A 194,117-nucleotide genomic window follows, 5' to 3' on the forward strand; every position below is an offset into this window, starting at 1 on the left:
TCCAGGCCGCCTGGGCCGGCCACCAGTCAGACATCAGCGCGTTCGCCGGCCAGCGCATCCATCTGCTCGTCGAAGCCAACGACTCTGCCCCCGGCAGTCTCGTCGAAGCCGCCGTCGATGACGTCAGGATCGTCGCGACCGTGCCCGGCGCCCCGCTTCCCTGAGGCCTGGTCGTAGGCAGTCCGCAGCCATCGCCGAAGAAGCAACCCCGAGGCTTCGCTTCTGAACCTCTGGCAACCGGGGCGACCAATCGACCAAGGCTATCCGGGTTGACCCACGACCGCTGCGGGATAACCTTTGAACCATCGATCCCCGACATAGTCACGATCGGGCGAATACCCCTCGGCAAAAACATCGAGACTCGCGGCCGCGAAGGAATCGTAGTCTTCTCCGAGTTCCTGCCGACTGAAGTGATAACGGTGCCCCCAGCGATTCTGGATGTCGAGCGGCCCCAGCCGCGCCCTCAATGCGCCGTGGCGATCATGGAGACGATCCAGCCCCAGATACTTGTAATGCAGGTTCAGCACCTCATTCCGTTGCGGGATGCAGATGTCCCCCTCGAAACGCGCGCGGTGCCGGCCTGGTCCAAAATTGGTTGCGATCACGGCGTTCGGATTGAAGATCTGCATCTTGCTCATCTGACTCCACGGCGCACCCATCGTCAGTTCACGATAGAGCGGCACATCCGTATCGGGAAAACCGGCGCTGACCATCTGGAAGCCAAGGCTCGGGATCGCGGTTACGCCCGCGGCCCGGCACTCTGAAAGGTAGTCACGCATCCGCGGGTGATACAGATGCTCATCGAGGTTCACGATGAACACCCAGTCCGCAACGCCGCGGCTCTCCATCCAGCACTCGTTGTAGAAGTGCAGCGCCGACTTGACCCATGATTCGGGATACCTGCGCAGTTGCGGCCGCAGTTCAACATCGTCGCGGGCAGCAAACGTGTCCCGCGTGCCGTCGGTCGAACCGTCATCATAGATAAAGAACCGGTCGACGAACGGCTCGTAATGACGCAAAAAGTAGTCGACCATCCTGCCGTCATTCCAGCTCAACGCATACAGATGAACCATCATTGAATCGGTTCCTTCACAGCCTGCAACAGCGCCAGCCTGGCCTGCTCGATCGAGTCCGCATCGGCCGCGGCCCAGTACGCGAGCCTTGCGCGCGTGCTCCCGATCTCTCTGGCCAGATCGTCCGTCTGTAGTTCATCCACGCGGAACGAGCGCGAAACCAGGCTGCCCGTCGCATGCAGCCGCGCGAGACTCGCGTAGATGAGGTCCGACGGCACGGGCAGGCTGTCATCGCCAGCGCGACCGATGCCGGCGACACCAAGGCGCCGCCCGGCGGAACGAATACGGTGGGCCAGCGTCACGATCCACGGTGCGGCCAGCAGGGCGAGACGATTGTCCAGCTTGAGATCGAACGACAGATCGTTCAGCCCAAGATGAAATTCCTCGACTGCTGGAATCGCCAGCAGTTCGTCAATGCATTGCGTGGCCTCGAATCGTTCAATCAACGGTACGAGCTGGGCCTGGCCGTCGACGATGCGCAGGACCTCCAAAACCTCCCGCGCACTGCGGAAGTTCGGCAACATGATGATCTCGACGCCGGCGTCGATGAGTCGCCGAATCTCGTCGGATGATTGCGGCCCGGCAGGGTTGCAACGCACAAACAGGCTGGCTCGCGACAGCACCGCACGAATCGCCGGAAGTTGGTCCTCACGATGAGGACTGATCCAGGTTCCGAGGTTGCGCTGGCGATCGTGTTTGCCGATGGACTCAAGATCCAGCCCGATCCGATCCACCCCCGCCCGGTCCGCGCGCCGTGCGACATCCGGGTCGTTGGTCCAGAGCGTGAGATCGAACCAGAACCGGTCACCACTCATACGGGATATCCGGAGAATCGAACGGCAATCGATCCTCGTCCTTGTGCTGCATGTCGTAGGGTTCGGAATTCATGTGCAGCACGAATGCACTGGTCGGCCCGATGGCCTTGAAGCCGTGCCAGATTCCAGCCGGGAACTGCGCGAGCTTCGGCGCCAGTTCTCCCATGATGATCTCATCGAACTGTCCGAACGTCGGACTGCCACCGCGGCCATCGTAAAGCACCAGCTTGAGCAGGCCCGTGAGGGTGACGATCTGGTCAGTCTGGACATGATGCCGATACCAGGCCTTGACGACTCCACTTCGGGTTTCGGTCAGATAGCACTGACCGAAGCCGATGTACTCGGGATCGTCGCGGCGCTGAATCTCCATCAACCGCCCGCGTTCATTGGGCAGCAGTTTCAGTGGCTTTACGAGGACGCCATCAATCACGTTGTTGCACTCCGTAGTTTTCGGCTGGCCGGTGCGGATCAGCGCGGCCGCATCTGATCGGCGCGGACCACCGAGGTAAAGTTTTCGTCCGCGGAATCCTGGTCGAGACCTGCACCGGCACCATTGACCAGCGGCAGCTCATAGTCGCTCCAGCCGCGCAGCCCGGTCTTCAGCGAAGTGACGCGCTCAAAGCCCAGTTCGCGCAGCACCAGCGCGGCGACTGCACTGCGCTGACCCGACCGGCAGGCGAGCACGACCGGGCGATCACGCGCCTGCACGAGCTCGGGGACCGTGTCTTCGTAGTCCCACTCGCAGGCCGACTCGAGAATCCCGCGCGGCACGTTGAGCGAACCCTCGATGTGTGCACGTGCATACTCGTACGGTTCGCGGATGTCGACGATGAGCATGTCCTCGCCGGCCTGGAGGCGGTCGTCGAGGTCCCATGGAAACACTTCGTCGATCCGCGACTGGGCATCACGAACCATTTCGCTCCATGTTTTCATGACGGCAGCATCACCGCGCGGTCCAGCACCACCACCCCATCGGGGTCAACGTAGATCCAGTCACCGCGCCTGACCTCAACCTCGCCGATTTGAACCGACACATCGACCTCACCCGCCCCGCGTTTTTCGCTGCGTCGCGGATTCGTGCCCAGCGCCCGCACGCCGAGCCGGAGTTCACCGAGCACCGCGCGGTCGCGCACGCAACCGTTCACAACGACGCCGGCCCAGCCGTTGGCAACCGCGGCCGCACCGAGTTGATCACCGACCAGTGCACACTCGCGGGAACCGCCGCCATCAACGACCAGCACGGCGCCCTGTCCCGGCCCGCGCAGACATTCGGCGACACGCGAGTTGTCATTCAGACAATGCACCGTACGCACCGGACCATGGAACGCATTGAGCCCGCCGTAGTCGCGCAGTTCGACACGCATGACACGCGCCTCATCGGCAAACGCATCGCAAAGATCGGCAGTCGCAGGACTGTTCATGGATGACGAACTCCGGTCAGGCCGCACGCAGCCGCGCAAGGGAATCTCTGCAAATTGCAGAGTTTCCCGCGGCACAGGGACGTGCCGCCACAACGACGGCTGCAAGCCGTAGAAAATGAAAGAAAACGAAAAATCGCACTTTTTCGGGCTCAAAGCTCTGGCAATCCTTCGATGGATTGATCAGAGCTTCCCAAGGATACGTTTTCGCGCATCGGCGATCAGGGCATCGCGATCGGTTTCGTCAAGAATCCGGCGCACGACCTGCTTCGCACCGCCCTCGCCCCACGAGCGGCCGTCGGCGAGATAGCGCTGCGCCGCACGGCCGACCACGGTTGTCGTGTAGTACGCAACCGCACCCTGGGCCCCCGCGGTCAATACGGTCGACAATCCGCCCGTGCCGGCCTTGAGCAGCGACGCGACCAGGTGCACGACCCAGCTTGCCCCCATCAGCACGGCCATCTGCGCGGCGATCGTGCGCACCAGCGTTCCCGCTTCGCCCCGCGTCATGGGCAGTCCGTACAGGCGCGACAAATGCACAACCAGCGAACCGTCGGCCACGGCGGCCGCAACGAGATCGGCGACCGGCACCGGGTTCAGCGCCACCGCCACGCCCTTGCCGAGCGCCCAGCCATTGATGATCCGGTCCCCCGCCTCGCGACGGACCTCAACGATGCGCCGCGCAACGCGATCAGACAGTTCGCCCGCGAACAGGCTCGCGTTGAGCGCCGCAAGACTCTTGCCGTCGCGCTCGAGAATTTCCCACAGCCGTTCACGCAGGGCATCCATGGACGCCGCGGGCCTGCGCGTCGATTCACGCGCAATGCCCTGCGCATCACGCTCGACATAGACTCGCGGCGCGGGATGCGCAGCGGCTTCGATGACGTCCTCGGGTCGCACCAGCGGACGCAGCCGATCGACCACCGCGGCGCGCAATGCCAGCCGTTCCTCGCCCGGATAGTGATCGATCTTGTTCAGCACAACCAACACCGGCCGCGCCTGCTCGACGATCGACTTCAGTGCGCGGAACTCGGTATCGGTCAGATCGCCGTCGATGACGAACATCACCAGATCGCTGCGTCCGGCGACCTCGCGCGCGAGCGCCTCACGCGCCTCGCCACCCACTTCATTGATTCCGGGCGTGTCGATCAGCACCACCGCCCCGTCACGAACCTCGGTCCAGCTCGCATAGCCGGCCGATCGCGTCTCGCCGTGCAGGGCGCTGACCGAAAACCGCGCCTGACCCAGCAGCGCGTTGAGCAGTGCGGACTTGCCGACGCTGACCCGGCCGAACACCGCGATATGCACCTGCGCGTGTTCGATTTTCTCCAGCAGCCGGCGTACTTCGCCGAACTCCGGTTCGAGCTCACGCCGCAGGCCTTCCGGCACATTCGGGTCGTCGAGCAGATCGGTCAGCACATCGCGCGCACCGGCGAGATGCGCATCCCCCGCGCCCGGACCCGGCGTCGGTTCAGCGGCGTTCGTCTGGTCCGCGTGACTCGAGCGCCCACTGCGCCAGCGTTCGAGCACGCGATTGAATATCTTCACGGAATTGCCCTGCGAATTCGTCTGCGACCGGCGCCGCGCGCAACTCGCCACGCGTGGCGAGCACGTTCGAAACGGCACGACCAAAGGCATCGAAGATGAGCCCGTAGGCGACCGCATGCAAGAGCCCGCCCGCCAGGGTGCCGATGCCCGGAAATGCCTTGAAGGCGTTGCCCGTGATCGCGAGCCCCAGCGGCACCAGCGCCCGCGCGCGCCGCTGCACGCCGTCAATCAGACGCTCGATCTCGAGGTCGCGCACCGGCACCTCGTAGAGTTCCGCCAGCGCGCGGGTCAGCTGCACGGCCAGCACGCCCTGGATCGCGATGTCCGTGCCCGGCCCAACCGCGGCGAGCCCGCCGACCACCGCGCGCCGCGTATAGGTTCGCACGATCTCGCCGGCGCGACCGGCGCGATGCGCCGCGGCCGCCGTTTCGAGCCTGGCGCCGGCCAGCGCAAACACCGCCGTGTCGCGCTGGCGTTCGAGCAGGGCCGGCTCGGCGTCGATCGTCGCCTGCAACACGCCGCGCAGCGCATCGAGCCGGGCCGGCAGCGGCTGGTCGGATTGACGCTCGACACCATCGGCATCGACCTCGGTCACACGACGCACGGGCCGGGCACTGATCGGCGCAATCCGCACGCGATTTCCATAGCCCGCCAGCCGCTCGCCCAGTCGCGACACGATCGCCGCCTGCGCCGCATCGTCCAGGCGATCGGTCTTGTTCAGCGCCAGAACCACGGGCTTGTCGAGCGCCAGCAGCGCTTCCAGTGCCTGCCACTGCGTGCGCGTCAGATCACCGTCGGCGACATAGACGACCACATGCGCGCGCTGCGCCTCCTCGGCGGCCAGGCGATCGAACGCGACGCCGACTTCCGCCGAACCCGGCACGTCGACGACGATCACCTCGTCGCCACCACTGCGCTGCCAGTGGTACTCACGCCGCTCGCGGGTCGTGCCACCGGCAACGCCGGTCGGCGCATCGGCATCGGGAATCAGCGCGCCGATCAATGCGCTCTTGCCGGTGGAGATCTCACCGAACATCGCGATATAGAGCTTTCCGGCCGCGCGGCGGCGTTCCAGCTCATTGAGTTCCGCGCGCGCGGCGGCGACATCGACGCCGTGCCCGGCCGCCGCATCGATCGCCTGTGCAAGCGAGGCCTCGTCATGCACCGGCCGGCGGACCGGCGCACGTCGAACGGGCCGCAGGAGTTTCCAGACCAGCCACAGCGTCAGGCCAGCCAGCACACCACCGAGCGCATGGACGAGCCAGCGCACCCAGGCCGGAGCGGTCTGAAGCTCGCGCAACACGACGAGCCCCTGACGCGCGGTGTCGAGCAGCAGCGACAGCGCCACGAGCCCACCGATCACGATGCCGAGGACCAGCAACAGACGGATTGCGCGGGCGTTCGACAGCATGTCGCCTATGGTACCGGCCGACGGCCCGAACCGACCGTTCTGCTAGACTGCGCCTCGCCGGTCGGCCCACAGCGGCCGGTCAATCCGAACCGGCGCTCGCAGCGCTTTTCGACTCCATTCACGACCTTCCCAATGATCACCGATCTAGCGGCTGCCGGACGCAGCATCACGCGCGACTGCGACCTGCTGATCCTTGGCGCCGGTCCGGCCGGCATCACCACTGCGCTGGAACTCGCCCGCAAGGCGCCCGGCCTGGACATCGTGCTGGCGGAGGCCGGCGGATTCGAGCCGTCCACGCCAGCCGAACTCGATCTGTACGACGGCCCGTCGACCGGCAGCTCGCCGTATGCCATCTCGACCGCGCGCCTGCGCGGTTTTGGTGGCAGCTCCGGGCACTGGGGTGGCTGGTGCCGGCCGTTCGACGAGGTGGATTTTCTCCCGCGCGCGGCCGCCGGCGTACCGGGCTGGCCAATCGAACGCGACACGCTCAATCCGCATTACGTCGCGGCCCACGGCTGGCTGGAGATTCCGTCGCACGACTACGATCCGGGAAACCTCAGCGCCGCGCTCAAGCGTCGGCTCATCGACCTCGACGCCAGTCCGTGGTTTCGCAACCGCCTGTTCCGCTTCAGCCCACCGACGCGCTTCGCGACCCGCTATCGCGCGGACATCGAAGCGACGGCCAACATCGACTGCCGGCTCAACGCGGCGGCGATCGCATGGGGTGTCTCGGGAGACGCGATCGAAACCGTCACGCTGGGTGGCCTGCATGACTACACGCTGACCGTTCGCCCGCGGCGCGTGGTCATCGCCATGGGTGGAATCGAAAGCACGCGGCATCTGCTCCTGCTCCGGCAGCAGGGTTTCGGCGCCGCCGGACTGCATGGCGGATTCCTCGGCCGCGGCTTCGCCGATCACTTCGGCTACCGTCCGGGCATCGTGCATCTGCCGGCCGAGCGCATCTACCAGCGAATCGATGACGATTCGGGCGACGTCATGCCGGTGATATCGCCAACGCCCGAGGCGCTGGAACGCACCGGCTGGAACAACAGCTGCATCATGCTCGACGTGATCGCGGACGGCCCCGAGCTGCCGCGCAGCTATGCATCGAATCAGCTGTTCGGACTGTCGTCGTCCGAGAGTTGGTCGTACCGCGTCACCATGATTCTCGAACCGCGGGTCAACGAGGACAGCCGACTCGAACTCGCCGACGAACGCGATGCCCTGGGACTGCCGCGAACGCACATCGCCTGGGAGATCGACCCGCGTGCCTACGACTCGGCGGCGGCAACCTTTGAGCGCTTCGCTCAGGAACTCGGGCGCCTCGGACTCGGTCGTGCGCGCATCGACCCCCGCTACCACGAGATCTGGCGCAAACGGGTCACGCCGGTCTACCACCACATGGGCACCTTGCGCATGGCCAAAGATGCCGGCCATGGCGTGGTCGACACCGATCTGAAGCTGTTCGGCGGCGCGAATCTCTACGTGGCGAGTTCTGCCGTGTTTCCGAGCTTCGGCTACTCGAATCCGACACTGACGATCGTCGCGCTGGCGCATCGCCTGGCCGCACACCTGCGGGACCTCGCATGACGACCCACTCCGATTCGCGTCGCAGCTTTCTGCATTTCTCGCTCGGCGCACTCACCGGCGCCGGCGGCGTCGGCGCGCTGTGGTGGATGCAGCCCGCGCGTGGTCCGTCGTATCAAGCGCCCACTGGTCTCGGCCCGGCCGCCGACGCGGTGCTCGCCACACTCGAAGGCACCGAAGCGGTCGCGCAATGGGCCATCCAGGAGCACGCGGCCCTGCGTGTACCCGTCAGCGTTCTGGTCGAACAGCTGCGCACACGACTCGGCCTTACGGCCACCGAACAGCCGGATGCGCAGACCTTCACGAATGCCCTGCGCGCTTCGATCCGTGGGGATTTTGATCGGGGCGAACTGCTCGTCGTGCACCGCTGGCAGCTCAGTCACACCGAGGTGCTGACCGCCGTACTGCATCTGCACCTGATGGGCGGCGCGGCCCCGCCGGCATCAGCGCACCCGGAAACCGAAGCGGTCAAGGGACAGATTGCGGCCATCACGGAATGGGGACCGAAGTCGACCAGCGTCGGGAAGCCCGCCAACGAGCAGGCCGGCGGCTATTCGGCCTTCTGGTTTCATGGCGAGAACATCCCGCGCTGGGCGCAGATCGCGCTGGCGGGCGAGCGGCTCGAAACCGTGCACCGCAGCGGACTGGTCATTGCCCAGCTCAAGGGCGAGGTGCAGAAAAAAATCCTGTCGAAGCCCGGCAAACATCCATTCACGCTGCATGACGACAAGAACGGCGCCTGGCAGACAATCGGAATGTTCATGGTCAAGCCCGCACCAGGATCGCCCGCCGCGAACGCGGCGCCGGGACTCTGCGAGGTCACGAACTGGGGGCCTCGCACCAGCGTTGCCGGAACGGTTGCCAATCCGCAGCACGATGGCTCCATGGGCCTGTGGATCGATGTGGCCTGCGCACCCAAACGAGTCCAGGTGCAATTCGGAAACCACGTCAGTACGGGCAACTTCCGCGGCCATGTCGTCACGACGCTGATTCCGGCCGATCAGCTCAAGCAGGCCGGGCGATATCCGCTGACACTGATCAACGCCGATACCGGGGAACGGCTCGAGGTCGGCGAGTTCGTCGTGAGCGAGCATCCGTGACAGGGACGCCCGCGCCGCGCGCGCGGTTCGCACGCCGGCCCATCGCGTTCGACACCCGAGGGCGCGCGCAAATGATCGGCATCCCGAATTTCGGCGCAAGTGCGATTGCAGCGCTGTGCTGGCTGGGCGGCGTCGGAGTCGCCCGGGCGGCCGACCCCGGCATCGTGTTTACCGACATCACGCAGGCATCGGGAATCCACTACACCGGGCCCACCTGGGGGGCCGCCTGGCGCGATTACGACGGCGACGGCCTGCTCGATGTCATCATCAGCCGCCATCATTCGGAACCCAAAAGGCCGAGGCGCACACCACTCTCCCTGTACCGGAATCTCGGCGACGGTCGCTTCGAGGACGCTTCGAACCGACTTCCGAACGCACTGTTTCGTGATCTGCATGGCGCCGCCTGGGGTGACTTCAATGCCGACGGCAAACCCGACCTGCTCGTCGCGGCCGGGGGAAACCGCGGGGCTATCAAGTCCGCCGACCACATCCAGCACGCCGTCAAGAACCTGCTGCTCGTGCAGCACTCTAACGGCTTCGACAACCGCGCCGCGACACTCGGTATCGAAGCACCACGCCAGCGCGGCCGGCGTCCTGCCTGGATCGATGTCGACCTGGACGGAAGGCTCGATATCGTCTTCACGCAGTACCAGCCGGATGACGCCGACGACATTGTCTATCGTCGCAACGGCGATGGTTTTTCGGCCTGCCCCAACGCATTACCCGAGATCACGTCGAGCCGCGGCCAGCGTGCGGCGCTGGAATTTCGCGGATTTGCCGACGATGCCCGTTATCTGGCATTCGCCGGGGATGCGGCGCCCGGTCGCCTGTACCGCGTGGGACCGCGCGGCCAGTGCCGGTTTGAGCTGATCGAGAAGCACAAGCACGTCCACGGCGCCGGCGATCTGGTCATCGCCGACCTCGACGGCGATCTCGCGTTCGATTACTTCACGCCAACCAGCGCAAGTTCAAGTTTCGTGGCGTCACCCGGTGCCCGCTGGCTGACGGTAGCGGTCATGCGGCCGACCACCGCAGCCAACATCTCCTTCGACACCGCCGGCCAGCCGGTAGCGTTTTCCATCACGCCCGCCGAGGGCGAGGACGGCTGGACGCATCCGGAGGATTCGCGCGTGTACCTCGGACGCGATGGGCGGCATCCGGAGGGCCCGAGCTTCGACCTGGACCCACAGGCAGCCTGGATACGCGGCGCCCCAGTTACGGCGGCAGACGGCGACGCCCTGCGTATCAGCGTGGATCCGTCGACCGGGCGCTGGCAGCTGCAAGTCCGGCGAATCGAGCGCCAGTCGCTCTCGATCGATATGAAAGCGCCCGCTGCACTGACCGACGTCACACACGATCTCGACCCGGGCGAGGCTACCTGGGAACGGATCGACGCCTTTTACGTACAGGGCCACGAGGGCTGGCAGACGCCGGCGGACGATCTAGGTCTGGCGACCACACCGACCAGTTGCGCGGTGGCCGTCGCGGCGGATTTCGACAATGACATGGACCTCGATCTGTTTCTTGGTTGCCGTGACGGGCGCGGATCGCGCGAGAACCGTCTGCTGGAAAACCGCAACGGACGCTTCGTCGCGATCACACCGCCCGGCCCCGTGCCACCGACCGGGCTGCTGGATTCGGTGACCAGCGCGGATTTCGACGGCGACGGGTTCGTTGATCTGATGCTGACCTATGGCGGCTGGCCGCAACGAGAGGCGGACCACGGGCCGGTCCAACTGCTGCGCAACCAGGGCAACGCCAATCACTGGATCGAACTGGATCTCGTCGGCACCAGGAGCGCACGCGACCCATACGGCGCGCGGGTGTTCATGACCGCGGCCGGTCGCACACAGGTGCGCATGTACACCGACGGTGGTCACGGCGCCGGCGCAAACGCGGCCCGCCTGCACTTCGGACTGGGCCCGAACACGGCGATCGAGGAAGTCCTCGTCCAGTGGCCCGATGGCACGCTGGAGTACTTCGATGGTCTGGGCATTGACGCGCTTGCCACGCTGACCGAAGGCACCGGTCGAGCCGCCACGCGCCCGGCGTTGATGACCGCAAGCTCGACGATCGCCGCGGACCGGGACTCGCGTTGGCTGTGTCTCGCGCCGCGGACGGACCCCGCCATCCGGATCGACTGGACCTTCGACGACATCGATCTGGAAGCCCACGCGGTCGCCACGCAACATCGCTTTGTGCGCACCGGCCCGACCGGCGTAAAGTGCACCGCCGTCGGCGCGGACGGCAGCCGCAGCGAGTCCACACGCAGCGTGCGCGTGGACCGCGGCAAACCCTGACCACCAACCCGTTCGCCAACCGGCATTACCTCGACACCGGCGCCCGCATGAGCGAAACCCCAGAGCCCGCGACAGACCTGATCGATCCCGATCTGCTGGCTGCGCTCGATCTCGGCTCAAACAGCTTCCACCTGATCGTCGCGCGCGAGGAACATGGCGAACTGCGCGTGGTGGATCGCGAAAAGGAAATGGTCCGGCTTGCGGCCGGGCTCGACGCCGAGGGCGTGATCGACGAGGCGACCCAGTCCCGCGCGATCGAGTGCCTGCAACGCTTCGGCCAGCGGCTGCGGCATGTCGCACCGAATCGAATGCGCGCGGTCGGCACCAACACCCTGCGCGCGGCCGACAACGCCGAGGACTTCCTTGCGCGCGCCGAGGCCGCGCTGGGTCACAACATCTCGATCATTGCCGGCATCGAAGAGGCGCGCCTGGTGTTTCTCGGCGCCGCGCACAGCCTTGCCGCACTGGGCCATCAGCGGCTGGTCGTGGATATCGGCGGCGGCTCCACCGAGCTGATCATCGGCCAGCGCTACGAACCGATCGCCATGGACAGCCTGTACATGGGCTGCGTGAGCCTGAGCCGGCGTTTCTTCGAAGATGGCGTGATCGATGCCAAGCGCATGCGCCGCGCCGAGACTGCGGCGCTGCAGGAACTCGAACCGCTGATGCAGCGCTATCACCAGATGGGCTGGTCGGAGGCCGTCGGCACCTCGGGCACGATCCGCGCGGTGCGCAATGTCGTTCAGGCCCGCGGCTGGTGCGAGGAAGGCATCACGGCGCGCAGCCTCGACAAGCTCGTGGACGCGCTCATCGCGGCCGGCGACACCCGCGGCATCGAGGGCCTGAGCGCACAGCGCGCACCGGTATTCGCCGGCGGAGTGGCGATCCTGCATGCGGTGTTCCAGGCGCTGGACATCGAACACATGCGCTATGCCGACGGCGCCCTGCGCGAAGGCGTGCTCTACGACCTGCTTGGACGCCTGCACAACGAAGACGCGCGCGAACGCAGCGTCGAATCCATCGCGGGTCGGTTCGGCGTGGACGCCGCACAGGCCGAGCGCGTCACCACCACCGCGCTCGCCCTGCTGCGCCAGGTCGCGGGCGCCTGGGACCTGCTCGAGCCGCGCGCCGAGCGCATGCTGCGCTGGGCCGCGCGCCTGCATGAAATCGGCACGACCGTCGCCTATCACCACTATCATCGGCACGGTGCCTACATCATCGAAAACGCCGACATGGCCGGCTTTTCCAACCAGCAGCAGCGTGTGCTGGCGGCCATCGTGCGGGCGCACCGGCGCAAGTTTCCGGGCGCGGAATTCAAGGCACTCCCGAAACGCTGGCGTACGATCGCGCTGCGGCTTGCCGTTGTGCTGCGACTGGCGGTCGCCCTGAACCGTTCGCGCAGCCCGCAGATGCTGCCGCCGGCCGGACTGCGCGTGATTCCCAAGGGACTTGCGATCGCACCGGACGCGGAATGGCTCACGGCGCACCCGCTGACGCGGGCCGATCTCGAGACCGAGCGCGAAGGGCTCGCGCGGGCCGGCATCACACTGGAAATCGACCGCGGCCCAGACCCGCCAACGTGACCCCGATCCGCACGACTCGGCGCATGTTCGCCGCCGGCGAGCCGGTGTTCGCCGCCGGCGATCCGGCCGATTTCGCGTATCTCGTCGAACACGGTCGCATCGGCATCTTCGCGGCCGACGCTCCGCATGAAATGCTCGGCGAGATCGGCCCGGGCGGCCTGTTCGGTGAACTCGCAATCCTGGACTCGACCCTGCGCATTGCCGGCGCGCGCGCCCTGGTCGATTCTGAGCTCAGCATCATCTCGCGCGAGCTTTTCACCGAACGCCTTGAAGCGACCGATCCGATCGTGCGCATGCTCTTCGACACGGTGCTGAACCGGGTTCGGCAGCGCGACTCGCTGAACCAGAAGGCCGAAGTTCCGCCCAGCAAGGCCGGCGTCAGCAAGATGCGTCTGGAACTCGATCTTCGCGGCGCCCTCGAGAGCGGGGCGATCGAGTGCGTGTTTCAGCCGATCCAGTCGCTGGCGAGCGGCCGCATCGCCGGTCTCGAGTCACTGGCCCGCTGGAGCGATCCGCAACGCGGCCCGATTCCGCCGGCCAAATTCATCGAACTCGCCGAGGAAACCAGCCTGATCGTGCCGATCGGGCTGTACATGTTCGAGTCTTCCTGTCGCGAACTTCGCGCGCTCGACGCAGCCTGCGGGCAACACCTGTTCGTGAGCATCAATGTTTCGGCGCGGCAGCTTGCGGAACCGGATTTTCTGGAACGAGCGGCGGAGATCGCCAAGGCACACGAGGTGGAACCCACGCGCATCAAGCTCGAGATCACCGAAAGCCTCGCCGTCGACCCGCTGCTCGCGCGCGGCTGCGTGGCGCGCTGTCGCGCGGCGGGCTTTGCCGTCGCGCTCGACGACTTCGGCACGGGCCACTCCGGCCTGCAGCGATTACTCGATGTGGAATTCGACGTGCTCAAACTCGATCGCGCATTCACCGAAAACGTCGCGACCGATGAACGTTCACGTTCGATGATTTCGGGGATTGCCAAAATCGCGCACGCGCTGAACCTGCAGATGATTGCCGAGGGCATCGAGAACGAGGCGCAGCGTGAAACCCTGCGCGCGCTGGATGTGGAATTTGCCCAGGGCTTCCTGATCGGACAACCGCAGGACACACAGTCGCTGATCGAACAGATCCGCGCCGATCAGGCCTGAAGTTTCCTGTCAGTGCCGCTAGCTAGCAATACGCGCGAGCAGCGTCGCCTGGGCTGAAACCGGTTGTGCATCCGCAGCCGGCTGCACGCGACGGTACGCCCCGTCGGCGTCCAGTTCCCAGGCCTGGGTGTTGTCCGCCAGGTACAGCTGGAGTTCCTCGCAGACCCGCGCGCGCTGCGCCTCGTCGTCGACCGGGAACACCACCTCGACACGCTGGAACAGGTTGCGCTCACGCAGGTCCGCGCTGCCCAGATATACGAGTTCCTCGCCGCCGTTGCCGAAGCAGTACACGCGCGTGTGCTCGAGGAAGCGCCCCACGACCGAGCGCACGCGGATGTTGTCCGACACACCGGGAATTCCCGGTCGCAGCGAACACATCGACCGCACGATAAGATCAATCTTCACACCGGCCTGCGAGGCCCGATACAGCGCCTGGATCGCCTGCGGCTCGATCAGCGCATTGATCTTGAAGATGATGTGCGCGGGTTTGCCGGCCTGCGCGAGTTCCGCCTCCGCGGCGATGCGCTCGAGCAGCCACGGAAACAGCGTGAACGGGGATTCGAGCAGCCGATCGAGCTGCGACACCTTGCCCAGACTCGTCATCTGGTGGAACACGCGGTTGACGTCACCGCCGATGCGCTGGTCGGCGGTCAGCAATCCGTAATCGGTATACAGACGCGCCGTGCGCGGATGATAGTTGCCGGTGCCAAGATGCGTGTACCGGCGCAGCTCGCCGGCTTCACGCCGCACGATCAGCACCATCTTCGCGTGGCACTTGTAGCCGACGATGCCATAGACCACCAGCGCGCCGGCCTGCTGCAGGCGGTTGGCGAGCTGGATGTTCGCCTCCTCGTCGAACCGCGCACGCAGTTCGATCACGACCGTGACTTCCTTGCCCGCACGCGCGGCATCGACCAGCGCATCGACGATCGCCGATTCCGGTCCGGTGCGATACAGCGTCTGCTTGATCGCCAGCACCTGCGGGTCGCGCGCGGCCTGGCGCACGAAATCGATCACCGGCGCGAACGATTCGAACGGATGATGCAGCAGCACCGGCCCGCGCCGCAGCACCTGAAAGATGTCCGCGGCCGCAGCCAGTCCGGTCGGCAGCGACGAACGGAACCCCGGGTACTTGAGTTCCGGCATGTCGACGAGGTCGGGAATCGCAATCAGGCGATTCAGATTCACCGGCCCGTTGACTTGGTATACATCCATGGCCTTGAGATTGAACTCGCGGCGCAGGTAACCGATGAGCTCGTCCGGACAATTATCCGCGACCTCGAGCCGCACGGCATCGCCGTAACGGCGCGAGCGCAGTTCGCCCTCGAGCGCGTGCAACAGGTCCTCGGCCTCCTCCTCGTCGACGAACAGGTCGGAGTTGCGCGTGACGCGGAACTGGTAGCAGCCCGTCGGCTCCATGCCCGGAAACAGCTGATCGACAAACGCATGGATGATCGACGAAAGGAACACGAAGCTGTGCGGCTTGCTCTTGTCGCAGATCTCCGCGGGAATCTGTATCAATCGCGGCAGCGCGCGCGGCGCGTGCACGATCGCCTTGCCCGACCGCCGGCCAAACGCATCGACGCCTTCGAGCGAAACGATGAAGTTCAGGCTCTTGTTGATGATCTGCGGAAACGGATGCGAGGGGTCCAGCCCAAGCGGACTCAGCACCGGCAGCACCTGTTCGGTGAAATAGGTGCGCAGCCACAGTTCCTGATCCGGCGCCCATTCGCCACGGCGCAGGAACACGATGCCGCTGGCGGCGAGTTCCGGGATCAGCGAGTCGTTCAGCACCCGGTACTGTTCGGCGACGATCTCGTGCGCCTTCTCGCACAGGATGCGCAGCAGTTCCTCGGGCGCGCGGTCGTCCGGACTGTAGATGTTCCCGGAGCCGACGCGCTGTTTCAGGCTCGCGACGCGGATCTCGAAGAACTCGTCGAGGTTGCTCGAGGTGATGCACAGGAACTTCAGCCGTTCGAGCAGCGGGGTTGCGGCATCGGTCGCGTACGCCATGACCCTGCGGTTGAACTCCAGCAGGCTGTCGTAACGGTTGATGTACAGGTCGGGACTGGTGAGGTTGCGCGCTTCCATAACCGTCTGAGGTTAAAGGTTCAATGTGACATGCCGGTGAATGGTATCAGGCCGCCATGCCGTCCGGATTGTCCTCGATCAGGATGTCGCGATAGGCGACATAGATCGAGGCCATCATCGCCGGATAGACCACCAGCAGACCGAGCCCGAGCGGAATCACCGCAATGATCAGGATCGGAATCCACACCAGCCCGTAGATCAGGTACGGCCAGATGTTGCGCAGACATGCGCGAAACGACAGCTGCATCGCCTCGATCGGGCCGACATCGTTCAGGATCACCAGCGCCGGCGCGAACCAGATCGCCATGATCAGCGGGATGAACAGCACGAACATCACCAGCAGCATGATCCAGAACGTACCGGAGAACATCTGCTGTAGCTGTTCGGGATCGGGCTGCTGGCCGGTCATGGACATCTGCAGGAAGTCCAGACCACCCGAGCTGAAAAACATCAGCGCACCGACGATCAGCACCAGGATCGCCCCGACCAGGTACAGGAACCCGAGTGCGAACAGGTTGCCCGTGTTGCGCTTGAAGCCGGAAAACAGGTGCTCGACCTCCAGCCGCCCGCCCCTGTGCTGCTCGTGCGCGCCGAACATGATGCCGGCGTTGAAGACGATGCCGAGCGGATAGCTGATCAGCGAAACGATCGGGATGAACGACAGGATCATCATAAAAATCAGCGTGATGACACAGATCAGCACCCAGTTCAGCGGGTTCGCGCCGAACATGCGAAAGCCGTTCGCGATCCAGTTCCAGCCCTGCGCGGCGCCATGCCTGCGCGGCGGTTCGGCCAGATGATCGGCGGCGACCTCGATGTGACGTTCGAGATCGGCCTTCGGCGGCTCATAGGGGTTGTGGTCGGACATCGGTCGGGACTCCCTGTTGTTGTTGCGCTCCGGCGGGATTATCGCGCCTTCCGGTGCGCGGTGCGCTGACCGCGGCCGGCGGTCTTCGCTTCCCGTGACCGGGCCGGCCTGCGCTCAGCCGGCGAGTTCGAACCGGTAGCCGCGTCCGCGCAGGGTTTCGATCGGGGCCAGCCGCCCATCCGGGTCCAGCTTCCTGCGCAGCCGCCCGACGAACACCTCGACGGTGTTGGAGTCGCGGTCGAAGTCCTGGTCGTAGATGTGTTCGGTCAGCACGGTCTTGGACACGACCTCGCCGCGATGCAGCATCAGGTATTCGAGCACCTTGTACTCATAGGCCGTCAGTTCCACGGCGGCGCCGTCGACCGTGACACTCTGCGCCGCGGTGTCGATGCGGATCGGGCCGGCCTCGAGCTGTGGATGGGCCATGCCAGCCGCACGCCGGATCAGGGCATTGATGCGGGCCAGCACTTCCTCGAACTGGAACGGTTTGACGACATAGTCGTCGGCGCCGGCGTCCAGACCCTCGACCTTGTCCTGCCAGCGTTCGCGCGCGGTGAGAATCAGCACCGGAAAGTCGCGGCCTTCCGATCGCCAGGTGCGGATCACCTCGATGCCGGAGCGCTTCGGCAGGCCGAGATCGACGACCGCGGCGTCGAAGTCGATCTCGCGGCCCAGGTACAGCGCCTCGTCACCGTCGCCGCTCGGGTCCACCGCGAAACCGCGCGCACCGAGCTGGCTGACGAGTTGGCCACGCAGGGCCGGCTCGTCCTCGACCACCAGCACTCGCATCCCCCGGCCCTAGCGATTGAGGCGCCGGCCGGTGCCGGGGTCGTAGCGCTCGCGCCGCAGGCGGCCGTCGTCGGTCAGCACCTTGAGTTCGTGCACGTCGGCGTCGCCACGACGCACCGTCTCGGCCCGCAGCACGCGCCGGCCCTTGCCCTGCTGCTGCCCGACCACGTCGTCCAGCGAGTAGCCGTAGCCGCGCTCGCCGCGCGCGGCGAGCGCGCCCTGAACCCCGGTCCAGGTCGCGCACGCCAGCGCCGTTGCAAGGGCAATCATCCGAATCGGTCGAAACGCTTCACGCATACGCTCGATCATAGAGCACCGGAGCCGAAGCTCACCAGTCGCGGCGACCCTCGACCGGCGATACGTCCACGCGAACGCGGATGTACTTGCCCGGGTCCTCGTCGGTACGCGTCACGTAGTTGCGACCGTCGTAGCGATAGTGCACCCGGTAGCCGGCGACCCGCTCCTCGGTGTGGTAGCGGTACTCGGTGTCGCAGCTCGTCACGTAGCGGCCGCCGCGGTGCGAGTGCGCCGAGGCCTCGTGACCGACGGTCGCGCCGATCAGCACGCCGGCCGCCGTCGCGGCATGCCGCCCGCGGCCGTGGCCGAACTGGTTGCCGATGACGCCGCCGAGCAGCCCGCCGAACAGGGTCGGCAGCGCCGCGTCGTGGCGGCGGCCGCGCACGTATTCGTCGCGGCAGACCTCGAAGGGCTCGGAAACCTGCACGCGGTCGATGATCGGCTCGACTTCAGTCACCCGGGCCAGGGCGTAGCCGTCGTTATTGCGGTCGCCACGGTCGAAGCGGTGACCCGCCGATGCCACCGTCACACTCATGGCGCTGGCCAGGGCAATCGCGGTGGTGAGCAGTTTCTTGTTCATTGCAGTCGTCCTCTGGTTTACAGTGTCTGGAAACAAAGCGCCGGGCGTTCCGGCCAAGCCTTTTTCAAGTCTTGGTGCAAACACTACGCCCGGGTAACTGAACGCCTCCTGAACAAGAAAGACGGATCGTGGCGGAGTCCCTCAGAAACCTGGTTACGACCCAGCGTGCGGAACTGGCCGCGCGGCTGACCACGCCGATGGCGGCGCTGGCGGCGGCCTGCGCGCGCGTCTGGGGCCAGCGCGAGGCCATCGACGCCGAGCTGCAGAAACGCTTCGGCTCGATTCCGCATGTGACCTTCGCCTACGCGCTCGACACCCGCGCCCGGCAGGTCAGTTCGAACATGACGAAGAAGGGCCTGCAACCGGCGGATTTCGGCCGCGACCGCTCGCACCGCCCGTACATGCGCAGCGCCAACCCGGTCGCGGCGGATTTTCACCTGTCCGAGGCCTACATCAGCCTGCACGCGCGCCGCCCGAGCGTGACGGCCATTCAGGTCGTGCGCGACAAGGGCATGCTGCTGGGCTTCGTCGGCGCGGATTTCGACCTGCGCAACCTGCCCAACGTCGGCGAGATGTACGAGGAGCCCTCGGCGTGGCGGCAGATGAAGGGCGACCCGGCGATCCGCGGCTCGCTGTTCCAGTCCTGCCGGGTGGATTCCATCGCCGACCAACACATCGACGAGGTCATGGCCGTGGTCGAGGAACTCGTGCGCGAGCACGGCGTGTTCCACACCAAGCTGCATTTCTCGAGTTCGCGCGCGACGATCTGGCTGTACGACGACCCGTACAACTACCGCCTGCTGGAATACGAGGCCCTGTGCGACCCTGACGTCTGCCTGGTCTACCCGCGCCGGCCCTATCCGGAAGGCGCGCGCGTGCCCGAGAAGGACGTACGGCGCATCCTCGACGGCTGGCGCGAACTGCGCTTCGCCGACGAAAACATCTACCTGCGCTCCGGCTCGCTGAACATCATGAACGGCCGCATCGCACTGAATTTCTCCTGCGACGGTACGCACTACCTGCAGCACGACGAGTTTCTCAACCGCAACAACGCCTTCTGGACATCGATCACCGCCGTTGCCCAGTGACCACGGAGGTCGACATGATCAAGCGCGGATTACTCAGCCTCGCGATCGCCACCCTCGCCGCCCTGCCGGCCCGTGCCGCGGACAACGCCGTGACGATCTACTCCAGCGCCCGCCCCGGCGGCATTCCGGCCGCGCTGTACCGGCCGGAACCCGGCGAGGTGCTGCCGGCGGCGGGCGTGCCGGGCTATGCCGTGGTGCGCCAGCGGCGCGAACTCACCCTGGATGCGCCGACCAGCGACGTGCGCTTCACCGATGTCGCCGCGCGCATCGACCCGACCACCGTGCAGTTCCGCTCGCTCACGGACCCCGCCGGCACCCATGTGCTGGAACAGGCCTACGAGTTCGATCTGGTCAGCAGCGACCGGTTGCTGCAGCGCTTCATCGACCAGCGCATCGAGGCCGAACAGATCATCGGCGACGGCGTGCGCGCGATCGGCGGCCAGCTGCTCTCGGCCGCGGGCGATTTGGTGCTCGGCGCCGAAGACGGCCGTGTCGAGGTGCTGCGCGAATACTCGCGGCTGCGCTTTCCGGCCCTGCCGGGCGGGCTCATCACCCGCCCGACCCTGGTCTGGCAGGTCGCGACCGGCCGGCCCGGCCCGCACGCGGTTGAGGTCAGCTACCAGACCGACGGCCTCACCTGGTGGGCCGACTACAACCTGCTGCTCGATGACAGCGATGCCGCCTGTCATCTGGCGCTCACCGCCTGGGTGAGCATCGTCAACCGTTCCGGTGCGGGCTACGACCCCGTGCGCGTGAAGCTCATCGCCGGCGACGTGCAGCGCTTCCAGCCACCGCCGCAGCCCGCGATGATCCAGCGCATGGCCATGGCCGAGGCCGGCGCGGCGGACACCGGCTTTAGCGAGAAAGCCTTCTTCGAATATCACCTGTACACGCTGGGCCGCGAGACGCGCCTGCCTGACAACAGCACGCGCCAGATCGAGCTGTTCCCGGCCGCCGATCGAGTCGGTTGCGAACAGCGCTACACCTACGAGGGCGCGAAGAACATCGGCAACTACGGGCGGCCGATGACCGAACGCGAATTCGGCGCGACCGGCAACAAGAAGGTGGACGTGTTCGTGGAGTTCGAAAACCGCGAAAACAACGGCCTGGGCATGCCCCTGCCCGCCGGCCGCGTGCGCGTGAACAAGCGCGACCCGGCCGACGACAGCGTGGAATTCATCGGCGAGGACGTCATCGACCACACACCGAAAAACGAGCGCGTGAAGCTTCGCCTGGGTTCCGCATTTGATGTCGTCGGCGAACGCCGCCAGACCGAGTTCGACTACGACAAACGCGCCCAGGTGCTGACCGAGACCATCGAGGTGAAGCTGCGCAACCACAAGCGCGAACCGATCGAGGTCGAGGTGCGCGAACGCCTGTACCGCGGCGCCGGATGGACCATCACCAAGGCATCACACCAATACGAGAAGCGTGATGCCACCTCAATCGTGCTGCCGGTCACCGTCGCCCCGGATGCCGAGGCGGTGGTGAGCTATACGGTCCGGTATGCGTGGTAGAGGTGCGAGCGGATCGCCGGGGTGTTATGCGTCAGATTGACGCAATTGCACCGTGGCGTGGCCGCCCGATGAGGGCGGAACATTCACCGCGCCAAAGCCGTAACGCATTGATTTATGGCGATGATAGTGGTCAGAATCGTGCCCATCGTGGCCCAGGGCCGGAGATTCCTTCCAATCGGCGACGGGGAGTTATACGTCAAATTGACGTAAAACATCACGTCATTTTGACGTCTACTCAGTAGTTTGGACTTAAAGCATGAGACTCAACCTACGTGCCAAGAGTAGTGGCGCCGAGCCCTACGAAGTCGAGTTTGTCATCGACGGCAACCAGCTTTCGGTCTACTGCAATTGCCAAGCCGGGAGCTTTGGGAAGCTATGCAAGCACAAGACAGAACTTCTCGCTGGAGATACAAGCCGACTGTTCGATGAGACAGAGACATCGAAGCTCGAAGAGCTGAGCCGCATCGTCCAGCGGGCGCCTGAGATTCTTCGACTCGCCGGCGAGATCGCTCAATCAGAGAAGATTGTGCGAACTGAGCAGGCGAAATTGAAGAAGGCGAAGAAGCAGTTCGAGGCGAGCCTGAAGCAGGGTGTTGAGCTCGACCCGTCCTAACCAGCCGATGGACGGAGACCGGGTCACCCGCTGCGCGTGCGCCCCGGCGCGTCATCGGCAACGTTGAGGCTGTCGGAAAACCCCGGTACTGGTAAAGTATAAGGGGTCAGAGCCCTTTTTAGCTTGCTCACGCCCTCCGCGCCTCTGCGGTTCAATCTAAACCCCGACCGGTGCGCGGTGCGCACCCTACGACTGCGTCCTCCGCGCCTCTGAGGTTCAATAGCTGAACAGGCGCCCGCACGTTCGTCCGGTCGACTCTTTCCGTCCCATGCCCTCCGCACTCTAAGCCGGCCACGGTCACACCCAGCCCGGCACCATCGCCCAGCCACGGCGCAGACTGCGGTCGAGCCGGCGCGCGTTTGGCACGATGGCTTCAAGTCGCGCCCAGAATCTTGCCGAGTGGTTCATCTCGCGCGTGTGCACGAGCTCATGCGCCAGCACGTAGTCGAGCTGCGGGGGCGATACGAACAGCAGCTTGCCGTTCAAGCTGATCGCGCCGCGTGAGTTACAGCTGCCCCAGCGAGCGCGCTGCGTACGGATCTTCAGCGTGGAAAATACGAGTCCGGTTTTGCGGCTCAACGCGTCCAGTGCGGGCCGCATTGCCGCCTCGGCGTGACGCAGCAGCCAGCGCCGCAGCGCCGCGTGGCAGGCTGCGACGTCGTCGATCGCCCCGCTGACGACGACTTCGCCATCAGCACCGCCCACGGCACGCACAGTGCTCGCGGCCGTCCGGCGATAACGGATCGTCCAGCGCTCATTAAGCGCAGGAAGATTCAGCTCGCCGGGCAACGTGTCGCGCTCTCGCTCGACGCGCCTGACCTCGGCGCCGAACCGCGCATGCTGCGCGGCGACCCAGTCGCGACTCTGCTCCACGAACTGCTGGCCGCGTTTCGCACTCACGCGCGTGGGCAGCACCAGGGTCAGCCCCTCGCCGGGGCGGTAATACAGGCGCATGCGCCGCGCGCGCGCCGAACGGCGCACGGCGTACGCGACCGACTCGCCGTGCGCGAGGGTCAGCCGCTGTGGGGCCGTCCCGCTCAATGACCCGCAGCGTCGCCCGGGGGAACGGACGCCGGATCGGTCGGCCCGCCGGCCGGAGCTTCAACACCCGGCGCGGAACTGATCGTGAGTTTCGGGCGATCGGCCTTCGCAAGTGGTTCGACGTTGTATTCCCCGAGCGTGAACACGTACGGCAGATCGTCGCGGATCAGCACGAACTCGCGCGATTCACCGCCCGCTGGCCAGAGCCGATAGACCAGCGGCGCACCGGACTTGCGTGTGACGGTCATCGTCAGTGCCGGTCCGCCGCGCTCGGTCGCCAGCGCATCCGCGCCACCGCTGACGTCGAGAAAGTTCAGGCCCGCAACCCGGCGCACCAGATCGGCCGCGGCATCCCCATCGGTCTGCTGACCCTCCACGAGCCCGGTCAGGCGCCAGGCTTCACCATCGCGCTTGAGATCGACGCCGTCGATCTTGAGCCGCGTGATGTCATCGGCCGACAGATGCAGGGCCGTGCGATCGCTCCAGTCCACCGCCTTCGCCGCCGCCTGGTAGTGCGCGAACGACACCTCGTAGACAAGATCGCTGCCCGGTACGCGCGCATAACTGCGCTTGAGGCCCGGGGAATCGCCGAGCAACAGCATGGCAACCGGCTGACCGCCGGCCTCCAGCCGGATGCGGCGCTCATAGTCCGCGTCGGCAAGTTTCAGACGCCGGTGTGCGGCGGCTGTGTTGGTGACCGGATGCCCGCCCTTCAGCTTCGCGAGGTCACTGAGCAGGGTTTGTACCCGATCCGCCGATGCGCGAAAACCAAACCACTGCGGCACACGCCACGTGTCGCCCTTGCGTTCCAGCACCGCGGTCGCCGCCGACGCGCCGCCGGCGTCGATCACGATGCGATCGATTGCCGCGGGATCGAAGTTCAGCAGCGCCGCGGTGGCCGATCCGGCTTCATCACCGCTCTGACGCTGGATCAACCACAGCGCCGCGAACATCTGGGCGGCGAGCAGAATCACCAGCAACAGCGAGCGGACGGCGGCGTTCATCGGGCGATCTCCAGCACGGCGGCGTGGAAGCGTCGGCGTCGCCCGCGTGCACCGCGCACGCCGAGCCAGACGAGCGCCAGACCCAGCAGCGCGACGAGGTAGTTGCCGTACTCCCAGGCCATCTGCGCGTCGCGGCCGACCGGATCAAGCAAGCGCGAAAACTGCGCGCGACCGCGCAGCGCGAGCAGCGAGCGATCTTCCAGCGACCAGTCGATGATGTTCTCGATCAGGTTCACAGGCTTCAGATAACGCGTGCCGGTGGCCTGCGCGGCGAGATCGAGCGCGGTGTCACCGAGCATGCTGCCGGAACCGATCAGCACCAGCCGCGCGGCCGAGGACGACTGCCCGATCACGCCATCGAAACGCGCCGCCGGCTTTTTCGTTTCTTCGCCAGCCGCATCGCCCGATTCAGGGTTCGCGGGCGCGTCGGCCAGCGGCGAACGCTTGTCGGCCCAGGCGGAATCGAAACGCCCCTCGACCATGACCGCCAGCAATGGGCTCGCGCGCGGCTCGCCGCGCGGAAAGCCGGTGTCCGGATACTTCTGGAAGTCCGGCTGCACATCGGGCGTGTTGACGACGCCGGAATTCGCGGACGCGTGCACCAGCGTCGTCACGGTGCGTTCGGCATTGGCCGTGGCAATGACTTCGATCGGTACCACCCAGTTGAGCGTCAACTGACCGAGGTCCGCAGTGATCGGCGATGCGGAATTCAGGCCCGCCTCGCGCACGTCCGGAAAGAACGGATACGGCAGTTCGCGAATCTCGTGCACGACGAATCCGCCGAGATTGCGCTCGACCGGAATCGGAAACGGCGCGTTCTGCGGGTCGACGACCAGCCCCGTTTCAAGTGCGAGGCCTTGATGCTTCAACCAGTCTTCCAGCCCGGTGGGTCGCGCGTTCGCCGAGATCGAACGCTCGAGATCCACGGCAAACGGCGTTGCCGCGATGACCACCGTGCCACCGCGCATCAGGAACTGGTCGATCGCGTAGACGGCCGTCTCGCCAAGCCTTGCCGGATCAACGACCAGCAACAAATCGGCCACCTCGGGCACCTGTCCCGCCGCGAGGTCCACGGGTACAAGCGCCGCGTTCTCGCGCAGCGCGTCTTCCAACAGGGTGAACCGCGGACCGCTGCTCATGTCTGGAAGGCCGAGCGCGTCGAGGTCGGCCGCCGCCGGCGTCGACAATGCCACGGTGCGCAGCAGACCCGGCGCCATGCGCTTCAGCGCGGACTCCAACGCCTTGCGCAGCGGCTCACGCTCCAGCGTTTCCGGCAACACCACGGGCACACTCTGCTTGCCTGATTCCGCGACGAGATAAAACCAGAACTCGTTCGGATCGAGCAGGCTCAGCGCGATCGGACGAAAGCCGTAGACTTCCGTGAGTTCCTTGCGCAGGGTTTCATCGCCGGTCGGGTCGAGCCATTCGACATCGAGCTTGCCCTGCGATTCCTTCGCCAGATCCTTTGTGATCGATTCCAGATCCGCTCGCACCGCACGCAGCGATTCGGGCAGGGATTGCGTATCCGAAACGAACGCACGCAGACGCGCACCGCCGGACAGCTGGGCCCACAGGTCGCCGGCGCCGCGATAGCCGTGCAGCACTTTCTTGATCGCGCGCGTGAGGTCGTATTCGGGATTGCGCAGTCGCACGTCCAGGTCGGTTTCACCGCGCAGCTTGATCTCGATGAGGTCGCGATAACCGAGTCGTTCGTACTGATCGCCGTACTGCACGACCAGATCGAAATACGAGTTGACCACCGCCGCCTGATATTTGCTTGCGGTCTGAAACGCCACCGGTCGCACGCCAAAGCGTTCACCGGCCTCGCGTTCGGCGTCCGGATCATCAGCGGGATCGATGAATTCGACCCGCACGCGACCGGCTTCGGCGGCGGCATACTCGGACACCAGATCGCGCAACTGCGGCACCAGCGGCGCGAGCAGCGGATGGGTCTGCGCGCTGAAATAGCCGCGCAGCACCAGCGGTTCGTCGAGGTCGGCCAGGACGCCACGTGTTGCGGACGACAGTGTGTAGATGCCCCCGGAAGTCAGGTCCACACGCGGCAGGCCCGCATGCGCGACCCAGGCATTCAGCGCGAGGAAGTTCGCAACCACGAGCACGGTCAGCGCCGTGCGTCCGCGGTGCGCGCATTTGCGTTCGCTGGCGCGTGACCAGCGCAGGCGTTCCAGCGCGTACACCGTCAGCGTCAGGAACACGCCGGTCAGGCTCAGGTAGTACGCGAGGTCGGCCGGGTCGATCACCCCGCGCGTGATGGAATCGAAGCGCGCGCCGGTGCCGGCGAGTCGCAGCCATTCGCCAAGCCGCTGACCGGCGAGCCCCGTGATGATCTCGGCGCCCACCAGCCATAGCAGACCGCAGACCAGCACAGTGCCGATGAGCGCGACGATCTGGTTGTCGGTGCGCGCGGACACCCACAGCCCCACCGCGATGTAGGCGGCGGCCAAAAGCAGTGATGCGAGGTAACCGCCCGCGACCGGGCCGGAATCGAGCGGACCGAGCTGCGCGACGGTGATCGGCAGCGGCAGTGTCAACAACAGCGCAACCGCCACCAGCGCAAGCGCCGCGAAGAACTTGCCCAGCACCAGTCGCGTGCTTGTGACCGGCGCGCTCTGCAGCAGTTCGAGTGTGCCGGCGCGTCGCTCTTCTGACCATGCACGCATGGTCAGCGCGGCGACCAGAAAGATCAGCAGCCGCGGCAGCCATTCGAACAGCGGTCGGGTATCGGCGATGTTGCGCGCAAAGAACGCCTCGACCCAGAAGAACACGAACAGCACGGCGGCGAGGAACGCGCCGAGAAACAGATAGCCGACCGGGCTTGCGAAGAACGCCGCGAATTCGCGTGCGGCGACACGGGCGATCTCACGCATGACCGGCAGCCTTCCGCGCAGCGGTTTCGTGCAGTTCGCGAAACACCGTTTCGAGATCGGCACCACCGGGATTCAGGCGATAAAGCTTCAGGCCCGCCAACTGCACCGCCTGTGCGATCGCCGCCGCGCCGGCCAGACCATCGGTCACGCGCACCGTGTAGACATGGGTCTGCGTGCTGCCTGACCGATGCACGACCTCGCTCACGCCGTCGACGCCCCGCAGCGTCGGCAGCGCCCAATCCGGCGCGGCATCCAGCTCCACGACGATGCTGCCCGTGCCGGCACCGAGTTCAGTCAACTTGCGATCCAGCGCCAGCCGGCCGGCACGCAGCACCAGCACGCGATCGCACACGGCTTCGACTTCCTGGAGGATGTGCGTCGACAGGATCACCGTCGCGCTCTGCGCCAGTTCGCGGATCAGCGCACGCATCTGGTGGATCTGGGTCGGATCGAGGCCGTTCGTCGGCTCGTCGAGAATCACGATCTGCGGGCGATGCAGCAGGGCCTGCGCTACGCCCACGCGCTGGCGATAGCCGCGCGAGAGTGTGCCGATGGTCTGTGTCGCGCGATCCACGAGCCAGGTGCGACGCATCGCAGCGCCGATTGCCGCCGCGCGCTCGTTTGCCGGCATGCCATGCAGGCCCGCCTGATAATCGAGAAAGTCGATGACCGTCATTTCCGGGTACAGCGGGCAGTTCTCGGGCAGATAACCGATCAGCCGCTGCGTGGCGCGCCGGTCGCGCTCTGGATCGAGGCCGTTGATGCCGATCGAGCCGCTGTCCGGTTCGAGGCTCCCGGTCAGCATCTTCATGATGGTCGTCTTGCCCGCACCATTGTGGCCGAGCAGACCGACGACCTCGCCGACGCCAATGCTGAAACTCACATCGTCCACGGCGCGCTGCGCGCCGTAGCTGCGTACCAGTCCGGTTACTTCAATCATGTCCACTTGCCGTTGCGCCCGGCGTGCGCCGTGGCCCCGTTCAAACAATCGCGTCCGACCGCTCCGCACCGCCGCGGGTTCCGGGCGAATCGGGAATTCGCGCGCCGGTATAATGCCCGCCCCGCCGGATTTCAACATTGACCGAGGTCCCCCACGCATGAATGCCCCCGCCAACGCGATCCCGGACGACCCGGTCATCGCCATGCGCTCGGTGATCCAGCGCATCGCGACCGGTCCCGAACTGTCGAAGGACATTTCGTATGACGAGGCGCGCCACGCCATGTCGCTGGTGCTCGACGGTCGTGCCGACCCGGTGCAGGCGGCGATCTTCCTGATCGCTCTGCGCATGAAGCGCGAGACCGACGACGAGAACCGCGGCGTGCTGCAGGGCATCATCGACCACACCGAGCGCGTCACCGCGCCCGTGGACGTGGTCGTGGACCTCGCCGACCCCTATGACGGCTACACCCGCTCGCTGCCGGTGTCGGCCTTCCTGCCGGCCACGCTGGCGGCCTGCGGTGTCGCGGCGGTCTGCCATGGGGTCGAGACCGTCGGCCCGAAATACGGCGTGACCTTCAAGCAGGTGCTGCGCGCAGCCGGAAAGCCGGTCGATCTCGCGCCGACCGAGGCCGCCGCCCGGCTGGCGGACGGCGCGCCGGGCTGGACGTATATCGACCAGGGCGCGTTCTGCCCGCCGCTGCACGCGCTGATCGATCTGCGTACGAAGATCGTCAAGCGCCCGGCCATCACCACGGTCGAGGTCCTCGCCAAACCCATCACCGGCCGGCGCGCGACGCATCTCGTCACCGGCTACGTGCACAAGCCCTACCCGCGCATCTACGCGATGCTCGCGCGGCACGCCGGCTTCGACGGCCTGCTGCTCGTGCGCGGCACCGAGGGCGGTGTAATCCCCTCGTTGCGCCAGAGTGGCAAGGCCTGGAACTACCACAATGGCGGCGAGGAACAGGCGTCCGACTTCAAGCCGGAGGACTTCGGCATCGAGCAGGAACTGCGCGTCGTGCCGATCCCGGACGACCTGCCGGGCGCGACCCGCGTCGGCGACGAGATTGCGATCACCGCCAGTGCCGAGGCCATCGCGAAAGTCACGGTCGAGACCGGCCGCGCGGCGCTCTCGGGCCAGGCCGGACCGGCGCGCGATGCGCTCGTTGCCGCCGGCGCCCTCGTATTGCAGCACCTCGGCCGGGCGGATTCCCTGCGTGCGGCGGCCGACCAGATTCGCGCGGTGCTCGACGACGGTCGCGCGCTGGCGCGGTTCGACGCCTGATGGCGCGCGAAGTCCGGCTCGCGGCCGCGGCGCAGATCGCGCCGGGCAAGATGCAACGGTTCGACGGCGACGGTTACCGGCTGGTCATCGCGAATGTCGATGGCCGGTTTCATGCCGCTGACGATCGCTGCACGCACGAGGAGGCATCGCTGGCGACCGGCAATCTGCACGGCTGCCTACTGAAGTGTCCGCTGCACGGCAGCCGCTTCGATCTGCGCGACGGCCGCGTCCTGGACGACCCTGCCGAGGAAGACCTGCGCATCTACCCGTGCCGCTCCGATGGCGATGACGTCATCGTCGAACTCGATTGAAGCGACGCATCAATCACGCCCGGCGCCTTGAAAACCCAGGCGCATGACCCGGAGAAAAGAACCATGAAACTCTGGATGAAGATCATCCTCGGCATCGTCGCGGCGATTGCGATCCTGATCGGGGTCATCTTCTACGCGACCAGTGGCATCACCGAGCGCGCCGACCAGTTTTTCGCCGCGGTGAAGACCGGCGACATCCACAAGGCCCACGGGTTTCTGTCCGAGGCATTCAAAAAGACGACGGATGAGGCCGCGCTGGAGCGTTACCTGCGCGCCAACGCGCTGACGGACTTTGCCGAGGCGAACTGGGGCCAGCGTGAAGTCAACCTGAACGGCGGCGGACTTAGCGGCTCGATCAAGACCACCTCGGGCGGCACGGTGCCGATCCAGCTGAAATTCGTGAAGGAAAACGGCGACTGGAAGATCTATTCCCTGATGCAGCCGGCCGCAGGTCTACAGACCAATGCCAAGGCCCCGGCACCGCCGGACGAAGGCGGCCAGGTCGCGCTCGTGCGCCAGTCCATTCACGACTTCTTCGTCTCGGTCAGCCAGAAGGACATGACGCATTTCCGCTCGACCGTCTCGCAACTGTGGCAGGGCCAGCACGACGTGGCGTTTCTGAACGACGCCTTCGAATCGTTCTTCCCGATCGAGGCCAACTGGGCCGTGCTGGACAACAAATCACCGATCTTCGCGCAGGCCGGCAGCGTCAACGAAAACGGCGTACTGACTATATCCGGCCACTACGACACCTCGCCGGCCAAGGTCTACTTCGAACAGGAGTACATCTACGAAGGCCTGTCCTGGAAGTTGCTGGCGTTCAACATCCAGGTGAAATAGACCCAAACCACCGCGCTGGCCACCACCCAGCCAATAGCAGGATTCCCATCATTTCTCGTCCGGATTTCGGCGTTGAATGCTGAACGCGGACTTTACGGCATCCAGATTTGAACGGCGTCTGGGCATGACCGAGAGCGGATAAAACACCGGCGACGCCCGCCCGGAATGCGAACAACTCTCGCATAGCGCGAGGCCTCGCCGTCCGTTAGCGCTGAGGGTCTCCCGGTACCTCTGGAATTTTTCGTTCCGCCAGATATGTTCCAGCCGGTCTGCATGGACATCTCCCATTTCGACATCGGTATACAGGTCCGAGCAGCACAGGGCGACCTTGCCCTGCGCGTTGACCACCATCATCCTGAATGGCCGCATGCAGGTCGAGCCTGAGAACCGTAGGACGTCTTCATCGAACGACTGAGCCGGTTGTTTGACATTCCCAGCCTGATTGACGTTTGGGGCCGCGCGCCGATCCATCAAGGCGAGACGACCGTCATTGCTGAATCCCTGCATCTTCCGGAAAACATCCTGGTCATAGATGCTGACCCCGAGCGCGTCCAGGCCTTTTTGGCGCAGCTTTCCATAGATTTCGGCGGTAAGCAGATCACCGTTGGTCACCAGTGATATGAATGCTTTTGGAAGGCTTGCGCGAGTACGCTCGACGATGTCAAAAATCCGTTTGTCCAGAAGCGGCTCGTTGATAAAAAACCAAGACACCCTTCCGTCGTACCCAAGTTCTTTCAGGTTCTGGATGATGAGCTCGATCGTCTCCATGGACATGCGTGCGTGCTCGGCGTCCTGGCGCTCCTGCCCAAATTTGCAGAACCAGCATGTGCGGTTGCAGTGGTTATGGGTCTCGATCAGTATCACTTTGAACAGATCTGTCACGCGCGACCCCGATTGTGCAGACGGGCTTTGCGGTCAGCGCCCGTTTACGATCAAATCTCGGCGCGCGCTGCGCACCCTGCCGCTATCCTCACCGGCCGTTGAGCCGCGGAAAGCTGGCGCGCAGATAGGCAAGCAGGCCCTCGGACGCGGCCTCCACCATATCGAAGACCTTTTCGAAACCCTGCGGGCCACCGTAATACGGATCGGGCACTTCGCGGGTCTTGAACTGCGGTGCGAAGTCCATGAACAGATGCAGCGCATTCACGCGTGCATCCGGACACTTGCGCGCGAGGTTCATGTAGTTGTCCTGATCCATTGCGACGACGAGATCAAAGCGTTCGAAATCCTCCTCGGCCACGCGACGGGCGCGCAGGTCCGAGAGGTCCAGGCCGCGCGCGACGGCGGTCGACTGGCTGCGTGCATCCGGCGGCTCGCCCTCGTGCCAGGCATGCGTGCCGGCCGAATCGATGACGATGCGATCGCCCAGTCCCTCGCGTTCGACCAGTGCGCGAAACACGCCCTCGGCCGTCGGCGAACGACAGATGTTGCCCATGCACACGAACAGCACATGCAGCGGTTCGGTCACGGCGCCGGCTCCAGCAGCGCGCGCACGCGTTCGAGATCGGCCGGGGTATCCACCCCAGTACCGGGTGCCGACAGCGCGCGGGCCATGGCGATGCGCCGGCCGTTGTACAGAAAGCGCAGCTGTTCGAGTTTCTCGGCGAGTTCGATCGGCGCGGGCGGCCAGGTCACGAAATCGCGAATCGCCCCGGCGCGATACGCATACACGCCAAGGTGGCGTTTCGGCTCCGGCCCCCTGCCCTCACCATCGCGATCGAACGGGATCGATGCACGCGAAAAGTACAGGGCGCAGTCTTCGGCATCGGTCACGACCTTGACGACCGCGGGATCCGCAAGTTCGTGCGCGGAATCGATCGCCACATACAGGCTCGCGACCGCGCAGTCCGCGCATGCGGCCAGCCGCTCGGCCACCTGGCCGGCGAGTTCCGGCGGCAGCAGCGGTTCGTCGCCCTGCCAGTTCACGACGATCTCCGAATCGTCCAGCGCGCGACGGTTGATGACCTCCGCGAGGCGATCGGTGCCCGAGGCATGATCGGCAGAGGTCATCTCGACGTCCGCTCCGAATCCACGCGCGGCATCGACAATGCGATCGTCATCGGTCGCAATGATGACCGCCTTTGCGCCGGCACCCAGCGCGCGCCGCCAGACGTGCTCGACCAGCGGCCTGCCGGCGATTGGCAGCAGGGGTTTGCCCGGCAGGCGACTGGCCGCGAACCGGGTGGGAATGACGATGGTGAATCCGCAACTCATGGGTGCTCGCCCGCGTGCCCCATGGAGCACGACGCGTGCGGAAAGCTCAGTCGGCGTACTCGTCGTTGCCGAGCGCGCGTGCCTCGTCGTCGATCATGACCGGGAAACCGTCGCGGATCGGATACGCGAGCCGGCAGCCCTTGCAGACGAGTTCCTGCGCATCGCGCGCATAGATCAGGCTGCCCTTGCAGATCGGACAGACGAGGATGTCGAGCAGGGCTTTATCCATGGAGCAGTCGTTCGAGGTGGTGGTCGATTGCGACGCGAAGTTTCTCGTCTGGCTCGGCGTCCACGGCCAGATACCAGGCCGGCACAGGCGCCAGACCGCGGCATTTTATCGCATCCTTCCCGGTCATCAGGACCGGCAGCCCGTCGCCGAACGAAAGATCCGCTGCAGTGAAGCGATGATGATCGGGAAACGCATGCTCGACAGGCTCGCATCCGAGTTCGCGCAGGGTGGTGAAGAACCTCGCGGGATCGCCAATACCCGCGACTGCGTGCACACGCTGGCCGGCGAATGCCGCGGTCGCAAGCCGCTCGCCGCTGTCCACGTTGACGAACTCGCGCGGCACGAGCACGAACCCGCCGGCACCGGCCGGCGGTGTGCCGTTCCACGCCAGCACAGCGGCGCGGTCGGCACGCGAGCGCGGTTCGCGCAGCGGTCCGACCGGCAGAATCCAGCCGTTGCCGAACCCGCGCCGGCCGCTGACGACGACGATCTCGAGGTCTCGCGCGAGGCCCGGATACTGCAAACCGTCGTCGCAGACCAGCACATCGACGGCAGCGCGTTCAACGAGATCGCGCGCCGCGGCGCCGCGATCCGGCCCGGCCGCGACGGGATAATCACCGCCTCCGGCCAGCAGCACGGCCTCGTCACCGACCTCGCGCGGGTCACCGGCGGCACTCACCCGCTGCGGCCAGCTCGCGGCCCGACCGCGATAGCCGCGACATAGCACCCCGGGCCGCAGGCCCCGTTCGACGAGATGACGAGCGAGCCAGATCACCAGCGGCGTCTTGCCGGTGCCACCGACCGTGATGTTGCCGACGATGATGCTCGGGACCGGTGGGCGATAAATCCTGCGCAGGCCGATTCGGTAGGCCAAGGCACGCAGCGCGCCGGCACCGCGGTACAGCCAGCTCAGCGGTGCCAGCGGCCAGAGCGGGGCCGACGGGCCGTACCAGAGCCGATCGATCGTGCTCAAGAGGCCGCGGGAGCGGCATCGCCCGGTGCGGCGAGAAACTGCTGGCGATGCAGCTCGGCGTAGATGCCGTTGTGCGCGAGCAGATCGCCATGTTTGCCCTGCTCGACGATGCGGCCGTCCTGCATGACGACGATGCGGTCGGCACGTTCGATCGTGCTCAGCCGATGGGCAATCACCAGCGTCGTGCGGCCGTGCATGAGGGTTTCGAGTGCGCTCTGGATCTTGCGTTCCGATTCGCTGTCGAGCGCCGAAGTCGCCTCATCGAGGATCAGGATCGGTGCATCGCGCAACAACGCCCGCGCGATCGCGATGCGCTGGCGCTGACCGCCGGAAAGCAGCACGCCATGCTCGCCGACCGGTGTTTCGAAACCCTGCGGCATGCGCTCGATGAAATCCAGCGCGTTCGCGGCGGCCGCAGTCTTGCGCAGGGTCTCGCGGTCGATCTCACGCTGACAGCCATAAGCGATGTTGCGTGCGATGCTGTCGTTGAACAGCGTGACATGCTGACCGACGACGGCGATCTGCCGGCGCAGCGCGGCCAGCGAAAGCTCGCGAATATCCGTGCCGTCGATGCGGATCGCACCTTCGCTTGCGTCGTAGAAGCGCGGCAGCAGGTTCACGAGTGTGGTCTTGCCGCTGCCGGAGCGCCCGACGATCGCGACCGTCTTGCCGGCCGCGATGTCCAGATCGATCCCCCGCAGCGTCCAGTCCTGGCTCTGCGAATAGCGGTGCGAAACCCCGGCGAATTCGATGCGCCCGTCCGCGCGCGCGATGTTCTGACCGCCGGTGTCCGCCTCGGGCGGCTGATCGAGAAACGCAAAGATCGACTGGCCCGCTGCAATTCCACGCTGGATTGCCGTATTCACGGCCGTCAGGCGTTTGATCGGCGAGAGCAACAGCGCCATCGCCGCGACGAACGAAGTGAAGTCGCCCGGGCTTATCGCCGAAGTCATGACCTCGTTGGTCGAAAGCGCGACGATCACGACCAGCGCCAGCACGGACATCAGCTGCACGACCGGCACCGCGACCGAATCGATCGCAATCAGGCGCATGTTCTGGTTCTGATTGCGCTCGTTGACCTCGCGAAACTGCCGGCGTTCATAGTCCTGGCCGCCGAAGGCCTTGACGACCTGATGACCCTCGATGACCTCGCGCAGCACATGCGTGATGTGTCCCATGGAACTCTGGATTCGCCGGCTGGCCTTGCGCAGCTTCTTGCTGACGAAGCGCACCGTGATCGCCATGAGCGGGCCGACGATGAAAAAGATCATCGCCAGACGCCAGTTCATGTAGAGCATCCAGCCGAGCAGCGCGAGGATCGTGATCGAGTCGCGAATCACCGTGGTGATCGAGCGCGTGGTCGCCTGCGCGACCTGCTCGACGTTGAAGGTCAGCTGCGACATCAGCACGCCGGAGGTGTTTTCGTCGTAGAACCGCGCCGGCAACACCAACAACTTGTCGAACATCAGGGTGCGGATGGTCGAGATGACCATGCGTCCGACCCAGCCGAGAAAATACTCCGAGATGAAGCCGCCGAACCCGCGCACCAGAAACACGCCCAGCATCCCGGCCAGTGTCAGGTAACTCATCGTGGCGTCACGGTGCACGAAGCTGCCGTCGACCAGCGGCTTGAGCAGGGCCGCGAACACCGCGTCGGTCAGCCCGTAGGCGATCATGCCGACGATGGCTATTGCAAACCGCCGCCAGTGCGGAACGGCAAACCGCAGCAGCCGTCGATAGACCTCAGGCCCCGGTATCTCTTTGGCAGCCGCCGCCAAGGCCGCGCTGACCTGCACGTCCGGCATCGTGCCCGGGTTCTTAGCCATCGCCTTCGGGGCGTTCGGCGGCGAACCGCAGGCGCGTGATGCCGGCCTGCTGCGCGGCATCGAGGAACCGGATCACGGCCTGATGCGGCGTGCGCGCATCGGCATTGATGACCACGGGCAATTCCGGATTGGCCTCATGCACGGTGCGCAGCGCCTGACGCAGGGTCTTGATGTTCGTGTCCACGACACGATCGCCGTTGATGAAGTATTCGCCTTCGGCCGAGATGCCGGCGTCGATGATCTGCTGCTCGTCAGGCCGCTCGGCGCTCGCCTCAGGCAGTTCGACCTTGAGGCGAACCTCCTGCTGGAAGGTCGTCGAGAGCATGAAGAACAGCAGCAGCAGGAACACCACGTCGATCAGCGGCGTGAGGTTCAGATCCACTTCCTCACGCCGTCGGTAGGGACGCAGGTTCATTTATCGCGCGCGACGATGCGTTCGCGGTCGCCGTGGATGACCTCGACCAGTTCCAGCGCGGCCTCTTCCATGCCGATCACCAGCGAGTCGACGCGTCCGCGCAGATAGCGCGAGAACATCAGCGCCGGAATCGCGACCGACAGCCCCGCGGCGGTCGTGATCAGCGCGACCGAAATGCCGCCGGCGAGTTGACCCGGATTGCCGATGCCCTGTTCGACGATCGTCGAGAACACCTTGATCATGCCGACCACGGTGCCGAGCAGGCCCAGCAGCGGGGCGATCGCGGCAATGGTGCCGAGCGTGTTCAGGAAGCGCTCGAGTTCATGCACGACCTGCCGGCCGACATCCTCGATCGCCTCTTTCATGACATGCCGCGGATGGCGCAGGTTCGCCAGCCCGGCGGCCAGCACCCGCCCCAGCGGCGAACCGTCGCGCAGCGCGCCAACACGCGCCTCGTTGAGCTTGCCGGCCTTGTACGCGGCCAGCACTTCGCCGACCAGGTTCGGCGGCAGTACGGCCTTGCGGCGCAGTGTCCACAGCCGCTCGATGACGATCGCCAGCGCGGCGAGCGAACACAGCAGAATCGGCACCATCAGCGAGCCGCCTGCCTTGATCAGTTCCAGCACGAGGTCGGGACTCCGATTGTCGGAAGATGGAAAGCGGGCCAATGATACTGGCAAAGCCGCGGGCTTGTCCGGAACGCGGGCCGCCGGTCACCGGGCCGGACGCCGCCAGAATCGCGGCGCTTCATTCCGATGGGCGCGGACCTCGATGCCACCGTCGGCGGCGATCTCCACGCGCAACGCGCCGGCATCGCCGGTCGAACGCACACGGCTGCCAGCGGCCTGCCAGCGTGCGACGATTTCCGGTCTCGGAAATCCCCAGCGGTTGCGATGTCCGGCCGGCACCAGCGCCCAGCGCGGGGCCGTGGCGGCGACAAACGCGCGGGTCGAGGAACTCGCGCTGCCATGGTGCGGCACCACGACCACGTCGGCGGCGATGCCTTCGCCCTGCCCGGCGACCAGCGCCCGCTCCACGTCGCGTTCGATGTCGCCGGTCAGCAGCACGACGCGGCCGGCCGCCTCGATCCGCAGCACACAGGAGGCGTTGTTGCCGCGCGCGGTCAGCGCCGGCGGCGGCCACAGAAATTCGAACCCGACACCATCGAGCGACCAGCGCTCGCCCTGCCGACAGCGCGGCCAGGCTTCGCCTTCGATCGACTCTCCCGCACGTAGCGCGACGGGCGGGAACGCCTGGCGAACCGCGCCCGCGCCGCCGCTGTGGTCGCGGTTGTCGTGGCTGACCACGAACCGGTCGACGCGCCGCACGCCCAGCAATTGCAGCGCCGGCACCACGACGCTCTCGCCGGCATCGAAGCCACCATCGCGCCGCGGCCCGGCATCGAAGACCAGGGTCGTCGTCGCCGTGCGGACGATCGCCGCGAGGCCCTGCCCGACATCCAGCAGATCCATGCGCAGGGCGCCGAAGGTCGGGGCGTGATCACGCGGCACGAACGCAGGCAGCAGCAGGACGACGGCGGCCAGTCGCGCCGGAACGCCACGTGGGGCTAGCAACCAGAACCCGCCGAGCAGGGCCATGGCACCGGCCAGCGGCCCGGGCGGCGCGAGCGGCATCCAGGCGGACGGCAGCGCGGCGAAGAACTCCAGCACGCCCCAGGTCCAGCCGAGCAGACCGTCGGCGGCATCCAGCAGCAATCCCGCGGCCGCCGGCCACACGGTCAAAAACGCGGTGCCGAGCAGGGCCAGCGGCACGACACCGAGCCCGACCACCGGCACGGCGAGCAGGTTCGCCGGCGGCCCGGCCAGCGATCCGCCGCCGAACCACATCGCGGTCAGCGGCAACATGCCCAGCGCGAGTGCAAACTGGATGCGCAGCGCCGTGCGCCAGCCGCGCGTCGGCCCGATGCGTGCCGAGACAACCCAGACGATCACCGCGACCGCGCCGAACGACAGCCAGAACCCGGCCGACAGCGGTGCGAACGGATCGACCGCCAGCGTTGCGAGCGCAGCGATCGCCAGCACCCGCGACGGGCGCACCACGCGAGCGGCCATCAGGGCGCCCATCCACACCGCGAGCATGACCAGCGCGCGCCGTGTCGGCAGCGCAAAGCCGGCCAGCGCCGCATATCCGAATCCCACGATCAGCGCCGCGCCGGCGGCCACCCGGCGCGCGGCGATGCGCTCGGCGGCACCGGGCGCGAGGCGCCAGACAAACGCCACGACGGCGAAGCCCAGCCCGCCGACCAGGCCGACATGCAGGCCGGAGATCGCCATCAGGTGGGCGGTACCGGTCGTCCGCAACACGTCCCACTGTTCATCAGTGATCGCGCCCCGCTCGCCGACCACGAGCGCGATCAGCACCCCGCCCAGGGACTGGCCGTCCAGCCGCCCGGCAAGCCGGTCCCGCACGTCCGCCCGCAGGCAGTCGAGACCGCAGCGCCACCACGGGAGCACCGCCAGCCGTTCGTTGCGTGCGCTGTCACGCACATAGCCGGTTCCCCCGATGCCATCGCGAAACAGCATGGCGGCATGGTCGTAGCCGCCCGGATTCGCGAGTCCGAACGGCTCGCGCAGGCGTACGACCAGCCGCCAGCGTTCGCCGGCCTGCGGCGCGGGCCAGTCAGCGTACACCCGCAGTCGAAGCCGCTCCGGAACACCGGCGGGACGGTCGGCGCCGGTTTCCAGATCGAAACGCGGGCCGAGCGCGCCGGCCTGAGGCAGACCACGTACGGTGCCGGTGATCTCGAGATCGGCGCCGACCAGCCCCGGGTCGAGCCGATCTTCCAGACGCGCGTGCGCGAACAGCGCGGTCCAGACGAACGCGGCCACGAACGCCGCGCCGATGCGGCCGCGACCACCGCGCCACAGGCCCGGCAGCACCAGACCGCCGGCGATGTACAGCACGCCCTTCGGCGGCAGGCTCGCGAGCAAAAAGCAGGCCGACGATCCGGCCACCGCCGCCAGCGCCGACGGCACGAGGGTGCGCCGTGGCGCGGGGCGGTCGGATTGGCGTCCGTGCAAGTGACGAGCGGGCATCTCACCATCGTCGGCGACCCTGGCTGTGCCGACAATCGCCAGACGCCGCTGATCGCTGTCCGCCTGTGCCCACGAAGACAGGGCCACGCGACCATTCCGCGGACTGTAATGCTGCGACGCAAGCAGATTGCGAACCCGGCTTGCTATGATCAGGACGGCTTCTGGGTCAGTTGCCAGTCCGTGCGATGTCCCGCAATTTTCTCAAACGCTATCAGCCCGATCCGAAGCGCTTCGCCGAGCATCGCTATTTGCGCATGCTCAGCGGCCGCCTGTCGGATGCGAATCTGTGGCACCTGAACCGCCGCTCGGTCGCCGGCGCGACCGCGTGGGGACTGTTCTGTGCGTTCATTCCGCTGCCGGCACAGATGCTCATCGCCGGCGCCGGGGCCGTGTGGCTGCGCGTGAATGTGTGGATTTCCGTCGCGATGGTCTGGGTCACCAACCCGATCACGATTCCGCCGATCTTCTATTTCGCCTACCGCATCGGCGCGTGGAGCCTCGGCCACGAGCCGCTGCACTTCGAGGAAGGTGAATCGGCGACGACGATCGTGGGCAAGATCTTCGCGGAGTGGGAGCCGTTCCTGCTTGGCTGTCTGATCTGCGGTCTGGTCTCGGCGCTGGTGGGGTATGTCAGCGTGCGGCTGCTGTGGCGCATGCACCTCGTATCACGCTGGCGTGCCCGGCGCGCACGCCGGGCGGCAGCGGCCAATCTAAACAAGGCCTGAGCGCGTCGCGCCGGACCGGCGCGCCAACAGGTTGTTGAAAAAAGCCCATCCATGGCTTTTTCAACGTCGCAACCGAAAAGCGTGGTTTTCGGTTGCTCACGAAAATCAAACACCTGTGTGTTCGATGTTCGGGCGAGACGTAGCTGTCTCACGCTAAACGCCTTCCAGTCGCCCGTCGACCAGCCGCAGCCGCCGATCCATGCGCGCGGCAAGGTCGAGGTCGTGCGTCACCAGCACCAGTGCGGTGCCGATTTCGGCATTCATGCGGTCGAGCAGCTCGGCGATCGCCTGCGCGTTGTCGCGGTCGAGATTGCCGGTCGGTTCGTCGGCAAGCACGCAGCGCGGTTGCGTAACGAGCGCGCGCGCGATCGCCGTACGCTGACGCTCGCCGCCCGACAGCTCGGTGGGTTTGTGGTCAATGCGTTGGTGCAGGCCGACGCGTTCAAGCATCTGCCGCGCGCCCGCGAAGGCCTGCGCCGGTGTCCGGCCGGCGATCGCCAGCGGCAACGCGACGTTTTCCAGGGCGGTGAACTCGGGCAGCAGATGGTGCATCTGGTAGACGAAACCAAACGCCCGGTTGCGCAGCCGGCCGAGCGCGGCCTCGCCCAGCGCGTAGAGGTCCTCGCCGTCGATGCGCACGCTGCCGACGTCCGGTCGATCCAGCCCGCCTAGACACTGGAGCAGGGTCGACTTGCCCGACCCCGACGCGCCCACGATCGCCACGCGCTCTCCGGCGCGCAGTTCGAAATCGAGCCCGCGCAGCACATCGACGACCTGCGGGCCTTCGCGGAAACGCCGCTCCAGTCCGGTGGCCGACAGCACGACCGCCGCATCATTCATAGCGCAGCGCCTCGGCCGGCTGCACGCGCGACGCGCGCCATGCCGGGTACAGCGTCGCGAGCAGGGTCAGCGCGAATGCCACGATGGCGACCAGCGAGACATCGCCCCACTGGAGTTCCGACGGCAGATCATTGATGTAGTAGACGTTCTGCGGCAGGAGTTCGGTCCCGAACCAGGACTCGATCGTTGCAACGATGGATTCGAGATTCAGCGCCAGGGCGACTCCGAGGACGATGCCGAGAACCGCGCCGGCCGTGCCGATGATCGTGCCCTGCACGATGAAGATCGACATGACCCCGCGCGGGGTGAGCCCGATCGTGCGCAGGATCGCGATGTCGCCCTGCTTGTCGTTGACGACCATCACCAGCGCCGAGACGATGTTGAACGCGCCGACCGCAACGATCAGCGACAGCGCGATGCCCATGAAGCGCTTTTCGAGCTGCACCGCACGGAAGTAATTCTGGTGCTCGCGCGTCCAGTCACTGACATATACGCCAACCGGCAACGACATCGCGACCTCGCGCGAAACCCGCGGCGCGGCATACACATCGTCGAGCTTCAGGCGCAGTCCGCTGACCGCAGCGCCGATGCCGAACAGCTTCGCGGCATCCTCGTTGTGCACGATCATCAGCGTGCGGTCGTACTGGCCCATGCCGACCTGGAACGTGCCGACGACCTTGAAGCGGCGCAGACGCGGCAGCAGACCCGTGGGACCGACACTGATCTGCGGCGTGATCACCGTGACCTGCTCTCCGACCCCCACCCCGAGCTTGATGGCGAGTTCGACGCCGAGGATTGCGCGATATTCGCCCGCAACGAGCTGATCGAGCGAACCGCTCTTGAGCTTGTCCTGCAGATCGGACACCGTGGTTTCGAGCGCCGGGTCGGCCCCGCGAATGATCGCGCCCGACACCTGACTGCCGACGGTCAGCATGGCCTGGCCGTCCACATACGGGGCCGCCGCCATGACTTCGCGATGCTTCAGCACCGTTTCGCGCATCTGCGGCCAGTCGTTCAGCCGCCCGTCAGTGCCTTCGATCGAGACATGCGCCGTCGCACCCAGCATGCGCGCGCGAACCTCGGTCTGGAAGCCGTTCATCACCGACAGGACCACGATCAGCGCGGCCACGCCGAGCGCGATGCCCGCCAGCGAGGCAAACGTGATGAAGGAAATGAAGTGGTTGCGCCGCTTCGAACGCGTGTAACGCAGGCCGATATACAGCGGCAGTGGCTTGAACACGGGCTGGAAATCTCGGTGGCTGTGGGCGCCGCATGTCGCAGACGCTGACGGGGTTACGGTGCTATATTCAGATCGTTCGCGTCCGCCGGGCCGGACTGACCATTCACACTGACGGACCGGCATCGCACGAGGAGGTTCCGATGCGCATTCTACCCCTGATCAGCCTGACCGCAGCCCTGACCGCACCGGTTGCAAGCCACGCCGACGTGCTGCTGCTCGACAGCATCAATCGCGCACCGCCCAATTCGAGCGCTGGCTTGGAACGTCCGGCCGGTGGCGAATCCATGGAGACCGTGCTGTCGCGCTACGGTGAACCGTCGCGACGCGTGGCGGCCGTCGGCGAACCACCGATCTCGCGCTGGGTCTATCCGCAGTTCACCGTGTATTTCGAGCATTCCCTCGCGCTGCACTCGGTCGTTGCGCGTTAGTCAGGCCCCACGCAGCTCAGCGGGCGGTCAGCCCGCACGACGCATCCGCACAAGGCGCACGACGGCCAGTGCCGGAAACAGTGCGTGCCAGAACAGATCGAACCAGTCGAGCGGCTTCGACAGGGTTCCGTTACCCAGCATCCGGAGCTTTTCGACCAGATGCGGTTCGGGCACCGCCGGCCACGGCGCAATCGCCATCCAGACCGCCAGCACGAGCAAAATGCCCAGCGGGATACGATCGATCCAGCTCATGGACCGACGACCCGAACGGTTCCGTTCTCCAGCAGGCCGGAGGTCGGCAATGAAAACGCTCTCAAGACTGTTCGCATGTGCAGTGATACTCCTCAGCGCCGCACCGGCGCGGGCCGATGGCACGATCGTGCAGACCCCGTACGGGGAGCAGAAGGTGGTCTTCGACTTTTATTTCGACGACCCGACCAAGATCAATTCGGCATTGTACTGGGTTCGATCGCTCCTGAACCCGCTGATCAGCGAACCGTACGGGCACGCGCCGGAGCTGCTCGACCTGGTCGTCGTGATTCACGGCACCGAGATCGTCACGACCGTGAAGAAAAACTATGAAAAGTACCAGGAAGCCGTCGAGCGCATGAAATACTACAAGTCGCTCGGCGTGCGCTTCCGCGTCTGCGGGCTCGCCGCGCATGACTACGGCTACGAACCCGGTGACTTCCATGACTTCGTCGACATCGTGCCCTCGGCGATCACAGAACTCGCGCACTGGCAGCTGGAAGGCTTTGCCGTGATCGCGCCGAACATCATGGACAAGAAGTTCTCGATCGAAGAGATCCGCTAATTCCAAACATCACGGTGGCAAGCACACCTGACGCACATTCGATCAGAAATACCGCGCGAGTTCGATGCGCACGTGATCCTCGTCGCGCAGCGCGAACAGCGGATCGCGGGTATCGACGTCACTGAAGATCCGCGCATCCACCGACAGTTTCCAGCTCGCGCCGAACCTGCGGCTCGCTTCCACGAACCACGCACGGGTGCCGTCGCCCAGGTCCTGGATCACGCCCACCAGCGCCTCGGTGCTTTGCACGTCGTTCGCGGCCCAGCGCGCACCGACAAACAGGTCGTGCTCGAACGGCGTACTGGCCTGATCGCGCCGCTCGTCGTAGTGCAGCTCGGCCAGCAGACCGAGATCCGCGGCACTCTCGAATATCCCGTAGCGCGTGTATTCGAAACCGCCGACGGCTGCGAAATAGCCCGGCCCCTGTCCACTGCGGTGGATGCCCTCGAACTTCCACAGCCAGGCGTCGTGCGTGAACTGAATGTCCACCCCGGTCTGGTCGATGATTTCATAGAGTGGCCGCAGCACGGGCATACCGCCGCGATCAAGTGCCGGCACGAAGCGTGGCTCGCGACTTGTACCGTGAAAATGCGAAATGCCGACATCCCAGGCATCGAACGACCGGCGCCAGCGCAATGCGAAATCCACATGCCACTCGCGCGCGCCGGACGCATAGATCGGCCGATCCGTATCGACGACCGGCTGGGTGCGCAGCCGACCCCGCGGCCCGGGAAGCGTGCGCTCGCGAAAATACGGCAGAACGAAGAAATCCAGGTTGCCGAAGTCACGTTCGAGTCCGAGCTTGATCAGCGGCTGGCCCAGCTTGTCCTCGCCGTCGATGTTCTCGACGGCATCGGTCTGGTTGATGATGTCGACCAGATGCGCGGACTCCGTCACGCCCCAGAACACCTTGTCAAAGCCCAGGCGCAGCTCCCAGCGGTCACCGACATACAGATAAAACGCCTCGCGCAGATCCGCGTGGGTGCGTTCGTTGTCGCGCCCGTCGTAACGCGCGAACGGCGTGATGGTCAGACTCTGCCGGCCGTCGTCCCAGTCATGAAAGAACTCCGGTTCGACTGAAACCGACAGGCTGTCGCCGTGCTGATGACCATCGGGCGGCGCATGTGCAAACAGCCGCGCCTCGAGCGCGACGTTGCCGGACCACTCCGCCGCACCGGCCGCGCCTGCCAATAGCGCAACCAGCAGCGCAATCGCGATTCGACGCTCAGCGCGCACGCTTCAGGCTGTTCTGGCTGAAGTCGTTTTCGTTGAATCCGTGACCAAAGCGGTAGTCGTTCCAGCGCAGGATCGTGCGCTTGCCCGTCTGGTGGTTGCTCATGTCCATGACGCCGGCACGCCAGTACTGACCGAGATACTGCTGATACTCGCTGAAGATCAGCGTCTTGAGGTGTGCGTTCTTGCGATCGTAGTAATCGACCTTGGCCGGCCGGTAGTGCTCCTTGTCGATGAACACGACCTCGCGTGTGTAGCCGGAATTCTCGTCGACCGGGTCACGTTCGACCACGAACACCGGCCGGCCATCGAGCACATCGTCACGCAGAAAGCGGTGGCTGTACTTCTCGATTTCCTGCGAGTTCAGGTCTTCGTACGCGAACTCGCTGCCCATGAACGGCCCGGATTTGTTCGACGATGCGATGCGCTTGACCCGCTTGAGCGCCGGCAGATAAAGCCATTGATCGTCCGGACCCTGCTTGTGCGTGTAGGTCAAAAGCGAGGTTCCCTTGACATCGGCCGGTTCGTCGAAGCTAATCAGCGACTTGTCGCCGTCACCCGCGGTGGCCCCCTCCAGCACGCGCGTGTACATCGCGCGCACACTTTCCTCGCCATGGCGATTATGCAGAGTCATGACCATCTCGGCGGTGAAATCGCCGAAGCCGGTATCGCGCCGATCGGTCTCAACCGCAATCGCGCGGCCCTGTTCCTCGGGCGTCTGCGCCATCGCCGCGCCGGCGACCAGGGCGAGCGCGAGGAGCCTATTTCTCGACACGAACATGATCAAACCTCAACAGCAGTGACGGCAGGTACAGAAAGTCGATCGCCAGCGCGAGCGCAATGGTGATCGCCGTCAAAAGGCCCATCTGCGAGTTCAGCACGAAGTGCGACATCGCCAGCACCAGGAAGCCGGCCACCAGCACCAGTGTGGTGATCCACAGCGCCATGCCGACGGTCGAAAACGCGTACCGCACGGCGTCCGCCGGCAGCAGGCCGCGCTCGCGGCGCGCACGCAGGTACTTCGACAGGAAATGCACCGTGTCGTCGACGACGATGCCCAGCGTCATGCCGCTCACGACCGACAGCGCCAGCCCGATGCGCCCGACGGCCAGTCCCCAAATGCCGAATGCGATGGCAATCGGCAGCAGGTTTGGCACCAGGCTCACGAGACCGAGTCGCCACGAGCGGAATGCGATGATCAGGATCGCCGAGATCACGACCAGCGCCAGGATCGAACCGAACAGCATCGAGCGGATATTCCGATAGCCGATGTGCGAGAACATCACCGTCGGACTCGACCCGTGCGTGCGCATCACCGGCGGGAAGTTTTCATCCATCCAGACCGCAACCCGGTCCTCGAACGCAATCACGCCGTTGCTGGAAAGGTTCTGCAGCGTCACGTTCAGGCGCGTGGACGACTTGCTGACGTTCAGCTGATCGTTCAGGTCGAGTCCGAACGGCAGCGAAAACTCATACAGCAGCAGGTACTGCGCGGCGAGATCGCGCGCGGCGGGCAGGCGATACCAGGCCGGGTCATCGCCATGCATGCTCTTGTTCACCCGCCGCATGATGTCGGTGAAACTGTGGACGTGGCGAACCTCGGGCTGCGCACGCAGGAACTGCGCAAAGGCGTCCACGCGCTCCAGGTACTGCGGGTCCGCAACGCCGTTGGGTTCGCCGGAGTCGATCGAGAACGCGATCTGGTAGAGCCCGGTCAGGTGGTCGGAGGTGTAGTCGGTGTGGGTACGAAATTCGATGCTTTCGTCGAAGTATTTCACGAACTCGTCGTTGAGTTCGTTGCGCGGAATGAACGCAATCGCAAAGACGATCAGCGCCGTATTCGCCAGGAACAGCGGCCGCTGGTTGCGGATCACGAACTCGGCCAGCCGCTGCATGGAACCGGACGCACGCGTTTCGCCCGGCTTTACGCGGCTCGGCAGCAGCACCATCGCGGCCGGCAGAAAGGTGATCGAGAGCAAAAACGCATAGACGACACCGAACGCCACCATGTTGCCCAGATCGCGAAACGGCGGTGCTTCGCTGAAGTTCATGGACAGAAAACCGACCGCCGTCGTCAGGCTGGTCAGAAACACCGGTTGCAGATTGACCCGCAGCGATTCGCGCATGGCCAGCGCGCGTGAATGTCCGGCCCGCAGCTGTTGCAGATAGGTCGTCAGCAGATGCACGCAGTCGGCGACCGCAAGGGTCAGGACGATCGTCGGGACCGACATCGTCGGCCCGGTCAGCGCAATGCCGGCCCAGCCCGCCGCGCCCATGGTCGCGGCGATCATCAGCACGATGATCACGAAAGTCACCAGCGTGCCCCAGACCGAGCGCAGCAGCACCGCCAGTGTGACGAGCACCAGCGCGAACATCAGTGGCACGAGCGTGGCGATATCCGCGAACGACGCCTCGGGGAACGCGTTGTTCAGCATCACCACGCCGGTCAGATGAACCTGATAGCCCGGATGCGCGAGGCGAAACGCCTCGGCCATCGCCCGGACCTTGGCAACCACGGCCTCCACCGCATGCGCCTTTTTGTCGTCCGGCAACTGCACCGTGACATTGACGCCAGTGACGCGCGCATCGGGCGCAATCAGGCGCCCTGCCAGCAAGGGTTCGGCCAGCGCAATGGCGCGAATGCGCGCTAGATCGGCATCGCCCAGCGTCTCGGGCGCATCGACCAGATCGCCCACCGCGAGATCATCGCCATCGGCCTCGGTGTGCTGGAAGTTCGTGATCGAATCCACGCGCAAGGAGTGCGGAACCTGCCAGCTGTCCAGCGTCAGCCGCTGGACGGCCGCCAGCGTCTCGCGCGTGAACACCTCGCCATCGGGCGGTGTGATCACGAACAGCACGTTGTCGTTCTTGGTATAGATGTTCTGCAAGGCCTCGAACGCGTTGAGCTGCGGGTTGTCCTTGCTGAAGAACACGCGATAGTCGGTCTCGAAGGTCAGAAAGCGCGCGCCGCTGGCGAGCAGCACGGTCAGCAGAACCGTCGCGAACAGCACCCAGACCGGATGGCGCAGCACGGCATCGAAGAAATGCTCGTAGCGCGTCGGCAGACGCGGCGGCCGTTCCACAACCGCTGTCGCCGGATCAGCCGACACGGCGCAGCGTCTCCAGATAACGGGCGAACTCCGCGGCGGTATCGGCAATCAGCGAAGGGTCGCGGCGGTTCTTGGCCAGCGTCAGCGCACCCTCGAGCACGACGACGAAGAAGTCGGCAACGCGCCGCGGGTCGAGCGCGGCATCGACCGTGCCGCGCCGTTGACCCCGATCGATGGTGGCGGCGATCGCCTCACGCCAGCGGTCGTAGATCGCCGCGATGCGCGTGCGAAACCCCTCATCGATTCCGGACATCTCCTGGGCGAGGTTCGTCAGCGGGCAGCCGAGCAGCACGGCCGTCTCCGACAGATGGTCGCGGCCGGCGGCGAGCAGGGACTGCAAGCCGGCGATCGGGTCCTGGGCTTCGGCCAGTGGTGCGATCCAGGTCGTTTCGATGAACGTCCGGATCACCTCGTCGACCACCGCATAGCCGAGCTCGCGCTTGCTGGCGAAGTGGTAGTACAGCGCGCCCTTGGTGAGACCGGCCTGGTCGAGGATGCGCGTGAGGCTCGCGGCCTGGAATCCAGCCGCGTGGATTTCGTGGTAGGCCGCACGCAACAGAACGCGGCGTGTATCGACGGCCGGAGCGCCCGCATGCGCGGCGCCGGTCGACACCTGTGCCGTCCGACTCATCGAAAAATCCAGCCATCCATGAACATACCAATCAGTATGTTCAGACCGTTCGGGCGCGTCAATGGCCCGGCGTCACAGTTTCCGCGCGGTGTATGCCACTTCCGGGCAGACGGGGTCTGGCGCGACGCTCACCAGAACGCCGACGCTCCGCTCAGGCGACCCGGTTGCCGGCCGGACGTCGCGCCGGGTTCCGGCGCGTGCGCCCGCCGACGCTGTGCGCTTCGGAAAGTCCCGCGAAGAAATGCCGCGCATTCGTGCCCAGCGTACTGGTGCGATAGCCGCCCTCCTGGACCACGAGAATCGGCTGTTCGAGCGCGCCGATGATCCGACCGTTGCGTTCGAAGTCCTGCGCCTTCAGTGTCCAGGTGCCGGTCGGGTCGTCCTTTGCGGTATCGAGCCCCAGCGCCAGCACGACGTAGGCGGGCCGGAACCGCCGGATGCGCCGCATGGCGTCCTCGAGGGTGCGCTGGTAGCGCTCCACACTGGTTCGCTCCGGCAGCGGGTAGTTGATGTTGTAGCCGTCGCCGTCGCCGACCCCGCGTTCGTCGGCGAAGCCCGCGAAGTGCGGATAGGCGAAATGCGGATCGCCATGAATGGAAATCGTCAACACGTCGGCACGGTGATAGAAGATGTCCTGCGTGCCGTTGCCGTGATGAAAGTCGACATCGAGCACCACCACGCGACCAAACTGGCTCAGATAATTCGCCGCGACGGCCGACGAATTGAAATAGCAGAACCCGCCGAACGCACGCCGTTCGGCATGATGCCCCGGCGGGCGGACCAGCGCATAGGCGAGCGAATAGCCCTTGAGCAGTTCCTCGGCGCCGGTCAGTGCGCAATCGACCGAACCACGCGCGGCGAGATAGGCATTGCGGTTCAGCGGCGTGAAGGTGTCCATGCAGTAATAGCCGACCTGCAGTTCGAAGTCCTTCGGCGGGCGCAGGTTGTTGCGGATCGGAAAGATGATCGGGTAGATCGACTTGCCCGGCGGCAACTGTGCGCAGGCATGGCGCAGATAATCCACATACTTGTGATCGTGCACGGCCTTGATCCACTTTTCCGCCGCGCGCCGCGGCGCGACGCGCGTGAACAGCCCCGTGCGTTCGATGCGGCTCAGTATTGCGGAAAGCCGCACCGGTGCCTCGACATAACCGCGGTCCTTCACATGGTGAATGTCGTGACCCTCGTTGACGACGAGCGCAATGCCGCGGTGCAGCCGCGGGTCGTGCCTGACCCGGCTCGGCACCACGTAACGCAGCGCCCGCAGCTGCACCGGGTCGTCGCGAAACGAGCGCACGACCTCGTCGATCTGCGCCTTCGGCAGCAGATCGCCATACTTGCGATCGAGTATCGCGCGCACCACCGTGCGCGCGGTACGGCGATCCAGCTCCGTCCCCTGGCCCAGCCCGTCGAACACGAGGTAGTAGAGGTCCTTGTCGCCGGGCTTGACCGGTGAAGCGTAGACGTTGTTGATCAGCGGCCGCGCGCCATAGCGCTCATAGAACTTCAGACGCGCGACGTTCTGTGCGAGCACGGCGGCGTCGTCGATCACCTCCGGATCATCCACGCTGCACTCGAAGAACACACCGAGCGCATTGAGCGAAAGCGCCTCTTCGCGCACGCGTTCGTACAGTGCGCCGCCGACGCCGCCACCCATGCCGTCCGGCGCGGTCGAGATCAGCTCCAGATACACCACGTCGATGTCGGTCAGGTGCAGCAGCATTGCGAAGCCCTTGACGCGGCCGACACCATCCTCGGCCACGAGCAGGACCGAACGGTAGCGGTACTTCAGCGGATCGGTGAGCTGCTCGGGCAGCCTTTCGAACTCGACCGGGCGCGCATTCGGAAACTGCGCGCGCAGGATCGCCAGCACCTCGTCCACGGTCTCGCGGTTGCTGGGGGCGACGGCGTCGAAAATCTTCCGGATGCGAAACATGGTGCGGGACCTCGCCTGGCGGGAAACGTGCCGAAGGCGGCGCATTGTCGCCACTGTGCCGAGCAACGAAAGGCACGCGATCACACGCCGGCGCGCGAACCGCCCCGGCACGGCTGTGCAAAAATACGCGCCCCGCGAAATCCGGCCCGCAGATGAATTCTCCCGTCACCCGCAACGCCCAAGGTGTTCAGCCCGCCACGCGACGCTGGGGACAGCTGCACGGTGACGCCCTGGCCTGGGCGGTCGCCGAGCGCGCGCGGTCGGGTGCCGGTCTGACGGTCGTGGTCTGCGGCGAGCCCGTCGCGGCCGAGAGCTGCGCTGCGGCCGTGCGTTTCTTTGCCGGACCGCAGATCAGCGTATTCGGGTTTCCGGACTGGGAAACCCTGCCCTACGACCTCTTCGCGCCGCTGCCCGAGATCGTCTCGGAGCGTCTGCGCACGCTCTACCGGCTACCGCAGGCACACGGCGGTGTGCTCGTGCTGCCGGTCGCGACCCTGCTCGGACGCCTGCCACCGACGGATTTCGTCGCCGGCAACGTGCTGCTGTTCGAGCGCGGTGAGCGCCTGGACATCGAAACCCTGCGCAGGCGTCTGGATGCCGCGGGCTACGTGCATGTCCCGCAGGTCGCGCAGCACGGCGAGATCGCGGTGCGCGGTGCGGTGATCGATCTGTACCCGATGGGCGGCGACCGCCCCTATCGCATCGACCTCGACGATGACGAGGTCGACTCCATCCGCAGTTTCGATCCCGACACCCAGCGCACGATCGAACGCGTCGAGCGCATCGAACTCCTGCCGGGCCGCGAGTTCCCGCTCGACGAGGCCGGCATCGCGCAGTTTCGCAGCCAGTACCGCCGCCGCGTGGAGGGTGACCCGAACCGCTCGCGCATCTACCGCGACATCAGCGATGGTCGCGTACCCGGCGGCATCGAGTACTACCTGCCGCTGTTCTTCCCGCAGACCGCGACGCTGTTCGACTACCTGCCCGCCGACGCGCGCATCGTGCTGGCCGAGGACGCACTGAAGACGGCATCCGCGTTTCTGGAGCAGGTGACCCTGCGCCATGCCGAACGTGGCGTCGATCCGGAGCGGCCGATTCTCGCGCCGGCGGACCTGTACCTGAACGAATCGACACTCGCCGAGCATCTCGCCCGACTCGACGCGGTTGAGACGCAGCCCATGAAACTGCCGGACTCGACCGCGCCGCTGCGCAATTTCCCGACCGGCGCCCTGCCCGAGCTGCACTTCCACGCGCGCGCCGACGATCCGGCCGCCGCCTTCCGCGCCTTCGCCGGGCGGCCCGGATTGCGGGTACTGGTCACCGCCGATGGACCGGGCCGGCGTGAACTGCTGGCCGACACCCTGCGCGATCTGGGCTTTGCGCCGGGCACGACGGCCGACTGGCAGGAGTTTCAGGCCGGCACGGCGCAGCTGGCCGTCGGCATCGCACCGCTCGAGCACGGGCTGTGGCTGCCCGACGACGGACTGGCGGTCGTCCCGGAAGCGAAGCTGCTTGGCATCCGTCCCGCGCAGCGCCGCCGGGTCAGAACCGAGCGCGACCCGGACCAGATCGTGCGCAACCTCACCGAGCTGCACGACGGCGCACCGGTCGTGCACGAGCTGCACGGCGTCGGGCGCTACGCGGGACTGACCCATCTCGATGTCGGCGGCATCCCCGGCGAGTTCGTTGTCATCGAATACGCCGGCAACGACCGCCTGTACGTGCCGGTCGCGGCGCTTGGCCTGCTGAGCCGCTACGCCGGCACGACGCCCGAAAGCGCGCCGCTGCACAAGCTCGGCGGCCAGCAATGGAGCAAGGCGCGCGCGAAGGCGGCACAGCGCGTGCGCGACATCGCCGCCGAACTGCTCGACCTGCATGCCCGCCGCGCCGCCCGCAAGGGGCACGCGTTCCCGGAACCCAGCGGGGACTACGCGGCGTTCGCCGCCGCGTTCCCGTTCGAGGAAACCCCGGATCAGCAGCGTGCAATCGACGAGGTGCTCGGCGATCTCGTGCGCGGTCAGCCCACCGACCGCGTGGTCTGCGGCGATGTCGGCTTCGGCAAGACCGAGGTCGCGATGCGCGCCGCCTATGTCGCCGCCACGGCCGGTCGCCAGGTTGCCGTACTCGCGCCGACCACCCTGCTCGCACAGCAGCATTTCCAGAACTTCAGCGACCGGTTTGCCGACACCGCGGTTCGCGTCGAACTGCTTTCACGCCTGCGCAGCAAAAGCCAGCAGCAGGCGGCCCTCGATGCGCTGGCCGCGGGCGGTGTCGACATCGTCATCGGCACCCACCGTCTGCTGCAACCGGACGTGCGCTTCAAGCGCCTCGGACTGGTCATCATCGACGAAGAACACCGCTTCGGCGTGCGTCACAAGGAACGCTTCAAGCAGCTGCGCGCCGAGGTCGACCTGCTGACGCTGACCGCCACGCCGATCCCGCGCACGCTGAACATGGCGATGGCGGGCCTGCGCGATCTGTCGATCATCGCGACCCCGCCACCCAACCGGCATGCGATCAAGACCTTCGTCACCGAATGGGACGACGCCCTGATTCGAGATGCGATCGCCCGCGAACTCAAACGCGGCGGCCAGGTCTACGTGCTGCACAACGAGATCAGGACGATCGACCAGGTTGCCGAAGACATTCGCAGGATCGTGCCGCAGGCGCGCGTGGAGGTCGGTCACGGCCAAATGGCCGAACGCGAACTGGAACGCGTGATGGTCGACTTCTACCACCAGCGTTTCAACGTGCTGGTGTGCACGACGATCATCGAATCCGGCATTGACGTGCCCAGCGCGAACACGATCATCATGGATCGCGCCGACAAGCTCGGACTCGCGCAGCTGCATCAGTTGCGCGGTCGCGTCGGCCGCTCGCATCACCGGGCCTATGCCTACCTGCTGGTGCCCTCGCTGCGCGGACTGAGTGGCGATGCGCGCAAACGTCTGGAAGCCATCGAGTCTACCGAGGACCTCGGCGCCGGTTTCATGCTCGCAACGCACGACATGGAGATTCGCGGTGCCGGTGAACTGCTCGGCGACGAACAGAGCGGCCAGATTCAGGAGATTGGTTTCGCGCTGTACTCAGAACTGCTGGAACGCGCGGTCGCGGACCTCAAGGCAGGTCGCGAACCAGCGCTGGATGGCCCGCTGGATCGCGGACCGGAGGTCGAGGCCCATGTCCCGGCCCTGTTCCCGGATGACTACCTGCCGGACGTGCACCAGCGCCTGGTGCTGTACAAACGCATTGCGAACGCCGAAGACGACGATGCGTTGCGCGCACTCGAGATCGAGGTGGTGGACCGCTTTGGCCCGCTGCCGCCGGCGGCGAAAAATCTCTTCGCAATTGCGACACTGAAACGCTTCGCGGCAAGCCTGCGGGTGCGGCGCCTGGAGGCGACCGCTTCAGGCGCGCGGATTCAGTTTCATCCGGATCACAGCTTCGATCCCGCGCATATACTCACGCTGGCGATGCACAATCCGGGGCGCTACAAGATCGATCCGGGTGACGACAGCCTGCGCATCACTGAGGCGATGCCTGAAGAAGGTACCGCGCGTATCGCGAAACTTCGCGAGCATCTGAGAAGCATCGCGCCCGAGGCCCGCTAGGGAAACTCTGAATTGTCAGAGTTTCCTGCGGCACATGGACGTGCCGCCATTTTCAACGGGTGTAACACGTTGAAAATGAGAGAAAACGAAAAATCGCTCTTTTTCGGGCAAGCGGGCACAGCAAAACGGTTCGTCGAACCGACCAGGCTTGAGTATCGATCGCGGGATTGACCGATCGCGGCGGTCGACGTCCTGCACGAAAAACGGCCGGTCAGCGTCGCTGAACCGGCCGTCGCACAGACCGGCCACACCACAGGGGTGCGACCGGGCTGAAGTCTTACGGACGTTTCGGGGTAACGTACGGCGCTTCTTTCTGGAACGATTCCCAGATCGTGTCGTAGCCCACGTAGCCCTTTTCGTTCGCCGCCTTCTGGCGGGTCTTCAGAAAACGTGATTCGCCCTCGGGAACCTTGGGACGGGTCTTGGCTGGCTCGCTCATAACATCACCGTATGGTCGGATTGGGATCAGGGGATTCGGCGCATGGGTTTGTTGGAGAAACCCCCGCCAATTGCGCTATTTTGTCATTTTTCCCGGCGGAATCAAACGGTAACGGCCGCCATCCGCGTAGCCGGTCCGGGCGCAATTTTCGGCTCGTCCCTAAATTCAATGACATGCGATCATTGCTGATTATTTTTGTTTATCCATGCGCTAAAGCTTTGAAATCCGGACGCATCCCCCGGCGCCCACGCCTGCCCGTTTCAGCGTGGATTTGCGCCGCTCGGCAAGGGGCTGCCGGCCCGGAAAAGCGCAATCTGTAGGTGTCGCCCATGCCAGCGCGAATTGAAATCTTCTCGACCAGTTTTTGCCGACACTGCGTCGCAGCCCGCGAGTTCCTCGACGCACGCAACATCGAATACGTCGACAATCGGCTCGATCTGATGCCTCTGGAACGCGATGAGATGATCCGCCGTTGCGGTCTGAAATCCGTGCCGCAGATCTTCATCGACGGCAGGCATGTCGGCGGTTATGAACAGCTGGTCGCACTGCAAAACAGCGGCGATCTCGATCGGCTTTTGGGAAAGCGCAGTCAGATATAGAGTATGCCGTCGCGACGGTTGTGCACGGCCGGGCGATCTTCCGCCCCGGCCGCGATGCGCAGTTTCGCCTCCACGCGAAGCGCCTCGATGAGGTCGCGATCGACGATCTCCGGATAGAGCATGCAGAATCTCGCGACTTCCATCGCGTGCGGGCGACAGCTGCGCTCCAGTCGCCGGCGATCATCCAGGTCCAGACCGTGCAACATCAATAAACGCGGCGACTGGCGTTCGATGTAGCGCCGACAAAGATCGCGATCCGATGCCTCCGGCCAGTCCTCACGAACCATTAGCGGTGGAAACGGATTCGAATCATGCCCGTCGGCGCCGCGCTTGAACCAGCGGGCCTTTGGGCGCGTGCCGGCGCGCTCCGCGACGAGTCGTTCAAACCGGTAATTGACGGGCGGCGCCTGGTTGCGCTTCTCTTCGTCGGTCTGCGCAATCGGCATCACTGCGGCCGGCAACGCCGTCCATTCGGCCCGCGCGGGAAACTTGTCCATCTGTTCCGCTTCGGCGCAGGAGAACACCAGGGCAAGTGGCGACTCGTCGGCGGCATCGAGCAGCCAGTATTCATAGAGGTCGGCGGCGGGAAACGGCAAACGGATACTGGCGAGATCGTCCAGCAGTTCGATGAGCTGTTCGTCCGCCGAACCGCCGTCACGCAATTCGTCGCGCACGCGGTGCGACTGGATGTCACTGGAGCTGACGGTGGCAACTCGTACATGGCTGCGCTTGACGTACTGGATTTCCCAAATCTGACCGTCCAGCGTGATGGCGCGATACTTGTCGGACTGGGCGATCTGGACCTGCCCCGAGAACGGCGGCATCAGGCGTTGCGAGAAGGCCCGGATCATGTTGCAGCGACGTCGGTCTAGTCCGGGTGGACGTTGTAGAGCTTCTTGTCGGGGATCACGCCACGCACACCACCCTTGGGATTCTCGACATCCCCCTTGTAGCGCGGGATCACGTGGATATGCAGATGCGGAATCGATTGCCCGGCCCACTTTCCCACGTTGATACCGATGTTGTAACCATCGGGACGAAACTTTTCGTCGACCATTGCTTTGCCCTGCGCCACGAGGGACCACAGCTCATCGCGTTCTGCGTCATTGATGTCGAAGTAGCTCGCGAAGTGCCGGTGCGGTATGACCAGAAAGTGACCCTCGCTGGCCGGGTGGCGATCAAACGCCGCAAACCCGTATTGGCCCTCGATCATGACCCGCCTGCCCGACTTGCGTTGGCAGAACCGGCATTCCTCCACGCTGGTCATCTCAATTTCCACAACTACACCTGCAACAGACGGATCAGATCCTGAGCCTCGCGCACCTGCTCCCCGGCCGCCTGCTGATAGGCGGAAAACTTCGTGCCCTCAAACAATGCGGCAATCTTCCTGAACTCGCTCTCGGCGGTTTCGGCCATATCCAGGGAATCAGACTCTCCCGCCAGGGCCAGGAGTGCCGAGGCGCGATTCGCCGCAACCATCGCCCAGATCATCGGCAGCGTCTGCGAATCCAGCACCTTGAGCACCGTGTCGTAGAGCGGCACGCAGGCCTCGAGTGATCCGATGTCTTCCTCGTGCACGCCATGCGCCTGCATCGCAACGGCCAGATTGTTCTGGGTGATGGCCCAGGCATGGAGATTGTTCTCCGGGCGTCGCACGCCCAGCGCATTGCTGTAGGCCACGACCGACTGCTCCAGCGTGCGCGCGCCGCGGCGGTGCGTGCCGAGCTGACACAGCACGTTCGCGACATGGCCCATCGCGGCCGCCCAGGCTTCGGGCATCTCGTTACGTGGCAGAAAATTGACCGCCAGCTTGAAGGTCTCCAGGGCTTCCTTGAGCATCCGGGTGTCGTCTTCCAGCGCGCCGAGACACTGCATCACGATGCCAAGGTGGAGTTTGGTGTGCGCCCACTCCCGCGGGGTCGCCTCGGACGAACGTATCTCTAGGGCCTGTTCGTAGGACATCGCGGCCTGTTCCAGAAAGTGACTGCTGCCGCTGCGCTGACCGATGAAGCCCATGACGTCGCCGATACAATGATGTATGGCCGAAAGCCGGACCGGATCCTCCTCGCGGTCCGTCATCATCTGCATGGTCTGAAACAGTTCGATGGCCTGCTGGAAGACGTGCGCGCCACCGAGCCGCAGCTCATGGAGGTCAGCGGGATCCTGCAGGGTGTCTTGTGAGTTCGCCCACTCGATCAGGTTGGGCTTGTTCGGCGCCAGCGCAAACACCGTGTTCTCATAACGGTCGATGGCATGCTCGAGCGCGCCGCAGACGGGCGACTCCGGATCGAGCAGATCGACCAGATAGCCGCCATCATTCTGGTAACGCCACTGAAAGCTGACCCCGAGACCAGGACTCAGCAGGGTTTCGGCGTAAAGACTGCCGGACATGCGGGATTACGCCAAGTCGGCCATATGCAGCGCGACCTATTCGAGAACGCTCTTGACCTTGACGCCCTTGCCCACGATCTCGCTTACATCCGGATTGGCATCGACTGGCCCGCCGAAGGACATCTCCTCGGGGGTCGCATCGCGAACCCTCAGAATCTCCAAGCGAAACAGGACCTCCCGACCGCACAGCGGATTGTTGCCGTCGATGGTGATGGTATTTTCATCGAGGCGCGTGACGATGAAGGTCTTGGTTTCGCCGTTCTGATTCTCCATCAGAATCGACATGCCCAGCTCCCGGTACTCTTCCGGCACGTTCTCGATCAGGTCCGTGACCACCAGCGACTCGTCGCGCGGGCCGTAAATCTTGGTGCAGTCGATCGGCACCTCGATGACATCGCCCGGCAACCGGCCTTCAAGCTCCGCGGTCACCTGCGGCGCAAGCACCTCGTTGACGCCGTGGACATAGCCGATCGGAAATTCGACGCCCGTCAGCACGCTGCGAGTCTTGGCATCGATGACCTTGTAGGTCAACTCGACGAGTTTGCCCGGGCCGACCGGGTCTTCCATCGCTGTCTCATTCATGATCGGTCACCGTGGTTTGCGGAGATACCAGCCAACGTCGCGCGGAACCAGCAGGCTGTTGAAACGCTCTTTTCAACGGCCTGTGATCGCGAGACAGGGACGTCTCGCCCGAAAATCGAACACACAAGTGTCTGATTTTCGTGGGCAACCGAAAACCGCGCTTTTCGGTTGCGACGTTGAAAAGGCCAGGGATGGGCTCCTTTCAACAAGCTGCTAGAAGATCGAAGCGCCGAAAATCTTGACGGCACCTTCCTTGTCATGACCGAGCACCAGCCGACCCAGCCATTCGCCGGCACGCTTGGTGCTGCGCATCCGGTAGAGCACCGTGACATGCTCGCCACGCCGGATCAGACCCAGATAATCGTAATTGCTGTCCAGGCTGCGGGTCAGTTCGCTCTTCGCGAACTGCTTGCCCATTTCGACCTCGTTCAGCCCGAACAACAGGTCATAGGAAAAATTCCGGACGAACTTTCCGTACTCCCCTTCGTTGGAGAACTTGATCAGGTCGTCCCACATCGGATGGGCGGCGGCAGTGATTTCATCGTCGGACTTTTCAATGATGCTCATAAGACGCTCCGGGCGTGCGGAGATGGAACCATGTTGGTCGGGAGAGGCCTCGATCGGTTGCCACGTTCTCCACGGCGCGGGAACCTGCCGCCATTTCCGAAGCGCGCCAGCGCTTGAAAATGAGGACAACAAATAAGGTCGCGCGTTCTCGCTTTCGTCACTCTGGCGATACTGGACGGATCGATCAGAGCGCCCGAAAAAAAAGATCAACAGGTTCGCTGTTGATCTTTCGGTTCGGGCGATCAAAGGTCCGGGAGCGTCCGCGCTCGGCGGATGCTCCCGGCCGACATTGATCAGGCCGCTTTCTCTTCTTTTTCCGAGATCAGGTGATAGCAGGGCGCCTTCTCCATCGTGTATTCCCCGGTCTTGGGGTCACGACGCGAGACGGTCAGCACGTGCCAGTTCTGATCGTCGACCTTCAGGAAGTCACCGCGATAGTAATAGCCGGGCCACCGGGTTTCCTTGCGGAACAGGGTGTGCTGCATGACGGCTTCCGAGGTCAGATGCCGATGCTTGACTTCCCAGGCGCGCAGCAGCTCGTGGATGTCCTCGGCTGCGATCTTCTCGAGGTCCTCTTCCAGAAGCTTCATCTTCTTCAGACCGATGTTGAGCAGCTTCTCGTTGGTCATGTAGCTGACCGTCACACCACCAGCGTACTCGTCCATCAGCTTCTGCAGGCGATCCAGGGCCTGACGCGGGTTGATGTAGTTCGGGTTGACGCTGCCGGCGGTGATCTCGTTGCGATAGACCTTGTAGTGCTCCATCGGCTTGTAGATCTCTTTGCGGCGACGCTCGATCTGCGTGTCCGTCACCACGATGCCCTCGGCCTTGCCGTCGTCGATGTACTGGCAGGCGGCCTTGGCGGCCAGACGGCCTTCGGTGAACGAACCGGACGAGAACGCGTGCGGCGTACCACCGACGGCGTCACCGGCACCGAACAGACCTTCGACGGTCGTCATGCGGTTGTAGCCCCAGAAGTACTCGGGCGGCGAAATGTCCTCCGGACCCGAACACCAGGCACCACAACCCGTCGCATGCGAACCCATGACGTACGGCTCGGAGGTCGTCAGTTCCGGGTTTTCATACTTCGGATCGACGTCGGTCGCGGCCCACAGCACGGCCTGACCCACGGTCATGCCCAGGAAGTTGTGCCAGCCGATCTCTTCGAGATGCGGGTCCTGGAACGCTTCCATCGTGACCATGTGGATCGGACCACGGCCTGCATTCACCTCGGAGATGAATGCATGGTTGCGCAGACACGTCGGGATCGGACGGTGCGTCAGGTGGGACGCCTCCGGATCCAGGTATTCCTTGCCGACGATCTGCTGCAGCGACGGCCACCACTTCGACTCGTACTCTTCGCCGAGGCCGTTCTGGGTGTAGGTCTTCAGATGCAGGAAGTAGGCGCCGACCGGGCCATAGCCGTCCTTGAAGCGCGCCAGCACGATGCGGTTTTCCATCTGCGTCATCTTGGCGCCGGCCTGGATCAGAAGGCCATAGGCCGAACCGGAGGACCACGGCGCGTACCACACGCGACCCGCACCCTCGCCGACCGAACGCGGCTTGTAGATGTTCGATGCACCGCCGGCGCCGACGATCACGGTCTTCGACTTGAAGACGTGATAGTTGCCCGTGCGCACGTTGAAGCCAACAGCACCGGCCACGCGGTTGTCCTTCGCCTCGTCCATCAGCAGGTGCGTGACGCAGATGCGGTTGAACACCTTGTCGGCCGACTTCTTGGCGGCCTCGGCGACGAGCGGCTTGTAGGACTCACCGTGGATCATGATCTGCCAGCGACCTTCGCGCAGATACGAACCGGTCTTCGGGTTGCGCATGATCGGCATGCCCCATTCCTCGAACTGGTGCACAGCCGAGTCCACATGGCGGGCCATGTCGAACAGCAGGTCCTCGCGGACCATGCCCATCAGGTCGATACGCGCGTAGCGAACATGGTCTTCCGGATTGTTCTCACCGAAGCGGGTGCCCATGTAACAGTTGATTGCGTACAGGCCCTGCGCAACGGCGCCGGAACGGTCGATGTTCGCCTTTTCGGCGATGACGATCTTCTTGTTCTGGCCCCAGTAGCGGGCCTCGAACGCCGCACCGGTGCCACCGAGGCCGGCGCCGGCGACCAGGATGTCAATCCCGTCTTCAACGATAGTCTTGAATTTCATTAGTAGTACACCCCGGCTTTCAACTTGAGGCCATTCGACTTGAGGGTGTGGATGTCACCATCATCAAGGCGGATGTATTTCGGCTCGTTGTACAGGAGCTGGCTCTTGCGCTGTTCGGCGCTTGGCGCCGGAACCTCACGCAGTTGCGGAATGGCGCTGCCCCACGGCTTGGTGGTGATCGGCGCCAGCAGGTCCATGTCCTTCTTGCCGTTGCGGAACTTGATGCGCCAGGCGATGACACCCTTCTCCTCGTCGCGCTTGACGCGGACGGAGTGACCGAGCGGGGCAAAGTCGGCATAACCGCGCACGTCGATCGCCTGATGCGGACAGGCTTTCACGCAGGAGTAGCACTCCCAGCACATGTTCGGTTCGATGTTGTAGGCACGACGGGTGACCGTGTCGATATGCATGATGTCCGACGGGCAGATATCGACGCAATGACCACAACCGTCACAACGGGTCATGTAGACAAAAGTTGGCATTGTGAATACTCCTTAACTTTTGATCAGTAGTGACGGGGCGCTTCGCGGTTGATACCGAGCCCCATGTTGGGCGGATTCTTGCCCATGTATTCTGGAACGTCCGGGAACCGGGCGTGAACCGCCGGATCCGACAGGTCGAAGTCAGCCGGCAGATTCTCGCGCGAGCCGTCGGCCTTGATGACCTTCTTCTGATAGGCAGCGGCGGGCTTGAAGAACATGTGCGCGAACTTCGACCAGAACACCGTGCCGAACAGCATGGTGCTGGCCGCGACGAACAGCACGAAGAACGCCATGGTCCAGCCGGCGACCGCGTTCTGCTGGGTGATCGACCAGAGCAGACCGAACGTCGCCGAGAACAGCAGGCCCAGGATGAACAGGTCGCCGCGACCGTTGAGGTGATACCACTTCACGCCTTCGGAAGCGACATCCACGCGGATCGAGAACCAGAACCAGTAACCGCCGATGCACAGGGCAATCGCGCCCACATGCCAGATCACCGGCCAGATTCCGGCGTCGGTCGACGTCGGGTAGGCGAAGATCAGCACCGCGGTGGCCAGCACGAACAGCACGAACCCGTACATCGTGAACAGGTGCGAGATACGGCGACGCGTGCTCTTGAACTCCGAAGAGGTCAGCACCTCGTTGGTCAGCGTCTGCAGGGCCAGGCCCGCCTTTTCGCCGCCGCTGAGCTGGCGCTTCGCGCTCTTCTGGGCCTTCTTGGCATTCTCGAAGAAATACTTGGCACTCTGCTTGTGCATCATGTCGAGAATCGTGCCGCCGATCACGAGGATGACCATCAGGACGATGTAGCCCTGCATGATCTCCGGCGAGATGATCGCCGAGAGTTCGGCGAATGGGTTATACGCAAACATGAGACCTGATTTCCTCCAGCGCTGCTGACTGCCAGGTGCCCGCGGCATCGGCCCGCGGCGGGTATTTGAAAACGTTGCCCTGCGGCCCCGTTCTCACGGATTGACATCGACCTGACGGGAGGGAGACACAAGGAAACCCCGACACACCGATGGTGCGCCCGGTCAGATCAGAAAGTTCGAAGATGCTAATGCGCCCACCGCAACAACACAATTCACGGTATTTTGCTTGCCCATAAATTGCCTTGATCTTGTCAAGTAACTGAATTTACTCGCTTATTTTTTTGTCATCGGATCGTAATTCAGCGCAGCCCGGCCGAGTCCAGCCCGACCCGAGCGCTCGGTAGGTGCGGATTCTGGCCCGCCCGGCGGTCACGGAATCGCAAATCTGTCGCGCCGACGGGTTGGATGGGCAGCGTTCTGACCCCGGGCCCTGCGCTTGCCGGCGCACGAAAGGACCGACCAACCGGGGACACCGAATCGCGGCCAGGCGTCCTCCGGACTCAGCTCCAGACCAGCGGCGCCTCGTCCATCGCCGCCATCTGCTCGCGCAGGGTCAGGACGTGGTCCTCCCAGAACCGCGGCTCGGCGAAATACGGAAAGGCCGGCGGAAACGCCGGGTCGTCCCAGCGCCGGGCGATCCAGGCGGCGTGGTGCATGATGCGCAGGGTGCGCAGCGCCTCGATCAGATTCAGCTCGCGCGGATCGAATTCCCGAAACTGGCAGTAGCCCTCCAGAATCGCATCGAGCTGCACGGTGCGATCGGGGCGATCCCCGCTCAGAAACATCCACAGATCCTGGATCGCCGGCCCCATGCGCGAATCGTCGAAATCCACGAGGTTCGGCACGCCGTCGCGCCACAGGATGTTGCCGGGGTGCGCATCGCCGTGCAGCCGAATCGCGCCGACCCGGCCGGCGCGTGCGTAGCAGGCGCGCACCCGCTCCAGCGCATCGCGGCTGACCGACTCGTACGCCGCGGTCAGATGCCCGGGCAGCCAGTCGTTCGCGAGCAGATAATCACGGGACGCATCGCCGAACGACGCCACGTCCAGAACGGGCCGGTGGGCGAACGGGCGCACGGCGCCGACGGCATGCACACGCGCCATGTGCCGGCCGAGAATCTCCAGATTGTCGAGGTCGTCGAGTTCGGGCGCACGCCCGCCGCGCCGCGGGTAGACCGCCACGCGATATCCACCGATATGGTGCAGGGTCTTGCCGCTGTCGTCGGCCAGCGGCGGTACGGCGGGAATCTCCTCGTCGGCGAGTTCGCGCGCGAAGGCGTGCTCCTCGCCGATCGCGGCGTCGGTCCAGCGTCCGGGCCGGTAGAACTTCGCGATCACCGGTTCGGCATCCTCGATGCCGACCTGGTAGACGCGGTTCTCGTAGCTGTTCAGCGCCAGCAGGCGGCCGTCGCAGGCCCAGCCGAGACTTTCCAGTGCGTTGAGCACCTGGTCCGGCCCCAGCGCGCGATAGACGGCGCCCGAATCGACGTCAGCCGGATTGCCTCCGGGCATGGTCAGCCCCTGTTATCGCGGCGCCTCCCTGTGCCGCGCTCAGCTGTGAACCATCAGGGTCGGCCGGCGATCGGCCGGCGTGATGGAAATGCCGTCTCTACGGCGGTACCGGCAGATTCACCTGGATATCGCAGAAATCCCCCACGTTCAGCACCGTGGACGGCGACTCGCTGCACGTGCCGCGATAGACACCGCCGTTGGAGACTCCACCGTTCGTGCAGGCGGTCAGGATCGCGGGCGGGTAGCCCTGGACATCAATGATCTGCTGCGTCACGGTCGTGTCGTTGAACACCTGAAAGCAGTCATTCTCGTCCGGCAACTCCACCGTACCGCCGCCGCTGAGGACCATGGCCAACATGGTCATGCCGGCCTTTGCGTCACCGATCAGCTTCACGCCGCTGGCGCCCGAAGCAAGGGCGGCCACGGCGAACGCGCTGATCATCAGCTTCGATCCACTGCCCTGCGGGCGCCGGATGAGCCGCGCGGCCAGCACGCCGAGCAGTACCCCGAGGGTGACCAGTCCGAGGCCGCCAATACCCGGAACCGCGCTCGCGAACGGCGCGTGAACGATCGCGCCGCCGTTCCCGCCCAGCGCCAGCTGTGGCGCCAGCAGCAGGCCCAGACCGAGCACTCGATTGACAAATTTCATCTTCGTTTACCCCAAATCCGCTTGGAAGTCGCAATTCAGCAGTTCCGGAGGCCTGCAAGCCAGGGGCAGACGCTAACCGAAAGGCCCCGTCCAGCGCCACTCCGGCCGTGAACCGGCCGCCGTGCTGGCGGCCGTTAAGTGGCGCGTCAGGCTCAGCCCCGGCGCCAGGTCGTGCCCTGGGCACCGTCCTCGATGGTCACGCCGGCCGCGGCGAGTTCGTCGCGGATGCCGTCGGCGCGGGCGAAATCCCGCGCCCGGCGGGCCTCGGCGCGCCCGGCAATCAGCGCCTCGATGCGGTCGGCGGACATGCCCCCCTCGCCCGCGCCCTGCTGCAGGTAGGCCTCGGCATCGCCCTGCAACAGACCAAGCACGCCGGCAAGTTCGCGCATCGCGGCCCCCAGGGCGGCGGCGGAGGCGGGGTCGGCCTCACGAACGCGATTGACCTCGCGTGCGAGTTCGAACAGGACTGCGATCGCCTCGGGCGTGTTGAAGTCGTCGTCCATCGCGGCCGTGAACCGCGCGCGCGGCTCGACAATCGCCGCGGGCGCCGCGTCCGGCAGCCCGCGCAGCGCCGTGTACAGCCGGGTCAAGGCGCCGCGTGCGGCGTCAAGCTGCTCATCACCGTAGTTCAGCGCACTGCGGTAGTGGCTCGCCAGAATGAAGAACCGCACCTCTTCCGGCGAATAGCTCGAGAGCACCTCGCGCACCGTGAAGAAGTTGCCCAGGGACTTGGACATCTTCTCCTCGTTCACGCGCACGAAGCCGTTGTGCATCCAGTAGCGCACGAACGGATGCCCGGTCGCGCCCTCGCTCTGGGCGATCTCGTTTTCGTGGTGCGGGAACTGCAAGTCCATGCCGCCGCCATGAATATCAAAGGTGTCGCCGAGACACTCGGTCGACATCGCCGAACATTCGATGTGCCAGCCGGGCCGGCCGTCGCCCCAGGGCGAGGGCCAGCTCGGCTCGCCGGGCTTGGCGGACTTCCACAGCACGAAATCCAGCGGGTCGCGCTTGCCCTCGGCGACGTCCACGCGGGCGCCGGCGCGCAGGTCGTCGAGCTGCTTGCCCGAGAGCTTCCCGTAGCCCGGGAAATCCTTCACCGAGTAGCAGACGTCGCCGTTGTCGGCGACATAGGCGAGCCCGTTGTCGAGCAGCCGGCCGATCATCTCCAGCATCGAATCGACGTGCCCGGTCGCGCGCGGCTCATGCGTGGGACGGAGCACGCCCAGCGCGTCGGCATCCTCGTGCATGGCGTGGATGAAGCGCCCCGTCAGCGCATCCATCGGCTCGCCGTTTTGCGCGGCACGGGCGATGATCTTGTCGTCGATGTCCGTGACATTGCGCACATAGGTGACCCGGAAGCCACGGTGCATCAGGTAGCGATAGACCACATCGAACACCACGAGCACGCGCGCATGGCCGAGGTGGCAGTAGTCGTACACGGTCATGCCGCACACGTACATGCGGACCTCGCCGGGCACGAGCGGTTCGAACGGCTGTTTGTCGCGGGTCAGGGTGTTGTGGATGCGCAGCATTGGCGGACTCGCCCGCAAGGGGGCGCCGATGGTAGCCCAAGCCCGGCGGCGCCACCAAACGCGCGGCGGCATGGACGGCATTGCGGTGGAGCCCGGGGCGGCTGACCGCTATCATGCGCGCCCATTCCCTCGCCTTTTCTTCCCGGAGTCCCGAATGTCCCGCTTCGCCCTCGTTTTTGCGCTGGTCCTGGCCGGCGCCCTGCCCGCGGCCGCGCAGGCCGTCCAGGTGGAACTCAAGACCAGCCTCGGCCCCGTCGTGCTGGAACTCGACACCGAGAAGGCACCGAAGACCGTCGAGAACTTTCTCGCCTATGTTCGCGACGGCCACTACGACGGCACGGTGTTCCACCGCGTGATTCCGGGCTTCATGGCCCAGGGCGGCGGCTTCGACAAGGACCTCAACCAGAAGTCGACGCGTGCCACCATCGAGAACGAGTCCGGCAACGGCCTGACGAACAGCCGCGGCACGATCGCCATGGCGCGCACGAATGCGCCGCATTCGGCGACCGCGCAGTTCTTCATCAACCTGATCGATAACGACTTCCTGAACAAGAAGGGCTCGCGCTGGGGCTACGCCGTGTTCGGCAAGGTCGTCGCGGGCATGGAAGTGGTCGACGAGATGGCCGCGATCCCGACCGGCGCGCGCGGACCGTTCCGCCAGGATGTGCCGAAGACCGACATCGTCATCGAATCGGCGCGCATTCTCGAAACCGCCGTTGCGCAGGAACCCACCACCGGAACCCAGGAGGCCCCGAAATGATCCGCATGCATACGACGCTCGGCACGATCGACATCGAGCTGGATCACGCCAAGGCGCCGATCACGGCAAAGAACTTCGAACAGTATGTGCGCGACGGCCATTACGACGGCCTGATCTTTCATCGCGTGATCAACAACTTCATGATCCAGGGCGGCGGCTACACCGCCGACATGAAGGAACGCAAGACCCGCGCGCCGATCCAGAACGAGGCAAAGAACGGCCTCGGCAACCGCGTGGGAACGATCGCCATGGCGCGCACCAGCGCGCCGCATTCGGCGTCCGCGCAGTTCTTCATCAATGTCTCGGACAACAAGTTCCTCGACTATCCGGGTCAGGACGGCTGGGGCTACTGCGTGTTCGGCCGCGTGGTCGACGGCATGCCGACCGTGGAAAAGATCAAGAGCGTGGCGACCGGCAACCGCGCCGGCCACTCCGACGTGCCGGTCGACTCCGTCACGATCGAACGCGCGGAAGTCATCGAAGGCTGAACGAGACTCCGCGGCGCCACGATGTCGCAAAGCCTGTTCATCTCCGACCTGCATCTCGCCGACGAACGTCCGGCGACGGTCGCGCTGTTCCTGCGCTTTGCCGCCGGACGCGCGCGCGACGCCGAGCGGCTCTACATCCTCGGCGACCTGTTCGATGCCTGGGTGGGCGATGACGACAGCGATGGCTGTCATGGCGAAGTCATCGGGGCATTGCGTGATCTGACCGCTGCCGGCACTGCGGTATTCATTCAGCACGGCAACCGGGATTTCATGCTCGGCGGCGCGTTTGCGAACAGCACGGGCGCGCAGATCATCGACGACCCACACCGTGTGCAGCTCGGCAGCGTCGACACCCTGCTCATGCACGGCGATCTGCTGTGTACCGATGACGTGCAGTACCAGGCGGTGCGGCGCATGGTGCGCGATCCGGCCTGGCAGGCACCGTTGCTGGCACGCCCACTCGCCGAGCGGCGCGCGCTGGCGGCCGAATATCGAAAGAAGAGCGGCGAGACGACCTCGCTGCTGCCGGCGGACATCATGGACGTCAACGCCGACACCGTGATCGAAACCATGCGCGCGCAGTCGGTCAGCAGACTCATTCACGGCCACACGCATCGTCCCGGCGATTTCCCCGTCGCACTGGGGACGACGGAGGCCGAGCGCATCGTGCTTGCGGACTGGCACGAAGACGGCGGCGAAGTGCTGGTCGCCGACGACAACGGCCTGCACCGCGAAGCCGTGACGCACTGAGGCGCCCGCGCCCGGCGGCGCCGAACCACTCGCGGCAAGTTCATGCCTACCCTGATCGGCGATCTGATCCTCGAAGCGGCGCAGCGCACGCCGGATGCCATCGCGCTGCGCCATGCGAAACAGGCGCTCGGCTATGCGCAACTCGCCGACGCGGTGGAGCGCGTGGCCGGCGCAATCGCCGGGCTCGGTCTCGCACGCGGCGAACGCGTGGCGGTCTATCTGCCCAAGCGCTTTGAAACCGTCATTGCGCTGTTCGCCGCCGCGCGCGCGGGCCTGTGTTTCGTGCCGGTCAATCCCGTGCTCAAGGCCGAACAGGTCGGCCACATCCTGCGCGACTGCAATGTACGCGTGCTGATCAGCCAGGCCGCGCGGTTCGATGGCCTCGGCGCGGAAATCGCGGCGAGTGCGGACCTGCGCGCGCTCGTCAGCGTGGACACGGCACCCGTCACAGCTTCCGGCCTCGCGGTATTCGACTGGTCCGGATTCGCCGACACCCCCGGCGCCGCCCTGCACCGCTCGATCGACGCCGACCTCGCGGCGATCCTGTATACCTCGGGCTCCACCGGCAGGCCGAAAGGCGTGGTGCTCTCGCACCGCAACCTGGTCGCCGGTGCCCAGAGCGTGGCCGAGTACCTGCAAAACACCACGGACGACCGTCTGCTCGCGGCGCTGCCGTTCAGCTTCGACTATGGTTTCAGCCAGCTCACGACGGCGTTCCTGACCGGCGCATCGGTCACGCTGCTGGATTTTCTGCTGCCGCGCGATGTGCTGCGCGCGATCGAACGCGACCGCATCACCGGGCTCGCCGGCGTGCCGCCGATGTGGGCGCAGCTCGCGCAGCTCGAATGGCCGGCCGGGCTCGACAAGCATCTGCGCTATCTCACGAACTCCGGCGGCAAGATGCCACGCGCGGTGCTCGACGCCCTGCGTGCGCAGGTGCCGAAGGCGCAGGTGTTCCTGATGTACGGGCTGACCGAGGCGTTCCGCTCGACCTATCTGCCGCCCGCGGAAATCGACCGCCGGCCGGATTCCATGGGCCGTGCGATCCCGAATGCCGAGATCCTCGTCGTGCGCGAGGACGGCAGCGAGTGCGACGCGAACGAGACCGGCGAACTCGTGCACCGCGGCGCACTGGTCGGACTCGGCTACTGGAACGACCCCGCGCGCACCGCCGAACGTTACCGTCCGGCGCCGTGCCGGCCCGGCGAGATTCCCGTCGCCGAGACCGCCGTGTGGTCCGGCGATCTGGTCAGGCGCGATACCGACGGCTACCTTTACTTTGAAGGGCGCCGCGACGACATGATCAAGACCTCGGGTTATCGCGTGAGCCCGACCGAGGTCGAGGAAGTCGTCTATCGCTGCGCGGGCGTGGCCGAGGTCGCGGCCGTGGGGATCGAGCACGCCATGCTTGGCCAGGCGATCGTGCTGCTGATCGTCGCCACTGGCGAGACCGATCCCAGCGCAACGATCATGGAGATCTGCCGCGGCGCCCTGCCGAACTACATGCAGCCGGCCGAGGTGATCGTGCGCGACGCACTGCCCAGAAATGCCAACGGCAAGATCGACCGCCGCGCGCTGGCGCTCGAATACCGGGCGCTGTTCGCATGAGCCGCACACCACTCCTGCATGCGGCCATGGACCAGTTCGCCGTGCACGGCGCGGACCTGATCGCCAGCGGCGAAACCATCGCCGCGCTCGCCGCGCGCGAGGAGACCACGCCGCTATATCTCTACGACCGTGCCGTGGTCGACGCACAGATCCAGCGCGTGCGCGACGCCCTGCCCGAACGCGTGCATCTGCACTACGCCATCAAGGCGAACCCGATGCCCGAACTGGTCTCGCATATCGCCGCCCAGGTCGACGGGCTCGACGTCGCCTCGCTCGGCGAGCTGCAGATCGCGATGCAGTCCGGCATGCACCACGCGAACATCAGCTTCGCGGGCCCCGGCAAGCGCGACGAGGAACTCAATCTTGCGATCGAGACCGGCATCGTCATTCACTGCGAATCACCGGGCGAACTCGACCGCATCGCGCGGATCGGTGCCGAGCTGGGGGTCGCGCCGCGCGTGGCGCTACGCGTGAATCCGGACTTCGAACTCAAGACCTCGGGCATGAAGATGAGCGGCGGTCCGAAGCCGTTCGGCATCGACGCCGAACAGGTGCCCGCCGTGCTTGCGCGCATGGCCGAGCTGGATGTCCAGTTCATCGGCTTTCACATCTTCTCCGGGTCGCAGAACCTGCGGCCGGAATCGATCATCGAGGCGCAGAACGCGAGCTTCGAGCTTGCAGCCAAGCTCGCCGAAGTCGCGCCGGGACCGGTGCAGATCCTGAACATCGGCGGCGGTTTCGGCATTCCGTATTTTCCGGGCGAGGAATGGCTCGATCTCGCGCCGATCGGCGCGAACCTGCATGAACAGCTCGCGCAGCTGCCGGCCATCCTGCGCGAGGCCGAGATCGTCGTCGAACTCGGGCGCTACCTGGTCGGCCCGGCCGGGCTGTACGTCTGCCGCGTGATTGATCGAAAGGTCTCGCGCGGACTCGTCTACCTGGTCACGGACGGGGGCCTGCACCACCATCTGGCCGCAAGCGGCAACTTCGGCCAGGTGATCCGCAAGAACTATCCCGTCGCGATTGCCAACCGCATGGATTCAACCGAGCGCGAGACGGTTTCCATCGTCGGGCCGCTGTGCACGCCGCTCGATCTGCTCGCCGACCGCATGGAACTGCCGCAGGCCGAACCCGGCGATCTGGTCGTGATCTACCAGTCCGGCGCCTACGGCTACAGCGCCAGCCCGCGCGCGTTCCTGAGCCACCCGGATGCAACCGAAAGGTTGATCTGAGCACATCGCGATCAAGCCACCCAGGCTCGCCGATGCAAGGAAAAATTATTGTCCGGCGCCGGCGAGAGGCCGAGAAAAGAGATTCAACAGTCCGCTGAACCTCTCGGAAATGCACCTCCGTAGCCCTGAGTGCGCAAAACCATCACGGCAGCGGCGCAGGCACGGCTGTAAACCTGTGCGTGTCGCCGTGTCGAAAAACTTTACAATTCCGGCACGAAAACCCGCCTCCGCCCACGGTTGAAAACCTGAAACGCGTGCAAAAACCACGGATTGAAAAATCTGGTATGAAACGTGCTTAATCGGTAGGGTTTTCACCAAACTCCAGATTCCTCGGGGAACCAGCAAATGACAACCTGTAGCGACGTCGCGACGGCCGATCTCGACTCGGACCTCGACGCCTACTCGCGCCGCGCGGCGCGCAGCGGCGGCCGCAAGTCCCCGGCCGAACTGCTCGGCTACACCGCCGCCGCGACCGGCATGGCCTTTGCCGGCGGCGATGCCATGGCCAGCGTCATGCACATGACAACGCCGCAGACATTCTCGGTTGGCTCTAATTCGTTGAAGAATTTCCTTTTCGATGTAGACGGCGCCGGTGCCCCTGACTTTTTCTTTGTCCTGGGCCACGCCTTTTACACAGGCGGCGGGACCTCCTACGGTTCCGCGTTCGCGGAGCTGGGCTTCGCCGCTCCAGGGCGCGCGCTGAAGGGGCCTACATTCTTGGCCGACCTGGTCGCCGGCGCGCTTATTGGGCCCACTGGGTCCTTTGGGAGTGGCCCCTTCTACTCCGTCAGCACCTATAGCGGTGTTACCTCGAGTGTCCGGGGAAGCTTTAGCCCTAGTTCGACGGGCCTCCTAGGTTTCCGGTTTACCGGCGCCACGGGGGTGCCAGGAACCCAGTATGGCTGGGCGCAGATTCACGTCGCTGCCAGGCCCGGGCCAGGAGGTTCCGCGTCGCTGACCATCTCTGAGTGGGCCTTCGAGAACTGCGGAGATTCGATTCAGGCTGGTCAGACTTCGGGTGTGGGCAGCTGCGATGCCGTCAGCACGCCGGCACCCTCGCCGGCCACCCCGCTGCTGGCCCTGCTGGGCCTCGGCGCCATGGGCATCCGCCGCTATCGCGAGCGCCGCGAGGTGGGACTGAAGCGCCTCGCGGAATCCGCCGCGCCGGCCTGATTCATCGCCCCACGGGCGGCTCAGACGCAGGCCGTCCCGGTCAGCGCCCGATTCCGGTGGCCGCAAGCCATCAGGGCTGCGGCGCAGGCACGGCTGTAAACTTGTGCGCGTCGCCGTGTCGAAAAACTTTACAATTCCGGCACGAAAACCCGTCTCCGCCCACGTTCGAAAACCTGAAACCCACGCATAAACAATGGGTTGAAAATTTGGCATGAAAAGTGCCGTTATTTTGACGGGTTTAATCACACACCAAATTCCTCGGGAAAGAAAAGCAATGAACACCCGCAGCGACTCCGAAACTCCTGAACTCGACTCAAGCTTGGATGCCTACGCGCGCCGCGCCGCGCGAACAGGCAGCCGCAAGACCCCGGCTGAACTGCTCGGCTACACCGCTGCGGCCACGGGCATGGCCTTCGCCGGCGGTGACGCGATGGCCGCCGTCATCCATATCAATGCGATGCCGCAGAACTTCTCCATTGGTTCTTCTGGTTTCCAAGCCTTTGACTGGGACATCGATGGCGCGGGCGGCGACGACCTGCAGTTCAGGTTGAACCATTTCTACACCTACTCGGGGGGGGAGACCTCCACAACCAGCGGATCGGTTTGGGCGGCGGTTTCGGGCGGGCTCCCTGGTCGTGCGCTCATGAGCGGCGGGTTTCCCGCCAATCTGATCTTTGGCCAACTCATCGGCGCCGCGGGCGCGTTTGGGATCGGCACGCTGTATTCGATATCAACCTTTTCCGGCGTTCCTAGCAGCTTCGTTGGAAACTTCTCTAACACCTCCAGCGGTTACCTGGGCTTCCGGTTCACGGGCTCCACGGGCGTCCCCGGCACCCAGTACGGCTGGGCGCGCATCCATATCGAGTTGTTTCCGGGGGAGGACGGTGGCGCCACGCTGACGATCTCGGAGTGGGCCTTCGAGAACTGCGGTGATTCGATCACCGCCGGCCAGACTTCGGGCCTTGGTAGCTGCGATCCGACCGGCACGCCGGCCCCCTCGCCGGCCACCCCGCTGCTGGCGCTGTTGGGTCTGGGCGCCATGGGCATCCGCCGCTATCGCGAGCGCCGCCACGCGGCCCTGGAGCGACTGGCGGGGGAACCGGCGCCGGCCTGATCTCCGGCGCTCCGAACGGGCCGGATTGGCGTTGCCAGTCCGGCCTTTTTCGTTTCTAGCTCAATGACCGCGGCGTGAGCGTTCACCGGGATTCGCACCTGCCGGGCCGGTGGCTGAATTTCCGCTTCAAGGCCGATTCGCGGCTATACTGTGTAGCTGTGAGACTGTGAGATCGCCATGAAGAACATCACCGTATCCGTCGACGACGAGACCTACCGTCAGGCCCGCATCCTCGCCGCGCAGCGCGGTACCTCGGTCAGCGCCATGGTCCGGGCCTATCTCGAGCAGTTGCGGCAGTCGGCCACGCCGGAGGCGGATCGTGCGGCGCCCCTGTTCGCCGCGCTGGACAAGGCCGGCGAGTTCGTGGCGGCCCGGCGCATGACGCGCGAACAGGCCCATGAGCGCTGAGGCATTCCTGGACACCAACATCCTGCTCTACGCGATCTCCAGCGCTCCCGCGGAGCAGGCCAAACGCACCACCGCTAGGGCGCTGCTGGCGGCCGGGGACTGGGGCGTCTCCGTTCAGGTGTTGCAGGAGTTCTATGTCAACGCGACGCGGGGCCCACATCCGGCGATGAACCACGCGGACGCCACGGCCGTGGTCGAACAGTTCATGCAGCGACCGCTGGTCGTCACCGACCCGGCGTTGATGCGTACCGCGCTGATGGTCAAAGACCGCTACCAGCTCGCCTACTGGGACGCCGCCATCGTGGCCGCCGCCCAGCAGCTTGCGGCCACGGTCCTGTACTCGGAAGACCTGAACGCCGGGCAAGACTACGCCGGCGTCACGGTGGTCAATCCGTTCCGGGTGTAGTCCGCCACGCGCGCGTGGCAATCTTTTGACTTTGATTTTTCGAGCACCAAGAGATGGCTAATAAAGTACTGGTGATCGGTTGGGACGCGGCCGACTGGAAGACCATGGACCGCCTCATGGACACCGGTCAGATGCCCATCCTGCAAGGGCTGGTCGAGCGCGGCACACGCGGCAACCTGACCACGCTGCACCCGGTGCTTTCGCCCATGCTTTGGACCAGCATCGCCACCGGCAAGCGCCCGTTCAAACACGGCATCCACGGCTTCGCCGAGCCCGATCCGGCCGGCGGCGCACGGCCGATCACCAACCTCGGCCGCAAGACCAAGGCGATCTGGAACATCCTCAACCAGCAGGGCCTGCGCTCCACCGTGGTCGGCTGGTGGCCCAGTCACCCGGCCGAACCCATCAACGGCGTAATGGTCTCGGACATGTTCCAAAAAGCCCCCAAGGTCGACAAGGGAGTCGGCCAGCCCTGGCCGATGAAACCGGAAACGGTTCACCCCGAACGACTGGCCGAGGAACTCGCCGAGTTCCGCGTGCGCCCGGAGGAGATGAGCGCCGACGTGCTCGAGCCTTTCATCCCGAAGCTCATGGACATCGATCTCGAGAAGGACAAGCGCGCAATCGGCGTCGCGAAGATCCTCGCCGAGACGGCCAGCGTCCAGGCCGCCGCGGATTATCTGATCGACCGCGAGCCCTGGGACTTCATGGCCGTGTACTTCGACGGCATCGACCACTTCGGCCACGGCTTCATGAAGTACCACCCGCCGCGCCAGGACTGGATACCCGAGCGCGACTTCGAGCTGTACTCGAACGTGATCGACATGGGCTACAAGTTCCATGACCTGATGCTCGGCCAGATGCTGAGCAAGATCGACCTCGCCGAGACCATCGTCGTCATGTGCTCGGACCACGGCTTCCACCCCGATCACCTGCGCCCGCGCGCCATCCCGAAGGAGCCGGCCGGCCCCGCCGCCGAGCACCGCGAACACGGCATGTTCCTGATCGCCGGTCCCGGTATCCGCAAGGATCACCTGGTCCACGGCGCGACCCTGCTTGACGTGACGCCGACTATTCTCGCGGTATACGGCCTGCCGATCGGCGAGGACATGGACGGCGAACCCCTGCTGGACTGCTTCGAGACCGAACCCGAACTGCAATGGATCGAGTCCTGGGACGCAGTCGAAGGTGAGGCCGGCCTGCACCCGGAGGGCAAGGAGATGCCCACCGCCGACAGTGCCGAGACCATGCAACAGCTCGTGGACCTGGGCTACATCGACAAGCCCGACGTGGACCTCTCCGTCGCGCAAAAGCAGACCCAGCGCGAGCTGGACTACAACCTCGCCGAGTCCCTGATGCACGCCGGGCGCTTCGCCCACGCCATCGGTCACCTGGAGCGTCTGTGGGGGGAATGGCCCATGGAGCACCGCTTTGGCGTGCGCCTTGCGTACTGCGCGCAGATGCTCGGACAGACCGGCTTCCAGCGCGAGATCGTCGAGACCCTGTTGCAGCGTCGGCAGGACGAAGCCAGCGCCGCGCGCGAAAAGCTGCGCGAGTTCCACAAGGTGCTGAAACAACGCAAGGCCGAACGCGGCGAGGCAACCGAACAGGACGAAGCCGCGCTCGAGCAGGAGGCGACGAAGGAGGCCGAGGCCGAGCGCCTGCGTCAATCGCTGGATGTGCCCGAGGAAGAGAAGGCGGAAGAAGAAAAGCCGCTGATGGGCGTCAAGGAGCGCGAGCAGTACCTGAACCTGCAGTCCAAGGCGCGCTTCAGCCCGTATTTCATGCACTACCTGCTTGGCAACGTGCTGTTCGACGAGGGCAAGTACGAGCAAGCGCTCGAGGTGTTGAACAAGGCCGAGAAGGCCAGCCCCAAGTCCACGCGCCTGCTTACGCTCATCGGCCGCGTGTACCTGGAGATGAAACGCCCGAAAGACGCCGAGCAGGCGTTCATGCGGGTGATCGAATTCGACCCGCTGCACCCGGACGCCTTCCTCGGCCTGACCCGCGTCACCCTGCACCGGCGGCAATTCAAGCGGGCCGCGCAGCTGGCGCTGAAAACCATCGGACTGCGCTACCAGTTCCCGTGGGCGCACCACTGCCTCGGCCTCGCGCTGGAAGGCATGAAACGCTACCAGCGCGCCACGCAGGCGTTCGAGATGGCGGTCAGCCAGAACCCGAACTTTCTCGATGCCCATCGTCGCCTGGAACACCTGTATGCGCATGTGCTCGGCAATTCGACGGCCATGAGGGAGAAGGCCGAGGAACACACTCGGGCGATCGCGGAGATCGGCCAGCGCGTCGAGGAACATCGCGCCCGGCGCATGGCGCGACTGGCAAAGATCGACGGCGGCGCCGACGTGAAACCCGTGAAGCTCGACGATCCGAACGCCGAGCCGCCGCGCGACCCGGTCCTCGATCAGCCCCCGTGCGAGATCGTGGTCGTTTCCGGCCTGCCGCGCTCAGGCACCAGCATGATGATGCAGATGCTCGAGGCCGGCGGCCTGCCGCCGCTGACCGACGGCCAGCGCGCAGCCGACGGCGACAACCCCAGGGGTTATTACGAATTCGAGCGCGCCAAGCGCCTGATGACCGACCGCGGCTGGCTGCCGGAGGCCGACGGCAAGGCCGTGAAGATCATCGCGCAACTGCTGGCCTATCTGCCGCCGCAGCCACACCGCTACCGCGTCGTTTTCATGGAACGCGACCTGGACGAGGTCACTGCCTCGCAGGCGCGGATGCTGGAGAACCTGGACAAGAAGGGCGCGCGCCTGCCGCAGGAAAAACTCAGGCAGACCTATGCCGGCCAACTGGCCGCGCTGAAAAAGCTGCTCGATCAGCACCGCGGCGTGCAGGTGCTGTGGCTGAACCACGCGGAGGTGATCGCCGAGCCCCAGAAAATGGCCCGGCGAATTGCACTGTTCCTCGATCGCGAGATGGACGAGGCGGCCATGGCCGAGGTCGTGGACCCGAGCCTGCACCGGCAGCGCACAAGCCAGGAGCCTGGGCCGGTTGCGCAGACCGCAGGCTGACTGCAGTGGCCTCGCCACGGAATTCAAACTCCAGGGAAACTCTGAATTGTCAGAGTTTCCCGCGGCACATGGACGTGCCACCATTTTCAAAGGGCGTAGGACGTCGAAAATGCAAGAAAACGAAAAATTGCACCTTTTCGTTTTCACTGCTCTGGCAATCCGGGACGAATTGCCCAGACCTTCCCCGGGTTATCCGGCGATCTCGATCAAAACGCGAGCAGAATCAGCTGAACGACCCCATATACAACGGCCCCCAGCAGGACCAATAACAGGCTGTTGACAATATATTTCAGCGTCTTGTAGAGCGGACGGTTGGTTTTCTTCAGTTCTTTGGTGCGCTTCAGTAGCGGTGAGAGAGTCGCAAAGACTCGATTGTAAGCGCCCTGTTTATCTTCACTGGTATTCGGCACCACTGAGAATCGGACAATCCCCTTGTAAAACCACTGGACCGCTCGGCCGATGATGCCCATCGGACGTTCAACATCACACATCAGGATCAGGCGTGATTGATCGGTGTTGTTCAGGGCGTAATGGAGGTAGGTTTCATCGAAGATCAGCGCTTCACCATCGCGCCACGAATAGTCCCGACCATCGACATTGATGAAACAGCGGTCATCGTTGGGCGTTTTCAACCCCAGGTGGAACCGCAACGAGACGGCGGCCGGATCAAGGTGGCGGGTGAGTTTTGAGCCGGGCGGCAGCAAGGTGAACATCGCGCCATTGACAGTCCTGACCCGGGAAAGGATGTCGACCGTTCTAGGACAATGTCTCTTCGCCGACGCGTGGGTATAGCCGTACCAGGTGACGTAAAACTTGCTCCAGCCGTATTTGTAGAAAGTGCGGAACCCCACATCGTAGTAAGAGGCCTCGCCTTCCCGGGTTGTCTGGTCGAAAAAGCCGATTTCGGTCAGCGCTACAGCCTCTTCGCGTATGAGCTCCCAGTTCTCCTGGATTTCCCGCAGCTCGGGGAAATCCGCCGTATCCATGATGGCCCTGCGCGCGCGTTTTTCGGTATTGAGATAGAGCAGGCAGTTGAGCGGGGTAAAAACAGGCCAGCCCTTGCGCAGATATTCCGACAAGCCCGCGTATCGAACCTCGCCCCGGTAGCGGTAGACGTACCAGATCGAACCGACGACAAATAGAACGAAGACGCCCAGTGCGATCGATGCAGTCATGTTCACGCTTTCGAACTGAGCGCGGTCGGAGAAGTTCCGGACGTGCTGGGAAAAATAATGGCCGTTTCCAGATAGATCCCGCCGGTTTCTGGTCTGGTCTCAGCCCACGGGCAAGCCTGCGTTGCGTCCCAAAACCGGCTGACGCAGTGACAACAATGCTTAAGCCCCTCCCACTTCCCTCACAGCCGGCAGCCCCCCGTAGCCGGCCGCGACGAATCCCCGACGGGTGGACGGGAACACAGCGCCCTGTTCGACTTCGCGCGCTTTCGACAGCTTGCTGCCGCGAAAAAAGGCGGAATTTCCCTGTGCCGCAGGAAACTCTGAATTCTTCAGGGGTTCCCTTTCAACGGCTTGCAGCCGCCGTTCGGCGACACCTCCATGTGCCGCGGGAAACTCTGAATCGTTCAGAGTTTCCTTGGCAGCATCCAGCGCTCAGCGATTCGGCGGCAGCGCGAGCACCTGGCCGATGGAGATCACGTTGCAATTGGCCAGTGCGTTGAGTTCGCACATCGCGCGCCAGCGATTGCCGGCCAGTTTGCCGAGGGTGTCTCCCGGCGCGACGACGATGTAGTCATCGGCCTGTGCCGAGGTCACCATGAACGCCTGGGCCGGCGAGACGGCCACGAACGATGCCAGCGCGAGTGCACCGGCGGTCATCAGCTTGCGCATGGGTTGAATCTCCTGTTGCGGGGACGCGGATCGTGCCTGTTTTACAGGACGGATCATGGCGGCAAGATGATCTGTTGCAAGCGGTGCCGAAAAAAATCCACCGAGGCGGACATCGGGCCGCCGGGGGATCAGGCGGCGGCGGGTGGCGGATCGCCGAAGCGGCGGTCGCGGGCCAGCTGCCAGCGCAGCCATTTTTCCAGAAACAGGTTCACGGCCCACTTCAGACGCAGCCCGCGGCGATCCGGCGACTGCGCGCTGAACGCGCGGCACAGCACCCCATCGCAGGCGAGGAACGTGACTTCGGCCTGGCGCGCGTCGTGATAGATACGCAGATGGATTTCCAGTGTTTCGCGTGAACGCGCACCGGCCGCGGTGGCCATGCGACAGATCATGCGCAGCGCGGTGGTGTACGGCGTCTGCTCGTCGACGTGAAAGGTGTACTGGACGCCGGCATCTTCAATGGGCTCGCGCGCGCCGCTCCACAGCCGCAGATCGGGCACAAGCAGCAGCACGCGACGGTAGTTCTGTTCGCAGAGATCCAGCAGCCGGCCGACGCTGGGCTGGTCCGACCTGACCGTCGCGCTTAGAAACTCCCGGACCGCAACGGCGTTCATCGATTTGCTCAGGCCTTTGCGGATTCCTGCCGCGCGGCGATTTCGGCCCGCACCTTGTCCATGTCGAGATTGCGCGCCTGACCGATGAGATCCTGAAACGCCGATTCCGGCAATGCCCCGGGGTTGCTGTAGATGATGATCTGATCGCGGAAGATCATCAGCGTCGGGATCGAGCGGATACCGAACATCTGCGCGAGTGCGGTTTCGTCCTCGGTGTTCACCTTGGCGAAGACGATGTCATCGTGCTCGCCGGAGACCTTCTCGTAGACCGGGGCGAACGAGCGGCACGGGCCGCACCAAGGCGCCCAGAAATCCACGATCACGAACCCGTTGTCGGTGATCGTCTGGTCAAAATCGGTTTGCGTCAGTTCGGTTACGGCCACTTGGCCCTCCGCAGATTCTTGGCTTGAAGGGGAGTATATCAGCCGCCCGCAAAAGCGTACGGGCAGTTCATTTTCATACTGTCTTGCGCGGTTTTTCGGCGCGAATGGCGCGATTTTTGCCTGCGCCTAACCCGATCAGTGCGCCCGCACCAGGAGTTCGTTGATGCGCCGGACGAATCCGGCCGGATCCTCGAGCGTCCCGCCCTCGGCCAGCACGGACTGATCGAACAGGACCCGCGCCAGATCGCCGAACCGATCGGTGTCGGATTCATCGGCCATGCGTTGCACCAGCGGATGCGCGAGATTGACTTCCAGTATGGGCTGATGCGCCGGAACTTCCTGGCCGACCTCCTTGAGAATGCGCGCCAGATTGCTGTTGAGATCGTGTTCGTCGGCCACCAGACACGCCGCCGAACGCGTAAGCCGCTTGCTGGCGCGCGCCTGCTTGATGCGCTCGCCCAGCGCCGTAGCGATGCGATTCAGCACGGCCTTGTCGGCACGTGCCGGATCGGTCGCGCTGTCGGATTCATCCGCGGTCTGGCCTTCGGTTGCGGACTTGATGGCGTCCAGGTCCACCTCGCCGCGCGCAATCGAGACCAGCGACTTGCCCGCGAACTCCGGCAGATGCGCGACCAGCCATTCGTCCACGCGATCGCCAAGCAACAGCACCTCGACTCCACGCGCCTCGAATGCCTCCAGATGCGGGCTGTGACGCGCGGCCGAAACGGTTTCGGCCGTGATGTAGTAGATCTTGTCCTGCCCCTCCGGCATGCGCGCGATGTAATCATCCAGCGAGGTGTCGGCCTTGTCGCCCTCACTGCGTGTGGATGCGAAACGCAGCAGTTTCGCGATGCGCCCGGCGTTCTCGTGGTCTTCCGCCGGGCCTTCTTTCAGCACGCCGCCAAACAGCGACCAGAACTTCGCATACTGCTCGGGATTGTCGCCGGCCATCGACTCCAGCAGACCCAGCACGCGTTTGACCGACGCGCTGCGAATGGAATCGATCACGCGATTTTTCTGCAGGAGCTCGCGCGAGACGTTCAGCGGCAGGTCATCGGAATCGATCACGCCGCGCACGAAACGCAGGTAGCCCGGCAGCAGCTGCTCGGCGTCGTCCATGATGAACACGCGCTTTACATAGAGCTTTACGCCATGGCGACGTTCGCGATCCCACAGATCGAACGGCGCGCGGGCCGGAATGTACAGCAGCGAGCTGTACTCGTTGTTGCCCTCGACACGGTTGTGGATCCAGGTCAGTGGATCCTCGAAGTCGTGGGCGATGTGCTTGTATAGCGCCTTGTAGTCGTCGTCGCTGACCTCCGCCTTGGGCCGCATCCACAGTGCCGAGGCGCGATTGATGGCCTCGGACTCGCCGGTCTTGCCGTCTGCGTCCGTGACGCTCAGATGGATCGGCACGGCGATGTGATCGGAATACCTGCGCACGATGTCACGCACGCGGAAATTCTCCGCGAACTCGTACGCATCCTCGCGCAGATGCACGATGACCTGCGTGCCGCGGCTGGCCTTCTCGACCGATTCCAGCGTGTAGCCACCCTTGCCGTCGGATTCCCAGCGCACGGCATCGGCGGGCTCCGCGCCGGCGCGCCGGGTGATCACCTCGACCCGGTCGGCCACGATGAACGCCGAATAGAAGCCGACGCCGAACTGCCCGATCAGGCGGTTGTCCTTCTTCGCGTCGCCACTGAGCTGCTCGAGAAAGCGCCGCGTGCCGGAGTGGGCGATGGTGCCGAGGTTGTCGATGACCTCCTCGCGCGACATGCCGATGCCGTTGTCGCTGATCGTGAGCGTGTGGGTCTTTTCGTCCAGCGCGAGGTCGATGCGCGACTCGCTGTCGCCGGCATACAGCGCGTCGTTGCCGAGCGCCTCGAAGCGCAGCTTGTCGACCGCGTCCGAGGCGTTGGAGATCAGCTCGCGCAGAAAAATCTCGCGATGGCTGTACAGCGAATGGATGACGAGGTCCAGGATCTGCCGGACTTCGGCCTGAAATTCGTGGCGTTCGATCGTGGCGTTATCGTTCATGTTCTGCGGTTGGTCTGCGCGGCTTCGGAAACAACTGGCTCGGGAATGTAGGGCCAGCCGCGCGCCAGTTCAACCGCAGCCACCAGCCACCAGCCACCAGCCACCAGCCACCAGCCACCAGCCGCCAGCCGCCAGCCGCTGGGAACTGGGAACTGGGAACTGGAAGCTGGAAGCTGGAAGCTAGAACCCGATGCCCAGACGCCGATACAGGTGCGCCAGCACCCATGCCGGGCCGATCAGCAGAAACTGCACGTCCTCGAAGAACGACGGCCGGCGCCCTTCGATCAGGTGGCCGACGAACTGGCCGATCCAGCCCACGATGAAGATGGCGAGACTGGTCTGCCAGACCGGCCAGGGCAGCCGCTGGAGCGCTTCGACACCGAGCAGAAAGACCCCGCCCACCAGCGCCATCCCCAACCCCAAGGCTACGGACAGACGCAGGTAGTAGGCGATCACGAGCGCAAGCCCCAGCGTGCCCCAGTGCATAAACGCCCAAGGCTCCACAAATGCAGGGCCGGGCAGTGCCGCCAGCAGGCCGACCACGCTGAGCGCGATGGCCGGCACGCATACGACATGCAGCGCGATGTTGCGTGGGTGCTGGTGACTCACGCGGTAGGCATCGAACCATTGGTCCAGCGTTCGCATGAGCGAAGTCTAGACGAACTCCCTGCAGTTAATGCGGCGGCAGCCAGCGCTGATCGAGCCGCAGCGAGAAGGCCCGGTCGCCGAATTCGAGAATCACCCCGTCGGGCGTCACTTCCCGCAGCCGCAGCGCGCCGTCGAGTGCATCGCCCTCGCGCGATAGCCGGCCGTTGATCCGCGCCAGGCGCTCGGCCGCTGTGTCGGAATACACATGCATGGAGATGCCGACCTGCGGAATGTCGAGTCGCCTTTCGATCGGCAGGTCGAACAGGTTCGGGACGCCACTGGTAGCCGGCGTCGCGGGCCGTTGTGGCGGCGCGTGTACCGACCGCGGCTGCGGCCCCGGCGAACGCCTGCTCGCGATGGCCTCGACCACGACGGGTTCGGCGAGGGGATGCGCCGGCGCCGGCTCGGCGGGCGGTGTCGACACGGGCTCGCGCTCGGGCGGCAAGGCCTCAATGGCCGGCTCATCCGGGCCGGCGGCGAGCTCGACCCCCGACGCGGGCTCCGGTTCGTCGCGATCTCCGCTCGCTGGCAGGGGCGCGGATTCGACCCTGCTCGGCTCGGCCCGCGCCTGGCGCTGGCGACGTTCGGCAAGCATGCGGGTACGTGCGGCCGCGATGGCCTCGGCATCCAGGGTGGGGACTCGCCGTGCCACAACGGGTTCCGCCGGGACCGCTGAAGGTGCCGCTGCCAGCGCGATCGGCTCCGGCTCGGGCACGACAGCCACGGCGGACGCCTCGTCCGCGGATGGGGAGGCAGGCGGTGGTGCGCCATCGCGCAGCAACGCCCAGCCCAGACCGACCGCGAGCACGGCGACGACGACCAGCGCCATCCACAGCATGCGCCGGGCCGGAGGGCCTTCTATCGCGGCGGGCCTGGGCGCTGGCGTATGCAGGCCGGGTGCCGTCGCATTGCGGCGTTCGGCGTCCGATCGCTCCAGCGCCTTGAGCAGGTACGACATCTCAGCCCTCGCCCAGACGCGGGCCCGCGTCGCCGCGCACCGCGCGCAACCGCATGATGGTGCGCGGACCGACAATGCCATCCGCGGTCAGGCCGTGCTGCTGCTGGAACGCAATGACAGCGGCGCGGGTCGCATCGCCGAAGCGGCCAGCGTCGAGCAGTACGTCGGTCGCACCCAGAGCGACCAGCGTCGTCTGCAACCAGCGCACACCCTCGCCCGCATCGCCGGCAGCCACCACGGTCGCCCCGCCCGGCGCGGGACGCCAGATGACCTGTGCGTCACCGAACCAGGCGGTCGCGAGCCGCTCGCGTGGCCAGTGCAGGCGCTCGCCGTCGTAGCCCAGCGTGACGTTCCGCTCGTCCGCGCCGAGCAGCGCGAGCCAGCCGTCGCCACCATCGGCGGCGTACAGGTGCAGCACCGCGGGCCGGTCATGGGCCAGCAGCCGGTCATAGTCCAGGGCCGCTTCCAGGCAGGCCAGCCCGGCGGCCTCGACCGCGGCACAGGGCCGCTCGGCGTCGACGCCGCCAGCCTCGACCTGCCAGCGTTCGAGCACGGCGCGAAACGCCGCGTCCGGTCTGCGCACGGCGGCCCAGTCCAGCGTCGTTGCGATGGGGGCGGACGAAACGCCGCCGTCACTGCCTGTGGCCGTTGCGGCGGGTACCGCCGCGGGCGCGGGGGACTGCGGAATCTCCGCCGCCACGGCAGTGATCGCCCCAGGCACGGGCGCCGGCAGGTTTCCGGCAACGATCGCGGGCCGCTCGATCGGTTCGGCTTCGGCGGGTGCGGCGACCACGGCGCGTCCGGACTCGTGTCCAAGCCACCAGGCCAGAACGGCAATCGCGGCGATTCCGGCCAGCCCCCCCGCCACCGCCGGCCATAGCCAGGCGGGCCTGCGGCCGGGATCGGAACCGAGCACCTCGCCGGCCGCGCGGCGAATCATGCGCGCATCGACCAGGCGCCGGTGTTCCGCGTAGGCACCGAGCAGGGCGCGGTCACAGATGCTGTTGATCAGCCGCGGAATTCCCCCGCTGGCGCGGTACAGCGGCGCAAAGCAGCTGCGCTCGAACAGGGTGTTGCGAGCACCGGCGACCTCCAGCCGATGCTCCACGTAGACCGGCAGCTCGTCGGCGCGCAGCGGCTCGATGTGATAGCGCGCGGTGATGCGCTGGGCGAGCTGGCGCAGTTCCGGTTTCGCCAGCAGGGCCCGCAGTTCCGGCTGACCGACCAGCACGATCTGCAACAGCTTGCGGGTCGTGGTCTCGAGATTCGTCAACAGGCGCAGCTGTTCGAGGACCTTCGCGCTGAGGTTCTGCGCCTCGTCGATCAGGAGCACGGTATTGCGCCCCTGTGCGTGCGCGGCCAGCAGATGCGCGTTCAGCACATCGATCCAGGCCTTGAGGCTGTTGCGATGTTCCGGGTGCGTGACCCCGAGTTCGTCACAGATCGTCGCCAGCAGCTCGCCGACCCCGAGCCGTGGATTGAGCACCAGCGCGACATCGGAATTCTCGGGCAGCTGCGCGAGCAGCGCGCGGCAGATCGTTGTCTTGCCGGTGCCGACCTCGCCGGTCAGCAGCACGAACGCGCCCTCGCCCTGAAACGCATAGAGCAGATGGGCGAGCGCCTCGCGGTGGCGCTCGCTCATGTACAGGTAGCGCGGATCCGGCGCGATCGTGAACGGCGGCGCCTTCAGCCCGAAGTAGTCGTAGTACATGCCCGTCGCGGGCGTGTTTCAGTCCGACACGGACTCAGCGCAGACCGCGCAGGATCTTCTCCGCGTCGGCGCGCCCCGTGAACGCCTCGGTGCCCTCCAGAGAAGCCTTCAGTCGCGTGCGCGCCTCGCTGTTGCGGCCGAGCTTCGCCAGCGCGGCACCGATGTGGTACTGGATGTCCGGCAGTTTCGGCAGCCGCAGGGCCGCCTCGTGCAGGTGCACGAGACCCTCGTCGATGCGACCCTCGTTGACCAGGATCCAGCCCAGCGTGTCGGCGACCTCGCCGCGGTCCGGCGCCAGACTCAGCGCCTTGCGTGCGGTCGGCACCGAGCGATCGTCGCCGACTTCGTGATACAGCCAGGCGAGGTTGTTCAGCGCCATGACATGGTCGGGCTCGATACCGATGATCTGCTCGTAGGCCTTGATCGCGTCCTGTTTGCGGTCGGACTGGTGCAGTAGGGACGCCAGCGCCACCGTGCCCGGCAGGTCTTTCGGGTTCGCGTTGAGCCAGGTGCGCAGGACCTGCTCGGCGCCGGCGGTGTCCTTGAGTCCGAATTTCGACTGCGCAAGCAACACGACCAGCGGGCTGGTCGGCCGCAGTGCGATGGTCTGCTCCAGGGCGTTCACGGCGTTGCGCGTATCGCCCTTGCGCGACCAGGTGTTCGCTTCGAGCTGATGGCCGACCCAGGCCTGCTCCTTCGACTGCTGCAACAGGCGCGCGATCTTCAGGGCGTCGTCGTAACGCTTGTCTTCGTTGTACAGATTGGCCAGCGCGACGCCGATATTGGCCGAGCCCGGATCCAGTTCCCAGCCCTTTTCCAGGCTGGAGCGCGCGTCACGCGGATCGCCGGCGTCACGCTGGGCGACCCCCAGCAGATACCAGGACTCCGGTGAAGTCGGCGTGAGTTCGGTGAGCTTGCGGAACGAGCCGATCGCCGCGGCCCGGTCGGCATTGCGCAGCTGTGCGACACCCAGCAAGCGCAGCGCCGTCGGATTCTTGGGGTTGTTCTGGGCCATCTGCCGTGCAACCCGCAGCGCCTTCAGCGTATCGCTCTGCTGCTCGTAGTATCCGAGCAGTTTGACGCCGGGCTGCAGATCGGTCGGGTTCTCCGCCATGGCGCGTTCCAGCCAGTCGATCGCGTCCGGTTCCTTGCCACGCTTCTCGGCGACTTCGGCGAGGATGATGTAGCTGTTACTGTTTTTCGGATCGTCGCGAATCACCCCGCGCAGGCGCTTTTCCGCGGCGTCCAGCTCACCGACCGAAACATCCATGCGCGCGAGATTGAACACCGCGGTGTAGAACTTCGGATCGACCTTCAGCGCGGCCTCGAACTCCTCGCGCGCGGCCTCGCGATTGCCATTGCCGAGCAGGGCTGCCGCCGCCAGGTTATGACCGATCGGGTCGTTGGGGTGACGCTTGATCATGTTGCGCGCGGCCGTCAGCGCCGCGGAGTAGTCCTTCTTCTTCAGCTCGAGCAGGATCAGCAGCACGTCCGCCTGGGTCAGGTTGGTACCCAGATCCAGCGCCTGACGCAGCTCCGTTTCGGCCTCGTTCGACTGTCCCGTGAACAGGTGTCCGAGCGCGAGCTGGGCGCGCAGCGCCGATTCGTCCGGCGCCAGCTCCACCGCGCGTTCGACCAGTTCGACACCGCCGGTTGCATCGCCGGCCTGCATCTTGGCGCTGCCCAGCAAGGCCAGTAGCTGGGCGTTGTCCGGGTTCAGACGCACGATCGGTTCGAGCACCTGCACGGCCTCGTTCGCCCGCTGGAGGCGAATCAGCGTCGCGGCCAGCAGCTTGACGGCCTGGACGTCCGTGGGCGCGGCCTCGAGATAGCGGCGCAGGTGGCCGTCGGCGGTATCGAACTGATTGTCCTGGTAGGCCAGCACGCCGAGGAACAGGTGCGCGGCCGGATAGTCCGGCAGCTTTGCGAGGCTCTGCTGAAACAGGTCGCGCGCGGCCTCCATGCGCCGTTCCTGGTAGGCGACCAGGCCACGGAAATAGATCAGATACGGCGAGCCCGCCAGGCGTTTTTCCGCCTCTCTCAGGTCGGCCTTGGCAGCCTCCAGTTCGGAGGTCATCAGGTAGGCCGAGATGCGCCGGATACGCGCCAGGCCGTGCCAGGGTTCGCGCTCGAGGACGATGCCGAGCTGCTCGATGGCGGCCTTCGCCTTGCCCTCGCGCAGGAGTTCCTCGGCCAGCACGACGCGCGCATTCGCAAGATCGGGTTCGCGCTTGACCAGGTCGCCGGCCACCAATTTGGCCCGTGCGAAGTCGCCGCGGGTCTGGGCGATATTGGCCTCGGCGAACACGACATCGCGCTGGTTCGAATCCGCAGCCCGCGCCGCGGCCAGGGCCTTGTCGGCAGCGACCGGGTCGCGCTGGCTTTGCAGGGCCAGTGCGCGATACGCCAGCACCCGGGCGCGCGTCTCGGCGGGCAGGTCGTCCGACGCCTTGGTCTCGTTCAGCAGCTCGCTGTGCTTGCCCTGCTGCAACAGCGCCTCGCCGAGGTCCGCGATCCACACCGACCGAGCAGCGCCCAAGTCGGCGGCACGGCGCAGCTCCTTCTCCGCAGGCGCGCCAAGGTAGACCGCAAGATAGGTTTTGGCGAGAAGCAGCCGGGCCTGCAGGTTGTTCGGTTCGCGCTGCAGCGCGTTCTTGAGTTCGATCACCGCAGCCTGGAAATCGCGCTTGCCAATGAGCTCTCGCGCGCTGCCCAGGTGTTTCTCCACCGTCTGCGCAGCGAGGGGCGGCGAAATCGCCGAAACCAGACAGGCCACGAGCAATATCACCCGCATCCGGGGTGTCGTACGGTCAATCATATGAGCCTCATTGTGGTATGCCCCGGCGCCCGGTCGGTGACCCGGCCTGGACCATTCAACGATTGCAGTTCCGACCAGGTCGCTCCGGGCGTCAGAGCGACGAAAGCGAACGCCTCGGCAGCGCGACATTGATGCAGTCTCTCCAGCATCCGGTCGATGGACCGTCAGCGCGCCGCTCAGTTCGCCTTGATATCGTGCTTGCGCATGAGAGTGTACAGGGTCGGCCGGGTCACCCCGAGCATCTGGGCGGCCAGCGACACATTTCCGTTCGTGAACGCAAACGCGCGCTGGATTGCCCGACTTTCGGCCTGGTCGCGGGCGGTCCGCAGATCGAGCAGCGCCTCGGCGGCAATCTCTTCGCCCGCGAGTTCCAGGTCGCCGGCCGAGATCAGGGTCGCGTCACTCATGATGACGGCGCGTTTGGACCGATTTTCGAGTTCGCGCACATTGCCGGGCCAGCTGTAGTCCTCGATTGCGCGCACGGCATCCGCGGCAAGCCCCTTGATCGGCCGTGCGAACTGCTCCGCGAAACGCTTCACGAACACCCGCGCCAGCACCACGGCGTCGCCGGAGCGTTCGCGCAGCGCCGGCACGCGCACGGTGATTTCGCTGATGCGGTAGTAGAGATCCTCGCGAAATCCGCCCGATTCAATCATGGTCGGCAGATCCTGGTGCGTCGCGCAGACCACACGCACATCGACCGGGATCTCCTTGCGCCCGCCGACGCGTTCGATCACGCGCTCCTGCAGAAAACGCAGCAGCTTTGCCTGCAAGGGGGACGGCAGATCGCCGACCTCGTCGAGAAACAGCGTACCGCCATCGGCCATCTCGATCTTGCCGACGGTCTGCTTGGCCGCCCCGGTGAACGCACCGCGCTCGTAGCCGAACAGTTCGCTCTCGAGCAGCGTTTCGGGAATCGCCGCGCAGTTGATGGCCACGAACGGTCCACGCGCGCGCGGACTCAGCCGATGCAGTGCGCGCACGAGCAACTCCTTGCCCGTGCCGGACTCGCCGAGCAACAGCGTGGTGACCTCGGTCGGCGCGAGCTTTTCCACCGTCTGGCACACCCGTAGCATCTCCGGGCTGGTCGCGACGATGCCCTCGAGCGCGGCGGTCTCGCTCTGGTTCAGCAGACGGCGGTTTTCGGCCTCGAGTTCAAAGACATGGTGGGCACGCGCGACCATGATCTGGAGCAGATCCGGGTCGATCGGCTTCTCAAAGAAGTCGTGCGCCCCGCGACCGATCGCGGCGACTGCCGTGGCGCGGTCATCGTGGCCGGAGATCACGATGACCTTGGTTGCCGGAAACTCACTGACGATCGCATCCAGTACCGCGAAGCCCTCGCTCACCCCGCCGGGATCGGGCGGCAGACCGAGGTCGAGCGTGACGACCGAAGGCCGCAAAGCGCGCACGCGCGCGAGCGCGGAATCGCGATCGCCGGCGACCTGAACATCAAAACCGTCGAACGCCCAGCGCAGCTGACTCTGAATGCCGGCATCGTCCTCAACCACGACCAGCGCGGGTTTGCTCATGCGTCCGCCCCGGTCGCCGCGGACGCCCACTCCACGGGGATTTCGATCGTCATGGTCGTGCCCTTGCCTGGGCGACTTTCCACGTGCAGTCGGCCACCCAGGGCATGGATGAATTCACGGCTCTCGTAGGCGCCAATGCCCATGCCGGTGAGGCCCTTGGTGGAATCGAAAGGTTTGAACAACCGGTCGCGGATGAATTCTTCGTCCATTCCCGCGCCATCATCGATGACACTGACCGTCGCCCGATTGGCCCGCGATGCTAGCACAACGCCGACCGTGCCCCGCGCGCCGGCGGCGTCCTGCGCATTGTGAATAAGATGGCCGAGCACGGAGTGCAGCCGGTCCCGATCCGCGCGCACTACCGCGCCCGCCAGGTCACCTTGCAGAGCGGGCACCGGTTCGCTCGCCGCGCATTCGGCAACCACCTCACCGACCAGCGGTTCAAGTTCAACCGCGGAATCCGGCGTGACCGGCCGCGCCTCGCGCAACTGCGCGAGCAGGCGCTTCATGCGCGCGACCGCATTCCCGACCGTGCCGAGCGCATCGTCGACGAAGGCCGGGTTGTCGCGGTGTCGTTCCGCATTGCGCACGACCAGCGCAAGTTGCGCGACGACGTTCTTCAGATCATGGATCACGAACGCGGCCAGGCGATTGAAGCCCTCGAACTGGCGCGCCGCACCCAGCGCCTCGGCCGCCTCGGCCTCGACCAGATGGATCGCGCACTGGCGCCCGGACATGCGCAGCAATTCGAGGTCTTCCCAGTTCAGGTGGATCGCCGGCTGCGGCGCCGCAAGCAGGACGAAACCGGTCAGGTCTTCGCGATGCAGCAATGGCACGATGAGCCAGGCCGCCTCCAGCTGTTCCAGCCACGGCGGCAGCACCAGCCCGGCGTAACTTTCCGGCTGCACACTGCGCTCGGGCAATACCACCACCCATTCGCGCTCGCGCAGAAAGCGGACCATGGCGTCGTCGCCCGTCAGCGCCTCGAACCGCCCCGCGTCCATGGCCCAGCCGTCGCGGGGGCGGAAAAATCCGTGCTCGTCCACGGTCCAGACCCACGCGCCTGGGCTCTGCACGATCTGGGCAAGCGCCGCCGCCACGCGCCGATAAATCGGCTGACTGGAGTCCACCCCGGCCAGTGTGTTGGTCAGGCGCAGCCATTCCTCGCGGTAGTCGTATCGATAGTTGAAAAAGTGCTTGTTGAGCAGCAGACGCAGCTGTGCGCGCCACTGTCCCGAGAACAGCAGCGCCATGAGCACGACGAACGCGCCGGCCAGAAACAGCGCCTGCAGCGCGGTGCCCCATTCCCCGCCCTGTTCGCGCAGGTAATAGCCGACCGCGGCCATGACGACGAGATAGGAACCGGCCGCCAGCAGGGTCGCCGAGTGGAACACGACGCCACGCGAGACAAACACCTCGACTGACCAGTCCGGATTGCGGGCCGCCGAAACCGCGATCAGCGGCACCATCAGCGCCAGCACCGCGCCGCGGGCCGCGAACAGACCCGGGTCGATGCGCTTGAACAGCATTGCGTCGGTGAACAGGAAGAAGTCGTAGGCGAACATGCCGCCGACGCCGATACACAGGTACTTGATGGCCCAGCGCTGCTCGACACGCGTATTCCGGTAGAGCTGTTCGATCAGGATCAGCCCGATGACCGCGAGACCGGCGTGACCGGCCAGCCGCAGGTCGATGCCCAGTTTCGTTACGACACCCCGCGGGCCCCACTCCGCCGCGATGGCCATGGCCGTCAGGATCACTACGCCCACGGCCGCCCCGACCGCGAGCCGCCGTACGTCGCGGCGCCCGGCGGTCTCCTCGGGGATCAGCGCAAGCAGCAGGTAGGCCGGCAGCGCGATCCATGTGCCGGCGCGCAGAAGCTCGGCGGTCCACAGCAGACCCTCGGGTACGCCGCGGCCATCGGCCTCGATCGCGAACACGATCGCCCAGACCATGGTGATGACGCTGGCGAGCAGCAGCAGGCCCCCGGCCGGACGGCCGCGCCAGTTGACGAGAAAAAGCACGCTGAGCAGCGCAAAGGCAACGCCGCCGGCGGCATGGCTGTAGAGGGCGAGGTTCACCGGTTCGGCCGATTCGCGGCAAGCGGAGGGCGAATGAACTGCAAGATTATTGCACGCGGGCCCCGGGGATCCGCGCCGAAACGGCGAACAGCATCGCCAGGCCGGCCGTCAACGTCCGCCCTTGCCCCAGAGCACCACCTCGACCGTGCGCAGGATGATGATCAGGTCCAGAAACAGGCTGGCGTTCTTGACGTAGTACAGATCGTATTCGAGCTTCGCCTCGGCATCGTCCGCCGACGATCCGTACTGGTAGCAGAGCTGGGCCCAGCCCGAGATGCCCGGTTTGACGCGGTGGCGCTCGTTGTAGAACGGAATCGTTTTCGCGAACGCCTCGACGAACTCGGGTCGCTCCGGCCGCGGCCCGACGAAACTCATGTCACCACGCAGCACGTTCCAGATCTGCGGCAGTTCGTCGACGCGGGTCTTGCGCATCAGCCGACCGACCCGCGTGACGCGCGGATCGTCTTCGTCCGCGAAGCGCGCCACGCCATCGGCCTCGGCATCGGTGCGCATGCTGCGGAATTTCACGACTTGGAAGTGCCGGCCGTCGCGTCCGACCCGCGTCTGCCGAAACAGCACCGGCGCGGAACGGTCCTCGATCCAGATCGCCAGCGCCGCCACCGCGCCCACCGGCAGCGCGACCAGCAGCAACGCGGCCGACGCGAGCAGGTCCACCAGCCGCTTGCCGGCCTCGCCCAGACTGGAACTGCGGAAGGTTTCGGAGAACACCAGCCAGCCGGGGGTGAGCAGCCGGATCGGCAACAGGTTCAGCTCCCGCTCGAAAAACCGGATCAGGTCGACGACCTCGATGCCGGCCAGCTTGCAGTCGAGCAACCCGTGCACATCCAGGCCCCGGCGCCGCTCGTCGAGTGCGACGACGATCTCGTCGACCTGCTGACGAAGCGCGAAGTCCAGCAAAGGGGCGCCCGTTTCGAGGTCGATCAGCCGGTCGTCGCCGACGCGGATCGGGCCGTCCTCGCAGCGAACGAAGCCGACGATCTGAAAACCGCGCAGCCGGCGGGGCTCCAACGCCGACTGGATACGCGCCGCGTTCTTGCCCGCCCCCAGAACCAGCACACGGCGCTGGCGGGTCCGGTCGCCGAACGCCGCGAAGAAAACGGCGCGGGTACCGAGCAGCAGCGCGAAATCGCAGACCAGCGCCATCGCAAACGCGCCACGCCCGATGAACAGCGCGGGAAACAGATAAAACGCCAGCGACATGCCCGCGGCGCTGAACGCGAGCGCGACGAGGACCCGCGCGAGCATGCCGACATGGCCCTGCGTGAGTCCGCGCTGGTAGAGCCCCATTGCCGCGAGTGCGACCACGTTGATCCCCGCGAACACCACCGCCGACCACGCAACGTTAGGCGCGCCGAACAGGGCTTCGGCCTCCTCGGTCGGGAAACGAAGCGCGATGCCCAGGTAAATGGACACGGCCGCGGCCAGCCACTCGCCAAACGCAAGCAGCAGAAACGCACGCGGAATGTAATGTCCGAACAGACGAACCATGGACCTCGCCATGCCGGCGCGTCGCAAGCCACGACGATCCGGCCGATCTACCCCAAGCCTCAGCCGAACATACCCTAGATCGCGGTCGCTGTCCGCGACAGGCATTGACCTCAGCGCGCCGATGAACCCCCGCCCGGGACCGACCGACGGCCAGATCGTTGCTGTGGCGTCGCGCCGCGGTGGCGACCGGCAACGAATCTGGGTCCGCGTTTCAACAGCCTGATAGAATTCCGCGGCTTCGATCCCACCGCGCCGGCTCACCGAGCGTCACTCGCCATGTCCGCCCCCGAACAACCCGTGATCGGCATCGTTGGCCTTGGCTATGTCGGCCTGCCGCTGGCCGTCGCATTCGGCCGCCGCTATCCGACCGTCGGTTTCGACATCAGCCGTTCCAGAATCAACGCCTTGCGAGCCGGGCACGACGCATCGCTGGAGGTCGAACCGGCCGAACTCGCGACCGCGACCGAACTGGAGTTTGCTGACGATGTGGCAGCACTTGGCCGCTGCAATGTCTACATCGTGACCGTGCCCACGCCGATCGACGAACACAAGGCGCCGGACCTCAGCCCCCTGCGTTCGGCGAGTCGCACCGTCGGCTCGGTGCTGAAGGCCGGCGACACCGTCGTCTACGAGTCGACGGTGTATCCAGGTGCGACCGAAGAGGTCTGCGTGCCGATCCTCGAGGCCGAATCGGGGCTGCGTTTTAACATTGATTTCTTCGCCGGATACAGCCCCGAACGCATCAACCCGGGCGATCGCCAGCGCCGACTGGAGAACATCGTCAAGGTCACCAGCGGCTCGACGCCGGCGACCGCCGAGTTCGTCGATGCGCTGTACCGCGCGATCATTCCCGCGGGAACGCACCGCGCATCGAGCATCCGCGTCGCCGAAGCCGCGAAGGTCATCGAGAACACGCAGCGCGATCTCAATATCGCGTTGATCAACGAACTCGCGCTCATTTTCAACCGGCTCGGGATTGATACGATCGAGGTGCTGGAGGCCGCGGGCACGAAATGGAACTTCCTGCCGTTCCGCCCGGGCCTGGTCGGCGGCCATTGCATCGGCGTGGATCCCTACTACCTGACCTACAAGGCGCAGGCGATCGGCTACCAGCCCGACGTGATACTGGCCGGCCGGCGCATCAACGACGAGATGGGCCGCTATGTCGCCCGCGAGGTCGTGCGGCTGATGATCCGCCGGCGTGTATGTGTGGCGGACGCCCGCGTGCTGGTACTCGGCGCGACCTTCAAGGAGAACTGCCCGGATCTGCGCAACTCGCGCGTGCGCGACATCGTCGACGAACTGGGCACGTTCGGCGTCACGGTCGACCTCCACGACCCCTGGGCCGAGGTCACCGAGATGCGCCATGAGTTCGGCTGCGATCCGGTCGGCGAGCCGGAGCACGGCGTCTATCACGCCATCGTGCTGGCCGTCGCGCACCGTCAGTTCGCTGCGTTGGGCGCCGACGGCATCCGTCGCTTTGGCCGGCCCGATGCTGTCCTCTACGACGTCAAGTCGCTGCTGCCCGCGGGCGCGACCGACGGTCGGCTCTGATTCACCCAATGATCCTGAACGCGTAATGAAAGTCCTGATCACCGGCTCGGCCGGATTCATCGGCTCGGCGCTGAGCCTGCGCCTGCTCGAACGCGGCGACGAGGTCCTCGGCGTCGACAACCTGAACGACTACTACGACGTCGAACTGAAGAAGGCGCGGCTTGCCCGCCATTCAGACCATCCCGGCTATACCGATGCGCGGGTGGATATCGCGGACCGGCCGGCGCTGACCGAACTGTTTGCGCGACATCGCCCGCAACGCGTGGTGAATCTCGCCGCCCAGGCCGGGGTGCGCTATTCGCTCGAGAACCCGCATGCCTATGTCGACAGCAACATCGTCGGTTTCGTGAATCTGCTCGAAGGCTGCCGGCACTACGGCGTCGAGCACCTCGTGTTCGCCTCGTCGAGTTCAGTGTACGGAGCGAATACGCATATGCCGTTTTCCGTGCACGACAATGTCGACCATCCGCTGAGCCTGTATGCGGCGAGCAAAAAGTCCAACGAATTGATGGCGCATACCTACAGCCATCTGTACGGATTGCCTGCCACAGGCCTGCGTTTCTTCACGGTCTACGGACCATGGGGCCGACCGGACATGGCGCTGTTCCTGTTCACGCGCAAGATGCTTGCCGGTGAACCGATCCCGGTGTTCAACAACGGCGATCACAAACGCGACTTCACCTATATCGACGACATCGTCGAGGGTGTGATCCAGACGCTGGACCGCCCGGCGCAACCGAACGCACAGTGGAGTGGCGAGGCGCCAGACCCCGCGACGAGTCGCGCCCCGTACCGGCTCTACAACATCGGCAACTCCAAGCCGGTCGACCTGATGCACTACATCAAGGTGCTGGAAGGCTGTCTTGGCATCCAGGCCGAAAAGGATTTCCTGCCCTTGCAGGACGGCGACGTCCCCTACACCTGGGCCGACACCCAGGCACTCAGCGACGATACCGGTTATCGCCCGGACACCCCGGTCGAAACCGGCGTGGCGCGATTCGTGGAGTGGTATCGCGCCTACTACAGGCTGTGAGCGGCCACGGGCAGGCTGGCGAGCCGCGGAAATTCGCCCAGGCGCGAGCGGGACAGGGCCTGATCGTCAGGCTCAGGCCATGCCGATGATGTTGTAGCCGCCGTCCACGTACAACACGGTTCCGGTGATTCCGGACGCCAAGTCCGAACACAGAAACGCAGCGGCGTTGCCGACTTCCTCGATCGTGACATTGCGGCGCAGCGGGGTGAGTTCCTCGCCACGCGCGAGCATGCTGCGGAAATTTGCGATGCCGGCCGCCGCCAGCGTCTTGATCGGACCGGCGGAAATCGCGTTCACGCGAATCCCTTCCGGGCCCATTGATGCCGCCATGTAGCGAACGTTCGCTTCCAACGCCGCCTTCGCGACGCCCATGACGTTGTACGACGGCACGGTGCGCACCGCGCCGAGATACGACAGTGTGATCAGCGACGGATCGCGGCCGTTCTTGAGCAGCGGCGCGGCCGCCTTCGCCAACGCGACGAAGCTGTAGGCGCTGATGTCGTGCGCGATCTGGAAGTTCTCGCGCGTCACGCTCTCGTGAAACAGTCCTTCGAGCGCCTCGCGCGGCGCGAAGCCGATGGAGTGCACGATCACCTCGAGCCCGTCCCAGTGCTGACCGAGATCGGCGAACAGCCGTTCGATGTGGTCGTCGCGTGACACGTCGAGCTCGAACACGAGCTTCGATCCGCACTCGGCGGCGAACTTCTCGACCCGGCCCTGGAGTTTCTCGTTCTGGTAGGTGAACGCCAGTTCGGCGCCCTCGCGATGCATGGCCTGCGCGATGCCCCAGGCGATGGATCGATTACTCGCCACGCCCGTGATGAGCGCGCGCTTGCCCTGCATGAATCCCATGTTGGCTCCGGCTGTGTACCACTTCGAAGGGCTTGCTATGATCCGGCCCCGGCGCGGCCCTGACAAGCCGCACGAGCACCCCGCCCTGATGCCGATCCCGAGCCAAGCCGTTTTCTCCACCCTGCCACGCGCCCTCGTGCTCGGCGCCGGCATGCTGCTCGGCGGGTGTTCGGGCGAGAACTGGAACAACCCGTATCCGCCCGGTGACGCGGGAAGATCCATCCTCTACGCGGCATTCGAGGAACGCCCCAAGCATCTGGACCCGGCGCGCTCCTACAGCTCGAACGAATATGCGTTCATCGCGCAGATCTACGAGCCGCCACTGCAATACCACTTCCTGAAGCGACCGTACGAACTGGTGCCGCTCGCCGCAACCCGGCTACCCGACGAAGTCCGCCTGGACGCCCGCGGCCAGCCGGTCGCCCCAGGCACGCCGCCCGACCAGGTCGCCTTCACCGAGATCACCGTCGAGATTCGTGACGACCTGCGCTATCAGCCGCATCCGGCGCTGGCGCGCGATGCCGCAGGCGCCCTGCTCCATCACGCGCTGGGCGCGGCCGAAATCGCGCAGACCAACCGCCTGGCCGACTTTGCCCGGAGCGGCACCCGCGCGGCGACGGCTGCCGATTACATCTATCAGATCAAGCGACTCGCCGATCCGGCGACCCATTGCCCGATCGCCGCCCTGCTCGGCGACTACATCGTCGGATTCAGCGATTTCGGCGCGGCGATCAAGGCAAAACGCGAGGCCGCCGACAGCGGCACCTGGATCGATCTGCGCGAGACGGAACTGCCCGGAGTGGTCGCGCTCGACGAGCACCGCTACCGCATCCGGCTCAAGGGCCAGTACCCGCAGTTCCGCTTCTGGCTCGCGATGCCGTTTTTCTCGCCCATGCCCTGGGAGGCGGACCGCTTCTATGCGCAGCCCGGATTGGCCGAGCGCAACATCAGCCTCGACTGGTATCCGATCGGCACCGGTCCGTACTGGCTGAGCGAAAACAACCCGAACCTGCGCATGGTGCTCGATCGCAATCCGCACTTTCGCGGCGAACCCTACCCGGACCATGGTGAACCCGCCGATGTCGGGCGCGGACTGCTCGCGGACGCCGGTCGGCCCATGCCGTTCATCGACCGCGCGCAGTTCAATCTCGAGAAGGAAAACATCCCGTACTGGACGAAGTTCCTGCAGGGCTATTACGACAGCTCGGGCATCAGCTCGGACAGCTTCGACCAGGCCGTGCAGTTCGGCGCCGGCGGCGATGCGCAGCTGACCGAGTCCATGCGCGCGCAGGGCATCGAACTGGTCACCGCGGTCGAGACCTCGATCTTCTACACCGGCTTCAACTGGCTCGACCCGGTTGTCGGCGGCGACAGCGACCGCGCACGACTGCTGCGACAGGCCATCGCCATCGCCGTGGACTATGAGGAATACATCTCGATCTTCACCAACGGCCGCGGACTGCCCGCGCAGGGCCCGCTGCCGCCGCTGATCTTTGGCCATCGCGACGGCCAGGCCGGCATCAATCCATACGTCTACGAATGGCGCGACGGCGAGCCGCGGCGGCGCCCGATCGACGACGCACGTGCACTGATGCGTGAAGCGGGCTATCCGGACGGCATCGACCGCGATACCGGCAAGTCGCTGGTGCTGTATCTGGACACGGTCGGCTCGGGGCCCGACTCGAAGGCACGTCTGAACTGGTTCCGCAAACAGTTCACGAAACTCGGCATCCAGCTCGTGATCCGTAACACCGACTACAACCGGTTTCAGGAAAAGATGCTCACGGGCACCGCACAGATCTACCAATGGGGCTGGAACGCCGACTATCCGGACCCGGAGAACTTCTTCTTCCTGCTGTACGGTCCGAATGCGAAGGTCGGTCACAAGGGCGAGAACGCCTCGAACTACTCGAACCCGCAGTTCGACGCCCTGTTCGACCGCATGAAGAACACCGAGGACAGCCCGGAACGGCTTGTCATCATCGACCGGATGCTCGATACGGTGCGACGCGACGGCCCATGGCTCTGGGGCTTTCATCCGAAGGCCTATTCCCTGCACCATCGCTGGGTCAACAACATCAAGCCCAACCTGATGGCAAACAACCTGCTCAAGTACAAGCGCATCGATGCAGCCGAACGCGGGCAGGCACGCAATGAGTGGAACCGACCGGTGGTCTGGCCGGTCGTCGCACTGGTGATCGCCGTCCTGGTCTCGCTGATCCCGGCCGTGTGGACCTGGCGTCGCAAGCAACGGGCACGCGCACTGTGAGCGCCTACATCCTGCGCCGGCTGCTGTACGCGATCCCGATCCTGATCGGCGTCAACGTGCTGACCTTCGTGCTGTTTTTTGTCGTGAATTCGCCCGACGCAATGGCACGCGCGCAGCTCGGCGAAAAGCGCGTGACCGATGCGGCCGTCGCGCAGTGGAAGAGCGAACGCGGCTACGACAAACCGTTGTTGTACAACGCGCAGGCCGGCGGCGCCGCAACGGTCACGGACACGATCTTCTTCCAGAAATCGCTGGCCCTGTTCCGTTTCGATTTCGGTCGCTCGGATTCCGGACGCGACATCGGCTTTGACATCCGCCAGCGCATGTGGCCGAGTCTCGCGATCGCCGTTCCGACACTGCTGGTCGGTCTGGCGCTGAACATCAGCATCGCGCTGATCATGGCATTCTTCCGCGCGACCTACATCGACTTCTGGGGCGTCGTGGTCGCCGTTGCGATGATGTCGATCTCGGGGCTTTTCTACATCATCGGCGGGCAGTACCTGATCGGCAAACTCCTGCACCTGGTGCCGATCTCCGGCTACGACACGGGCATCGAGGCGTGGAAGTTCCTGGTGCTGCCGGTCATCGTCGGCGTGATCGGCGGAATCGGCTCCGGCGTGCGCTGGTATCGCACGCTCGCACTCGAGGAGATCGGCAAGGACTACGTGCGCACCGCGCGCGCCAAGGGGCTGGGCGAGATCAAAGTGCTGTTCCGCCACGTGCTGCAAAACACCATGATCCCGATCCTGACCGGGGTCGTCGTCGTTCTGCCACTGCTGTTCATCGGCAGCCTGATCACCGAATCGTTCTTCGCCGTGCCCGGGCTCGGCAGTTACACCATCGACGCGATCCAGCGCCAGGACTTCGCGATCGTCCGCGCCATGGTGTTCCTGGGTTCGCTGCTCTACATCATCGGTCTGATCCTGACCGACATTTCCTACACCCTCGTGGACCCGCGGGTGCGACTCGAATGAAACCGGTGTTCCTGTGGACCGACGCGATGATCTGGCTGCTCGTCGCGTTCTGCCTGATTGGTGCATGGTACGCCGCGCGGCGCGAACACCTGCGCGCACCATGGCGGCGCGTCGTCGAGAGCCGCGTCGGCATGAGCTCGCTTGCGGTGCTCGGCGTGTTCATCGTGATCGGGCTTGCCGATTCGTTGCACTTCCACCCGCGCAATCTGGCAAGCGAAACCGCGACCGCCGAGTACTCGAACGACGTCCTGAGCGTGTTCGATGTCATCGCCACGCCCCTGCGCGACCGCCAGGAACGCACCTATTCCGCGCCGTTCGCGCGCCATGCGTATGTCAAGGAAACCATCGAGCGCCCGGACGGCAGCACCGTTCGCGACTACCCGCCACTGAAGTGGGGTGGCGCGCATCTGGAACCCGGCGAGAGCACCGCGGCCGACATCGCCAAGCAGACCGCGATCGGCATGCTGAAGGCCTTTGCGGCCTGGATTGCAGTCGCCGCGATCATCGTCGCGCATACGGCAAGGCGCGCCGGACACACCTGGCGCGCACAGGCGGGCGCCATCGCACGCGCCAGGACGCGGCTGCGCTGGCGTGCGGCACTGATCGCACTGGGCATCGTGCTCGGCATTCTTGTCACGCTCGCGCATCTCAGCCTCTACTACCACGTGTTCGGGACGGACAAGGTCGGCGAGGACGTGTTCTACCAGGCGCTGAAGAGCGTTCGCACCGGGCTCGTCATCGGCACGGTCACGACCTTCGTGATGTTGCCGCTCGCGGTGCTGCTCGGCATCGCGGCCGGGTATTTCCGCGGCTGGATCGACGACGTCATCCAGTACCTGTATACGACGTTGAACTCCATCCCCGGCGTGCTCCTGATCGCCGCTGCCGTGCTCATGCTCGAGGTCTACATGAGCAACAATGCGGATGCGTTCGCGAGTTTGGACAAACGCGCGGACCTGCGGCTGCTGTTCCTGTGCCTGATCCTTGGCGTGACGAGCTGGACGGGCCTGTGCCGCCTGCTGCGCGGCGAGACCATGAAGCTGCGCGAAATCGAATACGTGCAGGCCGCCGATGCGTTCGGTGTCGCACGCCTGAAAATCATCCTGCGTCACCTGCTGCCGAACCTGCTGCACATCGTGCTGATCTCGGTCGCGCTCGATTTCAGCGGGCTGGTGCTCGCCGAAGCCGTGCTTTCGTATGTCGAGATCGGCGTGGACCCGACCATGAATTCCTGGGGCAACATGATCAACAGCGCGCGGCTGGAACTCGCCCGTGAACCCGTCGTGTGGTGGTCGCTGGCCGCCGCGTTCGCGTTCATGTTCACGATGGTCCTGTTCGCGAACCTGCTGGCGGACACCGTGCGCGATGCATTCGACCCACGGCTCAAACATGCCGCCTGATATGAACGATCAGGATTCCGTCGTGCTGCGCGTGCGTGGACTGACGACCGAACTCGGCGCAAGGGAGGCGCCGGTGCGCGCCTGCGACGCGCTGGATTTCGAAATCCGTCGCGGCGAGACCTACGCCCTGCTCGGCGAGTCCGGCTGCGGCAAGTCCATGACCGCGTTTTCGATCATGCGCCTGCTGCCGCCGTCCGGTCGCATCACCGCCGGCAGTGTCGAATTCAACGGCGAGGACATCCTCAAGCGTACCGAATCGGCCATGCGCGAGCTGCGCGGCGGCGGCATCGCGATGATCTTTCAGGAACCGCAGACCTCGCTGAACCCCGTCATGCGCGTGGGTGACCAGATCGCCGAGGCACTGCATGAGCATGCGCAGCTGAGCGCGCGCCAGCGTCGCGAGCGCGTGGTCGAACTGCTTGATGCGGTCGGCATACCGGACCCGGAACAGCGCGCGGCAAGCTACCCGCACCAGCTTTCCGGCGGCATGAAGCAGCGCGTGATGATCGCCATCGCGCTGGCCGGCGAACCGGAACTGCTGATCGCCGACGAGCCCACCACCGCAGTGGACGTCACGATCCAGGCGCAGATTCTTGCGCTGCTGAAGGACCTGCAGAAACGCACCGGTATGGCGATACTCCTGATCACGCACGACCTTGGCGTGGTCGCCGAAACCGCCGATCGCATCGGCGTGATGTATGCCGGCCAGCTGGTCGAACAGGCGCCGCGCGCGGCGTTTTTCTCGACACCGGCGCATCCCTACAGCCGGAAGCTGTTCCGCGCACTGCCCAACGTCGACAAGCGCGGCCAGGCGCTGGCCGCGATTCGCGGCACCGTGCCACCACTCAGCACGCGGTTTTCAGGCTGCCGGTTTGCCAGTCGCTGCGAGCAGGCGTTCGAGCCGTGCGCGGTACAGGTGCCGGAGTGGTCCGAGCCCGGTGCCGGACAGACCGTGCGCTGTCACCTGTACTCCTCCCCCGCAGTGCCAGCTTCCGCCGCGAGTGATTCGCAGCCATCCGTATTCGCGGAACCCGAAACAAGCGCTGGCGGACCGCTGCTGAAGGTCGACGGACTCGCCGTGCACTTTGCGATCCAGAAGGGGCTGTTCAAACGCACCGTCGGCTACGTGCGCGCGGTCGACGGCGTGTCGTTCGCGCTCGATCGCGGCCGCACGCTGGCGCTGGTCGGTGAATCCGGCTGCGGCAAGACCACCGCCGGCAAGGGCATCATCCAGCTGATTCGTCCCACCGCCGGCTCCGTGCGTTTCGAGGACGACGAGCTCACCGAACTGCGCGGCGGCAGCCTGCGGCGGCGTCGCAGCGATTTCCAGATCATCTTCCAGGACCCGTACGCGTCCATGAACCCGCGCATGCGGGTCGCGGAAATCATCGCCGAAGGCATGCGCGCGCAGCGCACCGTGAAAGGCCGCGATGCGCGCGAGGGCCGCGTCGCGGAACTGCTCGGCCAGGTCGGCATGAACCCCGAGGCCGCGCAGCGCTATCCGCACGAGTTCTCCGGCGGCCAGCGCCAGCGCATCTGCATCGCACGCGCGCTCGCCGTGGAGCCGAAGCTCATCGTCTGCGACGAACCCACCAGCGCACTGGACGTGTCCGTGCAGGCGCAGGTGCTGAACCTGTTGCAGTCGCTCCAGCGCCGGCTGGGCCTGAGCTATCTGTTCATCACGCACGACATCGCCGTGGTCTCCTACCTCGCGCACGAGGTCGCCGTGATGTATCTCGGCCGCATCGTCGAGTTCGGCCCCGTGGACGCGGTGCTGAAAACCCCGCGCCACCCCTACACCCAGGCCCTGCTGTCGGCCGTGCCGGTCGTGGACCCGGGGACCAAACGCACCATCGTGCGTCTCGAAGGCGACCTGCCCTCGCCGTCGGATCCGCCGGCCGGCTGCCATTTTCATCCGCGCTGCCCGCGCGCGACCGAGGCCTGCAAACACGCCTTTCCGCAGGCCGTGAATTTCGCGGGCGGACACTGGGCGAAGTGCATCCATCTCTAGTGTCCTGTCCCACAATGATCTATCGCTTCTGCGTGGCTGAGCCGGGCTGAATCAAGGCGGCGTTTCGCAGCCATAGCCAGGCTATGGACAGGATCGCCAACGCTGAGTCAGCCCTGCTCAGCCGCGCCCGCAGGGGCCCTCAGAAATGACAGATCATTGTGGGACAGGACACTAGCACCGTCGCCGTAGCACGGATTAGGCGACGGCCGGGACCGCGTCTATAATCCGGTCGGGGGAACCCGGACAGGATGGTCCGATTCCGGCGTAGACCATCTACCAATCAACAACGACACGACCATGAAAATCCGCACCCTCGCAACGGCCGCAATCGTCCTGGCGCTGACCCCGACCGTCGCCCCGGCTCAGCAATCCGATCCACAGGCCGCCATCGCCGAATCCTGTCGCAAGGAAGGGGTCGCGCTGGACCTGACCGGCAAGGACCTGGACGACTATGTCAGGACCTGCGTGGCCGACCTCGGCGCCGTCAGTTTCGAAAACCAGGTTCCCGTCGGCCCCGTGACCGTGCCGCGTTAGGAGGCTGTTGAGATTCTCATTTCGACAGGCTGCTAACGCGAGACAGGGACGTCTCGCACGAAAATCGAACGTGCAAGCGCTTGATTTTCGTGAGCAACCGAAAACCACACTTTTCGGTTTCGACGTTGAAAAGGCCATGGACGGGCCTTTTTCAACAACCTGTTAGGCGAAGCTTGCGACGACGAAGAAACTGAACCGCAAAGGCGCCAAGGACGCAAAGAATTTCAAATGGGACTAGCAGCCACAGGGTGCGAAACGCGAACCGCGCGATGCAGTAATTGACGACAAGGCGCCCCGCGCCGATTATACAATTGTATACGGGCTTGGAAGCACCCTCATGAAACAAGTTGCCAAAATTGTGGCAAGTGTTTTCGTTTCAGCAATCGTGGTCAAGCTGGCGATCGACCGCGTTGAAATCCGCGCGATTTCATACGTGCCTGACGACTCTCCGCTCAGGGGCGTAGTACTGTCTACCGACCTTGCCACACCGACCGCTTCAGACCACCTGAATGTCGTGGCACAGGTGAAGCTGAAATCCGGCGAAACGGTGCGCGCGCTCATTTTTCCTGGCTGCACCGCACCGATAGGCGAGCAGGTATCGCTATATCGGATCGAGACCGAGTCGCCGCAAGAGGCAATCTATATATTGGGTGGGGCGAGCCCCCGCTAGCAGAACGCACGCAGCGCGTGCACTCCACGACAAGTGATTTAGATTGAGCATTGACCAGTTCAGATGCCTTTTACACCGTTTCACTTTGGCCCCGGATCGCTCATCAAAGCGACGATGCCGAAGCAATTCAGCTTCACGGTGTTTGTGTTTTCACAGGTTTTGATCGACGTCGAGTCACTGTATTTTCTAGTCCATGGCGAGTGGCCTGTGCACCGATTCTTCCACACCTATACCGGCGCAACCCTGATCGCTCTCGCAAGCTATTGGGGTGGTCGTCCGATCTGCGGAATTGCACTAGCGGTCCTTGGAGGAAAGTTCGTTCTGAGCAAATCCGGCCTCGCTCAAGCCATTCGCTTGATCTCCAGAACTGCCGCGGCGTCGGGAGCCGTCATCGGCGCGTATTCACACGTTGCACTGGACAGCATCATGCATGGCGACATGCGACCGTTTGCTCCGTTCTCGGACGCGAACGGGTTGTTCGACTTCCTGAGCCCCGGAGAATTACACGTCTACTGTCTGGTTGCCGGACTCGTGGGCGGCGTAGGGATGGGCTTCTGGTGGCTCGTCTGGAAGACCGAGGAAGAAGACAGGTAGGGTGCGCAATGCGCACCATGCGAAGCAGCCGAAACGGTGCGCGGTGCGCACCCTACGAAATTACTTGGCGATCTTGGCGCCTTTGCGGTTCAAACGAACAGCGCCTGACACTCGCGGTACTAGCGACGACGATGAAGCTGAACCGCCAAGGCGCCAAGGGCGCAAAGAATTTCAAATGGGATCCGTAGGGTGCGTACCACGCACCGCTTACGGCACTTCAAGCGACCGCCGGTGCGCGGTGCGCACACTACAAGACGAGCTGACTGATCGCCGCAGAAACTCTGCATTCTTTGCGTATCAGCGGTTCAAACAAGCAAGTTCTGCCGCCAACGGTGCGCGGTGCGCACCCTACAAAATTACTTGGCGACCTTGGCGTCTTGGCGGTTCAAACGAACAAGCTCTGGCAGTGCGCCATGCGCACCCTACAATGCGAATGTGGAGCTAGGGTTTTGGTAGCGTGACGCCGCGCTGGCCCTGGTACTTGCCACCGCGGTCGCGATAGGACGTTTCACACACTTCGTCGGCCTGCAGGAACAGCACCTGAGCTACACCCTCGTTCGCATAGATCTTCGCCGGCAGCGGCGTGGTGTTGGAGAACTCCAGCGTCACATGCCCTTCCCACTCCGGTTCGAGCGGCGTGACGTTCACGATGATGCCGCAGCGCGCATACGTCGACTTGCCGAGGCAGATGGTCAGCACATCGCGCGGGATGCGAAAGTATTCGACCGTGCGTGCCAGCGCGAACGAGTTCGGCGGGATCACGCAAACATCTGACTTGACGTCAACGAAGTTGCGCGCGTCGAACGCCTTCGGATCGACGATCGTCGTGTTGATGTTCGTGAAGATCTTGAATTCGTCAGCGCATCGGATGTCGTAGCCGTAGCTCGATGTGCCGTACGAAATCGCCCGCGCACCGTCTTTCGTATCCCGAACCTGATTCGGCTCGAACGGCTCGATCAGGCCGTGCTCGGCGACCATGCGCCGTATCCAGCGGTCGGACTTGATCGACATCGTTCGCGCTCCCCTGGCGTTCGTGGAATCAGTTGTTGGAAATGACGATGTTCGGGAACTTCTGGCTGTATTCCTTCGCCTGCAGCGAGAGCTTCGCGGCCGTGCGGCGCGCGATCTCCCGGTAGGTCTGGGCGATGCGACCGTCGGGGTCCGCCACAACGCTGGGCTTGCCACCGTCGGCGTTCTCGCGGATGGACTTGTCCAGCGGGATGCCCCCGAGGAAATCCACGTCGTACTGTTCGGCCATGCGCACGCCGCCGCCCTCGCCGAAGATGTGCTCCTCGTGACCGCAGTTCGAACAGATGTGGATGGACATGTTCTCGACGATGCCGAGTACCGGCACCTCGACCTTCTGGAACATCTTCAGCCCCTTGCGCGCGTCGAGCAACGCAATGTCCTGCGGGGTCGTGACAATCACGGCACCGGAGACCGGCACCTTCTGCGCCAGCGTGAGCTGCGCGTCGCCGGTGCCCGGCGGCAGGTCGATCACCAGATAGTCGAGATCGCGCCAGTTGGTGTCGTTGAGCAGCTGTTCGAGTGCCTGGGTGACCATCGGGCCACGCCAGATCATCGGCGTCTCTTCGTCAATCAGAAAGCCAATGGACATCGCCTGCACGTTGTGGCTCAGCATCGGCTCGAGCGACTTGCCGTCTTTCGATTCCGGCTGACCATGGATGCCGAGCATGCGCGGCTGGCTCGGGCCATAGATGTCCGCATCGAGGATGCCGACCGTCGCACCTTCGGCCGCAAGCGCCAGCGCCAGATTCACTGCGACGGTGGACTTGCCGACCCCGCCCTTGCCCGAGGCGACGGCGATGATGTTCCGGACGTTGTCGATGGGCTTCAGGGACTTCTGCGCGGCATGCGAGACGATCTTGCTCGTGACCTTGACCGTGGCCTTCGCGCCCAGCGCATCGATTCGCTTCTTGAGGTCGTCGGCGAGCGTCGCGGCATAGCCCTTGGCGGGGTAACCCAGCACGACGTCGACCGTCACACGATCGCCGTCGATCGCGATGCTCTTGATCGACTTCGCGGCAACCAGATCTTTTTCGAGATGCGGATCGACAAAACCCTTGATGGCCTCGTTGACCTGCTGTTCGGTAATGGACATGCTCAGCTCCAGCACCGGCGGGCCTGAAATCCCACACCGGCGACAAGTAATTTCGGAATTCAGCGGCCGGCCCGTCCCGGGTGACCGAAGTGTCGAAAAACGCGGCTGGGCAGATCGGGGAATCCATCCCCACGTCAACGGCTTGCGTACGATTCGTCATGCGGGACCAAGCCCGAAGGGAACGCGGCAAGCCCGCCCGGTGGCGCGCCTTGAATACGGTAAACTAGTAATTTTACCCGAACGCCCCGGCGCGAGACAGCCGCGCGGCGCAAGCACCTGACCACACCATGAGCGCCCGCCGAATCCTCGTCACCTCCGCGTTGCCCTACGCAAACGGCCCGATCCACATCGGCCACCTTGTCGAATACATCCAGACCGACATCTGGGTACGCGCCCGGCGCATGGCCGGTGACGAGGTGTTCTATGTCTGCGCCGACGACGCGCACGGCACGCCGATCATGCTGCGCGCGCGTTCCGAGGGCATCACGCCCGAGGCGCTCATCGATCGCATCGGCGCCGAACATCAGGCCGACTTCGCCGGATTCAACATCGGCTTCGATCATTACCACTCCACGCACTCACCCGAGAACCGCCACTTCGCCGAGACCATCTACACGCGGCTTCGCGACGGCGGACATATCCGCACGAAGACCGTGCAGCAGGCCTACGATCCGGTTGAGGGCATGTTCCTGCCCGACCGCTTCATCCGTGGCACCTGCCCGCGCTGCGGTGCGGCGGATCAGTACGGTGACGGCTGCGAAGTCTGCGGCGCGACGTATGACCCGACGGACCTGAAGAATCCGGTCTCCGCGGTTTCGGGTGCGACACCCGTCGAGAAGGAATCCGAGCAGTATCTGTTCGATCTCACGGCGTTCGCGGACTGGCTGCGCAACTGGATCGGCGGCGGCGGGCATGTGCAATCCGAGATCGCGAACAAGCTGCTGGAGCTGTTCGCCGATGGACTGAAACCCTGGGACATCTCGCGCAACGCGCCGTATTTCGGCTTCGAGATTCCCGACGCGCCCGGCAAGTATTTCTATGTCTGGCTGGATGCGCCGATCGGCTACATCGCGAGCTTCCGCGCGCTGGCGAATGCGCAGGGGCTGGATTTCGATGCCTTCTGGACCGACGACGCGACCACCGAGCTCTATCATTTCATTGGCAAGGACATCACGCGCTTCCACTGCCTGTTCTGGCCGGCCATGCTCAAGGGCGCCGGCTTTCGCACGCCGAGCGCCGTGTTCGCGCACGGGTTCCTGACGGTCGACGGGCAGAAGATGTCCAAATCGCGCGGCACCTTCATCCGCGCGCGTACCTGGCTCGATCACCTGCCGGCCGACCCGCTGCGCTACTACTTCGCGGCGAAACTCGGCCCCGGCATCGACGACATCGATCTCAATCTCGACGACTTCGTCGCGCGCGTGAACGCCGACCTGGTCGGCAAGCTCGTGAACATCGCAAGCCGCTGTGCGGGATTCATCGCCAAGCGCTTCGACGGCCGGCTGGCTGCCGCGCTGGACGACTCGGCCGGCTACGCCGGCTACGTCGAGGCACTAACCGCAGCGCCCGCGCTGTACGAGGCGCGCGAGTATTCGCGGGTGATGCGCGAGATCATGGCGCTGGCCGACCGCGCGAACCAGTACATCGACGAGCGCAAGCCCTGGCAGCTCGCGAAAGACGACGGCGCGACCGCGCAATTGCATCTGGTCTGCACCACCGGGCTGAACCTCTATCGCCTCCTGATCGGCGCGCTCCGCCCGGTGACACCCGGACTCGCGCGCGACTCCGAGGCGTTTCTAAATATCAGTGCGCCGACCTGGTCGAGCTTGGGTGCCCCGCTCCTGGATCACGCGATTGAGGCATTCAAACCGTTGCTGGGCCGGATCGAGCGTGCTCAAATCGATGCCGTGATCACGAACTCCAGTGCCGATCTCGCCCCGGCCACTGCGGCGCCAGCGAAACCCGCGCCGGCCGAATCGGCTGCGGCGACGATCGCAATCGACGACTTCGCGAAGGTCGACCTGCGCGTGGCGCGCATCGCTGCGGCCGAGCCGGTCGAGGGCGCCGACAAGCTGCTGCGCCTTACGCTGGACCTCGGCGGTTCGCAGCGGCAGGTGTTCGCCGGCATCAAGTCGGCCTACGCCCCGGCGGACCTGGTCGGCCGGCTGACGATCGCCGTCGCTAATCTGGCACCGCGCAAGATGCGCTTCGGCGTCTCCGAAGGCATGGTGCTGGCCGCCAGCGACGACGAATCCGGCCCGTTTCTGCTCGCGCCGGACAGCGGCGCCAAACCCGGAATGAAGGTGCGATAAGCCATGCAAGACACTGAAAACAAAAGCGCCATCCTGCCGAAGAAGGTCATCCATGTCGTCGAGCACGTGGGTCTGGCCATCATTCTGATCGCAACCATCGTCGCCATCGGCGAAGAGGTCTACAAGGTCATCGACGCCCGCCACGTCAACCTCGCCGACCTGCTGCTGCTGTTCATCTACCTCGAAGTCGTGGCGATGGTCGGCATCTACTACGAATCGCACCGACTGCCGGTGCGCTACCCGATCTATATAGCGATCGTCGCACTCGCGCGATACGTCATTCTCGACTCCAAGGACATGAGCTGGCAGACCATGATGGGCATCGGCGGCACGATGCTGCTGCTGGCGTTCACGATTCTCGCGATCCGTTACGGCCACACCCGCATGCCCTATGGCCGCGGCGGCAGCAACGACCCGGAGTGCGCCGAGGACTAGCGGCCGACGGCGCCCGCCATCGGATCGGGGCGCAATCAGTGCAGCTCGACGGCCAGCCGTAGAGTTTGGGTTTCGCCGCCCGGCAGTTCGCGCCGCGAAAGCTCCACGGTGACGGTCTCGCCCGGCGGGCGGTCGGCCAGGATCGCCTTCACGTCGGCGAACCTGCGCACCGTGCGCCCGTCGATCTGCGTGATGCGATCGCCGGGCAGAATGCCGGCCACCTCGGCACCACTGGCGGCGGTGACCGCATCGACGCGCACGCCCAGATCGCCCGAGTGCAACACCACGCCCATCTTGCCGGTTGGCGGTAATTCATCGAGCACGGTCGCGACGCGAAAATCCGCGGCATCCGGACCGAACTCGTCGCCCTCGACGTTCAGCAGCACCACCGTGCGCAGACCCGGCACGCGCCGCGCGACACGATCCGGAATTCCATAGCGATGGATGAGATGCCCGGCGCCGGCGATCACCAGCATGCGGGATTCCGGGCGCTCACGCAGAAAGTCGGCCGCGTTCTGCGCCATGGTCTCGTCCCAGACGATCTGCACGGTGCGAAAGCGCTCGAAATCACGCGCGCCATCGTGCTGTTCGAGCATGCCGCGCAGGAACGCATCGTAGGCCTGGTTGCTGAAATCGAGCTCGGCAGGCAACTGCGCGCGCTCGGCCGGCAGCAGGCTGTCGATCCCCTCGCGACCGATGCGCTCGGTCAGTTCGCGCGGCGCGTTCAGCGCCAGCACCGGCAGCCCGCGGTCACGCGCAAAGCGCAGCACCGGTCGCAGCATGCGAAAGTCGTAGCCCCAGCGCCGGTAGTAGTCGGTGCGGTCAAGCATGGCGGGCTCGTCGATCGCGCCGGCGAGGTATTCGTCCAGTACGCCCTGCACGCTCTGGTCGAACCACTCGACGCCGATCGCGAGCGCGCGGCCCTGCGCATGCAGTGCGCGGGCGACCTCGAGCTGGAACAGGTGGTGGTCGTAGCGGTCGTGCTGCTCGCCAAGGTAGACGACCCGCTTGTCGGCAAGGCGCTCGACGAGTTCGCTGAAATCCACGATGGTATCGCGGGCGGTGTGGATCACCGGCCCGATGCCTGCGTGCAATGGCAGCGTCACGACCAGGTCCGCCACAATGAGCGAGATGAGCAGCAGCAGTCTTCGGGCCATCGTTCCGTTCCGCGGCGATCCGGCGCCATTGTATCGGGCCGGCGCTTTCGTGGTGCTGGCGCTCGCCGCCAACCCCGTGCCGGCCGCCGCGCCGATTGAGCACAAACTCAGTCTGGAGTTCCCGGCGGCCGGTGGTGAGCTGAGCATCGCCGATCGCCTGCAGGCGCCCGGCGCGCATGGGCCGCTGGAGCTGAATCTGGGTGCGTGGCTGGCCGTGGACGCCCCAGCCCGCGTGGTCTCCCGCCACGGTGCGGTCCAGCGGGTGCAGGTCGAACCGGATTCCGCCGGCGAGTACCGCCTGCGCTATCACGGGCGGCCGCCCGCCGCCGATCGCATGCTGTCGCTGTCGCCAGACCTGTACTGGCTGCCCGAACTCGCAGACCGTCCGATCGTGTTCAGCCTCGATGCGCGTTTGCCGCAAGGCTGGAGCGCCGTCAGCCAGGGCGAACGAACAGTCGACACACACGGCGAACACTTTCGCATCTCCGAGCCGCAGGAGGCCGCGTGGTTCTACGCGGCGCCGTTTGCGCGCTACATGGATCGCGCCGGCGAGGTGCCGGTCGAGGCACTCTTGCAGTCGCCGGACCCGGAACTCGCCGCACGCTATCTGCCGGTCACGCGCGAATATCTGGCGGAGTACGCGGGACTGCTCGGCCCCTACCCGTACGCCTCGTTTGCCATCGTCGAGAACACCGCCGAGACCGGCTATGGCATGCCGGGGTTCACGCTGCTCGGTCCGCGCGTGCTGCGCCTGCCGTTCATCCTGCGCAGTTCGCTGCCGCACGAGATCGTGCACAACTGGTTCGGCAACGGCGTGTATGTCGGTGACGGCGGCAACTGGAGCGAGGGCCTGACCTCGTACCTCGCCGATCATCGCGAGCGCGAGAAACAGGGCGACGCCGCGCGTCACCGCCGTAACACGCTCCAGTCGTATGCGAACTTCGCGCGCGAGGCCAGCGACTTTCCGCTCACCGGCTTCCGTGCACGCCATTCCGAGGCGACCCAGGCCGTGGGCTACGGAAAGTCCCTGTTCCTGTGGCACATGCTGCGTGTGCGCCTTGGCGACCAGGTATTCATCGCCGGCCTGCGTGATTTCATCGCGCGGCACCGCTTCGAACGCGCCGGGTTCGACGACCTGCGGGAAAGCTTCGAGCGGACCAGTGGCGCTGATCTGAGCGATGAGTTTGCACAGTGGATCGAGCGCACAGGTGCGCCAATACTGAAGCTCGAACCGGTGCGCGCCGAAAAGACCGCCGACGGCCAATACACTCTGAATCTGCGACTTCGTCAGACGCAGGATGCCCCCGCGTACCGACTGCGCATCCCGATCGCGATCACGCTTCGCGACGATCCGGCTGCGTTCGAAACGACGGTGAGCATGAACACCAGAGATCAGACCTTCGCGATCGCCCTGTCGGCCGAACCCCTGCGCGTGGATATCGACCCGCAGTTTGATCTGTTCCGGCGCGTCGACGCGGCGGAGATTCCGCCTTCGTTCGGCGAGCTGTTCGGCGCGCAGACCCTGACGCTGGCACTGCCCGCCGCTACAGACCCGGAGCAGGCCACGGCCTGGCGGGCGCTGGCCGACGCCTGGAGCGCACGGTATCCCGGCGCGCGCATCCTTGACGACGACCAGCCGTTCGACCTCGAACAACCCGCTTGGCTGTTTCGGCAGGGCAACGGCTTGGCCGACCCGGAAGACGCGCAAACCACGGGCGCGTTCACCGCATCAGGCAAAACATACGATCTCGGGAACCACTGCGTGGCGAGCGTGAAACGCAATGCGATGGACGTTCCCGTTGGTCGCCTGATCTGTAACCGCCCGCCCCTGATCAGCGCGCTGGCGCGGCGACTGCCGCATTACTCGCGTTCGAGTTATGTGGTGTTCAATGCCGAAACCGGCGCGCGCGTTGCAGACGGCCAGTGGGAGGTCGACGACGGACCGCTCACGCGCCAGCTCGGCGAAGCCGTACAACGCGCCGGATTGCGTCCACGCCCCGTTCTCGGTTCGCCCATGTAGGGTGCGTACTACGCACCGCATGCGGCATTTCAATCGCCTTCCGGTGCGCCGTGCGCACCCTACTCACACCGCACATGTAGGGTGCGTATCACGCACCATTTCCGGCGTGTGATCATTGAACACGGTGCGCCGTGGGCACCCTTGCTCCCGAAAAACCTCTGCACCCTCTGCGCCTCTGTGGTTCAAAGGCCGCTGGCACCGGTGCGCCGTGCGCACCCTACTCACACCGCACATGCAGGGTGCGTATCACGCACCGTTTGCGTTGCTCATGCACTCAAAACCGTTACAGCGCCGAGGCGTCCATGAAGATTCGGTAATCGCGTATGCCGTCGTCGTCCGCCGTGTAGATCACCGCAAATGGCACCGTGAGTGTTGATCCGTCCTTTCGGGTATAGGTGACGTCACCATGGCAGACGACACCGTCCGCGGTATCCCAGCTGCGCCGGACGGTATGCGATAGCCCGGCGATCGAACTGAAGAATCCAGCGACAAACTCCTGCACACAACCGCGACCGCAGATCTGCGGCATGTTCGCGAACCGGAAGCGACCGTCCTGCGCAAACCGGCTTGCAAAGCCCGGCGCGTCCATGCGGTCAATGATCTCGAAGAGATCGTCTGTCATCGCCTCGCTCTTGGGCAGCACATCAAACGCCAGCGTCCTATCGGTTCGGCATTCCAGCCTTCGCTCGCTGCGCGCGAATCTGATCGGCCTGGCTTGTGATCATATCGCGAAGCTGGCTCAGGCCCGTGCGGACCTCGTTCCACTGTTTATTATGGGCCGTCTTCGACGTAAATCCGTTGTCAGTCGCGGCATCCCATGCAAGCGCGCGGTCGATTGAACCGCTCCAAAGTTGTACGTCTCCACCGGCATATTCGTTGATGGTCTGCCCAATCGTCGCGTTCAGTGAGGACATCACCGCCGGGTCGCCATCAGGCGGCAGCCCGGGGTTGGCGCTGAGATAAAACCGGTAACGCAACTGCCCGGCGTAGAACCAGAACACCGAATCGTCCTTTCGCCCTTCCTGGAACAGGCGCGCCGCATACAGGTAGTAAGCGGTCGGATGCTCGTCGGGCAGCATCCGCTCGATGTCGGCCAGCGGCCGGCGAAGGATATCGTCTTCACTCAACCCCGCCATACACGCTCCGGGTACCAGGCCCAGACACAAAACCGCGGCGATCGCCCGAAACGCAGACATTCCCTTACCTCACAAGAACAGCAGGTCTGGAAGATATCACCGGACCGGGAACCTAACTACAGCCCGCGAAGGGTCCGTTCGATACGCCGCGCAACGGCCGGACAGAACGCAATGCCCGCAGTGCGGCACACGCTTTCGGCAGACGTCCTTGGCATGGCGGACGATCAGCGCGTGGTGTTCGTTGAAGAGACCCGTATCCGGGCCGAATGATTGCTCGAACCACCCCCGTAGTTGTTCGTAGGGTTCATCGCCATCGATCTGTCCGAGGCGCGCGTAGAGCCGGCGCGTGTAGGCATCGATCACGAACACCGGATGACCGAACGCATAGAGCACGATATCGTCGGCGGTCTCCGGCCCGATGCCGTGCACGCCGAGCAGACTCGCGCGCAGCTGCGTCACGCCAAGACCCGCCGCGCCATCCACACCGCCCAGCTCGACCAGCCACGCGCACAGCGCGCGCAGTCGGCGCGCCTTGACGTTGAAATAGCCCGACGGCCGCAGCGCAGCGGCGAGTCGCACCTCATCGGCGGCGAGAATCGCTTCGGGCCCAAGCAACGCGTCGGAGCGCAGTGCGGCAATGGCGCGCTCGACATTGGTCCACGCGGTGTTCTGGGTCAGCACCGCTCCGACCATGACCTCGAATGCCGAATTCGCCGGCCACCAGTGTTGCGGGCCGTGTGCGGTAAGCAATCGTTTGTGAATCTCGCGCAGCTGCCGGCCGGCCGCGCGCAGCGCCATCAGCGCAGGCGGCGCGCGAGCGTTACGCCGTCAGCCAGCGGCAGCAATGAGAGCTCGATGCGATCGTCATCGCGCAGCTTGCGATTCATCGCTCGCAGGGCCTCGGTATCCGCATCGGTCACGGTCGGATCCGCGACCGCGCCGTCCCAGAGCATGTTGTCGAACACAATGAGCCCGCCGACGCGCACAAGTTGCAGACACCGCTCGTAATACTCGTCGTAGGCAGTCTTGTCCGCGTCGATGAACGCGAAGTCGAACCCCGCGACACGATCATCGGCGAGCAGTTCATCGAGCGTCCTTAGCGCCGGCTGCACACGCAGTTCGATGCGCCCGGCCACACCCGCACGCTCAAACCAGCGCCGCGCGATGTCGGTCCATTCGGTCGAGCGATCACAGCAGATCAGGCGCCCTTCGTTACCCAGCGCTTCGGCGATGCAGATCGCGCTGTAACCGGTGAACGTGCCGATTTCGAGCGCGGAGCGTGCGCCCGCCAGATGCACCAGCAGGCGCAGGAACTGGCCCTGTTCCGGGGCGATCTGCATGTTCGCTTCGGCAAGCTTTGCGGTTTCCTCGCGCAATGCCGCAAGCGTTGCGCTCTCGCGCAGCGAATGGTCGAGCAGATAACCGTGCAGGCGTTCGTCGAGCCGGATGGATTTGCGCGACATGCCGGCCCCTCAGTTCAGTCCGCCGCCGCGGCATCGGGACTGATCTTCGCGCGCGCCGAAACATAGCCCCGCAACGATGCGATTTCGTCGGCGGTGAGTTCGCGCGAAGTGCCGGGGCGAAGCCCGGAAATGGTCACGTTCGCGAAGCGCGCGCGCTTCAGTCGACTGACCACGACGCCCTGGGATTCCCACAATCGTCGCACCTCGCGCTTGCGCCCCTCGCAGAGCACGACATGAAACCAGTGATTCAGCCCCTCGCCACCGGAATAGACCACATCTTCGAACCGCGCCGGGCCATCTTCGAGCGTGACGCCCGATACGAGACGGCGAATCAGTGCCTCGTCGATCTCGCCGCGCACGCGCACGGCGTATTCACGCTCGATCTGCGCGGATGGATGCATCAGCGTGTTCGCCAGTGCGCCGTCGGTGGTTAGCAGGAGCAGACCCGAGGTGTTCAGGTCGAGTCGACCGATGGCAATCCAGCGCCCGCGTGCGGGTTTGGGCAGGCGCTCGAACACCGTCGGACGACCCTCGGGATCGCTGCGCGCAACGACCTCGCCCTCGGGCTTGTGATAGGCGAGGACCTGGATGCTCGGCGCCTTAGCGAGATTGACCGGCCGGCCGCGCACGGTGACGCGATCGCCGGGTGCGGCGGATGTCCCGACGGTCGCGACCCTGCCGTTGACCGTTACCTCGCCCGCGGCGATCCAGCGTTCGATCTCACGCCGCGAGCCCAGGCCCATCGCGGCGAGGATCTTCTGCAGACGCTGCGGCGGCGCACCCGGGCGCTTCCCAGCCATCAGTGCAGCGTCTGCGCGCCGTCTTCGTCCGGCGATTCCGCGGCCGTGGCGTCTTTCTCCAGCGCTGCCGGTGCGTCGGCGTTCGGATCGTCCACAACGACGGCGATCTGCTCGCCCGTGACTTCGTCGTTACCGTCGCCGGCGACCGGCTCGAAGCCGGGCAGCGACAGTTCCATCTCGGCGCTGATCGAATCGAGGTCGCGGATCTCGGCAAGCGATGGGAGATCTTCGAGCGACTGAAGCCCGAAGGAATCGAGAAATCCGCGCGTGGTGCCGAACAGCTGCGGGCGGCCCGGGACATCGCGCTGGCCGACCACCCGGATCCAGTCGCGATCGAGCAGCGTGCGGATGATGTTCGTTGACACCGCCACGCCACGCACGTCCTCGACCTCGCTGCGCGTGATCGGCTGGCGATAGGCGATCAGCGCCAGGGTTTCCATCAACGCACGCGAATAGCGCTGCGGGCGTTCCTCCCACAGTCGCGAGACCCACTGCGCCAGCCGCGCGGGCACCTGGTAGCGCCAGCCCGAGGCCACCCGCACGAGTTCGATGCCGCGGCCTTCGCACTCCGCGGAGAGCGCGTCGAGCGCTGTGCGAACCTCTTCGCGTGTGGGCGCCTCGTCAAGCGCGAACAGCGCGACGATCGCGTCGACATCGAGCGGCTTGCCGGCGGCCAGCAACGCGGCCTCGACGATGGATTTCAGATCAGGATTCGACATCGCTCTCTTCCTGCGCCGGACCGCCATGCACGAACAGATGGATCGGTCCGTAGGGTTCGTTCTGCACGATTTTCAACAGGGATTCCTTCACCAGTTCGAGCACGGCCAGGAACGACACGACCACGCCGAGCCGGCCCTCGGTCGGGTCGATCAGGTCGGCGAGCTGCACGACGCCGTCTTCCGGCAACAGCGAGAGTATGCGCACCATGCGCTCGCGCACACTGAGCGGCTCGCGCCGCACGTGATGATGTTCGAACAACTCCGCGCGCCGCACGACATCGGCGAACGCCAGCAGGAGTTCGGTCAGCTGCGGTGCCGGCGGCGGACGCTCGCGACGCGGATGCGGATATTCGGCACCGACCGGGAACACGTCGCGGCCGAGTTGCGGCAGCACGTCGAGGTCCTCCGCGGCCTGGCGGAAACGCTCATATTCCTGCAGGCGACGCACGAGTTCGGCGCGCGGATCGTCCTCGTCCTCGCCGGCGTTGGGCGGGCGCGGCAGCAGCATGCGCGACTTGATCTCGGCGAGCATCGCGGCCATGACCATGTATTCCGCGGCCAGTTCGAGCTTCATGTCCTTCATCAGCTCGACGTAGTCCATGTACTGGCGCGTGATCTCCGCGATCGGGATATCGAGGATGTCGAGGTTCTGTCGCTTGATCAGATACAGCAGCAGATCGAGCGGCCCGGAAAAGGTCTCCAGAAAGACCTCGAGCGCATCCGGCGGGATGTAGAGGTCCTTCGGCAGCGTCGTCCAAGCCTCGCCCGAGACCACGGCGAACGGCATCTCGGTTTGTTCCGGAGCGGATTCGCTCATCGGTAGTTCAGGCCGATCGCCGCGCGTACATCGGCCAGGGTCTCGCGCGCGACCGTGGCCGCCGCGTCGCAGCCTTCGTTGACGATCGTGCGCACGAGTTCCGGCTGCTGTTCGTATTCGCGCGCACGCTCCTGCATGGGACGCAGTTCATCAAGCACCGCATCGATGACGCGCTGCTTGCAGTCGATGCAACCGATCTCCGCGCTGGTGCAGCCGGCATGCGCCCACTGCCGAGTCGCTTCGTCGGAATAGACCTTGTGGAACGCCCAGACCGGACACTTCTCTGGCGTGCCCGGATCGTTGCGGCGCACGCGCGCCGGATCGGTCGGCATGGTGCGCAGTGACTGCGCGACCGTGTCCGGTTCGTCACGCAGTGCAATGGTGTTGTTGTAGGACTTCGACATCTTCTGGCCGTCCAGCCCGGGCATCTTCGACGCCTCGGTCAGCAGCGGCTGCGGTTCGGGCAGGATGACCTTGCCGGTGCCCTCGAGATAGCCGAACAGCCGCTCTCGATCGGCGACGGTCAGGTTCTGCTGGGTTTCGAGCAGTGCGCGGGCGCTTTGCAATGCGGCACTGTCGCCCTGCTCTTGGTAGGCGCGACGATAATTCGCATAGAGCTTCGCGGCCTTCTTGCCCATCTTGCGCGCCGCGGTCTCGGCCTTCTCCTCGAACTCCGGCTCGCGACCGTAGATGTGGTTGAACCGGCGCGCGACCTCGCGGGTCAGCTCCACGTGCGCGACCTGATCCTCGCCAACCGGGACCTGCCCGGCGCGATAGATCAGGATGTCGGCCGCCTGCAGCAACGGATAACCGAGAAAGCCGTAGGTGCCCAGGTCGCGTTCCTTCAGCCGTTCCTGCTGATCCTTGTAGCTCGGCACGCGTTCGAGCCAGCCGAGCGGCGTGATCATCGACAGCAGCAGGTGCAGTTCCGCATGTTCGGGCACGCGCGACTGCACGAAGATGCGCGCATCGCCCGGATCGACACCGGCGGCGAGCCAGTCGATGACCATGTCCCAGACATGCGCCTCGATGTCGCGCGAGCTGTCGTAATGCGTGGTCAGCGCATGCCAGTCCGCCACAAAGAAAAAGCATTCGAACTCGTGTTGCAGGCGCACCCAGTTCTTCAGCACGCCGTGGTAGTGGCCGAGGTGCAGCCGGCCGGTCGGGCGCATGCCGGAAAGGACGCGCCGGAACTGCACGGGAATCGTATTCAAGCGGGGAAGCCGGGGTCAGGGAAGGGTCGCCGGGACTCTACGCGATGGCGAAAGCCGGCTGCAAGCCGCGCGGTCATCGATTCAGTCGGCCGGCCCGCCGGCGTACAGCGCCTCAATCTCGGCGGCGAAACGCCGCGCGACCTCGGCACGGCGGACCTTCAGCGTCGGCGTCAGCAGGCCATTGTCGACCGTCCAGGGCGCCAGTGCCAGATGCACCCGGCGGATCTTCGCGTAGCCGGGAAAGCCCTTCAGCGCCGCGCGGATTCGCGCCAATACGGCGTTGTGCGCCGCGGGCGCCGCGAGGCTTGCCGGTGCGGCCGGGTCCAGGTCCAACGTACGCGCAAAGGCCGGCCAGTGTTCCGCGCTCAGCACCACGAGCGCCGCGAGGTACGCCCGGCCCTCGCCGACGACCATGACCTGTTCGATGAGGTCGTCGAGCACGATCGCGAGTTCCATGTCGCCCGGCGGCAGCTTCTCGCCATTGGAAAGCACGAGAATGTCCTTGAGCCGGCCGGTGATGTAGATGTGGCCGTCGTCGACGCGCGCCTGGTCGCCGGTGTGCAGCCAGCCGTCGGCGTCGATCATCGCGCGCGTCGCGGCATCGTTGTTCCAGTAGCCGAGCATGCAGCCCGGGGTCTTCACGAGCAGTTCGTCATCCGCTCCGATGCGCACCTCCACGCCACGCAGCGGCACGCCGACGCTGTGCGGGTCGTTGTCGGCGGGCAGGTTCACGCTGATCACCGGGCTGGTCTCGGTGAGGCCGTAGCCCTGCAGGATGGTGACATCGAGGCCGAGGAAGGTGCGTGCCACGGCCGGCGGCAGGGCCGCGCCGCCGCTGACCGCAAGGCGCAGCGCGCCGCCCAGACGCTGGTGCAGGCGCGTGGCGATGAGACTGCGCAGCACCGGCCAGGCCAGCTGGTTCGGGTGCCAGCGCGCGCGACCCTGGCTGCGCAGAAACCGCCGCCAGCCGACCGCCACGGCCGAACCGAACAGCCAGCGCGCCACGGTCGACTGGCTGCGCAGCTGGTCGTTGAGCCGCGCGTAGACCCGCTCGAAGATGCGCGGCACCGAGATCAGAATGGTCGGGCGCACCGCCTCAATGTCCGCGGCGAGCTGCGCGACCGAGCGCGAATACGCCACGCTGCACCCGGCAAGCATCGGCAGGTAGTAGCCGCCGGTGCGCTCCAGGGTGTGCGACAGCGGCAGGAACGACAGCATGCGGTCCTCGGCGTAGATGTCGATCATAGTCAGCGCCGAATACGCGACCGACAGCATGTTGTGATGCGAGAGCATCACACCCTTCGGCCGGCCCGTGGTGCCGGAGGTGTAGACGATCGAGGCGAGTTCGTGCGGATCGCCCGCGCGCCGGGCCGCCGCGGCGCCGGTGTGGCGCACGCAGTCCGGCACCAGCCGCACGCGTTCATCGGCGGCGGCCTCTTCGGCACCGTCGCGTCCGGGCTCCAGAATCCACACCCGCCGCAGCGGTGAGTTTTCGCCAAGCGCGGCCCTGAGCCGCCGCCAGCGGCCGGTGTCCTGGATCAACAGCAGCTGCGTGCCGGAATCGGTCAGCACGAAGTCGGCGTTCTCCGGGCGGTCCTCGGTATACAGCGGCACGACGACCAGCCCGAGCCCGAGCGCGGCCTGATCGAAGATCACCCACTCCTTGCAGTTCCTGAGCAGCACCGCGACGCGGTCGCCGGGCTTCAGCCCCTCGGCGCGCAGCGCCGCCTGCCAGCAGGCGACCGCATGGCCGACCTCGCCCCAGGTGCTCTCGATCCAGGTGTCGGTCGCCCGGTCATGCGTCAGGTAGGCGACGCGGTCGGCGCTGCGCTCGACGCGGCGCATGAACAGGCTGTCGAGCGTGCCGGCCTCGTCAAGGGAAATCAGGTCTGGGGACCGTTCGGGCATGGTGTTTCGCGTGAACTCGTGCGGGGGTGCCGCACGGCACCGTGGATCGATTCGGAGATTGTAGACGAGCGCAATCGCCCCACCCGCCCGGCCGGTGTAGACTTCGGCCCACGGGGCGGTTTGCAAGACCCGCCCCGAAGCCGATCCAGCCAGTCCATGCAGCCGCCCATCCGCATCTACGTCAACGACGAGCCGCACGAGGTGCCGGGCGACCTGACCGCCGCCGGTCTGATCGAGCGGCTGGAGTTGGCCGGCCGCCGGCTCGCGCTGGAGGTCAACGAGGAGATCGTGCCGCGCAGCCGGCTGGACTCGCATCGCCTGAACGCCGGCGACCGCGTGGAGATCGTCCATGCCATCGGCGGCGGCTGACCCCCACTTTATTGCTTCAGCAAGAAGATGAGCCAAGCATTCGACCTGCAATCCGCCAACGCCGGCGCGGACCTGCTGACCATCGCCGGACGCGAGTTTTCTTCGCGCCTGATGGTCGGCACCGGCAAGTACAAGGATCTCGATGAAACCCGCGCGGCGATCGACGCTAGCGGCGCGCAGATCGTCACCGTCGCCGTGCGGCGCACGAACATCGGTCAGAACGCCAACGAGCCGAACCTGCTTGAGGTCGTGCCGCCGGACCGCTTCACGATCCTGCCGAACACCGCCGGCTGCTACAACGCCAAGACCGCCGTGCGCACCTGCCTGCTGGCGCGCGAGCTGCTCGACGGTCACAAGCTCGTGAAGCTCGAGGTGCTCGGCGACAGCAAGACCCTGTATCCCGATGTCACGGCGACGCTGGAGGCCGCGGAAACCCTGATCGCCGACGGCTTCGAGGTCATGGTCTACACCAGCGACGACCCGATCATCGCCAAGCGACTGGAAGAGATGGGCTGCGTGGCGGTCATGCCGCTGGCCGCGCCGATCGGTTCGGGTCTCGGCATCCAGAACCGCTACAACCTGCTCGAGATCGTCGAGAACGCCAGGGTGCCGATCATCGTCGATGCCGGCGTAGGCACCGCATCGGATGCCTCCATCGCGATGGAACTCGGCTGCGACGGCGTGCTGATGAACACCGCAATCGCCGAGGCCCGACATCCCGTGCTCATGGCCTCGGCGATGAAAAAGGCCATCGAGGCCGGCCGCGAGGCGTTCCTTGCCGGGCGCATGCCGCGGCGCCGCCACGCGAGCGCCTCGTCGCCCACGCAGGGTGTCGTGAGCTGATCCAGCCCGCGCGCGCCACAGTCACGATCCGTTTCCATGTCTGACGACACCGCGCGCCGCAGCGTGCGCTCGTTCGTGCTGCGCGCCGGACGCATCACCGTCGCGCAGACCCGCGCGCTCGAACACCTGTGGCCCGTCTGGGGCGTGGAACCCGGCAACGCTGCGGTGGACTGGAACGCCGTGTTCGCTCGCGACACGGCGAAGACGCTCGAGATCGGTTTCGGCAATGGCGAGGCGCTGCTGGAACTTGCGGCCAAAGCCCCGGACAGTGACTTCATCGGCGTCGACGTGCATCCGCCGGGTGTCGGTCACCTGCTCGCGGGCATCGAACGACTCGGACTGACCAACGTCCGTGTGCTGCGCGGTGACGCCATCGGATTTCTCAAGACGGCGTTCACGCCGGAGTCCCTCGACCGCATATTGGTCTGGTTTCCGGACCCGTGGCCCAAGAAGCGTCATCACAAGCGACGGCTGGTCACCGCGGAGTTTCTGGAGCTCGTCGCGAGCCGGCTGAAACCCGGCGGCATCCTGCATCTGGCAACCGACTGGCAGGACTACGCCGAACACATGCTCGATGCGCTCGACCGACACATGGCGTTCGAAAACAGCGCCGGCCCCGGCGCGTATTCGGCGCGACCCGACTGGCGGCCCGCGACAAAATTCGAACAGCGCGGCCTGCGTCTTGGCCATGGCGTGTGGGATCTCATCGCACGCCGCCGACACAACTGACTAGCAGCATCGCCACAGAATGTTGACCAGCCATCGCAGGCCGACTACTCTCGCCCGATGGAGAAGCACAGCACGGACCGCGAAACCCAACGCGATAATCAGGATCGCGCGCGATCGAGAGAAGAAATGGCGGCTTATCTTGAAGCGTGCATGGAAGAGGCCAATGGTGACCCTGCATTCATCGCCAAAGCGTTCGGCGACATCGCGCGCGCGAATGGCATGTCTCGGGTGGCGTGTGATGCCGAAGTCACCCGAGAGAGTCTGTACAAGGCACCTTCCGGCGATCTCTCACCACGTTTTGATGCGGTGCTTGAGGTTGTTGCAGCCCTAGGCCTGAGATTCCATCACGAAGTGACGAACAAGACTCAACCATACTAATTCCGCATCAGATCACCGCATCCCCAAGATCCGAAAGATCACCCCCATACCCGTCGCCACTGCAAATCACGCAAGGACCGCAAGCATGCTTGTTTGCCCGAGTTGCAATACCCAGTCGATACAACTACTGGAAAAGCTTGCGTGCACGCGGGCAAAACCAATCAACTGTCCGAATTGTCGCGCCACTCTATCGGTGCCGTCGGTGTCTGTTTGGGCGATGATCGCGGGACTGTTCGTGGCAACACTGTTATTTCCATTGATTTCCGGCGCCGCCTTTGTCCATGGTGCAGGTGCAGTTTTTTGGGGATACTTTGCAATCGGGTCTGTGGTGACAGCATTTGCGGCATTTGCAAAACTTTCCCTGCCATTTGACCCCTAGGCTGCTTCTGGCGAGCGCATCAACGATACGTCACTTCCCACCGACCCCAATCACTCTCCATCAAACTCATCCAGATAGCCTTATGAGACTGATTGCCGGCCTGTTGCTCGTACTGTTGACAGCGGCATGCGGCCAACAACCGGCTGACAACAATTCCATCGAAATTTCGGTTTCCGCGTGCGCGCACCAGACTCCAAGCGGCGATGTAGAGGAATGCTCACCATCATCAAGCGGAAAGAGGCGCCTAGATTCGATGCTTGCCGAGTATCAGCGGATTGACAGGGAATATCCCGGGCCGCCGATCCCGCCGCTAGATGATCTTCACGAAGTCGAGCAAATCGACTCCGACGGAACGATCCATCTCTGGAACGGAGATGCGCTGGTGCTCGCCGGCCTGAAGTGCGATCACCCTGACCACGTCCGATATTTGCGGGCGGTGTTTCTGAGCGAGTCACGAAAGCAACCTGTTTACCAGCTGACTGGACAACAGATCGCCGGTCGAAAACTTGCCTATATCTGGGAAGTCGAGAGGGGACAGCCAACCAAAGTGGCTGGCATCAGGTTCGGGCCGAGCACCAGCTCACTCAACGAAACCGTTCTATCCAGCGGCTGGTGCAGCCCGATAGAGCAGGACGGGCATCGTTATCACGCGCGTTACGAACAGCTCGCGCGAATGGCAACGAGGCCTTGAGCGAATTTACTCCGCCAGCCGACTGCGGATCTTGATCTCGGAGGTCAGGGTACGGGCGACCGGGCAGCGCATCGCGATCTCGACCATGCGTTCGCGCTGTTCCTGTGTCAGATCGCCGCGCACGTCGATCTCGCGTTCGATCACGTCGACCTTGCCGCCCTTCGATTCGCAGTCCTGACAGTCTTCCGCATGCACGCGTGAATGGCGTAGCCTGACGGCCACCCCGTCGAGTTTCAGCCCCTTGTGGTTCGCGTACATGCGCAGGGTCATGGACGTGCAGGCCCCGAGCGCGGCAAGCAACAGTTCGTACGGGCTCGCGCCGGAATCCTGCCCGCCATGCTCGCGCGGTTCATCGGCACGCAGCTTGTGGTTCGCCATCCAGATGTCCTGCCCATAGGCCGGGCCTTTTTCGACCGCGAGCGCCTCGCCCTGCGCGAGTTCGGGCCAGTGACTGTGCGAATCCACCATTTCCACGGGTTCGGCGAGATAGCGCGACGCCCAGACCGAGATCACGTCGGCCGCATACTGCGCATCGGCCGGATGGCTGAGCAGATGATCGGCGTCGTCCAGGGTCACGAAACTCTTCGGGTGACGCGCCGCCTCGTACAGACGCCGCGCGTGATCGATGTCCACCACGTCATCGGCCGGCGCGTGCAGGATCAACAGCGCGCGGTCCAGATCGGGCAAGGCATCCAGCACCCGGTGCGCGCGAATATCCTCAAGAAACTGGCGCTGAATGCGAAACCGGCGACCGGCGATCTCCACCTCGGCCGCGCCGTCGCGCTCGATTGCGTGGGTGTCAAAATGCGTGGTCACGTGGGCGGGATCGCTGGGCGCGGCAATCGTCACGACCGCGCGGCATTCCGGGATGTGCGCTGCGGCCGTCAGCGCGGCGGCGCCACCGAGACTGTGGCCGATCAGCACGCTCGGCGCGTGGAACCGCTCCCGCAGGGCGTCGGCCGCGGCCAGCAGATCCGATACGTTCGAGGTGAAGTTCGTGTTGGCGAAATCGCCCTCGCTGGAACCGAGCCCGGTGAAGTCGAAGCGCAGCACCGCAAACCCGCGCGCGGCGAGTTCGCGTGCGATGCGGGTCGCGGCACCAATGTCTTTCGAGCAGGTGAAGCAGTGCGCAAACAGCGCCACAGCACGGATGGTGCCGCGCGGCCTTTCCAGCAGTGCGGCGAGCCGCTGGCCGCTGGCGTTGTCGAAGTCGAAACGTTCGCGCTGGGAGACGGATTCGTGCTGCATGGCGGTTCGCGAGGATGCGGGACGGAAGGATGCTGGCGCGGATCAGTATACTCAGGGCGCCGCGCCGTCCAGCGCGTACCACCACGGAGCATCCAGCCGCCATGAGCCTGAATCTCGCCGAACTGCCGCTGCGTTCCGCCGAGCGCCATCCCGACCTGCCGGCGATCCGGCTCGGCGAACTGACGATCAGCTACTCGCAACTGGCGGCACAGATTCAGGCCTGCGCGAACGTGCTCGCGACGCATGGCATCGGTCGCGGGGATCACGTCGGACTGATCATGCCGAACGTGCCGCAGTTTCCGGTCGGCTACTACGGCATTCTCGCCACGGGCGCGACGGTCGTGCCGATGAACGTGCTGTTCGTCGCCGACGAGGTGGCCTATCACCTGGGTGATTCGGATGCGAAGGCGCTGATCGTCTGGTCCGGATTCCTGACCGAAGCGCTGGAAGGCGCGCAACGTGCGGGAAATGTTCAGGTGTTTGTGGTGCGCGCACCGGGATTTGCCGACCCGCTGCCCGAGGGCTGCGTGGATCTGGCCGCCGCCATGGCAGCGGCGGGTCGGACAGGCTTCGACCCCTGCGCGAGCGGCCCGGACGACACGGCGGTGATCCTCTATACCTCCGGCACCACCGGCCGCCCGAAAGGCGCGGAACTCACGCATTTCAACCTGTACGACAACGCGCGTTTCGTCGCCGAACGCCTGTTCCAGCGCGAACCCGGCAGCTTGCGACTGCTCGGTCCGGGTGATGTCGGCCTTGCGGCGCTGCCGCTGTTTCATTCCTTCGGTCAGACCGTGCTGCAGAACGGCTTTCTGATGAGCGGTGCGACCATCTCGCTCCTGCCGCGCTTCAGTGCCACCGATGCGGCGAAACTCATTCGCGCACATCGCGTGACGTTCTTCGCCGGTGTGCCGACCATGTACATCGCACTGCTTGCCGATTCGCTGGCGACCCGCGAGCAGTTCGAGAGCCTGAGCTACGCGGTCTCCGGCGGCGCGGCGCTGCCGGTCGAGGTGCTGCACGGGTTCGAACAGAAGTTCGGCGTGCCGATCCAGGAGGGCTACGGCCTGTCCGAAACCAGCCCGGTCGCGTGCTTCAACACGCTGATGCTGGAGCGCAAGCCCGGCACCGTCGGCCCGGCCATATCGCTGTGCGAGGTCCGCATCCTCAACGATGACTGGGCGCCGCTGCCGCTCGGCGAGCGCGGCGAGATCGCCATCCGCGGCACGAACATCATGAAGGGGTATTACAAACGCCCGGAGGAAACCGCCGAAGTCCTGCGCGACGGCTGGTTTCGCACCGGCGACATCGGCGTGATGGATGAGGACGGCCGCGTGAGCGTGGTCGACCGCAAAAAGGAAATGATCCTGCGCGGCGGGTTCAATATCTATCCGCGCGAGATCGAGGAAGTGCTTTACGGGCACCCCGACATCGTCGAGGCCGCCGTCATCGGCGTGCCGAGCGAAACCCATGGCGAGGAAGTCATGGCCGTGGTCGCGTTACGGTCCGGCGCAAGCATGGATCACGAGGCAATGGAGACCTACACCCGCGAGCACCTCGCCGCCTACAAGGTGCCACGCCTGTCCGCATTTCTGGATACCCTGCCGAAAGGGCCGACCGGCAAGATCCTCAAGCGCGAGATCAAGGCGCGGTTCGCACAAACGAACTGAACATCAGCGGCCTTTCAAAGCGAAGCGCCGTCGAACAGTTCCCACGGCAGGGACAGCGAATCCACCCCATCCAGGCAGCCGACATTGATGCGGTAGTGCCCGGGTTTGCGGATCGTGACGTGGAAGGTGTAGATGCCGCAACGCCGGCAGAAATGGTGTTTGGCAACGCCGCTGCAGAACGTGTAGGTGCCGAGCGCCCCGGGCTCGATCTTCACCTTCAGTTCGTCGGGTGCGACGGTGAAGTTCGTCATCAGTGCGCCCTTGCGCCGGCAGATCGAACAGTTGCAGCGGATGCCGGCCTCGACCGGTGGTCCGTCGAACTCGAAGGTCACCGCGCCGCAATGACAGCTGCCGCTGTGATGTGACATCGTGGTCTCTAGCCGCCGAGCGTCGCGGCGATCCTGTCGGCGATGTCTTCGAGATACAGGTCACGGAAGAAGTGATCCGCGCCATCGATGACGACGACCTGGGCCGGATTGCTTTCGGCGAACGCCGTGGCAGCCTGGACCAGTCCAGGCTGCACCGTGTCCTGTGTGCCAACGAAAAAGGTCACCGGCGCCTTGATGCGCCGCGCGAGGTCAAAGGTCATGTGTTCCGCGGCGCGAACGTAATAGTTGTCCAGCGACTCAGCCGTGACCACGGTATCCGGACAATGCAGGAAAAACACCGATTGAATCATCTCGCCGCCACGCCCCGCGGCGACCAGGCGCTCGGCTTCCTTGATCTGCGTCGGCTTCGGCCACCCGGCCCCGCCGACATTGTTCGCAAAGATCTCTTCCGGGTCCCACTGCCCCGGTGCGATCAGAAACACCGCCTCCAGCGCAGCTTCGGGATGCTCCGCGGCATATCGGGCAATCTGGTTGCCCCCGCGCGAGTGCCCCAGCACCGAGAGTCGTTCCACGCCCTGTTCCCGCAGCCAGCGGGTCCACACATCCACTTCGCCGACCGCATCGGAATGCCGGTGGGTGTGCGGAACCTTGCAGTCGTACATCCCCTCGCGTCGGTCCAGATTCAGGCTTAGGGTTGGGGACAACGTGGTTACACCGCGATCCTTCAACGCGGTCTGCAGGCCACTCATGATCTCCATGCGCCCGTGCGCGATCGTGCCGTGCAGCAGCAGGACCACGGGCCCCTTGCGCCAGTCATCGCCCGTGGTTTCGAGGTTGGCCAGAAGGGTCAAGCCCTTGTATGGCAGCGCGATTTCCTCGGCATATGCACTCGGATTCGTCAGCATCAGCACAAGGACGATCAACCACTTACGCATGATTATTTCCTACGGATGGGGAGGAAGTTTTTTCACGAAAGCTCCTGCCGACCGGGTTCGGACCGATCGACTAGACCTCCCTGTCAGGCAAATAGCTTAGTCGAGAATCGAAGCCCCAGAAATACGGCAACGCAGCGTTCCGGGTCGGAGCAGTCCCGGAGCCGCCGTGGCGCCGCGGCCGGCTGGGGAGTCCATCAGGTAGACGGCGGAGCGTTCGGCGGCGCCACGCCGCCTTAGTGTGCGCCACGCCGCCTTAGTGTGCAGAAAAATCCCGGTCGCGTGGTTTTCCATGCCGGTTTGCTGATCCCCCGGGCCGTCGCAGCCTCATCCACGGTGCAGGGCTGGCGAGCAACCGGGTGCCCGGTTCGAGCGAATCTGATTCGGAGATCAAGCTTCGTATGGCCGCCGGAAACCAAGGCAGGCGACGCTTCTTGCCGAACGTATGCTGAAAGCCTCTTCGCGGCAGGCACTGGCTTAATCGGGCGCCGGCGGCGAAACCGCCGGGCGCCGTCGATCTGCATCGCCCGCAATGTGAACGGCGACACGCCGTTCATGCGGCCCGTCGAGTTCCATCCAGCACCACGGACTGCCATCGCCGATCCGGAGCTTTCCGCCCAGAATGCGCACCGACTCGCTCGTCCCGAGAAACGTCTCCGCCATGCGCGCGTGGGCGTTCTCGGGTTCGTCGGGCGGACAGTCCCGCAGATGGATCTCGTTGTGCAGATAGGTATCCCCCGGCGGAACCAGCCGGCGCAGGAAAGACCGCACATCGTCGATCTGCCGCGCCTCGTGCGCATTGATGACGATTAGTGACGCACCGGCCTGCGTCGGCCGGACAATCTCAATGTGCATGGCAACCCGTGCTGCATGAAACCCATGCGCAGTCTGCGCCGAGTGAACAACCGCTACACCTGGCCCCGCGCACCCCAGGCGCGGGCCGCGAGCGTGATCGAGCCGTCGGCTTCCACGGGCAGGCGCTGTTTCAGCGCATCGCGAAGTGCGTTGCGGCTGGTTTCTTCGAGGCTCGCAACATAGGTCGGCGCCGGCCCCTGACCGCCCAAGAACGGCTGCCAGTAGTCATCAAAGGTCGCGAATCGCGTGACGATGTTCATTGGCGCGGTTTCCACGTCTGTCAGGCCGGCGCGTCTGAACAGCGCGGCAAGTTCCTCGGCATTTGCATCCGGGAACCGATGACCTTCATGCAGATTCGCCGCATCCGGATTCAGTTCCACCACCGTGTCCCAGAACTGATTCAGGAATTCCATGGTGCCCGCGTAGTCCCAGATGTACACGGCAACGGTGCCGCCCGGGCGGGTGACGCGCCGCATCTCGGCGAGCGCCTTTTCCGGCTCCGGGATGAAGTTCAGCACCAGCCCGGAGACCGTAACATCGACTGAGTCGTCACCCAGCGGAAGGGCAAGCGCGTCGCCAACCCGGCAACTCGCACGCTCACCAAGCCGCTTCTGAGCTGTGCTGACAAAGCCCTCGGACTGGTCGATGGCGATATGACTGGCCGGATTGCGTTGCCGGATGACCGCCTCACTCAAGGCGCCGGATCCACAGCCGACATCCAGCCAGTCGCGCCCATCACCCGGCGCGAGCCAATCCACGAATTCTTCCGCGACGAGCCGGCTCCAGCGGCCCATGAAGTACTCGTACGGATCACCGGATTGCCAGGAATCTTTCATGTCGCCTCTCATTTTTCTGGTTGACGAATTCTACGACCCTGCAAGCGTGTCCACGACGTTGTTCCACGCCGCGGCGATATTGCTCAGATCATAGCCGCCACCGCCGCAGGCGAGTAACCGACCGGTACAGATGCGATCGGCCAGCGCCGCGAGATCGCGCGCCGCTCGGCCATGCACCTCGGCCGGAAACGCCATATGCGTCAGCGGATCGTTGACGACGCTGTCCGCCCCGCATTGCAGGATGATGAATTCCGGCTGGTGACGTTCGACGAACTGCAAGACCGTCGGCCAGACCTTCTCGAATACCGTTTGGTCCGCATACGGGGGCATTGGCACGTTGAGCTTGAAGCCCTCGCCCGCATCGCGGCCGGTCTCCGTCACCGCGCCCGTGCCGGGATACAGATAGCGGCCGTCTTCGTGCAGATCGGCAAAGATCACTCGCGGGTCGGACTCGAACGCATAGAACACGCCGTCGCCGTGGTGCGCATCGATATCCACATACGCCACGCGTTGCAGTCCGCCCTCGCCCAGCAGCCATTCGATGACCACGCCACAGTCATTGAACACGCAGAACCCTGCCGCGGCGTCGCGCCGCGCATGGTGCAGGCCCGCAATCGGGATGAACGCCCGGCGTGTTTCGCCCGCGAGAATCGCCCGCGCCGCGGCGAGACTCGTGCCCACGACGGCGGAACCCGATTCGAAACAGCCCGGGAAGGCCGGCGTGTCGCCATGATCCAGAAAGCCGATGCCGTCGCGACACTGCATGCGCACGCGCCGGATGTACTCCGGGGTGTGAAACAGCAGCAGTTCGTCCTCACCCGCCGCAACCGGATCACCGTGTTCCACGCGGGCGTTCAGTCCGCGGCGTTCGAACTCGGCGACAAACGCGTCGTGCCGCGCCGGCCCGAACGGGTGATCTTCGGGAAACCCATATCCGGCGATGGCGGGCCCGGTATACACACGCACGGTTGCAACCATGCGCGCCATGCTAGCGCGGAACGCGGTCTATGCGGATAGCCGAACCGGCTGGCGGCGCGCGCCCCAGTCGCCCGGGCGCGGTTCAAACACCCCGGCCAGCGGCGTGTGGCACTTCGGGCAGGCGCCATGGGCGTCGAGTCCCCAGTGGGTGATGCGATACCAGTCGCGGCCGATCAGCCGTTCGCCGCACGTGTGACAGTACGTCGATCCGCCGGCTTCATCGTGCACGTTGCCTGTGTAGACGTGGTGCAGGCCCGCGGCCTTCGCAATTTCGCGCGCGCGGGTCAGGGTCTGCGGAGGCGTCGGCGGGCGATCCGTCATCTTCCAGTCCGGATGAAAGGCCGTGAAGTGCAGTGGAACGTCCGGTCCGAGTTCATCGGCGATCCAGCGCGAAAGCTGTTCGAGCTCGGCGCTGCTGTCGTTTTCGCCCGGAATCAGCAGCGTCGTGATCTCGAACCAGACCTTCGTTTCATGGCGCAGGTATTGCAACGTGTCCAGCACGTTCGCCAGATGGCTGCCTGTCACGCGCCAGTAGAAGCGTTCGGTGAAGGCTTTGAGGTCGACGTTCGCGGCGTCCATGTGCGCGTAGAACTCCGCGCGCGGCGCAGGATGCATGTAACCGGCCGTGACCGCCACGGACTGGATCCCGCGTTCGCGACAGGCGTCGGCCGTGTCCATGGCGTATTCCATGAAGATCACGGGATCGTTGTAGGTGAACGCAATGGAGCGACAGCCGAGCTGTTCTGCCGCCCGCGCGAGCTCTCCTGGACCCGCCCGATCCATGAGCCGGTCCATTTCGCGCGACTTGCTCATGTCCCAGTTCTGGCAGAACTTGCAGGCGAGGTTGCAGCCGGCCGTGCCGAAGGACAGCACCGGCGTGCCGGGCAGGAAATGGTTCAGCGGCTTCTTTTCGATCGGGTCGATGCAAAAACCGCTGGATCGCCCGTAGCTCGTCAGCACGACCGCGCCGTTCTCATTCGCGCGCACGAAACACAGCCCGCGCTGGCCCTCATGCAGCCGGCATTCGCGCGGACACACGTCGCACTGCACCCGGCCGTCGTCGAGCCGCTGCCAGTGGCGTGTGGGCCAGTTGTCGGGAAGGGTTTCAGTTCCAGTGTTCATCGAACTGCGCATCGTGTCTGGGGAAATCTTCCTCTCAAATTGGCACGGAATTTGTGGAAAACAAGATTCTGGGCTATTTTCTGCTCAGGCCGGTGGCGGCGTGGTTCGCGCCGTCAGGCCATACAACAGGAATGGCAATGCCCCCAAATGCCATCACGGTTCGTCCGCCCGCCGTGGCGGGCATGTTCTATCCGGCCGGAGCCGACGTGCTGCGTCGGTCCGTCGAGCGCTTGCTCGCGCAGACCTCCCCCGCCGGCAACCCGCCCAAGGCCCTGATCGTGCCGCACGCGGGTTACGTCTATTCCGGTCCCGTGGCCGCAAGCGGCTATGCCCGCCTGCGGACGATCGTTGACCGGGTCGAGCGCGTCGTCGCCTTCGGACCCGCGCATCGCGTGCCGTTTCACGGCATCGCGGCGCCGGTTTCCGCGTGCTGGCGCACGCCGCTGGGCGACATCCCGATCGACCAGCCAGCGATCGAAGGACTGCTGGATCTGTCCGCCGTCCGCCGCCACGAGGGCGCGTTCCGTGACGAGCACAGCCTGGAGGTGCAGCTGCCGTTCCTGCAGGTGGTGCTGGAGCGGTTCCGCTTGGTGCCGCTGCTGGTCGGCGACGCCCGACCCGAGGACGTCGCGTCGGCGCTCGAAAGACTCTGGGGCGGACCCGAGACCCTGATCGTGATCAGCTCCGACCTGTCGCACTACCACAGCTACGAAACCGCCAGCCGGATCGACGCCGAGACCAGCCGCGCAATCGTGGAAAACCGCCCCGAGGCGATCGGTTTCGACCAAGCCTGCGGGCGCATTCCCGTGCTCGGGCTCATGGAGGCGGTCGCGCGCCACGGGCTGCATGGCGAAATCGTCGACCAGCGCAACTCCGGAGATACCGCCGGGCCACGCGATCGCGTGGTCGGCTACGGGAGCTATGCCTTCAGCTGAACTCGGCCCGGCCCAGCGGCGCGCCGTCTATGCCATCGCGCTCGACAGCCTGCGCGCGGCCGTCACCGGTCGACCGCGCGTGCTGCACGCCGATGACACGCCCGCTGGCCTGGAGCGTCGCGGCGCGGCGTTCGTAACCCTGCACCGCCATGGCATGCTGCGCGGCTGCATCGGTACCGTTGATGCCTATCGACCGCTCGCTGAGGACATCGCCGCCAACGCGGCCGCGGCCGCGCTGCGCGATCCGCGCTTCCCGGCGCTGCGCCCGGCGGAACTCGATGATCTGGAACTCGAGGTCGCGGTGCTCTCCGAGCCAACGCCGCTGACGTTTGCAACGGAGAACGACCTTCTGGGCCAGCTGCGACCCGGGCAGGACGGTCTGGTCATCGAATGCGCCGGACGCCGTGCGACGTTTCTGCCCTCGGTCTGGGAACAGCTGCCCGAGTCGGCCGATTTCCTTGCCGCACTCAAGCGCAAGGCGGGCCTGGATGCGGGAACCGCCTGCAAGGGCCTGAGTGCCTGGGTCTACAGCGTCGAGTCGGTCGACGCGGGCGATGCCTGAGCGCCGAACCGGACAGACGGCTGGCAAACGCTTTTCAGCGGCCTGCTAAACTGCCGGCCCATGATGAAATACATGTGGATCATCCTGCCGAAGATCGCCTTCTGGCTGATCATCATCGGCGTCGCGCTGCTGCTGGTGCCGAACCCGCGCTGGTCGCCGGCAATCGCCTACACCCTGATCGGCTCCGGCGTCGGCTTCATGCTCGCCGGTATCGTCGCCATCGCCAGGAGGCGCAATCAGCGCCCGGCCAACGCACCGCCGCGGACTGACGACTGAGGCGCCACTGCCCGGACGGTTTCTCGGAATCTGCCCCGGCTGATAGCGCCCGGACGTATCCGCGCATTGCAATTGCGGCGGTGACACCCCGCATACGTGGACATTCGAACGCAGCCGCGTAGCGCCCGGTCTGTATACCTACTCACGCTCCGACAACGAGGATTCCCGATGAAAGTCGCCTATGTTTTCAATTCGAACATGGCCACCACGTTCAAGCTTGCCACGATGATCCTGCCCCAGCTCGAGCAGGGCATTCATGGCGCCGAGGTGGTCGGCATGATGTTTTTCGACGACAACCTGTTCATGCTGAGAAAAGGCGATCCGGTCGGTGAACGCCTGGCGAAAGTCGCCAAGGAACAGAATATTCTGTTGATGATCTGCGATCAGTGCGCAGTGCGCCGCGGCATGGCGGATGGTGAATTCCATCAATGCGGTACCGGGCAGGTGACCGCCAAAGACACCGTCGAAGGCGTTGTGGCCGGGTGCTTTCCGCAACTGTATCAAGCGTTGTCAGGAAACCCGCCGGACCAGGTGATCTCCCTGTGAAAGCACCACAGGCGTCGGTGGTGTCAGCCGTCGGTTGACAAGATCACCCGGCGCTCTCGGAAGAATCCACAAAAACCGTCGTTCATGCGGTCGGCCGCCCCTTGCGGCCGGCCGATCAGCCCGCTCAGAAATCGCTCTCGGTTGCAAACGGCCAGCCGGTGATGCCCCCACGCAGCGACAGTGCGTGAATCCCGAACTGACCGAGCAGCGTGGCAGCCACCGCGCTGCGCTTGCCGCTTCGGCAGTACACGATGTAGGGCGTTTCGCTGTCGAGTTCCGCCACGCGCTGGCGCAGGCGTTGCAGCGGTATGAGGCGCGAATCGGGGATGCGCGACTCCTCGTGTTCCTCGTCGTAGCGCACGTCGAGCAACTGGTGACCATGACTGATCAGATCGGGCACGACATCCGCATCGATCTCGTGCAGCACGCGGTTGGCCACGAGTTGCCGGTAATCGTCGGCCGCGAGCACCAGCAGTTCACCGTCTTCGGTCATGCGCACGGTGGCGCTGCGCAGGCCGCCCGTCAACAGCGCGTGCTCGCCGAAGCCGTCGCCGGGACCAATCTCATTGACCTTGACCGTGCCCGGATCGTAGGCGTCGCGCTCCCAGACTTCGGCACGCCCGCGCACCAGCACGAAGAACGAGTCACCGGGATCGCCCTGGCGCACGATCTCCTCGCCCTTGCCGGCGCTGCGTGAGGACATGCCGCGGATGATCTCTGGAACCAGTTCCGGCGCGATCTCGCGAAACGCACGGCATTTGCGCACGGACTCGACCCGCTCGGCGCAGTGGTCACATTCCGCGGCCGCCGCGCGGGCGGTCTGATCCCAGATCAGCAGATCATCGACGAGGTCCGCATTGCCGATGGCCAGGATCGCTCCCGCGCGTGCCGTGACCCGCACGAAGTTGCCCGGCGCCACGGGTGCCAGGACCTCGCGTGCCGGCGCGCGTACCACGCGCTGCGGCAGGTCTGCGATCTCGACGACAATCTCACCGCGCGTAACGAACAGGTGCAGAACCGCGCCTGTGCCCTCGATCGTGACCGTCTCGCGATCCTGCAACTGACGCACATCCAGCGCCTGCGCCGCCTCCAGGCGCATTGGCTCGGCGAGGACATGGAATGGAAACACGCGCTCGCGCGCCAGTTCGGCGGACAATTCTTCGGGTGTCATCTCAAAGGCCGTTGCACAGTGTTGAAAACCGCCCGCCGCACGCGCCGGGCACCAAGTGGGACGGCGATTATACGGCGGCGATCGGTCATCGCCCCTGCGTTTTTTGCTTGTGCGATTCCACTTCGGAGGGTTGCGCAAGTACCGCATAGGTCTCATCCGGGCGCGCGCTGCCGTCGACCACGACCGCCAGGGTCCGCGCGATCTCATCCGCGATCGGCGGATAGTAGTGAATGCCGTCTATGTAATTGCCGTCCGCGCGCGTGATTCGGCTCGGCCGACTGAAGTCCACGATCCAGACATTCGACAATCTCCTCGCCTCGCGAACGAGTTTCGCCTTGCAAAGCTCCCAAAGCCGGCTGCTGATGGTCCCCGGCTTCGGCTGATGATGAAAATGAGCGGGTGGAATCAGGAAGATCAATCGCGTCGCGTCTGGAAACATCGCCATGCGTTCGACGACCCGATCCACATCCGGGAACGCCAGAGGACCTGGGTCTGCCGGACCAAAAAGCAGCGCGGGGCGGGTCTCGTAGATCCGCCTGCGATCGTCCTCGGGGCTGTTCGCTCGTGAATACAGGCCCTGCGTGAAGTCGTGGTAGCCGCGCGCATCGCGTGGTGAGCGCGGAAAGCCGAGGAGCGCACGAAACTGATACCAGGCATCGGCCAGGGTCCTGCCGCTGAGTCCCGGCCAGTCGTTCGAATCATCCGCATCGAAAAGCGCGTAGGGATACTCGTCGCCACGGTTCGCTATGAAAGGCGGATGTCCCTCGAGGTGACAGGCCCCGACGTCAAAGCCCAGGATGATCGTCCGTACGTCTTGGTGGTGACGGCGAAAGTGCTCCAGCATCGCGTGCATTTCGAATGGCGATGCGGCCGGCATCGCGAGGTTCACGAATCGCCCGCCCAATCCGGCATCCAGCGCGTCGGGCTTCAGCAGCATGATTGCCGAGTTGCCCACAACCGCGCTGTCGAACGACCTGACTCGGGCCAGCGCTGCATTGAACACGCGCGCCGAGTTGGACAGTGGATGGCGCTGCCATGCGGGCGAGAACGGCACGGTCTGATAGGGATCGACGATCAGCACGAAGGCGTACGCACCGATCAGGCTCGCAACGAAAGCCAGCGCACCGCGACGCACGAAAGCGCGCCAGGCGACCTCGGACTCAGAACTGGAAGTAGATGAACTCATTGACCGGCGCGCCACCCACCCAGATGATCAACGCTGCACTACCAACGCCGGTCGCCCATGCCATGCGTGGATCGGGTCGCATCCTTTCGAATACCCAGACCTGACTGGACGGACCGATCAGCGCGATACAGCCTGCCAGCACAAACCAGATTGCAGGCGAGCCATCGGCAAATGGCTCCCAGGTACCGTTCCAGCTCCAGCCGTGCATCGCCGCCCACATGGTGCCAACCGACGAGAAGTTCTCGGCGCGAAACAATACGGCTGTTTCAACGATGAACAGATTGGTGACCACTATCGCAAGAGCCAAAGGCAGCGGCCGACCCAGCAGGCGCCACCAGCGGTGCGCTACAAGTGCGATCCCATGCGCCGCGCCCCAGACGACGAACGTCCAGCCCGCGCCATGCCAGAGGCCCGACAGCAACATCGTGAACAGTAATCCTGAGTAGAGTCTGGCGCGCCCGCGCCCACGCACCAGGGGCAAAAACAGGTAGTCGCGCAGGAACCGGCCGAGCGTCATGTGCCAGCGCTGCCAGAACTCCATGATCGACGCGGCACGCATCGGCGCATCAAAGTTCAGCGGCAAGCGAAATCCGAACATCAACGCCATGCCGATCGCCATGTCCGAATAGCCGGAAAAATCGAAGTAGATCTGCCACCAGAACGCAATCGAAGCCAGCCACGCGTCCACAGTCCCTACGGCCTGGCCGGCAGCGGCGTCACCGAACACCGGATTGGCGATCAGCGCCAGATGATCGGCCAGGCCCACCTTCTTGAACAGGCCGATCGCGAGCAGCGCCGCACCCTGCCCCAGTCGCGACCAAAGCCCGTCGCGCAACGGATCCAGCGCGAACTGCCCAACGAGTTCTCCATGACGCACGATCGGTCCGGCGATCAGCTGCGGGAAGAACGCGATGTACGTCGCGTAGGAAAGTGCGCCGCCCTCCAATGAACGTCCACGCGCGATGTCCACGAGGTAGGAAATCTGCTGAAACGTGTAAAACGAGATCGCCAGCGGCAGCGCAATCGGCGCGACGGAGTATCCACCGCCGGTGGCAAGACTCACGTTGCCAAGGATGAAGTCCGTGTATTTGAAATAACCGAGCGTGACGAGATTTGCGACGATGCCAAGCCACATCCACGTGCCGCGAAGGCGTGCCGTGGAGCCGCCGGCAATCGCCCGCCCGAAGACATGGTTCACGGCAATTGAACCGACCAGCAACGGCACGTGCCACGGGTTCCACCAGCCGTAGAACACCAGGGACGCGAGCGCGAGCCAGACGAGGCGCGGCGCGAACCCCACACCGCGCGCGGCCATGACCAACCAGCCCGCCAGCACGACGGGCAGAAAGATCAGCAGGAAAAGCTGGGAGTGAAACAGCACCTGCGGTGATCAGGCTTCGGCAGCGGTGCGCGGCACGCGTTGTTCGCAGCGGGTCTGCGAGGCGCGCGGAAACGGCCGGATCATCGCTCCCGCTGCACGACGAAATCGGCGATCCAGCGCAGCGGATCGGCCGTTGCGTCGAAATCCAGCAAGGCGGCAAGCGCCTCGGTATGCAGCACGATGGCACGCTCGCGCGCCGCGGCGAGCCCGAGCGCGGAGGTGTAGGTCGGCTTGTTGTTGCGCTGATCCTTGCCCGCGGTCTTGCCAAGCTCGCGCGTCTCGCGCGTGACATCCAGAATGTCGTCGCGAATCTGGAACGCCAGCCCGATGCACTTGCCGTAATGATCGAGCGAGCTGCGCGCCTCGACACTGCAATTCGTCGCCGCAAGCCCGGCCATCGCGACCGCCGCGCGGATCAGCGCGCCGGTCTTGTGGATGTGCATGTTCTCGAGCGCGGCGAGGTCCAGTTCGACGCCGATCGCTTCCAGATCCAGGGCCTGGCCCCCGACCATGCCGCGCGACCCGGCCGCCAGAGCGAGCATGGACAACATCTCCAGCCGCCGCTCGGCCGGCACCGCCAGCGCCGGGTCTTCGGCAAGGATCTGGAAAGCGAGCGCCTGCAGGGCATCGCCGGCGAGGATGGCCGTGGCCTCGTCGAACTCGCGATGACACGACGGTCGCCCGCGACGCAGATCGTCGTCATCCATCGCCGGCAGGTCGTCGTGGACCAGCGAGTAGGCATGGATCAGTTCGACGGCGCAGGCGATTGCGTCTAGCCGCGCGGGCATGACGCCACAGGCCTGGCCCGCGGCATACACCAGCATCGCGCGCACCCGCTTGCCGGGGCCGAGCGTTGCGTAACGCATCGCCTCGTGCAGATGCACGGGCGCTATGCCGGCACCGGGCAGTGCACGATCGAGCGCCGCCTCGACCCGGGACCGGCAGAACCGCCGGAACCCGGTCAGCGGATCATCCGTTGCCGGGGTCGAGGTCCTGGGGTTTGGCGGTTTCATTCTTTTCGGTCAGGATGCGCACGCGCTGTTCGGCGGCTTCCAGCGTGGTCTGGCAGACGCGCGAGAGCTCCACGCCGCGCTCGAACAGTTGCAGCGATTCCTCGAGCGTGGTTTCGCCGGATTCCAGCCGCTCGACCAGCTTTTCCAACTCGTTCAGGGCGTTTTCGAAACTCGGTTCGGACGCCGCCTTTTTGGTACCCAAGATTCCCCCCGATCGCCGCGTGATCTACCCGGACGAGGCTAGCCCAGTGCTGGTGCCGGCATCAAGCCGGTTGACCCCTGCGCGGGCATCTGCAACCGTGTGCCGTTCGCCCCCCTGAGCCGACGGATGTGACCGCCCTGCTGCGCCTGTTTCTGGACCTTTGCCGCCTGCGCGCCGCGCCGCAGGACCTGCCGTCGGCGACCGCCCTGGCGGGCTGGACCGCGGGTCTGTACACGGCCGTCAGCGCGCTGGCCTACCGCATGCTCTACCCGATGGGTTCGCCGCTGCTTGCGGCCGTCGCCGATGCGCTCGTGCTGATCGCGTTCGTGCTGGTTGCACTGCGCGTCACCGGCAAACCCGCGCGTGCGGCACAAACGCTGAGCGCCCTGTTCGGCGCATCGATCGTGTTTGCGTTGCTGCTGCTTGCGCTGCTCGGCTGGGCACCGGCCGCCGGCGCGGACGGCACGCCGTCGCCGGTGGCCGGCCTGCTCAGCCTGGCGCTCGCGATCTGGCAGATCGTCGTGTTCGCGCACATCCTGCGCCACGCACTGGAAGTGAACTACCTGATGGCGGGCGCGATCACCTTCGGCTACGTTGTGGTGTCCGGGGCACTGATCGAGACCCTGCTGGGCAGCGCCTGAGCGCCATGCACGTCCACATCTTGGGAATCTGCGGAACCTTCATGGGCGGCATCGCCCTGCTCGCGCGCGCGCTCGGCCACCGCGTGACCGGCGCCGATGCCGGCGTGTACCCGCCCATGAGCACGATGCTCGCCGAACAGGGCATCGCAATCACCGAGGGCTACAACAGCGCGGTTCCGGCGGCCGACATCATCGTAATCGGCAACGCACTGTCGCGCGGCAACCCGGCCGTGGAGGCCGTGCTCGACCGCGGGCTGCCGTACACCAGCGGCCCGCAGTGGCTGGCCGAACACGTGCTGGCCGAACGCTGGGTGCTGGCGGTGGCCGGCACACACGGCAAGACCACGACATCCAGCCTGCTTGCGTGGATCCTCGATCAGGCCGGGCTGGAGCCGGGGTTCCTGATCGGCGGCGTGGCGCACGACTTCGGTGTCTCGGCGCGGCTGGGCAGCGCACCGTTCTTCGTCGTCGAAGCCGACGAGTACGACAGCGCGTTTTTCGACAAGCGCTCGAAGTTCATCCACTACCGGCCGCGCACACTGGTCATCAACAACCTCGAATTCGACCACGCCGACATCTTCGAGAACCTCGCGGCGATCCAGCGCCAGGTCCATCACTGCGTGCGCACCGTGCCGGGCACGGGCCGGATCATCGTGCCGGCGGACGACGCCAATGTCGACGCCGCGCTGGCGCTCGGGGTCTGGACGCCGGTGGAACACATCGGCCTTGGCGCCACAACGGTCGACGGCGCACTGCGCGCGCGTCTGGACCGTCCGGACGGATCGGCATTCGCGCTGCTCGCGCCCGACCGCCCCCCCGCGCCCGTGCACTGGGGCATGCTCGGGCGACACAACGTCGCCAACGCCACGGCCGCGGCGGCGGCCGCGCGCCACGCCGGCGTGCCGGTCGAGGTGGCCACGGATGCGCTGGCGCGATTTGCCGGCGTACGCCGGCGGCTGGAGATTCGCGGCGAACGCGCCGGCGTCACGGTCTACGACGATTTCGCGCATCATCCGACTGCGATTCGCGTGACGCTGGACGCCCTGCGCAAGCGCGTCGGCGGCGCGCCGATCACCGCCGTGCTGGAACCGCGCTCGAACACCATGCGGCTGGGCGTACAGGCAGGCGAACTCGCCCGTGCGCTCGAAGATGCGGACCGGGCGTTCGTATTCGAACCGGCGGGGCTGCGCTGGTCGTTGCGCGAGGCGCTTGCCGCGCTCGGCGAACGCGCCCGGGTGTTCGACGCACTCGACCCGCTGGTCGCCGCCGCGGTCGAGGCGACCCCCCGCGGCGGGCATCTGCTGGTCATGAGCAATGGCGGCTTCGGCGGCATCCATGCGCGGCTGCTCGAACGTCTGGCTGAACGCGAAGCGACCCCCGGCGTCTGAACGACGATGAAGCCGCTCACCGACCGCATCCCGCTGTTCCCGCTCGGCACCGTGCTGTTTCCGGGCGGGTCGCTGAACCTGCGCATCTTCGAGCGCCGGTATCTGGATCTGATCCGCGAGTGCGCGCGCGACGGCACGGGGTTCGGCATCGTCGCGATTCGCGAAGGTCAGGAGGCCGGTCCGCCGGCCGTCCCCTACGCGGTCGGCACCTATGCCGAGATCGTCGACTTCGACCGGCTCGACGACGGCCTGCTCGGCATCACCGTCGCCGGACGTCAGCGGTTCCGGATTCTGGATACCGAGACGGCCGACAGCGGCCTGCACTCGGCCAGCGTCGAATGGCTTGCGCCCGTTCCGCCACACCCGCTGCCGCGCGCGTTCGCGATCGTCGCCGAGGTCCTGCGCCAGATGCTGGGCCGGGCCGACGGTCGACCGGCCCCCGTCGAGACACACTATGACGACGGCGCATGGGTGGCCGCGCGAATCACCGAGCTGCTACCACTGGAACGCGCCGAAAAACAGCACCTGCTCGAACTCGACGACGCCGGGCCGCAGATCGAGCGGCTCGCCGCCGATCTCAAGCGCCTCGCCGAACACGTGCAGAACCGCGAACAGTAACCGCACGCACGATGCCCCCGTCGCAGAGCGCTGGAATACGCCCTGGCTGGATCAGCGCGATCGTCGTGTGCGGCGCGCTGGTCGCGACGGCGCTGCTGTATGCGCGCGGCCTGCCCGGCGGCTGGATCTTCGACGACATCGCGAACATCCGCGACAACCCGCGTATCGAGATCGAACAGGTCGGACCCGCCGAACTCGCGCAGGCGGCGAACTCCTCGCCCGTGGGCGGCCCGTATACGCGCGCCATCGCATTCGCGAGCTTCGCGCTGAACCATGCGTGGCTCGGCGGCGAGCCGATCCACTTCAAGCTCGTCAACATCGCGATTCATCTTGTCAATGGCCTGCTGGTGTTCTGGATGCTGCACTTGGCCGCGGGCCTGTATTTGCAGCGACGCAACATCGCCATGGACCCGGTGCGTCTGGAACTCGCCATCGGCGCCATTGCGGCGATCTGGCTGGTCGCGCCGATCAACCTGACCTCGGTGCTGTACGCCGTGCAGCGCATGACCTCGCTCTCAGCACTGTTCACCCTGGCGGCGATCATCGTCTACCTCAATTTGCGCAGGCGCCAGTTTGCCGGGCACCGGCCACGCTGGCTGCGGGTGCTGCCATCGATGGCTGCATGGCTGGCCCTCGGCTACTACAGCAAGGAAAACGCCGCCCTGCTGCCGCTGCTGCTGTTGGTGATCGAGTGGATCCTGCTCGGTTTTCACACCGCCGAGCGGCGTGAGCGCCGACGGCTGATCGGGTTCTTCGTCGTTGCGCTGGCCGTGCCGATGGTCACCGCGCTGGCCTGGTTTCTCGCCGATCCTTCCACCCTGCTCCGGCAGTTCAACGGCCGCGGCTTCACGCTTATCGAACGACTGCTGACCGAAGCGCGGGCGCTGTGGATGTACGTCGGCATGATCGTGGTGCCGCAACCCGACACCTTCACGCTGTTCCATGACGACTTTGGCGTGTCACGCGGCCTGCGCGATCCCTGGACCACGCTGCCGGCGCTGACGGCACTGGCGCTTGCAGTCGCCGGCGTGTTCGCACTGCGCCGGCGCGCCCCCATGCTCGCGTTCGGCATCGCCTGGTTTCTCGCCGGGCATGCAATGGAATCCACCGTGCTGCCGCTGGAACTCGTGCACGAACATCGCAATTACCTGCCAGGGATCGGCGTCATCGCACTGCTCGTCTGGCCGCTGCTGACGCAGGCGCGTGCCGGCATCCCCGCGCTGGTCGCACGCTGGCTGGTGTTCGGCTGGTTCGTGGGCTCTGTGTTCGTGACCGCGGTCCGCGCCGACGACTGGGCGATTCCGGAGCGACTGTTCGTCAGCCAGGCCCTCGCGCACCCGGATTCACCGCGTTCGAATTTTCAGGCCGCGACGCTGCTGACCGCCGCGGTCAAGCCCGGCACCTCCCCGACCGACGACGCATTCGTGCAGCCGGCCCGGCTGTTCGCCCGCATGATCGAGACCGATCCGAACAATGCCGACGGCATGATCGGCCTGATTATCCTGCACCTGCACGCGGCCCAGCCACTGCCACATGAGCTTTTCAATGCCACGGTCAAACGCCTGCGCGAGATGGTCTACACCCCGGAATCGCTGACCATTTCGCAGTTTTCGTTTCTGGTCGAGTGGCAGGGTTCACCTCAGACCGCGCACCTGCCCGATGCGACCATCGTGGCCCTGTTCGACGCGGCGCTCGACAACCGTGGCATGCGCGGTGTCGCGCGCGCCGCCTTGTTGTCATCCAAACGCGCGTATTATCAGCACGTGATCGGCGATCTGGACGCCGCCCAGGCACTCGCCGACGAGGCCTACGGCATGGTGCCGCGTTCCGACATTCTCGCGGGGCGCGTCATCGAGGTCGCGCTCGCACGCAACGATCTCAAGCGGGCACGCGAAGTATTGAATCGCTATGAACTCGAGCAGCCGGGCATCGAGCGCCGGCTTGGGCGCGAACGGCTGCGCGAGATGATCACGGAATTCGAACACGGAACGGGGAGGATTCAACGCCTATGAACTGGACGGATGTCAGCGTGGTCATTCCGGTGAAGAACGAGTCGCGCGCGCTGCGCGAGATCGTGCCGGAACTCATCGAGCGACTGCCGGGCGCCGAGATCATCATCTCCGACGATGGGTCTGTCGACGATCTGGACTGGCTGGGTGAATGGTCGCAGGTGACCCGCGTGCAGCGTCCGTACAGCGGTGGAAACGGTGCGGCGATCAAGACCGGTGCACGCGCCGCGACACGCCCGATCGTGGCCTTCATGGATGGCGACGGACAGCATGACCCTGCGGACCTGGTCCGCATTCTGGAGGAACGTGAGCGCAAGGGCTTCGACATGGTCGTCGGTGCACGCAATGCCGACGCCCACGCCAACGCCGGCCGGCGCTGGGCCAACGCGCTGTACAGCCGGATCGCATCCTGGGTGGTCGGGCACCGTGTGCAAGATCTGACTTCGGGGCTGCGCGCGATGCGTCTCGAGCTGTTTCGCGAGTTTCAGTATCTGCTGCCGAACGGCTTCTCGTACCCAACGACGATCACGCTGTGTTTTTTCCGCTCCGGGCTGACGGTGGGCTATCTTCCGATCGACACCAGGCCCCGCATCGGCCGCAGCCACATCCGGCCGCTGCGCGACGGCATGCGGTTTCTGATCATCATCTTTCGCATCAGCGCACTGTACTCGCCGCTGAAGTTCTATCTGCCAATCAGCGCGCTGAGTTTTCTCGGCGGCCTGGGCATCTATCTGCATTCGTTTCTGACCACGGCGCACATCACCAACACCAGCCTGCTGCTGTTTCTGGTTTCGGTGCTGACCTTCCTGACCGGTCTGATATCCGAACAGGTCACCAGCCTGCTGTTCCGACGTTCGAACCGCGATGGCTGAGCCACTCGACACGGCGGACCGCTTCGTCCGGGTGCAGGTCTGGCCCGCGAGTTTGCGACTGATTCACTGGATCATCGCGGCGGGTCTGGTATTCCAGATCGCCAGCGCATGGCTGGTCAATTACGCGGCAGTGGACGCACATCACTGGCGCGACTGGCATCTGATCGTCGGCCAGGTGCTGGTCGCGGCGCTGGTGCTGCGCATCGTGGTGGCGTTTCGATCCGGGCCATCCAGCTGGCGCGCGCTTTGGCCGGGCCGCGCACAGCGCGCTGCAATACCGGCCATGCTGCGGTTTTATCTGAGCCTGGGCCGCGCGCCACTGCCGAATTGGTATGCACACAACCCGTTGTGGGCGCCGCTGTACGCGCTGACCTGGCTGATTCTCGGGCTCGCACTGATCTCGGGGCTCGGACACGATTCGAGCCCGATTCTGGGGATGTCACTCGCGCACGTTCACGCGACGAGCGCTGCCGTTCTTGCAGTGATTACCATCGCCCACATCGCCACGGTCATTCTTCACGACTGGCGCGGCGGTGCGGCGAGCATCTCGGGAATGCTCAGCGGCGAGCGCTACTTTCGCTCGACTTCGATCAGGCCGCCGCCGGACAAGAACGCCGGATTCGAAGTCTCACTCGCTTCACTGCGCGCAAATCGGAATCAGCAGACCGGCGACGCCGACGACCTGCGCTAGCGCAGGATCGGCATTCCGCCCTGCGCGGCGCGTTCGGCGGCGATCCACATCAGCGACGGTTCAGGCTCCTCCGGCGCGATGACGGACGGCAGCAGAACCAGACCGCGCGGAGTCGTCCAGCGCAGCACGTCGCCCGGATCAAACGCCGGCTCGCCGAGCTGACGCCGCAGTTCGCCCTTGAGCCAGCCGTGATAGCGCGGCCGGTAGACGACCTTGATCGCCTGCAGGTAGTCGCCATCGGTGTAGATCACCGAGCTGTAGGCCGGTGTGCCATTGAATGAGGCAATTTTCGTCGCACATGCGCGTGAACCGAACGGACCCGGCGCCTGCGCGCAGTCCCATTCGAGCGCGGGCAGAAACTCCCGGATGGCCTGCTCGGTGGCCGTCGATGCAAGCGTATCCAGCCGCAGGTTCATCTCCTCACCGCCGAACAGGGTCAACATGACCACATCCGTGCGCCGACGGCCGTCGTCGGTGAACATCAGCCAGATGATCGGTCCGGCGACGATCGCCAGCAGCATCGCCTGCTTGTAGAGTTTCGGCACACGAAAACGCGCCTTCGGATCGGTCATGCAGGGATTCCTGAGGTCTGGGGGCCAGCCGAAACAGCGGGGCGGCCCGCAGGCCGCCCCGTTTACATACACGCCTGACGGGCCTGGCCGACGTTAGCGATTCTCGCGATTGTTGATGAGGTTGTCGACCACGCCGGGATCCGCCAGCGTGGAGGTATCGCCGAGGTTGTCGAGTTCGTTCGCGGCGATCTTGCGCAGGATGCGTCGCATGATCTTGCCGGAACGGGTCTTCGGCAAACCGGGCGCCCACTGGATCAGGTTGACCTTTGCGATCGGCCCGATCTCGTTGCGCACCAGCTTGACGAGTTCCGCCTTGAGTTCATCGGTGCCCTGCTCGCCCGCCATCAGCGTGACATACGCATAGATGCCCTGACCGGTCAGCTCGTGCGGATAACCGACCACCGCCGACTCCGCAACCTTCGGATGCAAGACCAGGGCGGATTCGATTTCCGCCGTACCGAGGCGGTGACCGGAGACGTTCAGCACATCGTCGACACGACCGGTGATCCAGTAGTAACCATCCGCATCGCGCCGCGCGCCGTCGCCGGTGAAATAGTATCCCTTGTACATCGCGAAGTACGTCTCGTAGAAACGCCTGTGATCCCCGTACACGGTGCGCATCATCGACGGCCACGGGTGTTTGATCGCGAGGTTGCCTTCCGCCGGACTGTCCTTGATTTCCTGACCCTGATCGTTCAGCAACACCGGCTGTACGCCAAAGAACGGCACGGTCGCCGAGCCCGGCTTCAGTGGTGTCGCGCCGGGCAGCGGGGTGAGCATGTGCGCGCCGGTTTCGGTCTGCCACCAGGTGTCGACGATCGGGCAGCGCTCGTCACCAACGACACGGTGATACCACTCCCAGGCCTCCGGATTGATCGGCTCGCCGACCGTGCCGAGCAGTCGCAGCGACTTGCGCGAGGTCTTTTTCACCGGCTCCTCGCCGGCGCCCATCAGCGAACGGATCGCGGTCGGCGCCGTGTAGAACGTCGCGACCTTGTGCTTGTCGCAGACCTGCCAGAAGCGCGAGATGTCCGGATAGGTCGGAATACCCTCGAACATCAGGGTGATCGCGCCATTGGCGAGCGGCCCGTAGACGATGTAGCTGTGCCCGGTCACCCAGCCGATGTCGGCCGTGCACCAGTAGACCTCGCCGTCCTTGTAGTCAAAGACCAGCTTGTGGGTCATTGCGGCCTGCAAGAGATAGCCCGCGGTGGAATGCAGCACGCCTTTCGGTTTTCCGGTCGAGCCCGAGGTATACAGAATGAACAGCGGGTCCTCCGCGTCCATGTGCTCGGGCTCGCAGCCCGCATCGGCGGCGGCCATCGCCTCGTGATACCAGACGTCTCGATCGGCCGCCCACTCGACCGGATCGCCGCCGCGCTTGACGACGATGCAGGTGTGCACATTCGGGCATTTCGCGATGGCCTTGTCGGCGTTGGCCTTCAGCGGCACGCGCTTGCCCCCGCGCATGGACTGGTCGGCCGTGATCACCACGCGACAGTCCGAATCGATGATGCGGTCTTTCAGTGCATCCGGGGAGAACCCGCCGAACACGATGGAATGCACGGCGCCGATGCGCGTGCAGGCGAGCATCGCCACCGCCGCCTCGGGGATCATCGGCAGGTACAGCGATACCCGATCACCCTTCTTGACGCCGCGCGCCTTCAGCACGTTCGCGAACCGGCAGACTTCCGCATGCAGTTCGCGATAGGTGATCTTGCGATCCTCGTTGGGGTTGTCCCCCTCCCAGATGATCGCGACCTGATCGCCGCGCGATTCGAGATGGCGGTCGAGGCAGTTGTACGAGACATTCAGCTTCGCGCCCTTGAACCAGGCGATGTGCAGATCGTTCTCGTTGAAGCTCCAGTCCAGCACTTCCTTGGGCTGGCTGAAAAAACTCAGGTACTGATTGGCCTGCTCGCCCCAGAACCCGGCCGGGTCCTCGACGGACTGCCGGTACATCGTCTCGTATTGCTCGGCGCTGACATTGGCCTGCGCGGCAAAGGCCGGCGGGACCGGGTAGGTCTTTACATCGGACATCGGGCTACTCCTCGTTCTCGGAACCTGGTGGCGGTTGCGGCTCTTGTTGTGCCCCGTGAACGCGCTCCGGCCGCGGCCGGCCTGCGCGAATCGCACGGGTGTCCTCCTGAAAAACGGCAGGCCCCTGGAGGCCGCCGGTTCGCGTGCCCTGCGGCGCGCGGCCCGGTCACGGGCGTCGGGCCGCGTCCCTCTGCGGGGTCGTCGGCCGGCCCCGGCCACTCACCGGGGGAATCCGGATTATAGGGCGGCCGGCGCGGGTTTTCAGTCCAACCGGGCCAGGCGCGGCCCACCCCGTGCTTCAGGCAATTCGCCCGGTCTGATATCGGCCGGCGATCGTCTCCTGCAGAGACTTGATCAGTTTGAAGGCGTCCTTGAGGTGTTCGCGCTCGAAACTCGAAAGTGTCTCGGGGACCAGGTAGTTATCGGCCTTGCGGCCGGCGCGGATCTGCGCGGCCTGGTGCCGGATGCGCAGGGTCGCGATGAACTCCAGCGCGTCTTCCAGACTTTCGGCACCGCTGCGCGACAGGGCGTCGGTCTGCCCCGCCGCGCGGATGCGCGCGGTGGTGTTCACCGCCGTGAGGCCCGCCGCCAGCGCGTAGACCCGCGCCAGATCGGTGATCGGCGCAATGCCGCGGTGCTTGATGTCCAGCGTGTCGTCATGCTTGCCGTCATGCACGAGCACGAACTGGCGGAATATCCCGAGCGGCGGCCGGTGCGTGAGTGCATTTGCGGCCATGAACGCCAGAAAGATGCCGTTGCCGCGGGATTTCTCCGCGACATGCGCCTGCAGCGTCTCGAGCAGGCTGCGCTCGCCATGCACGGCGCGCAGATCGAAAAAGATCGACGACAGCATCAGGGCCTTCGGCTGCGGACTGTCGATCCACTTGTTGAAGTACCTCCGCCAGGTCGCCAGCGGCTGGCGCCACTCGGGATTGGTCGCCATCGCGTCGCCCGGACAATAGATGAAGCCGGCGGCGTCCAGCCCGTCGCTGACCCGCCGGGCGAGTTCCGCGAAGTAGGCGTCGTGCTCGGGGCGAAAATCATCGGACAGGATCAGGGCATTGTCCTGGTCCGAGTGCGAGGACTGCTCGCGCCGCGCCTGCGAGCCGCCCGCGGCCCACAGAAACGGCACCGGCGCCGGACCGAGGTCCGCCTCGGCGAGTTCGATCAGGCGGATCGTCAGGGCATCGGTGACCGCCGATACGGCCTCGCCGATGTGCGCCGCCGTGGCGCCGGAATCCGCCAGCCGCAGCTGGAGTTCCGGCAGGCGCCGGCTGGCCGCGACCAGTTCGTCGACATTGTTCGCCCGGCGCACGGCCTGCACGAGATAGCCGCTGCGTGCACTGTGGTGTCGGGCCAGGTCGGTCGAGGTGATCATGCCAACGAGCCGACCGCCATCCATGACTGGCAGGTGGTGCAACTTGTGTTCGGTCATGCGCGTCAGCGCCTCGGCAAGCGACGCATCGCGAGCGATGGTTTGCAGCGACACGGTCATGATCTCGCCGACCGGACGTGAGGTCGGCAGACCAACCGAGACACAGCGAGCCCGCATGTCGCGATCGGTGACCAAGCCGGCCAGGCGCTCGCCTTCGACGACGAGCAGCGCGGACACGCCATTCTCGGTCATGCGCCGCGCGGCGGCCTCAATGCTTGCTGACGGTTCTATGGTGACCGGCTCGCGCTGGACGACATCACCGACCGCGGTGTTCAGGGTCGAGACATCGACGTCCGAACCGCCACCGGCCCGCACCACGGCGGCCCTGAGCCGCGCCCGCGCCGCCACGTTGAAATGCATGGCGAACTCGCGCGAGCGCTGGCAGAGCGCACGCAGCGCGTCGCAACCCAGCGTGTAGAAGCGCGCCGCCTCGCCGACGCTGCCCACCGTGCTGCCGGCATCGATGAGCTGGCAGCGCGCGGTGTACACATCGCCGGGTTCGAGACGCTCGACAACCCGGTCGCCATCGCGAAATTCGACGTTGCCCGCGGCAAGCACATACACCGTGGCGCCGTCATCCCTGGGCGGGAAACCTGCGCCGCCCGGCAGTTCCAGCTCGCCGAGTCGCGCGGCCAGCGCCTGCCGCTCGCCGTCGTTCAACAGCGCAAACGGACGATGGGACTCCAGAAACGTCCGGCGCGCGGCCAGTGGCTCGTTTGGATCACTCACGACATCGCTCGCGGTCAGTGATGGCAGTTGGAGCTAGTTTGACGCAAAACCGGCGACGGTTCAGCCTGCGGCCGAGACAGCCCTGATCAACCCATCCCGGATCGTCAGCGCAGCGACACTCCCTTGTGCCGGCGACCGCCTTTGATCTCATTCAGAGTTTCACTGGCCTTGACGGTTTCCCGGGTACCCACTAGCCTCGATTGACGAAATCCGTCGGCAACGTGAAGGCTCGCGATGCTGCGCTACGCGCGCTGGGCAAACTGGCTGGTGGCCCTGTTCTTCGGCGCCCTGATCGCGCTGAACTACCCGGTCTTGAAGATCTTCGACCACCCGGGCAGCGTCGCCGGCATCCCCCCGCTGTACCTGTATCTCTACGTCGTCTGGGCCGTGCTGATCGTCATCGTGGCCTGGCTGACCGAGCGTTCGCGCTGATCCGGACATTCACGACATGCTCGAACCCGGTCTGGTCATCGTCAGTTCCGTCGCGTACCTGGGCGTGCTGTTCGCGCTCGCCTGGTGGGGCGACCGGCGCGCGGACCAGGGCCGCAGCCTCATCTCGAACCCGACGATCTACGCGCTGTCGCTCGCCGTCTACTGCACCTCGTGGACGTTCTACGGCAGCGTCGGACGCGCGGCAGCGTCCGGCGTGGGCTTTCTGCCGATCTATTTCGGACCAACGCTGGTCGTCCTGCTGTGGCCGTTCGTGCTGCGCAAGATGATCCGCATCAGCCGTGCGCACCGCATCACCTCGATCGCGGACTTCGTCGCCACCCGCTACGGCAACAGCCAGTTGCTCGGCGGCCTGGTCACCGTGATCGCGATCATCGGCATCGCACCGTATATCGGCCTGCAACTGAAGGCTGTTTCCACCACCTCCGCACTGCTGCTGCAATATCCGGAGGTGTCGCTGGAAGGCGGCACCGCGCCGCTGTGGCGCGACTCGGCGTTCTACATCGCCATGGCCATGGCGGCGTTCACGATCGTGTTCGGCACCCGCCACCTCGACGCCACCGAGCGTCATGAAGGCATGGTCGCGGCGATCGCGTTCGAGTCGGTCGTCAAGCTCATGGCGTTCCTTGCGGTCGGACTGTTCGTGACCTTCTGGCTCTACGACGGGCCCGGCGATCTGTTCGAGCGCGCCGCGGCGCACCCGGAGCTGAGCCGGCTGTTCGAAATCCGCGCGAGCGGCGGCTACGAGTCGTGGTTCGCGCTGACCGTGCTTGCCGCGCTGGCGTTCCTGTTCCTGCCGCGCCAGTTCCAGGTCGCCGTGGTCGAGAACGTCGACGAACGCCATGTCGACCGCGCGCTGTGGATGTTTCCGCTGTACCTGCTGGCAATCAACCTGTTCGTACTGCCGATCGCGTTCGGCGGCGTGCTGCACTTCGGCAGCGGCTCACAGGTCGCCGACACCTTCGTGCTCAGCCTGCCGATGGCCGAACAGCGTCCGATGCTCGCGCTGCTGGCGTTCATCGGCGGGCTGTCGGCCGCGACCGGCATGGTCATCGTCGAGACCATCGCGCTGAGCACCATGGTCTCGAACGACCTGCTGATGCCGATCCTGTTTCGCATCCGCCGGCTCGGTCTCGCGCAGCGCGCGAATCTCTCCGGCCTGCTGCTGGCCATCCGTCGCGGCGCAATCATCGCCGTGCTGCTGCTCGGTTATCTCTACTTCCGGGCCGCCGGCGAAGCGCCAACCCTGGTCTCCATCGGCCTGCTTTCTTTCGCCGCGATCGCACAGTTCGCACCCGCCATGCTGGCGGCGATGTACTGGCGCGGCGCGACCCGGCGTGGCGCGATCGCGGGCCTGTGCACCGGCTTCGGGCTGTGGATCTTCACGCTGCTGTTGCCGGCGATCGCCAATGCCGGCGTGATCGGCAAGGACTTCATCGAGCACGGACTGTTCGGCATCGCCGCGCTGAAACCCGCGGCGCTGTTCGGGCTCGAAGGCATGGGCAGCATCACCCATGGCCTGTTCTGGTCGCTGCTCGGCAACATCGGCGCGCTGGTGTGGGTTTCGCTGTTCAGTCAGCGCAGCATCGCCGAGTCCACGCAGGCGGCGCTGTTCGTCGACATCCTGCAACGCGCCGAGGACAGCCTGCCGGCGCGCCTGTGGCGCGGCAGCGCATCGCTGCGCGACCTGCAATCGGTGCTCGGCCGGTTCATCGGTCCGACGCGCGCGAGCGAGGCGCTGGCGGCGTTCGCCAAACGCCATGGCCTGCGCACCGACGGGCGCAGCATCGACCCCTCGCTGGTCCAGTTCGCCGAGCGCCTGCTGGCCGGCGCGATCGGCGGCGCATCCGCGCGGGTGATGATCGCCTCGGTCGTCAAGGAAGAGATCCTGAGCATGGACGAGGTCATGGAGATCCTCGACGAGGCCTCGCAGGTCATCGTCTACAGTCGCCAGCTCGAGGCCAAATCGCGCGAACTAGAGGCCGCGACCGCGGAACTGCGCGCGGCCAACGAACGACTCACCGAACTCGATCGCATGAAAGACGAGTTCGTCTCGACCGTAAGCCATGAGCTGCGCACGCCGCTGACCTCGATCCGCGCGTTCTCGGAAATCCTGCGCGACAATCCGAAGCTCGACCCGATCCAGCGCCATCGCTACCTGGACATCGTCGTCGCCGAGACCGAACGCCTGACGCGGCTCATCAACGACGTGCTCGATCTCGCCAAGCTCGAGTCCGCCGGCGCCGAGTGGCACGACGAGTGGCAGACGCCCCAGACCATTGTCGAGGCCGCGGCGGCGGCAACGAGTCAGCTGTTCGAGTCGCGCCGCGTGCAGCTCTTGGCGCGATTCGACACTGCCTTCCGCGTGCTGGTCGATCGCGACCGTCTCATGCAGGTGATCGTGAATCTGCTTTCAAACGCCGCCAAGTTCTGTCCGAAGGAAGGCGGTTGCGTGGAACTGCGCGTGCACGACAACGGCGCGTTCCTCTACATCGATGTCACGGACAACGGCCCCGGCGTGCCGGAAGCCGAACGCGATCTGATCTTCGAGAAGTTCCGCCAGGGCGGGTCCACGCTCACCGACAAACCGACCGGAACCGGGCTCGGCCTACCGATCAGCCGGCAGATCGTCGAGCACTATGGCGGGCGCATCGAGGTGCAGGATGCACCGGCGGGCGGTGCGCGATTCCGTGTTAGTCTACCGTTGAAGTCCCCGTCAACGACGACGGACGCAGCAACGGTCCGATAACGAGAACGAGACGCCCATGTCCACCAGGGTGCTGATCGCCGACGACGAACCGAACATCCTGCTGTCGCTGGAGTTCCTGCTGCAACAGGCCGGCTTCGACGTCGCGCTTGCGCGCGACGGCGCCGAGGCACTGGAAAAGGCACAGCAACTGCACCCGCAGCTCATCATGCTCGACGTCATGATGCCGCGCAAAAACGGCTACGAAGTCTGCCAGGCCCTGCGCGAGGATCCCGGTTTCGCCGACACGCGCATCCTGATGCTCACGGCCAAGGGTCGCGAAACCGAAGTCGCCAAGGGACTCGCCGTGGGTGCCGATGCCTATGTGACCAAACCGTTTGGAACCAAGGCCCTGCTCGCGCAGGTGCAGGAACTGCTCGGTGGCGCTGTCGATGCAGCGGGCGACGCCTAGTCCGCTCGGGCTGGTCGCACGTCAGGCGGTCTGGTTCGCGCTCGGCGCGCTGGGCGCCGGCATCGTTCTGGCAGGGCTGTGGTTTGCGATCCGCCAGACCATGACTCCGGAACAACTCGGCGCGATCCGTGAATGGCGCAGCGCGCATCGCGGCCCGGTGCTGCTCGGCGGCATCGCCCTGCTCGCCGCGGCCGGCGGGCTCTGCGTACGGTTCTATCGACGCTACCCGCTGACGCTCGCGCGCATGGCCGACGATCTGGCGCTCATGGTTCGGGCCAACCAGTATCAGCGGCTGGAGATCGACGGCGGCCGACCGATACGCGCGCTGGCCGCCAGCATCGACGACCTTTCCGCACAGTACCGCGCGCAGCAGACGGCGACCCAGCAGCGGGTCGCGGATGCGACCGCCTCGCTGGAGCAGGAGCGCAACCGCCTCGCGGCGCTGATGTCCGAACTCGACCAGGCGGTCATCGTCTGCAACCTCGAGGGTCGCATCCTGCTCTACAACCAGCGCGCCCGCGCGCTGTTTGCTACGGAAACCGACGCCGGCCTCGGCGGCCTGATCGGACTGGGCCGCTCGGTGTTCGGGCTGATCCCGCGCGAGACGACCATCCACGCGATGATTCGGCTGCGCGAATGCCTGGTCAATCGCGAGGCCGGCAGCGACGCACTCCCGCAGGCCATCACCATGACCGTTCCCCTCGACGACGGCCGGCTGTTCCGCACCCGCTGTGCGCCAGTCCTGCGCGGCGAACAGGCGGAACTGGCCGGGCTCGTGCTGCTGCTCGAGGACGTCAGCGCCAGCGTGCGCCAGAGCCAGCGGCGTCTGCATCTTCTGCACAGCCTCACCGAGACGAGCCGCTCGGGGCTCGGCAGCATCCGTGCAGCGGTCGAGAACCTCATCGAGTTTCCGGACATGTCCGGCGCACAGCGACAGCGTTTCACCGAGGTGATCGGCGAGGAGGCACGTGGACTCGGCGACCGCATCGACGGCATGCTGCGCGAGTACGCCGACTCCATCCGTACCCAGTGGCCGCTCGAAGAGATGCGCGCGGCCGACCTGCTGAACCTGCTCGCACAGACACTCAAACGCGAGGGTGTCGCGGATGTACGCGTGGACGAGGCCGACCCGGAACTCTGGCTCACCGCCGACAGCTATGCCCTGAGCCTTGCTCTGTTGAGCATGATCGAAACCTCGGACCCGCCTGCCAAGGCCGCCGCCCCGCCACGTCTGCGGGCTACCGCCGAGGGCGAGTTCGTGCATCTGGACCTGCTCTGGGCCGGCGAAAAGCCACGCGCGGAACAGCTCACTCAGTGGGAATCGGCCCCGATCGCGATCGAAGGTGCCAGTCAGTCGACCACGGTGCGCGATGTCGTCGAACGCCACGGCGGCGAACTGTGGGCCGTGGCCGATGAGCCGTCCGGCGAGGCCGGCGTACGTATATTGCTGCGTCCGACCAGCGCGCCGCGCAGCCTGCCGCCGGAAACGGAAAGCAGCATCGAAAGCCGGCCGGAATTCTATGACTTCGATCTGTTTGGCCACCTCGGCGAACATCGCGAACTGGAGAACCGTCCGCTCGAGTCACTGAGTTTCACGGTGTTCGATACGGAAACCACCGGGCTCGATACCGACCGCGACGAGATCATCTCGATCGGCGCGCTGCGCATCGTCAATGGTCGCGTGCTGCAAAGCGAAGTGTTTGAACACCTGGTCGATCCCGGCCGCAGCATTCCGCGCGAGTCGCTGTCCATACACGGCATCAGCGATGAAATGGTCGCTGGCCGGCCGCGCATCGGTGAGGTTCTGCCGGCCTTTCACCGGTTCTGCGAAGACACCGTCCTCGTCGCGCACAACGCCGCGTTCGACATGAGCATGCTCGCGCGCAGCGAATCACGCGCGCGCGTGCACTTCGATCATCCGGTACTGGACACCCTGCTGCTGTCCGCGGTCGTCTACCCGCAGCCCGGGCGGCACGATCTCGAAAGCATCGCCAAGCGCTTCGAGATTCCCATCGTCGGACGCCACACCGCGCTGGGTGACGCCATCGTCACGGCGCATGTATTCGTGCATCTGTTGCGGCTGCTGCGCGATCAGGGCATCACGACCCTTGGCGAGGCGCTGCGCGCGGCGCAGCAGACCTACCTCGCCCGGGTGCGCTATTGAGTTGACCGCATCCGCGCATCGAACCCCACCATGAAACCGTCGATCCGTGGATGGTTTGCGCTGATTCTGATGTCGGGCATGCTGAGCGCCGAAGCAGAAGACACGTCCGATCCATACGCCGGGCCAAAGCCCGTGATCGTGTGGATTCAGACCAGCCCCTGGGCGTCGGTCATCGGGGCGGACAGCCCACGCCTGGCCATCTACGAAGACGGCACGGTCATTCGCCAGGACGTGCGCAACGGCGACGAAAGCAATTTTCGCCAGTCCAGGCTGCCGCCGGAACGGCTCGGTCAGATCCTCGGGGCGATTCGTTCGCTCGGGGACTTTTCTGTTGTCCGACGGCACTACAACCTCGCGCCATCTATCTCCGACGCACCGAAAACACGTTTTTATCTGGATCTGGACGGGCAACCGCTGATCTCCACCGTGGAGGGACTCGTCGCCGGCCATGCGCCCCGACGGGCCGTGAGCCCGTTGTTCAGGGGCCCACATCCCGCCGAGCCACCCGAAGTTCTGCTCGCCCTGCATGAATACCTGCAGGGCCTGCGTTTTGATGACGAATCAGACTGGGTGCCCGACTACATTGAGGTCATCGTCTGGCCCTACGACCATGCACCGGACACGTCCATTCGATGGCCGCCAAACTGGCCCGGGCTGGATTCCCCGCAGACGATCAGACTGCGCGACGGGTACTCGATCTTTTTGAAGGGTGCGCAAATCGCCAATCTGGAAGCCTTTCTTGCGACCCGGAAGCCAAAGGGCGCCGTAGAAATCGCCCACAGAAAGTTCGCAGTGTCGTGGCGGCCTGTGTTCCCACGTCAACGGACCTGGGAAATATCGCGGCACTGATCACCGAACGACCGTGAGCCATGTGGAACCTTCAGGCTCTGCCCGCTCAGGCCCCGTCCGTCCAGCGCTGCCGGGCTCAAGCCATCATGACCCGCAATCGGGTTTGTGAATCCACGACAACCGAGCGAACCCCTCATGGAGTGCCGATATCGCACGTCTGAGGGGTGGTGTATCTGAGCAAAAAAAGCCCCGCCGAAGCGGGGCTTTAAAGTTGCGCCAGGAACTCTTCCTAGTGGGACATCGCGCCGGAGGCACCCTTCGGTACGCGGATGTCTTCCACCAGATGCTGGATGTGATCCGGCGGGGCAGCCGTGGCACGCGAGACCACGAAGGCGACCACGAAGTTGATCAGCGCGCCGACGGCGCCGAACGACTCCGGCGAAATGCCCAGGAACCAGTTGTCCGGGGTATTCGCGGCCATCTCCGTACCCTTCACGAAGAACCAGCCCTTGAACCAGAAGATGTAGACCAGGGTCGAGAGCAGGCCCGCGAGCATGCCGAGGATCGCTCCGGAGCGGTTCGCACGCTTGTCGAAGATGCCCATCATCAGTGCCGGGAATATCGACGAAGCGGCCAGACCGAATGCCAGTGCCACCACCTGTGCCGCGAACCCTGGCGGGTTGATGCCCAGATAGCCTGCGACCAGGATTGCGCCTGCCATCGCGATGCGTCCGGCCATGAGTTCCGCCTTCTCGGAGATGTCCTTGACGAACACGCCCTTCAGCAGGTCATGGGAGATGGACGAGGATATGGCGAGCAACAGCCCGGCGGCGGTCGACAGTGCGGCCGCAAGGCCACCGGCCGCGACGAGCGCGATGACCCAGTTCGGCAACTTGGCGATTTCGGGGTTGGCGAGCACCATGATGTCGCGGTCGACCTTGGTCATCTCGTTGCCCTTCCAGCCGAAGCCGGCGGCCTTGTCGTCGATGCCCTTATCGTAGTACTGGATGCGGCCATCGCCGTTCTTGTCTTCCCAGCCCAGCAGACCGGTCTTCGCCCAGTTGTTCATCCACGCCGGCAGCTTGGCGATCTCGACATTGCCCGCCGGCGAGCCGACCGGACCCGTCTGGATCGTGTTCATCAGGTTCAGGCGGGCCATCGCACCGACCGCCGGAGCCGTGGTGTAAAGGATCGCAATGAACACCAGCGCCCAGCCGGCCGAAGAACGTGCGTCCTTGACGCGCGGCACGGTGAAGAACCGGATGATGACGTGCGGCAGACCCGCGGTGCCGATCATCAGCGACAGGGTCAGCAGGATCATGTTCAGCGTGGAATCCTTCTGGACCGTGTAGGCACTGAACCCGAGTTCCGTCACGACCATGTCGAGCTTGTCCAGCAGCATGGTTCCGGAGCCGTCGTTCATGGTGCTGCCCAGACCGAGCTGCGGCAGCGGATTGCCGGTCAGGTTCAGCGAGATGAAGATTGCCGGGATCGTGTAGGCGAAGATCAGCACGATGTACTGGGCGATCTGCGTGTAGGTGATGCCCTTCATGCCGCCCAACACGGCGTAGATGAACACGATGCTCATGCCCACGTAGACGCCAATCTCGAAGTCCACCTCGAGGAAGCGCGAGAACGCCACGCCGACACCCTTCATCTGCCCGATTACGTAGGTGATCGAGGCGACGATCAGACACAGCACGGCGACGATGCGCGCGGTCTGCGAGTAGTAGCGGTCGCCGATGAACTCGGGCACCGTGAACTTGCCGAACTTGCGCAGGTAGGGGGCCAGCAGCATGGCCAGCAGCACGTAGCCACCGGTCCAGCCCATCAGATAGACGGAGGCGTCATACCCCTTGAACGCGATCAGGCCGGCCATGGAGATGAACGACGCGGCCGACATCCAGTCCGCCGCCGTCGCCATGCCGTTGGCGACCGGATGCACGCCCTTGCCGGCGACGTAGAACTCACCGGTCGAGGCGGCTCGCGCCCAGATTGCAATACCGATGTAGAGCGCGAAGGTCGCGCCTACAACGATATAAGTCATTGTTTGGAGATCCATAGTTCTTTACCTCGGTTCTGGTGATCAGTCTTCGTGGACGTCAAACTCGCGATCGAGCTTGTTCATACGCGAGGCGTAGAAAAAGATCAGGATCACGAAGGTATAGATCGATCCCTGCTGCGCAAACCAGAAGCCGAGCTTGTAGCCGCCCAGGCGAATGGTGTTGAGCTGGTCGACCAGAAGGATGCCGAACACATACGAGACCAGGGCCCACACAATGAGGATCCAGGTCAGCATCCTGAGGTTGCGCCGCCAGTATTCGGCGGCTGTCTTATCGAGGGTCATGTTGTCTCCTCCATCATGGCTTGTGATTGCTTTTTGCCGGCACTCGGTCCTCCGGGGACCCACACGTGCCGGAACCCCTTCCGGCCGGCCGCGCGTGCGATTGCGTGACGGCGACCACGGGTTGACACCTGTAGCCGCCGCGCCCCGGACTGGGCACACAATTCCCGCAAGTGTGGCAAATCGGGCTCACTTTGACCAGCCGTGCCACCAAGCGTGTTCAACCGCATCGCGAGCGCGAAACGGGCCTGCACCGGAGCGGAGAAATCCCGCTAAGCCGATGTTTTAAATGGAAAATATTGATCCAAGTTAAACCCGGATGGCGCGTCGCTGGCCCGGTTTCCGCTGATACACCAAAGGAAACCATTAAAAAATTTTCCACTCTTGACGCGGAACCTGGCGTGATTTTCTGCTAGATGGCGCGAAGATTCCGCTCCAGACGCGCCGCTCACGCAACCGGATCGAGGGCTTCAACCACGAGTTGTGGCGCCGTCACCCCGCGGAAGGTGTTGAGGTCGAGACGGTAGGCGAGATGGACCTGACGCGAGCCATCGGCCAGCTGCGCCTGATTGAAGGCGATCGCGTCGATGCGACCCCCACCGTCCGGATGCCGGAGATCGAGCTTCAGGTGCGCATCGCCGACGACCCGAGCGCCGAGCACCTCGAAGCGGTTATCGAACACCGGCTCCTCGAAGCCCGGCCCCCAGGGTCCGCCGTCGGCCAGCGCACGCGCCAGTGCGTGCCCAATCTCACCGGCCGCGAGCGGCCCGTCGCTGGCCAGTTCACCGCCGCTCAGGGCGTCCTCGCCTAGCCTTTCGACGGCGCCGACAAACGCATCGCGAAACTCGGCATAACGATCGGCGGCGATGGTCAGGCCGGCCGCGGCGGCGTGCCCGCCAAAGCGTTCGATCAGCCCGGGGTGGGCGGCATCCACCGCCGCCAGCACCTCGCGCACATGCACTCCCGCCACCGAGCGCGCGGAACCCTTCAGGGCGTCCGTGCCATCCGGCGCGAACGCCACGACCGGGCGATGGACGCGGTCCTTGATGCGTCCGGCGACGATGCCGACGACGCCGGCATGCCAGTCCGTTCCGGTCAGGCAGACGGCCGCCGGCAGCGCACCCTGCCGCTCTGCGACCAGCGCCTCGAGATCGCCGGCCGCCTGCTCGGCCATCTGCGCCTCCACAGCACGGCGCTCCAGATTCAGCTGCTCCAGGCGCAGGGCGAATTCCTGCGCCCGGCCGGCATCGCCGGCAAGCAGACATTCCACGCCGAGCGTCATGTCATCGAGCCGACCGGCGGCGTTCAGCCGCGGCGCCGCGGCGAAGGCGAGATCGCTCGTTCGCGCCCGGACATGCGACCGCCCACCCTGCTTGAGCAACGCAGCGAGGCCCGGTCGGGCACGCCCGGCGCGGATGCGCCCGAGGCCATTGGCGACCAGGATGCGGTTGGCATGGTCCAGGGGCACGACATCGGCAATCGTGCCCAGCGCCACGAGGTCGAGCAGTTCGGCGAGATTCGGCTCGGACACCGCCGCGCCGAACCAGCCGCTCGCCCGCAGCGCCGCACGCACGCCGAGCAGCAGATAGAACAGCACCCCGACCCCGGCCAGGCTGCGAGCCGGGAAGTCGGCGTCGCAAAGCTGCGGGTTCACGATCGCGCGCGCCGCCGGCAGTTCCGGTCCCGGCAGGTGATGATCCGTGATCACCACCTCGAGCCCGGCCGCATTGGCGGCGTCCACGCCTTCCAGCGCGGCGATCCCATTGTCGACCGTGATCAGCAGCTCGGCGCCCTGCCCGCGCGCGGCGTCCACGAGTGCCGGCGTCAGACCGTAGCCGAGCCGGAAGCGGTCCGGCACCAGATAGGACACCCCGGTCGCGCCGCAGGCGCGCAGACCGAGCACCGCGACCGCGCAGCCCGTTGCGCCGTCGGCGTCGAAATCCCCGCAGACGACGATCCGCCGCCCGGCGCGGACGGCGTCCGCGACGACTTCCGCGGCCTCGGCAAGCCCCGTGAAGCGTTCGGGATGCGGGAGCCTGGCGAGCGAATAGTCCAGTGCCCCGGCATCCGGGACGCGCCGCGCCGCGTACACGCGCCGCAACACCGGATGCAGGCCTCCCGGCAACGCGTCCGGATCATGGTGCAGCGGGCGACGGACCAGACGCATCAGTTCGTCCGCAGGTAGTCCGCGAACGGCCGCGGCCGGCGCCAGCGCGCCAGGCCACGCGCGGCACGGCACCGAAACACCCGGCCGTCGCCGGCCGACAGTTCGATGCCGTCGCGCGCGGCCCCGGCGTGTTCATCGAGCCAGTGCGGCAGTTCGGCATCGAGTTGGGCCAGCGCGTCCAGCCAGCGCTGCGCATCGAACGAAAGCAGGGCCTGTTCGACCCGCGAATCGAACCGCAGGACCTCGACCCGCGAGGGCTGCACCGCCGGCGCGGCCCGACCGGCCAGGCCACGCAGCAGCGGATCGTCACCGACCAGTCGGATTGCGGACGCCGGGGGCCCGGCCGGCAACGCCCCCTCGCCCCACAGCCACAGGCCGTTCAGGGCCGGCCGGCGCGCGGCCAGTCGGGCGGTGTTGACCGGGTCCGAATGAAACAGCATCTGCGCCTCGGTCATGAGCCGCGTGGCAGCGACGGCATCGGGTCCGCCCGGCAGCTGCGGGCCGATGTTGCGACCGGCGACGGAAACCAGCGGGTGCGTGGTGATCGCAATCGGCCGCGCACTGCCGATCAGCCAGGTGCCGGCGCGCGGACTGTCGTGAAGCGAAAGCCCGTCGTCGGCGAGATGGGTTGCCAGCCGCGTACGCAGGGCAGCGAGTTCGGCGGCGTTCCAGACCAGCGACTCGGGCGGAAACAGGACCAGGCGGTCGGTATCCGGACGCAGGTGCACAGGCGTGGCACAAAGCCAGTGGGGTCCGGCGTCCGCGGGCAATCCGCCATCGGACACCGAAACCGCGTACAGCGCGGCCGTCGGCCCGCGACAGCCGGCCGGCCAGTCGACTCCGGCGGCCGCGAGCAGCGCCGCGGCGGTGTCCGCCCCGCCGCCGTCACGCACGACCGCCCCGTGCAGCAGACGTTCGAGCGCGGGCAATCGTGGCACCTCGGCCCCGGTCTGCGGCAGCGTCAGTGCGCCACCTAGAACCAGCTTGAGCACGAGGTGGCTATTTCTTACAGATCAGTCGATTAGGAGAGATTCTTCAGAATCGTTTCGCGCACTGCATTCAGGTCCGCGGGGATGGTCAGGACCTGCGCGGTGCTCTGCTTGATCGCCGTGTCCGGGTCCTTCAGACCGTGGCCCGTCAGTGTGCAAACGACCGTGCTGCCGGCCGGAATCTTGCCCGCTGCGGCATCGCGCAGCGCCCCCGCGACCGAGGTCGCCGAGGCCGGTTCACAGAACACGCCCTCACGCTCGGCGAGCAGTTTCTGGGCGGCGAGGATTTCCTCGTCCGTGCACTCGTCGAACCAGCCGTCGGATTCCTCGCGCACGATCCAGGCCTGATCCCAGGACTGCGGGTGGCCGATGCGGATCGCGGTCGCGACGGTCTCCGGATGATCGACCATCGCGCCGCGCATGAACGGCGCCGCGCCCGCGGCCTGATAACCGACCATGCGCGGGCGCCGATCGGTCTCCGGCTTGCAGCGGAAATGACAGTCGCCGTTGCAGAACGCACAGGCGCGCGTCACGACCGCATGCTCGCCGCGCGCGAGTTCGCTGTAGCCGATCCAGTGCGCAGTGATGTTGCCGGCGTTGCCGACCGGCAGACAGTGGAAGTCCGGCACCCGGCCCAGCGCATCGACGATCTCGAACGCGGCGGTCTTCTGCCCTTGCAGACGGTATGGATTGATCGAGTTGACGATGGTCACGGGCGCGGTCTCGGCGACCTGCTTGACCAGTGCCATGCCGGCATCGAAGTTGCCGCGAATCTGGATCACGACCGCGCCGTGCATCATGGCCTGCGCGAGTTTGCCCTGGGCGATCTTGCCGTCCGGGATCAGCACGAAGGCCGTGATGCCCGCACGCGCCGCATAGGCCGCGGCCGCGGCCGAGGTGTTGCCGGTCGACGCGCAGATGATCGCGCGCGAGCCTTCTTCCACCGCCCGCGTCACGGCCATGGTCATGCCGCGATCCTTGAACGAGCCGGTCGGATTCAGGCCTTCGAACTTCACATGCAGCTCGATATCCAGACCCAGCGCCGCCGGGATGTTGTGCAACTGGATCAGCGGCGTGCCGCCCTCGCCCAGTTCGATTTCGCGTGTGCTGGCCGACACCGGCAGGCGTTCGTGCCAGCGCCGGATCAGGCCACCATGGGGTCGTTCGGCGGACATGCGTTGATCTCCTCGCAGGGTCGCCCGCTTCAGCGCGCGAGTTGTTCGACCCGCAACCGCGTCACCGGACCGGCGACACTGTGCAGGGCCTCGATTTCAGACAGCGCCGCGTTCATCTGCCCCTCGCGCACCGGATGCGTGAGAAGGATCAGCGGCACGTAGCGGGCATCTTCGTCGGCCTCCTTCTGGATCACGGCCTCGATTGAGATGCCCGCCTCGCCGAGGATGTGCGTGATCGCGGCCAGCACGCCGGGCTGGTCCTCGGCATTGATGCGCAGGTAGTAGCCAGTCTGTGCATCCGCGATGTCGAGCAGCGGGATGTTCTCGATCGCCGAGGGCTGGAACGCCAGGTGCGGCACGCGGTTGTCGGGGTCGGTCGTCAGCGCGCGCACGACATCGACCAGGTCCGCAACCACGGCCGAAGCGGTCGGCAGCGATCCGGCGCCGGCGCCGTAATAGAGGGTGGGTCCAACCGCATCCCCGGTGACCAGCACGGCGTTCATGACGCCGTCGACGTTCGCAATCAGTCGCCGCTCCGGGATCAGCGTCGGATGCACGCGCAGTTCGATGCCGTGCGGACGTCGGCGCGCGATGCCCAGATGCTTGATGCGATAGCCGAGTTCGCCGGCGTAGTGCACATCCGCCGGGGTGATCTTCGTGATCCCCTCGGTGTACACGCGTTCGAGCTGCAGCGGGATGCCGAAGGCGATCGAGGCCAGGATTGTGAGCTTGTGCGCCGCATCGATGCCCTCGACGTCGAAGGTCGGATCGGCCTCCGCGTAGCCGAGCTGCTGCGCCTCGGCCAGCACGTCGTCGAACGCACGGCCCTTGTCGCGCATCTCGGTCAGGATGAAATTGCCGGTGCCGTTGATGATGCCCGCGAGCCATTCAATGCGGTTCGCGGCCAGCCCCTCGCGAATGGACTTGATGATCGGGATGCCGCCGGCGACGGCCGCCTCGAACGCCACCGTAACGCCCTTGCGCTCGGCGGCGGCAAAGATCTCGTTGCCGTGCAGTGCGATCAGCGCCTTGTTCGCGGTGACGACATGCTTGTCGTTTTCAATCGCGCGCAGCACGAGCTCGCGCGCGGGCTCATAACCGCCAATCAGCTCGACGACGATCTCGACATCGGGATTGTCGACGACCGCGAATGCGTCGTCGGTGATCTGGATGGCATCCAGTCCTTCGAGCCGGCTCGGATCGTAGGCCTTGGCGGCCGCATGGGTGATGCGGATCTCGCGCCCCGCGCGCCGCGCGATTTCCGCGCCATTGCGATGCAGCACATTGACCGTGCCGCCGCCGACGGTGCCCAAGCCGAGCAGTCCGACATTGATCGGTTGCAAGACAACCCCCTGAAAAAAGCGTGTGTAATGAGTGCCGGAGCGGGCCGGTCAACCGCTGGCGACGTCCGCCCCGGCCGAGGCGTCGCGACGCAGCATGTCGCGAATGCCGCGCACGGCCTGGCGCGTGCGGTGCTCGTTTTCGATCAGCGCGAAGCGTACATGCCCGTCGCCATACTCCCCGAAACCGACGCCGGGCGACACCGCGACCTTGGCCTGCGCGAGCAGGTGCTTGGAAAACTCGATCGAACCCATCGCGCGATAGGGTTCCGGGATCGGCGCCCAGACGAACATCGTCGCCTTCGGCGGTTCGATCTCCCAGCCGGCGGCATTGAGGCCGCCGCACAGAACGTCGCGCCGGCTCTGGTACATGTCACGGATTTCCGCGACACAGTCCTGCGGGCCTTCCAGCGCGGCAATGGCCGCCACCTGGATCGGCGTAAACATGCCGTAGTCCAGATACGACTTGATCTTCGCGAGCGCGGCGACGAGTTCGGCGTTGCCGACCATGAAGCCGACGCGCCAGCCCGGCATGTTGTAGCTCTTCGACAGCGAGAAGAACTCCACTGCGACGTCGATCGCGCCCGGCACCTGCAGGATCGACGGCGCGACATAGCCGTCGAACACCAGATCCGCATAGGCGATGTCCTGCACGATCCAGATGCCGTACTCGCGGGCGATCGCCACAACCCGCTCGAAAAACGGCAGCTCCACGCAGCGCGCGGTCGGATTCGCCGGGAAGTTCAGCACCAGCAGCTTCGGGCGCGGCCAGGAATCGTGGATCGCGCGCTGGAGGTTCTCGATGAAGCCTTCCTCGGTCTCGAACGGCACGTGGCGGATGTCCGCCCCGGCGATGACGAAGCCGAACGGATGGATCGGATAGGCCGGGTTCGGCACCAGCACGGCATCGCCGGGTTCGACAGTGGCGAGCGCGAGGTGCGCGAGGCCCTCCTTCGAACCGATGGTCACGATGGCCTGCGTTTCCGGGTCCAAGTCCACGTCGAAACGGGTCTTGTACCACTTGCAGATCGCCCGGCGCAGGCGCGGAATCCCCCGCGACATGGAATAGCGGTGCGTATCCTCGCGCTGGGCCACTTCGACGAGTTTCTCGACGATGTGCCGCGGCGTCGGCTGGTCCGGATTGCCCATGCCGAAGTCGATCACGTCCTCGCCGCGCGCGCGGGCCGCGCGCTTGAGTTCCGTGACGATGCTGAACACGTACGGCGGCAGCCGTTTGATGCGCGGGAAATCCTGCATGGGGGCGGGCGGCGGGAGGGTGCGGGCGAAAGAGCAAACGTTATCCAAAGGCGCGCTCCGCTGTCAAAAATTCGACCGGTTTTGATGCAAATTTCCGTAACGCCCTGCCGTTCCTGTGGGTCCGGGGCCGGCCGGCACCCTCCGTTCGGCCAGCCTGGCTGCATTCGCGCTCCCGCAGGGCAGCTGTTATAAAGGGCTGCTCGATCTGATCGCGCGTCCCGCAAAATTCGTTGGCCCTCACCGTGGGCTGCATCTGGGGCCGTTCGGCCACCGCCACGGGGAGCCACCGTCATGTACAAGTCCAGCGGCGCACATCGCGCCACGCCCGAATCCGGTCATCGCCGGGCCGGCACCTCGACCTACAAGGTCTATACGCCCCGTAACTGGCGGGAGATTCCGCAGGTTGCGCGTCTGTCCGAGTCGACGCGAGCAGCGGTCGATGTCGTCTCGCAGGTGCTGCCATTCCGCGTGGACGGATATGTCGTAGATCAGCTGATCGACTGGGGCCGCGCCCCGGACGACCCGATCTTCCGTCTGACCTTTCCGCAGCGCGAGATGCTGGCGCCGAAGGAGTTCGACCGTATCGCGGGGCTGCTGCGTGGCCGCGCCGGCAAGGCGAAACTCGCCACCGCTGTTCACGAAATTCGCCAGCGGCTGAACCCCCATCCGGCCGGCCAGCTGGATCTGAACCGGCCGCTCGACCCGGGCGGCGAGGTCATCAACGGCCTGCAGCACAAGTACCGGGAGACGGTGCTGTTCTTCCCGAAGGCCGGGCAGGTCTGCCACAGCTATTGCACGTTCTGTTTCCGGTGGGCGCAGTTCGTCGGCGAGCGTGATCTCAAGATGGCGATCGACGACACCGACCGTTTGCTCGACTACCTGCGGGGCCACAAGGAAGTCAGCGATGTACTCGTGACCGGCGGTGATCCCATGGTCATGAACACCCGCCGCATTGAAGACTACCTGGACGGACTGGCCGCCCCGGCGTTCAACCATATCCGGTCGATTCGAATCGGGACCAAGGCTCTTTCGTTCTGGCCGCAGCGATTTGTCACGGACCCCGATGCCGATGAGCTGTTGATGTTGTTCGAGCGCCTCGCAGAGTCCGGGCGCCAGATCGCGCTGATGGCGCACATCAACCATCCACAGGAGATGCGCACGCACATGTTCGAGGCAGCCGTGCGCCGTCTGCGTTCGGCTGGCGTTCAGATTCGAACCCAGGCGCCGGTGCTGCGCCACATCAACGACCACGCCGACACCTGGGCGCGCATGTGGCGCGAACAGGTCGCGCTCGGATTGGTCCCCTACTACCAGTTTGTGGAGCGGGACACCGGGGCGCGGCGCTATTTTGAGGTCCCGCTCGCCCGTGCGTGGACGATCTACCGTGACGCCATCAGCCAGGTCTCGGGGCTTGCCAGGACCGCTCGCGGACCGTCCATGAGCGCCGGGCCCGGCAAGGTCGAAGTCCAGGGCGTGTCGGTGCTCAACGACGAACGTGTATTCGTGCTGCGCTTCATTCAGGCACGCAATCCAGCCTGGGTTCAGCGTCCGTTTTTCGCAAGGTTTGACGCGCAAGCGAGCTGGCTCGACCAGCTTCAACCCGCGTTTGGTGATCGCGAATTCTTCTACACACGCGAGTACCGGCGAATGATTGACACGCGCCGGGAATCCGCAGCGAAGGCGATTGGGCACCGCCAGGGCCGCCACGGCAGCGTGCGTCCAAACATTGTACCCAGCAGGCGTCCAATCCAGCGCTAGCGCACCGGGGCTCGCTCCGGCTCGACTCACATCAGCATTTCCGCTGGTTCGGGATCCGCGACGACCACGTAGCGCAGTGGCCCACCCGGTACCAGCGCGTCGAACGGATAGCAGGTCACCAGCAGCAGGCGCTCGCCCGGGGCATCGACGTCGATCGAGGTCGTGCGCGAGTCGACGATGCGCAGCTCGCGGACCCGGTAGTCCACCGCGCCGCGCGCTGATTCCAGGCTGAGCGGCATCCCGGGCGCGAGCTCACGCAGGAACCGGAAATGGGTGTCCCGATGGCCGCTGAGCACCACCGTGCGCCCATCGCCGGGCAGACCGCTGCGCGGCGCATGTCCCGGGGCGAACGCCAGCGAATTGCCGGCATCGCCCGAGAGCACGATCAGGTCGACACCGGCCCGCGCGACCCGCAGACGCGCCACCGGCCAGTGATCGGCCCAGGGCCAGGCCTTGTGCGCTGCGCCGTCGCTGCGGGTGTCCACCCAGGCCTGTTCGAGCAGGTGCTGCGCGAGCCAGGCCTTGGCCTGTATCCATGCGCCCTGCGCGAACGTGACGACGCCGCCCAGAACCAGCACGGTCATACCCGCGACCATCCAGCCTCGGCGGCTCATGCGCGCACCCGGCGCAGCGAGGCGAACCCGCCAAGTCCGGCGAGCGACAGGGCAAATCCGATCAGCATCAACAGCGCGGACGGCGTGGCCCCCTGCGCGAAGCCGATCGGCGCGGTCGCCCGCACGGCCTGACCGTTGAGCGGCGCATCCTGCGACCGCACCGGCGTGACATCCACGGCGACGAGGCTGGTGTAGGCGCTGACCAGGTGATGCTCCAGCGCCAGCGCGATGACCTCGGCGCGCACGCGCTCGTGGTCCTCGCCGCGTGATGCCGCGCGCATCCAGCCGTCGATCTTTTCGCGCGCCCAGAGCACGTCCAGCCCCGAGCCTTCGGCGGCGTTGCGCAGATCCAGATCGGCCGCCCACGGCCGCACGCCGATGCGCCCGTCCAGCCGCACGCGATCGACCGGCGCATCCAGGCGCATGATCACGGCGATCGGTTCCCCAGCGTAGAGGTCGGGAATCGGGTCGGGCGCCAGATCGGCGGCGACCGGCAGTGTCAGCGCAATGTCCGTGAGCGCCGGCCGTTCGAGCCGCGCGAACAGCTCGTCCATGCGCGAATGCAGCTCGTCCAGATTCGCGATGTAGGTGTGACTGCCGCGCCCAAACCGAGCGGCCTCGGTCATGAAATAGGCGTTCGGCGCCGAACCGATGCCAATCGTGAACAGCCGGCGATCGCCCAGGTGCTCGTGGATCAACTCGAACAGCGCGGCCTCGTTGTCGACCGCCCCATCGGTGATAAACACCAGCTGGCGCACCCGTGCGCGGTCCGGTTTTTCGGGCATGGCGAAGACGAGTTCCAGCGCCTGGCGCATGTCCGTGCCGCCGTCGGCCTCGAAGCCCGCGACATAGTCCTGCGCACGCGACTTGTTGCCGGCATCCGCGGCGACCGGCGCCGGGAACAGAGCGGCGGAATCGGAGGAAAAACGCACGACGTCAAAGGTGTCCGCAGGCCCGAGCCGCGCCAGCGCGCTGTCCAGCGCGGCCTTCGCGGCGCGCATGGATTCGCCGCCCATCGAGCCGGAGGTGTCGACGACGAACACGACCTCGCGCGGCTGCACTGGGCCGCTGTCGAACCGTTCGTCCGGCGGCACGACCAGCAGCAGCCCGTAGTCGGCATCCGGCCCGGGCGCGACGAAATAGGTCGCGCGCGGCGCCTGCGCCGGCACCGGCCACCAGTCGAGCTGGAAGTCGCGATCGGAGGCGACCACGCCGTCCGCCAGATGGACCTCGACGGCGGCGGCGCTGATCTGCCGCACCTCGATCGGGTGCGAATCGCTGTGGACCTGCGCGAGGTCGAACCCCGCATCCAGAAAAACCGCGAGCTCGACCGGGTTCGAGAGCCAGCCGGACTGCGCATCCGTCTCGTCGGCAATCTGCACGCCACCCGGCAGCAGCGGCGCGGGCAGCGAAGCCTCGGGGTCGGCGGGCGGCGGCGAGTAGCGCGGCGTCACGGCCAGCGGGAACCGCAGGGAATACCGGCCATCCCGCCAGGCCAGCAGCTGCTGGAACTCGATCTCGACCTCGATCTCGCCGCGCGGCGGGATGTTCGCGACCCGTGTCGTGAACAGGTTCGGCCGCAGGCTCTCGACCAGCGAGGCACGCTGGCCGGCATCGCGCGCGGCCTGATAGATGCGCTGGGCCTCGGCCTTCTCCTGAATCTGGCCCTCGACGATGCGATCGCCGATGATCATGCGCAGGCGGTCGACCGCGGCGTTCTCGGGCAGCGGAAACGCGTACAGGCCCTCGACCCAGACATCCGCCGGGTTGGTGAACCGCTGGCGCAGCCGGGTACGCGCGACCGGGCCGGTGACGTGTATCTCCACGTTCGAGTCCTGCTGCAAAGCCGGCAGGTACTCGCCGGCATTGTCCGTTGCGAGCAGTAGTTCCCCGCTCTTCACAGCGTTCGGCGTCAGCGCGTTCGCCCGGCCGATGAAAAGCCCCGACACGACGGCGACCAGCGCCGCCACCTGCATCCAGCGCGACCCGTACCTGTTCATTTCCTGACCTCCACGAACCATGGGTGATGGACGCAGAGCTTCGGCTTCACAAATGAACGCAGTACGAACGGCTTGTGAAGCCGGAGCGCGGGGCGGGATCATGGCGGCTCACGAGGCCCTGCTGAGTTCATGAGCCAAAGACCGCTGATCCTGCTGATCGAAGACGAGCCGGCGATCGCCGACACGCTCGTCTATGCGCTGGAGACCGAGGGCTTTGCGACGCACTGGGCCGCGACCGGCCAGGCCGGACTCGATGCCTGGCGCGAGCTCGACCCGGCGCTGATCGTGCTCGATGTCGGTCTGCCGGACATGAACGGATTCGACCTGTGCCGCAGCGTGCGCGCGCAGGCCGACGTGCCGATCGTGTTCCTGAGCGCGCGCGGTCAGGAGATCGACCGCGTGGTCGGCCTGGAGATCGGCGGTGACGACTACGTCGTCAAGCCGTTCAGTCCACGCGAACTGGTTGCGCGCGTGCGCGCGCGGCTGCGGCGCCCGCAGGCGGCCGGCAGCGGCGATGCACCGCGCTTCGAGATCGACGAGGCCGCGCAGCGCATCCGTTGCGACGGGCGCGAGCTGGATCTGTCGCGCTACGAATACCGCCTGTTTGCGATCCTGCTGCGCAGCCCGCGCCGGGTGTACTCGCGCGAACAGCTCATGCAGCTCGCCTGGGACGAACCGGAAAGCGTGTTCGACCGCACCGTGGACGCGCATGTGAAGACCCTGCGCGCGAAGATTCGCGCCGTCGCGCCGAAGGCCGACCCGATCCGCACCAGGCGCGGGCTGGGTTACGTCTACGAGCCATAGCCGGCATGAAGATCCGCACCCGCATCTTCGTCGTCTTCGTGCTGGTCACGGCCGCCGGTGTGTTCGGTCTGGTGCACTGGATGCAGAACGAACTGCGGCCGAATTACCTCCAGGCGCAGGAAGATCCGCTGGTGGATCTGGCCAACCTGCTCGCGGTCATGATCGTCGAACAGGGCCTGCTCGACCCGAAGGGACAGGCCGCTCCGGACACCGCCCTGCTCACGCGCGCGTTCGACCGGCTCGCGGTGCGCCGGCTCGCCGCGCGCATCTATGCCCTGGAAAAGACCGAAGTCGACATCCGCGTCTACGTGACCGATGCGGGCGGCCGCGTGCTGTTCGATTCCACGGGTCGCGACACCGGCGCGGACTATTCGCAGTGGCGCGACGTGCGCCTGACCCTGCGCGGCGAATACGGTGCACGTACGACCGACGGCGACCCGCTGTTCCCGGACGGCTCGACCATGTACGTCGCCGCGCCGATCACCAGCGGCGATGTGATCGTCGGCGCAGTCAGCGTGGGCAAGCCGACCCGCAGCGCGGAAAGGTTTCTGGATCAGTCCGTCGATGAACTCGCGCTCGCCGGGCTGTTCGCGGCGGCGACGGCGATCCTGGTCGCAGCGATCATCTATCTATGGGTCAGCCGCCCGCTCGCCCGGCTGCACACCTATGCCGCCGCAACCGGCGCCGGTCAGCGCACTGCCCTGCCCGCGCTGGGCAACAACGAGATCGGCCAGGTCGGCGCCGCCATCGAGTCCATGCGCAAGGCACTCGACGGCAAGGCCTATGTCGAGCATTACGTGCAGGCCCTGACCCACGAGCTGAAAAGCCCGCTGGCCGCGATTCAGGGTGCCGCCGAACTGCTCGACGAGGACATGTCCGAGGCCGACCGGCGCCGCTTTCTGGCGAACATCCGCGATCAGGTCCGCAGGCTCGGTGACATCGTCGACCGGCTTCTGGACCTCGCGGCGATCGAAAGCCGGGGCGCGCTGGAACGGGTCGAGCCGGTCGATCTGAACGCGCTGGTGGCCGGGGTCGTCGAAGACCTGCGCCCGGTTGCGCTGGCGGGCGAAGTCGCAATCGAACTGCACGACAACCCGGGCCTGAGCACGCGCGGCGATGCGTTTCTGCTGCGTCAGGCCGTCACGAACCTGCTGAAGAACGCGATCGAGTTTTCACCGGCCGAATCGAGCGTGCAGGTCGATCTCCAATCCGCACCGGGCGGCTCGCGGCTGCGCATCACCGACCGCGGCCCGGGCATTCCGGCCTATGCGCGCGAGAAGGTCTTCGAACGCTTCTTCTCCCTGCCCCGCCCGGGCGGACGCAAGGGCACGGGCCTGGGCCTGACCTTCGTGCGCGAGATCGTTGCGCTGCACGCAGGCAGCGTCACGCTCGAAACGGCACCGACCGGCGGCAGCGTCGCGACCTTGGTCTTGCCCGGCTAGTGTCCTGTCCCACAATTATCTATCGTTTCTGCGTGGCTGAGCAGGGCTGAATCAAGACGGCCGAGCTATGGACAGGATCGCCAACGCTGAGTCAGCCCTGCTCAGCCGCGCCCGCAGGGAGGGCCCCTACGGTTCGAGGGCTGTGTTGCGCCGCTTGCCAATGGAATGACCATTGCCTTCACGACGCGCCTTGCCCTCGAACCGTAGGAACCCTCAGAAATGACAGATCATTGCGGGACAGGACACTAGGTCCGGCCGAGTCGCCTGAAACATGCTTCAATGGCTCGCAGCGATGTCCTTTTTCTCGACGCCACGAACCAACCGCCTGCGACATCCGGACCCGATCGCGTGACCCATTCGCCACTGTCCAGCCGCGTGCGCATCGCGCAGACGGAGCTTCTGTACTTCAGCTCTCCGCTGCGCCCCGTGCTGCATGCCATCCCCGGCGGGATCCTGTTCTGGCTGACCTTCGAAACCGTCGGCGTGACCGCTTCGGGCCTGTGGTTCGCCGCCCTGATGCTGATCAACATCGGGCGTTATGTACACATCCAGGTGGTGCGCCGCACGCCGCGCGAGGCGCTCGACTGGAATCGGCTGTCACGTCTGTTTGTAGTGGGGTCCGCCCTGGTCGGAATCGCCTACGGCGCGGGCCTCGTGTGGTTCATGCCGCAGCTCTCCGAGTTTCTGCAGCTCGCCGTGGTGTCCGTGGCCGTGACGGTCATTCCGGGCGCGATGGTTTCGTACTCCTCGAGCTGGAGCGCGTTTCTCGTCTATCTGGCGCCGAAACTCGGCCTGCCAATGGTTCTGTGTCTGCTGCTGGGCGACGCGTTTCACCTGTACCTGTTCTTCTACGGGCTCGTTTACCTGCTGGTGCTGCTGACGTTGTTCAACTGGTACTACAAGACGCTTGTGGAAACGATTCGCGTGCGGCTCGAAAACGCCGATCTGCTCGCCACTCTGACCGAATCCAACGAGAAGCTCACGGCGCTTTCCACGCGCGATGGACTCACCGGACTCGCGAACCGCAGGCATCTCGATGAACTGCTTGAACATGAGCTGGTCGCCGCCACCCGCCACGGCCTGCCGCTCGCAGTGCTGATGCTGGATATCGACTTCTTCAAAGAATACAACGACGAGTACGGCCACATCCGCGGTGATGAATGCCTGCAGGCGCTGTCCGCGATGCTGGTGTCCACCTTCAAACGCCGCACGGACATCGTCGCACGCTACGGCGGCGAGGAGTTCTGCCTGGTCGTGCCGAATACGGATGCCGAAGCTGCGCAGGACGTTGCCCGCGAAGTGCAGGCCCGCATGGCGGAACTCGACATCGAGCATCACGGCTCGCGGGTCAGCGATCAGCTGACGCTCAGCATCGGCATCGCGGCCTGGGTCCCGACGCCGGGTGACACTGCCGGCGATTTTCTGCACGCAGCCGACAGCGAGCTGTATGCCGCGAAGCGCGGCGGACGCAATCAGGTTCGCGTGCACCGGCGTGACGATGGCGCGACGGCCGGCCCGGCGGACTGACCGTCAGGCACCGCGCCCGGCAAGTAAACGGCTGTCCGTAGGCGCCGCGCATGAAAAAGGCCGCGGCCCTCGCGGGCGGCGGCCTTGGTGCGGGCCGTAACGGATCGGCGATCAGTCGCGGCGCCGTGCGCGCACAAAGCCGGCCACACCGAGCGCACCGGCGAGCAGCGCAAGCCCCGAAAGCCCCAACGCCGGCACGGCTCGCTCTTCATACACGATGTTTGCCGTGACATGGGATACGTGCAGCGTATATGAGGCGCCGTCCGGCACGGGGTTTCCAGTGATGGCAAAACTGTTACCAAACTCACAGTTGAACTGGCACACACCGACCGTATAGACCCCCGGGCCCAGCAGGTTGATATCGAGGTACGACGCAAACCCGTTGCTCCCGGGATCACCGGCGTTGTCATCGTTATTCGACAGCAGGGTTCCTCCTGCATCCCAGATGCCGATTTCGCTGTCGAAGCTATTGGCGTCGATGTCCACGATCACGCGTCCACCCGCAGCCGAGGTGAACCGGTAGAAATCGTTGGTGCTGTCGCCCGTGGCCGATACCGACACGTGCGGGACCGTCGTCGAGTCCGTGATGTTCGCGTCGGCATCCAGCGTGAAATTGCCGTCGACGTTCTGGGCCGTAGCAGCGGTGTCATTCGGCTCGAACTCGGGTATTCCGGCTGCCTGAACACCAGCCACAGCCCCCATCAGCGCTGCGGCTAGCACCCCGTATTTCAACGTAGAGCCTTTCACTGTGTTTCCCCCCGGATCGAGCAAAAACCGCCTGGCGGTGGCGGCACCCGCGAGAATCCTACCCTGAGTTTGCGCTCAGGGATTGTTCCAGATCATGCAACTGGAAGAACGTCCTGCGACCGAGCGGCAAGACTTTTGGGATTCTCGGCTCAAAAGCCTGCCAGTACACGCTTATGGTGCGCCGGTTACGGCCTGCCGCTTCTCGAGCAAATGCGCGCGCGCGGGCTCCCTGTCATTGTAACGCAGCATGTCGACCTTCGGGTCGTAGACGCCGGTGTCGAGTTCAAAGAAACCGAGGACCGTGTGGAACAGCGAGTCGTGCGTGTACGGCGCATCCCGGGCCGCCCGCACGGCGGCAAGGTCGACACCATCCAGCGACGGACCCAGCCACAGGATCGCCGGGACGTGGGTCTGGGTCTCCGGCGCGAACTGATACGGCAGACCGTGCAGATAGACACCGTATTCGCCGAGCGACTCGCCGTGGTCGCTGAAATACAGCATGGCGGTCTCGAAACCTTCGGATTTCGATTTCAACCAGTCGATCACCTGCGCCAGGAAATGATCCGTGTACGCGATCGTGTTGTCGTAGGTATTGCCGATCTGCTCATCGGTACATTCATCGAGCTGACTGGTTTCACATTCTGGAGTGAACCGCTTGAACGCCGGCGGATAGCGCTTGTAATAGGCCGGCCCGTGACTACCCATCGAGTGCAATACAACGAGCAGGTCCCGACTGCCCTGCGCATCGACCCACTGGTCCAGTTCGTGCAACATGCCCTCGTCGCGACATTCGACATCGCAGACCGGATTGACTTCCGGCTTGCGGAAATCCTGGAACTCGACGCGGTCGGCAACGCCTTTCGAACTTGAGTTATTGTCACGCCAGAGCACGGAGACCCCCGCATTCTCCAGCACATCGAGGAGATTCTCGCGATTTCCGGCCACCTCGGCGTCATAGTTGCGCCGTCCAAGCCCCGAGAACATGCACGGCACGGAAACCGCCGTCGAGGTGCCGCAGGCGTGCACATTCGTGAAACTCACGATGTCGAGCTTCCCGAGTTCAGGAGTGGTATCGCGCGCATAGCCGTTGATGCCGAAGCGGTCGGCGCGCGCCGTTTCGCCGACGACGAGCACCAGCAGTTCGCGATCTTCGTCCACGGCCGGACGCTCGGCATCGCTTCCGACGGCGACCAGCAGCTGGTTTGGATCACGCGCATGCTTCAGCCCGCGCAGATGGCGGTACACGCTGTGCACCGGAGTGGTCGGGTTCGAGTAGTAGCGCAGCTCCTTGTGCTCACGGATAAACGACGCATAGAAATTCGACATTGGCAGCGCGGCCACCACCGCGGTCAACAGCGCTCCAACGATCAGCAAAATTCTGCGCACCAGCCCACGTCGCCAGTTCGGCGCGCGATCCAGCGAGACCCGCCATACGAACAGCGCTGGCAGCACTGCAAGCAGCACGACGTATACGAACAGTCGCGGCGTGAGGAGATCCAGCGTTTCCTGGTAGTTGGTCTCCAGGATGTTCTGGATCATCGAATCGCCGATGATGACGTTGTAGGTATCCATGTAATAGGCGCTGCTTGCCGCCAGAAACAGGAACAGCGTCAGCATGGGACGCAAGGCACGCCCGATCCCGGCGATCGCAAATAGAAGCACCAGCGCGCAGCCGAGCACCACCGCCATGGATGCGAGGTGCAGCCACAGCTGCGGGTCGTCGTTGAACGCCTGACGCGCATTGCGGAAGAACGCAAAGTTCGCGAACGCCGTCAGGAAAACGGCGGTGACGATAATGAGCGTCTCGGGCCGCAGTGACAGCCGCGTGCGGCGGCGCGCACGTGAGGGCGGATGACGGTCTGGTGTCAGCATTCGAGAACGATCCACCTGTCGAAGGCCACACATACGGTGCCGCCGATTTCCCGGAGGATGTCCTGAATCGCGCCGCCCCTCGATCGGAACCCATGGAGCGCGCTGACGGACAATCGCGAGCGTTTCACTGCGCCGTCCGGCCCATGAAAAACCATCAGGTCGGGACCGTACGCGCGTGGATAATGGGCGAAACCCGCACTCTGTTGGCGTTCCAGATCATGCAGCTGGCAGGTCATCATGCGGCGGATCTGGAGCACCGTCATGGTGCGCCGGCCATGGCCTGACGCATCTCGCGCAGATGCGCGCGTGTCGGTTCGTCGTCGGCATAGCGCAGCATGTCGAGCTTCGGCTCGTATACGCTGGTGTCGAGTTCGAAGAAGCCGAGCACGGTGTGGAACAGGGAATCGTGTGAATAAGGCTCGTGGCGCGCGGCCCGTACAGCCGCGGCATCCACGCCATCCACCGACGGGCCCAGCCACAGGATCGCCGGGACGCGGGTCTGGGCTTGGGGCGCAAACTCGAACGGCAGACCGTGCAGATACACGCCATTCTCACCAAGCGACTCGCCGTGGTCACTGAGGTACAGCATGGCGGTTTCGAATCGATCGGACTTCGGCTTCAGCCAATCGATCACCTGCGCCAGGAAATGATCGGTGTACGCAATCGTGTTGTCGTAGGTATTCCCGATCTGTCCGTTACTGCACTCGTCCAGCTGATTGGTTTCACAAACCGGCGTGAATCGTTCGAACGCCGGCGGATAGCGCTTGTAATAGGCCGGACCGTGACTGCCCATCGAATGCAGCACGATCAGAACATCCTGGCCGCCCTGCGCATCGACCCACTGGTCCAGCTCGTGCAGCATGCCCTCGTCGCGACACTCCACGTCGCAGACCGGGTTCACGTCCGGCTCGCGAAAGCTCTGAAATTCGACTCGATCCGCGACCCCCTTCGAGTCCGAGTTGTTGTCGCGCCAGAGCACGGCGACGCCCGCATGTTTGAGCACATCGAGCAGATTCTCGCGATTCGCAGCGAGTTCGGCGTCATAGTTGCGCTGCCCGAGCCCCGAGAACATGCACGGCACGGAAACCGCCGTCGAAGTGCCACAGGCATGCACATTCGTGAAACTCACGACGTCGCGCCTTGCGAGTTCCGGCGTGGTATCGCGCGCATAGTCGTTGATGCCGAAGCGGTCAGCGCGCGCCGTTTCACCGACGACGAGCACCAGCAGTTCGCGACGTTCATCGACGGCCGGCGCGCGCACATCGCGACCTACGGCGATCAGCGGTGCGTCGGCCGCGCGCGCACGACGCGGGCCGCTCAGATACCGAAGAGCGCTCGATACCGGCGTGAGCGGGTTCGTGTAGAAACGCAGCCGGCCGTGTTCATGGACAAGCGACCGGTAAAAATCGCCCAACGGCAGCACGACGGCGACCGCGGTTGCGAGCGCCGCGGCAATCAGCAGCATCCGCCGCCGCAGCCGATGCCGCCAGCCGGGTGCGCAATGCACGGGCGTTCGCCAGACAAACCACGCCGGCAACAAGCCCAGCACCGTCACGTAGGCAAACAGGCGGGGCGTCAGGACATCCAGCGTTTCCTGATAGTTGGTCTCCAGGATGTTCTGGATCATCCCGTCGCCGACGAAGACGTTGTAGGTGTCCATGAAATAGGCGCTGACGGCGGCCACCAGCAGAAGCAGGGTCAGCACGGGGCGCAACGCACGCCCGATCGCCGTGATCGCAAGCAGCAGCACCAACGCGCAGCCGAGCACCGCCGCCACGGACGCGAGGTGCAGCCACAGCTGCGGGTCGTCGCGAAACGCCCGATGGGCATTGCGGAAGAATGCGAGGTTCGTAAACGCCGCCAGAAAGACGGCGACGATGATGATCAGCGTCTCGGACCGAAGTGACAGCTGCGCGCGTGAGTGCGCGGGCGACGACAGCCTCTCGACTAGCGCCGGCATTCGAGGAAGATCCGCTTGTCGCAGGCCTCGCAGACCTTGCGGTCGAGCTTCTGGAAGATGCCGTGTATCGCCGCGGTCTTTGACTGGAACACATTGCGCGCACCGGTCGCGTCCATGCAGCCGCAGCTCTCGAGCGATTCCCAGAGGTCTTCCTTGACGCCGACCAGATAGAAGCCACCGTCTCGCAATCGCCGCTTGGCTTCGCCCGCGAGCACCGCCCCGCCCTGCAAGTCGACGAAGTTGATGCCGTCGGCCACCACGGCAAGGTGCTTTTGCGCGGGGTTCTCGGCCCGAAGGCGATCGAAGTAGCGCTCGACGTGACCGGCGGAACCAAAGAAGATAGAGCCATCGATCCGCACGAAACGCAGTTGCGGACATTGCGGCAGGTCGGGATCGCTCGAGAACGCGCGGTTCGGCAGGCGCGGGTCAGGCGTGCGCGTGAAGATGCGCGGCTTGGAGACCCGCTCGAGGTACAGGACCAGCGACAGCAGAACGCCGGCGAAGATCGCGAATTCCAGTTCGAGAAACAGCGCCGAAAGGAAGGTGACCGCGAGCACGCCGGTCTCCCGCCGCGAGGCATGCAGGATGTGGCGGATCTCGCGAAAGTCGATCAATCCCCATGCCACCAGAAACAGCACGCCGGCCATTGCCGCCTTCGGAAGATGACTCGCCAGCGGAGCCACCAGCAGCACGATGATCATTAGCAGCAGGCCGGCCATGACCGCGGCCAGCGGTGTGCGCGCGCCCGACTCGAAATTCAGGCCGCTGCGGTTGAACGAGCCGGTCGCGACATAGCCCGAGAAGAACGAGCCCGCGACGTTGGAAAGCCCCTGGCCGATGAACTCCTGATTGCCGTCGATGCGGTAACCGCCACGCGCAGCAAGCGCACGGCCGATCGAGACCGCCTCGGTCAGTGCGAACAGCGTCACGGCCAGCGCGGTCGGCGCCAGATGCTTGATGGCATCGAGCGTAAAGGTCGGCGAAGACAGCGGCGGCAGGCTCGCCGGCAGGGCACCGACCGTGGCGATCGTCTGATGGCCGGGTCCGAGCACAGCCTCGAGGATCGCCGCGAGGATGCCGCCGGCCAGCATCGCGGCGATCATATACGGCACCCGCGGCACCCAGCGCTTGAACGCGATGCCGGTTGCCAGCGTCGCCGTGGCCACGGTGGCCGCGGCCCAGTTCGTCTCGCCGACATGCTCCCAGAACACCCGCAGGATGTCGTGAAAATGCCCGCCGCTGTCCATCTCGATGCCGAAGAAATGCTTGAGCTGCTTGACCGCAATCAGGATGGCGGCCCCGGCCGTGAACCCCACCACGACCGAGTGCGAGATGAAATTCACCAGCGCGCCGAGCCGGGCGAACCCCAGCGCCAATTCCAGCACGCCCACCATGAAGGTGAGCGTGAGCGCCAGCGCGACATATTCCGGCGAGGCCGGCACCGCCAGTACGGACAGTGACGAGAACAGCACGACCGACGCGGCGGTCGTCGGGCCCGACACCAGATGTCGCGACGAGCCGAACAGCGCGGCGACGATCGCGGGCACGATGCCCGCGTACAGGCCGTACTCCGGCGGCATGCCGGCGATGGTCGCGAACGCAACGCCCTGCGGCAGCACGACGATCGCGCCGGTCAGCGCGGCGAGCGCGTCCGCCTTGAGGTCGGCCCGGCGCACGCCGGGCAGCCACTCCATGAAGGGCAGCATCCAGCGCAGCGCGCCGGGGGCCGTAAACCTGGACATGTTCAGTTCTGGAACGGGATGATCCGCAGGGAAGAATTACAGCGAAAACGCCTGAACCGCGGACCGCCGGTGTGGACGCCGCGGCACGACACACGACACGGCAGTCGGTGTCAGGGCCGGCCCGACGATCTGGAAACGCCGCCCCGGGAGAGGCCGCCGCGCTGCAAAAGTGCAGCAATCGGGTCGAAGTGGAAACAGGCGACTGCCAATGACTCGGTCATCAGCGCCTGACATGATACTGTCACGGCCCCGGACAATTCCATGACCGGGCGCATTGCGCCGGGCCATTTCGTCTGGTTCCGTCACCGGCGGCGCGCTGGCGTCCGGGCGACTCCTCGCGAGAAGGCGGGCCCGGGCAATCGCCGGCGCAGGGTCCACGCATCCGTGGCCCAGGCGATCATCCAGCACAGCCAGGCCGTCGTCAGGTCGTGCGAAACGAAATGCGCTCCGCGGACCCACTGTGTAAGTGCGAAAACACCGCCGATCACCAGCGGTGCCAGAAGCGCGCGCCGCGCGCGTCCCGGGCGATGTCGCCGCACGGCAAAAAACAGTGCGAAGAGCGCGAATCCCGCCGAACTGTGTCCGCCGGGAAAGCAGTGCCCAGGCGCAAGATCCACCGGGCGGGCATCGAACAGCGTGAAATGGGGCCTGTCGCCGCCGAACTCATCCACCGACCACGGACAGTCCAGGCCCGAGATGTGCTTGCCAATGTTCACGCTCAACACACTGAGCGCAACCGCAAGCACCGTATAGGCGAATGTCGACCGATAGGGCGCGAGCCGCGCGGCGCGGTGTGACGCCGCCCAGAGCAACAGCAGCCCGCCAGCCAGAATCTGCATGATCAGGCGTCCGCCATCGTGGAGAACGGTTTGCGTCCAGAAGAAATGCCGCAGGGGAAATCCCCCGCCGGGCCCATCGGCGAGCCAGTGCGCGACGACCCGGTCCAGCCCGCCGAGCTGAAGCAACGCAAAGGCCGTGACAAAAGCAATCGTCGGCCACATCCACAGCGCCCGTTCGGACAGGATGCCGGCAAAGGATTCGAGTCTGACAGCGCGCAGAGTGGCTATGGACACAACGGAACCCGGGAAGTCGACCATTCGATGACCGCAATTACAGCCCCCCTGGCTTAAGTCCGGGTTAAGTGTCGAGGCGGATGCTTGGCATCCATGGAATCGAAACTGCACTCCGTACCCGGGACCGGCTGGCGATTGCCAGCGACGCAACCGGCGAGCCATGCGGGCGGCGCATCAGGCCTACGGACCCGCCGACCATCGCCGACCACCGCGCAGCACGACTACGAACTCACCCGCCAGCGATTTGCCTCGCCAGCAGCGGCCTCGCGATATGCCACCCGGCACGGGGCGAAGGACTGGCGAAACCGGCGCGAACTCGCGCTGATCCTGCATGCGTTTTCGGACCTGCCCGCCGGCAGCCAGGTGCTCGATCTGCCCTGCGGGGCCGGACGGGCCGCGATCGCACTGGCGGGGCAAGGCTACGCGGTCGAGGCCGCGGATGCGGCCGCGGACATGGTCGAGGTCACACGCCGGATCGCGGCCGAACATGGCGTGGGCTCGATCCAGTTCAGCGTGCGCGACGTGCTGGCGACAGGGCTACCCGACGGGGTGTTCGACGCAGTGCTCTGTAACCGCCTTCTGCACCACTACCGCAGTGCCGGACTGCGCACGCAGGTGCTGCGTGAATTGCGACGGGTAAGCCGCGGGCCAATCGTGGCGTTCTATTTCCTTCGCACGCCGCTTAGCTGGCTGAGCTTCGATCTGAAAAACCGCATCAAGGGCAAACGGCCTGCCGACCGCATACCGATCACACGCGGCCAGCTCGAAGCGGAAGCGGCCGCGGCCGGACTGCGCGTGCGTTCGATCCTGCGCGTGCGTGCCCTGCTGTCCCCGCAGTGCTACGTCATCCTTGACCCGCTCGACGAATAGCGGGAACCCGGTACCATCGACAGCTCGGCTTCCCGGTCAGCGAGTGCGGACCGCCGCGCTTCGCTGCCAGAAATGCATCAGCGCGCCGACGAGCGCAAACGCGACGAGGTGTGACAGGTAGAGCCCGACCGTCAGCGCATCGCCGGTGATCGCGTCGCGATGCAGCGCAACCACGATGAGATCCAGCACGGCGGCGGCAATCATCAGCGTCGCAATGTGGCGCAATCGGCTCCACTCGCGATCCACGGCAAACCACAGCAGACCGGCGCCGAACACCCCGAACCAGATCGTGAACACACGCACCATCAGCACGCCGGTCGGCCACGGCCAGTGCTCGACGATTGCGCGCGGGTAGAACAAAAACACGGTGCAAACGGCGAAGATCAGAGCACCGACAACGATGGCCGTACGTCGGGTTGCGTTCGTGACGGGAGTGTTGACCCGCCAGTTCGCACCCCGACGTTCCTGCAGCCAGTAGACCGCCAGCGCCAGCAATGGCGCACCGATGTACACCACGAGCCAGTAAACGAGTTTGATGCCGGCAGTGAACTTGTCGACATGCACGAGTGTGATGATCGCGATCACCACACCGGCCGGAACCAGCACCGGAACCAGCACCCGGGCGGGCTCCCAGACCCCGCGCCAGGTCAACAGCCCCACGACGATCGCGCCACTCAAATACAGCGCACCGAGCAGCGCCGCATTGATCGGCGGAGTGATGGTCCAGAAGAACCACTCGGCCGTGCGATCCGGAAAACCGATCAGGATGACGGCGCCCGCCAGCGCATTGACCGCCACAAACGCGAACACGACGCGCGTAAACAGGTTCATTGGCGTGTCGAACGTGCTCATTGCGCCCTCACGGGTTTCCACATGGCCATCTTCCAACGATCGCTGACAGGCCCGGCCAGAGCCGGCGTAAAGCCAGCATAGCAAGGCCATCGCGCAACGCGAACGCTGTCGCGCCGACTTGACCCAGCCCCGGGATGCAGCGCCTGTGGAGCGGGTGCCGCAGAGTTGATGTCACCACACAATGGCGCCCCGGTTGCGCCATACTTGAGCGACCCGCAGCACCGCCAATCAGCGCTGATTTCGCATATTTTCTGGGGAATTTCCGATGTCCGCCAATCCCGCTCCGGGCTGGAAACGCCTGCTGATCCTTCCGCCCGTCGCCATCGGCATCGCGGCGCTGGTCTGGATGGTCTCGGGCCGACAACCACCGGCCAGGGTCGATGTCGCCGAGCAGGCGCGGGTCGTGCGCGTACTGTCCGTCGAGCCCCGCGATCTCGTTCCCCGCGCCACTGGTTACGGGCCGGTGTCGCCGGCCCAGGTCTGGTCGGCCGTCGCACAGGTCAGCGGCCAGATCGTCGAGATGCACCGGGAACTCCGCGATGGCGAGGTCCTGCCCGCGGAAACCGTGCTGCTGAAAATCGATCCGGCCGACTATGAGCTCGCCCTCGCCCGGGCCCGGGCGGCACTGACCGAACTGGACGTTCAGGAGACCAACGCGCGCAAGTCGCTGGAGCTCGAGCAGGCCAGCCTCAAACTCGCCGAGACCGAGCGTGACCGCCAGCAACGTCTCGCCAAGCAGGGCACGACCTCGCGCAGCAGTGCTGACGAAGCAGAACGCGCGGTGCTTTCGGTGCAGAACGCCGTGCAGAACCTGCGCAATACGCTTGGCCTGATCCCCATACAGCGGCGTTCATTGCAGACGCAAGTGGCCCAAGCCGAGCTGGATCTCTCGCGCTGCGTGATCCGCGCACCGTTCAACCTGCGGGTCGCCGCGCTCGCCGTCGAACGCGACCAGTTCGTGAGCAAGGGCCAGACACTGTTTCGCGGCGATTCGGTGGAGCGTGTCGAAGTCGTCGCGCAGTTCCCCCTGGCCGAGCTGCGCACGCTGTTCGTCGGCCGCGAGCGTCCGGACTGGAGCGTGGAGCAACTGAACGAACGGCTCACACAGTTCGCCGGTTTTTCCCCGGTGCTGCGACTCGACATGGGCGGACACATCGCCCAGTGGGATGCCGAGTTCGTACGCTTCACCGACAGCGTCGACGCCACCACGCGCACGCTCGGGCTGGTGGTTGCCGTGGATGCCCCGCTGCAGAAGGTCATTCCGGGCGAACGACCGCCGCTGTCGAAGGGAATGTTCGTCGAAGTCCGGCTCAGCGGCCGGGTGCAGCCCGGCCGGCTGCTGATACCGCGTGCAGCCGTGCGTGATGGCGCGGTGCTGATCGCGAACGCCGAAGACCGTCTGGAGCGCCGATCGGTCGAGGTTCTGTTCTATCAGGAGACACTGGCCGTCGTGGGAGCGGGACTGACCGCAGGCGACCGTGTGGTGCTGACGGACCTCGTACCAGCCGTTCCGGGCATGCTGCTGCGTCCGCAACCGGATGCCGAGGCCGCCGCCGAAGTCGCGCGCGCCGCCGGAGTCTGAACCCGTGATCCGCTGGTTCGCGCATCACCAAACCGCCTCGAACCTGCTGATGGCGGCGATCGCGATTCTCGGACTGGTGAGTGTCTCGGCCTTGCAGCGCGAGACCTTTCCGCGGCTGGAATCCGATCGCGTCGAAGTTCGGATTGTCTATCCGGGCGCGACTTCCGAAGATGTCGAGGATGCGTTGTGCAGGCGCCTCGAGGACGCCATTGAAACCGTCACCCATCTGCGCGAAATACGCTGCGAGGCGCGCGAGGCGATCGCGATCGCCACGGCACGCATGGACGAAGGCGAGGACATCGTGCGCTTCCTCGATGACATCAAGACCGAGGTCGACGCGATCGACGACTTTCCCTCCGGCATCGAACAGCCGGTCGTCGCCGAACTCGGCCGCACCGACCAGGTGATCTCGGTCGCCGTCACGGGGCTCGACGACCCCGTCGCGCTGAAGGCCTACGCGGAGGATCTCAAGGCGCGTATGCGCACGCTCGGCACCATCGCCGACATCACGGTCCGCGGCTTCTCTGATCATCAGTTGCGCGTGGAACTGTCTGCCGCCCGCCTGCGGCAGTTTGGTCTGTCAGTCAGCGACATCGGCAACGCCATTGCGCGCAACAGCGTCACTGCGCCCGTAGGACAGATCGACGGCGCTACCGAAGAGATCCTTCTGCGTTTTGACGACCAGCGCAAGACCACTCAGGCGCTGCGCGATCTGGTCGTGATTTCGGGCAGCGCGGGCGGCGCGATCCGGCTCGGCGACATCGCCACGATCGTCGACCAGTTCGAAGACGACAACACGAAGATCCTTTTCGACGGGCGACGCGCGGCGCTGCTGGATATCAGCAAGACACCGCGCCAGGACGTTCTGGACGTCTACCAGGAGGTCAAACAGTTCATCGCGGCCGAGCGCGTGCGTGCTCCACCCGGACTGACGCTCGAACTGACCCAGGATCGCGCTTCGGTCGTGCAGGATCGCCTGGACATGCTCGTGACCAACGGCGCGCAGGGCCTGGTGCTGGTGTTCCTGGTCCTGTGGCTGTTTTTCAGCTTCCGTTACAGCTTCTGGGTGACGATGGGTCTGCCCGTGTCGTTCCTCGGCGCACTGGTCGTGCTGCCCATGCTCGGCATCACCGTCAACATGATCTCCATGGTGGGGCTGCTGATCGGAATCGGCCTGCTCATGGACGATGCCATCGTGATCGCCGAAAACGTCGCAGCACGACTGGCGCGCGGCGAAAAACCCCTGGCCGCGGCCACCAACGGCGTGGTGGAGGTGTTGCCGGGCGTGCTGTCGTCGTTTGCAACGACCGTGCTCGTGTTCGGGTCGCTGGCGTTCATCACCGGCGAGATCGGTCAGGTTCTGCGCGTGCTGCCGGTTGTTCTGATTCTTGTGCTCTCGGTGAGTCTCGCCGAGGCCTTTCTGATTCTGCCGAACCACCTCGGTCACTCCCTCGCGCATCAAAGGCCGGCGGGCGCAACCGGCTTTCGAGCGGCATTCGAACGGGCCTTCGACCGGCTGCGCGAGCGTGGCGTCGGCCGCGTGCTCGACGCGGCCATCGAGTACCGCTATCTGACGCTCGGGATCGTGCTCATGCTCGCGGTGCTCGCCGTCGCGATGCCGGCATCTGGAAAGCTGAAATTCGTCGGATTCCCGGAGATCGAGGGCGATCTGCTCGAGGCACGCGTGCTTCTGCCACAAGGCACCCCGCTGGCTCGCACCGAAGCACTGGTCCGGCACATCGAACAGGCCGCGCGAACGGCGCAGGCGGAATTCGACCCGCTGCAGCCCGACCGACGGCCACTCGTGCAACACATCACCGTCATCTTCGGCGAAAACCCGGACGCCTATGAGACCGGGCCGCACGTGGCGCGCGTGCTCGTTGACCTGCTGAGCACGGAGATCCGCGCAACGCGACTCGCCGATTTTGCGGCGCACTGGCGCGACGAGATCGGTTCACCGCCGGACGTGATTGCGCTCAACGTTACGGAACCGACCATCGGACCGGGCGGCCGCGCCATCGACCTGCGTCTGTCCGGTGGCGACCTCGAAACACTGAAACGCGCGGCGCTCGATCTGCAGGAGTGGATCGGCAGTTTCCGCGGCGTCGTGAACCTGTCCGATGATCTGCGGCCCGGCAAGCCGGAGATCCGTCTGCGACTGAAACCGGACGCAGGCGTGCTCGGCGTCACCGCCGCCAGCGTGAGCGAGCAGGTCCGCGCGGCGTTTCAGGGCATCACCGTCGACGAGTTTCCGAACGGCGCGGAGACCTACGAGGTCGATGTTCGTCTGTCTGCCGCGGATCGATCGAATCCGGGCGCACTTGCAGCGCTGACCATTGCCGGTCCCGGCGGCGCACGCATTCCGCTTCCGGTGGTCGTCTCGCTCGAGCCCGCGCGCGGCTGGGCACGCATCCAGCGTGTCGATGGACAACGGACCGTCAGCGTGCAGGGCGAGGTCGAGGCCGACATTGCCAATGCCCAGGAACTGCTGAACCTTGCGAAACGCGAGGTCTTCGACTCGCTGCGTGAGCGCTATCCGGGACTCGAAATCGGCATCGAAGGCCAGAGCGCCGAATCCGCACAGACCGGCAAATCCATGGCCCGCAACGTCCTGCTCGGCCTGCTCGGTGTCTACATGCTGCTGGCGTTGCAGTTTCGCGGGTATCTCGCACCGATCACGGTCATGCTCGTGATACCGACGTCGCTGATCGGCGTTGTCTTCGGCCACCTGCTCATGGGGCTCGACATGACCATGCCGAGCATGGTCGGGATGGCGTCACTGTTCGGCGTCGTGGTCAACGATTCGATTTTGCTGGTCGTGTTCATACGCCAGGCGCGTATTGCGGGCGCAACGGTCGTGGATGCCGCGAAGCGGGCCGGGCGCGACCGATTCCGGCCGATCCTGCTGACGTCGATCACCACGATCGCCGGCCTGATGCCGCTGTTGCTCGAACGCAGCACCCAGGCGCAGATTCTGATCCCACTGGCCGTGAGCCTGGCATTCGGTCTGCTGGTCGCAACGGTGACCGCGTTGTTCCTGGTGCCGGCGCTGTATTGCATCCTCGATGATTTCAATGCCCTGGGCGCGCTCGACGAGGAGCCGGACTCGGGCCTGGGTACGGACGAAGCTGATAAACTCCCGGCGCATGCCTGAACCGCACCTCCCGATTCCCCGCGCGCGAAACCGGTTCGCGCGCCGCGTCACAGCAGCGCTGCTGTGCGCCGGCGCCTGTGTTTCGGCAACTGGCGCGGAGCGCCGTCTGAATACCCAGACGAACACTTGGAACTGGACGCAGGTCGCGGACGGATTCAGCATCGAACTCGTGCAACTGCATGGCGACTACGTCAGCGCGGTATTCGGGTCCAAGGGATTCACCGAAGCGATGCTCGACGAACTGGGGCGCTACTGCTACTACGGCACCATCGTGCGCAATGTCAGTGACGAGGCCATCCACATGCGCGTCGCGGACTGGTTTGCGCGCACCGCGGACGGCCGGGACGTTCCGCTGAAGACCAAGGCCGACTGGATCGCGGACTGGGCCGCGGCCGGCGTACCGTTCAAGTGGCTGATGCTCGCCGACGACGTGACGTTCGAGAAGAATGACTGGATTCAGGGCTTCAGCTCCGTACAGCTTCCGCGCGACGCAAAGTTCGACTTTCACTATGTATGGCATGTCGAGGGCCAACGTCATGAAGCCGTTATCAACGATGTCGAGTGTCCGCCCGCGCACCTGCCGGCCCGCTAGTCTTTCCCGGTTCGGCGTTGCGCTGGCCCTGTTGCTGACGCTCGGGTCCGCGACGGCCGACGAAAAGCTCGATCACACCCTGTCGCCGGTTGCGACACCTGTCGAGGCCCCGGCGTTCCGGCTCAAGGACATGGACGGCAGCGAGATGGCGCTGGCCGATTTCCGTGGCAAGGTCGTCCTGCTGAATTTCTGGGCGACGTGGTGCCCGCCCTGCCGACGCGAAATGCCCTCGATGGAACGTGTTCACCAGGAGCTGAATGCCGGGCCGTTTTCCGTCATCGCGATCAACGAGTACGAAAGCCCGGATCACGTCTTTGCCTACGTCGGCCAGCTTTCGACCGATCCGACCTTCCCGATCCTGTTCGATCCGGACAGCGCGGTCAGCGAGCTCTACCAGGTGCGCGGACTGCCGACGACGTATCTCATCGACAAGCACGGCCGCATCCGTTACCGGGCGATCGGCGGGCGTGAATACGATCACCCCGAAGTCCTTGGAACCATCCGCGCGCTGATGGCGGAAGACTGACGAACCGGCCCATCTGTGGTGCAATGTGGCATCCGCTGCCGGAGCACCATCATGCCGTACGTCAACATCCGCATCACGCGTGAAGCCACGCCCGTCAGCGCCGAGCAGAAAGCCGCCCTGATTCGCGGCGTGACCGATCTGATCCACGACATTCTCGGCCGCAACAAGGCGACCACGGTCGTGACGATCGACGAACTCGACACCGACAACTGGGGCGTCGGCGGCGAAAGCGTCACGGCCATGCGGGCACGTCCAAAGAAATGATCACGCCCGCGGTCCGGCGCCGCTTTGCACGCCTGCGCTGGACGATCTACACGCTGCTCGTGCTGTCCTACGTCGGCGTGTTCTTCCACCGTATGGCGCCCGGTGCGGTCGCCGCCGACCTTATGTCGGCCTTCCAGACGACCGGCGCCGCACTCGGCTCGCTGGCGGCGATGTACTACTACGTCTACACCGCCATGCAGATTCCCTCGGGCGTGCTCGCGGACACGCTCGGTCCGCGCGTTGTGGTCACGATCGGTGCCGCCGTTGCGGGCGCCGGCTCGATCGTGTTCGGCCTGGCGCCGGACTTCACCATCGCCTCGGTCGGACGATTTCTGGTCGGGCTCGGTGTATCCGTGATCTTCATCGGGCTGATGAAGGCCAACACGCTGTGGTTCAGCGAGCGACGCTATGGAATGATCTCGGGCGTGACCATTCTGATCGGCAATCTCGGCGCGATCTTCGCCGCGGGTCCGCTCGCCCTGCTGCTTCAGCAGTTCGAATGGCGCGACGTGTTTGTTGGCGCGGGCGTCATCTCGCTGGTGCTCGCCCTGCTCACGGCCATGTTTGTTCGCAACCGCCCGCAGGATGTCGGCCTGCCCTCCGCGCGCGAACTCGAAGGCCTGCCGCCGCACGCGCCACGCGAACAGCACTGGCTGCGCGATCTGCGCGAAGTGCTGTCGCGCCGCGCGGCCTGGCCCGGCTTCTGGTTCAACCTCGGCGTAATCGGAAACATGTTTGCGTTTGCCGGGCTCTGGGGAATCCCCTTGATGCGCGACGTCCACGGGCTGTCGCGCACCGACGCCAGCCTCTACACCACCGTGACGCTCGCCGGCTTCGCCGTGACCGCATTGCTGGCGGGACTGTTGTCAGACGCCATCGGCCGGCGCAAGCCGCTGATCGTCGGAGCGGGCGCCCTGTCCGCGCTCGCCTGGGCACTGCTCGCATGGCTCGACTGGGCACCCGGTCCGCTCGCACTGGCCCTGTATGCCCTGCTCGGCATTGCCGCCGGCGGGTTTGTGCTCACCTTTGCCGTGGCCAAGGAAGTGCAACCGCCCGGTGTCTCGGGCATGGCCATCGCGGTCGTGAATACCGGGCTTTTTCTCGGCGCCGCGATCATGCAGCCCGCATTTGGCTGGATGCTCGATCTCGGCTGGAGCGGCGAGCTGATCGACGGCGCGCGACACTACACGTGGAGCGACTTCCAGCGTGGTCTGTGGCTTTCGTTTGGTTTTGCGCTGTTCGGGCTTCTAGCGGGCCTGCGCCTGCCCGAGACGTTTTGCCACAACATCACCGTGGCGAAACCCGCCGGTCACTAACGGCAAAGCTGGCGATCCGGCTCGCCCGGACCAACATCGATCTGCGCACCGATACGAACGTTTGGGTGTGATCAATGGTGCGTGATACGCAACCTACCATTGTCAACCGCGTAGGGAGCGCACGGCGCACCGATACGAACGTTTGGGCGTGGTCAATGGTGCGTGATACGCACCCCGCTATTGTCGGCCGCGTCGTGTGCGCACCGCGCACCGATACGAACGTCTGGGCGTGGTCAATGGTGCGTGATACGCACCCCGCTATTGTCAGCCATGTAGGGTGCGCACCGCGCACCGATACGAACGTCTGGGCGTGGTCAATGGTGCGTGATACGCACCCCGCTATTGTCAGCCATGTAGGGTGCGCACCGCGCACCAGATACAACTGTTTGGTGCGCCGTGCGCACCCTACCATTGTCAACCCGCTCGTTGGATCAGCGGCAGAGTTGCCGGTCAGGCTCGTTTGCACCCACGTTGATCTGCGTGCTGAGATTTCCGTCGAGAACAAACGGCACACCCGCCGAACTGACAACGCTCATGACCTGCAGATAATGCAGGCCGTAGGCATAGATCCTGAGCATCATCAGCACCTGCGTGGTCTGCGAAATTCTCATGGTCTGCTGCTCCACGCGACCGCTGGGATCGGTGTGCTGCAAGGTCAGAAGGCCGCCGAAGAAATCCCGCGTCAGCGACGCCGCCACCACAAAATCCATGAGTGCGCAGATATCGCTTGAACCGGCCCCATGGCGGATACCGATCCGGATTGTGCGCAGCGTTGCCGACAGCAACGGGTCGGGCTGCGTCTCTCGCAGCGGCATGTCCTGCGGTATTCGCCGGGCGATGTTTTCGGGCTCGGGAGCGACCGTGCGCATCTGCGGCACGTTCGGTACATTCACAACGATCGGCGCTGTGTTCGGATGCGCGCCAGTTCCTGGCTGAGCGGAGAGCGTGGGCGGCGGCTGCGGGCTGCGCACCGCAATGTCGGTTGAACTGCCGGGAATGCCGGTGCCGAACGCATCATGTCCCGTCAGGTTGTGCGAGCCAACCATCGCGACCTTCGTGTCTTCATCCTCGAGTTCCCACTGACCGGCGGATGACTGCCGGTTGTCCGTTGAATCGGAATCCGCCTGTTTCTTCTTCGGCACCTGCGGCTGCGTGGCCGAGGTGCCGTCCGGGTTCAGGATCACAATGCCCAGCACCGGAATCTTCAGATCAAACAGAGCGATCGCCGGCCGTTGGCGTTTGCCCTTGCCCTCAACGACATCAACGTAGATGGAAAGGCGCACACGCTGCGTGCCACCGCCCGCGGTCTTTTTCAGCACCACGGCATCGACAACGGCATCACCAAGTTTGTCCTTGGCGGTAATCGTCAGGCCGGCCGCGGAATTCTGTTTGGCGGAAACGATCGACTCTCCCCGCAGCACCTCGACCGAACCGTTCACGATCCGGTATTCCTCGGGCATGCGGACGAACTGATACTGACGCTTGTGCATCGTCAGCGAGCGGTTGTCCGTCTCGCCGCTGACCTTCACATCCGTGAAGTGGTTGAACGGCGTGGTGCCCAGCCGGCCACCGCGAAGGTCGACCTTGCGCACATTGCCGGAAACGGTGATGGTCGCCTCCCCCTCGCCGATCGCGCGAATCAGCAGATGCGGACTGCGACCCTCGACCCACTCGCCCGTCGCGACATCAGGGTTCGAACTCTCAACCTTGACCTTGCCATCGATCGGGATGCGGCTTAAATGGTTCGTGGAAGTCTCGCCGAGCGCAAGTTCCAACGCGTCCTTGTCGTCATCGGCCGAAGCGAACTGAGGCGCGAGCACCGCCAGACCGAGCGCAAGCATCGCTACGAATCGCGACACAGGCCGGCCGAATGACCGAATCCGAATGGAATCTGAATGGATACTTGGCGCTGGTCTGTACATGCGTCTGCCCCGCTGATGGCGCGAACCACACGCGCGACGCACGCCCGGCCCGTAAAACCCTGCCATACCCCGGGTTCGCCGGGGCATACCTCCTTGAATACTAGCAGGCCGGCAATGAACCCCGGCCGGCCGGCACCGAACTCATTGATTCACCCGATCCCACTAGGCACTGCGCAGGGCCCACGCGGAAATGCGGAGACGGTGACCGCTCCGCGCGCTGCACGAAGCGCATCGCACCGCTCCGATGCGGTCTGGTTTGCGCAAATGCGGGGCGCGTCGGAACCCGGCGTGGGTTAGCTGGCGACCGGGGCCAAATCCCGGTCGCCAGGTTCGTAGCCTAGTTCCTGCGGCGGCGATGGCGTGCAGCCACCACGCCCAGTGCAAGACCGGTCAGACCCAAGCCGATGACCGTCAACGCTGGCACCAGCCGGGGCAGCACCACCCAGGCCTCGGCCTGGGCGCTGTCCTGGTCTGCGGTGGCGGTCGCCACGTTGTGCACGGCAGAGTGCATCAGGTCCATGCCGGTCAACGCGTGCGAGCCGGTGCAGATTTCGGAGGCCCCGGGGACCAGCGAAGGAATCGGATTGCCGCTCGGGCAGATCACCGACGCGAGTAGCGGATCGGACACAACGATGTTCGTCAGGGTTGTCGTCGACCCGGTGTTGGCGACCGACAGCACATAGTTGATCGGTTCGCCGGGATCCGCCAGACCATTTCCGGATGTGTCCACGAATTCGCCCGATTTGCTCAGCGACAGCTCGGTGCATGCCTGCGCCGCGTCAGGAACGACGACCTGGAATACCACTGGATTCACAGTCGGATTACACGCACCGGTCTCAAGCACGCTGATCAGGAACGTGCCCACGCCGGCGTTAATGAACAGGTACGGACTTCCCGCCGATGTGGCGCCGAGGATAAAGTTTGGAATCACAAATGGGGGAGTCCCGCCCACAGGGTCCGAGCCCACGACGGCCGTAGCCGTAATGTCGTAGGTCGTCCCCGGACACGCACCTGTTTCGAGGGCGCCGGGAATCTGGACCGTGAAGATGCCGTTTGGTGTATAGGTTGGCTCCCCGAACTGGCAGGTAGGGGAGTTAATCGTACCCGCGCTGGCATCGAACGAATCCCCAGGCACCTGCGCGGGGGCCAGAGTGCCGGCTGTAAGCAGCGAGATGAACACTGCCCCGGACAGCGACGACGAAAGCCGTGAACCTGAATGAACCCGTGACATTGAAAGACCCCTTTGATCTGAAAGACCGCGACGCCGCGTGGCAGGATCGCAAAACTTAAGATTTGCCGTGTTGATCCCAACGGCGCCCGGCGCGGGGTCCTTCCCGGATTGCCCGGTGCCCATCGCACTTCCCGATCGTCGGGTTGCGGCGCGCGTGCAGGGTGGAAAATAGCATCCTGAGGCCTTGACCGAAAGCCCCACGACGCGGTGCAAACCCGGCGATCACAGAGCCCCGTATGGCCGAAGCTCCCCCGGGGCGCCGACAAAACGCGCAAAACACGCTGTTCTGGATCAGGTGGAATAACAGCCTATGCGCAGCTCACGGCGGGCCATCGACCATGGCGCGCTGGACCACCACGGTGGGGAGTTCCTACGCAAAAGTGGACACCCGTTGGTTAGTTGCACTGGCGTTCAAACTCGATCGGTGAGCGGTAACCGAGCGCGGAGTGCAACCGCTCCCGGTTGTAGAACTCGATGTACGATCGCA

At 65.3% G+C, this 194,117-nt stretch carries 173 protein-coding genes and 1 pseudogene; 71 read left to right on the top strand and 103 right to left on the bottom strand.

The features are described from left to right. Window positions 1–260 precede the first annotated feature (260 nt). The 6 genes from KDG50_04990 to KDG50_05015 form a co-directional block, all read right to left on the bottom strand. Entirely contained in the window at window positions 261–1,076 is an 816-nt protein-coding gene (locus tag KDG50_04990; GenBank protein MCB1864762.1) for a glycosyltransferase family 2 protein, read from the bottom strand. After that, on the bottom strand, window positions 1,073–1,888 hold the full coding sequence (locus KDG50_04995; GenBank protein ID MCB1864763.1) for a hypothetical protein: 816 nt from the start codon (window positions 1,886–1,888) through the stop codon (window positions 1,073–1,075). The genes KDG50_04990 and KDG50_04995 overlap by 4 nt, the downstream gene beginning before the upstream one ends. Further along, window positions 1,878–2,318, bottom strand: a complete 441-nt coding sequence (locus KDG50_05000) for a dTDP-4-dehydrorhamnose 3,5-epimerase family protein (protein MCB1864764.1) — start codon at window positions 2,316–2,318, stop codon at window positions 1,878–1,880. Before KDG50_05000 ends, KDG50_04995 begins: the two co-directional genes overlap by 11 nt. Before the next feature lie 38 nt (window positions 2,319–2,356). Continuing rightward, on the bottom strand, window positions 2,357–2,821 hold the full coding sequence (locus KDG50_05005) for a rhodanese-like domain-containing protein (protein ID MCB1864765.1): 465 nt from the start codon (window positions 2,819–2,821) through the stop codon (window positions 2,357–2,359). Beyond that, window positions 2,818–3,309: a ribonuclease E activity regulator RraA gene (gene rraA / locus KDG50_05010; protein ID MCB1864766.1), complete on the bottom strand. Its 492-nt coding sequence runs from the start codon at window positions 3,307–3,309 to the stop codon at window positions 2,818–2,820. The genes KDG50_05005 and rraA overlap by 4 nt, the downstream gene beginning before the upstream one ends. Before the next feature lie 180 nt (window positions 3,310–3,489). Continuing rightward, window positions 3,490–4,944, bottom strand: coding sequence for a DUF697 domain-containing protein (locus KDG50_05015; protein MCB1864767.1), 1,455 nt, complete (start codon window positions 4,942–4,944; stop codon window positions 3,490–3,492). Window positions 4,945–6,397: 1,453 nt separating this feature from the next. Between KDG50_05015 and KDG50_05020 the strand changes: the two genes are divergently transcribed. From KDG50_05020 to KDG50_05040, 5 genes are all read left to right on the top strand, one after another. Then, complete coding sequence (locus tag KDG50_05020) at window positions 6,398–7,855, top strand: GMC family oxidoreductase (protein MCB1864768.1); 1,458 nt, start codon at window positions 6,398–6,400, stop codon at window positions 7,853–7,855. Further along, window positions 7,852–8,952 carry a hypothetical protein gene (locus KDG50_05025; GenBank protein ID MCB1864769.1) on the top strand — a complete coding sequence of 367 codons (1,101 nt, stop codon included), beginning with the start codon at window positions 7,852–7,854 and terminating at the stop codon, window positions 8,950–8,952. The genes KDG50_05020 and KDG50_05025 overlap by 4 nt, the downstream gene beginning before the upstream one ends. A gap of 71 nt (window positions 8,953–9,023) precedes the next feature. Continuing rightward, the gene (locus tag KDG50_05030) at window positions 9,024–11,252 is read left to right on the top strand and encodes a CRTAC1 family protein (protein ID MCB1864770.1); all 2,229 of its coding nucleotides are present in this window, start codon (window positions 9,024–9,026) and stop codon (window positions 11,250–11,252) included. Window positions 11,253–11,299: 47 nt separating this feature from the next. Continuing rightward, complete coding sequence (ppx, locus tag KDG50_05035) at window positions 11,300–12,835, top strand: exopolyphosphatase (protein MCB1864771.1); 1,536 nt, start codon at window positions 11,300–11,302, stop codon at window positions 12,833–12,835. Further along, window positions 12,832–13,986, top strand: a complete 1,155-nt coding sequence (locus KDG50_05040) for an EAL domain-containing protein (protein MCB1864772.1) — start codon at window positions 12,832–12,834, stop codon at window positions 13,984–13,986. The genes ppx and KDG50_05040 overlap by 4 nt, the downstream gene beginning before the upstream one ends. Before the next feature lie 18 nt (window positions 13,987–14,004). Here KDG50_05040 and ppk1 read toward each other — a convergent pair whose 3' ends face one another. The 5 genes from ppk1 to KDG50_05065 form a co-directional block, all read right to left on the bottom strand. Further along, entirely contained in the window at window positions 14,005–16,077 is a 2,073-nt protein-coding gene (ppk1, locus tag KDG50_05045; protein MCB1864773.1) for a polyphosphate kinase 1, read from the bottom strand. Between the two features lie 46 nt (window positions 16,078–16,123). Next, window positions 16,124–16,945, bottom strand: a complete 822-nt coding sequence (locus KDG50_05050; protein MCB1864774.1) for a hypothetical protein — start codon at window positions 16,943–16,945, stop codon at window positions 16,124–16,126. Window positions 16,946–17,059: 114 nt separating this feature from the next. Next, window positions 17,060–17,734: a response regulator transcription factor gene (locus tag KDG50_05055; protein MCB1864775.1), complete on the bottom strand. Its 675-nt coding sequence runs from the start codon at window positions 17,732–17,734 to the stop codon at window positions 17,060–17,062. Between the two features lie 9 nt (window positions 17,735–17,743). Further along, window positions 17,744–18,004 carry a hypothetical protein gene (locus KDG50_05060; GenBank protein MCB1864776.1) on the bottom strand — a complete coding sequence of 87 codons (261 nt, stop codon included), beginning with the start codon at window positions 18,002–18,004 and terminating at the stop codon, window positions 17,744–17,746. Between the two features lie 58 nt (window positions 18,005–18,062). Further along, window positions 18,063–18,566, bottom strand: coding sequence for a glycine zipper 2TM domain-containing protein (locus KDG50_05065; protein ID MCB1864777.1), 504 nt, complete (start codon window positions 18,564–18,566; stop codon window positions 18,063–18,065). Between the two features lie 194 nt (window positions 18,567–18,760). Between KDG50_05065 and KDG50_05070 the strand changes: the two genes are divergently transcribed. The 3 genes from KDG50_05070 to KDG50_05080 all read left to right on the top strand — a co-directional run bounded on the left by KDG50_05070 (window position 18,761) and on the right by KDG50_05080 (window position 21,829). After that, the gene (locus KDG50_05070) at window positions 18,761–19,699 is read left to right on the top strand and encodes a hypothetical protein (GenBank protein MCB1864778.1); all 939 of its coding nucleotides are present in this window, start codon (window positions 18,761–18,763) and stop codon (window positions 19,697–19,699) included. 14 nt (window positions 19,700–19,713) lie between these two features. Further along, complete coding sequence (locus KDG50_05075) at window positions 19,714–21,216, top strand: DUF4139 domain-containing protein (GenBank protein MCB1864779.1); 1,503 nt, start codon at window positions 19,714–19,716, stop codon at window positions 21,214–21,216. A 256-nt stretch (window positions 21,217–21,472) separates the two neighbouring features. After that, window positions 21,473–21,829 carry a hypothetical protein gene (locus tag KDG50_05080; GenBank protein MCB1864780.1) on the top strand — a complete coding sequence of 119 codons (357 nt, stop codon included), beginning with the start codon at window positions 21,473–21,475 and terminating at the stop codon, window positions 21,827–21,829. Window positions 21,830–22,126: 297 nt separating this feature from the next. On the opposite strand, the gene KDG50_05085 is transcribed toward KDG50_05080, so the two are convergent. From KDG50_05085 to KDG50_05100, 4 genes are read right to left on the bottom strand one after another with little or no spacing between them, the layout of a single operon-like run. Further along, window positions 22,127–22,870 carry a M48 family metallopeptidase gene (locus KDG50_05085; protein ID MCB1864781.1) on the bottom strand — a complete coding sequence of 248 codons (744 nt, stop codon included), beginning with the start codon at window positions 22,868–22,870 and terminating at the stop codon, window positions 22,127–22,129. Next, window positions 22,867–23,874 (bottom strand): DUF4340 domain-containing protein, encoded by a 1,008-nt coding sequence (locus tag KDG50_05090; protein MCB1864782.1) that lies wholly within the window; start codon window positions 23,872–23,874, stop codon window positions 22,867–22,869. Before KDG50_05090 ends, KDG50_05085 begins: the two co-directional genes overlap by 4 nt. Then, window positions 23,871–26,762, bottom strand: a complete 2,892-nt coding sequence (locus tag KDG50_05095) for a Gldg family protein (GenBank protein ID MCB1864783.1) — start codon at window positions 26,760–26,762, stop codon at window positions 23,871–23,873. The genes KDG50_05090 and KDG50_05095 overlap by 4 nt, the downstream gene beginning before the upstream one ends. Then, window positions 26,755–27,702, bottom strand: coding sequence for an ATP-binding cassette domain-containing protein (locus KDG50_05100; GenBank protein MCB1864784.1), 948 nt, complete (start codon window positions 27,700–27,702; stop codon window positions 26,755–26,757). Before KDG50_05100 ends, KDG50_05095 begins: the two co-directional genes overlap by 8 nt. A gap of 157 nt (window positions 27,703–27,859) precedes the next feature. Here KDG50_05100 and KDG50_05105 point away from each other — a divergent pair, with 157 nt between their 5' ends. From KDG50_05105 to KDG50_05115, 3 genes are all read left to right on the top strand, one after another. After that, window positions 27,860–28,987 (top strand): anthranilate phosphoribosyltransferase, encoded by a 1,128-nt coding sequence (locus KDG50_05105; protein ID MCB1864785.1) that lies wholly within the window; start codon window positions 27,860–27,862, stop codon window positions 28,985–28,987. Next, entirely contained in the window at window positions 28,987–29,298 is a 312-nt protein-coding gene (locus KDG50_05110) for a non-heme iron oxygenase ferredoxin subunit (GenBank protein ID MCB1864786.1), read from the top strand. The genes KDG50_05105 and KDG50_05110 overlap by 1 nt, the downstream gene beginning before the upstream one ends. Before the next feature lie 63 nt (window positions 29,299–29,361). Beyond that, the gene (locus tag KDG50_05115) at window positions 29,362–30,138 is read left to right on the top strand and encodes a hypothetical protein (protein MCB1864787.1); all 777 of its coding nucleotides are present in this window, start codon (window positions 29,362–29,364) and stop codon (window positions 30,136–30,138) included. A 48-nt stretch (window positions 30,139–30,186) separates the two neighbouring features. Here the strand turns inward: KDG50_05115 and KDG50_05120 are convergent, their stop codons facing one another. The 9 genes from KDG50_05120 to KDG50_05160 form a co-directional block, all read right to left on the bottom strand. Then, complete coding sequence (locus KDG50_05120) at window positions 30,187–31,020, bottom strand: SPASM domain-containing protein (GenBank protein ID MCB1864788.1); 834 nt, start codon at window positions 31,018–31,020, stop codon at window positions 30,187–30,189. An 88-nt stretch (window positions 31,021–31,108) separates the two neighbouring features. After that, window positions 31,109–31,573 carry a low molecular weight phosphotyrosine protein phosphatase gene (locus KDG50_05125; protein ID MCB1864789.1) on the bottom strand — a complete coding sequence of 155 codons (465 nt, stop codon included), beginning with the start codon at window positions 31,571–31,573 and terminating at the stop codon, window positions 31,109–31,111. Between the two features lie 29 nt (window positions 31,574–31,602). Beyond that, window positions 31,603–32,352 (bottom strand): 3-deoxy-manno-octulosonate cytidylyltransferase, encoded by a 750-nt coding sequence (kdsB, locus tag KDG50_05130; GenBank protein MCB1864790.1) that lies wholly within the window; start codon window positions 32,350–32,352, stop codon window positions 31,603–31,605. Window positions 32,353–32,398: 46 nt separating this feature from the next. After that, window positions 32,399–32,581: a Trm112 family protein gene (locus KDG50_05135; protein MCB1864791.1), complete on the bottom strand. Its 183-nt coding sequence runs from the start codon at window positions 32,579–32,581 to the stop codon at window positions 32,399–32,401. Further along, window positions 32,574–33,554, bottom strand: a complete 981-nt coding sequence (locus tag KDG50_05140; protein MCB1864792.1) for a tetraacyldisaccharide 4'-kinase — start codon at window positions 33,552–33,554, stop codon at window positions 32,574–32,576. Before KDG50_05140 ends, KDG50_05135 begins: the two co-directional genes overlap by 8 nt. Further along, on the bottom strand, window positions 33,551–35,359 hold the full coding sequence (gene msbA / locus KDG50_05145; protein MCB1864793.1) for a lipid A export permease/ATP-binding protein MsbA: 1,809 nt from the start codon (window positions 35,357–35,359) through the stop codon (window positions 33,551–33,553). The genes KDG50_05140 and msbA overlap by 4 nt, the downstream gene beginning before the upstream one ends. Before the next feature lie 13 nt (window positions 35,360–35,372). Beyond that, on the bottom strand, window positions 35,373–35,795 hold the full coding sequence (locus KDG50_05150) for a biopolymer transporter ExbD (protein ID MCB1864794.1): 423 nt from the start codon (window positions 35,793–35,795) through the stop codon (window positions 35,373–35,375). Continuing rightward, window positions 35,792–36,421 carry a MotA/TolQ/ExbB proton channel family protein gene (locus tag KDG50_05155; protein MCB1864795.1) on the bottom strand — a complete coding sequence of 210 codons (630 nt, stop codon included), beginning with the start codon at window positions 36,419–36,421 and terminating at the stop codon, window positions 35,792–35,794. The genes KDG50_05150 and KDG50_05155 overlap by 4 nt, the downstream gene beginning before the upstream one ends. An 87-nt stretch (window positions 36,422–36,508) precedes the next feature. Further along, complete coding sequence (locus KDG50_05160; GenBank protein ID MCB1864796.1) at window positions 36,509–38,938, bottom strand: DNA internalization-related competence protein ComEC/Rec2; 2,430 nt, start codon at window positions 38,936–38,938, stop codon at window positions 36,509–36,511. A gap of 98 nt (window positions 38,939–39,036) precedes the next feature. On the opposite strand from KDG50_05160, the gene KDG50_05165 reads away from it, so the two are divergent. Continuing rightward, window positions 39,037–39,576, top strand: a complete 540-nt coding sequence (locus KDG50_05165; GenBank protein ID MCB1864797.1) for a DUF2062 domain-containing protein — start codon at window positions 39,037–39,039, stop codon at window positions 39,574–39,576. 153 nt (window positions 39,577–39,729) lie between these two features. Here the strand turns inward: KDG50_05165 and KDG50_05170 are convergent, their stop codons facing one another. Together KDG50_05170 and KDG50_05175 are read right to left on the bottom strand one after the other, a co-directional pair. Then, window positions 39,730–40,416 (bottom strand): ATP-binding cassette domain-containing protein, encoded by a 687-nt coding sequence (locus KDG50_05170; GenBank protein ID MCB1864798.1) that lies wholly within the window; start codon window positions 40,414–40,416, stop codon window positions 39,730–39,732. Continuing rightward, complete coding sequence (locus KDG50_05175; GenBank protein MCB1864799.1) at window positions 40,409–41,656, bottom strand: lipoprotein-releasing ABC transporter permease subunit; 1,248 nt, start codon at window positions 41,654–41,656, stop codon at window positions 40,409–40,411. Before KDG50_05175 ends, KDG50_05170 begins: the two co-directional genes overlap by 8 nt. Before the next feature lie 140 nt (window positions 41,657–41,796). Between KDG50_05175 and KDG50_05180 the strand changes: the two genes are divergently transcribed. Then, on the top strand, window positions 41,797–42,084 hold the full coding sequence (locus KDG50_05180) for a hypothetical protein (GenBank protein MCB1864800.1): 288 nt from the start codon (window positions 41,797–41,799) through the stop codon (window positions 42,082–42,084). A 27-nt stretch (window positions 42,085–42,111) separates the two neighbouring features. Here the strand turns inward: KDG50_05180 and KDG50_05185 are convergent, their stop codons facing one another. Further along, a complete protein-coding gene (locus tag KDG50_05185; protein ID MCB1864801.1) occupies window positions 42,112–42,336 on the bottom strand; it encodes an RND transporter in 225 nt (74 codons plus the stop codon). 49 nt (window positions 42,337–42,385) lie between these two features. Between KDG50_05185 and KDG50_05190 the strand changes: the two genes are divergently transcribed. Beyond that, the gene (locus KDG50_05190; protein MCB1864802.1) at window positions 42,386–42,898 is read left to right on the top strand and encodes a DsrE family protein; all 513 of its coding nucleotides are present in this window, start codon (window positions 42,386–42,388) and stop codon (window positions 42,896–42,898) included. Between the two features lie 42 nt (window positions 42,899–42,940). Here the strand turns inward: KDG50_05190 and KDG50_05195 are convergent, their stop codons facing one another. From KDG50_05195 to KDG50_05215, 5 genes are all read right to left on the bottom strand, one after another. Next, on the bottom strand, window positions 42,941–44,134 hold the full coding sequence (locus KDG50_05195) for a hypothetical protein (protein ID MCB1864803.1): 1,194 nt from the start codon (window positions 44,132–44,134) through the stop codon (window positions 42,941–42,943). Beyond that, window positions 44,124–44,912 carry an outer membrane lipoprotein-sorting protein gene (locus KDG50_05200; GenBank protein ID MCB1864804.1) on the bottom strand — a complete coding sequence of 263 codons (789 nt, stop codon included), beginning with the start codon at window positions 44,910–44,912 and terminating at the stop codon, window positions 44,124–44,126. Before KDG50_05200 ends, KDG50_05195 begins: the two co-directional genes overlap by 11 nt. Further along, on the bottom strand, window positions 44,893–47,241 hold the full coding sequence (locus KDG50_05205) for an MMPL family transporter (protein MCB1864805.1): 2,349 nt from the start codon (window positions 47,239–47,241) through the stop codon (window positions 44,893–44,895). Before KDG50_05205 ends, KDG50_05200 begins: the two co-directional genes overlap by 20 nt. After that, window positions 47,231–47,872, bottom strand: coding sequence for a TetR family transcriptional regulator C-terminal domain-containing protein (locus KDG50_05210; GenBank protein ID MCB1864806.1), 642 nt, complete (start codon window positions 47,870–47,872; stop codon window positions 47,231–47,233). Before KDG50_05210 ends, KDG50_05205 begins: the two co-directional genes overlap by 11 nt. A 151-nt stretch (window positions 47,873–48,023) precedes the next feature. Then, window positions 48,024–49,808, bottom strand: coding sequence for a histone deacetylase family protein (locus KDG50_05215; GenBank protein MCB1864807.1), 1,785 nt, complete (start codon window positions 49,806–49,808; stop codon window positions 48,024–48,026). 152 nt (window positions 49,809–49,960) lie between these two features. Between KDG50_05215 and mfd the strand changes: the two genes are divergently transcribed. Then, complete coding sequence (mfd, locus tag KDG50_05220) at window positions 49,961–53,419, top strand: transcription-repair coupling factor (protein ID MCB1864808.1); 3,459 nt, start codon at window positions 49,961–49,963, stop codon at window positions 53,417–53,419. A gap of 277 nt (window positions 53,420–53,696) precedes the next feature. Here mfd and KDG50_05225 read toward each other — a convergent pair whose 3' ends face one another. Continuing rightward, entirely contained in the window at window positions 53,697–53,858 is a 162-nt protein-coding gene (locus tag KDG50_05225) for a hypothetical protein (GenBank protein ID MCB1864809.1), read from the bottom strand. 329 nt (window positions 53,859–54,187) lie between these two features. Here KDG50_05225 and KDG50_05230 point away from each other — a divergent pair, with 329 nt between their 5' ends. Continuing rightward, the gene (locus KDG50_05230) at window positions 54,188–54,457 is read left to right on the top strand and encodes a glutaredoxin (protein ID MCB1864810.1); all 270 of its coding nucleotides are present in this window, start codon (window positions 54,188–54,190) and stop codon (window positions 54,455–54,457) included. Here the strand turns inward: KDG50_05230 and KDG50_05235 are convergent. From KDG50_05235 to cysS, 11 genes are all read right to left on the bottom strand, one after another. Beyond that, window positions 54,448–55,308, bottom strand: a complete 861-nt coding sequence (locus tag KDG50_05235) for a hypothetical protein (protein ID MCB1864811.1) — start codon at window positions 55,306–55,308, stop codon at window positions 54,448–54,450. The two genes, KDG50_05230 and KDG50_05235, sit on opposite strands and share 10 nt — an antisense overlap. Window positions 55,309–55,325: 17 nt before the next feature. Next, window positions 55,326–55,724 carry an HIT family protein gene (locus KDG50_05240; protein MCB1864812.1) on the bottom strand — a complete coding sequence of 133 codons (399 nt, stop codon included), beginning with the start codon at window positions 55,722–55,724 and terminating at the stop codon, window positions 55,326–55,328. Window positions 55,725–55,738: 14 nt separating this feature from the next. Next, on the bottom strand, window positions 55,739–56,848 hold the full coding sequence (locus tag KDG50_05245; GenBank protein ID MCB1864813.1) for a hypothetical protein: 1,110 nt from the start codon (window positions 56,846–56,848) through the stop codon (window positions 55,739–55,741). Between the two features lie 36 nt (window positions 56,849–56,884). Next, a complete protein-coding gene (locus KDG50_05250; GenBank protein ID MCB1864814.1) occupies window positions 56,885–57,415 on the bottom strand; it encodes a peptidylprolyl isomerase in 531 nt (176 codons plus the stop codon). A 228-nt stretch (window positions 57,416–57,643) separates the two neighbouring features. Beyond that, window positions 57,644–57,997 carry a hypothetical protein gene (locus tag KDG50_05255; GenBank protein ID MCB1864815.1) on the bottom strand — a complete coding sequence of 118 codons (354 nt, stop codon included), beginning with the start codon at window positions 57,995–57,997 and terminating at the stop codon, window positions 57,644–57,646. Between the two features lie 293 nt (window positions 57,998–58,290). Beyond that, complete coding sequence (locus KDG50_05260) at window positions 58,291–60,171, bottom strand: adenylyl-sulfate reductase subunit alpha (protein ID MCB1864816.1); 1,881 nt, start codon at window positions 60,169–60,171, stop codon at window positions 58,291–58,293. Continuing rightward, window positions 60,171–60,653: an adenylyl-sulfate reductase subunit beta gene (gene aprB / locus KDG50_05265; protein MCB1864817.1), complete on the bottom strand. Its 483-nt coding sequence runs from the start codon at window positions 60,651–60,653 to the stop codon at window positions 60,171–60,173. The genes KDG50_05260 and aprB overlap by 1 nt, the downstream gene beginning before the upstream one ends. Before the next feature lie 23 nt (window positions 60,654–60,676). Continuing rightward, on the bottom strand, window positions 60,677–61,525 hold the full coding sequence (locus KDG50_05270) for an adenylyl-sulfate reductase (protein ID MCB1864818.1): 849 nt from the start codon (window positions 61,523–61,525) through the stop codon (window positions 60,677–60,679). A 500-nt stretch (window positions 61,526–62,025) separates the two neighbouring features. After that, on the bottom strand, window positions 62,026–63,036 hold the full coding sequence (locus KDG50_05275; protein ID MCB1864819.1) for a serine/threonine protein kinase: 1,011 nt from the start codon (window positions 63,034–63,036) through the stop codon (window positions 62,026–62,028). Between the two features lie 97 nt (window positions 63,037–63,133). Beyond that, entirely contained in the window at window positions 63,134–63,685 is a 552-nt protein-coding gene (locus KDG50_05280) for a midcut-by-XrtH protein (GenBank protein ID MCB1864820.1), read from the bottom strand. A 152-nt stretch (window positions 63,686–63,837) separates the two neighbouring features. Next, window positions 63,838–65,220, bottom strand: coding sequence for a cysteine--tRNA ligase (gene cysS, locus KDG50_05285; protein ID MCB1864821.1), 1,383 nt, complete (start codon window positions 65,218–65,220; stop codon window positions 63,838–63,840). A 154-nt stretch (window positions 65,221–65,374) separates the two neighbouring features. On the opposite strand from cysS, the gene KDG50_05290 reads away from it, so the two are divergent. The 10 genes from KDG50_05290 (at window position 65,375) to KDG50_05335 (ending at window position 76,191) form a co-directional block, all read left to right on the top strand. After that, entirely contained in the window at window positions 65,375–65,980 is a 606-nt protein-coding gene (locus KDG50_05290; protein ID MCB1864822.1) for a peptidyl-prolyl cis-trans isomerase, read from the top strand. Then, window positions 65,977–66,468 carry a peptidyl-prolyl cis-trans isomerase gene (locus KDG50_05295; GenBank protein MCB1864823.1) on the top strand — a complete coding sequence of 164 codons (492 nt, stop codon included), beginning with the start codon at window positions 65,977–65,979 and terminating at the stop codon, window positions 66,466–66,468. Before KDG50_05290 ends, KDG50_05295 begins: the two co-directional genes overlap by 4 nt. Before the next feature lie 21 nt (window positions 66,469–66,489). Next, window positions 66,490–67,218: a UDP-2,3-diacylglucosamine diphosphatase gene (locus KDG50_05300; protein MCB1864824.1), complete on the top strand. Its 729-nt coding sequence runs from the start codon at window positions 66,490–66,492 to the stop codon at window positions 67,216–67,218. Between the two features lie 42 nt (window positions 67,219–67,260). Then, on the top strand, window positions 67,261–68,826 hold the full coding sequence (locus tag KDG50_05305) for an acyl-CoA ligase (AMP-forming), exosortase A system-associated (protein MCB1864825.1): 1,566 nt from the start codon (window positions 67,261–67,263) through the stop codon (window positions 68,824–68,826). Then, entirely contained in the window at window positions 68,823–70,058 is a 1,236-nt protein-coding gene (locus KDG50_05310) for a pyridoxal-dependent decarboxylase, exosortase A system-associated (protein MCB1864826.1), read from the top strand. Before KDG50_05305 ends, KDG50_05310 begins: the two co-directional genes overlap by 4 nt. A 345-nt stretch (window positions 70,059–70,403) precedes the next feature. Continuing rightward, a complete protein-coding gene (locus KDG50_05315; protein ID MCB1864827.1) occupies window positions 70,404–71,231 on the top strand; it encodes a hypothetical protein in 828 nt (275 codons plus the stop codon). A 211-nt stretch (window positions 71,232–71,442) separates the two neighbouring features. Then, the gene (locus KDG50_05320; protein MCB1864828.1) at window positions 71,443–72,345 is read left to right on the top strand and encodes a hypothetical protein; all 903 of its coding nucleotides are present in this window, start codon (window positions 71,443–71,445) and stop codon (window positions 72,343–72,345) included. A gap of 177 nt (window positions 72,346–72,522) precedes the next feature. Further along, on the top strand, window positions 72,523–72,753 hold the full coding sequence (locus KDG50_05325) for a ribbon-helix-helix protein, CopG family (GenBank protein ID MCB1864829.1): 231 nt from the start codon (window positions 72,523–72,525) through the stop codon (window positions 72,751–72,753). Continuing rightward, window positions 72,743–73,159 carry a PIN domain-containing protein gene (locus KDG50_05330; GenBank protein ID MCB1864830.1) on the top strand — a complete coding sequence of 139 codons (417 nt, stop codon included), beginning with the start codon at window positions 72,743–72,745 and terminating at the stop codon, window positions 73,157–73,159. The genes KDG50_05325 and KDG50_05330 overlap by 11 nt, the downstream gene beginning before the upstream one ends. Before the next feature lie 53 nt (window positions 73,160–73,212). After that, window positions 73,213–76,191 (top strand): alkaline phosphatase family protein, encoded by a 2,979-nt coding sequence (locus tag KDG50_05335; GenBank protein MCB1864831.1) that lies wholly within the window; start codon window positions 73,213–73,215, stop codon window positions 76,189–76,191. Window positions 76,192–76,397: 206 nt separating this feature from the next. Here the strand turns inward: KDG50_05335 and KDG50_05340 are convergent, their stop codons facing one another. From KDG50_05340 to KDG50_05395, 12 genes are all read right to left on the bottom strand, one after another. Beyond that, on the bottom strand, window positions 76,398–77,366 hold the full coding sequence (locus KDG50_05340; protein MCB1864832.1) for an aspartyl/asparaginyl beta-hydroxylase domain-containing protein: 969 nt from the start codon (window positions 77,364–77,366) through the stop codon (window positions 76,398–76,400). A gap of 432 nt (window positions 77,367–77,798) precedes the next feature. Further along, window positions 77,799–78,035: a LysM peptidoglycan-binding domain-containing protein gene (locus tag KDG50_05345; GenBank protein ID MCB1864833.1), complete on the bottom strand. Its 237-nt coding sequence runs from the start codon at window positions 78,033–78,035 to the stop codon at window positions 77,799–77,801. 128 nt (window positions 78,036–78,163) lie between these two features. Then, window positions 78,164–78,649 carry a DUF1249 domain-containing protein gene (locus KDG50_05350; GenBank protein ID MCB1864834.1) on the bottom strand — a complete coding sequence of 162 codons (486 nt, stop codon included), beginning with the start codon at window positions 78,647–78,649 and terminating at the stop codon, window positions 78,164–78,166. A gap of 8 nt (window positions 78,650–78,657) precedes the next feature. Next, window positions 78,658–79,032 (bottom strand): thioredoxin, encoded by a 375-nt coding sequence (gene trxA, locus KDG50_05355; GenBank protein MCB1864835.1) that lies wholly within the window; start codon window positions 79,030–79,032, stop codon window positions 78,658–78,660. A gap of 135 nt (window positions 79,033–79,167) precedes the next feature. Further along, window positions 79,168–81,072, bottom strand: a complete 1,905-nt coding sequence (gene htpG / locus KDG50_05360; GenBank protein MCB1864836.1) for a molecular chaperone HtpG — start codon at window positions 81,070–81,072, stop codon at window positions 79,168–79,170. A gap of 180 nt (window positions 81,073–81,252) precedes the next feature. Next, complete coding sequence (locus KDG50_05365; protein MCB1864837.1) at window positions 81,253–81,717, bottom strand: DUF962 domain-containing protein; 465 nt, start codon at window positions 81,715–81,717, stop codon at window positions 81,253–81,255. 28 nt (window positions 81,718–81,745) lie between these two features. Next, window positions 81,746–82,678 carry a general secretion pathway protein GspB gene (locus tag KDG50_05370; protein MCB1864838.1) on the bottom strand — a complete coding sequence of 311 codons (933 nt, stop codon included), beginning with the start codon at window positions 82,676–82,678 and terminating at the stop codon, window positions 81,746–81,748. 1 nt (window position 82,679) lies between these two features. Further along, complete coding sequence (locus KDG50_05375; GenBank protein ID MCB1864839.1) at window positions 82,680–84,389, bottom strand: AAA family ATPase; 1,710 nt, start codon at window positions 84,387–84,389, stop codon at window positions 82,680–82,682. A gap of 34 nt (window positions 84,390–84,423) precedes the next feature. Continuing rightward, a complete protein-coding gene (prsT, locus tag KDG50_05380) occupies window positions 84,424–87,183 on the bottom strand; it encodes a PEP-CTERM system TPR-repeat protein PrsT (protein ID MCB1864840.1) in 2,760 nt (919 codons plus the stop codon). Window positions 87,184–87,383: 200 nt separating this feature from the next. Then, a complete protein-coding gene (gene prsR / locus KDG50_05385) occupies window positions 87,384–88,739 on the bottom strand; it encodes a PEP-CTERM-box response regulator transcription factor (GenBank protein ID MCB1864841.1) in 1,356 nt (451 codons plus the stop codon). Further along, a complete protein-coding gene (prsK, locus tag KDG50_05390) occupies window positions 88,736–90,820 on the bottom strand; it encodes a PEP-CTERM system histidine kinase PrsK (GenBank protein ID MCB1864842.1) in 2,085 nt (694 codons plus the stop codon). Before prsK ends, prsR begins: the two co-directional genes overlap by 4 nt. Window positions 90,821–90,928: 108 nt before the next feature. After that, the gene (locus tag KDG50_05395; protein MCB1864843.1) at window positions 90,929–92,329 is read right to left on the bottom strand and encodes a TIGR03013 family PEP-CTERM/XrtA system glycosyltransferase; all 1,401 of its coding nucleotides are present in this window, start codon (window positions 92,327–92,329) and stop codon (window positions 90,929–90,931) included. Between the two features lie 276 nt (window positions 92,330–92,605). On the opposite strand from KDG50_05395, the gene KDG50_05400 reads away from it, so the two are divergent. Both KDG50_05400 and KDG50_05405 read left to right on the top strand, forming a co-directional pair. Next, window positions 92,606–93,883, top strand: coding sequence for a nucleotide sugar dehydrogenase (locus KDG50_05400; protein ID MCB1864844.1), 1,278 nt, complete (start codon window positions 92,606–92,608; stop codon window positions 93,881–93,883). Between the two features lie 25 nt (window positions 93,884–93,908). Next, window positions 93,909–94,916, top strand: coding sequence for an NAD-dependent epimerase (locus KDG50_05405; protein MCB1864845.1), 1,008 nt, complete (start codon window positions 93,909–93,911; stop codon window positions 94,914–94,916). A 72-nt stretch (window positions 94,917–94,988) separates the two neighbouring features. Here KDG50_05405 and KDG50_05410 read toward each other — a convergent pair whose 3' ends face one another. Continuing rightward, window positions 94,989–95,768 carry an enoyl-ACP reductase gene (locus KDG50_05410; protein ID MCB1864846.1) on the bottom strand — a complete coding sequence of 260 codons (780 nt, stop codon included), beginning with the start codon at window positions 95,766–95,768 and terminating at the stop codon, window positions 94,989–94,991. Window positions 95,769–95,919: 151 nt separating this feature from the next. On the opposite strand from KDG50_05410, the gene KDG50_05415 reads away from it, so the two are divergent. From KDG50_05415 to KDG50_05445, 7 genes are all read left to right on the top strand, one after another. After that, window positions 95,920–98,037, top strand: coding sequence for an ABC transporter substrate-binding protein (locus tag KDG50_05415; protein MCB1864847.1), 2,118 nt, complete (start codon window positions 95,920–95,922; stop codon window positions 98,035–98,037). Then, complete coding sequence (locus tag KDG50_05420; protein MCB1864848.1) at window positions 98,034–99,011, top strand: ABC transporter permease; 978 nt, start codon at window positions 98,034–98,036, stop codon at window positions 99,009–99,011. Before KDG50_05415 ends, KDG50_05420 begins: the two co-directional genes overlap by 4 nt. Beyond that, complete coding sequence (locus KDG50_05425) at window positions 99,008–100,411, top strand: ABC transporter permease (protein MCB1864849.1); 1,404 nt, start codon at window positions 99,008–99,010, stop codon at window positions 100,409–100,411. The genes KDG50_05420 and KDG50_05425 overlap by 4 nt, the downstream gene beginning before the upstream one ends. Before the next feature lies 1 nt (window position 100,412). Continuing rightward, window positions 100,413–102,422 (top strand): ABC transporter ATP-binding protein, encoded by a 2,010-nt coding sequence (locus tag KDG50_05430; protein MCB1864850.1) that lies wholly within the window; start codon window positions 100,413–100,415, stop codon window positions 102,420–102,422. 297 nt (window positions 102,423–102,719) lie between these two features. Continuing rightward, complete coding sequence (locus KDG50_05435; GenBank protein ID MCB1864851.1) at window positions 102,720–102,956, top strand: hypothetical protein; 237 nt, start codon at window positions 102,720–102,722, stop codon at window positions 102,954–102,956. Between the two features lie 337 nt (window positions 102,957–103,293). Then, window positions 103,294–103,626, top strand: coding sequence for a hypothetical protein (locus KDG50_05440; GenBank protein ID MCB1864852.1), 333 nt, complete (start codon window positions 103,294–103,296; stop codon window positions 103,624–103,626). Window positions 103,627–103,689: 63 nt separating this feature from the next. Then, window positions 103,690–104,220 (top strand): DUF4184 domain-containing protein, encoded by a 531-nt coding sequence (locus KDG50_05445; protein ID MCB1864853.1) that lies wholly within the window; start codon window positions 103,690–103,692, stop codon window positions 104,218–104,220. A 441-nt stretch (window positions 104,221–104,661) separates the two neighbouring features. Here KDG50_05445 and KDG50_05450 read toward each other — a convergent pair whose 3' ends face one another. Both KDG50_05450 and apbC read right to left on the bottom strand, forming a co-directional pair. Continuing rightward, complete coding sequence (locus KDG50_05450) at window positions 104,662–105,231, bottom strand: dCTP deaminase (GenBank protein MCB1864854.1); 570 nt, start codon at window positions 105,229–105,231, stop codon at window positions 104,662–104,664. Window positions 105,232–105,259: 28 nt separating this feature from the next. Next, window positions 105,260–106,342 (bottom strand): iron-sulfur cluster carrier protein ApbC, encoded by a 1,083-nt coding sequence (gene apbC, locus KDG50_05455; protein MCB1864855.1) that lies wholly within the window; start codon window positions 106,340–106,342, stop codon window positions 105,260–105,262. Window positions 106,343–106,629: 287 nt separating this feature from the next. On the opposite strand from apbC, the gene metG reads away from it, so the two are divergent. Then, complete coding sequence (gene metG / locus KDG50_05460; protein ID MCB1864856.1) at window positions 106,630–108,654, top strand: methionine--tRNA ligase; 2,025 nt, start codon at window positions 106,630–106,632, stop codon at window positions 108,652–108,654. A 3-nt stretch (window positions 108,655–108,657) separates the two neighbouring features. Further along, entirely contained in the window at window positions 108,658–109,089 is a 432-nt protein-coding gene (locus KDG50_05465; protein MCB1864857.1) for a phosphate-starvation-inducible PsiE family protein, read from the top strand. Between the two features lie 35 nt (window positions 109,090–109,124). On the opposite strand, the gene KDG50_05470 is transcribed toward KDG50_05465, so the two are convergent. Then, window positions 109,125–110,246 carry a ChaN family lipoprotein gene (locus KDG50_05470; protein MCB1864858.1) on the bottom strand — a complete coding sequence of 374 codons (1,122 nt, stop codon included), beginning with the start codon at window positions 110,244–110,246 and terminating at the stop codon, window positions 109,125–109,127. Between KDG50_05470 and KDG50_05475 the strand changes: the two genes are divergently transcribed. Then, complete coding sequence (locus KDG50_05475) at window positions 110,212–112,266, top strand: hypothetical protein (protein MCB1864859.1); 2,055 nt, start codon at window positions 110,212–110,214, stop codon at window positions 112,264–112,266. The genes KDG50_05470 and KDG50_05475 overlap by 35 nt on opposite strands. Window positions 112,267–112,549: 283 nt before the next feature. Here the strand turns inward: KDG50_05475 and KDG50_05480 are convergent, their stop codons facing one another. The 9 genes from KDG50_05480 to KDG50_05520 form a co-directional block, all read right to left on the bottom strand. Beyond that, window positions 112,550–112,888 (bottom strand): nuclear transport factor 2 family protein, encoded by a 339-nt coding sequence (locus KDG50_05480; protein ID MCB1864860.1) that lies wholly within the window; start codon window positions 112,886–112,888, stop codon window positions 112,550–112,552. Window positions 112,889–112,925: 37 nt separating this feature from the next. Continuing rightward, window positions 112,926–113,402 carry a hypothetical protein gene (locus KDG50_05485; GenBank protein MCB1864861.1) on the bottom strand — a complete coding sequence of 159 codons (477 nt, stop codon included), beginning with the start codon at window positions 113,400–113,402 and terminating at the stop codon, window positions 112,926–112,928. Window positions 113,403–113,498: 96 nt separating this feature from the next. After that, window positions 113,499–114,200, bottom strand: coding sequence for an endonuclease (locus tag KDG50_05490; GenBank protein MCB1864862.1), 702 nt, complete (start codon window positions 114,198–114,200; stop codon window positions 113,499–113,501). Next, window positions 114,200–114,865 (bottom strand): class I SAM-dependent methyltransferase, encoded by a 666-nt coding sequence (locus tag KDG50_05495; protein MCB1864863.1) that lies wholly within the window; start codon window positions 114,863–114,865, stop codon window positions 114,200–114,202. The genes KDG50_05490 and KDG50_05495 overlap by 1 nt, the downstream gene beginning before the upstream one ends. Before the next feature lie 14 nt (window positions 114,866–114,879). Beyond that, on the bottom strand, window positions 114,880–115,665 hold the full coding sequence (locus KDG50_05500) for an rRNA pseudouridine synthase (protein ID MCB1864864.1): 786 nt from the start codon (window positions 115,663–115,665) through the stop codon (window positions 114,880–114,882). Then, a complete protein-coding gene (scpB, locus tag KDG50_05505; protein MCB1864865.1) occupies window positions 115,665–116,384 on the bottom strand; it encodes an SMC-Scp complex subunit ScpB in 720 nt (239 codons plus the stop codon). The genes KDG50_05500 and scpB overlap by 1 nt, the downstream gene beginning before the upstream one ends. Then, on the bottom strand, window positions 116,371–117,201 hold the full coding sequence (locus KDG50_05510) for a segregation/condensation protein A (GenBank protein ID MCB1864866.1): 831 nt from the start codon (window positions 117,199–117,201) through the stop codon (window positions 116,371–116,373). Before KDG50_05510 ends, scpB begins: the two co-directional genes overlap by 14 nt. Further along, window positions 117,198–118,415: a tryptophan--tRNA ligase gene (locus KDG50_05515; protein MCB1864867.1), complete on the bottom strand. Its 1,218-nt coding sequence runs from the start codon at window positions 118,413–118,415 to the stop codon at window positions 117,198–117,200. The genes KDG50_05510 and KDG50_05515 overlap by 4 nt, the downstream gene beginning before the upstream one ends. A gap of 81 nt (window positions 118,416–118,496) precedes the next feature. Further along, window positions 118,497–120,323 carry a long-chain fatty acid--CoA ligase gene (locus tag KDG50_05520; protein MCB1864868.1) on the bottom strand — a complete coding sequence of 609 codons (1,827 nt, stop codon included), beginning with the start codon at window positions 120,321–120,323 and terminating at the stop codon, window positions 118,497–118,499. 168 nt (window positions 120,324–120,491) lie between these two features. Between KDG50_05520 and thiS the strand changes: the two genes are divergently transcribed. The 6 genes from thiS (at window position 120,492) to KDG50_05550 (ending at window position 123,712) form a co-directional block, all read left to right on the top strand. Next, window positions 120,492–120,692, top strand: a complete 201-nt coding sequence (thiS, locus tag KDG50_05525) for a sulfur carrier protein ThiS (protein MCB1864869.1) — start codon at window positions 120,492–120,494, stop codon at window positions 120,690–120,692. Window positions 120,693–120,719: 27 nt separating this feature from the next. Continuing rightward, complete coding sequence (locus KDG50_05530; GenBank protein ID MCB1864870.1) at window positions 120,720–121,535, top strand: thiazole synthase; 816 nt, start codon at window positions 120,720–120,722, stop codon at window positions 121,533–121,535. Between the two features lie 36 nt (window positions 121,536–121,571). Beyond that, on the top strand, window positions 121,572–122,264 hold the full coding sequence (trmB, locus tag KDG50_05535; GenBank protein ID MCB1864871.1) for a tRNA (guanosine(46)-N7)-methyltransferase TrmB: 693 nt from the start codon (window positions 121,572–121,574) through the stop codon (window positions 122,262–122,264). Window positions 122,265–122,321: 57 nt separating this feature from the next. Then, complete coding sequence (locus KDG50_05540; GenBank protein ID MCB1864872.1) at window positions 122,322–122,642, top strand: putative addiction module antidote protein; 321 nt, start codon at window positions 122,322–122,324, stop codon at window positions 122,640–122,642. A 217-nt stretch (window positions 122,643–122,859) separates the two neighbouring features. Continuing rightward, window positions 122,860–123,021 (top strand): hypothetical protein, encoded by a 162-nt coding sequence (locus KDG50_05545; GenBank protein MCB1864873.1) that lies wholly within the window; start codon window positions 122,860–122,862, stop codon window positions 123,019–123,021. A gap of 82 nt (window positions 123,022–123,103) precedes the next feature. Continuing rightward, the gene (locus KDG50_05550) at window positions 123,104–123,712 is read left to right on the top strand and encodes a hypothetical protein (protein MCB1864874.1); all 609 of its coding nucleotides are present in this window, start codon (window positions 123,104–123,106) and stop codon (window positions 123,710–123,712) included. A 6-nt stretch (window positions 123,713–123,718) separates the two neighbouring features. Here KDG50_05550 and KDG50_05555 read toward each other — a convergent pair whose 3' ends face one another. Next, window positions 123,719–124,960 (bottom strand): OsmC family protein, encoded by a 1,242-nt coding sequence (locus KDG50_05555; GenBank protein MCB1864875.1) that lies wholly within the window; start codon window positions 124,958–124,960, stop codon window positions 123,719–123,721. A 101-nt stretch (window positions 124,961–125,061) separates the two neighbouring features. On the opposite strand from KDG50_05555, the gene KDG50_05560 reads away from it, so the two are divergent. Beyond that, complete coding sequence (locus KDG50_05560; GenBank protein MCB1864876.1) at window positions 125,062–126,630, top strand: long-chain fatty acid--CoA ligase; 1,569 nt, start codon at window positions 125,062–125,064, stop codon at window positions 126,628–126,630. A gap of 14 nt (window positions 126,631–126,644) precedes the next feature. Here KDG50_05560 and KDG50_05565 read toward each other — a convergent pair whose 3' ends face one another. The 6 genes from KDG50_05565 to amrS all read right to left on the bottom strand — a co-directional run bounded on the left by KDG50_05565 (window position 126,645) and on the right by amrS (window position 131,682). After that, window positions 126,645–126,998 carry a GFA family protein gene (locus tag KDG50_05565; GenBank protein ID MCB1864877.1) on the bottom strand — a complete coding sequence of 118 codons (354 nt, stop codon included), beginning with the start codon at window positions 126,996–126,998 and terminating at the stop codon, window positions 126,645–126,647. An 8-nt stretch (window positions 126,999–127,006) separates the two neighbouring features. Further along, a complete protein-coding gene (locus KDG50_05570; protein MCB1864878.1) occupies window positions 127,007–127,894 on the bottom strand; it encodes an alpha/beta fold hydrolase in 888 nt (295 codons plus the stop codon). A 474-nt stretch (window positions 127,895–128,368) separates the two neighbouring features. Then, window positions 128,369–128,746 (bottom strand): YjbQ family protein, encoded by a 378-nt coding sequence (locus tag KDG50_05575; GenBank protein ID MCB1864879.1) that lies wholly within the window; start codon window positions 128,744–128,746, stop codon window positions 128,369–128,371. Between the two features lie 53 nt (window positions 128,747–128,799). Continuing rightward, window positions 128,800–129,582 carry a methyltransferase domain-containing protein gene (locus KDG50_05580; GenBank protein MCB1864880.1) on the bottom strand — a complete coding sequence of 261 codons (783 nt, stop codon included), beginning with the start codon at window positions 129,580–129,582 and terminating at the stop codon, window positions 128,800–128,802. A 30-nt stretch (window positions 129,583–129,612) separates the two neighbouring features. After that, the gene (locus tag KDG50_05585; protein ID MCB1864881.1) at window positions 129,613–130,560 is read right to left on the bottom strand and encodes an acetoin utilization protein AcuC; all 948 of its coding nucleotides are present in this window, start codon (window positions 130,558–130,560) and stop codon (window positions 129,613–129,615) included. A gap of 27 nt (window positions 130,561–130,587) precedes the next feature. Next, window positions 130,588–131,682, bottom strand: coding sequence for an AmmeMemoRadiSam system radical SAM enzyme (amrS, locus tag KDG50_05590; GenBank protein MCB1864882.1), 1,095 nt, complete (start codon window positions 131,680–131,682; stop codon window positions 130,588–130,590). A gap of 131 nt (window positions 131,683–131,813) precedes the next feature. Between amrS and amrB the strand changes: the two genes are divergently transcribed. The 4 genes from amrB (at window position 131,814) to KDG50_05610 (ending at window position 134,001) form a co-directional block, all read left to right on the top strand. Further along, on the top strand, window positions 131,814–132,617 hold the full coding sequence (gene amrB / locus KDG50_05595) for an AmmeMemoRadiSam system protein B (GenBank protein MCB1864883.1): 804 nt from the start codon (window positions 131,814–131,816) through the stop codon (window positions 132,615–132,617). Next, a complete protein-coding gene (gene amrA, locus KDG50_05600; GenBank protein MCB1864884.1) occupies window positions 132,604–133,179 on the top strand; it encodes an AmmeMemoRadiSam system protein A in 576 nt (191 codons plus the stop codon). The genes amrB and amrA overlap by 14 nt, the downstream gene beginning before the upstream one ends. A gap of 60 nt (window positions 133,180–133,239) precedes the next feature. Then, window positions 133,240–133,455, top strand: a complete 216-nt coding sequence (locus tag KDG50_05605) for a hypothetical protein (GenBank protein ID MCB1864885.1) — start codon at window positions 133,240–133,242, stop codon at window positions 133,453–133,455. 168 nt (window positions 133,456–133,623) lie between these two features. Then, window positions 133,624–134,001, top strand: a complete 378-nt coding sequence (locus tag KDG50_05610) for a sulfur reduction protein DsrE (protein ID MCB1864886.1) — start codon at window positions 133,624–133,626, stop codon at window positions 133,999–134,001. A 124-nt stretch (window positions 134,002–134,125) separates the two neighbouring features. Here KDG50_05610 and KDG50_05615 read toward each other — a convergent pair whose 3' ends face one another. The 5 genes from KDG50_05615 to KDG50_05635 form a co-directional block, all read right to left on the bottom strand. Then, on the bottom strand, window positions 134,126–135,172 hold the full coding sequence (locus KDG50_05615; protein ID MCB1864887.1) for a cyclic nucleotide-binding domain-containing protein: 1,047 nt from the start codon (window positions 135,170–135,172) through the stop codon (window positions 134,126–134,128). 85 nt (window positions 135,173–135,257) lie between these two features. Continuing rightward, window positions 135,258–136,358, bottom strand: coding sequence for a hypothetical protein (locus tag KDG50_05620; protein MCB1864888.1), 1,101 nt, complete (start codon window positions 136,356–136,358; stop codon window positions 135,258–135,260). Further along, entirely contained in the window at window positions 136,333–137,739 is a 1,407-nt protein-coding gene (locus KDG50_05625) for an MBOAT family protein (GenBank protein ID MCB1864889.1), read from the bottom strand. The genes KDG50_05620 and KDG50_05625 overlap by 26 nt, the downstream gene beginning before the upstream one ends. A gap of 80 nt (window positions 137,740–137,819) precedes the next feature. Continuing rightward, window positions 137,820–138,752 carry a polyprenyl synthetase family protein gene (locus KDG50_05630; protein MCB1864890.1) on the bottom strand — a complete coding sequence of 311 codons (933 nt, stop codon included), beginning with the start codon at window positions 138,750–138,752 and terminating at the stop codon, window positions 137,820–137,822. Then, window positions 138,709–138,954, bottom strand: coding sequence for an exodeoxyribonuclease VII small subunit (locus KDG50_05635; GenBank protein MCB1864891.1), 246 nt, complete (start codon window positions 138,952–138,954; stop codon window positions 138,709–138,711). The genes KDG50_05630 and KDG50_05635 overlap by 44 nt, the downstream gene beginning before the upstream one ends. Window positions 138,955–139,082: 128 nt before the next feature. Here KDG50_05635 and KDG50_05640 point away from each other — a divergent pair, with 128 nt between their 5' ends. The 6 genes from KDG50_05640 to KDG50_05665 are packed head-to-tail and all read left to right on the top strand — an operon-like array spanning window position 139,083 to window position 145,173. Beyond that, window positions 139,083–139,595, top strand: coding sequence for a hypothetical protein (locus KDG50_05640; protein ID MCB1864892.1), 513 nt, complete (start codon window positions 139,083–139,085; stop codon window positions 139,593–139,595). 5 nt (window positions 139,596–139,600) lie between these two features. Further along, window positions 139,601–140,983 (top strand): UDP-N-acetylmuramate:L-alanyl-gamma-D-glutamyl-meso-diaminopimelate ligase, encoded by a 1,383-nt coding sequence (mpl, locus tag KDG50_05645; GenBank protein ID MCB1864893.1) that lies wholly within the window; start codon window positions 139,601–139,603, stop codon window positions 140,981–140,983. A gap of 6 nt (window positions 140,984–140,989) precedes the next feature. Beyond that, window positions 140,990–141,601 carry an LON peptidase substrate-binding domain-containing protein gene (locus KDG50_05650; GenBank protein ID MCB1864894.1) on the top strand — a complete coding sequence of 204 codons (612 nt, stop codon included), beginning with the start codon at window positions 140,990–140,992 and terminating at the stop codon, window positions 141,599–141,601. A gap of 11 nt (window positions 141,602–141,612) precedes the next feature. Continuing rightward, complete coding sequence (locus tag KDG50_05655; GenBank protein ID MCB1864895.1) at window positions 141,613–143,613, top strand: hypothetical protein; 2,001 nt, start codon at window positions 141,613–141,615, stop codon at window positions 143,611–143,613. Then, entirely contained in the window at window positions 143,610–144,482 is an 873-nt protein-coding gene (locus KDG50_05660; protein ID MCB1864896.1) for a glycosyltransferase family 2 protein, read from the top strand. The genes KDG50_05655 and KDG50_05660 overlap by 4 nt, the downstream gene beginning before the upstream one ends. Next, on the top strand, window positions 144,475–145,173 hold the full coding sequence (locus tag KDG50_05665) for a cytochrome b/b6 domain-containing protein (GenBank protein ID MCB1864897.1): 699 nt from the start codon (window positions 144,475–144,477) through the stop codon (window positions 145,171–145,173). The genes KDG50_05660 and KDG50_05665 overlap by 8 nt, the downstream gene beginning before the upstream one ends. Here the strand turns inward: KDG50_05665 and KDG50_05670 are convergent. The 3 genes from KDG50_05670 to KDG50_05680 form a co-directional block, all read right to left on the bottom strand. Beyond that, window positions 145,170–145,745: a hypothetical protein gene (locus KDG50_05670; GenBank protein ID MCB1864898.1), complete on the bottom strand. Its 576-nt coding sequence runs from the start codon at window positions 145,743–145,745 to the stop codon at window positions 145,170–145,172. The two genes, KDG50_05665 and KDG50_05670, sit on opposite strands and share 4 nt — an antisense overlap. A 93-nt stretch (window positions 145,746–145,838) precedes the next feature. Beyond that, complete coding sequence (gene acs / locus KDG50_05675) at window positions 145,839–147,785, bottom strand: acetate--CoA ligase (GenBank protein MCB1864899.1); 1,947 nt, start codon at window positions 147,783–147,785, stop codon at window positions 145,839–145,841. Window positions 147,786–148,083: 298 nt separating this feature from the next. Beyond that, entirely contained in the window at window positions 148,084–149,949 is a 1,866-nt protein-coding gene (locus KDG50_05680; GenBank protein MCB1864900.1) for a cyclic nucleotide-binding/CBS domain-containing protein, read from the bottom strand. A gap of 234 nt (window positions 149,950–150,183) precedes the next feature. Between KDG50_05680 and KDG50_05685 the strand changes: the two genes are divergently transcribed. From KDG50_05685 to KDG50_05705, 5 genes are all read left to right on the top strand, one after another. After that, entirely contained in the window at window positions 150,184–150,381 is a 198-nt protein-coding gene (locus KDG50_05685) for a hypothetical protein (GenBank protein ID MCB1864901.1), read from the top strand. Between the two features lie 16 nt (window positions 150,382–150,397). After that, complete coding sequence (locus tag KDG50_05690; protein ID MCB1864902.1) at window positions 150,398–153,148, top strand: histidine kinase; 2,751 nt, start codon at window positions 150,398–150,400, stop codon at window positions 153,146–153,148. Window positions 153,149–153,164: 16 nt separating this feature from the next. Beyond that, window positions 153,165–153,557: a response regulator gene (locus KDG50_05695; GenBank protein MCB1864903.1), complete on the top strand. Its 393-nt coding sequence runs from the start codon at window positions 153,165–153,167 to the stop codon at window positions 153,555–153,557. Then, complete coding sequence (locus KDG50_05700) at window positions 153,526–155,721, top strand: hypothetical protein (GenBank protein ID MCB1864904.1); 2,196 nt, start codon at window positions 153,526–153,528, stop codon at window positions 155,719–155,721. The genes KDG50_05695 and KDG50_05700 overlap by 32 nt, the downstream gene beginning before the upstream one ends. 78 nt (window positions 155,722–155,799) lie before the next feature. Next, complete coding sequence (locus KDG50_05705) at window positions 155,800–156,570, top strand: hypothetical protein (GenBank protein ID MCB1864905.1); 771 nt, start codon at window positions 155,800–155,802, stop codon at window positions 156,568–156,570. 229 nt (window positions 156,571–156,799) lie between these two features. Here the strand turns inward: KDG50_05705 and KDG50_05710 are convergent, their stop codons facing one another. From KDG50_05710 to alaC, 7 genes are all read right to left on the bottom strand, one after another. Beyond that, on the bottom strand, window positions 156,800–158,572 hold the full coding sequence (locus tag KDG50_05710) for a cation acetate symporter (protein MCB1864906.1): 1,773 nt from the start codon (window positions 158,570–158,572) through the stop codon (window positions 156,800–156,802). Between the two features lie 24 nt (window positions 158,573–158,596). Continuing rightward, window positions 158,597–158,857 (bottom strand): DUF4212 domain-containing protein, encoded by a 261-nt coding sequence (locus tag KDG50_05715; GenBank protein MCB1864907.1) that lies wholly within the window; start codon window positions 158,855–158,857, stop codon window positions 158,597–158,599. A 445-nt stretch (window positions 158,858–159,302) separates the two neighbouring features. Continuing rightward, complete coding sequence (recJ, locus tag KDG50_05720) at window positions 159,303–161,021, bottom strand: single-stranded-DNA-specific exonuclease RecJ (GenBank protein ID MCB1864908.1); 1,719 nt, start codon at window positions 161,019–161,021, stop codon at window positions 159,303–159,305. Beyond that, a complete protein-coding gene (locus KDG50_05725; protein ID MCB1864909.1) occupies window positions 161,021–162,013 on the bottom strand; it encodes a hypothetical protein in 993 nt (330 codons plus the stop codon). Before KDG50_05725 ends, recJ begins: the two co-directional genes overlap by 1 nt. A 29-nt stretch (window positions 162,014–162,042) precedes the next feature. After that, the gene (locus KDG50_05730) at window positions 162,043–163,185 is read right to left on the bottom strand and encodes a threonine synthase (GenBank protein ID MCB1864910.1); all 1,143 of its coding nucleotides are present in this window, start codon (window positions 163,183–163,185) and stop codon (window positions 162,043–162,045) included. 29 nt (window positions 163,186–163,214) lie between these two features. Further along, entirely contained in the window at window positions 163,215–164,528 is a 1,314-nt protein-coding gene (locus KDG50_05735; protein ID MCB1864911.1) for a homoserine dehydrogenase, read from the bottom strand. A gap of 48 nt (window positions 164,529–164,576) precedes the next feature. After that, window positions 164,577–165,782 (bottom strand): alanine transaminase, encoded by a 1,206-nt coding sequence (gene alaC / locus KDG50_05740; GenBank protein ID MCB1864912.1) that lies wholly within the window; start codon window positions 165,780–165,782, stop codon window positions 164,577–164,579. A 360-nt stretch (window positions 165,783–166,142) separates the two neighbouring features. Between alaC and KDG50_05745 the strand changes: the two are divergent. Further along, a pseudogene (locus KDG50_05745) lies at window positions 166,143–167,411 on the top strand (lysine 2,3-aminomutase). Between the two features lie 155 nt (window positions 167,412–167,566). Here KDG50_05745 and KDG50_05750 read toward each other — a convergent pair. Both KDG50_05750 and KDG50_05755 read right to left on the bottom strand, forming a co-directional pair. Further along, window positions 167,567–168,154, bottom strand: a complete 588-nt coding sequence (locus KDG50_05750) for a class GN sortase (protein MCB1864913.1) — start codon at window positions 168,152–168,154, stop codon at window positions 167,567–167,569. Next, window positions 168,151–170,154, bottom strand: a complete 2,004-nt coding sequence (locus tag KDG50_05755; GenBank protein MCB1864914.1) for a marine proteobacterial sortase target protein — start codon at window positions 170,152–170,154, stop codon at window positions 168,151–168,153. Before KDG50_05755 ends, KDG50_05750 begins: the two co-directional genes overlap by 4 nt. Before the next feature lie 129 nt (window positions 170,155–170,283). On the opposite strand from KDG50_05755, the gene creB reads away from it, so the two are divergent. The 3 genes from creB to KDG50_05770 all read left to right on the top strand — a co-directional run bounded on the left by creB (window position 170,284) and on the right by KDG50_05770 (window position 173,927). After that, window positions 170,284–170,958, top strand: coding sequence for a two-component system response regulator CreB (gene creB, locus KDG50_05760; GenBank protein ID MCB1864915.1), 675 nt, complete (start codon window positions 170,284–170,286; stop codon window positions 170,956–170,958). Between the two features lie 5 nt (window positions 170,959–170,963). After that, on the top strand, window positions 170,964–172,400 hold the full coding sequence (gene creC, locus KDG50_05765) for a two-component system sensor histidine kinase CreC (GenBank protein MCB1864916.1): 1,437 nt from the start codon (window positions 170,964–170,966) through the stop codon (window positions 172,398–172,400). 348 nt (window positions 172,401–172,748) lie between these two features. Beyond that, complete coding sequence (locus KDG50_05770) at window positions 172,749–173,927, top strand: GGDEF domain-containing protein (GenBank protein ID MCB1864917.1); 1,179 nt, start codon at window positions 172,749–172,751, stop codon at window positions 173,925–173,927. Between the two features lie 111 nt (window positions 173,928–174,038). Here the strand turns inward: KDG50_05770 and KDG50_05775 are convergent, their stop codons facing one another. The 6 genes from KDG50_05775 to KDG50_05800 form a co-directional block, all read right to left on the bottom strand. Further along, on the bottom strand, window positions 174,039–174,698 hold the full coding sequence (locus tag KDG50_05775; protein MCB1864918.1) for a PPC domain-containing protein: 660 nt from the start codon (window positions 174,696–174,698) through the stop codon (window positions 174,039–174,041). Between the two features lie 147 nt (window positions 174,699–174,845). After that, the gene (locus KDG50_05780) at window positions 174,846–176,546 is read right to left on the bottom strand and encodes a phosphoethanolamine--lipid A transferase (GenBank protein ID MCB1864919.1); all 1,701 of its coding nucleotides are present in this window, start codon (window positions 176,544–176,546) and stop codon (window positions 174,846–174,848) included. Further along, entirely contained in the window at window positions 176,540–176,809 is a 270-nt protein-coding gene (locus KDG50_05785) for a hypothetical protein (protein ID MCB1864920.1), read from the bottom strand. The genes KDG50_05780 and KDG50_05785 overlap by 7 nt, the downstream gene beginning before the upstream one ends. Then, the gene (locus KDG50_05790) at window positions 176,806–178,506 is read right to left on the bottom strand and encodes a phosphoethanolamine--lipid A transferase (GenBank protein ID MCB1864921.1); all 1,701 of its coding nucleotides are present in this window, start codon (window positions 178,504–178,506) and stop codon (window positions 176,806–176,808) included. The genes KDG50_05785 and KDG50_05790 overlap by 4 nt, the downstream gene beginning before the upstream one ends. Further along, a complete protein-coding gene (locus KDG50_05795; protein ID MCB1864922.1) occupies window positions 178,494–180,248 on the bottom strand; it encodes a SulP family inorganic anion transporter in 1,755 nt (584 codons plus the stop codon). Before KDG50_05795 ends, KDG50_05790 begins: the two co-directional genes overlap by 13 nt. A 302-nt stretch (window positions 180,249–180,550) precedes the next feature. Then, on the bottom strand, window positions 180,551–181,321 hold the full coding sequence (locus tag KDG50_05800; protein ID MCB1864923.1) for a phosphatase PAP2 family protein: 771 nt from the start codon (window positions 181,319–181,321) through the stop codon (window positions 180,551–180,553). A 93-nt stretch (window positions 181,322–181,414) separates the two neighbouring features. Here KDG50_05800 and KDG50_05805 point away from each other — a divergent pair, with 93 nt between their 5' ends. Then, window positions 181,415–182,191 carry a class I SAM-dependent methyltransferase gene (locus KDG50_05805; GenBank protein MCB1864924.1) on the top strand — a complete coding sequence of 259 codons (777 nt, stop codon included), beginning with the start codon at window positions 181,415–181,417 and terminating at the stop codon, window positions 182,189–182,191. A gap of 36 nt (window positions 182,192–182,227) precedes the next feature. Here KDG50_05805 and KDG50_05810 read toward each other — a convergent pair whose 3' ends face one another. After that, complete coding sequence (locus KDG50_05810) at window positions 182,228–183,043, bottom strand: hypothetical protein (protein MCB1864925.1); 816 nt, start codon at window positions 183,041–183,043, stop codon at window positions 182,228–182,230. Window positions 183,044–183,308: 265 nt separating this feature from the next. On the opposite strand from KDG50_05810, the gene KDG50_05815 reads away from it, so the two are divergent. From KDG50_05815 to KDG50_05840, 6 genes are read left to right on the top strand one after another with little or no spacing between them, the layout of a single operon-like run. Then, on the top strand, window positions 183,309–184,625 hold the full coding sequence (locus KDG50_05815; GenBank protein MCB1864926.1) for an efflux RND transporter periplasmic adaptor subunit: 1,317 nt from the start codon (window positions 183,309–183,311) through the stop codon (window positions 184,623–184,625). A gap of 4 nt (window positions 184,626–184,629) precedes the next feature. Beyond that, window positions 184,630–187,779, top strand: a complete 3,150-nt coding sequence (locus KDG50_05820) for an efflux RND transporter permease subunit (GenBank protein MCB1864927.1) — start codon at window positions 184,630–184,632, stop codon at window positions 187,777–187,779. Beyond that, entirely contained in the window at window positions 187,772–188,371 is a 600-nt protein-coding gene (locus KDG50_05825) for a hypothetical protein (GenBank protein MCB1864928.1), read from the top strand. Before KDG50_05820 ends, KDG50_05825 begins: the two co-directional genes overlap by 8 nt. Beyond that, on the top strand, window positions 188,334–188,897 hold the full coding sequence (locus KDG50_05830) for a TlpA family protein disulfide reductase (GenBank protein ID MCB1864929.1): 564 nt from the start codon (window positions 188,334–188,336) through the stop codon (window positions 188,895–188,897). Before KDG50_05825 ends, KDG50_05830 begins: the two co-directional genes overlap by 38 nt. A gap of 51 nt (window positions 188,898–188,948) precedes the next feature. After that, window positions 188,949–189,161, top strand: a complete 213-nt coding sequence (locus KDG50_05835) for a 4-oxalocrotonate tautomerase family protein (protein MCB1864930.1) — start codon at window positions 188,949–188,951, stop codon at window positions 189,159–189,161. Further along, window positions 189,158–190,477 (top strand): MFS transporter, encoded by a 1,320-nt coding sequence (locus KDG50_05840; GenBank protein ID MCB1864931.1) that lies wholly within the window; start codon window positions 189,158–189,160, stop codon window positions 190,475–190,477. The genes KDG50_05835 and KDG50_05840 overlap by 4 nt, the downstream gene beginning before the upstream one ends. A gap of 431 nt (window positions 190,478–190,908) precedes the next feature. On the opposite strand, the gene KDG50_05845 is transcribed toward KDG50_05840, so the two are convergent. From KDG50_05845 to KDG50_05855, 3 genes are all read right to left on the bottom strand, one after another. Then, window positions 190,909–192,336, bottom strand: a complete 1,428-nt coding sequence (locus KDG50_05845; protein MCB1864932.1) for a hypothetical protein — start codon at window positions 192,334–192,336, stop codon at window positions 190,909–190,911. 400 nt (window positions 192,337–192,736) lie between these two features. Then, complete coding sequence (locus tag KDG50_05850; protein ID MCB1864933.1) at window positions 192,737–193,579, bottom strand: hypothetical protein; 843 nt, start codon at window positions 193,577–193,579, stop codon at window positions 192,737–192,739. A gap of 446 nt (window positions 193,580–194,025) precedes the next feature. Further along, on the bottom strand, window positions 194,026–194,117 hold a 92-nt coding region (locus KDG50_05855), incomplete at its 5' end, for an IS3 family transposase (protein MCB1864934.1).

This window comes from Chromatiales bacterium (assembly GCA_020445605.1).
GTDB lineage: Bacteria > Pseudomonadota > Gammaproteobacteria > JAGRGH01 > JAGRGH01 > JAGRGH01.

Bases quoted from the DNA above. Each gene is read 5' to 3' on its own strand.
- acs (MCB1864899.1), bottom strand. From the start codon at position 147,785: ATGTCCGATGTAAAGACCTACCCGGTCCCGCCGGCCTTTGCCGCGCAG.
- KDG50_05060 (MCB1864776.1), bottom strand. From the start codon at position 18,004: ATGATTGCCCTTGCAACGGCGCTGGCGTGCGCGACCTGGACCGGGGTT.
- apbC (MCB1864855.1), bottom strand. From the start codon at position 106,342: ATGTCCATTACCGAACAGCAGGTCAACGAGGCCATCAAGGGTTTTGTC.
- KDG50_05115 (MCB1864787.1), top strand. From the start codon at position 29,362: ATGAAACTCTGGATGAAGATCATCCTCGGCATCGTCGCGGCGATTGCG.
- recJ (MCB1864908.1), bottom strand. From the start codon at position 161,021: ATGCGTCTGGTCCGTCGCCCGCTGCACCATGATCCGGACGCGTTGCCG.
- KDG50_05180 (MCB1864800.1), top strand. From the start codon at position 41,797: ATGCGCATTCTACCCCTGATCAGCCTGACCGCAGCCCTGACCGCACCG.
- KDG50_05650 (MCB1864894.1), top strand. From the start codon at position 140,990: ATGAAGCCGCTCACCGACCGCATCCCGCTGTTCCCGCTCGGCACCGTG.
- KDG50_05780 (MCB1864919.1), bottom strand. From the start codon at position 176,546: ATGCTGACACCAGACCGTCATCCGCCCTCACGTGCGCGCCGCCGCACG.
- scpB (MCB1864865.1), bottom strand. From the start codon at position 116,384: ATGTCGAATCCTGATCTGAAATCCATCGTCGAGGCCGCGTTGCTGGCC.
- KDG50_05025 (MCB1864769.1), top strand. From the start codon at position 7,852: ATGACGACCCACTCCGATTCGCGTCGCAGCTTTCTGCATTTCTCGCTC.
- amrS (MCB1864882.1), bottom strand. From the start codon at position 131,682: ATGAACACTGGAACTGAAACCCTTCCCGACAACTGGCCCACACGCCAC.
- KDG50_05705 (MCB1864905.1), top strand. From the start codon at position 155,800: ATGCTGAGCGCCGAAGCAGAAGACACGTCCGATCCATACGCCGGGCCA.
- KDG50_05075 (MCB1864779.1), top strand. From the start codon at position 19,714: ATGATCAAGCGCGGATTACTCAGCCTCGCGATCGCCACCCTCGCCGCC.
- KDG50_05840 (MCB1864931.1), top strand. From the start codon at position 189,158: ATGATCACGCCCGCGGTCCGGCGCCGCTTTGCACGCCTGCGCTGGACG.
- KDG50_05185 (MCB1864801.1), bottom strand. From the start codon at position 42,336: ATGAGCTGGATCGATCGTATCCCGCTGGGCATTTTGCTCGTGCTGGCG.
- KDG50_05520 (MCB1864868.1), bottom strand. From the start codon at position 120,323: ATGCCCGAACGGTCCCCAGACCTGATTTCCCTTGACGAGGCCGGCACG.
- KDG50_05305 (MCB1864825.1), top strand. From the start codon at position 67,261: ATGCCTACCCTGATCGGCGATCTGATCCTCGAAGCGGCGCAGCGCACG.
- KDG50_05540 (MCB1864872.1), top strand. From the start codon at position 122,322: ATGGAGAAGCACAGCACGGACCGCGAAACCCAACGCGATAATCAGGAT.
- KDG50_05415 (MCB1864847.1), top strand. From the start codon at position 95,920: ATGCTGCTCGGCGGGTGTTCGGGCGAGAACTGGAACAACCCGTATCCG.
- KDG50_05530 (MCB1864870.1), top strand. From the start codon at position 120,720: ATGAGCCAAGCATTCGACCTGCAATCCGCCAACGCCGGCGCGGACCTG.
- KDG50_05370 (MCB1864838.1), bottom strand. From the start codon at position 82,678: ATGTCGTACCTGCTCAAGGCGCTGGAGCGATCGGACGCCGAACGCCGC.
- KDG50_04990 (MCB1864762.1), bottom strand. From the start codon at position 1,076: ATGATGGTTCATCTGTATGCGTTGAGCTGGAATGACGGCAGGATGGTC.
- KDG50_05630 (MCB1864890.1), bottom strand. From the start codon at position 138,752: ATGAAACCGCCAAACCCCAGGACCTCGACCCCGGCAACGGATGATCCG.
- KDG50_05325 (MCB1864829.1), top strand. From the start codon at position 72,523: ATGAAGAACATCACCGTATCCGTCGACGACGAGACCTACCGTCAGGCC.
- KDG50_05215 (MCB1864807.1), bottom strand. From the start codon at position 49,808: ATGTTTCGCATCCGGAAGATTTTCGACGCCGTCGCCCCCAGCAACCGC.
- KDG50_05200 (MCB1864804.1), bottom strand. From the start codon at position 44,912: ATGTTCGTGTCGAGAAATAGGCTCCTCGCGCTCGCCCTGGTCGCCGGC.
- KDG50_05670 (MCB1864898.1), bottom strand. From the start codon at position 145,745: ATGACCGATCCGAAGGCGCGTTTTCGTGTGCCGAAACTCTACAAGCAG.
- KDG50_05695 (MCB1864903.1), top strand. From the start codon at position 153,165: ATGTCCACCAGGGTGCTGATCGCCGACGACGAACCGAACATCCTGCTG.
- KDG50_05790 (MCB1864921.1), bottom strand. From the start codon at position 178,506: ATGCCGGCGCTAGTCGAGAGGCTGTCGTCGCCCGCGCACTCACGCGCG.
- KDG50_05545 (MCB1864873.1), top strand. From the start codon at position 122,860: ATGATCGCGGGACTGTTCGTGGCAACACTGTTATTTCCATTGATTTCC.
- KDG50_05280 (MCB1864820.1), bottom strand. From the start codon at position 63,685: ATGAAATTTGTCAATCGAGTGCTCGGTCTGGGCCTGCTGCTGGCGCCA.
- KDG50_05830 (MCB1864929.1), top strand. From the start codon at position 188,334: ATGTCGAGTGTCCGCCCGCGCACCTGCCGGCCCGCTAGTCTTTCCCGG.
- KDG50_05100 (MCB1864784.1), bottom strand. From the start codon at position 27,702: ATGATTGAAGTAACCGGACTGGTACGCAGCTACGGCGCGCAGCGCGCC.
- metG (MCB1864856.1), top strand. From the start codon at position 106,630: ATGAGCGCCCGCCGAATCCTCGTCACCTCCGCGTTGCCCTACGCAAAC.
- KDG50_05835 (MCB1864930.1), top strand. From the start codon at position 188,949: ATGCCGTACGTCAACATCCGCATCACGCGTGAAGCCACGCCCGTCAGC.
- KDG50_05500 (MCB1864864.1), bottom strand. From the start codon at position 115,665: ATGGCTGGGAAGCGCCCGGGTGCGCCGCCGCAGCGTCTGCAGAAGATC.
- KDG50_05290 (MCB1864822.1), top strand. From the start codon at position 65,375: ATGTCCCGCTTCGCCCTCGTTTTTGCGCTGGTCCTGGCCGGCGCCCTG.
- KDG50_05345 (MCB1864833.1), bottom strand. From the start codon at position 78,035: ATGCGCAAGCTGATGACCGCCGGTGCACTCGCGCTGGCATCGTTCGTG.
- KDG50_05620 (MCB1864888.1), bottom strand. From the start codon at position 136,358: ATGAGTTCATCTACTTCCAGTTCTGAGTCCGAGGTCGCCTGGCGCGCT.
- KDG50_05815 (MCB1864926.1), top strand. From the start codon at position 183,309: ATGTCCGCCAATCCCGCTCCGGGCTGGAAACGCCTGCTGATCCTTCCG.
- amrA (MCB1864884.1), top strand. From the start codon at position 132,604: ATGCCTTCAGCTGAACTCGGCCCGGCCCAGCGGCGCGCCGTCTATGCC.
- KDG50_05020 (MCB1864768.1), top strand. From the start codon at position 6,398: ATGATCACCGATCTAGCGGCTGCCGGACGCAGCATCACGCGCGACTGC.
- KDG50_05755 (MCB1864914.1), bottom strand. From the start codon at position 170,154: ATGAACAGGTACGGGTCGCGCTGGATGCAGGTGGCGGCGCTGGTCGCC.
- KDG50_05270 (MCB1864818.1), bottom strand. From the start codon at position 61,525: ATGTTTGCGTATAACCCATTCGCCGAACTCTCGGCGATCATCTCGCCG.
- creC (MCB1864916.1), top strand. From the start codon at position 170,964: ATGAAGATCCGCACCCGCATCTTCGTCGTCTTCGTGCTGGTCACGGCC.
- KDG50_05065 (MCB1864777.1), bottom strand. From the start codon at position 18,566: ATGAGTGTGACGGTGGCATCGGCGGGTCACCGCTTCGACCGTGGCGAC.
- KDG50_05430 (MCB1864850.1), top strand. From the start codon at position 100,413: ATGAACGATCAGGATTCCGTCGTGCTGCGCGTGCGTGGACTGACGACC.
- prsT (MCB1864840.1), bottom strand. From the start codon at position 87,183: ATGCGGGTGATATTGCTCGTGGCCTGTCTGGTTTCGGCGATTTCGCCG.
- ppx (MCB1864771.1), top strand. From the start codon at position 11,300: ATGAGCGAAACCCCAGAGCCCGCGACAGACCTGATCGATCCCGATCTG.
- KDG50_05475 (MCB1864859.1), top strand. From the start codon at position 110,212: ATGAGCGAGATGAGCAGCAGCAGTCTTCGGGCCATCGTTCCGTTCCGC.
- aprB (MCB1864817.1), bottom strand. From the start codon at position 60,653: ATGCCAACTTTTGTCTACATGACCCGTTGTGACGGTTGTGGTCATTGC.
- kdsB (MCB1864790.1), bottom strand. From the start codon at position 32,352: ATGAGTTGCGGATTCACCATCGTCATTCCCACCCGGTTCGCGGCCAGT.
- KDG50_05805 (MCB1864924.1), top strand. From the start codon at position 181,415: ATGGAATCGAAACTGCACTCCGTACCCGGGACCGGCTGGCGATTGCCA.
- KDG50_05465 (MCB1864857.1), top strand. From the start codon at position 108,658: ATGCAAGACACTGAAAACAAAAGCGCCATCCTGCCGAAGAAGGTCATC.
- KDG50_05250 (MCB1864814.1), bottom strand. From the start codon at position 57,415: ATGGAAGACCCGGTCGGCCCGGGCAAACTCGTCGAGTTGACCTACAAG.
- KDG50_05785 (MCB1864920.1), bottom strand. From the start codon at position 176,809: ATGACGGTGCTCCAGATCCGCCGCATGATGACCTGCCAGCTGCATGAT.
- KDG50_05310 (MCB1864826.1), top strand. From the start codon at position 68,823: ATGAGCCGCACACCACTCCTGCATGCGGCCATGGACCAGTTCGCCGTG.
- KDG50_05395 (MCB1864843.1), bottom strand. From the start codon at position 92,329: ATGGTTCGTCTGTTCGGACATTACATTCCGCGTGCGTTTCTGCTGCTT.
- KDG50_05425 (MCB1864849.1), top strand. From the start codon at position 99,008: ATGAAACCGGTGTTCCTGTGGACCGACGCGATGATCTGGCTGCTCGTC.
- KDG50_05135 (MCB1864791.1), bottom strand. From the start codon at position 32,581: ATGGATAAAGCCCTGCTCGACATCCTCGTCTGTCCGATCTGCAAGGGC.
- KDG50_05050 (MCB1864774.1), bottom strand. From the start codon at position 16,945: ATGTCCGACCACAACCCCTATGAGCCGCCGAAGGCCGATCTCGAACGT.
- KDG50_05150 (MCB1864794.1), bottom strand. From the start codon at position 35,795: ATGAACCTGCGTCCCTACCGACGGCGTGAGGAAGTGGATCTGAACCTC.
- KDG50_05225 (MCB1864809.1), bottom strand. From the start codon at position 53,858: ATGAGCGAGCCAGCCAAGACCCGTCCCAAGGTTCCCGAGGGCGAATCA.
- KDG50_05340 (MCB1864832.1), bottom strand. From the start codon at position 77,366: ATGACTGCATCGATCGCACTGGGCGTCTTCGTTCTATTTGTCGTCGGT.
- KDG50_05255 (MCB1864815.1), bottom strand. From the start codon at position 57,997: ATGAGCATCATTGAAAAGTCCGACGATGAAATCACTGCCGCCGCCCAT.
- msbA (MCB1864793.1), bottom strand. From the start codon at position 35,359: ATGCCGGACGTGCAGGTCAGCGCGGCCTTGGCGGCGGCTGCCAAAGAG.
- KDG50_05055 (MCB1864775.1), bottom strand. From the start codon at position 17,734: ATGCGAGTGCTGGTGGTCGAGGACGAGCCGGCCCTGCGTGGCCAACTC.
- KDG50_05480 (MCB1864860.1), bottom strand. From the start codon at position 112,888: ATGACAGACGATCTCTTCGAGATCATTGACCGCATGGACGCGCCGGGC.
- KDG50_05665 (MCB1864897.1), top strand. From the start codon at position 144,475: ATGGCTGAGCCACTCGACACGGCGGACCGCTTCGTCCGGGTGCAGGTC.
- KDG50_05260 (MCB1864816.1), bottom strand. From the start codon at position 60,171: ATGAAATTCAAGACTATCGTTGAAGACGGGATTGACATCCTGGTCGCC.
- KDG50_05495 (MCB1864863.1), bottom strand. From the start codon at position 114,865: ATGTCGCGCAAATCCATCCGGCTCGACGAACGCCTGCACGGTTATCTG.
- KDG50_05240 (MCB1864812.1), bottom strand. From the start codon at position 55,724: ATGACCAGCGTGGAGGAATGCCGGTTCTGCCAACGCAAGTCGGGCAGG.
- KDG50_05015 (MCB1864767.1), bottom strand. From the start codon at position 4,944: ATGCCTTTGGTCGTGCCGTTTCGAACGTGCTCGCCACGCGTGGCGAGT.
- KDG50_05090 (MCB1864782.1), bottom strand. From the start codon at position 23,874: ATGAACGCCGCCGTCCGCTCGCTGTTGCTGGTGATTCTGCTCGCCGCC.
- KDG50_05710 (MCB1864906.1), bottom strand. From the start codon at position 158,572: ATGGATCTCCAAACAATGACTTATATCGTTGTAGGCGCGACCTTCGCG.
- KDG50_05585 (MCB1864881.1), bottom strand. From the start codon at position 130,560: ATGGTTGCAACCGTGCGTGTGTATACCGGGCCCGCCATCGCCGGATAT.
- KDG50_05105 (MCB1864785.1), top strand. From the start codon at position 27,860: ATGAATGCCCCCGCCAACGCGATCCCGGACGACCCGGTCATCGCCATG.
- KDG50_05375 (MCB1864839.1), bottom strand. From the start codon at position 84,389: ATGTACTACGACTACTTCGGGCTGAAGGCGCCGCCGTTCACGATCGCG.
- KDG50_05560 (MCB1864876.1), top strand. From the start codon at position 125,062: ATGAGCCTGAATCTCGCCGAACTGCCGCTGCGTTCCGCCGAGCGCCAT.
- KDG50_05335 (MCB1864831.1), top strand. From the start codon at position 73,213: ATGGCTAATAAAGTACTGGTGATCGGTTGGGACGCGGCCGACTGGAAG.
- KDG50_05810 (MCB1864925.1), bottom strand. From the start codon at position 183,043: ATGAGCACGTTCGACACGCCAATGAACCTGTTTACGCGCGTCGTGTTC.
- prsR (MCB1864841.1), bottom strand. From the start codon at position 88,739: ATGAGCAAACCCGCGCTGGTCGTGGTTGAGGACGATGCCGGCATTCAG.
- KDG50_05405 (MCB1864845.1), top strand. From the start codon at position 93,909: ATGAAAGTCCTGATCACCGGCTCGGCCGGATTCATCGGCTCGGCGCTG.
- KDG50_05030 (MCB1864770.1), top strand. From the start codon at position 9,024: ATGATCGGCATCCCGAATTTCGGCGCAAGTGCGATTGCAGCGCTGTGC.
- KDG50_05365 (MCB1864837.1), bottom strand. From the start codon at position 81,717: ATGCGAACGCTGGACCAATGGTTCGATGCCTACCGCGTGAGTCACCAG.
- mfd (MCB1864808.1), top strand. From the start codon at position 49,961: ATGAATTCTCCCGTCACCCGCAACGCCCAAGGTGTTCAGCCCGCCACG.
- KDG50_05485 (MCB1864861.1), bottom strand. From the start codon at position 113,402: ATGGCGGGGTTGAGTGAAGACGATATCCTTCGCCGGCCGCTGGCCGAC.
- KDG50_05510 (MCB1864866.1), bottom strand. From the start codon at position 117,201: ATGAGCGAATCCGCTCCGGAACAAACCGAGATGCCGTTCGCCGTGGTC.
- KDG50_05570 (MCB1864878.1), bottom strand. From the start codon at position 127,894: ATGCGTAAGTGGTTGATCGTCCTTGTGCTGATGCTGACGAATCCGAGT.
- KDG50_05095 (MCB1864783.1), bottom strand. From the start codon at position 26,762: ATGCGTGAGATCGCCCGTGTCGCCGCACGCGAATTCGCGGCGTTCTTC.
- KDG50_05825 (MCB1864928.1), top strand. From the start codon at position 187,772: ATGCCTGAACCGCACCTCCCGATTCCCCGCGCGCGAAACCGGTTCGCG.
- KDG50_05715 (MCB1864907.1), bottom strand. From the start codon at position 158,857: ATGACCCTCGATAAGACAGCCGCCGAATACTGGCGGCGCAACCTCAGG.
- rraA (MCB1864766.1), bottom strand. From the start codon at position 3,309: ATGAACAGTCCTGCGACTGCCGATCTTTGCGATGCGTTTGCCGATGAG.
- KDG50_05315 (MCB1864827.1), top strand. From the start codon at position 70,404: ATGACAACCTGTAGCGACGTCGCGACGGCCGATCTCGACTCGGACCTC.
- KDG50_05110 (MCB1864786.1), top strand. From the start codon at position 28,987: ATGGCGCGCGAAGTCCGGCTCGCGGCCGCGGCGCAGATCGCGCCGGGC.
- alaC (MCB1864912.1), bottom strand. From the start codon at position 165,782: ATGCAGGATTTCCCGCGCATCAAACGGCTGCCGCCGTACGTGTTCAGC.
- KDG50_05450 (MCB1864854.1), bottom strand. From the start codon at position 105,231: ATGTCGATCAAGTCCGACCGCTGGATACGGCGCATGGTCGCCGAGCAC.
- KDG50_05470 (MCB1864858.1), bottom strand. From the start codon at position 110,246: ATGGCCCGAAGACTGCTGCTGCTCATCTCGCTCATTGTGGCGGACCTG.
- mpl (MCB1864893.1), top strand. From the start codon at position 139,601: ATGCACGTCCACATCTTGGGAATCTGCGGAACCTTCATGGGCGGCATC.
- amrB (MCB1864883.1), top strand. From the start codon at position 131,814: ATGGCAATGCCCCCAAATGCCATCACGGTTCGTCCGCCCGCCGTGGCG.
- KDG50_05165 (MCB1864797.1), top strand. From the start codon at position 39,037: ATGTCCCGCAATTTTCTCAAACGCTATCAGCCCGATCCGAAGCGCTTC.
- KDG50_05555 (MCB1864875.1), bottom strand. From the start codon at position 124,960: ATGCAGCACGAATCCGTCTCCCAGCGCGAACGTTTCGACTTCGACAAC.
- KDG50_05170 (MCB1864798.1), bottom strand. From the start codon at position 40,416: ATGAATGATGCGGCGGTCGTGCTGTCGGCCACCGGACTGGAGCGGCGT.
- creB (MCB1864915.1), top strand. From the start codon at position 170,284: ATGAGCCAAAGACCGCTGATCCTGCTGATCGAAGACGAGCCGGCGATC.
- KDG50_05550 (MCB1864874.1), top strand. From the start codon at position 123,104: ATGAGACTGATTGCCGGCCTGTTGCTCGTACTGTTGACAGCGGCATGC.
- KDG50_05435 (MCB1864851.1), top strand. From the start codon at position 102,720: ATGAAAATCCGCACCCTCGCAACGGCCGCAATCGTCCTGGCGCTGACC.
- KDG50_05730 (MCB1864910.1), bottom strand. From the start codon at position 163,185: ATGTCCGCCGAACGACCCCATGGTGGCCTGATCCGGCGCTGGCACGAA.
- KDG50_05575 (MCB1864879.1), bottom strand. From the start codon at position 128,746: ATGCACATTGAGATTGTCCGGCCGACGCAGGCCGGTGCGTCACTAATC.
- KDG50_05400 (MCB1864844.1), top strand. From the start codon at position 92,606: ATGTCCGCCCCCGAACAACCCGTGATCGGCATCGTTGGCCTTGGCTAT.
- KDG50_05410 (MCB1864846.1), bottom strand. From the start codon at position 95,768: ATGGGATTCATGCAGGGCAAGCGCGCGCTCATCACGGGCGTGGCGAGT.
- KDG50_05125 (MCB1864789.1), bottom strand. From the start codon at position 31,573: ATGGGCAACATCTGTCGTTCGCCGACGGCCGAGGGCGTGTTTCGCGCA.
- KDG50_05615 (MCB1864887.1), bottom strand. From the start codon at position 135,172: ATGACACCCGAAGAATTGTCCGCCGAACTGGCGCGCGAGCGCGTGTTT.
- KDG50_05685 (MCB1864901.1), top strand. From the start codon at position 150,184: ATGCTGCGCTACGCGCGCTGGGCAAACTGGCTGGTGGCCCTGTTCTTC.
- KDG50_04995 (MCB1864763.1), bottom strand. From the start codon at position 1,888: ATGAGTGGTGACCGGTTCTGGTTCGATCTCACGCTCTGGACCAACGAC.
- KDG50_05230 (MCB1864810.1), top strand. From the start codon at position 54,188: ATGCCAGCGCGAATTGAAATCTTCTCGACCAGTTTTTGCCGACACTGC.
- KDG50_05005 (MCB1864765.1), bottom strand. From the start codon at position 2,821: ATGAAAACATGGAGCGAAATGGTTCGTGATGCCCAGTCGCGGATCGAC.
- KDG50_05605 (MCB1864885.1), top strand. From the start codon at position 133,240: ATGATGAAATACATGTGGATCATCCTGCCGAAGATCGCCTTCTGGCTG.
- KDG50_05300 (MCB1864824.1), top strand. From the start codon at position 66,490: ATGTCGCAAAGCCTGTTCATCTCCGACCTGCATCTCGCCGACGAACGT.
- cysS (MCB1864821.1), bottom strand. From the start codon at position 65,220: ATGCTGCGCATCCACAACACCCTGACCCGCGACAAACAGCCGTTCGAA.
- KDG50_05655 (MCB1864895.1), top strand. From the start codon at position 141,613: ATGCCCCCGTCGCAGAGCGCTGGAATACGCCCTGGCTGGATCAGCGCG.
- KDG50_05295 (MCB1864823.1), top strand. From the start codon at position 65,977: ATGATCCGCATGCATACGACGCTCGGCACGATCGACATCGAGCTGGAT.
- KDG50_05350 (MCB1864834.1), bottom strand. From the start codon at position 78,649: ATGAACGCCGTTGCGGTCCGGGAGTTTCTAAGCGCGACGGTCAGGTCG.
- KDG50_05245 (MCB1864813.1), bottom strand. From the start codon at position 56,848: ATGTCCGGCAGTCTTTACGCCGAAACCCTGCTGAGTCCTGGTCTCGGG.
- KDG50_05610 (MCB1864886.1), top strand. From the start codon at position 133,624: ATGAAAGTCGCCTATGTTTTCAATTCGAACATGGCCACCACGTTCAAG.
- KDG50_05275 (MCB1864819.1), bottom strand. From the start codon at position 63,036: ATGCCCGGAGGCAATCCGGCTGACGTCGATTCGGGCGCCGTCTATCGC.
- KDG50_05445 (MCB1864853.1), top strand. From the start codon at position 103,690: ATGCCTTTTACACCGTTTCACTTTGGCCCCGGATCGCTCATCAAAGCG.
- KDG50_05235 (MCB1864811.1), bottom strand. From the start codon at position 55,308: ATGATCCGGGCCTTCTCGCAACGCCTGATGCCGCCGTTCTCGGGGCAG.
- KDG50_05795 (MCB1864922.1), bottom strand. From the start codon at position 180,248: ATGTCCAGGTTTACGGCCCCCGGCGCGCTGCGCTGGATGCTGCCCTTC.
- htpG (MCB1864836.1), bottom strand. From the start codon at position 81,072: ATGAACGATAACGCCACGATCGAACGCCACGAATTTCAGGCCGAAGTC.
- KDG50_05690 (MCB1864902.1), top strand. From the start codon at position 150,398: ATGCTCGAACCCGGTCTGGTCATCGTCAGTTCCGTCGCGTACCTGGGC.
- KDG50_05210 (MCB1864806.1), bottom strand. From the start codon at position 47,872: ATGAGTCGGACGGCACAGGTGTCGACCGGCGCCGCGCATGCGGGCGCT.
- ppk1 (MCB1864773.1), bottom strand. From the start codon at position 16,077: ATGGAAGCGCGCAACCTCACCAGTCCCGACCTGTACATCAACCGTTAC.
- KDG50_05580 (MCB1864880.1), bottom strand. From the start codon at position 129,582: ATGAAAGATTCCTGGCAATCCGGTGATCCGTACGAGTACTTCATGGGC.
- KDG50_05080 (MCB1864780.1), top strand. From the start codon at position 21,473: ATGAGACTCAACCTACGTGCCAAGAGTAGTGGCGCCGAGCCCTACGAA.
- KDG50_05490 (MCB1864862.1), bottom strand. From the start codon at position 114,200: ATGGCGCTGCGCGCGGCCGGCCGGCAGCTGCGCGAGATTCACAAACGA.
- trmB (MCB1864871.1), top strand. From the start codon at position 121,572: ATGTCTGACGACACCGCGCGCCGCAGCGTGCGCTCGTTCGTGCTGCGC.
- KDG50_05565 (MCB1864877.1), bottom strand. From the start codon at position 126,998: ATGTCACATCACAGCGGCAGCTGTCATTGCGGCGCGGTGACCTTCGAG.
- KDG50_05320 (MCB1864828.1), top strand. From the start codon at position 71,443: ATGAAAAGTGCCGTTATTTTGACGGGTTTAATCACACACCAAATTCCT.
- KDG50_05750 (MCB1864913.1), bottom strand. From the start codon at position 168,154: ATGAGCCGCCGAGGCTGGATGGTCGCGGGTATGACCGTGCTGGTTCTG.
- KDG50_05330 (MCB1864830.1), top strand. From the start codon at position 72,743: ATGAGCGCTGAGGCATTCCTGGACACCAACATCCTGCTCTACGCGATC.
- KDG50_05190 (MCB1864802.1), top strand. From the start codon at position 42,386: ATGAAAACGCTCTCAAGACTGTTCGCATGTGCAGTGATACTCCTCAGC.
- KDG50_05440 (MCB1864852.1), top strand. From the start codon at position 103,294: ATGAAACAAGTTGCCAAAATTGTGGCAAGTGTTTTCGTTTCAGCAATC.
- KDG50_05660 (MCB1864896.1), top strand. From the start codon at position 143,610: ATGAACTGGACGGATGTCAGCGTGGTCATTCCGGTGAAGAACGAGTCG.